The 224325-nt window shown below is 71.2% G+C and carries 225 protein-coding genes, 6 tRNA genes, 2 pseudogenes and 1 riboswitch (1 of these 234 only partly in view); of the genes and pseudogenes, 107 read left to right on the top strand and 126 right to left on the bottom strand.

All coding sequences use genetic code 11. The features are described from left to right. Both DPM19_RS12160 and DPM19_RS12165 read left to right on the top strand, forming a co-directional pair. Positions 1–132, top strand: a pseudogene (locus DPM19_RS12160) (integrase core domain-containing protein); the annotation flags it as partial. A gap of 79 nt (positions 133–211) precedes the next feature. Further along, positions 212–1540, top strand: coding sequence for a transcriptional regulator (locus DPM19_RS12165; protein WP_233510062.1), 1329 nt, complete (start codon positions 212–214; stop codon positions 1538–1540). A 76-nt stretch (positions 1541–1616) separates the two neighbouring features. Here DPM19_RS12165 and hisC read toward each other — a convergent pair whose 3' ends face one another. Beyond that, entirely contained in the window at positions 1617–2696 is a 1080-nt protein-coding gene (hisC, locus tag DPM19_RS12170) for a histidinol-phosphate transaminase (RefSeq protein ID WP_233510063.1), read from the bottom strand. A 179-nt stretch (positions 2697–2875) separates the two neighbouring features. Between hisC and DPM19_RS12175 the strand changes: the two genes are divergently transcribed. Continuing rightward, on the top strand, positions 2876–3727 hold the full coding sequence (locus DPM19_RS12175; protein ID WP_111866437.1) for a mechanosensitive ion channel family protein: 852 nt from the start codon (positions 2876–2878) through the stop codon (positions 3725–3727). Positions 3728–3733: 6 nt separating this feature from the next. On the opposite strand, the gene DPM19_RS12180 is transcribed toward DPM19_RS12175, so the two are convergent. The 10 genes from DPM19_RS12180 to DPM19_RS12225 all read right to left on the bottom strand — a co-directional run bounded on the left by DPM19_RS12180 (position 3734) and on the right by DPM19_RS12225 (position 14048). Next, a complete protein-coding gene (locus DPM19_RS12180; protein WP_111866440.1) occupies positions 3734–4075 on the bottom strand; it encodes a DUF6401 family natural product biosynthesis protein in 342 nt (113 codons plus the stop codon). 59 nt (positions 4076–4134) lie between these two features. Beyond that, entirely contained in the window at positions 4135–4806 is a 672-nt protein-coding gene (locus DPM19_RS12185) for an NUDIX hydrolase (protein WP_111866443.1), read from the bottom strand. A 71-nt stretch (positions 4807–4877) separates the two neighbouring features. Further along, positions 4878–6221: an SPFH domain-containing protein gene (locus DPM19_RS12190; RefSeq protein WP_111866446.1), complete on the bottom strand. Its 1344-nt coding sequence runs from the start codon at positions 6219–6221 to the stop codon at positions 4878–4880. 68 nt (positions 6222–6289) lie between these two features. Next, positions 6290–6490 (bottom strand): hypothetical protein, encoded by a 201-nt coding sequence (locus tag DPM19_RS12195; RefSeq protein WP_111867416.1) that lies wholly within the window; start codon positions 6488–6490, stop codon positions 6290–6292. Positions 6491–6588: 98 nt separating this feature from the next. Then, positions 6589–7290, bottom strand: coding sequence for a hypothetical protein (locus tag DPM19_RS12200; protein WP_146778835.1), 702 nt, complete (start codon positions 7288–7290; stop codon positions 6589–6591). Between the two features lie 56 nt (positions 7291–7346). After that, positions 7347–8018 carry a lysophospholipid acyltransferase family protein gene (locus tag DPM19_RS12205; protein WP_111866451.1) on the bottom strand — a complete coding sequence of 224 codons (672 nt, stop codon included), beginning with the start codon at positions 8016–8018 and terminating at the stop codon, positions 7347–7349. Between the two features lie 254 nt (positions 8019–8272). Then, positions 8273–9598: a UDP-glucose dehydrogenase family protein gene (locus DPM19_RS12210; protein ID WP_111866454.1), complete on the bottom strand. Its 1326-nt coding sequence runs from the start codon at positions 9596–9598 to the stop codon at positions 8273–8275. A 133-nt stretch (positions 9599–9731) separates the two neighbouring features. Next, positions 9732–10832 carry a right-handed parallel beta-helix repeat-containing protein gene (locus DPM19_RS12215; RefSeq protein WP_199485043.1) on the bottom strand — a complete coding sequence of 367 codons (1101 nt, stop codon included), beginning with the start codon at positions 10830–10832 and terminating at the stop codon, positions 9732–9734. Next, positions 10829–12799, bottom strand: coding sequence for a right-handed parallel beta-helix repeat-containing protein (locus DPM19_RS12220; protein WP_111866457.1), 1971 nt, complete (start codon positions 12797–12799; stop codon positions 10829–10831). The genes DPM19_RS12215 and DPM19_RS12220 overlap by 4 nt, the downstream gene beginning before the upstream one ends. Position 12800: 1 nt before the next feature. Further along, positions 12801–14048, bottom strand: coding sequence for a glycosyltransferase family 2 protein (locus DPM19_RS12225; RefSeq protein ID WP_111866459.1), 1248 nt, complete (start codon positions 14046–14048; stop codon positions 12801–12803). 718 nt (positions 14049–14766) lie between these two features. Between DPM19_RS12225 and DPM19_RS12230 the strand changes: the two genes are divergently transcribed. Then, positions 14767–15690: an anti-sigma factor RsbA family regulatory protein gene (locus DPM19_RS12230; protein ID WP_111866462.1), complete on the top strand. Its 924-nt coding sequence runs from the start codon at positions 14767–14769 to the stop codon at positions 15688–15690. On the opposite strand, the gene DPM19_RS12235 is transcribed toward DPM19_RS12230, so the two are convergent. Genes DPM19_RS12235 through DPM19_RS12265 form a run of 7 tightly spaced genes read right to left on the bottom strand, consistent with a single transcriptional unit; the run spans position 15676 to position 23249 of the window. Continuing rightward, complete coding sequence (locus DPM19_RS12235) at positions 15676–16689, bottom strand: sugar phosphate isomerase/epimerase family protein (RefSeq protein ID WP_111866464.1); 1014 nt, start codon at positions 16687–16689, stop codon at positions 15676–15678. The genes DPM19_RS12230 and DPM19_RS12235 overlap by 15 nt on opposite strands. Positions 16690–16691: 2 nt before the next feature. Further along, on the bottom strand, positions 16692–17543 hold the full coding sequence (locus DPM19_RS12240; RefSeq protein WP_111866467.1) for a sugar phosphate isomerase/epimerase family protein: 852 nt from the start codon (positions 17541–17543) through the stop codon (positions 16692–16694). A 53-nt stretch (positions 17544–17596) separates the two neighbouring features. Further along, on the bottom strand, positions 17597–18775 hold the full coding sequence (locus DPM19_RS12245; RefSeq protein WP_111866469.1) for a substrate-binding domain-containing protein: 1179 nt from the start codon (positions 18773–18775) through the stop codon (positions 17597–17599). Continuing rightward, positions 18772–19734 carry an ABC transporter permease gene (locus DPM19_RS12250; protein WP_111866472.1) on the bottom strand — a complete coding sequence of 321 codons (963 nt, stop codon included), beginning with the start codon at positions 19732–19734 and terminating at the stop codon, positions 18772–18774. Before DPM19_RS12250 ends, DPM19_RS12245 begins: the two co-directional genes overlap by 4 nt. After that, entirely contained in the window at positions 19731–20729 is a 999-nt protein-coding gene (locus DPM19_RS12255) for an ABC transporter permease (protein WP_111866474.1), read from the bottom strand. The genes DPM19_RS12250 and DPM19_RS12255 overlap by 4 nt, the downstream gene beginning before the upstream one ends. Then, positions 20726–22165 carry a sugar ABC transporter ATP-binding protein gene (locus tag DPM19_RS12260; protein WP_199485082.1) on the bottom strand — a complete coding sequence of 480 codons (1440 nt, stop codon included), beginning with the start codon at positions 22163–22165 and terminating at the stop codon, positions 20726–20728. Before DPM19_RS12260 ends, DPM19_RS12255 begins: the two co-directional genes overlap by 4 nt. Positions 22166–22175: 10 nt before the next feature. Continuing rightward, positions 22176–23249, bottom strand: a complete 1074-nt coding sequence (locus DPM19_RS12265; RefSeq protein ID WP_111866479.1) for a Gfo/Idh/MocA family protein — start codon at positions 23247–23249, stop codon at positions 22176–22178. A gap of 125 nt (positions 23250–23374) precedes the next feature. Here DPM19_RS12265 and DPM19_RS12270 point away from each other — a divergent pair, with 125 nt between their 5' ends. Continuing rightward, a complete protein-coding gene (locus DPM19_RS12270) occupies positions 23375–24544 on the top strand; it encodes an ROK family protein (RefSeq protein WP_111866482.1) in 1170 nt (389 codons plus the stop codon). A gap of 21 nt (positions 24545–24565) precedes the next feature. Here the strand turns inward: DPM19_RS12270 and DPM19_RS12275 are convergent, their stop codons facing one another. The 3 genes from DPM19_RS12275 to DPM19_RS12285 form a co-directional block, all read right to left on the bottom strand. Continuing rightward, a complete protein-coding gene (locus DPM19_RS12275) occupies positions 24566–24799 on the bottom strand; it encodes a DUF6504 family protein (RefSeq protein ID WP_146778836.1) in 234 nt (77 codons plus the stop codon). 64 nt (positions 24800–24863) lie between these two features. Continuing rightward, entirely contained in the window at positions 24864–26042 is a 1179-nt protein-coding gene (locus DPM19_RS12280; protein ID WP_407642515.1) for a cation:proton antiporter, read from the bottom strand. An 18-nt stretch (positions 26043–26060) separates the two neighbouring features. After that, complete coding sequence (locus DPM19_RS12285) at positions 26061–26543, bottom strand: cation:proton antiporter regulatory subunit (RefSeq protein WP_199485044.1); 483 nt, start codon at positions 26541–26543, stop codon at positions 26061–26063. A gap of 269 nt (positions 26544–26812) precedes the next feature. On the opposite strand from DPM19_RS12285, the gene DPM19_RS12290 reads away from it, so the two are divergent. Beyond that, entirely contained in the window at positions 26813–27547 is a 735-nt protein-coding gene (locus DPM19_RS12290; RefSeq protein WP_111866491.1) for an MHYT domain-containing protein, read from the top strand. 47 nt (positions 27548–27594) lie between these two features. Here DPM19_RS12290 and DPM19_RS12295 read toward each other — a convergent pair whose 3' ends face one another. Further along, the gene (locus tag DPM19_RS12295; RefSeq protein WP_111866494.1) at positions 27595–28278 is read right to left on the bottom strand and encodes a TetR/AcrR family transcriptional regulator; all 684 of its coding nucleotides are present in this window, start codon (positions 28276–28278) and stop codon (positions 27595–27597) included. A gap of 134 nt (positions 28279–28412) precedes the next feature. On the opposite strand from DPM19_RS12295, the gene DPM19_RS12300 reads away from it, so the two are divergent. Further along, a complete protein-coding gene (locus DPM19_RS12300; protein ID WP_111866496.1) occupies positions 28413–29654 on the top strand; it encodes a cytochrome P450 in 1242 nt (413 codons plus the stop codon). Positions 29655–29864: 210 nt separating this feature from the next. On the opposite strand, the gene DPM19_RS12305 is transcribed toward DPM19_RS12300, so the two are convergent. Continuing rightward, on the bottom strand, positions 29865–30635 hold the full coding sequence (locus tag DPM19_RS12305) for an aminoglycoside phosphotransferase family protein (protein ID WP_199485045.1): 771 nt from the start codon (positions 30633–30635) through the stop codon (positions 29865–29867). An 82-nt stretch (positions 30636–30717) separates the two neighbouring features. Continuing rightward, positions 30718–31140 carry a MerR family transcriptional regulator gene (locus tag DPM19_RS12310; protein WP_111866499.1) on the bottom strand — a complete coding sequence of 141 codons (423 nt, stop codon included), beginning with the start codon at positions 31138–31140 and terminating at the stop codon, positions 30718–30720. Between the two features lie 48 nt (positions 31141–31188). Between DPM19_RS12310 and DPM19_RS12315 the strand changes: the two genes are divergently transcribed. Further along, positions 31189–31986: an MBL fold metallo-hydrolase gene (locus tag DPM19_RS12315; RefSeq protein WP_111866502.1), complete on the top strand. Its 798-nt coding sequence runs from the start codon at positions 31189–31191 to the stop codon at positions 31984–31986. Positions 31987–32164: 178 nt separating this feature from the next. On the opposite strand, the gene DPM19_RS12320 is transcribed toward DPM19_RS12315, so the two are convergent. Then, positions 32165–32237, bottom strand: a tRNA-Arg gene (locus DPM19_RS12320). 424 nt (positions 32238–32661) lie between these two features. Here DPM19_RS12320 and DPM19_RS12325 point away from each other — a divergent pair. The 3 genes from DPM19_RS12325 to DPM19_RS12335 all read left to right on the top strand — a co-directional run bounded on the left by DPM19_RS12325 (position 32662) and on the right by DPM19_RS12335 (position 34316). After that, on the top strand, positions 32662–33045 hold the full coding sequence (locus DPM19_RS12325) for a hypothetical protein (protein WP_111866505.1): 384 nt from the start codon (positions 32662–32664) through the stop codon (positions 33043–33045). A 154-nt stretch (positions 33046–33199) separates the two neighbouring features. Next, positions 33200–33289: transfer RNA gene (locus DPM19_RS12330), tRNA-Ser, on the top strand. Positions 33290–33467: 178 nt separating this feature from the next. Continuing rightward, the gene (locus DPM19_RS12335; RefSeq protein WP_233510142.1) at positions 33468–34316 is read left to right on the top strand and encodes an endonuclease/exonuclease/phosphatase family protein; all 849 of its coding nucleotides are present in this window, start codon (positions 33468–33470) and stop codon (positions 34314–34316) included. Between the two features lie 485 nt (positions 34317–34801). Here DPM19_RS12335 and DPM19_RS12345 read toward each other — a convergent pair whose 3' ends face one another. Next, positions 34802–36685 carry an HNH endonuclease signature motif containing protein gene (locus tag DPM19_RS12345; protein WP_158566772.1) on the bottom strand — a complete coding sequence of 628 codons (1884 nt, stop codon included), beginning with the start codon at positions 36683–36685 and terminating at the stop codon, positions 34802–34804. Between the two features lie 264 nt (positions 36686–36949). Then, on the bottom strand, positions 36950–37396 hold the full coding sequence (locus DPM19_RS12350; protein WP_111866513.1) for a hypothetical protein: 447 nt from the start codon (positions 37394–37396) through the stop codon (positions 36950–36952). 195 nt (positions 37397–37591) lie between these two features. On the opposite strand from DPM19_RS12350, the gene DPM19_RS12355 reads away from it, so the two are divergent. Further along, positions 37592–37840, top strand: coding sequence for a helix-turn-helix domain-containing protein (locus tag DPM19_RS12355; protein WP_158566773.1), 249 nt, complete (start codon positions 37592–37594; stop codon positions 37838–37840). A 54-nt stretch (positions 37841–37894) separates the two neighbouring features. On the opposite strand, the gene DPM19_RS12360 is transcribed toward DPM19_RS12355, so the two are convergent. Continuing rightward, entirely contained in the window at positions 37895–38752 is an 858-nt protein-coding gene (locus tag DPM19_RS12360; RefSeq protein WP_233510071.1) for a trimeric intracellular cation channel family protein, read from the bottom strand. A gap of 371 nt (positions 38753–39123) precedes the next feature. Beyond that, positions 39124–40305 carry a fumarylacetoacetase gene (gene fahA / locus DPM19_RS12365; RefSeq protein WP_111866521.1) on the bottom strand — a complete coding sequence of 394 codons (1182 nt, stop codon included), beginning with the start codon at positions 40303–40305 and terminating at the stop codon, positions 39124–39126. A gap of 315 nt (positions 40306–40620) precedes the next feature. On the opposite strand from fahA, the gene DPM19_RS12370 reads away from it, so the two are divergent. Next, on the top strand, positions 40621–41568 hold the full coding sequence (locus tag DPM19_RS12370) for a hypothetical protein (RefSeq protein ID WP_111866524.1): 948 nt from the start codon (positions 40621–40623) through the stop codon (positions 41566–41568). Positions 41569–41570: 2 nt separating this feature from the next. Here DPM19_RS12370 and DPM19_RS12375 read toward each other — a convergent pair whose 3' ends face one another. Further along, a complete protein-coding gene (locus DPM19_RS12375; protein WP_233510073.1) occupies positions 41571–42560 on the bottom strand; it encodes an adenylate/guanylate cyclase domain-containing protein in 990 nt (329 codons plus the stop codon). Positions 42561–42679: 119 nt separating this feature from the next. Between DPM19_RS12375 and DPM19_RS12380 the strand changes: the two genes are divergently transcribed. Beyond that, the gene (locus tag DPM19_RS12380) at positions 42680–43453 is read left to right on the top strand and encodes a MerR family transcriptional regulator (protein ID WP_111866529.1); all 774 of its coding nucleotides are present in this window, start codon (positions 42680–42682) and stop codon (positions 43451–43453) included. Here DPM19_RS12380 and DPM19_RS12385 read toward each other — a convergent pair. Both DPM19_RS12385 and DPM19_RS12390 read right to left on the bottom strand, forming a co-directional pair. Beyond that, a complete protein-coding gene (locus DPM19_RS12385; RefSeq protein WP_111866532.1) occupies positions 43422–44879 on the bottom strand; it encodes an RNA polymerase sigma factor in 1458 nt (485 codons plus the stop codon). The genes DPM19_RS12380 and DPM19_RS12385 overlap by 32 nt on opposite strands. 132 nt (positions 44880–45011) lie before the next feature. Beyond that, positions 45012–45521 (bottom strand): SigE family RNA polymerase sigma factor, encoded by a 510-nt coding sequence (locus DPM19_RS12390; RefSeq protein WP_111866535.1) that lies wholly within the window; start codon positions 45519–45521, stop codon positions 45012–45014. A gap of 263 nt (positions 45522–45784) precedes the next feature. Here DPM19_RS12390 and DPM19_RS12395 point away from each other — a divergent pair, with 263 nt between their 5' ends. Together DPM19_RS12395 and DPM19_RS12400 are read left to right on the top strand one after the other, a co-directional pair. After that, positions 45785–46738 (top strand): hypothetical protein, encoded by a 954-nt coding sequence (locus DPM19_RS12395; RefSeq protein WP_233510081.1) that lies wholly within the window; start codon positions 45785–45787, stop codon positions 46736–46738. After that, positions 46735–47541 (top strand): MauE/DoxX family redox-associated membrane protein, encoded by an 807-nt coding sequence (locus DPM19_RS12400; RefSeq protein ID WP_111866537.1) that lies wholly within the window; start codon positions 46735–46737, stop codon positions 47539–47541. The genes DPM19_RS12395 and DPM19_RS12400 overlap by 4 nt, the downstream gene beginning before the upstream one ends. Positions 47542–47698: 157 nt before the next feature. On the opposite strand, the gene DPM19_RS12405 is transcribed toward DPM19_RS12400, so the two are convergent. Then, complete coding sequence (locus DPM19_RS12405; RefSeq protein WP_111866539.1) at positions 47699–48892, bottom strand: ATP-binding protein; 1194 nt, start codon at positions 48890–48892, stop codon at positions 47699–47701. A gap of 247 nt (positions 48893–49139) precedes the next feature. Continuing rightward, positions 49140–50132, bottom strand: a complete 993-nt coding sequence (locus DPM19_RS12410) for a pirin family protein (protein WP_111866541.1) — start codon at positions 50130–50132, stop codon at positions 49140–49142. 130 nt (positions 50133–50262) lie between these two features. Between DPM19_RS12410 and DPM19_RS12415 the strand changes: the two genes are divergently transcribed. Together DPM19_RS12415 and DPM19_RS12420 are read left to right on the top strand one after the other, a co-directional pair. Beyond that, positions 50263–50724, top strand: a complete 462-nt coding sequence (locus tag DPM19_RS12415) for a MarR family winged helix-turn-helix transcriptional regulator (protein ID WP_111867432.1) — start codon at positions 50263–50265, stop codon at positions 50722–50724. Between the two features lie 49 nt (positions 50725–50773). Next, complete coding sequence (locus DPM19_RS12420) at positions 50774–51502, top strand: M15 family metallopeptidase (RefSeq protein WP_111866544.1); 729 nt, start codon at positions 50774–50776, stop codon at positions 51500–51502. Positions 51503–51560: 58 nt separating this feature from the next. On the opposite strand, the gene DPM19_RS35675 is transcribed toward DPM19_RS12420, so the two are convergent. Next, complete coding sequence (locus tag DPM19_RS35675; protein ID WP_199485046.1) at positions 51561–51737, bottom strand: hypothetical protein; 177 nt, start codon at positions 51735–51737, stop codon at positions 51561–51563. 39 nt (positions 51738–51776) lie between these two features. Next, on the bottom strand, positions 51777–52415 hold the full coding sequence (locus tag DPM19_RS12425) for a LysE family translocator (protein ID WP_111866546.1): 639 nt from the start codon (positions 52413–52415) through the stop codon (positions 51777–51779). 179 nt (positions 52416–52594) lie between these two features. On the opposite strand from DPM19_RS12425, the gene DPM19_RS12430 reads away from it, so the two are divergent. Together DPM19_RS12430 and DPM19_RS12435 are read left to right on the top strand one after the other, a co-directional pair. Then, complete coding sequence (locus DPM19_RS12430) at positions 52595–53386, top strand: DUF4397 domain-containing protein (RefSeq protein WP_111866549.1); 792 nt, start codon at positions 52595–52597, stop codon at positions 53384–53386. Positions 53387–53422: 36 nt separating this feature from the next. Then, positions 53423–55252 carry a WD40 repeat domain-containing serine/threonine protein kinase gene (locus DPM19_RS12435; protein ID WP_111866552.1) on the top strand — a complete coding sequence of 610 codons (1830 nt, stop codon included), beginning with the start codon at positions 53423–53425 and terminating at the stop codon, positions 55250–55252. Positions 55253–55284: 32 nt separating this feature from the next. On the opposite strand, the gene DPM19_RS12440 is transcribed toward DPM19_RS12435, so the two are convergent. The 3 genes from DPM19_RS12440 to DPM19_RS12450 all read right to left on the bottom strand — a co-directional run bounded on the left by DPM19_RS12440 (position 55285) and on the right by DPM19_RS12450 (position 58220). Next, a complete protein-coding gene (locus tag DPM19_RS12440; RefSeq protein WP_111866554.1) occupies positions 55285–55806 on the bottom strand; it encodes a DUF4352 domain-containing protein in 522 nt (173 codons plus the stop codon). Between the two features lie 165 nt (positions 55807–55971). Next, the gene (locus DPM19_RS12445) at positions 55972–57447 is read right to left on the bottom strand and encodes an FAD-binding protein (protein ID WP_111866557.1); all 1476 of its coding nucleotides are present in this window, start codon (positions 57445–57447) and stop codon (positions 55972–55974) included. Positions 57448–57764: 317 nt separating this feature from the next. Then, a complete protein-coding gene (locus DPM19_RS12450) occupies positions 57765–58220 on the bottom strand; it encodes an ester cyclase (protein WP_111867434.1) in 456 nt (151 codons plus the stop codon). Between the two features lie 250 nt (positions 58221–58470). On the opposite strand from DPM19_RS12450, the gene DPM19_RS12455 reads away from it, so the two are divergent. Then, complete coding sequence (locus DPM19_RS12455; RefSeq protein ID WP_146778837.1) at positions 58471–58776, top strand: hypothetical protein; 306 nt, start codon at positions 58471–58473, stop codon at positions 58774–58776. Between the two features lie 34 nt (positions 58777–58810). Here the strand turns inward: DPM19_RS12455 and DPM19_RS12460 are convergent, their stop codons facing one another. Then, complete coding sequence (locus tag DPM19_RS12460; protein ID WP_111866561.1) at positions 58811–59425, bottom strand: TetR/AcrR family transcriptional regulator; 615 nt, start codon at positions 59423–59425, stop codon at positions 58811–58813. A gap of 110 nt (positions 59426–59535) precedes the next feature. Between DPM19_RS12460 and DPM19_RS12465 the strand changes: the two genes are divergently transcribed. The 7 genes from DPM19_RS12465 to DPM19_RS35685 all read left to right on the top strand — a co-directional run bounded on the left by DPM19_RS12465 (position 59536) and on the right by DPM19_RS35685 (position 64021). After that, a complete protein-coding gene (locus DPM19_RS12465) occupies positions 59536–60117 on the top strand; it encodes a hypothetical protein (RefSeq protein WP_111866564.1) in 582 nt (193 codons plus the stop codon). After that, on the top strand, positions 60114–61535 hold the full coding sequence (locus DPM19_RS12470; protein WP_111866567.1) for a dihydrolipoyl dehydrogenase family protein: 1422 nt from the start codon (positions 60114–60116) through the stop codon (positions 61533–61535). Before DPM19_RS12465 ends, DPM19_RS12470 begins: the two co-directional genes overlap by 4 nt. A gap of 99 nt (positions 61536–61634) precedes the next feature. Then, positions 61635–61964, top strand: coding sequence for a hypothetical protein (locus DPM19_RS12475; protein WP_111866569.1), 330 nt, complete (start codon positions 61635–61637; stop codon positions 61962–61964). A gap of 163 nt (positions 61965–62127) precedes the next feature. Beyond that, positions 62128–62436, top strand: coding sequence for a hypothetical protein (locus tag DPM19_RS12480; protein ID WP_111866572.1), 309 nt, complete (start codon positions 62128–62130; stop codon positions 62434–62436). Positions 62437–62462: 26 nt separating this feature from the next. Continuing rightward, positions 62463–63080 carry a nucleotidyl transferase AbiEii/AbiGii toxin family protein gene (locus tag DPM19_RS12485; protein ID WP_199485047.1) on the top strand — a complete coding sequence of 206 codons (618 nt, stop codon included), beginning with the start codon at positions 62463–62465 and terminating at the stop codon, positions 63078–63080. Between the two features lie 539 nt (positions 63081–63619). Beyond that, positions 63620–63856, top strand: coding sequence for a PIN domain-containing protein (locus tag DPM19_RS35680; protein WP_199485048.1), 237 nt, complete (start codon positions 63620–63622; stop codon positions 63854–63856). A 6-nt stretch (positions 63857–63862) separates the two neighbouring features. Further along, complete coding sequence (locus DPM19_RS35685; RefSeq protein ID WP_199485049.1) at positions 63863–64021, top strand: PIN domain-containing protein; 159 nt, start codon at positions 63863–63865, stop codon at positions 64019–64021. Positions 64022–64123: 102 nt separating this feature from the next. Here DPM19_RS35685 and DPM19_RS12495 read toward each other — a convergent pair. The 9 genes from DPM19_RS12495 to DPM19_RS12530 form a co-directional block, all read right to left on the bottom strand. Then, positions 64124–64196: transfer RNA gene (locus DPM19_RS12495), tRNA-Ala, on the bottom strand. A gap of 46 nt (positions 64197–64242) precedes the next feature. Continuing rightward, positions 64243–64938 (bottom strand): HAD family hydrolase, encoded by a 696-nt coding sequence (locus tag DPM19_RS12500; RefSeq protein ID WP_111866576.1) that lies wholly within the window; start codon positions 64936–64938, stop codon positions 64243–64245. A 48-nt stretch (positions 64939–64986) separates the two neighbouring features. After that, positions 64987–65106 carry a DLW-39 family protein gene (locus tag DPM19_RS36250; RefSeq protein ID WP_233510083.1) on the bottom strand — a complete coding sequence of 40 codons (120 nt, stop codon included), beginning with the start codon at positions 65104–65106 and terminating at the stop codon, positions 64987–64989. A 187-nt stretch (positions 65107–65293) separates the two neighbouring features. Further along, the gene (locus tag DPM19_RS12505) at positions 65294–67624 is read right to left on the bottom strand and encodes a Tex family protein (RefSeq protein ID WP_111866579.1); all 2331 of its coding nucleotides are present in this window, start codon (positions 67622–67624) and stop codon (positions 65294–65296) included. Between the two features lie 148 nt (positions 67625–67772). Next, positions 67773–68756: a zinc-binding dehydrogenase gene (locus tag DPM19_RS12510; protein ID WP_111866581.1), complete on the bottom strand. Its 984-nt coding sequence runs from the start codon at positions 68754–68756 to the stop codon at positions 67773–67775. Positions 68757–68810: 54 nt separating this feature from the next. Continuing rightward, complete coding sequence (locus DPM19_RS12515) at positions 68811–69461, bottom strand: response regulator (RefSeq protein WP_111866584.1); 651 nt, start codon at positions 69459–69461, stop codon at positions 68811–68813. A gap of 273 nt (positions 69462–69734) precedes the next feature. Next, a complete protein-coding gene (locus DPM19_RS12520; protein WP_111866586.1) occupies positions 69735–70931 on the bottom strand; it encodes a sensor histidine kinase in 1197 nt (398 codons plus the stop codon). A gap of 507 nt (positions 70932–71438) precedes the next feature. Beyond that, positions 71439–72170 carry an ABC transporter permease subunit gene (locus tag DPM19_RS12525; RefSeq protein ID WP_111866589.1) on the bottom strand — a complete coding sequence of 244 codons (732 nt, stop codon included), beginning with the start codon at positions 72168–72170 and terminating at the stop codon, positions 71439–71441. Beyond that, positions 72167–73072 carry an ABC transporter ATP-binding protein gene (locus DPM19_RS12530; RefSeq protein ID WP_111866592.1) on the bottom strand — a complete coding sequence of 302 codons (906 nt, stop codon included), beginning with the start codon at positions 73070–73072 and terminating at the stop codon, positions 72167–72169. Before DPM19_RS12530 ends, DPM19_RS12525 begins: the two co-directional genes overlap by 4 nt. Before the next feature lie 233 nt (positions 73073–73305). Here DPM19_RS12530 and DPM19_RS12535 point away from each other — a divergent pair, with 233 nt between their 5' ends. Both DPM19_RS12535 and DPM19_RS12540 read left to right on the top strand, forming a co-directional pair. Beyond that, positions 73306–74085, top strand: coding sequence for a hypothetical protein (locus DPM19_RS12535; protein ID WP_111866594.1), 780 nt, complete (start codon positions 73306–73308; stop codon positions 74083–74085). 471 nt (positions 74086–74556) lie between these two features. Further along, positions 74557–75417, top strand: a complete 861-nt coding sequence (locus DPM19_RS12540) for an Fpg/Nei family DNA glycosylase (protein ID WP_111866597.1) — start codon at positions 74557–74559, stop codon at positions 75415–75417. A gap of 19 nt (positions 75418–75436) precedes the next feature. Here DPM19_RS12540 and DPM19_RS12545 read toward each other — a convergent pair whose 3' ends face one another. Next, complete coding sequence (locus tag DPM19_RS12545; RefSeq protein ID WP_111866600.1) at positions 75437–75856, bottom strand: SSI family serine proteinase inhibitor; 420 nt, start codon at positions 75854–75856, stop codon at positions 75437–75439. Between the two features lie 49 nt (positions 75857–75905). Here DPM19_RS12545 and DPM19_RS12550 point away from each other — a divergent pair, with 49 nt between their 5' ends. Then, a complete protein-coding gene (locus DPM19_RS12550; protein WP_111867436.1) occupies positions 75906–76238 on the top strand; it encodes a rhodanese-like domain-containing protein in 333 nt (110 codons plus the stop codon). 3 nt (positions 76239–76241) lie between these two features. Here the strand turns inward: DPM19_RS12550 and DPM19_RS12555 are convergent, their stop codons facing one another. Then, the gene (locus DPM19_RS12555) at positions 76242–76613 is read right to left on the bottom strand and encodes a hypothetical protein (protein WP_146778839.1); all 372 of its coding nucleotides are present in this window, start codon (positions 76611–76613) and stop codon (positions 76242–76244) included. Between the two features lie 123 nt (positions 76614–76736). Then, positions 76737–76850, top strand: a riboswitch (TPP riboswitch). Between DPM19_RS12555 and DPM19_RS12560 the strand changes: the two genes are divergently transcribed. The 3 genes from DPM19_RS12560 to DPM19_RS12570 all read left to right on the top strand — a co-directional run bounded on the left by DPM19_RS12560 (position 76845) and on the right by DPM19_RS12570 (position 80826). Next, positions 76845–78191 (top strand): purine-cytosine permease family protein, encoded by a 1347-nt coding sequence (locus DPM19_RS12560; protein WP_111866605.1) that lies wholly within the window; start codon positions 76845–76847, stop codon positions 78189–78191. It overlaps the preceding riboswitch by 6 nt. A 16-nt stretch (positions 78192–78207) precedes the next feature. After that, positions 78208–80058, top strand: coding sequence for a PAS domain-containing sensor histidine kinase (locus DPM19_RS12565; protein ID WP_111866608.1), 1851 nt, complete (start codon positions 78208–78210; stop codon positions 80056–80058). A 291-nt stretch (positions 80059–80349) separates the two neighbouring features. Next, entirely contained in the window at positions 80350–80826 is a 477-nt protein-coding gene (locus DPM19_RS12570) for an ATP-binding protein (protein WP_199485051.1), read from the top strand. 113 nt (positions 80827–80939) lie between these two features. Here the strand turns inward: DPM19_RS12570 and DPM19_RS12575 are convergent, their stop codons facing one another. Beyond that, positions 80940–82139, bottom strand: a complete 1200-nt coding sequence (locus DPM19_RS12575; protein WP_233510086.1) for an arginine deiminase — start codon at positions 82137–82139, stop codon at positions 80940–80942. 77 nt (positions 82140–82216) lie between these two features. Between DPM19_RS12575 and DPM19_RS12580 the strand changes: the two genes are divergently transcribed. The 8 genes from DPM19_RS12580 (at position 82217) to DPM19_RS12610 (ending at position 88782) form a co-directional block, all read left to right on the top strand. Further along, positions 82217–83347: an MFS transporter gene (locus DPM19_RS12580; protein WP_267900876.1), complete on the top strand. Its 1131-nt coding sequence runs from the start codon at positions 82217–82219 to the stop codon at positions 83345–83347. 83 nt (positions 83348–83430) lie between these two features. Next, entirely contained in the window at positions 83431–84330 is a 900-nt protein-coding gene (locus tag DPM19_RS12585; protein WP_111866613.1) for an SDR family NAD(P)-dependent oxidoreductase, read from the top strand. 197 nt (positions 84331–84527) lie between these two features. Beyond that, positions 84528–84935 carry a hypothetical protein gene (locus DPM19_RS12590; RefSeq protein WP_111866616.1) on the top strand — a complete coding sequence of 136 codons (408 nt, stop codon included), beginning with the start codon at positions 84528–84530 and terminating at the stop codon, positions 84933–84935. Next, complete coding sequence (locus DPM19_RS12595) at positions 84928–85437, top strand: DUF6879 family protein (RefSeq protein WP_146778840.1); 510 nt, start codon at positions 84928–84930, stop codon at positions 85435–85437. The genes DPM19_RS12590 and DPM19_RS12595 overlap by 8 nt, the downstream gene beginning before the upstream one ends. 12 nt (positions 85438–85449) lie before the next feature. Next, positions 85450–86313: a helix-turn-helix domain-containing protein gene (locus DPM19_RS12600; protein WP_111866622.1), complete on the top strand. Its 864-nt coding sequence runs from the start codon at positions 85450–85452 to the stop codon at positions 86311–86313. A 147-nt stretch (positions 86314–86460) separates the two neighbouring features. Further along, positions 86461–86601: a hypothetical protein gene (locus DPM19_RS35690; RefSeq protein WP_199485052.1), complete on the top strand. Its 141-nt coding sequence runs from the start codon at positions 86461–86463 to the stop codon at positions 86599–86601. Between the two features lie 64 nt (positions 86602–86665). Beyond that, entirely contained in the window at positions 86666–87877 is a 1212-nt protein-coding gene (locus DPM19_RS12605) for a JmjC domain-containing protein (RefSeq protein WP_111866624.1), read from the top strand. Then, positions 87817–88782 carry an aldo/keto reductase gene (locus tag DPM19_RS12610; protein ID WP_111866626.1) on the top strand — a complete coding sequence of 322 codons (966 nt, stop codon included), beginning with the start codon at positions 87817–87819 and terminating at the stop codon, positions 88780–88782. The genes DPM19_RS12605 and DPM19_RS12610 overlap by 61 nt, the downstream gene beginning before the upstream one ends. A 1259-nt stretch (positions 88783–90041) precedes the next feature. Here the strand turns inward: DPM19_RS12610 and DPM19_RS12620 are convergent. After that, complete coding sequence (locus DPM19_RS12620) at positions 90042–90275, bottom strand: DUF6879 family protein (RefSeq protein WP_111866629.1); 234 nt, start codon at positions 90273–90275, stop codon at positions 90042–90044. A gap of 288 nt (positions 90276–90563) precedes the next feature. On the opposite strand from DPM19_RS12620, the gene tuf reads away from it, so the two are divergent. Further along, positions 90564–91748: an elongation factor Tu gene (tuf, locus tag DPM19_RS12625; RefSeq protein WP_111866632.1), complete on the top strand. Its 1185-nt coding sequence runs from the start codon at positions 90564–90566 to the stop codon at positions 91746–91748. Between the two features lie 444 nt (positions 91749–92192). Here tuf and DPM19_RS12630 read toward each other — a convergent pair whose 3' ends face one another. Then, entirely contained in the window at positions 92193–92996 is an 804-nt protein-coding gene (locus DPM19_RS12630) for a VTC domain-containing protein (RefSeq protein WP_233510088.1), read from the bottom strand. Beyond that, on the bottom strand, positions 92993–93595 hold the full coding sequence (locus DPM19_RS12635) for a DUF4956 domain-containing protein (RefSeq protein ID WP_233510089.1): 603 nt from the start codon (positions 93593–93595) through the stop codon (positions 92993–92995). Before DPM19_RS12635 ends, DPM19_RS12630 begins: the two co-directional genes overlap by 4 nt. Before the next feature lie 250 nt (positions 93596–93845). Between DPM19_RS12635 and DPM19_RS12640 the strand changes: the two genes are divergently transcribed. Beyond that, positions 93846–94376 carry an NADPH-dependent FMN reductase gene (locus DPM19_RS12640; protein ID WP_111866637.1) on the top strand — a complete coding sequence of 177 codons (531 nt, stop codon included), beginning with the start codon at positions 93846–93848 and terminating at the stop codon, positions 94374–94376. Positions 94377–94546: 170 nt separating this feature from the next. Here DPM19_RS12640 and DPM19_RS12645 read toward each other — a convergent pair whose 3' ends face one another. Continuing rightward, the gene (locus DPM19_RS12645) at positions 94547–96106 is read right to left on the bottom strand and encodes a long-chain-fatty-acid--CoA ligase (RefSeq protein ID WP_199485053.1); all 1560 of its coding nucleotides are present in this window, start codon (positions 96104–96106) and stop codon (positions 94547–94549) included. 166 nt (positions 96107–96272) lie between these two features. On the opposite strand from DPM19_RS12645, the gene DPM19_RS12650 reads away from it, so the two are divergent. Together DPM19_RS12650 and DPM19_RS12655 are read left to right on the top strand one after the other, a co-directional pair. Further along, complete coding sequence (locus DPM19_RS12650; RefSeq protein WP_111867448.1) at positions 96273–96974, top strand: response regulator transcription factor; 702 nt, start codon at positions 96273–96275, stop codon at positions 96972–96974. Beyond that, positions 96971–98092: a sensor histidine kinase gene (locus tag DPM19_RS12655; RefSeq protein ID WP_233510090.1), complete on the top strand. Its 1122-nt coding sequence runs from the start codon at positions 96971–96973 to the stop codon at positions 98090–98092. The genes DPM19_RS12650 and DPM19_RS12655 overlap by 4 nt, the downstream gene beginning before the upstream one ends. 8 nt (positions 98093–98100) lie before the next feature. On the opposite strand, the gene DPM19_RS12660 is transcribed toward DPM19_RS12655, so the two are convergent. Continuing rightward, a complete protein-coding gene (locus DPM19_RS12660; RefSeq protein WP_111866642.1) occupies positions 98101–98472 on the bottom strand; it encodes a hypothetical protein in 372 nt (123 codons plus the stop codon). Between the two features lie 241 nt (positions 98473–98713). Between DPM19_RS12660 and DPM19_RS12665 the strand changes: the two genes are divergently transcribed. Both DPM19_RS12665 and DPM19_RS12670 read left to right on the top strand, forming a co-directional pair. After that, complete coding sequence (locus DPM19_RS12665) at positions 98714–99040, top strand: STAS domain-containing protein (protein ID WP_111866645.1); 327 nt, start codon at positions 98714–98716, stop codon at positions 99038–99040. Between the two features lie 90 nt (positions 99041–99130). Continuing rightward, complete coding sequence (locus tag DPM19_RS12670; RefSeq protein WP_111866648.1) at positions 99131–99850, top strand: glycosyltransferase family 2 protein; 720 nt, start codon at positions 99131–99133, stop codon at positions 99848–99850. A 1349-nt stretch (positions 99851–101199) separates the two neighbouring features. Here DPM19_RS12670 and DPM19_RS12675 read toward each other — a convergent pair. Beyond that, positions 101200–103410: an MFS transporter gene (locus tag DPM19_RS12675; protein ID WP_146778841.1), complete on the bottom strand. Its 2211-nt coding sequence runs from the start codon at positions 103408–103410 to the stop codon at positions 101200–101202. A 60-nt stretch (positions 103411–103470) separates the two neighbouring features. Between DPM19_RS12675 and DPM19_RS12680 the strand changes: the two genes are divergently transcribed. From DPM19_RS12680 to DPM19_RS12705, 6 genes are all read left to right on the top strand, one after another. Further along, positions 103471–104760, top strand: a complete 1290-nt coding sequence (locus DPM19_RS12680; protein WP_111866654.1) for a glycosyltransferase 87 family protein — start codon at positions 103471–103473, stop codon at positions 104758–104760. A 38-nt stretch (positions 104761–104798) separates the two neighbouring features. Beyond that, a complete protein-coding gene (locus DPM19_RS12685; protein ID WP_233510092.1) occupies positions 104799–105224 on the top strand; it encodes a DUF4446 family protein in 426 nt (141 codons plus the stop codon). Between the two features lie 84 nt (positions 105225–105308). Beyond that, a complete protein-coding gene (gene pheA / locus DPM19_RS12690) occupies positions 105309–106229 on the top strand; it encodes a prephenate dehydratase (protein ID WP_233510143.1) in 921 nt (306 codons plus the stop codon). Continuing rightward, entirely contained in the window at positions 106226–107074 is an 849-nt protein-coding gene (locus DPM19_RS12695; protein WP_199485055.1) for a class I SAM-dependent methyltransferase, read from the top strand. The genes pheA and DPM19_RS12695 overlap by 4 nt, the downstream gene beginning before the upstream one ends. Then, positions 107071–108327, top strand: a complete 1257-nt coding sequence (serS, locus tag DPM19_RS12700) for a serine--tRNA ligase (RefSeq protein ID WP_111866662.1) — start codon at positions 107071–107073, stop codon at positions 108325–108327. The genes DPM19_RS12695 and serS overlap by 4 nt, the downstream gene beginning before the upstream one ends. A 59-nt stretch (positions 108328–108386) precedes the next feature. Further along, entirely contained in the window at positions 108387–109178 is a 792-nt protein-coding gene (locus DPM19_RS12705) for an HAD family hydrolase (protein ID WP_233510095.1), read from the top strand. 29 nt (positions 109179–109207) lie between these two features. Here DPM19_RS12705 and DPM19_RS12710 read toward each other — a convergent pair whose 3' ends face one another. Together DPM19_RS12710 and DPM19_RS12715 are read right to left on the bottom strand one after the other, a co-directional pair. Further along, positions 109208–109732 (bottom strand): bacterial proteasome activator family protein, encoded by a 525-nt coding sequence (locus DPM19_RS12710; RefSeq protein WP_111866667.1) that lies wholly within the window; start codon positions 109730–109732, stop codon positions 109208–109210. Positions 109733–109746: 14 nt separating this feature from the next. After that, positions 109747–110706 (bottom strand): NAD(P)H-quinone oxidoreductase, encoded by a 960-nt coding sequence (locus tag DPM19_RS12715; protein WP_111866670.1) that lies wholly within the window; start codon positions 110704–110706, stop codon positions 109747–109749. A 133-nt stretch (positions 110707–110839) separates the two neighbouring features. Here DPM19_RS12715 and DPM19_RS36945 point away from each other — a divergent pair, with 133 nt between their 5' ends. After that, positions 110840–113188, top strand: coding sequence for a nucleotide-binding protein (locus tag DPM19_RS36945; RefSeq protein WP_325050224.1), 2349 nt, complete (start codon positions 110840–110842; stop codon positions 113186–113188). A gap of 52 nt (positions 113189–113240) precedes the next feature. Here the strand turns inward: DPM19_RS36945 and DPM19_RS12725 are convergent, their stop codons facing one another. Next, complete coding sequence (locus tag DPM19_RS12725) at positions 113241–113909, bottom strand: esterase/lipase family protein (RefSeq protein WP_111866673.1); 669 nt, start codon at positions 113907–113909, stop codon at positions 113241–113243. Between the two features lie 511 nt (positions 113910–114420). Here DPM19_RS12725 and DPM19_RS12730 point away from each other — a divergent pair. The 3 genes from DPM19_RS12730 to DPM19_RS12740 all read left to right on the top strand — a co-directional run bounded on the left by DPM19_RS12730 (position 114421) and on the right by DPM19_RS12740 (position 116824). Then, positions 114421–114510, top strand: a tRNA-Ser gene (locus DPM19_RS12730). A 273-nt stretch (positions 114511–114783) separates the two neighbouring features. Beyond that, the gene (locus DPM19_RS12735) at positions 114784–115971 is read left to right on the top strand and encodes a helix-turn-helix domain-containing protein (protein WP_111866676.1); all 1188 of its coding nucleotides are present in this window, start codon (positions 114784–114786) and stop codon (positions 115969–115971) included. 589 nt (positions 115972–116560) lie between these two features. Next, positions 116561–116824, top strand: coding sequence for a hypothetical protein (locus tag DPM19_RS12740; RefSeq protein ID WP_111866678.1), 264 nt, complete (start codon positions 116561–116563; stop codon positions 116822–116824). Positions 116825–117049: 225 nt separating this feature from the next. Here DPM19_RS12740 and DPM19_RS12745 read toward each other — a convergent pair whose 3' ends face one another. Continuing rightward, positions 117050–117388, bottom strand: coding sequence for an HIT family protein (locus tag DPM19_RS12745; RefSeq protein WP_199485056.1), 339 nt, complete (start codon positions 117386–117388; stop codon positions 117050–117052). A gap of 366 nt (positions 117389–117754) precedes the next feature. On the opposite strand from DPM19_RS12745, the gene DPM19_RS12750 reads away from it, so the two are divergent. The 3 genes from DPM19_RS12750 to DPM19_RS12760 all read left to right on the top strand — a co-directional run bounded on the left by DPM19_RS12750 (position 117755) and on the right by DPM19_RS12760 (position 120075). Beyond that, positions 117755–118018 (top strand): hypothetical protein, encoded by a 264-nt coding sequence (locus DPM19_RS12750; protein WP_146778842.1) that lies wholly within the window; start codon positions 117755–117757, stop codon positions 118016–118018. Positions 118019–118183: 165 nt separating this feature from the next. Next, the gene (locus tag DPM19_RS12755; protein ID WP_111866686.1) at positions 118184–119434 is read left to right on the top strand and encodes a sensor histidine kinase; all 1251 of its coding nucleotides are present in this window, start codon (positions 118184–118186) and stop codon (positions 119432–119434) included. Next, positions 119422–120075, top strand: a complete 654-nt coding sequence (locus DPM19_RS12760) for a response regulator transcription factor (RefSeq protein WP_111866689.1) — start codon at positions 119422–119424, stop codon at positions 120073–120075. Before DPM19_RS12755 ends, DPM19_RS12760 begins: the two co-directional genes overlap by 13 nt. 312 nt (positions 120076–120387) lie before the next feature. Here the strand turns inward: DPM19_RS12760 and DPM19_RS12765 are convergent, their stop codons facing one another. From DPM19_RS12765 to DPM19_RS12775, 3 genes are all read right to left on the bottom strand, one after another. After that, positions 120388–122916, bottom strand: coding sequence for an ABC transporter permease (locus tag DPM19_RS12765; protein WP_111866691.1), 2529 nt, complete (start codon positions 122914–122916; stop codon positions 120388–120390). 3 nt (positions 122917–122919) lie between these two features. Beyond that, positions 122920–123684: an ABC transporter ATP-binding protein gene (locus tag DPM19_RS12770; protein ID WP_199485057.1), complete on the bottom strand. Its 765-nt coding sequence runs from the start codon at positions 123682–123684 to the stop codon at positions 122920–122922. 321 nt (positions 123685–124005) lie between these two features. After that, positions 124006–124929 (bottom strand): hypothetical protein, encoded by a 924-nt coding sequence (locus DPM19_RS12775; RefSeq protein WP_111866694.1) that lies wholly within the window; start codon positions 124927–124929, stop codon positions 124006–124008. Positions 124930–125227: 298 nt separating this feature from the next. Here DPM19_RS12775 and DPM19_RS12780 point away from each other — a divergent pair, with 298 nt between their 5' ends. After that, positions 125228–126094 carry a dienelactone hydrolase family protein gene (locus tag DPM19_RS12780; protein ID WP_111866696.1) on the top strand — a complete coding sequence of 289 codons (867 nt, stop codon included), beginning with the start codon at positions 125228–125230 and terminating at the stop codon, positions 126092–126094. A 56-nt stretch (positions 126095–126150) separates the two neighbouring features. On the opposite strand, the pseudogene DPM19_RS12785 reads toward DPM19_RS12780, so the two are convergent. Then, positions 126151–126393: pseudogene (locus tag DPM19_RS12785) on the bottom strand (helix-turn-helix domain-containing protein); the annotation flags it as partial. Between the two features lie 91 nt (positions 126394–126484). Beyond that, positions 126485–127090 (bottom strand): hypothetical protein, encoded by a 606-nt coding sequence (locus tag DPM19_RS12790; protein ID WP_111866701.1) that lies wholly within the window; start codon positions 127088–127090, stop codon positions 126485–126487. A 452-nt stretch (positions 127091–127542) separates the two neighbouring features. Between DPM19_RS12790 and DPM19_RS12795 the strand changes: the two genes are divergently transcribed. Further along, the gene (locus tag DPM19_RS12795) at positions 127543–129048 is read left to right on the top strand and encodes a DEAD/DEAH box helicase (RefSeq protein ID WP_111866704.1); all 1506 of its coding nucleotides are present in this window, start codon (positions 127543–127545) and stop codon (positions 129046–129048) included. A 290-nt stretch (positions 129049–129338) separates the two neighbouring features. Here the strand turns inward: DPM19_RS12795 and DPM19_RS12800 are convergent, their stop codons facing one another. Both DPM19_RS12800 and DPM19_RS12805 read right to left on the bottom strand, forming a co-directional pair. Continuing rightward, the gene (locus DPM19_RS12800) at positions 129339–130091 is read right to left on the bottom strand and encodes an acyltransferase (protein WP_111866707.1); all 753 of its coding nucleotides are present in this window, start codon (positions 130089–130091) and stop codon (positions 129339–129341) included. 99 nt (positions 130092–130190) lie between these two features. Beyond that, a complete protein-coding gene (locus tag DPM19_RS12805) occupies positions 130191–130556 on the bottom strand; it encodes a hypothetical protein (protein ID WP_146778843.1) in 366 nt (121 codons plus the stop codon). Positions 130557–130818: 262 nt separating this feature from the next. On the opposite strand from DPM19_RS12805, the gene DPM19_RS12810 reads away from it, so the two are divergent. Next, positions 130819–131343 carry a peptidylprolyl isomerase gene (locus DPM19_RS12810; protein WP_111866711.1) on the top strand — a complete coding sequence of 175 codons (525 nt, stop codon included), beginning with the start codon at positions 130819–130821 and terminating at the stop codon, positions 131341–131343. A 109-nt stretch (positions 131344–131452) separates the two neighbouring features. After that, positions 131453–132262: a rhomboid family intramembrane serine protease gene (locus DPM19_RS12815; RefSeq protein ID WP_233510114.1), complete on the top strand. Its 810-nt coding sequence runs from the start codon at positions 131453–131455 to the stop codon at positions 132260–132262. Positions 132263–132389: 127 nt separating this feature from the next. On the opposite strand, the gene DPM19_RS12820 is transcribed toward DPM19_RS12815, so the two are convergent. Further along, a complete protein-coding gene (locus DPM19_RS12820; protein WP_111866716.1) occupies positions 132390–132647 on the bottom strand; it encodes a cell division protein CrgA in 258 nt (85 codons plus the stop codon). A 72-nt stretch (positions 132648–132719) separates the two neighbouring features. On the opposite strand from DPM19_RS12820, the gene DPM19_RS12825 reads away from it, so the two are divergent. Genes DPM19_RS12825 through DPM19_RS12840 form a run of 4 tightly spaced genes read left to right on the top strand, consistent with a single transcriptional unit; the run spans position 132720 to position 134969 of the window. Further along, positions 132720–133466, top strand: coding sequence for a DUF881 domain-containing protein (locus DPM19_RS12825; protein WP_111866719.1), 747 nt, complete (start codon positions 132720–132722; stop codon positions 133464–133466). 51 nt (positions 133467–133517) lie between these two features. Further along, positions 133518–134153 (top strand): class E sortase, encoded by a 636-nt coding sequence (locus DPM19_RS12830; RefSeq protein WP_146778844.1) that lies wholly within the window; start codon positions 133518–133520, stop codon positions 134151–134153. Between the two features lie 7 nt (positions 134154–134160). Next, positions 134161–134358 (top strand): hypothetical protein, encoded by a 198-nt coding sequence (locus tag DPM19_RS12835; protein ID WP_111866721.1) that lies wholly within the window; start codon positions 134161–134163, stop codon positions 134356–134358. Beyond that, on the top strand, positions 134358–134969 hold the full coding sequence (locus tag DPM19_RS12840) for an anthranilate synthase component II (protein WP_111866724.1): 612 nt from the start codon (positions 134358–134360) through the stop codon (positions 134967–134969). The genes DPM19_RS12835 and DPM19_RS12840 overlap by 1 nt, the downstream gene beginning before the upstream one ends. Before the next feature lie 247 nt (positions 134970–135216). Here the strand turns inward: DPM19_RS12840 and pknB are convergent, their stop codons facing one another. From pknB to DPM19_RS12875, 7 genes are all read right to left on the bottom strand, one after another. Then, the gene (gene pknB, locus DPM19_RS12845; protein WP_111866727.1) at positions 135217–137037 is read right to left on the bottom strand and encodes a Stk1 family PASTA domain-containing Ser/Thr kinase; all 1821 of its coding nucleotides are present in this window, start codon (positions 137035–137037) and stop codon (positions 135217–135219) included. A 31-nt stretch (positions 137038–137068) separates the two neighbouring features. Next, the gene (locus tag DPM19_RS12850) at positions 137069–138385 is read right to left on the bottom strand and encodes a serine/threonine-protein kinase (protein ID WP_111866730.1); all 1317 of its coding nucleotides are present in this window, start codon (positions 138383–138385) and stop codon (positions 137069–137071) included. Positions 138386–138422: 37 nt separating this feature from the next. Then, entirely contained in the window at positions 138423–139907 is a 1485-nt protein-coding gene (locus tag DPM19_RS12855) for a peptidoglycan D,D-transpeptidase FtsI family protein (RefSeq protein WP_111866732.1), read from the bottom strand. A 91-nt stretch (positions 139908–139998) separates the two neighbouring features. Then, a complete protein-coding gene (locus tag DPM19_RS12860; protein ID WP_111866735.1) occupies positions 139999–141552 on the bottom strand; it encodes an FtsW/RodA/SpoVE family cell cycle protein in 1554 nt (517 codons plus the stop codon). Next, positions 141549–143054 (bottom strand): PP2C family protein-serine/threonine phosphatase, encoded by a 1506-nt coding sequence (locus tag DPM19_RS12865; protein WP_407642518.1) that lies wholly within the window; start codon positions 143052–143054, stop codon positions 141549–141551. The genes DPM19_RS12860 and DPM19_RS12865 overlap by 4 nt, the downstream gene beginning before the upstream one ends. Positions 143055–143092: 38 nt before the next feature. Next, a complete protein-coding gene (locus tag DPM19_RS12870; RefSeq protein WP_111866741.1) occupies positions 143093–143563 on the bottom strand; it encodes an FHA domain-containing protein FhaB/FipA in 471 nt (156 codons plus the stop codon). Between the two features lie 12 nt (positions 143564–143575). Next, complete coding sequence (locus tag DPM19_RS12875) at positions 143576–144328, bottom strand: FhaA domain-containing protein (protein WP_111866743.1); 753 nt, start codon at positions 144326–144328, stop codon at positions 143576–143578. Between the two features lie 110 nt (positions 144329–144438). Between DPM19_RS12875 and DPM19_RS12880 the strand changes: the two genes are divergently transcribed. Beyond that, positions 144439–144521, top strand: a tRNA-Leu gene (locus DPM19_RS12880). A gap of 363 nt (positions 144522–144884) precedes the next feature. On the opposite strand, the gene DPM19_RS12885 is transcribed toward DPM19_RS12880, so the two are convergent. Together DPM19_RS12885 and DPM19_RS12890 are read right to left on the bottom strand one after the other, a co-directional pair. Beyond that, on the bottom strand, positions 144885–146060 hold the full coding sequence (locus DPM19_RS12885) for a sensor histidine kinase (protein WP_111867460.1): 1176 nt from the start codon (positions 146058–146060) through the stop codon (positions 144885–144887). Continuing rightward, entirely contained in the window at positions 146047–146721 is a 675-nt protein-coding gene (locus DPM19_RS12890) for a response regulator transcription factor (RefSeq protein ID WP_111866746.1), read from the bottom strand. The genes DPM19_RS12885 and DPM19_RS12890 overlap by 14 nt, the downstream gene beginning before the upstream one ends. Positions 146722–146846: 125 nt before the next feature. Here DPM19_RS12890 and DPM19_RS12895 point away from each other — a divergent pair, with 125 nt between their 5' ends. Genes DPM19_RS12895 through DPM19_RS12910 form a run of 4 tightly spaced genes read left to right on the top strand, consistent with a single transcriptional unit; the run spans position 146847 to position 150544 of the window. Continuing rightward, positions 146847–147365, top strand: coding sequence for a hypothetical protein (locus DPM19_RS12895; RefSeq protein ID WP_111866749.1), 519 nt, complete (start codon positions 146847–146849; stop codon positions 147363–147365). After that, positions 147362–148555, top strand: a complete 1194-nt coding sequence (locus DPM19_RS12900; RefSeq protein ID WP_158566774.1) for a peptidoglycan-binding protein — start codon at positions 147362–147364, stop codon at positions 148553–148555. The genes DPM19_RS12895 and DPM19_RS12900 overlap by 4 nt, the downstream gene beginning before the upstream one ends. Next, a complete protein-coding gene (locus DPM19_RS12905) occupies positions 148552–149307 on the top strand; it encodes an ABC transporter ATP-binding protein (protein ID WP_111866754.1) in 756 nt (251 codons plus the stop codon). The genes DPM19_RS12900 and DPM19_RS12905 overlap by 4 nt, the downstream gene beginning before the upstream one ends. 1 nt (position 149308) lies before the next feature. Continuing rightward, positions 149309–150544 carry an ABC transporter permease gene (locus tag DPM19_RS12910; RefSeq protein ID WP_111866757.1) on the top strand — a complete coding sequence of 412 codons (1236 nt, stop codon included), beginning with the start codon at positions 149309–149311 and terminating at the stop codon, positions 150542–150544. A 354-nt stretch (positions 150545–150898) separates the two neighbouring features. On the opposite strand, the gene DPM19_RS12915 is transcribed toward DPM19_RS12910, so the two are convergent. After that, a complete protein-coding gene (locus DPM19_RS12915) occupies positions 150899–151552 on the bottom strand; it encodes a TetR/AcrR family transcriptional regulator (protein ID WP_111866759.1) in 654 nt (217 codons plus the stop codon). A 59-nt stretch (positions 151553–151611) separates the two neighbouring features. Between DPM19_RS12915 and DPM19_RS12920 the strand changes: the two genes are divergently transcribed. Together DPM19_RS12920 and DPM19_RS12925 are read left to right on the top strand one after the other, a co-directional pair. Continuing rightward, positions 151612–152919 carry an acyl-CoA dehydrogenase family protein gene (locus DPM19_RS12920; protein ID WP_111866762.1) on the top strand — a complete coding sequence of 436 codons (1308 nt, stop codon included), beginning with the start codon at positions 151612–151614 and terminating at the stop codon, positions 152917–152919. Then, positions 152916–153941 (top strand): phosphotransferase family protein, encoded by a 1026-nt coding sequence (locus DPM19_RS12925; RefSeq protein ID WP_111866765.1) that lies wholly within the window; start codon positions 152916–152918, stop codon positions 153939–153941. Before DPM19_RS12920 ends, DPM19_RS12925 begins: the two co-directional genes overlap by 4 nt. Positions 153942–154008: 67 nt before the next feature. On the opposite strand, the gene DPM19_RS12930 is transcribed toward DPM19_RS12925, so the two are convergent. Further along, entirely contained in the window at positions 154009–154416 is a 408-nt protein-coding gene (locus tag DPM19_RS12930) for a DUF7144 family membrane protein (protein WP_111866767.1), read from the bottom strand. Between the two features lie 373 nt (positions 154417–154789). On the opposite strand from DPM19_RS12930, the gene DPM19_RS12935 reads away from it, so the two are divergent. From DPM19_RS12935 to DPM19_RS12945, 3 genes are read left to right on the top strand one after another with little or no spacing between them, the layout of a single operon-like run. Next, positions 154790–155245: a cysteine dioxygenase gene (locus tag DPM19_RS12935; RefSeq protein WP_111866770.1), complete on the top strand. Its 456-nt coding sequence runs from the start codon at positions 154790–154792 to the stop codon at positions 155243–155245. Beyond that, on the top strand, positions 155242–155646 hold the full coding sequence (locus DPM19_RS12940; RefSeq protein ID WP_199485058.1) for a rhodanese-like domain-containing protein: 405 nt from the start codon (positions 155242–155244) through the stop codon (positions 155644–155646). Before DPM19_RS12935 ends, DPM19_RS12940 begins: the two co-directional genes overlap by 4 nt. Then, on the top strand, positions 155634–156137 hold the full coding sequence (locus DPM19_RS12945; RefSeq protein ID WP_111867462.1) for an NADPH-dependent FMN reductase: 504 nt from the start codon (positions 155634–155636) through the stop codon (positions 156135–156137). The genes DPM19_RS12940 and DPM19_RS12945 overlap by 13 nt, the downstream gene beginning before the upstream one ends. Before the next feature lie 229 nt (positions 156138–156366). On the opposite strand, the gene DPM19_RS12950 is transcribed toward DPM19_RS12945, so the two are convergent. The 5 genes from DPM19_RS12950 to DPM19_RS37070 form a co-directional block, all read right to left on the bottom strand. Then, complete coding sequence (locus tag DPM19_RS12950; protein WP_111866776.1) at positions 156367–157515, bottom strand: LLM class flavin-dependent oxidoreductase; 1149 nt, start codon at positions 157513–157515, stop codon at positions 156367–156369. A gap of 13 nt (positions 157516–157528) precedes the next feature. After that, positions 157529–158521 carry an ABC transporter substrate-binding protein gene (locus DPM19_RS12955; protein ID WP_111866778.1) on the bottom strand — a complete coding sequence of 331 codons (993 nt, stop codon included), beginning with the start codon at positions 158519–158521 and terminating at the stop codon, positions 157529–157531. Continuing rightward, positions 158518–159240, bottom strand: coding sequence for an ABC transporter ATP-binding protein (locus DPM19_RS12960; RefSeq protein WP_111866781.1), 723 nt, complete (start codon positions 159238–159240; stop codon positions 158518–158520). The genes DPM19_RS12955 and DPM19_RS12960 overlap by 4 nt, the downstream gene beginning before the upstream one ends. Beyond that, a complete protein-coding gene (locus DPM19_RS12965; protein WP_111866784.1) occupies positions 159213–160034 on the bottom strand; it encodes an ABC transporter permease in 822 nt (273 codons plus the stop codon). Before DPM19_RS12965 ends, DPM19_RS12960 begins: the two co-directional genes overlap by 28 nt. Positions 160035–160098: 64 nt before the next feature. Next, on the bottom strand, positions 160099–160176 hold the full coding sequence (locus DPM19_RS37070; RefSeq protein WP_407642530.1) for a putative leader peptide: 78 nt from the start codon (positions 160174–160176) through the stop codon (positions 160099–160101). 108 nt (positions 160177–160284) lie between these two features. Between DPM19_RS37070 and DPM19_RS12975 the strand changes: the two genes are divergently transcribed. Further along, positions 160285–160833, top strand: a complete 549-nt coding sequence (locus DPM19_RS12975; protein ID WP_111866786.1) for a DUF6939 family protein — start codon at positions 160285–160287, stop codon at positions 160831–160833. Positions 160834–160872: 39 nt separating this feature from the next. Here the strand turns inward: DPM19_RS12975 and DPM19_RS12980 are convergent, their stop codons facing one another. Beyond that, complete coding sequence (locus DPM19_RS12980; RefSeq protein ID WP_199485059.1) at positions 160873–161364, bottom strand: transmembrane transport protein; 492 nt, start codon at positions 161362–161364, stop codon at positions 160873–160875. After that, the gene (locus DPM19_RS12985) at positions 161361–161894 is read right to left on the bottom strand and encodes an RNA polymerase sigma factor (protein WP_111866788.1); all 534 of its coding nucleotides are present in this window, start codon (positions 161892–161894) and stop codon (positions 161361–161363) included. Before DPM19_RS12985 ends, DPM19_RS12980 begins: the two co-directional genes overlap by 4 nt. 183 nt (positions 161895–162077) lie before the next feature. Here DPM19_RS12985 and DPM19_RS12990 point away from each other — a divergent pair, with 183 nt between their 5' ends. Then, a complete protein-coding gene (locus tag DPM19_RS12990; RefSeq protein ID WP_111866791.1) occupies positions 162078–163550 on the top strand; it encodes an MFS transporter in 1473 nt (490 codons plus the stop codon). Positions 163551–163787: 237 nt separating this feature from the next. On the opposite strand, the gene DPM19_RS12995 is transcribed toward DPM19_RS12990, so the two are convergent. The 3 genes from DPM19_RS12995 to DPM19_RS13005 form a co-directional block, all read right to left on the bottom strand. Continuing rightward, positions 163788–164729, bottom strand: coding sequence for a DUF5996 family protein (locus tag DPM19_RS12995; protein WP_111866793.1), 942 nt, complete (start codon positions 164727–164729; stop codon positions 163788–163790). Between the two features lie 115 nt (positions 164730–164844). Beyond that, positions 164845–166380 carry a glycerol-3-phosphate dehydrogenase/oxidase gene (locus DPM19_RS13000; protein ID WP_111866796.1) on the bottom strand — a complete coding sequence of 512 codons (1536 nt, stop codon included), beginning with the start codon at positions 166378–166380 and terminating at the stop codon, positions 164845–164847. Between the two features lie 25 nt (positions 166381–166405). Beyond that, a complete protein-coding gene (locus tag DPM19_RS13005; RefSeq protein ID WP_111866799.1) occupies positions 166406–167005 on the bottom strand; it encodes a TetR/AcrR family transcriptional regulator in 600 nt (199 codons plus the stop codon). Between the two features lie 74 nt (positions 167006–167079). On the opposite strand from DPM19_RS13005, the gene DPM19_RS13010 reads away from it, so the two are divergent. Together DPM19_RS13010 and DPM19_RS13015 are read left to right on the top strand one after the other, a co-directional pair. Next, positions 167080–168666 (top strand): FAD-binding oxidoreductase, encoded by a 1587-nt coding sequence (locus DPM19_RS13010; RefSeq protein WP_199485083.1) that lies wholly within the window; start codon positions 167080–167082, stop codon positions 168664–168666. After that, the gene (locus DPM19_RS13015; RefSeq protein WP_111866804.1) at positions 168663–169571 is read left to right on the top strand and encodes a diacylglycerol/lipid kinase family protein; all 909 of its coding nucleotides are present in this window, start codon (positions 168663–168665) and stop codon (positions 169569–169571) included. Before DPM19_RS13010 ends, DPM19_RS13015 begins: the two co-directional genes overlap by 4 nt. 659 nt (positions 169572–170230) lie before the next feature. On the opposite strand, the gene DPM19_RS13020 is transcribed toward DPM19_RS13015, so the two are convergent. After that, positions 170231–171472 (bottom strand): acyltransferase family protein, encoded by a 1242-nt coding sequence (locus DPM19_RS13020; protein WP_233510115.1) that lies wholly within the window; start codon positions 171470–171472, stop codon positions 170231–170233. 82 nt (positions 171473–171554) lie between these two features. Beyond that, positions 171555–172148, bottom strand: a complete 594-nt coding sequence (locus tag DPM19_RS13025) for a DUF4240 domain-containing protein (RefSeq protein ID WP_111866806.1) — start codon at positions 172146–172148, stop codon at positions 171555–171557. 328 nt (positions 172149–172476) lie between these two features. Here DPM19_RS13025 and DPM19_RS13030 point away from each other — a divergent pair, with 328 nt between their 5' ends. Beyond that, positions 172477–173370 carry an alpha/beta fold hydrolase gene (locus DPM19_RS13030; RefSeq protein ID WP_199485060.1) on the top strand — a complete coding sequence of 298 codons (894 nt, stop codon included), beginning with the start codon at positions 172477–172479 and terminating at the stop codon, positions 173368–173370. Positions 173371–173454: 84 nt separating this feature from the next. On the opposite strand, the gene DPM19_RS13035 is transcribed toward DPM19_RS13030, so the two are convergent. Both DPM19_RS13035 and DPM19_RS13040 read right to left on the bottom strand, forming a co-directional pair. Beyond that, on the bottom strand, positions 173455–173715 hold the full coding sequence (locus DPM19_RS13035; protein ID WP_111867473.1) for a DUF397 domain-containing protein: 261 nt from the start codon (positions 173713–173715) through the stop codon (positions 173455–173457). A gap of 5 nt (positions 173716–173720) precedes the next feature. Beyond that, positions 173721–174572 carry a helix-turn-helix domain-containing protein gene (locus DPM19_RS13040; protein ID WP_111866808.1) on the bottom strand — a complete coding sequence of 284 codons (852 nt, stop codon included), beginning with the start codon at positions 174570–174572 and terminating at the stop codon, positions 173721–173723. 202 nt (positions 174573–174774) lie between these two features. On the opposite strand from DPM19_RS13040, the gene DPM19_RS13045 reads away from it, so the two are divergent. Continuing rightward, positions 174775–175593, top strand: a complete 819-nt coding sequence (locus tag DPM19_RS13045; RefSeq protein WP_111866811.1) for an ATP-binding protein — start codon at positions 174775–174777, stop codon at positions 175591–175593. A gap of 117 nt (positions 175594–175710) precedes the next feature. Further along, positions 175711–176178 carry a macro domain-containing protein gene (locus tag DPM19_RS13050; RefSeq protein WP_111866813.1) on the top strand — a complete coding sequence of 156 codons (468 nt, stop codon included), beginning with the start codon at positions 175711–175713 and terminating at the stop codon, positions 176176–176178. 5 nt (positions 176179–176183) lie between these two features. Here DPM19_RS13050 and DPM19_RS13055 read toward each other — a convergent pair whose 3' ends face one another. The 3 genes from DPM19_RS13055 to DPM19_RS13065 all read right to left on the bottom strand — a co-directional run bounded on the left by DPM19_RS13055 (position 176184) and on the right by DPM19_RS13065 (position 178532). Next, positions 176184–176729: a hypothetical protein gene (locus DPM19_RS13055; RefSeq protein ID WP_111867475.1), complete on the bottom strand. Its 546-nt coding sequence runs from the start codon at positions 176727–176729 to the stop codon at positions 176184–176186. 393 nt (positions 176730–177122) lie between these two features. Further along, a complete protein-coding gene (locus DPM19_RS13060) occupies positions 177123–177662 on the bottom strand; it encodes a DUF6328 family protein (RefSeq protein ID WP_199485061.1) in 540 nt (179 codons plus the stop codon). A 249-nt stretch (positions 177663–177911) separates the two neighbouring features. Beyond that, the gene (locus tag DPM19_RS13065) at positions 177912–178532 is read right to left on the bottom strand and encodes a pentapeptide repeat-containing protein (RefSeq protein ID WP_111866816.1); all 621 of its coding nucleotides are present in this window, start codon (positions 178530–178532) and stop codon (positions 177912–177914) included. Between the two features lie 148 nt (positions 178533–178680). Here DPM19_RS13065 and DPM19_RS13070 point away from each other — a divergent pair, with 148 nt between their 5' ends. Then, positions 178681–179310, top strand: coding sequence for a class I SAM-dependent methyltransferase (locus tag DPM19_RS13070; protein ID WP_111866819.1), 630 nt, complete (start codon positions 178681–178683; stop codon positions 179308–179310). A 280-nt stretch (positions 179311–179590) separates the two neighbouring features. Here DPM19_RS13070 and DPM19_RS13075 read toward each other — a convergent pair whose 3' ends face one another. Next, complete coding sequence (locus DPM19_RS13075; RefSeq protein WP_146778845.1) at positions 179591–180835, bottom strand: poly(ethylene terephthalate) hydrolase family protein; 1245 nt, start codon at positions 180833–180835, stop codon at positions 179591–179593. Positions 180836–181088: 253 nt separating this feature from the next. Here DPM19_RS13075 and DPM19_RS13080 point away from each other — a divergent pair, with 253 nt between their 5' ends. Next, a complete protein-coding gene (locus DPM19_RS13080; RefSeq protein WP_111866824.1) occupies positions 181089–181562 on the top strand; it encodes a tetratricopeptide repeat protein in 474 nt (157 codons plus the stop codon). 42 nt (positions 181563–181604) lie between these two features. On the opposite strand, the gene DPM19_RS13085 is transcribed toward DPM19_RS13080, so the two are convergent. From DPM19_RS13085 to DPM19_RS13095, 3 genes are read right to left on the bottom strand one after another with little or no spacing between them, the layout of a single operon-like run. Further along, the gene (locus DPM19_RS13085; RefSeq protein ID WP_111866827.1) at positions 181605–181901 is read right to left on the bottom strand and encodes an MTH1187 family thiamine-binding protein; all 297 of its coding nucleotides are present in this window, start codon (positions 181899–181901) and stop codon (positions 181605–181607) included. A 51-nt stretch (positions 181902–181952) separates the two neighbouring features. Continuing rightward, complete coding sequence (locus DPM19_RS13090) at positions 181953–182483, bottom strand: TetR/AcrR family transcriptional regulator (protein WP_111866830.1); 531 nt, start codon at positions 182481–182483, stop codon at positions 181953–181955. Further along, complete coding sequence (locus tag DPM19_RS13095) at positions 182480–182986, bottom strand: SRPBCC domain-containing protein (RefSeq protein WP_111866833.1); 507 nt, start codon at positions 182984–182986, stop codon at positions 182480–182482. The genes DPM19_RS13090 and DPM19_RS13095 overlap by 4 nt, the downstream gene beginning before the upstream one ends. A gap of 360 nt (positions 182987–183346) precedes the next feature. On the opposite strand from DPM19_RS13095, the gene DPM19_RS13100 reads away from it, so the two are divergent. Together DPM19_RS13100 and DPM19_RS13105 are read left to right on the top strand one after the other, a co-directional pair. Next, positions 183347–184366, top strand: coding sequence for an acyl-CoA dehydrogenase family protein (locus DPM19_RS13100; RefSeq protein ID WP_111866836.1), 1020 nt, complete (start codon positions 183347–183349; stop codon positions 184364–184366). A 2-nt stretch (positions 184367–184368) separates the two neighbouring features. Next, entirely contained in the window at positions 184369–185547 is a 1179-nt protein-coding gene (locus DPM19_RS13105; RefSeq protein ID WP_111866838.1) for an acyl-CoA dehydrogenase family protein, read from the top strand. Between the two features lie 293 nt (positions 185548–185840). Here DPM19_RS13105 and DPM19_RS13110 read toward each other — a convergent pair whose 3' ends face one another. Then, positions 185841–186875 carry a hypothetical protein gene (locus DPM19_RS13110; protein ID WP_146778846.1) on the bottom strand — a complete coding sequence of 345 codons (1035 nt, stop codon included), beginning with the start codon at positions 186873–186875 and terminating at the stop codon, positions 185841–185843. A gap of 198 nt (positions 186876–187073) precedes the next feature. Next, a complete protein-coding gene (locus tag DPM19_RS13115; RefSeq protein ID WP_111866844.1) occupies positions 187074–187727 on the bottom strand; it encodes a YcnI family copper-binding membrane protein in 654 nt (217 codons plus the stop codon). A gap of 461 nt (positions 187728–188188) precedes the next feature. Here DPM19_RS13115 and DPM19_RS13120 point away from each other — a divergent pair, with 461 nt between their 5' ends. Next, entirely contained in the window at positions 188189–188524 is a 336-nt protein-coding gene (locus tag DPM19_RS13120; protein WP_111866847.1) for a hypothetical protein, read from the top strand. Positions 188525–188619: 95 nt separating this feature from the next. Next, positions 188620–189180 (top strand): dihydrofolate reductase family protein, encoded by a 561-nt coding sequence (locus tag DPM19_RS13125; protein ID WP_111866849.1) that lies wholly within the window; start codon positions 188620–188622, stop codon positions 189178–189180. A gap of 102 nt (positions 189181–189282) precedes the next feature. Here the strand turns inward: DPM19_RS13125 and DPM19_RS35220 are convergent, their stop codons facing one another. Continuing rightward, positions 189283–189444 carry a hypothetical protein gene (locus DPM19_RS35220; protein WP_158566775.1) on the bottom strand — a complete coding sequence of 54 codons (162 nt, stop codon included), beginning with the start codon at positions 189442–189444 and terminating at the stop codon, positions 189283–189285. Positions 189445–189481: 37 nt separating this feature from the next. Beyond that, on the bottom strand, positions 189482–189739 hold the full coding sequence (locus DPM19_RS13130; protein ID WP_111866852.1) for a hypothetical protein: 258 nt from the start codon (positions 189737–189739) through the stop codon (positions 189482–189484). A 142-nt stretch (positions 189740–189881) separates the two neighbouring features. Here DPM19_RS13130 and DPM19_RS13135 point away from each other — a divergent pair, with 142 nt between their 5' ends. Both DPM19_RS13135 and DPM19_RS13140 read left to right on the top strand, forming a co-directional pair. After that, positions 189882–191123, top strand: coding sequence for a helix-turn-helix transcriptional regulator (locus tag DPM19_RS13135; protein WP_111866855.1), 1242 nt, complete (start codon positions 189882–189884; stop codon positions 191121–191123). Further along, entirely contained in the window at positions 191120–192136 is a 1017-nt protein-coding gene (locus tag DPM19_RS13140) for a transcriptional regulator (protein WP_111866857.1), read from the top strand. The genes DPM19_RS13135 and DPM19_RS13140 overlap by 4 nt, the downstream gene beginning before the upstream one ends. A gap of 159 nt (positions 192137–192295) precedes the next feature. Here the strand turns inward: DPM19_RS13140 and DPM19_RS13145 are convergent, their stop codons facing one another. Together DPM19_RS13145 and DPM19_RS35695 are read right to left on the bottom strand one after the other, a co-directional pair. Further along, the gene (locus DPM19_RS13145; protein WP_146778847.1) at positions 192296–192616 is read right to left on the bottom strand and encodes a hypothetical protein; all 321 of its coding nucleotides are present in this window, start codon (positions 192614–192616) and stop codon (positions 192296–192298) included. A gap of 172 nt (positions 192617–192788) precedes the next feature. Next, complete coding sequence (locus tag DPM19_RS35695; RefSeq protein WP_199485062.1) at positions 192789–193742, bottom strand: HEAT repeat domain-containing protein; 954 nt, start codon at positions 193740–193742, stop codon at positions 192789–192791. Positions 193743–193898: 156 nt separating this feature from the next. On the opposite strand from DPM19_RS35695, the gene DPM19_RS34825 reads away from it, so the two are divergent. The 3 genes from DPM19_RS34825 to DPM19_RS13160 all read left to right on the top strand — a co-directional run bounded on the left by DPM19_RS34825 (position 193899) and on the right by DPM19_RS13160 (position 195109). Next, a complete protein-coding gene (locus DPM19_RS34825) occupies positions 193899–194204 on the top strand; it encodes a hypothetical protein (RefSeq protein ID WP_146778848.1) in 306 nt (101 codons plus the stop codon). Next, complete coding sequence (locus DPM19_RS13155) at positions 194201–194611, top strand: VOC family protein (RefSeq protein ID WP_111866862.1); 411 nt, start codon at positions 194201–194203, stop codon at positions 194609–194611. Before DPM19_RS34825 ends, DPM19_RS13155 begins: the two co-directional genes overlap by 4 nt. A 222-nt stretch (positions 194612–194833) precedes the next feature. After that, positions 194834–195109, top strand: a complete 276-nt coding sequence (locus tag DPM19_RS13160; RefSeq protein ID WP_146778849.1) for a hypothetical protein — start codon at positions 194834–194836, stop codon at positions 195107–195109. A 420-nt stretch (positions 195110–195529) separates the two neighbouring features. Here DPM19_RS13160 and DPM19_RS13165 read toward each other — a convergent pair. From DPM19_RS13165 to dnaA, 9 genes are all read right to left on the bottom strand, one after another. Continuing rightward, a tRNA-Ile gene (locus DPM19_RS13165) sits at positions 195530–195603 on the bottom strand. Positions 195604–195698: 95 nt separating this feature from the next. After that, on the bottom strand, positions 195699–196559 hold the full coding sequence (locus DPM19_RS36255) for a DUF3566 domain-containing protein (RefSeq protein WP_233510116.1): 861 nt from the start codon (positions 196557–196559) through the stop codon (positions 195699–195701). Between the two features lie 39 nt (positions 196560–196598). Beyond that, the gene (gene gyrA / locus DPM19_RS13180) at positions 196599–199103 is read right to left on the bottom strand and encodes a DNA gyrase subunit A (RefSeq protein WP_111866873.1); all 2505 of its coding nucleotides are present in this window, start codon (positions 199101–199103) and stop codon (positions 196599–196601) included. A 52-nt stretch (positions 199104–199155) separates the two neighbouring features. Continuing rightward, complete coding sequence (gyrB, locus tag DPM19_RS13185) at positions 199156–201093, bottom strand: DNA topoisomerase (ATP-hydrolyzing) subunit B (protein WP_233510118.1); 1938 nt, start codon at positions 201091–201093, stop codon at positions 199156–199158. A gap of 359 nt (positions 201094–201452) precedes the next feature. Then, positions 201453–201941, bottom strand: coding sequence for a DUF721 domain-containing protein (locus DPM19_RS13190; RefSeq protein ID WP_111866879.1), 489 nt, complete (start codon positions 201939–201941; stop codon positions 201453–201455). After that, complete coding sequence (gene recF, locus DPM19_RS13195; RefSeq protein ID WP_111867478.1) at positions 201931–203055, bottom strand: DNA replication/repair protein RecF; 1125 nt, start codon at positions 203053–203055, stop codon at positions 201931–201933. Before recF ends, DPM19_RS13190 begins: the two co-directional genes overlap by 11 nt. A 95-nt stretch (positions 203056–203150) precedes the next feature. Next, a complete protein-coding gene (gene gnd, locus DPM19_RS13200) occupies positions 203151–204071 on the bottom strand; it encodes a phosphogluconate dehydrogenase (NAD(+)-dependent, decarboxylating) (RefSeq protein ID WP_111866882.1) in 921 nt (306 codons plus the stop codon). Positions 204072–204146: 75 nt separating this feature from the next. Next, entirely contained in the window at positions 204147–205274 is a 1128-nt protein-coding gene (gene dnaN, locus DPM19_RS13205) for a DNA polymerase III subunit beta (RefSeq protein ID WP_111866885.1), read from the bottom strand. 462 nt (positions 205275–205736) lie between these two features. After that, complete coding sequence (gene dnaA / locus DPM19_RS13210) at positions 205737–207521, bottom strand: chromosomal replication initiator protein DnaA (RefSeq protein WP_146778850.1); 1785 nt, start codon at positions 207519–207521, stop codon at positions 205737–205739. A 504-nt stretch (positions 207522–208025) separates the two neighbouring features. On the opposite strand from dnaA, the gene rpmH reads away from it, so the two are divergent. The 5 genes from rpmH to DPM19_RS13235 all read left to right on the top strand — a co-directional run bounded on the left by rpmH (position 208026) and on the right by DPM19_RS13235 (position 210437). Further along, on the top strand, positions 208026–208163 hold the full coding sequence (gene rpmH / locus DPM19_RS13215; protein ID WP_111866888.1) for a 50S ribosomal protein L34: 138 nt from the start codon (positions 208026–208028) through the stop codon (positions 208161–208163). 132 nt (positions 208164–208295) lie between these two features. Further along, the gene (gene rnpA / locus DPM19_RS13220) at positions 208296–208652 is read left to right on the top strand and encodes a ribonuclease P protein component (RefSeq protein ID WP_111866891.1); all 357 of its coding nucleotides are present in this window, start codon (positions 208296–208298) and stop codon (positions 208650–208652) included. After that, the gene (gene yidD, locus DPM19_RS13225) at positions 208649–208969 is read left to right on the top strand and encodes a membrane protein insertion efficiency factor YidD (RefSeq protein ID WP_407642520.1); all 321 of its coding nucleotides are present in this window, start codon (positions 208649–208651) and stop codon (positions 208967–208969) included. Before rnpA ends, yidD begins: the two co-directional genes overlap by 4 nt. Beyond that, positions 208962–209918 (top strand): membrane protein insertase YidC, encoded by a 957-nt coding sequence (gene yidC / locus DPM19_RS13230; protein ID WP_111866894.1) that lies wholly within the window; start codon positions 208962–208964, stop codon positions 209916–209918. The genes yidD and yidC overlap by 8 nt, the downstream gene beginning before the upstream one ends. A 36-nt stretch (positions 209919–209954) precedes the next feature. Further along, on the top strand, positions 209955–210437 hold the full coding sequence (locus DPM19_RS13235) for a Jag family protein (RefSeq protein WP_111866896.1): 483 nt from the start codon (positions 209955–209957) through the stop codon (positions 210435–210437). Positions 210438–210506: 69 nt separating this feature from the next. Here DPM19_RS13235 and DPM19_RS13240 read toward each other — a convergent pair whose 3' ends face one another. Further along, complete coding sequence (locus DPM19_RS13240) at positions 210507–210917, bottom strand: DUF6458 family protein (protein WP_111866899.1); 411 nt, start codon at positions 210915–210917, stop codon at positions 210507–210509. 173 nt (positions 210918–211090) lie between these two features. Between DPM19_RS13240 and rsmG the strand changes: the two genes are divergently transcribed. The 3 genes from rsmG to DPM19_RS13255 all read left to right on the top strand — a co-directional run bounded on the left by rsmG (position 211091) and on the right by DPM19_RS13255 (position 214734). Beyond that, positions 211091–211759 (top strand): 16S rRNA (guanine(527)-N(7))-methyltransferase RsmG, encoded by a 669-nt coding sequence (rsmG, locus tag DPM19_RS13245; RefSeq protein ID WP_111867482.1) that lies wholly within the window; start codon positions 211091–211093, stop codon positions 211757–211759. Positions 211760–212115: 356 nt separating this feature from the next. Next, positions 212116–212952, top strand: a complete 837-nt coding sequence (locus DPM19_RS13250; RefSeq protein ID WP_146778870.1) for a ParA family protein — start codon at positions 212116–212118, stop codon at positions 212950–212952. 822 nt (positions 212953–213774) lie between these two features. Next, the gene (locus DPM19_RS13255; protein ID WP_111866904.1) at positions 213775–214734 is read left to right on the top strand and encodes a ParB/RepB/Spo0J family partition protein; all 960 of its coding nucleotides are present in this window, start codon (positions 213775–213777) and stop codon (positions 214732–214734) included. A 698-nt stretch (positions 214735–215432) separates the two neighbouring features. Here the strand turns inward: DPM19_RS13255 and DPM19_RS13260 are convergent. Beyond that, positions 215433–216383: a D-alanine--D-alanine ligase family protein gene (locus DPM19_RS13260; RefSeq protein ID WP_111866906.1), complete on the bottom strand. Its 951-nt coding sequence runs from the start codon at positions 216381–216383 to the stop codon at positions 215433–215435. A 132-nt stretch (positions 216384–216515) separates the two neighbouring features. Beyond that, on the bottom strand, positions 216516–217748 hold the full coding sequence (locus DPM19_RS13265) for an aminotransferase-like domain-containing protein (RefSeq protein WP_111866909.1): 1233 nt from the start codon (positions 217746–217748) through the stop codon (positions 216516–216518). 246 nt (positions 217749–217994) lie between these two features. Here DPM19_RS13265 and DPM19_RS13270 point away from each other — a divergent pair, with 246 nt between their 5' ends. Beyond that, entirely contained in the window at positions 217995–218612 is a 618-nt protein-coding gene (locus DPM19_RS13270) for a GNAT family N-acetyltransferase (RefSeq protein ID WP_111866912.1), read from the top strand. Positions 218613–218684: 72 nt separating this feature from the next. Here the strand turns inward: DPM19_RS13270 and trxA are convergent, their stop codons facing one another. Both trxA and trxB read right to left on the bottom strand, forming a co-directional pair. Next, complete coding sequence (gene trxA, locus DPM19_RS13275; protein ID WP_111866914.1) at positions 218685–218999, bottom strand: thioredoxin; 315 nt, start codon at positions 218997–218999, stop codon at positions 218685–218687. 37 nt (positions 219000–219036) lie between these two features. Beyond that, entirely contained in the window at positions 219037–219993 is a 957-nt protein-coding gene (gene trxB, locus DPM19_RS13280; RefSeq protein ID WP_111866916.1) for a thioredoxin-disulfide reductase, read from the bottom strand. Positions 219994–220106: 113 nt separating this feature from the next. Between trxB and DPM19_RS13285 the strand changes: the two genes are divergently transcribed. Then, positions 220107–220682, top strand: coding sequence for a dienelactone hydrolase family protein (locus DPM19_RS13285; RefSeq protein ID WP_111866919.1), 576 nt, complete (start codon positions 220107–220109; stop codon positions 220680–220682). Here DPM19_RS13285 and DPM19_RS13290 read toward each other — a convergent pair. From DPM19_RS13290 to murJ, 4 genes are all read right to left on the bottom strand, one after another. Then, positions 220672–221439 carry an anti-sigma factor family protein gene (locus DPM19_RS13290; RefSeq protein WP_111866921.1) on the bottom strand — a complete coding sequence of 256 codons (768 nt, stop codon included), beginning with the start codon at positions 221437–221439 and terminating at the stop codon, positions 220672–220674. The two genes, DPM19_RS13285 and DPM19_RS13290, sit on opposite strands and share 11 nt — an antisense overlap. Beyond that, on the bottom strand, positions 221436–222050 hold the full coding sequence (gene sigM, locus DPM19_RS13295) for an RNA polymerase sigma factor SigM (RefSeq protein ID WP_111866924.1): 615 nt from the start codon (positions 222048–222050) through the stop codon (positions 221436–221438). The genes DPM19_RS13290 and sigM overlap by 4 nt, the downstream gene beginning before the upstream one ends. A 170-nt stretch (positions 222051–222220) precedes the next feature. After that, a complete protein-coding gene (locus tag DPM19_RS13300; RefSeq protein ID WP_111866927.1) occupies positions 222221–223753 on the bottom strand; it encodes a protein kinase family protein in 1533 nt (510 codons plus the stop codon). Between the two features lie 178 nt (positions 223754–223931). Then, positions 223932–224325, bottom strand: the 3' end of a protein-coding gene (gene murJ, locus DPM19_RS13305; protein ID WP_233510120.1) for a murein biosynthesis integral membrane protein MurJ. 1388 nt of this gene lie beyond the right edge of the window; 394 of the gene's 1782 nt are visible here — the last part of the coding sequence; its start codon lies beyond the right edge, outside the window; it ends in the stop codon at positions 223932–223934.

Here is a 224325-nt window from a genome sequence, read left to right on the forward strand (position 1 = left end):
ACCTCAGAAACCCAACGCCGCCAAGCACTCCCCACCTGGCTCCACACCTACAACCACCACCGCGGCCACACCGCCCTGGACGGCCAACCACCCGCCAGCCGCGTCACCAACCTGTCAGGACAGAACAGCTAGCCATGAGTCAACCGTTGGGCGGAGCGTGGGCGTGGGTGGGCGCTCATCCGGGGGCCGTAACGAACGCGGGCGGCGTGAGATGACCGCGGCACGAGCGGGCGCGGTGGCGCCCGACCTGACGATCGGGGTCGTCGGGCCACATGATCTGGTGGAGCGGGTCATGCTCATGGGGCACGGCCCCACGCCGGTACCGAGCCGGCTGGTGGCCGCGGCCTACCGCGACGAGCAGGAAGCCGCCGACAAGGTCGTGCGGCTGGGGTCGGGGGTGGACGTGTGCCTGTTCGCCAGTCCCGTCCCCTACGACTTCGCGCGCAAGGCGGGGGTGCTCACCATGCCCGCCACCTACGTGCCGCTGAACGGCGCCGCGCTGCAGGGCGCGCTGCTGCGGGCATCGCTGGACGAGCGCTTCGATCCGGCCAAGGTGAGCATCGACGTGCTGGGGCGGGCCGAGGTCGAGGAGGCTTACGGCGAGATCGGGCTGGGCACCGAGCACGTCCACCTGCGCGAGGAGGCCGCCGGGCCGGGAACGCTGGCGGCGTTCCACGAGCGGCTGTGGCGGCGGGGGGCGACCACCGTGGCGATGACCTGCGTGCACGCCACCGCGGAGCGGATGGAGCTGGCCGGGGTGCCGACCATCCGGGTCCGCCCGACCGGGGCCGCGATCCGCTCGTCGCTGCAGACCGCGGCGCTGCTCGGCGCGCACCACCGGCTGGAGGAGTCGCAGCTGGTGGTGGTGCTGATCGACGTCCCGACGCTGCGCGAGACGCCGCGCCGGGTCACCCCGCGCTACTGGCGCGACGAGCTCAAGCTGGCGCTGCACCGGGTGCTGCTGCAGGAGTCGCACCGGATGAACGCCTCGGTGTGGCCGCTGGACGACCACAGCTACCTGGTGACGGCCACCCGCGGCTCGGTGGCCGGGGCCACCGAGGGGTTCCGCACCCCGCCGTTCGTCGAGCGGATCCGCGAGGAGCTGGGGCTGGCCGTGGAGGTCGGCATCGGGATGGGCCGCACCGCGCACGAGGCCGAGGCGCACGCCCGGGCCGCGCTGGCCCGCTCCCAGACCTCGCAGCGGGCGCAGGGCTTCGCGCTCGACCGCGACGGCCGGGCGCTGGTGCCCGCGCCGCGCACCCCGCCGCGCGCCCAGCCGCAGGCCAAGCCCAAGGGGCTGGAGATCCTGGCCCGCCTGGCCGACAAGCTCAGCGACCAGGACCAGCCGCTGATCGTCGATGCCGAGAACGCGGGCAAGATGCTCGGCGTCACGCCGCGCACCGCCCGGCGGCTGCTGCGCACCCTGGTCGAGGAGGGCCTGGCCTGGCCGCTGCCGCCCAACCGCACCCCGCAGCCGGGACGGCCCCGGCAGCTCTACCGGCTGATCGTGGAGAAACTGGGGCCCAAGGCCCCGGCCTGACGGCCTCCGTACGCGTCTCAGACGCCCGTGGGCGGGCGCGCAGCCCGGGACGAAGGTGTCTTTCCCTGCGGGTGTCTCAGGCGCGGTGCGGGTAGGACTCGGCGACGGCGAGGAAGGCGTCGTTCTCCTCCGGCGTGCCGATCGAGATCCGGGCGCCCTCGCCGGGGAACGGGCGCACGCTCACCCCCTGGGCGACGCAGGCCGCCGCGAAGTCCGCGGTGGCCTCACCCAGCCGCAGCCAGACGAAGTTGGCCTCGGTCTGCGGGACCGTCCAGCCCTGGCCGAGCAGCGCGCCGCGGACCCGGTCGCGCTCCTTGACCGTGTGCTCCACCCGTTCCAGCAGTTCCTCCTCGGCGCGCAGCGAGGCCACCGCCGCGGCCTGCGCGATGGAGTTGACGCTGAACGGCAGGAGCGTCTTGCGCACCGCACCGGCCACCACCGGGTGCGCGGCCAGGAAACCGACCCGCAGCCCGGCCAGCCCGTACGCCTTGGAGAAGGTGCGCAGCACGGCCAGGTTGGGCCGGTCGCCGTACAGGTCGAGGCCGTCGGGCACCCGGGGGTCGCGCACGTACTCGCGGTAGGCCTCGTCGAGCACCACCAGGCAGTCGGCGGGCACCCGGTCCAGGAACTCCTCCAGTTCGGGCCGGTGGACGACCGTCCCGGTGGGGTTGTTGGGGTTGCAGACGAAGACCAGCCTGGTGCGCTCGGTGATCGCGTCGGCCAGCGCGGCGAGGTCGTGGGTCTCCGCGCGCAGCGGGACCTGCACCGACTCCGCCCCCGACAGGGAGACCAGCACCGGGTACGCCTCGAACGACCGCCAGGCGTACAGCACCTCCGCGCCCGGTTCGGCGACCGCCGACAGCAGCATCTGGGTGAGTCCGACCGACCCGCAGCCGACTGCCAGGTGGTCCTCGGGCACCCCGAACCGCTCGGCCAGGGCCGTGATCAGCCCGGCGGCCGCGTTGTCGGGGTAGCGGTTGACGCCCCGCCCGGCCTCGCCGATCGCCGCCAGCACCGAGGGCAGCGGGCCGTGCGGGGACTCGTTGGAGGAGAGCTTGAACGACCGGCCGTCGGGCGCGGTCGCCGTCCGGCCCGGCTTGTACGCGACGAAACGGTCGAGCACCGAGCGGAAACGCGGGGTGGCTGGCTCGGACACTGGGCTTCCTCCCGGGCAACCTGCCCTGACACTCAAAGTGATCACTGCGCGGTCGCCCGCGCGGTGACCAACCCTACGCCTTCCAGCGGAAACGGCGCACTGCATGAGATCGGACGGTTCGGGTACTTCCGATCACACAGAGCACATCTCCAAGTCCATGTATCGGGGGATAAAAGCCCATGGACTTCCAGCAGACTCTTCGCAACTGGGGGAACGCACTCGGCGATGTGGTGCCGAAACTGGTCGCCTTCATCGCCATCCTGGCGATCGGGTGGATCATCGCCCGGCTGCTCCAGAAGCTCGTCGACGTCGTCCTCGAACGGGTGGGCTTCGACCGCATGGTCGAGCGCGGGGTGGTCGGCGACACTCTGCGCCGGAGCAAGTACGACGCGAGCAGCATCGTCGCCAAGATCGTTTTCTATCTCATCCTGCTGATCGCCCTGCAACTGGCCTTCAGCGCCTTCGGCCCCAACCCGGTCAGCACGCTGCTGTCCTCGGTCGTCGCCTGGCTGCCGCTGCTCATCGTGGCGATCGTGATCATCGTGGTGGCCGCCGCCATCGCCGGCGCGGTGCGCGACCTGATCAGCACCGCCCTGTCCACCCGGTCGTACGGACGGTTCGTGGCCAACGCCGCGGCGGTCTTCATCCTGGCCCTGGGCATCATCGCGGCGCTCGCCCAGGTGGGAATCGCGACGGCCATCACCGGGCCCCTCCTGATCGCCGTGCTCGCCACCATCGGCGCCATCCTCGCCATCGGTGTCGGCGGCGGCATGATCCGGCCGATGGAGGCGCGGTGGAACCGCTGGCTCGAACAGATCGAGCAGGAGGCCCGCACCGTCCCGCGGGGCGGCGCCTACGAGCGCGGGAGGGAGGACGCGGCCCGCGGCGGTCCGGTTCCGGCCGAGCCCGGCGCCGAGCGGCCCGGCGACCGGACCACCCCGAGCACGACCACGGCCGAGCGGCCGGGCGGCGCGTCCGAGAGCGGCGCGACCGAGAGCGGGGAGGCGTTCCGGCGGGGCAGGGAGAAGTGAGGCCGGTCAGCCTTCGAAGGCCGGCGGCGGGGGCGTGTCGGCAGGCGCGTCCTCGCCCACCTTGCTCAGCAGCCAGCAGACGGCCACGACCCGGATGAACTCCCAGTCGGGGCCCCCCGAACCCGGCCACCAGCCGCGCTCGACCGCCGCCTCGGCGAAGCCGTGCAGGTAGTCGAGCAACGACGCCTCGTTCAGGCGCTCGCCCGAGGCGACGACGATGTCGCGCACGGCCGCGGCATGTTGGTCGACCTCGGCTGCCAGCCCGGGTGTCTCGGCCATCTTGGCGACTCCGGCGACGCCGATGTCGTGAATGATGGCATGCAGTTCGTCGGCGAACTCACCAGTCATGCCCAGAGAAGCTAGCAACCACATGACACTGCTTTGACCGAATTGAGAAGTAGGGTGTGTCAACTGCGAGGACGCAGCATGGGCGGCCTGAGCTGCTCGGCGTCGCCGCGGCGGTAGAGCTGGGCGGGTCTCCCGCCGTCGCGGGTGGTCGTCCGCCCCGTGGCCACCAGGAACCGGTCGGCGCCGGTAACTTTTCGATGAAAGTTCCGCGGGTCGAGCGGGGTGCCCCAGACGATCTCGTACACCCGGCGCAACTCGGCCACGGTGAACTCGGCCGGGCAGAACGCCGCCGCCAGCGAGGTGTACTCCAGCTTGGCCCGGGCCCGCTCCACCCCATCCCGCAGGATCCGCCGGTGGTCGAAGGCCGCCCGCTCGGCCGTCAGCTCCGCCACCGCCCGCCACAGCACCTGGGCCCGGCTGGAGGCGGGCAGGTCCGGAGCCAGGCCCAGGTAGGCCACGCTGACCACCCGCTGCCGGGGGTCGCGGTCGGGGTAACCGTAGGTGGCGAGCTGTTCGAGGTGGATGCGGACGTCGGCCAGCCCGGCCCGCTCGGCCATCAGCCGGGACGCCGCCACGGGCAGGTCCTCGTCGAGCTGGATGAACCCGCCGGGAAGCGACCAGCAACCGTCGTAGGGGTCGCGGTCACGTCGCCAGGTCAGCGCGCTGAGCCGCTGCTCACGCACGGTGAGGACGACGAGATCGACGGTGAGCGCGACCCGGGGAACGGTCATGCCCTGCACGTTACTGGTTGTGATCGCTTCCGGCGGTCACTACGCGGTGGTCGGTCCGGGGGCGGTTCCGGTCACTCGGCCCGCTCGATCGGCGGGGGCGGAGCGTCGGACCCGTTGGCCGCCAGCGGCGCGGGCGCCGGGGGCTGCGGCCCCATCGAGGCCAGCAGCTGCCGGGCGACTCCGAGGCCGGTGCCGCCCATGGTCAGCGCCTTGGCGAGCATGTCCTGGATGCCGTCGGTGCCGTTCAGCACGACCATGTTGTCGATGTTGTTGAACGCCTCGGCGCCGGCCATGACGATCTCGGCCCAGTTCTCGGCGAGCTGCTGGGCGATGACCGCCTCCTGGTTCTGCGCCAGCGCCTCGGCCCGGGCCTTGATGGACTCGGCCTCGGCCAGGCCCTTGGCGCGGACCGCGGAGGCCTCCGCCTCACCGCTCACCCTGATCGCCTCGGCCTCGGCCTGGGCCCGCTTGATCTGGGCCTCGCGCTCGGCCTCGGCCAGCGTGACGGTCTCGTACGCCTTGGCGTCGGCGGGCTTGCGGACCGTGGTGAGCAGTTGCTTCTCGGCGCGCTCGGCCTCCAGCTCGGCGGCCCGGGTCTCCTGGACCACCACCTGCTGCTTGGCCTCGGCCTCGGCGAGCGGGCCGGCCTGCCCCTGCCGGGCGGTGGCGGCGTCGATCTCGGCCTGCGCGGCGGCCTGCTTGATGCGGCTGTCGCGGATCGCGGCGGCGTTGAGCGCGGCGGCCTCCTGCTCGCGCTGGGTGGCCTCCTGGTCGCGCTCGGCCTCGGCGATCCGGGCGGCGGCGGCGACCTTGGCCGCGTGCGGCCGGCCGATGTTGCTGATGTAACCGGTCGAGTCGTCGATCTCCTGGATCTGCAGGGAGTCCACGATCAGGCCGAGCTTGCTCATCTCGTCGGCCGCGGAGCCGCGCGCCTCGCTGGTCAGCCGCTCGCGGTTGAGGATGAGGTCCTCGACGGTGAGGTTGCCGATGATGGAGCGCAGGTGGCCGGTGAATAGCTCGTGGATGGCGCCGTCCATCGACTTCTGCTGCTCCAGGAAGCGCCGCGCCGCGTTGGCGATGGAGACCAGGTCGTCGCCGACCTTGTAGATCACCACGCCCCGGACGTGCACCGGGATGCCCTGCTGGGTGACGCAGGAGACCTCGAGGTTCGCCGCGCGGCTGTCGAGCCGCAGCCGCCGGGAGGTCTGGAAGCCGGGCAGCACGACGGTGCCCTTACCCGTGACGATCTTGAAACCGAGGCTGTCGGCGGTGTCCTTGTTGTGGGACCGGGCGCCCAGACCGGAGATGATCAGAGCCTCGTTGGGCTCCGCGACCCGCCAGACCATCTTGAAGATCACAACCAGCGCGATCAACCCGCCGATCGCGCCGAGCAACGCGGCTGCGGTCATCGGCATCACTACTCCTCAGCATCGAGTGGCTGCAAGCATTCACTAGACGCTGAGAAATGGTGATTGGTTCAGCTTTATCCGAAAGCCGGTGCCACATAAACGGTGCGGGGCGGGTGGTACTCCACCACCACCACGATCGACCCGACCGTGATCTCGTCCCGGGGATCGACCGGGTGCGCGTAGAAAGCCTCCACGCCACCGCGGATCGGGATCATCACCTCGCCGACCAGGCCCGGCCCGATCCGGCCGGTCACCCGGCCCTGCCGCCCGATCATCGCACCGTCCACTCACCTCGTCGCCGGCCACCGGAGCACCCGCGCCGGCCGTTGTAGGGCCAAACGCTATCCCGCGGAGCACCGCGAGGGCGAACCCCTCAGGGCAGGATGCGCTCCGCCTGCTCGTACGCCCGGCGGGCCAGCAGCTCGGCCTGGGCCCGGGTGGCGGACGCGCCGTACAGGCTGACGGTGGACAGGTAGCCCTGGCCGCGGGTCACCACGTACCAGGTCTTCACCCGGGCGGCGCCGGTGACGGTCGCCACCCCCACCGTCCGGGAGCCCAGACCGATGTCGCCGCCGGGGTACTCGGCGACCTGGTGCTCCGACAGTTGCCGGCCCACCTGGCTGCGGAACCGCCGGCACTGCGCCGGAACGCTCAGCTTGACCTGCCGGTCGGCCGTGGCTGCGGGCAGCGCCATCAGCACCTGGGTGACGGTGTGCGCGTCCCCCCGGCCGAACGAGACGGTCGCGGTCGGCGCGGTCCGCTCGGCGGAGACCAGCCCCACCGCGCCGTCCGCGCAGCGCGGCTTGTCCAGCTTGACCTGGCCTCTGATCCGGTCGTAGCTCTGCACGGACTTGAGGGCGCCGTACTCCCCGGAGTCGGGCTCGCCCGACCGCTGGTAGCCGACGAGTTCGGGAAGCAGCGCCTGTTCGAGCTGGTCGGAGGTGTAGACGATGCCGGCGGGGGCGGCACGGCGGGTGGCCGCCTGCTCGGCCGGCCGGCCGGGGCCCCCGCCACAGCCGGTCGCCAGCAGGGCGGGCAGGGCCACGAGCAGCGGCCGGGGAGGGATCCTCAGCATGCGGGCGACCCTAGGCCGGGCCCCGGCCGGGCCGCCGCCACGACACGCGGGTTCACTCAGCCGGCGTCGGCGCCGTCGTTGTAGGTGCCGGTGTAGTCCTGGCCGGAGAGCTTCTGGATGGTCTCGATGATCTCGTCGGTGATCGCCCGGCGGGCCTTGGCCGGCGGCAGGCCCCGGTAGTGCGAGAAGTCCATCGGCTCGCCGATCCGGACCGTGGCGCGCGGGCCGATCCGCGGCCAGGAACTGCCGATCGGCTGGATCCGGTCGGTGCCCTCCAGGCCGATCGGCAGCACCTTCGCGCCGGAGGCCAGCACCAGCCAGCCGATGCCCGTGCGGCCCCGGTACAGCCGGCCGTCCAGCGACCGGGTGCCCTCGGGGTAGATCGCGAAGGCGCTGTCGTCCTCGGCGAGGATCTCCAGGCCCTGCTCCAGCGCGCCCATCGCGGCCCGGCGGGCGCCGCGCTTGACGGGGACGTGCCCGAGCGTGGTGAGGAACCAGTGCACGAACCGGCCCTTGATGCCGGGCTGGCCGAAGTAGTCGGCCTTGGCGATGTAGGTCACCTTCCGGGGCAGGGCGAGCGGGATGATGAAGCTGTCGATGAACGACAGGTGGTTGCTGGCGACGATCAGCGGGCCGCCGGAGGGGACGTTCTCGACTCCCTCGACGCGAGAACGAAAAAGCAGCCGGAGGATGGGAGCGACCACCCGCGACATGAACGTGTAGAACACCAAGCCTCCCGGTAATTCTGCACGCTCACTCTAACCGCCGGACAGGTGATCTTGCTTCATCGGGGCTGAGATCAGACCACGTCACCGCAGTTCAAGGCAGATTTGAGTGAGATTGAACACTTTCATCTATGGTCGAACTGACGAAAAAGCTCAATACCAACAAGTAACCCGAGTTCCGCTATTTCTTACTCTTTAGTAACCGCCTGCCATTTCCGATCCGGCGGCCGGCACCCGGGGCCGGCCGCCGGATCGGATCAGGAACGCCCGAGCGCGCGGTACTCCCAGCCCGCGCCGCGCCAGCGGTCGGCGTCCAGGGCGTGCCGGCCGTCGACGATCCGCTTCTTGGCGACGACCCCGGCCATCACGTCCGGCTCGATCTCGCGGAACTCCGCCCACTCGGTCAGCAGCACCACCACGTCGGCGTCGGCGGCGACGTCCAGGGCACTGGTGCCGTAGCGCAGTTCCGGGTAGGCGCGGCGGGCGTTGTCGAGCGCCGCCGGGTCGTACACCCGCACATGCGCCCCCAGGCCGTGCATGGTGCGCGCCACGTCCAGCGCCGGGGCGTCACGGATGTCGTCGGAGTTGGGCTTGAAGGCGGCGCCCAGGCAGGCGATGCGGGCCCCGTCCAGCCGGCCGCCCAGCAGCTGGCGGACCAGGTCGACGGTGCGGGAGCGGCGGCGCCGGTTGATGGCATCGACCTCGCGCAGGAACGACACCGCCTGGCCGACACCGATCTCCTCAGCCCGGTGCGCGAACGCCCGGATGTCCTTGGGCAGGCAGCCGCCGCCGAAGCCCAGGCCGGGCTGGAGGAACTTGCCGCCGATCCGGTCGTCGTGGGCCAGCGCGGTGGCCAGGTCGCGCACGTCCGCACCGGTGGCCTCGCAGACCTCCGCCATCGCGTTGATGTAGGAGATCTTGGTGGCCAGGAACGAGTTGGCCGCCACCTTGACCAGCTCGGCGGTGGGCAGGTCGGTGACGACGACCGGCGTGCCGATGTCGATCACCGGGCGGAACGCCGCGTGCAGCTGCTCGCGGGCCCAGTCGGAGGTGACGCCGAAGACCAGCCGGTTGGGCCGCATGGTGTCGTCGACCGCGAAGCCCTCGCGCAGGAACTCCGGGTTCCAGGCCAGTTCGACCTCGTCCCCGGCGGGGGCCAGCTCCCGGACCAGGTGGGTGAGCCGGGCGGCCGTGCCGACCGGGACGGTGGACTTGCCGGCGATCAGCGCCTTGCGGGTCAGGTGCGGGGCCAGCGACCGGATCGCGCCGTCCACGTAGGTGAGGTCGCAGGCGTCCGACCCCGGCTGCTGCGGGGTGCCGACGCACAGGAAGTGCACGTCGCCGAACTCGGCGGCCTCCTCGAAGGAGGTGGTGAAGCGCAGCCGCCCCGAGTCGAGCGCCTTGGTCAGCAGTTCCGGCAGGCCGGGCTCGAAGAACGGCACCTCGCCGGAGCTCAGCCGCTCGATCTTCCGCTCGTCGACGTCCACGCCCAGGACCTCGTAGCCCAGTACGGCCATGCAGATCGCGTGAGTGGCGCCGAGGTATCCGGTGCCGAGGACGGTGAGCCGGGGCAACTCGTTCATCTGGGTCTCCCTGTGCGAGATGGAGGGTCGTTCGAATCGCGGCCGTCGTGGACGCGGCACCCGGCCGGCCGGTGGATGGGCGAAGGATCGTGGTGGATGTCGGTGAACGGATGGTGGATGGTACGTGTCGCGGCTAGGAACAGCCGCCGTTGGTCAGCCGCCCGCCACTGATCTTGTTGTCGCAGGTCACCCGGTTGGGCTTGGAGGTGAGCTTGATCCCGACGCCGCGGCCCCCGTCGAGGTGGGCCGTGTTGCGGCGGAACGTGTTGTTGATGCCCCAGCCCTTGAGGATCTGGTGCGTCTGGAAGCCGTCCTCCGGCGTCTTGCGCCCGACGTTGCCCTCGATCAGGTAGCCGTTGCCCTTGACGTCGACCCACGAGTCGTTGACGTCGCCGGACAGCGCCGAGCCGTCGAAGATGTTGCCGATGATCTGACCGCCACTGGTGCCCTCCTTGATGTCGACCGCCTCTGCCGTGGCCCGGATCCGGTTGCCACGAACGATGTTACGGTCGCTTTTGTCGGGCTTGTTATTGGTGTGGTTCCGCCAGTTCGACACCGCCGAGCCCAGGTAGACGCCCTCACCGAACTTCTCGCGGCGCCGGCCGGTGTTCCAGATCGTGTTGCCGACCACCAGGTTGTCGCTGCTGAAGGTGCGCAGATGCAGGGCCTCGTCGCCGATCTCGTGGATGCGCAGCCCCTGGAAGACCGAGTGCGTGGTCCCGTCGGCCATCACGCCCTTCTGGCTGTTGCGCACCGTGAACCCGACCAGCCGCCAGTAGCTCGCGCCGTTGAGGTGGAAGGCGTAGCCCTTCTTGATGCCCTCACCGTCGATCACCGCCGCGGCCGTGCCGCACAGGAAGATCGGGTCCTCCTTGGTGCCGGTGATCTGGGTCATGAACTGGCCCACGTAGACGCCCGGCGCCATGAAGATGCTGTCCCCCGGTTTGGCCTGCGCCAGCGCCTCGTGCAGCTGGTCGGCGTCGCTCACCGTCTTGGTGGCCGGCGGGCAGTCGACGTTCCCCCGTTCCGGCGGCGGGCCGGACGGCGGCGCGGCGGCGCTGGGCGGCGCGGCGGTCCCCGGGGTGGGCTGGATGCGCGTCCAGTCGGGCTCCTCGACCGCGCCGGTCGGCTTCCCCTCCTCGGCGTCGCCGCCGCCGGCGAACCAGCCGATCAGGCCGACCACCAGCGCTCCGACGACGACCCCGACCACGAAGCGAAGGTCGATCTTCTTCACCGCGCCAGCACCTCCGGCCGCTCCGGACCCGAGCCGTTCGGCGAGGTGCTCGGCGGACGCCGCTTGAGCACCTGCACCGGACGCTCCTCCATCAGCCGCTGCCGGTCGTAGGGGTGCCGGTTCGCCCGCCGGCCGATCTTGGGCCCGGTGCCGCGCGAGCGGATGGCCGAGGTGATCACCAGCAGGAAGACGCCGGCCCAGATCAGGTTCATCGGCTTGAGGAAGCGCTTGATCCTGATCCACAGCGAGCTGGTGTCCTTCCAGCCGCCGGTCTGGTTGTCCTTGCGGATCACGTCGCCGGTGGAGCGGGCCCGGTCCACCGCGCTCGGGCCGGCCCCGGCGATCGTGTTGCGCGTCGCCTCGGAGCCGCCGACGGCGCCCACGAACGTCACGCCGTGGCTGGTGCTGCCCTGCACGGTGTTGCCCTGGACGGCCACGACCGAGCCGCGGACGTAGACGCCGGTCCGGACGTTCCTGATGATGTTCCCGGTCACCGCGGTGCCGGTGACCCCGTCCCGGATGGAGACGCCCTGCCGGCGCTGCCCGGTGAGCTGGTTGCCGACGACCTTGACCTGGCCGGCGCCCTGGCGGACGACGATGCCCATGTCGCCGCCCTCGACCCGGTTGTTGTTGACGCCCACGTTGGCGCCGCCGAGGATCTCGATGCCGTACCGGCCGTTGGCCCGGGCGACGCTGCTGGCCACCGAGTTGTTGCCGTAGCTGGCCACCGACTCCCCGGACGCGGACGGCCCGTGCGCCAGCGGCTGCCCGTTGAGGGTGAACCCGTTGCCGCCGTTGCCCTCGGCGGTCGAGCCGTCCACCCGGATCTGCTCGGTCGCCCGGGCCAGCACGAACCCGTCGCCCCGGTTGCGCACCGAGACGGTGCGCTCGATCGAGCCGTTCTTGGCGAACCGGTGCATCACCACGCCGTGGATCAGGCTCTGCTCGATCCGGGTGTCGGCGATCTCGATCCCGTTGGCGGCGGAGACGAAGACGCCGTAGGCGTTCCCGATGATCCGGGAGTTCTTGATGTTGACCGAGACGTACGACTCGGTGGGCACCTCGAACTCGGTGCCGCTGGGCACCTGGAGCTTGCCGGGCGGCTGGGCGATGATGTTCCCGGAACGGGGCGGCTGGCCCCCCTCGACGCCGCCGCTCTCCAGCCGCCGCTGCTTGGCGTCGTGCCGCTGGTCCTTGGTCAGCCGGGTCGGGCCGCCCTGCTTGGCCGACCCCACGTTGGGCCGGTCGGTGCCGGTCGGCGCGATGCCGCCGGTGCGGCCGCTCCAGAAGCCGAGGTAGCCGGCGTGGGTGTGGTTCATGTCGAACTGGCCGCCGATCGCCCGGACGTACGCCCGGCCGTCGTTGACGTTCTGATCGACCTTGTTGGTCTTGGGGTCCCAGCTGACGACCCGCATCGGCACCTGCGCGGTGCCCTGGAGGGTCAGCGTGCCGCCGAACGAGACGATCGACACGAAGCCGTTGGGGCCGCTCGCCAGCCGGATGGTCAGCCCGCCCGGGTTCTGCAGCAGCAGCTTGGCGCCGGTGTTGACGTAGATGTGCTCGGTCAGCAGGTAGGAGCCGTCCCGCAGCCGGGTGAAGGTCTGCGGCGCGAGCTTGATCAGGTCGGCGATGGTGTAGGGGGCGCTGCGCGAGGTCAGCACCAGGGTGTAGGCCGAGCCGGTGTTGAGGCGGTAGGGCTGGCGCCACTGGGCCGCCTCCAGCCCGCCCCGGGGGGCGATCGCGGCGACCGCCCGGACCTGCATCAGCCGGTCGTCCTCGGCGTCCACCAGGGCGGCCTGGTGCTCGGCGTTCTCGAAGCGGACGTCGTTGACGCCCGGCATCTTGGCCGGCCCGCCGGAGAAGTACTGCGCGTAGGCGAAGGACCCGCCGCCGGTGGCCAGCAGCACCACGACCGCCGTGATCCACCGGGCCCGGCCGCGCCGTGGCTTCGCTCGCTCACCCGCCATGTCAGGCCACCCCCGCCTTGAGCGAGGTGGCGTTCTGGCCCTCGCCGCCGATCTGGTCGCTGGTCCGGGTGAGCCAGCCCTGCTTGTTCATGGTGAGGAAGGCGTACAGCTTGATCGGCAGCGCGATCATGATCACGACCAGGGTGAGCAGTGGCAGCAGCAGGATCTCCTTGGGGTGCCGCTTGAGGTGCGACCAGCCCCGGATGCCCCGGCCGAGCAGCACCCAGCCGATGGCCAGCCCGATGCCCAGCGGGGTGAGCGACAGCCGGCTGAACAGCAGGTAGGCCATCGTGATGCCCATGGTGACCGGCGTCAGCAGGATCTGCAGCACGGTGACCTTGGTGACGAAGGGCGTCTTCCAGAGCCAGCCCTTCCACAGCGCGGTCAGGTAGCAGCGGTAGGAGTTGCGGCTCCACCGGATCCGCTGCTTGACGAAGGCGCGGAACGAGTCGGGGAACATCGAGATCGCCCGGGCGGACGACTGGTGCACCGTCTTGTAGCCCTGGGCGAGCACCAGCCAGGTGAGCCGGCCGTCGTCGCCGGCGATGCAGCGGCGGCCCAGGAAGAACTCGTTCTCCAGGTTCTGCACCACCGGTTCGATGACCGACCGGCGGTAGGCGGCGGTGCGCCCGGACAGGCAGGCCACCCCGCCCTTGGAGCCCATCGCCGGGACGTAGTCGTAGTAGCGCAGGTTGACCAGCCAGTCGGCGATCCGCCGCCACACGCTGGTGGTGCGCTGGTAGACGTTCTGCTGGGTGCCGACGCCGCCTACGGTGGGGTCCTCGAACGGCATCTGCACGGCCTCCAGCAGGCCCGGCTGCCACCAGGTGTCGGAGTCGGCGAAGACCACGATCTCGCTGTGCGCGGCCCGGATGCCGACGCCGAGGGCCGAGCGCTTGCCCGAGTGCTCGTAGACCAGCACCCGGAGCCGGGGGTCCTCGACTTCGGCCAGTTGCCGCTGGCACTCGGTGTCGGCGACGTCCACGACGATGATGACCTCGTCGGGGTCCTGGCTCAGCCAGCTGTCCAGGCAGCGGAGCAGGATGTCGGCGTCTTCACGGTAGGACGGGACCACCACGGAGACGGTGGTCCGGTAGCCGGTCACGATCGGCTTGGCGATCCGCGACAAAAACACCCGGTAGATCCACAGGGACCACACCAGCAGGCCGGCGAGGCCCAGCGGTATCAGGTCCCGCCAGCTCCCCCCCGAAGCGACGATCTTCGCATAGGCGTCCTCGAAGAACCCCATGGCAATGCACACCCTCCCCGTACGCCGCGTAATCGCGACGCCACCCCTGGAACACCGTTAAATCAGGCGACTTCCCGGCAAGGCGCAATATTAGCTACATAGCGCACATACACCAGAGGCGGAACTCCGAGATCACCCGCTATTCGCAATGCGTTCACACAACCCCCCAAACATAAACACAGCCGAAATACGAAACACACAAGAAACATGGCAATGCCCCGATCCGGACATTGTGGATACTTTCTGCTCATACTTAAGCAACATGACGCTTCCCTAGAACGGAATTTTGTTTCACAAAACCGTGCGAAGCGGCATAGGCGCAGCACAGACCCTCCTCCCACCGACAGGAAAGATCATCAGGTTGCCGGCAGCGGCACCCCCGGCCGTAATTACGGACCCATCCGGCCCGCCTTCAGTTACCACCCGAACCCGACATTGTGTTCCTCGTCACATTTGCCGGATCGCCCCGAATCTCCGCGGTGCGCGGACGAGCGGGTGGCATTCCGTACCGAGTACGGAAATTGTCAAGTCCGAGAACGAGCTTATTTCCGGACCACTATCCCTCGGATCTGTGTCCGAGCCGAAAACCGGGGCACGAACCCGGATCCGGATCGTTCCACGGTGATTCCCGGTTAGCCTGGACAGGTGCGGAAACCCACGACGCCCCCTGCCCCCGGCACCTGCCGGGGTCTTCCGGCGCGGCCGCACGAGGGCTGACATGTCGTTCACCCATCCCGCACTGCTGTACCGCGGCGACCGTGAGTACCTGGCCGGAACCCTGCCGTTCATCCGGGGCGGCCTGGCCGCCGGGGAACCGGTGGCGGTGGCGGTACCGCCGTCCCGGTTGCGCCTGCTGCGCACCGCCCTCGGCGACCAGGCCGCCCGGGTCCGGCTGATCGACATGACCGTGGCGGGACGCAACCCCGGGCGCATCATCCCCGGCGTGCTGCGCGCCTTCGCCGACGCCCATCCGCGGGGACGCGTCCGCATCATCGGCGAGCCCATCTGGCCCGGCCGGTCGGCGGCCGAGTACCCGGCCTGCGTCCAGCACGAGGCGCTGATCAACCTGGCCTTCGCCGGGCGCCCGGCGACCATCCTGTGCCCGTACGACGCCCTCAGGCACTCCCCCGAGGTGCTGGCCGACGCCGCCGTCACCCATCCGACGATCATCGACCGGGACGGCGAGCGGCCCAGCGACGCCTACGACCCCGAGGGCGCCGTCGCCGCACACAACCGGCTCGACCCGGCCCCACCCGGCGCCGCCGAACTCCGCTTCGACGGCGCTGGCCTGCCCGGGGTACGCGGGTTCACCGTCGGGCGGGCCGCCCGCCTGGGCCTGACCGGCGAGCGGGGCGACGCGCTGGAGATCGCCGCCTACGAGCTGGCGGCCAACTCCGTGCTGCACGGCGGCGGCACGGGCGTCCTGCACCTGTGGGCCGCGGCCGGGCACCTGGTCTGCGAGGTGAGCGACGCGGGACACCTGCGCGACCCGCTGACCGGCCGGCGGCCGGCCGGCCTGGGCACCGAGGGCGGGCGCGGCGTGCTGCTGGCCAACCACCTCGCCGACCTGGTCCGCACCCGGACCTCGCCGGCGGGCACCACCACCCGCCTGTACTTCCGGCTGCCCTCAGTCGGAACCTGATCCGAAGGCGCTGTCGAAGGCCGCGGCCGGCGGCTCGATCGCGTTCAGCGCCCGGACGAAGGACAGCGCCTCCGGGGCGCCCTGCAACCGGTCCATCCCGGCGTCCTCCCACTCGATGGAGATCGGGCCGGTGTAGCCGATCGTGTTGATCGCGCGGAAGCAGTCCTCCCAGGGCACGTCGCCCCGGCCGGTGGAGATGAAGTCCCAGCCGCGGCGCGGGTCGGCCCAGGGCAGGTGCGAGCCCAGCCGGCCGCGCCGCCCGTCCGTGCGGCGCAGCCGGGTGTCCTTGCAGTCGACGTGGTAGATCCGGTCGTGGAAGTCGAGCAGGAAGTTCACCGGGTCGATGTCCTGCCAGATCATGTGCGAGGGGTCCCAGTTCAGCCCGAACGCGGGCCGGTGCCCGATCGCCTCCAGGGTGCGCACGGTCGAGTAGTGGTCGTAGGCGATCTCGCTCGGGTGCACCTCGTGCGCGAACCGCACCCCGACCTCGTCGAAGACGTCCAGGATCGGGTTCCAGCGCGCCGCGAAGTCGGCGTAGCCGCGGTCGATCATCTCCGGCGGGACCGGCGGGAACATCGCCACCGTGTGCCAGATCGACGAGCCGGTGAAGCCGACGACCGTGTCGACGCCCAGCTTCGCGGCGGCCCGGGCGGTGTCGGCCATCTCCGCCGCCGCCCGCCGGCGCACCCCCTCGGGGTCGCCGTCCGCCCAGATCCGGTCGGGCAGGATCGCCTGGTGCCGCTCGTCGATCGGGTGGTCGCAGATCGCCTGCCCGAGCAGGTGGTTGGAGATCGCCCAGACCTTCAGGCCGTGCCGGTCGAGGATCTCCCGCCGGCCCGCAACGTAGTCGTCCTCGGCCAGCGCCCGGTCCACCTCGAAATGGTCGCCCCAGCAGGCCACCTCCAGCCCGTCGTAACCCCAGCCCGCCGCCAGCCGGCAGACCTCCTCGAACGGCAGGTCGGCCCACTGGCCGGTGAAGAGGGTGATGGGTCGGGGCATGGCTACTCCTCCAGCGTTCTGAGGAAGGCGAGGCCGTCGGTGGCCAGCGCGTCCTGGCTACGGGCGAGGGGGCGCCAGATCGACGCCGCGGTGGCGATCGTCTGGTTGGCGGCGGTGAACGACTCGATGACCAGCGGTCCGGTGTGGCCCACCGCGCGGACCGCGGCGGCGAACGCGGGCCAGTCGAAGTGGTCGGCGCCGGGAGCGCCCCGGTCGGTGCCGCACACCTGCAGGTGCGCCAGCATGCTCCCGGCCGCCCGCACGGCACCCGCGGGGTCCTTCTCCTCGATGTTCAGGTGGTAGGTGTCCAAGGCCAGCCCGCAGCCCTGCGCGGGCAGCCCGTCGAGGGCGTCGAGCGCCTGCTCGACGGTGTTGAGCAGGCTGGTCTCGTACCGGTTGAGCGGCTCGACCGCGATCCGCACCCCGCGCTCGGCGGCGTACTCGACCACCGGGAGCAGGTTGCGGCGCAGCTCGGCGTAGATCGCCCGGCGCTCGTCACCGGTCAGCCGCCAGGTGCGGCCGACCGAGGCGTACGCCGGCCCGCCGACCGCCGGCGCCCCCACCCGTGCCGCCACGTCGACGCAGTGCCGCAGGTACCGCTGCGTCTCGGCGACGGTGCCGGCGGGCGCCGCCACCAGTTCCCGGCCGGGCGGCATCACCAGCGCCACCGAGGCGGCCAGGCCCAGGCCGGCCAGCAGGTCGGCCGCCCGGCCCGGGTCCCAGTCGCCGGGGTTCTCGATCGGGAGCTCGATCGCGTCGAACCCCCAGCCCGCGATCCGCGGCGCGAGTTCGGCCAGGTCCGCGTCGGTCAGCGGCGACACCCAGACCCAGGTGTTGACCCCGATGGGACGCATCGCACTCCTCGATCAGGACGGGCGGCCCGGTGCGGGCCGCCCGTCATCGTTCCTTACTTGCCGCCCCACTTCTGCGGGAAGCCGGGCATCTTGTCGCAGCCGCACAGCGCGTAGTGCAGCGGCGGCATGTTCGGCTGGAGGTAGGTGTCGAGGTTGGCCTCGGTCACCTTGGGCTGGGGCAGGTTCCAATCCTGCGGGACCTGCTCGCCGTTGAGGATGCGCAGCGCGGCGATCACCGGGGTGCGCCACTGGTAGGTGGGGTAGGTCGGCGCGACGGCGGTGAGCTTCTCGTCCTTCCACTTCTTGAGGAAGTCCTGCTGGTCCTCGCCGACGAACGGGGGCACCGGCACCCCGGCGTCCTCGAACGCCTCGATCGCCGCCACGGCGGTGGCGCCGGCGTCCATCCAGATGCCGTCGATCTTGCCGTGCCGCTGGATGTAGTCGCTGACGATGCTCTTGGTCTTGGCGGCGTCGCCGTCGGTGAACTCGGCGCCCACCACGTTCAGCTTGCTCTTGGCGAACGCGGCCTGCGCCGCCGACCAGCGGGTCTCCAGGACGTCCACGCCGGGCAGGATGCGCAGCGCCAGGATCTTGCCGCCGGCGGGCACCTTCTCGATCAGGAACTCGGCGCCGTCGGCGCCGAACGCGTAACCGCCGATGGGCTTGATGAAGGTGACCGGGCACTCGGTCTGCACGCCCCGGTCGAACACGATCACGGGCACCTTCGGGCACGCCCCGTTCACCGCGGGGGTGAGCGTGGCGGTGGTGTTGGGCGAAACGATCAGCGCGTCACAGCCCTTGCCGGTGAGCTCGGCGATGTCGGAGATCTGCTTGTCGTCCTTGCCCTCGGCGTCCAGCACCGTGAACTTGGTGATCTCCTTGTGCAGCGCGACCTCGGCCTGCATGGTCTTGAAGCCGACCTGCCGCCAGGGGTTGTTGACCGCCGCGTTGGAGAAGCACAGGTGGTACGGCCCGTTCTTCTTGTACTTGGCGGTGTCGACCATCTTCGGGTCGATCATCTGCTCCCACGGCTTGTCGGCCGGGCCCTGCGGGGTCTTGGTCCGCATGGCCAGCTGCGCCTCGTACTCGGCCTGGTCGAAGAACTTGGACTGGGCCGACGGGGAGGCCGTGCCGCCCGCCTTGCCGGTGGGCTGGTCGCTGGTACAGGCTCCGAGGAACAGGATGGCGGGCGTCAGGGCGACGATGGCCGCGGCGGACCGACGACGCTTCATGGCGTCTCCTTCGTTTTCAACATCGGGGGGCTGATGCTCGCCCCGGGACGGAACGGCAGCCGGACGGCTCCCACCGCCACCGCGGCGATGATGATGACGCCCTGCACGGTGAACTCCAGTGCCCCCGAGATCCCGTGCAGGTTGAGCAGGGTGAACAGCGCCTCCAGGGTGAGCGCGCCGGCCATCGCGGCCACGACCGAGCCGCGACCGCCGCCGAGCACCACCCCGCCGAGGACGACGGCGGTGATGGCCTGGAACTCCAGGCCCTGACCGATCTGGGCGGAAACCCCGGCGAAACCGCCGAGGAGGATCCCCGCGATCGCCGCGGACAGGCCGGAGATCGCGAAGGCGAAGATCGTGGCCCGGTGTACCCGGACCCCCGACAGCGACGCCGCGCGCCGGTTGTCGCCCGCGGCGATCAGGGTGCGGCCGAAGTCCGCGCGCATGAGCAGGATCGCGACCGCGCCCACGACCAGCAGGATCAGTACCGACCAGGGGATCGGCCCGAGCTCCTCCCGGCCGAAGGCGCGGAACCCCTCGGAGAGCGCCCCGCGCGGGGCTCCGCCCGTCCACAGGAACACCGCGCCCGACAGGATGAGCATCATGCCGAGCGTCGTGATGAACGACGGCACGGCGAGCGCGGTGGTGATCACTCCGTTGGCCAGCCCCACCAGCAGACCGATCACGATCAGCAGGGCGAGGACGGGCCAGGTGGCCGAGTCGTCGCCGTCGATCAGACGGGCGGCGACGACCACCTCCACCGTCACCAGCGAACCGACCGACAGGTCGAACTCGCCGGCCACGATGACGAAGTACTGGCCGGCCGCGAGGATCGCCAGCGGCGCGGCGCGCTTGAGGAACGCCAGGAAGCCCGGGGGTTCCAGGAAGTAGGGGTTGCTCGCCGCGATGGCGATCAGCAGCACGAGCAGGACGGTGAAGATGGGCAGCGCGCGCTTCATGCCGTGGTCCGCCTCTCCCGGGCGCGGCGGGCGTAGACCGCCACCGCAACCACGATGACCACGCCCCGGACGACGTCCTTGAAGAAGGAGTTGACTTCGAGCTGGTTGAAGATGCTGTCGAGGACCGCCAGCAGCAGCACCCCGCCGACCGTGCCGGCCACCCCGCCCCGGCCGCCGGCCAGCGCGGTGCCGCCGAGCACCACCGCGGCGATCGACTCCAGGTCGTAGCCGCCGTCGGTGCCGACCGTGGGCGACCCCGCGCCGAGCCGGGCGGCCAGCAGCAGCCCGGCGATGCCGGCGCAGATCGAGCACAGCACGTGCGCGGAGATCACCACCCGGTCGGTGCGCACCCCCGACAGCCGGGCGACCTCCTCGTCGCCGCCGACCGCGTAGATCCGGTAGCCCAGCCGGGTGCGGCGGAGCAGGAACCAGACCGCCACCGCGACGCCCGCCCAGAGCAGGGCGGAGACCGGGACCGGCCCGATCCGGTCGTAGCCCAGCCGCTGGAAGGAGTCGGTCACGTCCCCCGCGGGGCCGTCGTAGCGGTGCTCCACCACACCCTTGATGATCAGCGCAACGCCGAGGGTGGCGATGAACGCGTGCACCTTCAACTTGGTGATGACGAGCCCGTTGACCATGCCGACCAGCGCGCTGACCGCCAGCACCACGGCGATCGCCGGGACCATGCCGCCGCCGGTCATCGCCTCGGCGGCCACCAGCGAGGTCAGGCTGATCAGGTACGCCACCGACAGGTCGAGCGAGCCGGCCAGGATCGCCAGCGTCTGCCCGACCGCGACGATGCCGAGCGCCGCCGAGCGCTGCTGGATGCCGACGATGTTCTCGGTGGTGACGAACTGGCCGCCGTCGATGGTGACCAGCACCCAGCCGATGATCAGTACGGCGAACAGGGCCAGGTAGATGGCCTGCGCGGGGTCGCGCAGGTGCGCGATCACGCGGCCGCCCCGCAGCTGGACGGCCTGCGGCCGGGCCTTCACGCGGCCACCTCGCCCGCGGCCAGCCGCATCACGGCCTCCTCGGTCGGACCGGCGGGCAGCTCGCCCGCGATCGCGCCGTCGCGCAGCACCACGACCCGGTCGCTCATGCCGATCAGCTCGGGCAGTTCGGAGGAGATCATCATGATCGCCATCCCGTCCGCGGCCAGGCCGCGCATCAGCTCGTGGATCGCCGCCTTGGCCCCCACGTCCACACCTCTCGTCGGCTCGTCGAACAGCAGCACCTTCGGGGCCACCGTCATCCACTTGGCCAGCACGACCTTCTGCTGGTTGCCGCCCGACAGGTAGCGGACCTCCTGGTCCGGGCGGGGCGGGGAGATCCGGACGGCGGCCAGCAGGTCCTTGACGCTCCGGCCGCCGCCGCGGCCGGTGGCCCGGGTGACCAGCAGCGCGTTGTCGCGCACCGACTGGCGCAGCGCCAGCCCCTCGGCCTTGCGGTCCTCGGTGACCAGCCCGATGCCCGCCCGGACGGCCGCCCGGACCGAGCGGGGCCGCAGCGGGGTCATCTCGCCGTGGGTGAACGGCTCCGCCCCGAAGATCGCCTTGGCCAGTTCGGTGCGCCCGGAGCCCTGCAACCCGGCGATCCCGACGATCTCGCCGGCGCGCAGGTCGAGGTCGATGTCGCGCAGCCGGTCGTTGCCGGCCTTGCGCAGGCTCAGCAGCGCCTCCCCCGCCGAGCCGGGCTCGGCCCGCGGCGGGTAGTAGTCGCGCAGTTCCCGGCCGACCATCAGCCGGACCAGTTCGTCGGTGTCGACCTCGGCGGTCGGGACGGTGGTGACGCGGGCGCCGTCCTTGAGGACGGTGACCCGGTCGGCCAGGTCGAACACCTCGCGCAGCCGGTGCGAGATGTAGAGGATGGCGATGCCGCGCTCCTGCAACCGGCGGACCAGCCGGTAGAGCAGTTCCACCTCGTGCTCGGCCAGCGCCGCGGTGGGCTCGTCCATGACGACGATCCGGGCGTTCTGCGACAGCGCCTTGACGATCTCGACGACCTGCTGCTGGGCGACCGACAGCCGGCGGACGAGGTCGCGGGGGCGGAAGGAGTGCACGCCGAGCCCGTCCAGCAGTTCGGCGGTGGCCTTCTCCATCGCCGACCGGTCGACCAGGCCGCGCCGGACGGGTTCGCGGCCCAGGAACACGTTCTCGGCCACGCTGCGCTCGGGCAGCAGGTTGAACTCCTGGTAGATGATCGCCACCCCGCCGCGCTGGGCGTCGAGCGGGTGGCCGAAGGAGACCGGGCCGCCGTCGATCTCGATGCGGCCCTCGTCGGGGGCGTGCACCCCGGCGAGGATCTTCATCAGGGTGGACTTGCCCGCCCCGTTCTCGCCGACCACGGCGTGTACCTCGCCCGCCGCCACGCTGAGGTCCACGTCGCGCAGCACGCGCACGCCCAGGAAGCTCTTGCCGATCCCCGTCATGGTCAGCACGTCACACCTCCGTCCAGCGGCCGGTGCCCGCCGAGGCCAGCACGGCGTCGCAGATCAGTGCGGCGCGGGCGCCGTCCGCGAAGGTGGGCAGGCCGTCGGGGCGCTCGCCGCGCAGCGCCGTGTAGGTGTCGGCCACGAAGGCGTCGAAGCAGTCGTGGTAGCCCTGCGCGTGGCCGGCGGGCAGCGGGGAGTAGGGCCGGGCCGCCGCCGACAGGGTCTCGGGGTCGCGGACCAGGGTGCTGGAGCCCTCGCGCCGGCCCAGCCAGAGCAGTTCGGGCTGCTCCTGGTCGAAGGCGAGGCTGGCCGCGGCGCCGGAGATCTCCAGGAACAGGCGGTTCTTGCGGCCCGGCGCGACCTGGCTGGTGGTGACCGTGCCGACCGCGCCCGCCGCGGTGCGGAACTGGACGATGGCCACGTCCTCGGTGAGCACCGGCGCGTTGCTCGCGCGCTCGTCGATGACCACCGCGGTCTGCGCGCTGACCGCGGTGATCCGGTCGCCGGTGACGAACTCGGCCAGGTCGCACCAGTGCGACCCGATGTCGGCGAACGTCCGGCTCGGGCCGCCGACCGCGGGGTCGGCCCGCCAGTTGTCGTCCTCGGGGCGCAGCAGCCAGTCCTGCAGGTAGCTGCCCTGGATCACGCTGATGCGGCCGATGTCGCCGGCCGCGACCCGCTGCCGGGCTTCGCGGACCATCGCGTGGAAGCGGTACACGAAGGGCACCGTGGCGACCGCGCCCGCCGCCCGGTCGGCCAGGAGCGCGGCGGTCGCCGCGTCGGTGGCCAGCGGCTTCTCACAGACGACCGCGAGCCCCCGGTCGAGGGCGGCGAGGGCCAGCGGGGCATGAAGGTGGTTGGGGGTGCAGATGTGGACGACGTCGACGTCGCCCGACTCGATCAGTTCCGCGCCGGTGGCGTAGGCCTGGTCGGCGCCCAGCAGGGGAGCCGCCTGCTGGGCCTTGGCCAGGCCGGAGCCGGCGACGCCGGTGACGCGGGCCCCGGCCAGCCGCGCGGCACGGGCGTGCACGCGGCCCATGAAGCCGGTACCGATGATGCCTGCCCGCACTGTTTCCCGCATGTTTCGGGATGCTAGAACCGACTTATGACGGCGGTCAAGCAAAAGTTGGCGAACGCGCGCCATAATGAGATCTGGGATCATCGGAAGAGGTCGGACAGGCGAAAGGAGCCGCATTGACGCGGGGGATGCTGGGCGAACCGGGCGGAACCGGAGCGGGCGCACTGCTGTCGATACTCCGCGACGGCCAGGCCCGCACCCGGGCCGAGCTGATGCAGCTCACCGGGCTCGCCCGGTCGACGGTCTCACAGCGGCTGGACGCCCTGCTGGACCAGCGGTGGATCATCCCGGCCCAGGACGCAATCTCCTCGGGCGGCAGACCCGCGGTCGCCTTCGCCTTCAACCAGGGCGCGCGGGTCGTGCTCACCGCTGACCTCGGCGCCACGCACACCCGGGTCGCCGTCACCGACCTGGCCGCCGGCATCCTCGCCGAGCGCACCGCCGACCTGCCCATAGAGCGCGGCCCCGAAGCCACCCTGGGCTGGCTCGTCGAAACCTTCACCGACCTGCTCGCCGAGGCCGGGCACGGCCTGGACGAGGTGTGCGGGGTGGGGGTCGGGCTACCCGGCCCGGTCGAGCACGGCACCGGACGCCCGATCAACCCGCCGATCATGCCGGGCTGGGACGCCTTCCCGGTGCCCGCCTGGCTCAGCGAGCGGCTGGGCGTGCCGGTGCTCGCCGACAACGACGTCAACATCATGGCGCTGGGCGAGCACTGGGCCGCCCGGCCCGAGGCCGACCACCTCATCTTCGTCAAGATCGGCACCGGGATCGGCTGCGGCATCATCACCGAGCGCCGCCTGCACCGGGGCGCCCAGGGCGCGGCGGGCGACATCGGCCACATCCGGGTGCCGTCCACCGACGACGTGGTCTGCCGGTGCGGCAACATCGGCTGCCTGGAGGCGGTGGCCGGTGGCGGCGCGCTGGCCGGCCGGCTGCGCGAGGCGGGCGAGGATGCTGCCGACAGCCGGGGTGTGGTCCGCCTGGTGCGCGCCGGTAACCCGCACGCCGTCCGGCTGATCCGGCAGGCGGGCCGGGAGGTCGGCGAGGTGCTGACCTCGATCGTGAACTTCTTCAACCCCGCCGTGATCGTGATCGGCGGCGACATCGCCGAGGCCGGCGAGCACGTCCTCGCCGGGATGCGCGAGGTGATCTACAGCCGCTCGCTGCCACTGGCCACCCAGCACCTCGACATCCGCGCCAGCGAACTCGGCGACCGGGCCGGCGTGACGGGCGCGGCCGTCATGGTCATCGAACACGTCCTGGCCCCCACCGCCGTCGACCAGACCGTCGCCTGACGGCGAGGAGGTGGCCCGGGCTCAGGCCCAGTAGCGGCGCAGCCGCCAGGTGTCCGGGGAGGCCACGATCTCGGCCATGCCCGCGGCGCCGTCGGCGGTGGTGACGCCGACCCGGTAGAGCCGCGCGTCGCCCGGCATCTGCCAGACCGACAGCACCTGCCGGACGTGCATCCTGCGCCCCCGCCAGGTGATGGCGGCGGGATGCCCGCCGACCCGGGTCTCGGCGCTGATCGGTTCGTCGTACAACTGGCTCACGGACCCCGAGCTTATCGAACGCGAGTTCGAAAACAAGGTGACGCGCCCGGGGTCCGCGTCTCGATCAGTCGGAGTCGGAGACGAGCTTGGTCGGCTTCCCCTTCCGCGCCCTGGCGGCCCGGGCCAGCGGTTCGGCGGCCCGGGCCAGCAGGGGGCCGATCACCGCGAGCATCAGCACGTACGCCGCGGCGAGCGGCCCCAGCTTGGGGTTCGTCCCGGCGGCGACGGCGAGCCCGGCGATGACGATGTTGAACTCGCCGCGCGGGATCAGCGCGCTGCCCGCCCGGAGCCGTCCGGTCGTGGCCACGCCGGCGCGCTTGGCCGCCACCCACCCGCTGCCGAGCTTGGTGGCCACCCCGATCACCGCCAGCAGGGCGGCGACCCCGAGCACCGGCGGCAGGTCCGCCGGGTCGGTGTGCAGCCCGAAGAAGACGAAGAACACCGCGGCGAACAGGTCCCGCAGCGGGATCAGCAGCTCGCGCGCCTGGTGCGCCAGCGGCCCGGACAGCGCGATGCCCACCAGGAACGCGCCGACCGCGGCCGACACCTGGAGCTGCTGCGCGATGCCCGCGACCAGCAGCACCAGCCCGAGCACCTTGAGCAGCAGCACCTCCTGGCTGGGGCTGGCCACCAGGCGCTCGACCTTGTCGCCGTGGCGCAGCGCCACCAGCAGGATGATCGTGATCGTCGCGGCGGCGATGCCTAGCGAGGTCGCCCCGCCGATCAGCCCGGCACCGGCCAGCAGCGTCGTCAGGATCGGCAGGTAGGCGGCCATCATCAGGTCCTCGAAGACCAGGATGGACAGCACCGCCGGGGTCTCCCGGTTGCCCAGCCAGCCCAGGTCGCCGATCACCTTGGCGGTGATGCCGGAGGACGTGACGTAGGTGATGCCGCCCATCGCCACCGCCGCGACCGGCCCCCAGCCGAGCAGCAGCGCGGCGGCCACCCCCGGGGCGGCGTTGACGACCAGGTCGAACAGGCCGGCCGGGGCCGAGGCACGCAGGTTCCCGACCAGTTCGCCGGCGGTGTACTCCAGGCCCAGGGTGAACAGCAGCAGGATCACGCCGACCTCGGCGCCGGTGGCGACGAAGTCCTCGCTGGCCTCCAGGTCGACGATGCCGCCGGCGCCGAAGGCCAGGCCGGCGAGCAGGTAGAGCGGGATGGGGGAGATGGAGAACCTGGTCGAGATCGCGCCGAGCAGGCCGAGGCCCAGGATGATCGCACCGAGTTCGATCAGTTGCATGGCTCCGTGCATGCGCGGCTATCCCGTTGCCAGGATCTCGGCGACGGCCTCGGTGCCCTCGGCCGTCCCGACCACCACGACGATGTCGTCCGCGTGGAAGTCGAAGTCCGGCCGGGGGCTGGCGATCACCTCTCCCACCCGCACGACGGCCACGATCGAGGCTCCGGTGCGGCTGCGTGCCTGGGTGTCGCCCAGCGTCCGGCCGTCGAAGGGGGAGCCCGGGGCGAGCGGGATCTGGCGGGTGACCAGGCCCTCGACCTGCCGGCTCAGGTCGGCCTGGTACTCCACGATGCGGGCGGTGTCGAGCAGTTCGGCTATGCCGCTGGCTTCGTCGGGTGTCAGCTTGACCGTCACGGCCGCGCTGTCGGGGTCGTCACGGTCGTAGATCACCAGGTCCCGGCGGCCGGTCCGGTGGGAGACGATCCCGATCCGGCGGCCGCGGGAGGTGGTGAGCACGTGCTGGAGTCCTATCCCGGGCAGAGCGGTCCGTTCGACATCCACGACGCGTTTCCCCTTCGTTCTCGATGACCGGACGGCCGATCCGCTCGACCCGGTGACGGCGCACGACCTTACCCGCCACCGACCCAGGCTTTTCTCACCCCTGCGGGCGAACCACCAGAAACCTACCTGCTGCCCCTCCGACCGCATGAGCCGCACGGAGCGTTCCCAGCTTTCCCTTTTCGTTACGACAGCGTAGTTGGGCTGTTTTCAAGCATTTCGTCCCCTGGCGCCTAGAATTCGGCTCAGTTCAACGGGGCCGGGGGTCACACATGGCAGAGATCCATCACTTCTCCTATGGGCCGCTGACGCCCGTACTCGCCTTGCTGCTGTCGTTCGCCGGCTCCCTGCTCGGCCTGCGCTGCACCGTGCGCGCGCGGGACGTCGAGGGGCGGGCCAGGGCCGGCTGGCTGGCGCTGGGCGCGGTGGCCATCGGCGGCACCGGAATCTGGGTGATGCACTTCATCGCCATGCTCGGGTTCGAGGTGCGGGGGATGGAGATCCGCTACGACGCGTTCCTGACCCTGCTCAGCGCCCTGGTCGCGGTACTGGTCGTCGGGGCGGGCCTGTTCATCGTCGGTTTCGGCGGTTTCCGGCCCAGGCCGCTGCTCGGCGGCGGGGCGCTCACCGGGGCCGGCGTGGCGAGCATGCACTACCTGGGCATGGCCGCGATGAACATGTCCGGCCACGTCGAGTACAACCCGCTCCTGGTGGTCGCGTCGGTCCTGATCGCCCTCGTGGCGGCGACCGCCGCCCTCTGGTTCTCCGCCCGGCTCAGCGGCGGCTGGACGACCACCGGAGCCGCCGCGATCATGGCCGTGGCGATCAGCGGCATGCACTACACCGGCATGCTGGCCATGGAGGTGCACGCCGACCCCGCCCTCGGCGCTCCCTCGGGCGCCACCGCGCTGGACTTCCTGCTGCCACTGTTCCTCGGGGTCAGCCTGGTCAGCGTCCTGCTCATGCTGATCATCGCGGTCTCTCCCCGCGACGCCGACGCTAACTGACCCTCGCCCGCCCGGGACGGTGGGTGGTTCGGGCAGGTCCAACCTGGTCACTGGCCCGGACGCCCGGACGCCCGGCGTTCATGCGGTCCAGATGACGCATCGCCTGGATCTCCCGCCTCGCCCCCGAGGCGGTCGGGGCCGGGGACCCGGATGGCGGGTGCCAGCCACAGGCGCAGGAAGGCGCGTAGTTCGTCGGGTGACCGGGGCGGGCCGGGGTCGATCACGAAGGACTGAAGGGTGCGCAGGTAGATCTCCACGATCTGGTCCTGCCGGCGCCGGTCGATCCCCAGGGCGTGCCAGTCCACGGGGAGCCGGGCCATGAGCGTGCGGGTGAGTTCGGACGGGGTGGCGGAGGTGAACTGCCGGGTGATGTGCGCCTGCTCGCGCACGAAGAGCGCCGACAGGTGCCGCTCCTGGTGAAGCCGTTCCAGGGTGAACGCCAGGCACTCGACCAGCATCTCCGCCGGTTCGGTGAAACCGCTCACGCGCGCGGCCATGCGGTCGATGAAGGTGTCGGCCGCGCTCACGGCCATGGCCTGGAAGAGGTCCTCCGCACTGGGGAAGAGGCGGTAAACCGTCTGCCGCGTCACACCGAGTTCCGCGGCGACGTCGGCGAGGCCGGTCTTCGCCGCCCCGTGCCGGTCGATGCAACGCATGGCCGCCGCGATGATCCGTTCCCGCGCTTCGTCGTCGTCCGAGGGAGGCTCTCCCCGCCATCCCCGATTTCGCATGTTCCCCATTCTGGCGTGCCGGGCCCCTGGCACGACCGCGCCTTCCCAGGGCGCTGGAGCCGATATACAGTCTCATCATACATCTCATCCAACTTGTGTATGACCAGGATGACTGTGGCTGGAGGGCGTGCGGCATGACGAACGACGCAGGGCTCGACCCGCTGTTCGGCCAGGAAGTGGTCGAGAACCCCCACAACTACTACCGGCGGCTCCGCCAGACCGATCCCGTCCACGAGGTGGCCGGGACCGGCACTTTCGTGGTGACCCCGATGGCCCTCATCCACCAGGTCGTGGGCGACCCCGAGACGTTCTCCAACATCTCCAGCAGGTTCCTGCACCTGGGCGAGTGGCCCGAACCGGCGCTACGGCCCGCCATGTCCGGGCTGTCCGACGGCGACGCCAGGGTCTCGGTCGCGACGACCGACCCTCCCGACCACACGCGGCTGCGCAAGGTGGTCGTCCGCAGGCTCGCGGCGGGCAACGTCCAGCGCATGGAGGGCGAGTTCCGCACACTGTTCACCGACGCGCTGTCGGAGGCCGGCGCGGACGGCCGTCTCGAGTGGATGAGCCGCGTCGCCGAGCCCCTCCCGATGGTCATGGTGGCCCGCGTTCTCGGCCTCCCCGACGCGCTGGCCCCCGAGCTGAAACAGCAGGGCTACGCGATGGTGGAACGGATCAGCGGGTTCGTGCCCGAAGAGCGCATCCAGCCGCTGGAAGACGCGGGAGTCGGTGGCCTCGTACCCGTCATCGAGGCGTACACCCAGGCCAAGGAAGGCACGATCGACGATGCGAACGGGCTGATCGGCATCGTCAAGCGGGCGGTCGACGACCAGGAGATCAGCGATCTGGAAGCCTTCGGCATCCTCAGCGTCATCATCGCGGCCGGCGGCGAGTCCACCACCAGCCTGATCGGCACCGCCGCCCGGATCCTGGCCGAACGGACCGACCTGCAACAGCGACTCCGCCGCGAACCTGATCTCGTTCCCACCTTCGTCGAGGAAGCCCTCCGCCACGACCCTCCGTTCCGGGGCCACTACCGGGTCGCCACCCGCGACACCGAACTCGGTGGCACCGAGATCCCCGCCGGATCCCACCTCCTGCTGGCATGGCCCGCGGCCAACCGTGACGACGCGACCTACCCCGACGCCGACCAGATCCGCCTGGACCGGCCCAGGCCCCGCCAGCACGTCGGCTTCGGCTGGGGCATCCACCTGTGCGTCGGAGCACCACTGGCACGCATGGAAGCCAAGGTGGCGATCGAAGCCCTCCTCGCGCACACTCCGCGCTTCCGCCTCGACCCCGCCCAGCAACCCCTGCGCTACCACCCCAGCCTCGTCGTCAGGCGACTCGCCGCCCTACCCCTCCTCCTGAACTAGCCACCACCGCGCTCTCCACGACGTAACCCCCGGCACCCTCGACTGTTACGGCAGCCGTCAGCTCAGTGTCGTTCTCTGCCTCTCGGCGATCCCGCCCAGGGCTACATGGTGGGAATCGAGCAGGGTGGAATCGAGGACCTGGCGTCGCTGGAGCGATACCCGCACAACCCCGTCCACCTGGCAGGAGATCCCGAGATCGCCCCGCGACGGTCACTCGAACAGGTGCCGGTTGGCCCGGCTCCAGGTAACCCGCCGGTGCAGTTCGCCAAGCGACCCCTCGGCGACCCAGCGGACCTGGGGCTGGTGCCCCGCCTCAGCCAGCCTGCGGACCTGCTCGATCCCGTCCCGCTGAACGTCGATGACCGCGTCCACCAGACCCGGGGTGGCGGTGAGGCCGTAGGCGCCGGCGAACAGTTCCAGCCGCCGGCGCCGGTCGGGCGGCTCCGGGTAGCGCAGCCAGCGCAGGCACTCGGCGTCGTCCCGGAACGGCGCGACGTACTCCAGCGCGTAGGCGACGTCGTGCAGGCGGCCCGCCGGCCGGGCGTAGTCCCAGTCGAGCATCCCGGCCGGCCGCTCGCCTCGCCAGACGATGTTCCACGGACCGAAGTCGCCGTGGCAGATCACTTCGCCCTCCGCCGGCCCGGTCCCGCCGGTGTACCACCTGAACCCACCGGACGGCCGGAAACCGGCCACCGCGTCGTGGTAGTCGCGCAGCAGGCGGGCGAAGGCCGTCAGACCCGCGGCGCCGACCACCCGGGCCCAGCCCTCGGGACCTGACTCACCGTCCAGATAGGTGAGGATCTCGCGCCCCTCCTCGTCGATCCCCAGCACCCGCGGCGAGTACGGGAAGCCGACATCCTCCAGGTGGCGAAGCAGCTCATGGACGGCCGGCGTCCAGGGGTGAACGGGCCTGCGGACGGTGTCCCCGAGACGCACCACCCTGCGATGCGGCGCGTCCTGCAACACGTGCTCGTCCGTCACGTATGCCGACACTACGCGCCGCCGCAGTGGGAAGGCCGGGTGTGACCTACAGGCCGAACAGGACCCTGGGACCGAAGGTCCGCTAGGAGGAGCCGTCGGGGACCGGCTTGGCTGCGGACACATTGCCGATGGCCCCCTTGAAGTCCGGGCATTCGACGATCGGCTCATGGTCACAGACGGCGACGTGCCGAAGACCGTCGCGCAATCGGGTGAGCTGGTCGATCTGTTCATCGAGGGCACGGGCTTTCGCGGCCATGCGGACGCGCAACTCTGGATCGTCGGCCCGGGCCGAGAGGAACCGGCCGATCTCGGCGACCGAGAACCCGGCGCTACGCGCACACGTGACCAGCCCCAAGCGCTCCAGTACGTCCGGGTGATAGGTGCGGCGCAGCCCGTTGCGTGCCGTGGCGGTGATCAGGCCCTTCTTCTCATAGAACCGCAGCGCCGAGGGCGCCAGCCCGGACCGCCGCGCCACCTCGGCGATGTCCAGCAACGCCGGATCCATCAAGGCCTCCTTGACTTGAACCGCACTTCAAGTAGCAGTGTAGGCGCCATGAAGATCCATCACCTCAACTGCGGATCCGTCCGGACGATCGAGGCCACCTACAACGGCCCACCACCCGCCCCAGCGGTGAACCACTGCCTGCTGGTCGAAACCGACGCCGGCGACCTGGTTCTGATCGAAACCGGGCTCGGCCTGGACAACGTCCGTGACCCGGGCGGCACGCTCGGCACCGACTGGGTCGAGATGGCACAGCCCGCGCTCCACGAGCAGGAGACGGCCGTCCGCCAGGTCGCCCGGCTCGGCTACGACCCCTCGGACGTGCGCCACATCATCGTCACCCACCTGGACGTGGACCACTGCGGCGGCCTGCCCGACTTCCCCGACGCCCAGGTTCACGTGCTGGCCGCCGAACTCGAGGCCGCGTCGACCCAAGCGCCCAGTTTCCGTTACCGCCCCGCCCACTGGGCCCACGGACCCCGCTGGGTCACCTACTCCACCGCGCCGCAGGAGCAGTGGTTCGGCTTCACCGCGATCCAGCCCCGGGAACTGCCACCACAGATCAAACTGGTCCCGCTCGGCGGCCACACCGCCGGTCACACCGGAGTCGCCGTGCACGACGACGACCGGTGGCTCCTGCACTGCGGCGACGCTTACTACTACCACCGCGAACTCCAGGAATCCAAGGAACCCCACCCGCTGATGGATCTCGTCCAGACCAGTTCGGAGGTGCACCGCGACCTGCGGCTCGGCACCCAGGCCCGGCTGCGGGAACTGGTGCGTGACCACGGCGACGAGGTCGAGGTGTTCTCCGCGCACGACCCGTGGGAACTGGCCCGCTACCACTGAGCAGGGCCCACCGCCCGACCGATACGGCCGACATCTTCGCCCGGCGGATCGACGGTGCCGCGTAGGCCAAGTCCATGAGCAGCGCGCTCTTCGGGTCCTGAGGCGGCCGTGGCTCCCACGGCAATGGAAAACGCCCCCGGCGGTCTCCCGCTGAGGGCGTTGTGACTGGTCAGAGAAGCGCAGCCGAAGGGATTCGAACCCCTAACCTTCTGATCCGTAGTCAGATGCTCTATCCGTTGAGCTACGGCTGCCGGTCCCGGGCCTATGACCTGGGGTTTTATTGTCGGACGGAATCTTAGCACCTTCGCACATTAGTCAAAGAGCATATGATTCCGGCCCGGTCAGTGCCCCAGTCTAGGGCACGCGCGGCCGTTGCACGAACCAGTAGGACCCCTCATGCCCAACGTCGCCGCGTTCGATCCCGACCACCGCCGCCACGGCGGAACCTCTCGCTTCCGCCCGACCGCGGTCACCTCGACCGCCCCGGAGCCCCCGCCGCGGCAGCGTCCGGAGCGGGTGGCCTCGTGGAGATTTACTGCGCGGCGTCGATACCGGCGGAGGTCTTGTCAAATCGGTGGCGGGGATTTCAGCCGATGTGCAACGGTACGGACACCGAAAGCGGCCCGACCGGAACCATCGAGAGGCCTCCCGGCGGGTCCCATCTGAGGAGAACCCTTGATCCGCATCCCGAACACCCGGCTGCTTGGCGTCATCGCGGTGGGAAGCGCGCTGTTCGTCTCCGCCACCGCCTGCGGTTTCGCCAGCAATACCGCCGCGTGCAACGACATCAAGAAGGAGGTGCAGTCGCTGAGCTCCTCGGCGTCCACTCTGGTCAGCAACCCGGCGGCCGCCGCCACGGCGTACTCCGACACGGCGACCAAGGTCCGTGACCACGGCAAGAAGGCCGGGGGCGACGTGGAGACCGCGGCGAACAAGCTCGCCACCGAGTTGGACAACCTCGCCAACACCCTGCGGGCCGCCTCCTCCGGCACCCCGCGGATGCCGAACACCACCGCCTACATCAACGCCGCCAAGCAGGTGGACGCGGCCTGCTCGTAACGTTCCGCCGGGCCGCTCCTGCTCCGGGGAGCGGAACGCCGGTTCGGGTCTGTTTCCCGCTCCGTCCCGGCTATCCTGGTACATCACGGCTCCAGGCCACGCTTTGCCGGTGGGTCCACCTACCGATAATCTGTGTGCGGCCTGTAGGGCCTCAGGAGGCTTCGCCTAGTCCGGTCTATGGCGCCGCACTGCTAATGCGGTTTGGGTTTACCGCCCATCCGGGGTTCAAATCCCCGAGCCTCCGCAGCTCAGAACGCTCCCGCCAGGGTCACCGACCCCGGCGGGAGCGTCTTTTTGTCCACTGGTGTGGCCAGGGGAAGCCCAGATCGACCAAGTTCACCGACACGGTGAGCTGACCGGGAGCTTCACCCAGGAAAGCATGAGGCCCGTGGCAGGCTGATCATCGTTATGTGCTCAGGAACATGATCCGAAGATCCTGCCGGGCGAGCGGAGTGGGGGCACAGGTGAGCCGTCCTGCCGGTCAGTGTGTGGTTGTTGCGTCCTTCAACACGCGTGGAGTACCGGTCGTCGGCTCGAATCTCACCGAACGGTACCGCGCGATCGCGGCGGCCTTCGAGTCCTCCGACGTTGACGTCGTTGCCTTCCAAGAGGTGTTCACTTACTGCCACCTGCGGCGCCTGACGGCAGGCATGCCCTCGTTCCGCCATCTCGGCTACCAGCCTTCTCCGGTCGGACCGGCTGCAGGACTGGCGACCCTGTCCCGGCTGCCCATCACCAGGTGCGGGTACCAGCGCTTCCCCCTACCGCAGCCCGACCCCGCCTTGCCTCGACTCACGCGGTTGAAAGCGGCACTGAAAGGGTCGCTGACCACGGCCCTGGCCCGGTACCGGCTGCGTGTGATCAATACTCACCCCGTGGCCAACGAGGACGGCGACTGGTCGGAGTCCAACCGCTTCCACGACCTGCAGCAAGGGCAGCTCACCGACCTGGCCCAGTTGGTCCGGGAAGACCCGGTCCCGACGATCGTGTGCGGCGACTTCAACGTCGCCCACAACAGCACCCTCCACTGCGACTTCATGGCCGCCAGCGGGCTGGTCGACGCCTTTGCGGGCCGGTGCCCCCCGACCTTCCACGCCGCCTATCTGAGCCCGGGCCGGACCCCGCACTGCATCGATTTCATCCTGACCACGGATTCGATCGAGATCGAAAGCACCGCAACCCTCTTCACCGACCAGGAACCACTGCCCAGCGGGCCGTCCCACCTGTCGGACCACATCGGGCTGCGCGCCCGGGTACGCCTGGTCGGCTGATGTTCCGCGCCGCCGCTCGGTTCGCCCTGACCTTGGTTCGCCCTGACCTCGGTTCAGCCCATGACCCGAGGCGAAGCCGGCAGGTGGTGCTTGAGCGCTTGACCGCCATCTCCGTGGCCACCGCCAGCACGCACAGCACGGCCTTCGCCAGCAAGGTCAGCCCGACGCCGAGCAGGAGGTGGCCGCCGACGACGCCCGCGCTGCTGCCGTTTTGGTTTCCATGATGGTGCGCCAACCGGGGTGTTTCACTCCGAGCACAAGTCGAACCGTGTGGGTCGATCGCCTCGTTGCCGCGTTCCGCATGGCGACGGACGGCTGCCCAGGGCGGTCCGGTGGTGCCCGCCTCCGACCGTTCGAGGTGGCTGAGAACCGGTGAAGAAGCGAGAAGGCACGCCATAACAACCATGCGGCAGGGCCGTATGCGTCCGAGCCCTCCTTCCGTGCAGCGTCCGCCGCGGCGGGCCTCCGTGGTGTTCGTGTTCAGGTCATGATCGCCGGTCGAGGATCGTGGCGAGACATCGTTCGGCGGGGCTGAGGTCGGCAGGTGGGGTGATGGATTCGGGGGGCCTGCGGTAGAGGTGGCCGAGAGGGCTGATCCAGGTGGTCCAGCCGCGGGCGTCACGGGTCACCGTCCAGCCGGCGTCCTTGAGGTCGTGGCACCAGGGGCATTTGGCGTCGGTGTTGTCGGGAGTGGTGGGTCCGCCGTGGGCGTGCGGGACGATGTGGTCGATTTCGGCGCGGCGGGCGGGGACGCGGCAGCCCGGTCCTCGGCAGGTGCGGTCACGGGCGATGACGTAGGCCCGGTCACGAGGGGTGAGGAAGCGGCGGGGGTCACGCCAGGGCGGTGCCGCCCGCTCATCGAGGTCGCCGGCCGTCACCGGCTCTGACGGTTTCGCCGGTACTGGGGGGTTCACCGCCCGTGCGGGACCGGTGGAGGTGCCGTGGAAGTCGCGGTGCGGATCCTCTGTTCCAGGGGTGGACTGCTCCGCTGGTTCGCATGAGTCCATTGCTCGGATGGGATCGGTGGACCTGGGCCGGATGGCTGGCCCGGTGACGTACGGCGCGGAGGCGGTCGTCGGCCGAATGGCACCGCCTTCCGGGCAGCTCGCATCCCCCTCCGACCGAGTGACACCAACCCCCGGCTGACTGGCGCCTCCCTCTGGCTGACTGACGCCACCCTCCGTCTGGGTGACGCCTCCCGCTGGCCGGACGGCACCTCCCTCCGACCGGAGGGCACCTGCCTCTGGCCTGGCGGCGCCTCCCTCCGACCGGAGGGCACCTGCCTCCGACCGTGGAGCATCTCCCTCTAGCCAGGGGGTAGCGGAGCTGGTGGTGCCACCGGGGCCAGTGGGGCGTTGGCGGGTGGTGCCGTGGTGGAGAAGCCGTCCGGTGATCGGGTCGGTGACCGAGTATGTCCAGGTCGTGTCGGGGGTGCGTGCGGCCTGAGTGGTGATCTGGCGGGCGATGTCGGCGATGACCGGGCCCCACCCGTCGAGGTCCGCGACGCGGTCGGCCAGGCCGAGCAGGGTGGGCAGGTCGGCGGTCAGTTCCACCACTCCGCGCCGGGCTACTGGACCGGGGCCGTTCCAGGTACCGTCGAGCAGGCCGAGGTAGACGTCGGCGCGGATCTGGTCCATCGGGCGGGTGTCACCGGACCGCTTGGTCGCGCGGGCGATCGCGTCGACCCGCTCGTAGGCGGCCGCGGCAGGGCCGACCGGCAGCCCGGACCCGGTCAGGTACGCGGTACCGTCCCAGGATGTGCCGGCCGTCACCTTGCATTCGGCCACGCCCTGCTCGTAGTTACACCTGCGCACCTCGGGGTCGGCTTCCATGGCCAGCCGGCGCAGCCGGTACGCCAGTTGCCCGGTCGTCAGTGCCGGAGCGTCCGGCAGCACCTGGGCCGTGACCTGTCGGGCGGTGGGCTCGGGCAGCGTCCTGGTCTCCCGCACGAACACCTTCGCCCGGGGCACGTCGATCAAACCGTCGAGCAGTGCCGAATGGACGGCGGGAAGGCGCTCGACGATCAGCCATGCGTCCTCCAGTACGCCGCCCGCCGTTGATTTCGGCATCGTCAACGCGGCGGCGACCTCGGCGGTCGCGAACTTCGTGAGGTCGGTGTCGCACACCCCTGGGAGGCCGGCGATCTCATCGCCCACCCGGTCGGCCACCGCTACCAGAACCGCGTACAGCCCGGCCTGCTCGTGGGCGACCTGCCGGGCCCTGGCCCGCAGCATCACCACCGTGTCGTACCCCGACAGCCGGGTCACGTCCACCAAGGCCAGTGCCGCGGCCAGCTCCGGGCCTGGCGGTAACTCCGCCAGCGCTTCGGGCAGGACGGCACCACCCTGGGGAACCACCTCCGAGAGCACCTGACCCACCTCCGCAGGATTCGAACATATGTTCACACAGTAGCAGGCTGGCCACTCAGCGCAATGGCTTTCGCAAGGCTTCCGGCCGGCCGGACGGACGCCGGGCTGCGCGGGCCGGCGGATCGCTGGGCCCGGAACTCGCCCTGGCTCGCCACGGCACCAGGCCACACGGCCCGGTGGATCCCGCCCGGGCCTGGATGAGGGGTGGCGAGAACCAGCCCTCATCCAGGCCTGGGCGGCAGGGTCGGCGGGAGCGTCGCCCGCCTACTCGGCGACACTCCTGAGCAGGAGCACCGCATGGCCGGCGAAGCGCCGCTCCGCTTCCGGGGCATCGTCGAAGTCCCAGATATGGCGGAGGAAGGGGTCGTCGCCGACCCAGCGGGGGTAGCCGGTGTGGCCTGGCTGGAGTTCGATGTCAGCCGGCCTGGCCGCGATGTCGATGGGAGAGCCGTCGGGTGTCGGTTCGCCGCCGGCGAGCACGTCCCGGATGGAGCCGGGTCGCCACCGGTAACCCTTCTCGATCTTCGCCAGGGTGGGCGGGGCGAAGTTTCGCCGCCTGACCTTCTCGATGTCCTGGACCAGCTTGTAGTTCAAGCCGGTGGCCGCGCAGAACTTCTTGCGATCGTCGTATTCCGAGCCGAGGTGCACCCGGCGCTCGACAAGCAGGTGGCTCAGGCGCCGCCACGGGTCGTCTGCCGAGTCTGTCGGCATAGGACAGCCCCCTCCAGGCATCGCGTGAATCGAGATGTACTCAGTAAGACTCTAAGAGAGTAACGGACATTTCATCGAACCATCCTGGTCATGAGAGCAGAGCCCGACTCCTTGCAGCTCACAGTGCTGAAAGTAGGACTCGACCGGCCCGGGAGCGGGCTTGCCCACAATCCAACTGAGTCCTACTGTCTCCGTATGCCTCCTACACCCACGGCCGTCCCCAACGGGGTGCGCATCAGGGAACTGCGGGAGGGCACTGGCCTGAGCGCCGCCGAACTCGCCCGCAAGCTCCGCCGCCATGTCACCACCATCCAGAACGCCGAGCGCGGCAGACCCGTCTCACTGATCTTGATCGGCCAGCTCGCCCGGGCGCTCGGGGTCCCACCGGTGGAACTCATCGCCGTCGAGCCGGCGGCCGACAGGCCGGACCAGACCGTGCGGTGACGAGGGGATCAGCGGCGGTGTGCCTGGTCCCGGATAGGGTGCGCCTGTCCCCGCTCAGCGGGGCGGAGGGCCCAGAAGCCGTCCAGGTCCGCCCTCGACGGCACCCGGTCGAGGGCCGTACCAGGGGGTGGGCGGAGCCGGGGCGAGGATGCCGGCGGGGGTGTGCCCGGCGACGGGCACGTCGCGGAGGGTTTCGCGGGCGCTGACCGGCGGGTGGCTCTGCAGGGGCACGGTCGGGTGGTCGTGGCCGGGTGGCGGTGGTTGCTCGCGCATGCCCGCGAAGGGGTTGCGCCAGACGAACGCGCGGGGTGTGTGCCAGCCGTAGTGCAGGCCGAGTAGCCGCAGGCCGATGGCGAACATGGCGGTGACCACGGCGGTGAAGGCGTTCAGCGCCCCGAGGGCGTCGAGCACGGCCACCAGGCTCGCGCCCACCAGGGCGGGCAGGATGTAGAGGTCGCGGCTCCACCGCAGCAGGGCCGGGACCTCGGCCGCGAGCACGCTGCTCAGCACCCCGCCGCCCACGGCTCCGGCCATGCCCAGCGGGATGGCCGCGGTCAGGCCGAAGCCGTGGGTGAGCGCCTTGATCGTCCCGGTGACGCTGAAGAGGCCCAGGGCCGCCACGTCCAGCAGGTCGACCACCTCGGGCAACCGGTCGTGGCGGTGGATGCGGGAGCTGAAGAAGACGGCCAGGGCCGCGGTGACGGGCACCAGGTGGTAGCCGAGGTCGGTGAAGGCGACCGGTGTGACCCCGATGACCAGGTCCCGGAACAGGCCTCCGCCCAGGCCCGCCGCCTCGGCCATGATGATCGTCCCGAAGATGTCGAAGTCCTTGCGGACGGCGAGGAACGCACCTGAAAGGGCGAACGCGAAAATGCCCAGCAGGTCCATCGAATAGAGAACGACGTCACTCAACGTACTTATCGGCATGGCTCCCTGCTTTCGACGCACCGCAGCAGCCGGTCTGCGCTCCAAGGCCGTTACGACCTGGCGCTGATCGCACCCTTAATTGTGCACAGGAGGATCTGACACCGTACATCGGGACGCCCATGCCGGGAACGGTGGATTTCCGATGGACGCCGGCCCAGAAAAGCCTCTGAACAGCCAGGATAGGCGACTCCATGAATCCGCTGGCGGCATTCCTCGAACGCCCCGAATCGGATGACGTCCCACCTCACCAAGGACGCGATCCGGATTCACACCGGATCACTTGCGGGTCTGGGCAACGGCACAGGAGCCCGTTCCGAAAGGGCAGCCGAATTGCCCTTCCGTCCTCCCTGTCGGGCTCATCGTCCCGGCGCCGGGACGATGCGGCCACGTACCTCGCCGAAGCCGATCCGGCCGCCGCCCGTGCCGGGTGCGGTGGCCGAGATCGCGACCTCGTCGCCGTCGAGCAGGAAGGTGCGCTCGTTCCCGTTCACCGTGACCGGTTCCCGGCCGTCCCAGGTCAGTTCGATGAACGCGCCGCGCTGGTCCCGCTCGGGTCCGGAGATCGTGCCCGAGGCGTAGAGGTCGCCGGTGCGGGTCGCGGCGCCGTTGACGGTCATGTGGGCGAGCATCTGCGCGGGCGACCAGTACATCTGCCGGTACGGCGGCCGGGCCACCTCCTGGCCGTTCCATCCGACGGAAAGGTCCACGTCCAGCCCCCACGGCTGGTGTTCCCGCAGGTAGGGCAGCGGTTCCGGGTCCTGGACGGGGGTGTTCACCCGGGCCGCCGCCAGCGCGGGGAGCGGGACGACCCACGGCGCGACGGACGTGGCGAAGCTCTTGCCGAGGAAGGGGCCCAGCGGCGCGTACTCCCAGGCCTGGATGTCGCGGGCCGACCAGTCGTTGACGAGCACCGCACCGAACACCCGCTCGGGGAACTCCTCGCAGGTCACCTGGGTGCCCAGGGGCGAGCCGACACCGACGACGAACCCCAGTTCTGCCTCGATGTCGAGCTTGCGGGACGGGCCGAAGCCGGGCCCGCCCGCACCGTCGGCCGGCCGCCGCTGGCCGAGGGGGCGCACGATGTCCGTCCCCGACACCACGACCGTGCCGGCGCGGCCGTGGTAGCCGACCGGCAGGTGCTTCCAGTTGGGCAGCAGCGGCGCGGCGTCAGGGCGGAAGATCCGGCCGAGGTTGGTGGCGTGGTGCTCGGACGCGTAGAAGTCCACGTAGTCGGCGACCTCCACGGGCAGGTGCAACCGCACCTCGCCGACCGGGTGCACCGCGGCGTCGGGCACTCCGGCCGAGACCAGTTCGGCGATCCGCTCCCGTACCTGCGCCCAGCGCTCGGGCCCCTGCGCCATGAAGGCGTTGAGCGCGGGGCGGGCGAACACCTCGTCGCCCAGGGCGACGGCCAGGTCCACGACGGAGTCCGCGACGCGAACGCCGACCCGGGGCGCGGTCCCCGGGGTGGAGAACACGCCGTAGGGCAGGTTGGCGAGCCCGAAGAGCGACCCCTCGGGGATGTCGATCACGGCCATGTACGGGTTCCCTTCTCCGCCGGCGGCCGGGGCGGCGCCGACGGTCGATGATGCCGCAGGGCGGGAACCGGACGCGGACCGGGACCCGCGGTGCCTCCCGATCGGTACCTCCCCGCGAGGCCGGTGGGGGCACGTGCGGTTATGCGCACTCTCAGGGATCGACAAATCCCGCGGCGAGCGCCGGACCGGGCCGGTCGGTGACTGGTTGCATCGGCCCATCGGTACAGGTCTCTTCGGGGGAGGTGGTCCGCCGTGGCGGAACTCGGCGGCCGGGACACGGATCGATCGGTTCGGCGAAGAAGGCTCGGCTCAGTCGTGGCGGGGACCGTGCTGGGCACGGCCCTGTTCCAGGGCCCGGCGTCCGCCGCCGAGAACCCGTGCCGGTCCTCCCTGCGGATCCTGAGCGGCACGGCCCTCTGCGAGGACGTGCTGCACGGCGTCGTGCCGGACCGCACCGCCGGGTGGGTCGCGGAACGGCCCCTGCCCGGCGACCCGCGGACGGCGCGCCCCGCGAAGCCCGTCCGGAAGGCGGAACCACGGCACGAGCCGGCCCAGCGGGAAAGCGTCCGGCGGACCTGGGCGGAGCCGGACTGGACCGTCCAGGCCGAATCCGTCCGGCGGACCGCACGGGAGGAGGACCGGACCGGCCCGGACCTGCCTTCGCCGGCCCCGGCCGAGGTGGCGCCGCGGCGGACCGGGATGCCCTGGCTGCTGGGCGGCGGCCTGCCCGCGCTGTTCCTGCTGTTCGCCGGGACGGCGTTCGTCGGGCGTCGCCGGCTCGGCCTGCTGCGCCCCGCCGACCACGAGGACTCATCTGTGATGGATTTGCATGCACTGCCCGGCCTCGTGCTGGCCGGCCCGGGAGGCGAGGACGCCGCCCGCCACATGGTGATCGACGCGCTCGTCCGCACCGACGAGCACATCGAGGTCATCATCGACCAGGCCGACGCCGAGCACCTGCTCGAAGCGGGCCCGGAGGCCGAAGACCGGTTCCCCTATCTGGTGATCACGGCCGGGCCGGCGCAGACGCGCTCCTACCTGGAGACTCCCGGCCCGTACCGTCTCGTCATCACCAGCGGTGACGGCGCCGACCTGGCCGATGTCCGGCAGGCCACGATCGTCGCCCTGACCCCCGGCGCGTACCCGCCGGTGGAGGTCGCGGAGGACGGGGCGGTCACCGTCCCGCCCGGCGGCCCGGCGCTGCCGGCCCGGCTGCCCGTCCTGCCGCTCCCCGAGGCCTGTGCCAGGCTGCACCGGGACTGAGGTCAGCCGCGCCGCAGGGTGTAGGGACGGACTTTCCCCAGCCCCTGGAGGTGGCGGGGACGCAACCCGGAGGTGGCGTACGGCGCCGTGTTCGCCAGGGTCAGCGCCAGGGCGGAGTCGACCAGCACCGACCCCGAGTAGGCGATCGCGGTGAGCCGGGCGGCCAGGTTGACCGGGGTGCCGAACACGTCGCCGAGCCGGAGGATGACCTCGCCGTAGGCCAGGCCGACCCTGACCCGGGGGAAGGCGGCGTCGGCGTCGCAGCGTTCGGCGATCAGCAACCCGATCTCGGCGGCCCGCGCGGGGTCGTCCGCGGTGAACAGCACCTCGTCGCCGAGCGTCTTCACCAGCCGCCCGCCCAGCTCGGCGATGATCTCCGCGGCGACCGCCTCGAACCGTTCCACGAAGCCGGCGAGTTCGTCGCCGTCCATCTGGCGGCTGAGCCGGGTGAAGGAGACCACGTCGGCGAAGCCCACCGTGAGCAGCGCGGTGCCGGCGCCCGGGTCGGCGGTCGCCGCGGCGGCGGTGGACATCGTCCGCAGCCCGGCCGCGGCGAGTTGCCTGCGCCAGCCGTGCATCAGCAGCCGTTCGAAGGAGGGGCGCAGCTCGGCGGTGGCGGTGAGGGCCGCGGCGACCAGGGTCTCGTCGACCGGTTCGCCGTCCGGGACGGCCTCGGCCATCCGTTGCAGCCAGACCCCGCCCAGCCAGTTCGCCAGCCGTCCCATGGTGGTGCCCACGGCGCGGGACAGGGTGAGCACCATCTCCTCGTCGATCAGGTCGCTGCCCAGCAGTTCCCGGATCTCGCGCAGCGCCTCGACGTCGTGGTCGGTGAAGGCGATCTCGTCCTCGCCTGGTGCGGGGAAGCCGAGGGCCCGCCAGATGCGCAGCCCGAATTCCTGCGAGATGCCCGACAGCTGCTCGACCTCGGCGCGGGTGTGGCGGGGCGGGCCGCCCAGCAGGATCTCCACCACGTCCTGGTCGGATGTGGACACCAGCGACCTCCCCGCACCGAGCCGAATTGACCATCATCCTATGGGCCATCAACCAATGTAACAATGGCATCGTAAGATCTGGCTGGTCCGGGCTCGAACGATCCGACGAGTTGGGTGGCATGGCCGAATACCGAATCGACGAGTTGGCGCAGGTGGCCGGGACGACCGTGCGCAACATCCGCGCGTACCAGGACCGCGGCCTGCTGCCTCCCCCGCGGCTGGCCGGCCGGGTCGGCTACTACGACGACTCCCACCTCGCCCGGCTCCGGCTGATCGGCAAGCTGCTGGGCCGCGGCTACACCTTCGCCGTGATCAAGGATCTGCTCGCCGCCTGGGAGCAGGGCCGGGACGTCAGCGAAGTGCTCGGCATGGAGAAGGTCCTCACCGACCCCTGGTCCGACGAGATCCCCGGCTACGTGACCCGCGAGGAACTGATCGGCTCCTTCGGCGGCGTCGCCGAGACCGAGATCCCCGGTGCGATCGAGCGCGCCGTCGAGCTCGGCCTGCTGGAGCCCGCAGGCGACCGGTTCAAGGTGCCCAGCCCGCGGTTGCTGCACGTCGGCGCGGAACTGGTGGCGGCGGGGGTCCCGCTGCCCGCGGTGCTCGACATCGCCGAGGAGATCCGGCGGGACTGCGAAATGATCGCCGGCCGCTTCGTCCAGCTCGTCCGGACGCACGTGTTCGACCTGCTGAACCCCGAACTGGACGACGCCGACATCAGCGAGCGCGCCGCGGTGGTGCGGCGGATGCGCCCGCTGGTGCAGATGGCCGTCGAACCGTTCATCGCCCGGGCCATGGAGACCCAGATCCAGCACGCCCTGGGCGACCAGCTGGAGCAGGTCCTGGAGCACCTGCGCGGCCTCACAACAGGGACAGCCCCCAGGTCACCTTGATCTGCTGCTCGGCCCCGGTCTCGGCGGCGAACGTCACCGTCGCCTCCCCGGGCAGCCGGAGCAGCCCGCGGGCCAGCTTCACGTCGACCTTCACCTCGCTGCCGAGCGGGACGGTACCGGTCGACTCCGACAGCGACACCAGTACCGAGGACGACGTGGCGTTCCACAGCACCGGCCCCTGGACCGCGGTCAGCGTCAGGTGCCCGACGGACTGCCCCGGCCGCAGCGTCAGCACATCCGGGCCCACGACCAGCTGGCCCGGCCGCGGCGGCACCGGCGTCTGCGGCCCCCGGCCGGGGGCCGGGGTGGGCTCCTCGTTCCGCGGCCCGGGCGGGCCCGCGTCACCGGGCCGGCCGCCCGCCGGGGGTGCGCCACCCGGCGGGAGGGCGACCGGCTCCTCGGTGTCGGGGGCCGCCGGGCTCGCGGTCGGGCGCGGCTGGGGCTGGAAGGGCCATTCGAGGTTCGGCGCCACCGTGATGCCGGGGCCCATCACCAGCACCGCCACCAGCGCGGTGACCAGGGCACCGGCCGCGCCGCCCCCCGCGAACAGCCAGCGCCGGGCGGTGTGCGAGGGCACGTCCGGCTGGTGCGGCATGCCGTCGGGGGTCAGGCCACCGCCCCGGGCGGCGATGTCGGCCCGGTGGCCGGCCAGTTCGGGATCGGTGGCGGTGTGCAGCACCCGGTGCCGCAGCGCCACCGGCAGCACGGGCGCCGGGGCCAGCGCGTAGAGCGGGCCGATCGCCACCCGGGCCCGGCGCCGGCAGTCGAGGCAGTTCTCGCCGTGCTCGTCGGCCTCGAAGGCGTCCATCTCCGCCCCGGCCTCGGCGGGTTCCCGCGCCCGGACGATCGCCCGGTCCGCGCACTGCCGCGACAGGGCCTGCGCCTCCTCCGCCACCACCGCCTCGCCCCGGGCGCGGGCCTGGGCCAGCCGGGTGGCCGCCCGCCGGGCGGGAACCCCCAGCACGGCGGCGAGGCCGAGGCCGGACAGGCCGTGCCGGAGCGCCAGCAGCAGCACCTCCTGGTCGGCGAAGTCGAGCCGGGACAGTGCCGATTCGAACAGCTCGCTCAGCCCGGGCACGGTGAGCCCGGTCTCGGAGTCGATCACGACACCGGGCTGGTCCATCCAGTCCCAGTACAGGCCGCGGGCCCGGCCGCGTTGCAGGCAGCGCCGGCGGGCCGCGCCGTACAGCCAGGCCCGCAACTGCGTGCGGTCGCGCATCCGGGGCGCCCGGCGGTACGCGTCGATGAACGTGTCGTGCACGAGATCGGCTGCTGCCTTGGACTCCCAGGTCAGGGTCAGGCAGTAGTCGTAGAGCCGTTCGGCGTACCGGTCGTAGAGGGCGGCCAGGGCTTCCTCGCCGCCCTCGTTCAGATCCTGGACGAACCGCCGGTCGATCTCCGGATCCAGCGGTGACCACCTAGGCATGCGGGGCTCCCGGCACCGAAGGGTCAGGAATTGGACGAGATGTCGATGGTAGCGGCCCTGTGCCCCATCTCCGGTAGAAGACCCGGGTCCGGACGCTGGAATCAGCTACGCAACGGCGAATATCACGCTGATTCAGGGTGTATCAGGGAAGTCCAGATCGAGAGCGTCATCGTCGCGGAGCTTGGCCACCGCCCGGGAGACCGTGCTCTTCACGGTGCCGACGCTCACGCCGAGCACCTCGGCGATCTCCGTTTCGGACATGTCCTCGTAGTAGCGCAGGATCACCGCGGCGCGTTGCCGTTCGGGTAGCCGGGCGAGCGCGCGGCCGAGCGCGTCGTGCATCTCGCTGCGCCGGGTGTGGTCGTCAACGGGCTGGTCGGGCAGTTCGTCGGTGGGGTAGATCTCGAACTTGCGCCGCCGCCACCACGAGATCTGGGTGTTGACCATGGCGCGGCGGACGTAGCCGTCCATGGCGGTGCGGTCCTTGATCCGGCCCCAGGCCCGGTAGGTGTTGGCGAGCGCGGCCTGGAGTAGGTCCTCGGCCTCGACCCGGTCACCGGTGAGTATCATCGCCGCCCGGAGCAGGGCGGGGCGGCGGGCCGCCACGTAGTCACGGAACTCGTCGTGCGGTGCCTGGCTCACATGACCACCGACCCCAGGGGATTGAGGGTTACCCGGCGCCGTGCGTTGTCGGAGGCGCCATGGGTCCGACGATCGCACGAAGATCGTAATTCAGGCCCAACATAAATGCGATATTCGGGTCAACCGAGTAGTCGAATCATGTACCAAGTACATAAACCGCCCCAGGTATCTCTGACTTATTGCCACATATACGTCGACAGCCGGGGCGCAGGCGGGCCACGCTGCTGACAGTCGTCCTTACACCCATGACCACGGGAGTTCCCATGCCGATGTCCCGCCGGTCCGGACCGTCCCGCGGGGGTGCGGCCGGCCCGCCGCCCGCGCGGCTGATCCGGTCCCGGCGCCGCCACCGGCAGGCCGTCCTCGGCCCGTTCCGGGCGCCCGGCCCCGCGCTGCCCCCACTGCGGTCGTGCACCGGGATCATCCTTGGCGCCGACCGGCACCGGCTGGTGCTGCAGAGCGGCACGGACGAGATACGGCTGGAGCTGACCCCGGACACCAGGGTCTGGTACGGCGGCCGGACCGGGCTGGAGGCACTGCGACCCGGCCGCGAGGCCATCGTGCGGCCCCGCGACGACGGCCCCGGGGTGGACCGGATCTGGGTGGACATCACCCGGGTCACCGGCACCATCCTCAGCCGTGGCCAGGACGCCATCGAGGTGGACGCCGGTCCGCACCGCGCGCACACCCAGGTGCTCCTCCCCCGCCAGGCGCTGGAACGGGTACTCGTCCGGCACCCCCAACTGGAGCCCGGACACCTGATCGACGTGATCGGCACCCGCTCACCCGACGGAACGCTCGCCGCCCGGCCGGGCACCGCGCAGCCCTGGCACCCGGCCGCCACGGTGCAGGCGGCCGGACCACTGCACGGCACCGCCACCTGGTCCGACCTCGGCCACCGGCGCGGCGCCGCCTACCCCGCCGTCGACCCCGAGGGGGACTCCGGCGGCTGCCCGGACGCCCGGGCGGGATGTGTCGCGCTGCCCTACCTGTCGCTGGGCCACGACCTCATCGTCCGCAACTCCTGCACCGAGCGCGCCGCCGCCGTACCGGTGGTCCAGTGCGGGTGCGTCGCCGCCCGGTTCTGCGACCGCTGCGTCGAGTGCGGCACGTCCCCGCGCGGCAGGCTCGTCGAGCTGAGCCCCGCCGACTACGCGGACCTGGGCGGCGACCTGGACACCGGGTGCTTCAACGTGACCCTGGAGGTGAGCCGGTGATCGAGATCGTGTCCGGCGCCCAGGTGCTCTTCCTCACCGCCGTGCTGCTCACCGCGTGCGCGGCCAAACTGGTCGTCCGCGAGGAGCCCGCCCCGGCGGGCGACGAATGGCTGCTGAAATTGCGGCGGAACCGCCGGCTGGCCGTCGCGGTGGCGCTGGCCGAGGGCGGGCTGGGCCTGGCCCTGCTGGTCTCCGCCCATCCGGCGGTGCGGATCGCGGTGGCGGCGTGGTTCGCCGCGGCGACCTGGGTGGTCGGCGAGTTGCTGAACCGCCGCCCGGACGCCGGCTGCGGGTGCTTCGGCGGGTTGAGCACGGCCCGGGTCGGCCGGCGCGGCCTGCTGCGGGCGGCGGGGTGCACGGTCGCGGCGATCGCTTCGTTGCACGCCTCCGGTGACGGCCTGGCGATCGCGGCCGGCGCACCGGCGATGACCGGGTTGCTGGTGGCGACCGAACTGGCGCTGCTGGTCATGCTCTCGCCGGAACTCGGGGCGCTGCTGGACCGGTACCGCGCGATCGTGCCGTGCGAGGCGCGGCCCAGCCCGCTGGCGGAGACCTACCAGACGCTGCACGCCAGTTCCGACTGGCGTGAGCACCGCTCCGCGCTGCGTTCGACCGAACCGGTGGACGTGTGGCGCGAGGGCTGCTGGCGGCTGCTCGCCTACCCGGCCCGGATCGGTGACGAGGAGCTGGAGATCGTCTTCGCCGTCTCCACCGAGCAGCGCCACCGCGCCGTTCGCGTCGCCCTCGTGGAATCCGAGACCGAGGACTCCGGCCCCACCCCCTTCCGTCCCGTCCTCGCCTGACCGCGGGGCCTGGCCGCGGGCCGTCTGCGGGAATCTACGGCTTTCTCGGAGCAGGGCTAGATTTCGGTAGAGAGCGCGATGAACGAACCTTGGTGAATCTACGAATATCTAGTGCTCACCGTAGAAAGCTGTAGATCTTCCTGTGCTCGGGCTGGGGTCAGGTGGGCTGGGCGCGGAGGAACTTCCCGAAATGGGGCACGGTGAAGGCGACCAGGCCGCGTTCGGCGCTGTAGATCAGGCCCTTCTTGATCAGGCCGTCCCGGGCCGGGGAGAGGCTGGAGGGCTTGCGCCCCAGCTCGTCGGCGACCGCCGAGGTCGGGACCGGCTCGTCGCCGAGGGCGGCCATCGCGCGCATGTAGTCGCGTTCGGCCGGGGTGGCGCGCTCGTAGCGGCTGCCGAAGAAGCCCACCGCCAGCTCGCTCTCGGCCTCGGGGGCGGCGACCTTGATGTCGTCGGCGGTGATCGGTGAACCGGGGGCGACGTCCCACGCCACCTTGCCGTACGCCTGCACGAAGTAGGGGTAGCCGTCGGCGGCCTCGTACAGCGCGTCGAGGGCGTCCTGGGTGAAGGTGACCTCTTCGCGCTCGGCGGGGGCGAGCAGGGCCTGGTCAGCGGAGCCGCGGTCGAGCCGGTCGATCCGGGCGTACCGGAACAGCCGCTCGGAGTAGGACTTGCTCGCCGACAGCACCGCGGGCAGGTGCGGCAGCCCGGCCCCCACCACGATCAGCGGCCCGCCACTCTGCGACAGCTCGTGGCAGGCGGCGCAGAGCGCGGAGACGTCGTCGGCCGGGATGTCCTGCATCTCGTCGACGAACAGGCCGATGCCCACCCCGAGGTCGGTGGCGACCGAGGCCGCGTCGACGAACAGCTCGGTCAGGTCGATCTCCAGGTCGCCGGAGTCGGCGCGCCCGCGCGCGGCGGGCACGTCGATGCCGGGCTGCCAGCGGTGCACCCGGCTCCGCCCCTTGCCGCCCGGCTCCTCACCGGCCTGGGCGAACGCCTTGAGCACGCCCAGGAAGCCCTCGATGCGGTCGGGCGCCCGGTGCCGGGGGGCGAGCTCGCGCACGGCCATGTGCAGGGCGGCGGCGACCGGCCGCCGGATGGACTGCTCGGGCCGGGCCTCGATCTTGCCGGTGCCCCACAGCCGCTGGATCGCCATCGACCGGAAGGTGTTGAGCAGCACGGTCTTGCCCACCCCGCGCAGCCCGGTGAGGATCATGCTGCGCTCGGGCCGGCCGCGGGCGACCCGCTCCAGCACCACCTCGAACTGCTGCAGCTCGCGGTCGCGGCCGGCGAGCTCGGGCGGACGCTGGCCGGCGCCGGGGGCGTAGGGATTCCGCACGGGGTCCACGCTCTCGGACTGTATGAGCTGATATAGCTGTGGCCGTAGATTTGGATAGAAAGTCGTACGGCGTGTCGCACGAGGGCGGCGGGCCTCCAGTACGAGCGTCACCGGCCACCCCCTCACCTCGAACCGGTGTTCGATGATTCGAACACACTAGCGGGCACCGGCGGGGCGCGTCAGCTCGGAGTCGAAAGTTTCTTCGAAGGAATCCCGGCGGCCCCCTCCCCCGCCGCCGGGATCCCGGTCCGGAAGGTCAGCCCACCTGCTCGTCGACCCCGGAACGGTGCGGCATCCGCTCGGCCGGGACGGTGCCCATCCGGCCGGCCTGGAAGTCCTCGAACGCCTGGACGATCTCTTCGCGCGTGTTCATGACGAAGGGCCCGTACCGGGCGATCGGCTCCCGGATCGGCCGCCCGCCCAGGACCAGCACCTCCCAGCCCTGCTTGCTCGCCAGGGGCTGGACGTCCCCGGCCCGCAGGGTCAGCGCCGCGCCGTTGCCGCCGAAGACCGCCAGCTGCCCCTCGTCCAGCGGGCGCTCCTCGGCGCCCACGACGCCGCGGCCGGAGAGCACGTACACCAGCGCGTTGAAGTCGGCCGGCCAGGGCAGGTCGAGCCGGGCGCCGGGGGCGACCGTCGCGTGCAGGTAGGTGATGGGCGTGTGCGTCACGCCCGGCCCCTCGTACCCGGCCAGCGACCCGGCGATGAGGCGGACCAGGGAGGCGCCGTCGTCACCGGCCAGCAGGACCACGTCGCGCGCCTCGATGTCCTGGTAGCGGGCCGGGTTCCACTTGGCCGAGCGGGGCAGGTTCACCCAGAGCTGGACGCCGTGGAAGAGGCCGCCCTTGGCCACCAGCTCGGGTGTGGGCTGCTCGATGTGCTGGATGCCCGCCCCGGCGGTCATCCACTGGGTGGCGCCGTCGGCGATCAGGCCGCCTCCGCCGGTGGTGTCCTGGTGCTGGAAGGCGCCGTCGATGACGTAGGTGACGGTCTCGAAGCCGCGGTGCGGGTGCCAGGGGGTACCTTTCGCCTCGCCTGGGGCGTACTCCACCGCGCCCATGTGGTCGAGCATCAGGAAGGGGTCGGCCAGCGGGAGGTCGGCGGCGGGGAAGGGGCGACGTACCTGGAAGCCCTCGCCCTCCAGGTGGCGTTCGGCGGTGACGACCCGGGCGACGCGGCGGGGGCGGGCGTCCGGCGCGAGCCGGGGCAGGCGGGGCAGGGTCAGGGTGTCCGCGGTCACGGCGGGCATCGGGGGCCTCCTATGGGTGGTGCGACTGTCTCCGGACGCAACATGGTTTAAAGTTAAACTATTCCGCTTGCTCCTGAACTGCACGTTTCAAGGTAGTTGAATGTTCAACATGTGAACTATGCTGGGGGCCATGAAGGAACCACGCTGGCTCGACTCCTCCCAGCAGCGCCACTGGAGGGCCTTCGTGGAAGGCAGCGTCCGGCTGCACGACCTGATGGACCGCGATCTCAAGGCCAAGCACGGCCTCTCCGAGTCGGAGTACGAGATCCTGGTGCGCCTCTCCGAGGCTCCGGAGATGCGCCTGCGGATGGCCGAACTGGCCGAGTCCGCCAGCCAGTCGCGCAGCCGCCTCTCCCACACCTGCTCCCGGCTGGAAAGCAAGGGCCTGGTCCGCCGCGCCACCTGCCCCGGCGACAAGCGCGGGGTCTACGCCCACCTCACCGACGAGGGGTACAGCGCCCTCCAGCGCGCCGCCGTCGACCACGTGGAGGTCGCCCGCGACTTCTTCATCGACGTGATCGACCCCGCCGACCTGGAGGCGATCGGCCGCGCCTTCACCGCGGTGACCCGCCGGATCGGCGAGGTGCGCTGACAGGGTGTCGCAGGTCACAGCACTCCGGTGACCGTGCCATGCTGAAAGGGTGTCTGCGACAACGCTGTTTGGCACGGTGCTGACCGCGGCCGTCCTGGTCACGGCGGCCGGATGCGGCGGTGAGGGCGGTACCACCCGCACCGAGTCGCCGCCGACGGCCCCGCCCACGTCCGCCGGGGCACCGCCGACCCCGACCTCCGCCCAGCGGCCGGCCGAGTTCACCTCGAAGATCGAGAACGTCTCGCGGTCGATGCTGCGGTACTCCTGGCGGCCGGGCTGCCCCGTCCCGCTGTCCAGCCTGCGCCGGATCGAGATGACGTACTGGGGTTTCGACAAGAAGCCGCATACCGGGCACCTGGTGGTGAACGCCGGCTCCGCCGGCGACCTGGTCAAGGTGTTCCGGCGGCTGTACGAGCAGCGGTATCCGATCCAGCGGATGGAGCCGGTCGACGTCTACAAGGGCAGCGACTTCGACTCGATCGAGGCCAACAACACCTCGGCGTTCAACTGCCGCCAGGCCACCGGCTCGGGGAACTGGTCACAGCACGCCTACGGGCTGGCCGTCGACATCAACCCCTGCCAGAACCCGTACGTGACGGCGTCCGGGTACGTGGCGCACAAGCACTGCGTGAAGTACCGCAACCGCAACCTCGACCACCCGGCCCTGATCAAGCCCGGCGACAAGGTGGTGCGCGCGTTCGCGTCCATCGGCTGGAACTGGGGCGGCACGTGGAGCGGCACCAAGGACTACCAGCACTTCTCGTCGTCCGGGCGGTGACCGGCGCGGGGTCCGCCGGGAGCGGGCCGGTCTCCGTCGGGCGGGTCGGGCCGGGAGGTCAGCCGACCATCAGGTAGCCGATCACCGCGAGCACGATGACGGCCGCCACCGCGGTCACGCCGAGGATCAGGCCGGTGTTGCCTCGCGGGGTCTGCACCGGCTCGGCCGGCTGGCGGTTCGCGAAGGCCTGGAATTGGTGAGTTGTCGCGGACGGATCCTTCTCTTTCTCAGACATGGCGCAGACTGTAACCGATGATCTTTTTTGTCCCGAAAGTCACTGTTGTGCCCGAGCGGGGGTCAGCGCGGTCAGCACGCCGAGCCCGATGAAAGTGCCCCCGACGACATACCGCTCGCCCTTCAGCAGGCGGCCCCCGCGCCGCAGCCACGGGCCGACCGCTCCGGAGAGCAGCGCGTACGCGCCGTCCGTGCAGCACCCGAGCACCACGAAGACCAGCCCCAGCACCACGACCTGCAGCGGGACGGACCCGCGCGCCGGATCGACGAACTGCGGCAGGAACGCCAGGAAGAACAGCGCCAGCTTGGGGTTGAGGACGTTCACCATCAGGCCCTCGCCGAACAGCCGCCGCGCCGACCGGCCGCCGGCCGGCAGTTCGGGCGCCGGCTCGGCCCGGCTGAGCAGCGCCCTGACCCCGAGGTAGATCAGGTAGGCGGCGCCGGCGTACTTGACCACGGTGAACGCCAGCGCGGACGACGCCAGCAGCCACGACAGCCCGGCCGCCGCCGCGGCCACCTGCACCAGCGTCCCGGCGTGCACCCCGGCCACCGCCGTCGCCGCGGCCCGCGGCCCGTGCCGGACCCCCTGCGACACGATGTAGACCACCGCCGGGCCGGGGATGATCAGGATGAGCGTGGCCGCCACGGTGTACAGGGCGAGCGTCGAGAGCGTCGGCATGAGCCGGAGGCTATGCCTTTCGGCACGATCTGTCACCCGATATCCGTCGGCCCCGAATTTCCCGACCTGGCGATCATGCCATTGGCCGTGTCCCCTCTTTCATTTCGTGGGCGGAATTCCCCGGATCATGCTGGAATTGGGCGCACCCTGTCCGCCACCGCCGCTGGGAAGGCACCCCCATGTCGGTCGTCCTCGCCGCCCTCACCGCCGCGACGCTGTCGCTGGGAGCGGCGCCGCTCGCCCTCGCCGACCCCGGGCACGTGCGGCTCGCCCACCTGTCGCCCGACACCCCGGCGGTGGACGTCTACCTCTACGAGCAGGGCAGGAAGTCACCGCGGCTGGTGCTGAAACACGTCGGCTACGGCGCCGCGTCGCCGTACCAGCGGCTGCCGGTCGGCGCCTACACGGTGGCGATGCGGCCGGCCGACGCCGCCGCGTCCAGCCCGCCGGTGCTGTCGGCCGACGTGCGGGTGCGGTCCGGCGCCGCCTACACGGTGGCGGGCATGGGCCCCTACAAGAGCGTGCGGCTGCAGGTGCTCGACGACTCCTTCGGCCCGGCCGGCGGGAACGCCGGGCTGCGGGTGATCGCCGCCTCCCTCAAGCGGCCCGCCGTGGACGTCGTCGCCGGCGACCGGATGCTCGCCCGCGGGCTGCGCTTCCCCGACACCACCCCGTACCGCTCCCTGCCCGCCGGGACCACGACGGTGCGGGTGCGCGGCACGGCGGCCGCGTCGGACGTGCGGCTCGCCCCCGGCTCGCTCGGCACGGTGGTCGTGCTCGACGGCACCGGCGGCCCCCGGCTGCTGCACCTGCGCGACACCGTGCCGCCCCGTCAGGAGGAACCGCCGCGCGGCGGGGTCGCGGCCGGGTCCGGCGGTGCCGCGGGCGGCGCCCCGCTGGCGGGCGTGGTGGCACTCGGCCTGCTCGCCCTGCTCCTGTACCGGGTCCGCCCCGGGAAGGGAATCCGGTAACGGCATTCCGCGCCGTTCCGAACGTATCCTTCCGCTATGACCCACGAGGCCGGTCAACTGATCGCGGGGCAGTACCGCCTCGTCGCGGAGATCGGCCGTGGCGGCTTCGGCGTCGTCTGGCGGGCCCGCGACGAGCGCATCCACCGCGACGTCGCCGTCAAGGAACTCTTCCTCCCCTCCTACCTGCACACCGACCAGCGGCAGGAACGGCACCGGCGGAGCCTGCGCGAGGCCCGGTCGGCGGCCCGGATCGACCACCCCGCGGCCGTCACCGTCCACGACGTCGTCGAGCACGACGGCGGCCCGTGGATCATCATGGAACTGATCGAGGGACGCCCGCTGCACTCCATCGTCCGGACTGACGGGCCGCTACCACCGCTGCGCACCGCCGAGATCGCGCTGGACATCCTGGGCGCGCTGCACGCCGCGCACACCGCCGGGGTGATCCACCGGGACGTCAAACCCGCCAACGTGCTGATCGCCGAGCGGGGCGCGGTGCTCACCGACTTCGGCATCGCAATCATCGAGGGTGATCCCGCGCTCACCCACTCCGGCTTCATGATGGGGGCGCCCGCGTACACCGCGCCCGAACGGGCCCGCGGGGAGCCCGCCGTCCCGGCCTCGGACCTGTGGTCGCTGGGCACCACCCTGTTCTTCGCCGTGGAGGGCCGCCGCCCCTACCCGGGCAGCAACCCCAACGCCGTGCTGCACGCCGTGCTGGAGCAGGAGCCGCCCGAGGCGCCGCACGCGGGGCCGCTCGCGCCCGTCATCGCCGGGCTGCTGCGCAAGGACGCGGCGGCCCGGCTCACCGCCCCGCAGGCCGCCGCCCTGATCGCGGCGATCCTGGAACGCCCCGTCCCGCCCATGGCCGTCCCGGCCCCCCGGCGGGCGCGGCGCCCCGGCCGGATCGCGCTCGGGGTGCTCGCCGCGGTCACCGCCGGCCTGCTGCCCGGGTCCCTGCTGGCGTCCGACGAGCCGGCGCGCTCCGCGCTGCGCACGACCATGCCCGGCCCGCGGTCGCTGGGCGTCCTCACCGACCGGGTGCGGCTCTACACCGTGGCGCTCAGCCCCGACGGCCGGACCCTGGCGGCCGGCGGCGAGGACCGGACCGTCCGGTTGTGGGACGTCGCCGCGCGCCGCCCGACCGCCACGCTGTCCGGGCACGAGCACACCGTCTTCGCCGCGGCGTTCAGCCCCGACGGCCGGACCCTGGCCACCGGCGGGTACGACGGCAAGGTGCTGCTGTGGGACGTCCCCCGGCGGCGCCGGATCGCGGTGATCGACCTGGGCGAGCGGGTGGGCACCGTCGCCTTCAGCCCCGACGGCCGGGTGCTGGCCTGCGCCGAGAGCGGCGGCGTGCGGCTGTGGGACGTCCGCACCCGGAAGTGGACCAGGACGCTGCGCGCCGCCGACGAGAGTTCCTACACCGCCGCGTTCAGCCCCCAGGGGACGCTGGCCGTGGCCGGGGACTCCGCCGTCCGGCTGCTGCCGCCCGGGCCGCGCCGCCGGGTCGCGACGCTGGACCGGGTCGACTCCACGGTGGCCGGGCTGGCCTTCGACCCCACCGGGGAGACGCTGGCGGCGGCCGGGTTCGACGGGACGGTGCGGGTGTGGAACCTCCGGGAACGGCGGGCCGCCACCCTGACCGGCTCGGACCGGACGCTGACCGCCGTCGCCGCCGGCGGGCGGCACATCGTGGCCGCCGGCGGCGACCGGATCATGCTCTGGAACGCCGTCACCCACCGGCCCGTCGCGACCCTCACCGGGCACACCGACGTGGTCTACGGCCTCTCGCTCAGCTCCGACGGCCGCCTCCTGGCCAGCGCCGCCACCGACCGCACCGTCCGCCTCTGGGCACTGCGCTGACCAGGGCCGGTCCGGCCCCGGCGCGCCGCCGCTCACTCCTTCACGTCGACCCGCACCCCGCCGGAGAACGGCGAGTCGTGCAGCCGGATCACGCTCGGCACCACCGGCTTCGGTACGTCGAACACGACGATGCCCCGCACCCTGTTGCCCGGGTTGATCTCCTCGTACAGCGACTGCGAGGACTTCAGGTAGATCCCGGCCTCGCTGTCGGCGGAGTACTCCTTGCCGCCGGCCAGCAACTTCTGCGCGTCCCCCATGAAGGACTGCGCCTCGTCGCCGTGGTTGGTGACGGTGACGTGCACCAGGATGAACTTGCCCTGCGCGGTCTTGCCCAGGTACTGGTCGCCGATCCGCCGGGGGCCGGCGGCGACCTTGGTGACGACGAACGTGAACTTGCCGTCCTTGACCCTGTCGCCGATCCCGGCGGTCTTCTTGGCGGGCCTGGTGGTGGCCTTGCCGGACTGTCCCCCGGCGGCGTTGTCGGCGACGGGCTGGCAGCCGGTGAGGGCGAGAGCGGAGACGAGGGCGAGTGCGGCGATGCAGACGAGGGTCATGGGCGCGCCTTTCGTTGGTGTGCTCGTGAGGTAGACGCGCCCCACCAGGGGATGGTTACTCGAAGTTTCTTATTCGTTACCTAGGGTATCTATTTTGTGGTGATAGGTCCGGAAATGCCGTGTGCTGCGGCCCGCCGGTCATCGCGCGGAGAAGAGCGATCGAGGTCACCCCGGGTCGAAGACGCCGGGGCCGGGCGTGAGCACGGCGTCGGGGTCGTAGCGGTCCTTCGCCGCTCGGAAGGCCGGCCACCTGTCGCCGTAGTGGGCCCGCCAGTCCCGCGCCGTGAACGGCACCGAACCGATCGGGTAGAGCACCCCGCCGTAGGACTCGCGGACGCGGGCGAACATCCGCTCGTTGCGGGCGAGCATCTCCGCGACGAACTCCGGGGCGGGGCCCGGGGTCTCGGAAACGGTGTTGATGTCCAGGACGAACGCCCACGGTGACCCGTCCGGTTCGGGCAACCGGGGGCAGGGCCTGGTGAGGTGTTCGCGCCGTTGCGGGTAGATCAGGCTGGCCCCGTAGGACCCGATGTCGCGCGGAGTCAGCGTCGGCACGATCTCGGCGAGGTAGTCCTCGATGGTGGAGCCCGGCAGCCACACGTCGAACCACGGCTTGACGAGCCGATCCCAGTTCACCGTCTCCCGCAGCGTGTCGATGCCCTCGTCGATCGAGAACACGTAGTCCAGGTAGGGGGTGTCCTCGATGGTCGGCTCGACGGCCAGGCCACCGGTGATCGCCAGGTCGTCGGGGGGTGCGGGCGGGTCGTAGAAGGCCGTCGCGTACAGCTTGTAGGTCTGCGTGGCGTCGGGCGGGAACAGCTCGGCGTAGACGTGATCGACGCCAGGGCGGTCGACGAGCGTGCGGAAGTCGCGGAAGAACGCGGCGTTGTCGGTGTGCAGCAGCGCGTAGGTGCGGGCGCGCTGCCTGGCGGGGACGAGCTCGATGGTCGCCCTGGTGATGACGCCGCACTGGCCGAGCCCGCCGAGCACCGCCTCGAACAGGTCGGGCTTGTCGTCGCGGGAGCAGCGCTCGATGGCCCCGGTCCCGGTGACCACCTCCAGTTCGCGCACGTGGTCGACCTGCAGCCCGGTGTCCAGGCCGCCGACCAGGCCGCCGATGCCGCCCACGGAGAGCGTCCCGCCCACGGTCAGGCCGGTGTAGCCGGTGAGCACCGGCGGGGTCAGCCTGGGCGACCGCTCGTAGGCGGCCCTGGTCAGGTCCATCCAGCTGATCCCGGCGTCCACTTCGGCGGCGTCCGGGCCGAGCGAGTGGATGCGATCGAGGTGCCGGTTCTCGATGACCAGCCCGCCGGAGAGCCCCTGGCCGTGGGTGGTGTGCGCCTGGCCTCGGGTCGACACCGCGATGCGGTGCGCCCCGCAGAAGCGGATCATCGCGGCGATGTCGCGCGCCGAGCGCGGGCGGAGCACCGCGCCCGGCCTGTGGTGGGCGATGTTGCCCAGGTCGGTGGCGACCGCCTCCCGGGACGCCTCGTCGACCGCGAGCTCACCGTCTAGCGCGGGCGCGTCGGCGAACGACGGGGCCGGCGCCGCCTCCGTGACCCAGCTGCGTTCGATCGGATCGAAGCCCACGACCGCGGTGGCGGACGCGACTTCGCCGGGAGATTCGCGGTGGCCGGTCATTTCGCCCCCCGGAGGGCTTCCTCGGCCAGGTCGACCTGCGTCAGGCGGTAGCGCAGCTCGTCGGCGCGCGTCCCGGGCATGGTGAACTCCTTTCAGCACGATCAATGCGGCCCATTCCGCAATCCATCGCACCGTAACCAGCCCGGAACGCCCGACACAATCGAGCATTCGTTAAATCAATCATATATCCGTCAATTAATTGTCAGAGGCACTTCAATCCGGTGGCCGCCCGGCACGCCGGTACTCGCCCTCGTCGCCGTCGGCGGCGGTCGCGTCGGTGAGGTTCATCCGAGGGATCCAGGCCGGCCGCCGGGCGCTCAGGCCGACGACAGCGCCTCACCGGGATCGAGTTCCTTCAAGCCGAAACCGAGCTGGCTGTACACCTCCAGCTGGTCGAAGTATTCCCGGTGCGTTTTGATTTTGCCGTCCTCGACGAAAGTGGAGCAGGTGGAGCGAAAGGTAATACGACGACCCGTGCCTTCGAGAACACGCCCGTCCGGGAGCAGGAAGGGTCCGGTGTGTGTCCCGGTCGTCGTCCATTCCGTGACCGCGGGGTTGTCCACGTCGCCGAGCTCGAACCATGGCGTGAAGTGAAGGTCCGGGAAGCCCTGGAACCACTGTTCGTAGAACCAGGCGATCTGCTCGTGCCCTTCCGCTATGCCTGTCGGCGCCACATAGACGGCATCCGGGCTGTAGCAGTCGAGCACTCCTTGAATGTCATGAGCGTTAATCGCCTCGCCAAGCTTGTGCTTGAGATCCCAGAAATTAGACATGGGATACGCCTCGCTGGTGTCGGGGGCGGCCAATGTCCCGATGGGCCAAGAGGGCACTGCCCCAGCGCCTGGTCAGCGCCTGATCGAACTCGGCTATCAAACTTCTAAGCTATCCGGCGAAGATTCAGCCACCGGCTATGGCGACGTTACGCATATACCAAGAAAACGCCGCGGGACGTGGGCTTCGTGGCGGTGCTGCGAGCGGGCCGCACACCGCCCTTGATCGCGTGCTGTGTGCGAGTATCCCCGGATGATCGATGTGTCGCTGGAAAAGGATGCGGATCCGGTCCCCGTCCTGAAGCTGCAAGCCGATGCGTGGGAGTTGAACATCTGGGCCTCCCTGGCCGACCTCGCCCGGTTGAGCGGGATCCGGGCCGCGGACTGGGATGAGCGGATGTCGCTGAAGGCGGGGCTCTGCGCGGGCGCTCCGGTGTTCTGGGCCATCGCCGAAGACGAGCAAGTAGCGATCTTGATCGGATCTGATGACGAGACCTGGGACATCGCGCTGATGGTCCCGCTGGCCACGGTGGATGAGATCGTCGCACTCGCACGCTGACGGCAGGGCGGCGGCGCGAACCGCGTGGCCACCGTCAGCCTCTCCGTCCTGGCGCGGACGCCGCCGTCGTGATGATCGAGGTGAACGCGGCTGCGAGGGAGTCGGCCAGGGACGACGGTTCGCCGAGGTAGCCGTTCACCATCGCGCCGTCTCGCAGGATCATCAGCTGCCTCGCGGTGGAATCGGCATCGTTCGCCCCAGCCTCAGTGGCGATGTCGGCGAATTCGTCGAGCATCCACCGGCGGTGCGCGTCGACGGCCCCCCGGACCGGGTCGTCGGGATCGGTGAACTCCGCCGCCGCGTTGATGAACGCGCACCCCCGGAATCCCGGACGGCAACTCGCGGAGCCTATGTCGGTGGCGAGCGCGCGAAGTGACCCCATGGGGTCGCCCTGGCGACGCACGCTCTCCATCCACTCCCGCTCCGCGACCGCCTGCTCCGCCAGGTACGCGACCACGAGCTCGCTCTTGGTGCGGAAGTGGCGGTAGAAGGTGACCTTCGTGATGCCGACCTGCTCGATGATGCGGTCGGCGCTCGTGGCGCGTATGCCCTGGGCGTAGAACAGCTCGTTCGCGGCGGCGAGAATGCGCGCTCTCGTGGCGGACCCCGATGAGGTGCGCGTCACCGGTTCGGTGATCTCGGCGTGCATGTCCTGCTCCCGTCCTGGTCGGGCTGGTTGCACCAGCACTGCGATCAGTCTAGAGTCGCTGATGTAGACGAACTAGTAACTCTACTTCGCAACACATGAAGGGAATAGTGATGACCGAAACCCGGTACGCCGCTGTCTCGACCTCGAGTTCGCCGGCGCCGTTCAGCGCGGCACTGCGCCGCCTGTACTTCGTCCGCTTCGCCTTCGCCGCCGTCTGGGCGGCGCTCCTGTTCCCGGCCTCGACCACCGAGGGGCCGCTGCTGACCGCCCTCCTCGTCAGCTATCCGCTCTTCGACGCGGCCGCCGTCTTCTGGCAGCTACGGTCGAAACAGCGCGCACCCGGCGCACAGGTCGCGGAGCGGATCAACGTGGTGGTCAGCGTCGTCGTGGCCATCGCACTCGGCTGGGCATCGACGGTCTCCATCGCCGCCGCTCTCGCGGTCTGGGGCGCGTGGGCCGTGGGTTCCGGGATTCCCCAGCTCCTCGCCGCCGTGCGGCAGCGGCGTTCCGGCGGCCAGGTGCCGCAGATGCTGAGCGGCGGCATGTCGGCCCTGGCCGGGGCCGCGTTCCTGGCCCAGGGGCTCCGGGGCGCCGACGACATCGCCGGAGTCGGCGGTTACGCCCTCCTCGGCGGGATATTCTTCCTGATCTCCGCCATCCGGTTGAGTGTGCTGCTGCGAAAGGCATCATGACGGGCACCGAGGAACGCGAGTTCGACTATGACCTGATCGTGGTGGGCGCCGGCCCGGCCGGCGAGAACGTCGCCGACTACGCGGCCAAACGCGGGGTACGCGCGGCGATCGTCGAATCCGAGCTCGTCGGCGGCGAATGCTCGTACTGGGCGTGCATGCCCTCCAAGGCACTCCTGCGCAGCGGACACGCGATCCAGGCGGCCCGCCGGGTCGCCGGCGCCCGCGAGGCGGTCGAGGGGACCATCGACGCCTCCGCGGTCCTCGCCCGGCGATCGTCGTTCACCTCTCAGTGGAAGGACGACGGGCAGGTCTCCTGGCTCGACTCCGCGGGCATCGACCTGATCCGCGGCCACGGTCGCCTCTCCGGCCCGGGCGAGATCCAGGTCGGTGACCGTGCCTACTCGGCGCGGGCGGTCGCCCTGGCGACAGGCTCCGTTCCGACCCTGCCCAAGGTCCCCGGCCTCGCGGCCGCCGAGCCCTGGGGCACCCGCGAGGCGACCGCCGCCGGGCACGTCCCGCCGCGGCTCATCGTCATCGGCGGCGGGGTCGCCGGCACCGAACTCGCCCTCGCGTTCGCGTCCCTCGGCTCGCGCGTCACCCTGCTGTCCCGCGCCGGACTGCTCAGCCACGAGGAGCCCTTCGTCGGAGAGCACCTCGCCGCCGCCCTGACCGGCGAGGGGGTCGACGTGCGCCTGGGCGTCACACCCGCACGGATCGACCGCGACGCCGACCGGATCGTCAGCGTCGTCCTGGCCGACGGCACCACGCTCCGGGCCGAAGAACTCCTGGTCTCCACCGGGCGCCGGCCGAACACCGGCGACCTCGGCCTCGAGACGATCGGCCTCGACCCCGCCGCGGAACTGCGGGTGGACGAGACGATGCTCGTCGACGGCACCGACTGGCTCTACGCCGTAGGGGACGTCAACGGCCGCGCGCTGCTCACCCACCAGGGCAAGTACCAGGCGCGCGCCGCGGGCGAGGCGATCGCCGCGCGACTGCACGGATCACCCGTCTCCGCCGGGCCGTGGGGCCGGCACGCGGCCTCAGCGGACCACCTGGCCGTGCCCCACGTGGTGTTCACCGACCCGGAGATCGCCAGCGTCGGGCTCACCGAATCCCGCGCCCGCGACAGGGGACTCAACATCCGGGCCGTCGAGTACGACCTCGGCCAGGTCGCCGGAGCCCAGCTCCACGCCGACGGGTACACCGGTCACGCCAAGCTCGTCGTCGACGAGGACCGGGGTGTGATCGTCGGCGCGACCTTCGTCGGCCAGGACGTCGCCGAACTCCTGCACGCGGCGACCATCGCGATCGTCGGTGAGGTCACGATCGACCGGCTCTGGCACGCCGTCCCCGCGTACCCCACCATCAGCGAGATCTGGCTGAGACTCCTGGAGACCTACGGCCGGCCGGCCTGACACCGGTAGCGTCCCGGTAACCGACGTTGCCCGCCAGGGGGTGTGATCGTGTCCCGCCCTCCCGCACCCCCCGGCGGCCGCCCGCGAGCGATCGCGGCATTGCTGCTGTGGCCGATCTTCGGCGCGCTGATCGCGGTCGGGCCGATCGTGATGTTCGTCGGTGCCCAGAACCTCCATGCGGCCCACCGCCCGATCAAGTGCGGTGACAAGGTGATGTCCCAGGACGGCCCGTACACGTGCTTCACCGGTTACGGCCCCCGCGACTACGACGACCTCGTGCGAGAGCGACACGACCGAGCGGAACAGGCACCGTACATGCTCACGTTCGGGGCCCTGGCCGTGGCCATCGGCGTGTTCGGCATCAGGCGCGCCACCCGCCATCTGGGACGCATCCAGCGATGGGCGACCTCAAGCGGTCAGAACGAATGAGCCTTCGTCGTCCTCGTCCGGCGCATCCGTCCGCTGACCTGCCGTCGGCCCACTGATGCCGTCCAGATCCGTCCACGCTCGTCCGGGGCTGCTGTTACCGAGGCAGGTGAGGACCGGGCTTGGCGTAGCTGTGTGGAGCTGAGGGGTGGGGCACACTGGGTGTATGCGGTACGCGGACAGCCGGACTTACGCGTTGCCGGAGGACCTGGCCCTGTTGGTGGGGCCGGTCTCCGGTGTCGTCGAGTTGCCTCGTCGTCTCGACTGGTCGGAGCAGCATGTCTATGACCTGGACGATCCGGCTCAGTTGGGTTTGATGTATGAGCGGGTGATCCGTGAGGCGTCCTCGCAGGAAGATCTCGCCACCTACCTCAATGCCCGGGTCCTCGCCGCCTGCTGGGGTCGGCTCTATCTGCCGGTGCAGGTGCGTCGACTCTGGGAGAGTCGTTTCCCGGTCCTCGCCGCAGCCGCGTAGCCGGGATGGACCCTCTCCACGAACGGGTGACGCGCATCGGTCTCGCCGCGACCGGTGAGTACGGGTTCGCGCTCGCCGGCGGGTACGCCGTCCAAGCGCACGGCTTCCTCGACCGGATGTCCGAGGACGTCGACCTCTTCACCGTGAACGAGGCCAGAACCCAGTTCCAAGAGGCGGTCACCGCTGCGATCGACGCCTACCGCAGGGAGGGGTTCGGCGTTGAGACGGCCCTGGCAGGAGACGGTTTCGTCCGGTTGCTGCTCACCTCGCCGGATGGCCGGTCGGTGAAGGTGGAACTGGGCATCGACTGGCGCGCACATGCTCCCGTCACGCTGGCAGTCGGCCCCGTTCTCCATCCTGACGACGCGGTGGGCAACAAGGTCGCCGCCCTGTACGGCAGGGCAGAGGTACGTGACTTCGTCGACGTCGAGGCGATCCTCCGCAGCGGCCGCTACACCACCCAGGATCTACTGCGTCTCGCCACCACTGCGGACCCGGGTTTCGAGCCGGACATGTTCCTGCTCGCCCTCAACGCCCTCGACCGGCTTCCCGACCAGGCGTTCACAGTTCACGGCCTCTCACCAATCCGCACTCACGAACTCCGCCAGCGCTTCAAAGCCTGGGCAGCCGAGATCGCCCGCTAATGGCCCAACGGCACGAGCATCCCAGAAATGATCAAGGCCCGGGTTGAGATCGTGTCCTAGCCTGGGCCTTCGGTGTGGAGCGGGTGACGGGAATCGAACCCGCGCTATCAGCTTGGGAATCGCATCCCGTCCGCACGTCTCCAACGACAACCCCTACAGCGAGAGCAACTTCAGGACGCTGAAGTGCCAACGGGCACGCAACGTACGCGCGGCCCGAGGCGTCCTTCATGTCTGGCCCTGACTCCAGTCCACTTGAGTCCTACAGCTAGGTCAACCCAGGTACACCTAGGTATATTTGGAGATGTTGATCGAGGACAGCTACGGGGGTGACGATGACAACGAGCAGTGCACACTATGCGATGGAACCCCCAGCGGACGGCCCAGTATCACTGGACGAGTTGGCCCGACGTAAGAGCGTCCAGCCGATCAGATCAGCTGACGACCTGGCGCAAGATGGCGTCTTCGACACTGACGAAGAACTTGACGCTTTTCTTGCTCATGTCGCCGCCTCGCGTCGGGCTGATCTAGCCTGAACTCTGATGGAACGCGTTGTCCTCGACACCGATTTCGCGTCGCTGAGCCTCAAGCGCCGGCTGCCTCCGGCGATTCTGGCGAAGCTGATCGGCAAGCAGCCGTGTATCACGTTCGTGACGTTGGGAGAGCTGACCCAGTGGGCCGAACTCCGCCAGTGGGGTCGGCGCAACCGTGAAGCACTCGGCTACTGGCTAGATGGCGTGATCGTCCTGCCCTACACCGACGACGTGGCGACCACCTGAGGCCGCATGTCGGCCGCCGCCATCCGCCGTGGCCGTCCCCGTCCGGCCAACGATTCGTGGATCGCTGCGTGCGCCCTGTCGTACGGGCTCCCGCTGGCGACCCGCAACGTCAAGGACTTCACCGACTTCGCCGAACACGAGGGCCTGACGCTCATCACCGAATGACCCTCCGGGCCTGCCGACTCGCGAACTCCTCAGCACGGTCAGGGGTCTCAGGCGCTGAATGCCCAGGTCAGAAACCGGTTCCCGACCTGGGTTTCGGGTGGGTGGAGCCTGGGGGATTCGAACCCCCGACACCCGGCTTGCAAAGCCGGTGCTCTGCCAACTGAGCTAAGGCCCCTCGCCCGATGTGGGCGTTGCGTGGACAGCCTACCGGCGGTGGGGGGTCAGTGGGGTAGGGCGGGGGTCGGCAGGGGCAGGTCGGCGATGCTGTCGACGACGTGGGTGGCGCCGGCCTGGTGGAGGAGGTCGCGGGGGTGGGCGCCGGTGAGGACGCCGACGACCAGGGAGGCGCCGGCGCGGCGGCCGGCCAGCATGTCGGCGGCGGTGTCGCCGCAGACGGCGATGTGCCGCACGTCGTCGACCCGGAACTTGAGGGCGGCGGTCAGGACGAGGTCGGGCCAGGGGCGGCCGCGGCCGCCGTCCTCCGGGCACAGGGCGAGATCGACGCGGTCCCACCAGTCGAGGGTGTCGAGCACCCGGCCGAGGTTGCGGCGGCTCAGACCGGTGATCACGCACACGCGTACCCCGGCACCGGCGAGCCTTTCCAGGGTGCTCTCGGCGCCGGGGACGGGAGTGAGGCCGAACCGGTCGACGGCCGCGTCGTAGGACTGCTCGAACGACAGGTTCGCGGCTCTGGCCCGGGCCTCGTCCGCGGGGAAGAGCCGCCGGAAGACCTCGATCTTCGAGTGGCCGCGCGATTCGCGGATGTGGGCCATCGCGCGATCGTGGGCGGCGGTGCCCGCGACGATGCCGAGGGAGCCGAGTGCCTCGTTGAACGCCGTTTCGGCGAGGTCGGAATCGGAGACGGTGGTGCCGGCGAGATCGAGGCAGGCGAGCGTGATTCGCTCCGCTTCGGTCACGCCGAGGCCTCCCTCGATCCGCTCTCGCCTCCGCGCGTTACCGGCGTGTCAGCTGTCGGAGGAGGTGGCCTCGGTCCACAGGTCGAGCTCGGCCCGGTCCTGCTGCAGCCGGCGCCAGACCATGAAGCCGCCGAGCGCCACGACTCCGAGAACAAGCAGCTTCTTCATGCTGGAACCCCTTCACCTCGACTGTGCAGTCTCCTACCCGGGATGCGGCGCCGCGCGCCCCCTTCCCGGGCCCTTCCGCAGCCTAGCAACCGGCCGCCCGGAGTCAGTACATACCGACCGGATACCTATCCCAGCAGGGAAATTAACGCCGTCCGGGTAGCGCCGGCGCCACCCGGACGGCGTGCGTTCAGCGGCCGAGGCCCTTGTCCAGCCCGGCCCGGCGCAGGGCGTCGGCCATCGCGCCGCCGCCGGACGGTGCGGACCGCTCGGGGCGGGGCCGCCCCCGACCGCCGCCGCCACCGCCACCATCCCGGGGCCGCCGCTCGCGTCCGGTGTCGGGCTGCTTGCGGTCGGCCTCGTCGTCGAGCCGCAGCGTCAGCGAGATGCGTTTGCGCGGGATGTCGACGTCCAGCACCTTCACCTTCACGATGTCGCCGGGCTTGACCACGTCGCGGGGGTCCTTCACGAAGTTCTTGGACATCGCCGAGACGTGCACCAGCCCGTCCTGGTGGACGCCCACGTCCACGAAGGCACCGAACGCCGCGACGTTGGTGACGACGCCTTCGAGGACCATGCCGGGCAGCAGGTCGGACAGCTTCTCCACCCCGTCCGCGAAGGTGGCGGTCTTGAACGCGGGCCGGGGGTCGCGACCGGGCTTGTCGAGTTCGCTCAGGATGTCGGTGACGGTCGGCAGCCCGAAGGTGTCGTCGACGAAGTCGGCGGGCCGCAGCCCGCGCAGCATCGAACCGTTGCCGATCAGCGACTTGATCTCCGTGCCGGTGGCCTTGAGGATGCGGTGCACCACCGGGTACGCCTCCGGGTGCACGCTGGAGGAGTCCAGCGGGTCGTCGCCGCCCGGGATGCGCAGGAAGCCGGCGCACTGCTCGAACGCCTTCGGGCCCAGCCGGGACACCTCGCGCAGCGCTCTGCGGGTGCGGAACGGGCCGTGCGCGTCGCGGTGCGCCACGATGTTCTCGGCCAGCCCTTCGCCGATGCCCGACACCCGGGTGAGCAGCGGCGCGGAGGCGGTGTTCACGTCGACGCCGACCGCGTTCACACAGTCTTCGACCACGGCGTCCAGCGAGCGCGACAGCTTGGTCTCGGCCAGGTCGTGCTGGTACTGGCCGACCCCGATGGACTTGGGGTCGATCTTGACCAGTTCGGCCAGCGGGTCCTGGAGCCGCCGGGCGATGGACACCGCGCCGCGCAGCGAGACGTCCAGGCCGGGCAGTTCCTGGGACGCGTACGGCGAGGCGGAGTAGACCGAGGCGCCCGCCTCGGAGACGACGATCTTGGTGAGGCCGAGGTCGGGGTGGCGTTTGATCAGGTCGCCGGCGAGCTTGTCGGTCTCGCGCGAGGCGGTGCCGTTGCCGATGGCGACCAGTTCCACGCCGTGCGTGCGGGCCAGCTTCTCCAGCGTGGCGATGGACTCGTCCCACTTCCGCCGGGGCTCATGCGGGTAGATGGTGTCGGTGGCGACCACTTTGCCGGTCGCGTCCACCACCGCGACCTTGACCCCGGTGCGCAGCCCCGGGTCCAAGCCCATGGTGGAGCGGGTGCCGGCCGGCGCGGCGAGCAGCAGGTCGCGCAGGTTGGCGGCGAAGACCCGCACGGCCTCGTCCTCGGCCGCCTGCCACAGCCGCATCCGCAGGTCGATGCCCAGGTGCACCAGGACCCGGGTGCGCCAGGCCCACCGCACGGTGTCGGCCAGCCAGCGGTCGCCCGGACGGCCCCGGTCGGCGATGTCGAACCGCCGGGCGATGCGCGCCTCGTAGTCGGTGGGACCCTCGACGGGCTCCGCGTCCGGCTCCATGGTGAGGTCGAGGATCTCCTCCTTCTCGCCGCGGAACATCGCCAGGACGCGGTGCGAGGGCAGCTTGGTGAACGGCTCGGCGAAGTCGAAGTAGTCGGAGAACTTGGCGCCGTCGGCCTCCTTGCCCTCGCGGACCCGGGCGACCAGGCGGCCGCGCGACCACATCTGCTCGCGCAGCGTCCCGATCAGGTCGGCGTCCTCGGCGAACCGCTCGACCAGGATCGCCCGTGCCCCGGCCAGCGCCGCGGCCGCGTCGGCGACTCCCTCGCCGACGTAGCCGGCCGCGGCGGTCTCCGGGACGAGCCCGGGGTCGGCGAGCAGCGCGTCGGCCAGCGGCTCCAGCCCCGCCTCCCGGGCGATCTGCGCCTTGGTGCGACGCTTGGGCTTGTAGGGGAGGTAGATGTCCTCCAGCCGGGCCTTGGAGTCGGCCGCCATGATCTGCTCGCGCAGCGCGTCGTCGAGCTTGCCCTGCGACTCGATCGACTCCAGGACCGCCGTGCGGCGTTCCTCCAGCTCCCGCAGGTAGCGCAGCCGGTCCTCGATCGTGCGCAGCTGGGCGTCGTCGAGCGTGCCGGTCACCTCCTTGCGGTACCGGGCGATGAACGGCACCGTCGCGCCACCGTCGAGCAGGTCGACGGCCGCCTGGACCTGCCGTTCCCGTACGCCGATCTCCTCGGCGATCCGCTGCTGAATGGACGTCGTCACGATCTTCCGCCTTCTCGATGGGCCAACGGGCTGCATTGTCGCGGGACCTGGCCCGCTTGTCGCGCCGCCCGGCAGGGCGGGGCCCATCTTGCCCTGCGAGTGAGACGGTCGTGGCCTCGGCCGGGGAAGTTCCACGTGGAACCAAAGATCAGGGAATGAGGATGACCTTGCCGGTGGTGGCCCGGTTCTCCAGGGCGAGGTGGGCCGCGGCGGCCTCGGCGAGCGGGAAGCGCGACGCCACCTGCGGGATCCAGCGGCCCTCGGCCGCCGCCGCCAGCGCCCGCTCCTCCAGCGGGCGCAGGCCGCCCAGCAGCTTGAGGATCTGCGGCCCGACGATGACCGAGGCGGTGAGGCCGCCGGCGAGGAGGTCGGCGGTGGTGACCTCCGTGGCCTCCCCCGAGGACCAGCCGAAGATCATCAGCCTGCCGCCCGGCCCGAGCAGCTTCATGGCGGCGTGCCCGGCCGCGCCGCCCACCCCGTCCAGCGCCACGGTCGGCGTGCGGTCGCCGAGCGCGTCCCGGACGGCCTCGGGCCAGCCGGCCTGGGTGTAGTCGACGGCCACGTCGGCGCCCAGCGCCCGGACGGCCTCGACCTTGGCGGCGCCGCCGGCCAGCCCGACGACGGTGGCGCCGATCGCGCGGCTCTCCTGGACGGCCAGGCTGCCGATCCCACCGGCCGCCGCGGTCACCAGCACCACGTCCGACGGCTCGATCCGGGACAGGGCCATGATGGCCGCCGTGGTGCGCCCGGTGCCGATCATCGCGACGGCGGCGTCCTCGGCCAGCCCGTCCGGCAGGGCGTGCAGCGCGGACTCGTTCGCCACCGCCAGTTCGGCGTACCCGCCGCTGGCCGCGCCCAGGTGGGCGACCACCCGCCGCCCCAGCCAGTCCCCGGACACGCCGTCGCCGACCGCGTCCACCACCCCGGCGACCTCGCGGCCGGGGGTCATCGGCAGGTCCGGCCGCGGGAACGGCCCGCCCTGCTCGCCCGCCCGGATGAACGTGTCCAGCAGGTGGATCCCGGCCGCGCGCACCTCGATCCGCACCTGCCCCGGCCCGGGGGCGGGGTCCTCGACCTTCTCGTACCGCAGGTTCTCGGCCGGCCCGAACTCGTACTGCCTGATGGCGTGCATGCCCACTCCTCTTGAACGGCTGAGCCCAGGCTGCAACCTCGACCCGGCTTGAGGTCAACTGCCGGGACGGATGAGGGCGTTCTCGTAGGCGAAGACCGCGGCCTGGGTGCGGTCGCGCAGGCCGAGCTTGGTGAGGATGCTGCTCACGTGGGTCTTCACCGTCTGCTCGGCGATCACCAGCTCGGCGGCGATCTCCGTGTTGGACAGGCCCCTGGCGACCAGGACGATCACCTCGGTCTCCCGCTCGGTGAGCTGCGCGACCCGCCGCCCGGTCGGACGCCCGGCCGAGCCCTGCCGGGCGAACTCGGCGATCAGCCGCCGGGTCACCGAGGGCGCCAGCAGGGCCTCGCCGGCCGCCACCACCCGGACGGCCTCGGCCAGCGCCCGGGCCGAAGCGCTCTTGAGCAGGAACCCCGACGCCCCCGCCCGCAGCGCCTCGTACACGTACTCGTCCAGGTCGAAGGTGGTGAGCACCACCACCTTGGTCCGGTCGGCGACCAGCCGGGTGGCCGCGAGCCCGTCGAGCACCGGCATCCGGACGTCCATCAGCACCACGTCCGGGGCGAGCGAGTCGACCAGGTCCACCGCCTCCCGCCCGTCGGCGGCCTCCCCCACCACGTCGATGTCGGGCTGGGCGTTCAGCAGGACGGAGAAGCCCTCCCGCACCATCTCCTGGTCGTCGGCGAGCAGCACCCGGACGGTCACCGTGCCCCGCCTTCCTGATCGGGCCGTTCGCGGGATGGGCCCACCGTCATGAAGCCGCCTCCCGCCAGGCCCCTGAAAGGCGGATGAGGTGGCTCTGCCCAGGGTGCCGCTGTCATGATGCCGCCTCCCGCCGCCCTGCGCCGGGCCGGGCTGGACAAGGGCCTCGGCCGCTGAACGCACGCCGTCCGGGTGGCGCCGCCGCTACCCGGACGGCGTTGATTTCCCTCCGCTCCCCGAAGGGCGGATGGGGTGGCCCCACCCGGGGTGTCGCCGTCATGGTGCCTCCTCCCCGGCGCCGGGGAGCACGGCGGCGACCTCGTAGCCGCCGTCCGGCAGGGGACCGGTGCGCAGCGAGCCGCCCAGCATCGCGGCCCGCTCCCGCATCCCCAGCAGGCCGTGGCCGGGCGGGGAGCCGGGGGCTCCGGCGGGGGACGGCCCGTTGGCCACCCGCAGCTCCAGCCGGTCACCGAGATGGTCGATCTCGACGCGGACCTCGGCGCCCGGCGCGTGCCGCAGCACGTTGCTCAGCGCCTCCTGGACGATCCGGTACGCCGACAGGGCCACCCCCGGCGGCAGCGGGCGGGGGTCGCCCGAGACCGCGAGCGCCACCGGCAGCCCGGCCTCCCGCACCCCCGTCACCAGCTCGGGCAGGTGGTCCAGGGTGGGTTGCGGTACCGGCTCCGCCGTCCCCGACTCGTCGCGCAGCAGGCCCAGCACCCGGTGCAGCTCGGTCATCGCCGCCAGCGCGCCACCCCGGATGGTCTCGAAGCCGCGGACGAGTTCCGGGGGAGGGTCGGCCACCCGGTACGGCGCCGCCTCGGCCTGGACGGCGATCACGGACATGTGGTGCGCCACCACGTCGTGCAGCTCGCGGGCGATCCGGGCGCGCTCCTCCAGCAGGACGAGGCGGTCGCGTTCCTCGCCGCGCAGCCGCTCGGCCCGGGCCAGCCGGCGCAGCGCCTCGCTCCGCCCGCGCAGCGCTCCGACCACCGCCAGCACCGCCCCGGCCAGCAGCGGCATCGTCACGATGGCCTCGCGGCCGGGCACCACGAACGCCACCCCGAACCCGGTCGCCAGGGTCAGCACCCACATCTCCACCAGCACCCGCGGCCGGACCCGGGCGCCGGCCAGCGCGAGGACGTTGAGGTGCACGGCGAACGCCGGGCCGGGCCAGAGCGTCCCGCCGGCCAGCGAGATCGCCATGCCCACCGCCAGCGACAACCACCAGCCGGACATCGGCCAGTACAGGCAGAGCGGCAGCGCCAGCGCCTGGGCGACGCTCAGCGCCCCGGCCAGCGGGTTGGGCACGCCGAAGTCCTCGATCAGCGTGTGCCAGGAGAACCCGGCCAGGAACACCCCGTACAGCCCGGCCAGCGCGTGCGGCAGCCAGCCCAGCCGGGTCGGCAGCAGCGGGGTGCCCGCACCGGGCGCCAGGTCGGCGCGGATCCGCCGCATCCAGCTCCGGTCCATGTTCAAAGATCACCCCCGGCGCCGTGCGCCTCCGGCAGAGCCTCGGGCGTCCCTGCCGCCCACCCGGACCGATCCGCCGGGTCCGGGCCGTGCACCCCCATTGTGGGCTCGGACGTCACGCGGACGCACCCACCAGGTCCACCGCCGTCCCACCGCACGGAGCCCCCGTCTCGGGCCCGGCCGCCGTACCGGCGCACCCGCCAGGTCCCACCACACCCAGCCGCACGGAACCTCCGCCGCGGACTCGGACGCCGGGCCGCCGCACCATCGCGCCTCGCCGCACGGAACCTCCGCCGCGGACTCGGACGCCGTACTGGCGCACCCGCTGGGCCGCCGCACCATCGCGCCTCGCCGCACGAAACATCCGCCGCGGACTCGGTTGCCGCACCGGCGCACCCCCAGCCATCGGTCTCGGCGTCGCACCAGCCCCATCCGTCCAGCGGCGCGGAACCTCCGTTCCAGACCTCTGTTCCAGGTCCAGGCACCGGCCCGGCCTTCGCCACAGGCTCAAGCATCACGCCGGCGCACCACCAGGACGGCGGCGGCCAGCGCGAGCAGGCTGTAAGCCAGCAGCAGAGCCAGGGATGGCCATCCGCCCAGGCTGCCGGTGGCCGCCGCGGAGGCGTCGGAGATCCCGATCAGCTTCTGCAGCGGGGCCGGTGGGGCGGCTCCCGTGATCCACCGCTGGAGGTCGCCGAAGAGCGGGCCGAACAGGGACGGCACCAGCATCAGCCCGATGACCGCGGTGATCGCCCCGGCCGAGTGGCGCAGCAGGGCGCCCAGCGCCAGCCCCAGCAGCGTGGCGGCGGCGAAGCACAGCGCGACGCCGGCCAGGGCGGGCATCGGCTCCCCCTGGGGCCGGTCGGCCAGGAGCAGCGTGCCCAGCCCGTAGGCGGCCGCGCAGGAGGCCAGGCCGATCACGAAGGTCACCGCCGCCGCGAGCAGGGCCTTGGCCAGCAGGACCCGGCCGCGCCGCGGGCAGGCGGCGAAGGTGACGTCGATCATCCGGGTGCCGTACTCGCCCGAGACGACCAGCACCCCGAAGATCCCCGCGGTGATCTGGGCGGGGACGGAACCGGTCAGGCTGCCGGCGAACACGCTGTCGGTGGGGTGCAGGCTGCCGGTGAGTCCGACGAACACCGCCAGGGCCGGGGTGAGCAGCGCCATCACCAGCGGGGTCAGCGTCGTGGACCGCACCGTGCGGGCCTTGGTCCACTCGGCGTGCAGCACCTTCCTCATGCGGCCCTCCCCCGGTACTCGACCGCGGTCTCCGTCATCCGCGTGTAGACCTCCTCCAGGGAGGACAGCAGCGGCGTCAGCTCGTGCAGCACGATTCCGTGCGCGGCGGCGATTGCGCCGATCTCCGCGGCGGGCAGGCCGCCCGCCCGGAGCCCGCCGGTGTCGGGCCGGACGTCGGCGCCCCGGGCGGCGAGCAGGCCGCCGAGCCGTACCTGTTCGGGGCTGCGGACGCGGCACCGCTCGCCCGAGTGGCGTTCGATGAACTCCCGCATCCCCGTGTCGGCGAGCAGCCGGCCCCGGCCGATCACGATCAGCCGGTCGGCGGTCTGCTCCATCTCGCTCATCAGGTGGCTTGACAGGAAGACCGTCCGGCCCTCGGCGGCCAGGTCCCGGAGCAGGCCGCGGACCCAGCGGATGCCCTCGGTGTCCAGGCCGTTCACCGGTTCGTCCAGGATCAGCACCGCGGGGTCGCCGAGCAGTGCCGCCGCGATGCCCAGCCGCTGCCGCATGCCGAGGGAGAACTCCCCGGCCCGGCGGCCCGCGGCGGCGGTGAGGCCGGTCAGGTCCAGGACCTCGCCGACCCGGCGCGCCGGGATGCCGTTGGAGTGCGCCAGCCAGCGCAGGTGGTCGCGGGCCCGCCGGCCGCCGTGCATCGCTCCGGCGTCCAGTAGCGTGCCGACGGCGCGCAGCGGCTCGGGGAGCGTGCGGTAGTCCCGGCCGCCGACCGTGGCGGTTCCGGTGGTCGGCGCGTCCAGCCCGACGATCATTCGGATGGTGGTGGATTTTCCCGCGCCGTTGGGGCCCAGGAAGCCGGTCACGCTGCCCGGCCGGACCCGGAACGACAGCGCGTCCACCGCGAGCGTGTTCCCGTACCGCTTGGTGAGGTCCGTGACCTCGATCATCGTGTCCCCTCTCCGTTCGGGGAGCACGTTAGGAACGCCGCGGGCCGCCGGGCATCCCGCTGTGGAGCGGGCTTCCCGGCTGGCTCTGGAGTATGAGGCCGGTTGGCAGGGGTTGCCGAAAAGGTCGGTGCCGCCGGGTGCCGAGACCGGTGATCCACCCGATGACCTGGCAGGGGCTCGCAGCGGACGGTGTACTTACTGAACGTCCAACCAGTAGCTGCGGGAGGGTCACAATGAGCAAGCCCGAAGTGAAGATCTACGACATCATGGCCTGCAACGTCTTCTGGGACTTCGAGGGCGGACTGCCCCAGGAGCAGCACAAGTTCCTGGTCTCGTTCTTCCCGACGCCCGGCGCCCCGACCCCGGACCTGATCGAGAAGATCGTCGCGCGCGGCCCCGGCGGGTACGAGGTCGAGTTCGCCAACCAGAAGTTCCACGGGGGCAACCTCAACGGCTGGATCCACGACCGGGTGTTCGACTCGTACTGGTACATGGTCAACCTGTCCACCGGCTTCATGCCGGAGGGCGTCTACACCATCGAGGTCACCGCCAGGGACGGCTCGGTGGCGAGCCGGTCGCGCACCCAGCGGGACGAGCCGACCCGCACCCTGGTGTCCGCCTACCGGGCCGGCAAGCAGAAGATCCTCGACTCCTACCATCCGACGAAGGCCGCCCCGCCGGAGCCGGGCGCCCCGCTGCGGGACGTGAAGAGCGGGTGGACCACGCTCAAGGAACTCGAGGACGTCGACGCCTACTACATCTACCGGCTCTCCGAGGGCGGCTCGATCGCCGAGTTCAACACCCAGCGGCTCGTGTGGTGGGACAACATCTTCGTCCAGCGCAACATCGGCAAGGACCTGACCGCCGGGCTGAACCGGGGCGAGGTCACCATCGAGGCCGAGCTCAAGCCGGGGCAGAACTACGCGTACTTCGTCGAGACCACCGACAGCAACGTGCAGAGCGAGACCAACATCTGCATCTTCCAGCCGCACCAGTACTTCACCACGCCCTGACGGAACCGGTGCCGGGTGACGCACTCCGTTCCGGCGACCGGCCCTACGGTGGCCTGACCGGTCCGGTCCGGGTGGCTCGACCGAACCACGGCGGGCACCCGGACCGGAGCGGGCCACGAGCCGGACCGCCGCCCCCAGGGGGCGTCGGATGATCCGAGCGGGTTGCCGGGGGATTGTGCCGAAGGGGCCGAACGGTCAGGCCTGGTGGAGTTCTCCCTCGCTCCGAAGGCGCTCTGGTCGTTGCGGAAACCTGCGCATCAGCAGACCCTGGGACGGCCGTGGCGGGGGCTGTTTGATCAGGCTGTTGCCAAGAAGTTATCCACAGGGCTGTGTGGCCATCCACGACTGGAATTCTGTCCACTTCTGTCGGGATATGCCCCCTGAACAGCCCGGATTTCCGAGCCCGCAGGCCGTCATCCACAAAGTTTTCCACAGCCATCCACAGGGGTGTGGATGGCTGATACTGGGGGCATGCCCGAGCTTCCCGAAGTCGAGGCGCTGGCCGGTTTCCTCCGCGAGCGCGCCGTCGGCCGCGCCATCGCCGGTCTCGATGTCATCGCCGTCTCCGTGCTCAAAACCTACGACCCGCCGATCACCGCGCTCGGCGGGCTCACCGTGACCGGCGTCGCCCGGCACGGCAAGTTCCTCGACCTCGACGCCGACGGGCTGCACCTGGTCGTCCACCTGGCGCGGGCAGGCTGGCTGCGCTGGCGCGACGGCCCCCCGACCGGCCCGGCCCGGCCCCGCAAGGGGCCGCTCGCGCTGCGGCTGCACCTCGACGACGGTTCGGGCTTCGACCTGACCGAGGCCGGCACCCGCAAGGGGCTCGCGGTCTACGCGGTGCGCGACCCGGCCGAGGTGCCGGGCATCGCCGCGCTGGGCCCCGACCCGCTGTCGGAGGAGTTCACCGCCGCGGCACTCGCCGAGATCGTCGCGGGCGCCCGCACCCAGATCAAGGGGCTGCTCCGCGACCAGCGCGTGATCGCGGGCATCGGCAACGCCTACTCCGACGAGGTGCTGCACGCCGCCCGGATGTCCCCCTTCAAGATCGCCGCCACTCTGACCGGGGACGAGGTCGAGGGCCTGCACCAGGCGATCGTGACGACCCTGCGCGACGCGGTGGGGCGCTCGCACGGGCTGGCCGCGGGCGACCTCAAGGCCGAGAAGAAGATCGGCCTGCGGGTGCACGGCCGGGCCGGTCAGAAATGCCCGGTCTGCGGCGACACCGTCCGCGAGGTGTCCTACGCCGACCGCGCCCTGCAGTACTGCCCCACCTGCCAGACCGGCGGCAAGCCGCTCGCCGACCGCCGGATGTCACGCCTGCTCAAGTGACGTCGGCCCCGTCCTGCGGTCAGGTGGCGCCCAGCGTGGGGGCGATCTTCGACCAGCGGCTGATCTCGCAGCCGTTCTTGCGGTTGAAGGAGGCGTTGACGGTCTCGCCCCGCCAGGTGCCGGTCACGGTGGCCGACTGCGGGCCGCCGTAGATCTCCGTGCACATCTGGCTGGGGGGCACGGGCTCGTACCACCGCCCGGCCCGGGCCAGCGCCGCACACGACTGGGCTGCGGCGGGATGGTCTCCGCCCGCCGGGTCGCAGGTGAGGGTCCAGGTCCGTGGCTTCGCCGAAGCCGACTCGCGTACCTGGACGGTGAGCTTCGAGGCGCCGGCGGGGGTCGGCGAGACGGCGGTGGGGCTGGTGCCGGCCTCGTCGTCGCCCCCGCAGCCGGTCAGTACCAGCGCCGACGCGGTGAGAGCGAACAAGAGGTACCGCATGCGGATTCGACGCGGGCGGGTCCGAGCGGGTTCCATGGGACTCGTGATGATTTTCGGGGAAGACGTCCCGGCGGTGGACGCGGCCCAGGTACCGCAGCAGGCATACCTTCTCGACGTGCGCGAGCCCGACGAATGGCAGGCCGGGCACGTCCCGGACGCCGTGCACATCCCCATGGGGGAGCTCAGCGACCGCGCCGCCGAGATCCCGCGCGACCAGGACGTCTACGTCATCTGCCGGTCGGGCATGCGCTCGGCCCAGGTCACCGTGGCGCTCAACAACGCCGGCTGGCAGGCGCGCAACGTGGACGGCGGGATGATGGGCTGGGCCGCCGCGGGCCGTCCCATGGCCACCGACCACGGGGCCGAACCGTACGTGGCGTGAATCTCAGCAGGCGCCGATGCAGTTCCGGCGGAACAGTTCGGCACCGGCGACGGTGGCGGTGAAGTCCCCGCGCATCCAGTCGGACCTGGTCACCTCCGCCGCCTCGGTGATGGTGCCGGTGAGGGTGATCACCTTGCCGTTGGTGGTGCGCCCGGTGCAGCTCACCGGGGTGTCGTCACCGCCGGTGGGGGGCTGCACGGTGCAGGTGAGGTCACCGGAGACGGGTATCCCGGCGGCCTCCGCGATCGCCGCTGCGCCGAGGACCTCGATCATCCCTTCCCGTTTACCCTGCTCGAAGCCCGACTTGACCTCGGAGCATCCGGTGAGGGCGAGCAGGGCGGCGAGCATCAGGGCCGCGCTTCCGAGGGGTTTCACGCGGGCAGCGTAAACCGCACCGACCCCCAGGAACCAGTGGCGACGGGGATGTAGCACTCGCCACAACCGGCCACGACCGTACCGCCCTTCACCCCGTAGTGAGCTGGATGTACGATTCGTCCGAAAATCCACCGCGGGAGCTCGGGCGGGACCGGGCTGAGAGGGCGGCAGACGCGCCGCCGACCGCATGAACCTGTCCGGATAATGCCGGCGTAGGGAGAGTGCACCGCCATGCGGTCCGACGTGCGCGAACGTCACGAGGCCCCGTACACCCTCGACGAGCCCGCCCCCAAGGTCCTCAGCTTCTGGGACCAGGGCGCCTTCTGGGCGAACCTCGGGGTCAGCCTCTTCGCCTTCTCCGGCGCCTACACCCTGCTCGCCCCGGACGACGCGGGCGGCCTGCACCTGCCGATCACCGCCGGGATCGCGGCGATGGTCGTCGGCACCGTGCTCGGCGGGCTGATGCTCGGCCTGGCGGCGGTCCCGGGCCAGCGCACCGGCCAGCCGTCGATGGTGCTGCTGCGTGGCCTCTTCGGCGCCCGGCCGTCGTACGCGCCAACCGCGCTCAACATCGCGCAGCTCATCGGCTGGGGGACGTTCGAGCTGATCGTGATCGCCGACGCGGCGCGGGCGCTGCACGACGGGATCCCGAGGTGGACGTACGTGGTGGCGGCGGGCCTGCTGACCACCGTCCTGGCGCTGTGGCCGCTGGGCTCGGTGCGGGTGCTGCGCCGGTACGTCACGGCCGCGGTGGCGGTCGCGCTGGTCTACTTCTACGTCCAACTGCTGCGCGAGCCGCTGCCCGACCTGGGGCTGGTGCCGGGCGGGGACGACGGGTCGTGGGCGAAGTTCTGGGTGGGCGCCGACGCCGCGCTGGCGGTGTCGATCTCGTGGGTGCCGCTGGCCGCCGACTACACCCGGCACGCCCGCAGCGCGCGCGGCGCGTTCGGCGCCGCCACGGTCGGCTACGGCGTCACCCAGATCATCGCCTACACCCTCGGGCTGCTGGCCCTCGCCCTGGTGGCCGGGGATTCCGAGCAGGTCTACACCCCGTTCCTGGGCGTCGCCCTCGGCGCCTGGTTCTTCGCGGTGTTCGTGCTGCGCGAGGCCGACCAGTCGTTCGCCAACGTCTACTCCACCGCAATCTCGATCCAGAACATCGTGCCGCGGGCCGACCGCCGGGTGCTCGCCGTCGCCCTCGGCACGGTGATCACCGTGCTGGCGCTGCTGATCGACATGGGCGACTACTCCAGCTTCCTGTCGCTGATCGGCTCGGTGTTCGTGCCCATGCTCGGCGTGCTGGCGGTCGACTTCTTCCTGGGCCGTGGCCGCTCCTGGGACCTGTCGCGGACGGCGCCGGCCCGCTGGGGGATGATCGCCGCCTGGGCGCTGGGCTTCGTGACCTACCAGCTGATCAACCCCGGCTGGGTGAGCTGGTGGGCCGGTTTCTGGACGGATCTCCGATCGGCCCTGGGTTTCACCCCGGCGGACTGGATGAGCGCGTCCCTGCTGTCGTTCGCGGTAGCCGGCGTGGCGGCCTACCTCATCGGTCGTCTGGGAGGTGCCCGGACGCGGTAGGCCGCCGGGTGGCACCATGTCAGGCGTGCAGCAGGATCCCCACGACCCGACCGTCCGCGCCGTGATCGAGTGCGCGGCCGACGCGATCGTGGCCGTCGACGACCGGTTCGCGGTGACGGTGTGGAACCCGGCGGCGGAGCGGATGTTCGGCTGGACGGCCGAGGAGATGCTCGGCAAGGTGCCGCCGATCGTGCCGGACGAGCTCCAGGCCGAGCAGAACGCGGTGCTGGAGCGCGTCCGCGAGGGCGGCCAGATCTCCATCGCGACCCGCCGGTTCCACCGCCACGGGCGGCTGGTCGACGTCCGCATCGACACCAGCGCCCTGCGCTCCCCCGGCGGCGAACTGCTCGGCTGGGTGGGCGTCTACCACCCGGTGGAGGAGGACGACGCCGCCCAGCACCACGTGGCCGAGCGCGCCCGGCTGGTGCGCCGCCTCAACGACATCGTGGCCGACCTCAACGCCGAGCTCGACCTGGGCACGGTGCTCGACCGCATCACCGCCGCGCTGATCGAGCTGACCGGCGCGGACGCCGGCGGTTACGTCCGGATCGAGGACGACCGGCTCCGGCTGATCAACATGCAGGGGCTGCCCGAGCACCTGCGGAACCGGACGGCCGACCTGCGCAGCAGCCTGGTCGGCGAGCTGCTGCGGTCGGGCAAAACGGTGATGCTCGCGCACGGCGAGGAGCGGCTGGGCGACCTGATCTGGTCGGAGCTGCCCGGCCTGCACGCCGTGGCGCTCGGCCTGTCGTACATGCAGAACCGGCCCTACGGGGCGCTGTACGCGCTGTTCTCCGGGCACCGGGTCGGCCACATCGAGCTGGAACTGCTGGAACTGCTGGCCGGGCACGCGGGGGTCGCGGTGGGCAACGCGGTGGCGTACGCCGAGGTCGTCCGGCAGCGGGCGCATGAGCGGGCGGTCATCGACTCCAGCGCGGACGGCATCGCGGTACTCGACCGGGAGGGCGTCGTCCGGCAGTGGAACCCGGCGGCGCACCTGCTCACCGGGGTGCCCGCCGCGAAGGCGATCGGTGACCGGCTGCCGTTCGAGCCGCCCGAGCCGGGGGAGATGGCGACCTTCCAGCTCGACTCGGGGATCTGGCTGAACGTGCTGTGCGCGGAGATCGAGGAGACCGGCGAGCTGGTGGTCGACTTCCGCGACGTCTCGGAGACCAAGGCGCTGGAGGAGGCCAAGGACCTGTTCCTGGCCACCACCAGCCACGAGCTGCGCACCCCGATCACGGTCGTGCAGGGCTTCGCCAGCACCCTGGTCAACCGGTGGGACAAGCTGTCGGACGACGACCGGCGCGGGGCGGTGGCGACGATCGCCGAGCGCGCGCAGTCGCTGGGCCGGCTGGTGGAGCACCTGTTGCTCGGTTCGCGGGCGGGCGCCGACGAGCTGCAGGTGACGGTCGAGCGCTTCGACCTGACCGGGCTGCTGACCGGGGTGGTGACCGGGTTCCGGTCGCTGTCGGAGCTGCACCGGGTGGAGCTGGAGGTGGCGCCGGGGTTGCCGGCCGCGGCGGGCGACGCGATGGCCACCGACATCATCCTGGGGCAGTTGCTGGAGAACGCGTTCAAGTACTCGCCCGACGGCGGCACGGTGACGGTGCGGGCCGGGGTCGAGGGGGCGCGGCTGGTGGTGACGGTGGAGGACGAGGGGGTCGGCATCGCGCCCGGCGACCATGAGCGGATCTTCGATCGGTTCGTGCAGGGGGAGGCGGGCGACCGGCGCCGGTTCGGCGGGATCGGGTTGGGGTTGTACATCGTGAAGCGGCTGGCGCAGGCCCAGCATGGCGACATCTCCGCACATAGCCGCACGTGTGGAGGGACCTGTATGCGCCTGGTGCTGAAGATCGCCGAATGATCGTTTTGTGCACGTGCACGACCGCTCATGTGACAACGGTGTGACGGACGAAACGCTCGGAAGAGGAGTAATGGTTGGCGCGGATGGATAGGTCTTAGTTGATTCTTCCGCAACGTAGGCACCTGTCCGCTTCGCTCCGCCACGGGGGTGATTGGCCTTGGATGAGGGGTCAACCGCCTCTGACCTGGTGGATGGTAGATTTCGTCCAGGTTTCCGGCCCCCCATACCTGGGCATTTCGGTCGTACTAGATCTGGTGGAAGCGTCAACCACGCACTGCGGGCCGCTGGGAGGTGAGGACGTCGAGCGTCGTACTGCTGCCCCACGCCCCGTCCAGCGTGTCGATCGCCCGCAAGCGCCTCAGCACCGAACTCCGCGGCTGCGGTGTCTTCGACTCCGTCATCGACGACGCGGCCGTGATCGTCAGCGAGCTGCTGAGCAACGCCCTCCGGCACGCCCGGCCGCTGCCCTCCGGGCAGCTCCGGGTCACCTGGTCCTGTAACCGCGAGACCCTCGAACTCGCCGTCAGCGACGGCGGGGCCATGACCGAGCCGCGCCGCAACCGGCCCGCCCTCTCCTCGCTGGGCGGCCGGGGCCTCGGCATCGTGGAGACGCTGGCCGAGTGCTGGGGCGTCCGGCACGAGGACGGCGCCACCACGGTCTGGGCCGTGCTCCGCACCTACCGCCGGGCGGACGGGGAGAGCACCTCGATGGTGACCCCCGCCATCCACCCGGCCCTGGCCGAGGACCTGCTCAACGGAACCTGGTGATCACCCTGCGGAGTGTGATCCACGCCCCATGGCGGGGGCGATCATCCGCCTTGTAAGGTCAACGCAGCTCGGGCGCTGTCGTGCCCCCGTCGACACCGCCCGAGCCTCCAAACTCACACCGGTTCGCGGTGCAACGGGCACGACATGCAGCGGGGCCCGCCCCGGCCACTGCCCAGCTCGCTGCCGCCGATCCTGATCACCTCGATGCCCGCCGCCTCCAGCTGCGCGTTGGTCCCGACGTTCCGCTCGTAGGCCACCGCCAGCCGGGGGGCCAGGGCCAGGGTGTTGTTGCCGTCGTCCCACTGCTCGCGCTCGGCGGTCACCGGGTCGAGCCCGGTGTCGATCACCTTGAGCCGGTCGACGCCCATCGCCTCGGCCGCCGCCGTCAGGAACGGCCGCGGCGGGGAGACCTCGAGGTCGCCGTCGTCGGTGGCCGTCACCACGTACGCGGTGAGGGAGTAGGCCACCGCCGGATACATGACCACGGTGTCGACGTCGACCATGGTGCAGATCGTGTCCAGGTGCATGGTGGCCCGCTCCTGCGCGATCGGGACCGCGAGCACCGTGCGCGCCAGGCCCGCCGCCAGCACCCGCCGGGCCAGCCGCTCCACCCCGGCGGGGGTGGTCCGCTCGCCGGTGCCCACCGCCAGCACGCCCGGGGCCAGCAGCATCACGTCGCCGCCCTCCAGGGACTCCAGGCCGGGGCCGTAGACGGGCCGCGCCGCCGCGAACCGGGGGTGGTGGTCGTAGATCAGGCCGGTCAGCGCGGTCTCCCGGCGCCGGGCCGGCATGGCCAGGCTGGTCACCGCCACCCGGTCGCCGATCCAGGTGCTGGAGTCGCGGGTGAACAGCAGGTTGGGCAGCGGGTCGATGACGAAGTCGTACCGGTCCATCAGCCGGTAGACCAGGCCCGCGCCGGTCGCCAGCTCCTCGTGCGCCAGCCCGGAGATCAGGGTGCGGGCGAGCGTCTCGGTGTCGAGATCCCCGAGGTGGCCGGCCACCGCCCGGCGGAGGCGGTCGCCCAGCCGCCGGTCGTCGAGCACCGTCGCGATCGCCGCCTGGCGGGCGTCCGCGTACTCCAGGGTCTCCTGCAGCAGTTCGGCCACGTACAGCACCTCGACACCGCGGTCGCGCAGCGCCGCGGCGAAGGCGTCGTGCTCCTCCTGTGCCCGGCCCACCCAGGGGATGCCGTCGAACAGCAGCTGGTCGTTGTTGCGCGGCGTCAGCCGGCTCAGCTCGGGGCCCGGCCGGTGCAGCAGCACGGAGCGCAGCCGGCCGACCTCACTGTCGACTCTCGGGAGCGTATCCACCACATAAGGCACGATAGTCCGCTCTGTACCATGCGGGGATCAAGACCTTCCCGCACGCCGCGCACCTCACCGCGGCGACGTTGCTGCGCATGGCCGTCGAAGCGTTCTCGACCGTCCTCGTGCTGCTCGTGGCCGACCGGACCGGGCGGGCCGCCGACGCAGGCTTCATCGTCGCCGCCGTCCTGCTGCCCCAGGTGCTGGCCGGGCCGGTGATCGGGGACGCCCTCGACCGGGTCCGCCGGCCCCGGCTGCTGGCCACCGGGCTGGCCGTCGCCTTCACCGCCGGGCTGGCCCTGGTGCTGGCCCTGGCCGGGACGGTCCCGGCGGTGGTCATCGTGGTCGCCGCGGTGCTGCTCGGCTGCACCGAGCCGGTCGTCGTGGCGGTGTCCAGCCTGCTGCCCCGGCTGGTCCCGCCCGCGCGGCTGACCAGGGCGTACGGGCTGGAGTCCGCCAGCTACAACGTCGCCGGGATCGTCGGCCCCGGCCTCGGCGCGGGGCTGGCCGCGGTGGCGAGCCCGCAGGCCGCCGCGCTCGCCGTGGTCGGCATGGCGGTGCTCGGCGCGGCGGTCATGCCGCTGGTCCCGGCGGGCCCGCCCGAGGTGCGGCCACCGGCCCGGCGGCCACTGGACGTGGTCACCGGCGGGATCGTCGTCCTGCTGGGGCATCCCGTGCTGCGGTCGAGCACGGTGGCGACCACGCTGGCGTTCGTCGGGCTGGCCGGGGTGCCGGTCGCCGCGGTCCTGCTCGCCGGGCACGTGGGAGCGGCGGAGACCGCGGGCGGGCAGCTGGTGTCGGCGTTCGCGGTGGGGGCGCTGGCCGGTTCGCTGTCGGCCGCGCGCTGGCTGCGGCCCCGGCACGCCGAGGCGGTGATCCTGGCCGGGCTGGTGGGGGTGGGGCTCTCGCTGGCCGCGGCCGGTGCGATGCCTTCACTGCCACTGGCCATGGTCTGCTTCGCGCTGGCCGGCCTTTGTGACGGCCCGGTGCTGGCGGCCACCCTGACGCTGCGCCAGCGCGAGGCCCCCGCCGACCGGCTCGGCCAGGTCAACACCACCGGCGGCAGCCTGAAGCTGACGGCCGGCGCGGTGGGCGCGGTGCTGGTGGCGGCCCTGGCGGACCACGCCGGGGCGACCGGGGTACTGCTGGGCATGGGCGGGGCGCAACTGGGCGGCGCGCTGCTCGGGGTGATCCTGCTGCGCATCGCCCGCCGGTGAGGGGTTGTGCGCCGGCACAGTCTACCGAATATGATTCTAGAAGCTACTTATGAAGCCGGTGGGACGATGACTAGGGTTCGGTTATGAGTGCACTCCTGGACGGAAAGGTCGCGGTCGTCACCGGCGCGGGCCGCGGCATCGGCCGCGGCGAAGCCATCGAACTGGCCCGCCAGGGTGCCTGCGTGGTCGTGAACGACTACGACGGCGACGCCTGCGCGGCGGTCGCCGACGAGATCGTCGCGCTGGGCGGCCGGGCCGTCCCGCACGCCGGCGACGCCAGCGACCTCGGCGACGCCGAAGCGCTGATCCGGGCGGCGCTCGACACCTACGGGCAACTCGACGCGCTGGTCAACAACGCCGGGGTGCTGCGCGACCGCACGCTCGTCAAGATGACCGCCGAGGAGTGGGACGACGTCGTCCGGGTGCACCTGCGCGGCCACTACGCGCCGACCCACTTCGCCTGCGCGTACTGGAAGTCCGCCGGGGTGCCCGGCCGGATCGTCTGCACCGCCTCCACCTCCGGGTTGCTGGGCAACTTCGGCCAGGCCAACTACGGCGCGGCCAAGGCCGGCATCGCCGCGTTCTCCACCATCGTCGCGCTGGAAATGAAACGGCACGGGGTGACCTGCAACGCCATCGCGCCCGCCGCCCGCACCCGGATGACCGAAGGCGCCTACGGCACCATCGAGGGCTCCGGCGACGACTTCGACTTCTGGCACCCCGACAACGTGGCGCCGTTCGTCGCCTTCCTGTGCAGCGAGGCCGCGGGCGAGATCAGCGGCAAGGTCTTCGGCGTCCAGGGCAACACGGTCGAGCTGTACCGCCCGATCGAGTCGGCCGCCGCGATCGAGAACCCCGCCGGCCGCTGGAACCCCGCCGACTTCACCGACCGCGTCGGCGAACTGTTCAAGGAGTCGGGCATCGAACCGACGGCCGAAAACCCGATGCGCCGCCTCCGCTACTCCATGACCCGCCGCACCTGACCGGCCTCCCAAAACCGGTCGGTAGTGCTCTCAACGCTCAGGGCCTAACCCAAAGAGATCCGTGCGTGGTCGGCGGCGGCCCGTCAGCTTCGAGAGAATGCCTGTCCGCTCCAGGCCAGAGGCGTTCGCTCACAGGTTCAGCGGCGTAGGTTTTCAGGGGCTGCAAGTATCCGCAAATCGCAGCCCCGGAGGAGAGCATGTCCATAATCTTCGTAGGGATCATGCCCGATAACCCCGGCGGCGCTTGCCCCGCAGTGTTTCGTTCTGCAGAGCCCGGGGGCGGCTACTACTTCCAGGGCAAGATCGTGGAACGACGCCAGGTTCCCAACGGCCAGGCGCTCGTCTGGTTGCCGGAGTCGATGACGGAGATCATCCGGGAGGCGTGCCGTGTCCACCCTGCCGTCGACGTACACGCCGACTTGGAAATGACCAAGGTCAGGCGTGTCGCGCGTACGAATGACGGTTTCCATGTTCAGGGCGTGATCGTGTCGGATCCGGAGATACTGGCGAAGATCGCGGCGGACAGTCCGATCCTCGCCGACGAGCTGGTTGTGTGGCTGCCGGAGTCCGCGACCGTCGAGATCGTGGAGACATGTGATGCCTGAAGTGTCGTTTGAGGACCTGTTCGGCGCCGCTGAGACCGAGGCGGTGAAGTTCGAGTTGCGCGATGCTTACCTGACCTCCGATCCGGCCTACCTCGGCTGGCTGGCCGGGGAGTCTGTCGAGAAGGTCAGCGCAGGATACGAGGACTGGACAAGCCTGGTGAGCGCAACCGTGGCCCGGGGCGTGCGGGTGCGCCGCGTGCGCGTGGTCTCCGAGCCCGTCTCGGAGTACGTAAGGTTCGAGCACGCGATGACGCCGACGGTCAACCTCTCCGGCGGGGAGGAGATCCGCTGGCTCAGCCGATCGAATGCCCGCGATCTCCTCATTCCAGCCGTAGACGTCTGGATAGTGGACGGCGAGACCGCCCTGTTCCTGTACTTCTCCGGCGACGGTGATCTCGTCGGCTCCGACACCGTGACCGACCAGGCCATGATCGGTCCGATCGTCAAGGTGTTCTCCACTGCCTGGGAACGGGCGATTCCGCACGAGGAATTCAAGGTCTGACGCCGCCCGCGGATGCCTCCTACTTCGTCCTCCAGCGCCCAAGCGGCACGGCAGGCGCTCGCCGACCGGCTACGTGAGCTCAGGCTCGATGCGAACCTGTCCGCGCGGCAGTTGTCGGCCGCCGCAGGATGGCATGAGGCCAAGACCTCCCGCATCGAGAACGCCAAGAAGGCGCCATCGGAGCAGGACATCCGACGCTGGTGCGAAGCCTGCCGCGTGCCCGGCCTCGTCCCGGAATTGATCGCGGTCATGCGTGCGGTCGACTCCACGTGGCTGGAGTGGCAGCGAGCGGAGCGAACCGGCCTCAAACACCTGAATGTCCAGGTCCGTGACCTGTACGAGCGGACCAGCCTGTTCCGCGTCTACTCTCCCACCTTCGTTCCCGGCCCGGTGCAGACCGAGAACACCATCCGCGCGATCCTGACCTCGGTCCGAAAACGCCGCCGTATAGCCGTCGATGACGTCGAGGCCGCGGTCGCCGAACGTGTCGATCGGCAGGACTCGCTCTTCAGCAGGGGCGGACACCGCTTCCACATCATCCTGGAACAGGCGGCGCTCGGGATGCAGATCGGTGGCCCCGCCGTCCAGGCCGGCCAGCTACGCCGCCTCCTCGAAGTGCAACGGCTGCCCGCGGTCTCCCTCGGCATCGTTCCTTCCGACACCAACCGGAGCGAGCGCCAATGGGGCGTGGAGATGTTCTTCATGTTCGACGATGCCCAGGTCAGCGTGGAGTTGGTGTCCGGCTTCCTCAACGTCACCGCCCCGACCGAGATCGCCATGTACGCCGAGACCTTCGTCGGGCTATCCGAACTCGCCGTCTACGGGAAGGCAGCTGCCTCACTGATCAGCGAAGCTCTCCGCGACCTCAACGTGTAGGCCCTTGCGCAAGTACCCGCAAGTTCGTTGTCCGGACAGCTGCCGACGACTCACCCTCGAAAAGGCATGAAGCTCCGACCGGCGCTCGACACCCTCGCTGGTGACATTGCGGCGCCGGGCTACTCCTCTGTCGAAAGGCGGTAGCCCATGCACGACGACCTGCTGGTGGCCGTGGAAGCCCTCGGCGCCATCCACGACCGTTACGACACAGGCCAGTCCGATCCCCCTCCTGACGGGGGCGGCGACGACTCCTGGCCCGAAGGCGACGCCCTGAATCACCCCGCTTGATCGCACGGGGCCGCGCTGACAGCGCGGCCCCTCTCCCAAGAGCGCGCAGAAAGGCATCGTCGTCATGGCCCACCGACTGATCCAGCATGTGGAGAAAGCCCTCTGCTGGACAGGCCCCGGAAACCTCGGTCACGCGTTCGCCGTTGGAGACGCCGACGGAACCGACCTCGTCGAGCGCATCCTGACGCCGTCGCGCCTGCTGGACCTGGTGATGCGCCGCAGCTTGGCCGACCCGCAACTGCGCTGCTTCCGCGACGGCACGGAGCTGCACCCGAACGCCTACATCGCGCAGAGCGTGACCCGCCGTGGCCAGAGCATCCGCATGGTCGACATGCGCCGCCTGGCGAACCTCCTCGACGACGGCGCGACCCTGGTTGTGGACCAGGTGAACATCTTCGACCCGACCCTGGAAGCCGCCTGCCGAGCACTGCAATGGTGGTCCCGAGAACGTGTCCAAGCAAACGTCTACCTGACCACCAACAATGCCGCCGGTTTCGACCTGCATTGGGACGACCATGACGTTCTGATCGTGCAGCTCGCCGGAGAGAAGCGGTGGGAAGTCCGCGGCGACTCCCGGCAAGTACCGATGTACCGCGACTCAACGCGGAACTCCACCCCAAGCGAAGACATCGTCTGGACCGGCACCCTACGGCCCGGCGATGTCATGCACATCCCGCGCGGCTACTGGCACAAGGCCACCCGCCAGGAACTCGGCACCGGCCTCAGCATGCACGTGACCTTCGGATTCGTACAGCGCACAGGTGTGCACTGGATGTCCTGGCTCGCCGACTGGTCCCGCGATACCGACCTCTTCCGCCAGGACCTCAAGCGATGGGCCGAACCAAGGGAGCAGGAACTCCAATGCCGACGACTCGGCGAAGAGGCCGTGGCGCTGATCCGCTCCCGAGACCCGGGGGCGTACCTCGCTGCACATGAGCAGGAGACCGGTACACCACGCCACATACGCCACCTGAAGATCCTCGGCACCCTCCACTCGGTCGTCTGCGTCACCGACTTCCCTCCTCAAATCAGGACGGAAAAGGAAGCCGTCGAGGTCCTGGCGGCAGGAAAGAAGCTCACCTTTACTCACAAGGCCCTGCCCTCACTGCGGCTCCTCCTGAGTGGAGATCCAGTACGGCTCGCCGACGCGGCAATGGTCGTCGGCAGCAAGGTCAACCGGGTGGCGGAGATACTGATCGAAGAGGATCTGTGCACATGGCTGACCCCGGAATTGTCCTCGGGTTACACCGATCTCGTCACGAACGCCGCGCTCTGACCGGCGCTCTGGACCTCGGCGTCACACACCTCGACACCGCCTTCAACTACCGGTCCTTCACCTCCCACACGACTCTCTCGACCATCGCGGCCGACCTCCTGGACCGGTTCACCATCTCCACCAAGATCGGTTTCTTCCAGACCCCGCACGGCATCCGGCACTCCCTCGACCCCAAACTCCTGAGCGCGTCCCTACGGCAGACGAACAAGGACCTCGGCAGGCAACCCGATCTGGTCTTCCTGCACAACCCCGAGCGTTCCCTCCGCACCAACCCGGCACGAGCACGAGAACGGCTCTACGCGGCATGTGTCCTCCTGGAGGATGCAGTAGCCAAAGGCCTGTGCCATTCCTGGGGAATCGCCTCGTGGGACACCACGCCCTTGCCCGACCTGATCGACCCCGCGGTCCCGCGCCCAGCCGTTCTCATGGTCCGGGCAGGTCTCCTAACCGGCATCGACGTCCTCGACACCGCTGCCGAACTCTCTGCGCGCTGGGAGTTGCGCACCGGTGCGACTTGGGGCATGAGCCCCTTCGGCGGCGACGTGGAGAACCTGCCCCTCAGCGTCGCCGACCCCCGACTGTTCCTCGCCGAGGACGCCCAGACCGGCTGCTCACGGCTCCAAGCAGCCTTCCAGGTCGCCTACCACCTGCCCACGGTCGGCAGGATCGCTGTAGGCACCGACAATCCTGCCCACCTGCGGGCCCTCATCGAAGCCCGCCAATACACCGTAGACCGCCAGAAGACCCGGCTCTACTTGGAGTTCCTTCGCCACCGCCGGGAAGCGATCACGCCCGCCGAAGCTCCGCGACGAGCCGCGCCGCGTCCTCGCGAGCCGGCCCCAGCCGCGGATCATCAGGATGCGCGTGCGGGCCGACGATCTTCGCCAGACAGAACAGCATCATGACCTTCCCGTCACGACTGCCCAGATCCCGCTCGCGTTCTCGCCGAACACGCTCAGCCAGAGCCGGGACGGCCAACGAATTGCTCCACAGATTTGCGGCATCCAATCCCCGAGGGGCCATTCCCCAGTCCTCCCAATCGAACACGCAGAAGGCTGGACCGGTGATATTCGCCCAATGGAAGTCGGCGTGCGCAGGCGCCCACTGGTCAATGGAGGCATCAACAGAGACCCCGAATACCGCCTCAACTGTCTCGGCTACATGCCGTCGCGAGATCATGACCGTGTCAGGCGTCGCGACCCGAGTGGTCTCCTGGACCGCGAGAGCATCCAAGGAGGAATTAAGCCCCGCCCACCAATCCTCAGGCAACCCAGGATCCGCGGTCAGCACTCCTGCGGGTTTGACCGGAAGCGCCGGTAGGAGCTCCATCTCATCCGCCCGCCACATCACCTCCCCAGATGGCTCCCTCCACGACGCACCCGCACGCCACACCGGCATGGCGACATCTCGCAATACCGCCGCGCACTCAGCACCGTTCCATCCCTGAGCGCCGATCTTCGCCGTGATCCGACGCTCGATTCGAACCCACGTACCCCGATCGGACACGGCCCCCAGAGTCCGACGCTTCCTGACCAGCCCCTCACGATCAAGACACGTGTCCAGGGCCCTCTCTACCCTGCCGAGCACTTCATCGACCGGACTAGAGCGCAGATCAATCGACATGAGCGTTGAAACGGACATGGAATCAACCCCTCGCCTCAATACCAAACATAGCAGCATGGGCCCCGGAACGGGCATAAATGGCAACTTCGCCCAGTATTTCATATACATCCATATCCACCTCGGGGAGATGGGAAAGCCCTAAGCCCAGAATAGCAGCAAGATGATCTCGATGATCAATTGATAAACGCACGCCACAGGCCAATTGTGACACAAACCCATTTGCCAGGGCTGGTCGGTTCGATCCAGCACTTGTGAGCGAACGCTTCAACGATTCCCAACCCCCGGCACCTATTTCGGTCGAATCCGCTAGGGTCCAGATCGAGGGACTCCGGCGTGAGATCTGGTGGCGGCCGGTGCTCGGGCATCCGGTCGCTGGAGTCCCAGATGGCCACGACCGCTCCCTGCGGCCGGAGGCCAACAAAGATCCGGATGGTGTTGTCCGGGGGAGAGACCGCCACGGCAGGGTCGTCCGTCAGTTCGTCGAACAGCCACGGCCGTCGCCCGCGAAGTAGTGGAACTGGACGAGCCGGTCGCCCAAAACTCAGAAGTCGTTGTCGGGCAGGCGCAGGTCGGAGGCACGCGTGCGGGGCAGCCACCGCACCTGTTCACTGGACGCCAGGTTGAGCGGTCCAGTGCCCTCGTACTCGAAGCGGATGAACGGGGCCAGTGGCTCGCTCGCCACCCTCGCCCGCCGTATCACCACGCTACGAGCCACCATCACCCGGACCAGGTCACCCCATTCCCGCTCATGCTCGGCGATGTCGTCCGGCGTCACATCGGCCAAGGTCGTCGGGACGACAGGTTTCTCCAGCCGTCCCGGAAAATCGATCGACGTGGTGGGGGCGGGTCCGTACTCTCGGGGGCATGTTCGTCGCCGGCACCCTCTTCGCAGCAGAGTTCGCAGCTCTGCCGGTGTCGGCCGTCCTCTCGGCAGTCGCAGCAGCCGGCGGCGCGCGAAGCTGACCCCTCTCCGTACCGCCTCCGGAGAACCAGCGGAGGGGGGTGGAAATAAGCGCACGCGTTGCGCGGTTCTCGCGTTCCCCCTGTACGTGAGGACAGACCAATGGCCAAGCAGCTTTACGAGCGCCGCAAGCCGCATCTCAACATCGGGACGATGGGTCACGTCGACCACGGCAAGACCACCCTCACCGCCGCGATCACCCGGGTGCTCGCCGACCGGGGGCTGGCCAGGGCCGTGCCGTTCGACGGTATCGACCGGGCGCCCGAGGAGCGCGACCGCGGCATCACCATCAACATCGCGCACGTCGAGTACGAGACCGAGACCAGGCACTACGCCCACGTCGACATGCCCGGCCACGCCGATTACGTGAAGAACATGATCACGGGTGCGGCCCAGATCGACGGGGCGGTGCTGGTGGTCTCCGCGCAGGACGGTGCGATGCCGCAGACCCGCGAGCACGTCGTGCTGGCCCGGCAGGTCGGTGTCGACCACATCGTGGTGGCGCTGAACAAGGCCGACGCCGTGGACGACCCGGAGCTGCTCGACCTGGTCGAGCTGGAGCTGCGGGAGCTGCTGTCGGAGTACGGCTTCCCGGGGGAGGAGATCCCGGTGGTCCGGGTGTCGGGGCTGCGGGCGCTGGCGGGCGACCCGTACTGGGTGGCCCGCATCGGTGACCTGCTCGACGCGATCGACGCGTACGTGCCGGTGCCCGAGCGGGTCCTCGACCGGCCGTTCCTGATGCCGATCGAGAACGTGCTGAGCATCACCGGCCGCGGCACCGTGGTGACCGGGGTGGTGGCGCAGGGCGCGATCCGGCTCCGCGACCAGGTCGACATCGTCGGCCTGGACGAGGGGATGACCGGGGTGACCGTCACCGGCCTGGAGACCTTCGGGCAGGCCATGGAGTCCGCCGAGGCCGGGGACAACACCGCGATGCTGCTGCGCGGGGTGCAGCGCACCGAGGTCCGCCGGGGCCAGGTGGTCAGCGCGCCGGGCGCGATCCGGCCGCACGCCCGGTTCCGCGCCCGGGTGCGGGTGCTGACCGCGGCCGAGGGCGGGCGCAGCCGGCCGTTCTTCACCGGTTACCGGCCGCAGTTCCACTTCCGGACAACGGACGTGGTCGGCGGGATCGACATGGGCGAGGGCGGTATGGCCCTGCCCGGCGACTCCGTCGAGATGGCGGTCGACCTGGCCAGGCCGGTCGCCATGACCGAGGGGCTCGGCTTCGCCATCCGGGAGGGCGGCCGGACCGTCGGGGCCGGCACCGTTACGGACCTCCTCGGCTGAGGAAAGGGACCTCGCGCCATCCGCGGCGCGGGGTCCCTTTCACACTTCGAAGGGAATCAACTAATTGTGTCATCGTCCGCACTCGGGAATCTCACTGGACCGGTTCAATGGGCGTGGGGGCGCGGCACCTGCTTGATATCCGGGCATTACAGAGAGGTTTTCCCGTAGTACGGGTGTCCCGGGACAAGCCTTGCTAATATCCCGCTGCGGACGGGGGTCCTGCCGGAGGGTATTCGGCTTCTCTTGGTGATCACTGTTGTCGAGGCGGTGACGCCGTCCTTCCGTCCACGCGTACGTGACCAGCGCAAAGGGAGGAAGCGACCATGGGCAAGCACTCTGGTCCGCCGAAGGACGAGGGGCCGTTCGAGCCGAAGCCGTCGACCGACAAGAAGGACGACGGCCCGGTGCGCGGCGGGGGAAAGCACGAGAAATAAGCCGGCCTGCTCATCGCAGGCGGGCCCATTCGGCGTGGCCGGCGGTCCGTTCGTCGAAGTATCGGCGCAGTGCAGGCTGCCAGCGGTTGGCGCGCATTCCCGGTTGGAGCGCGGCCACCGCGAGGCAGTACTTGCTGATGCTCAACGGGCGGACGCCGAGCCCGCGCAGGGCCCGGTCCATCGGGCCCTCCGCGCCGGGCGACTTCGTCTCCACGAGCACCTGCCCGGCGGCGGCCCGGACCGTCCGCCCGCCGGCCGTGCATGAGAGCCCGACGTCGCAGGTCACCCGGCCCGTGCCGGCGGTCTGGACGAGGGTGGCGCGCAGGTAGCCGGTGGTGGCGGAGGGGCCGATCCGGTCCGGCGGGTCCATCCGGTACGCCTCGTGCAGGCTGTCGGCGAGGAAGGCGTGCGCCTCCCGGGTCAGTTCGCCGCGCCGGGCGATGTCGTGCGGCATCCGCCGTTTCTCGGTGCGGTCGCGTGCCCCGGCGAGTTTCACCTCGAACATGCACTCCCCGCTGTCCAGGTAGGACCGGGTCCTGATTTTGAAGCGGCGCCGGCGGCCCTGCCGGTGCTGCCGGAAGGTGAGCAGGTCCGGGGTGTCGAAGTAGGTCGACGAGTACTCGAAGCACCGCCGCCCGCCGATCTCCAGCACCGCGTACCGTCCGGCGACCGCCGCCGCCAGGGCCGGCAGGGCCGCCGCCGGGAGCAGGTACTTGCGGTCCACCCTGGTCTGCAGTTCCGCGGCGGCGAGCACCTCGTCCAGCCCGACCGGGGGCAGCCCCCAGACCATCCGGGAGAGCGCCAGGAGGCTCACCTGGCCCCCGCTTTCCGTTTGGGCAGCCGGGCGGCCCAGGGTGCGCGGGATGCCGCCAGGGTGTAGCGGACGTCCACCACCATCACGTCGCGCACGTAGTCGGTCTCCACGACGGTGTGCCGCAGCAACCGGCCGCCGAGCCGGTGCTCCAGGTCGGCGCGGAGCATGTCCGGGTCGGCGTGCACCACGTCCAGCGTGACGATCTGCCGGCGGACGCCGGCGGCCAGGTCGGGGTGGTCGGCGCCGTACATCACGGCGAGCAGGACGCCGGTCAGCGTGAGCGAGAGCCAGGGGATCTCCCCGGCGATCCCGTTGACCAGGCCCAGCGCCAGGGCGACGAAGTAGTAGCCGACCTCCTCCTGGGTGAGCTCGCTCGATCGCAGCCGGATGATCGACAGCACCGCGAACAGCCCGAACCCGATCGCGATGTCCGCCCGCTGGGCGAGCAGCAGCACGACGACGGTGAAGACCCCGATGTTCACCGCCACGTAGGCCAGCAGCAGGTCCCGCCGCCGGTACCGGCGGAAGTAGATGACGTACGCCAGCACGGCGATCGCGGCGAGATCGGTGATCAACCCGAACAGCACACCCCAGGCCAACGGTCCTCCCCTCGTGTCCGGTCCCCCGCGGACCGTCGCGCTTTTGACGGTCCCCGGTCCCGGTGGCCTCCGGATGAGGCTCCGATGAGAGTCGATTCATCTTCCGTACACCTGACAGACCGCGATCCGCCACTTTCCACGGGTTCGAGCCGCATCGGCGACGGGTTGACCTCAAGCTCGATTGAGGATCCACAGTGATCCCAGGGCGGGCGGAGCTGCCGGCCGCCGGGTGAGCAGTGGAGGGTGCGCCATGTCCGAGCAGGTGTTCCGGCTGGTGGTGATCACGGGGAGCGGGCGTGGCGGGCGGTTCGGGCGAGCCGTGACGGGCTGGTTCTCCGGCCTGGCCCGGCAGCGGGCCGATCTCGACGTGGACGTCCTCGACCTGGCCGGGACGCCGGATCCGGGTTCCCGGCTGGCCGCCGCGGACGCCTTCGTCGTGGTCACGCCCGAGTACAACCACAGCTTCCCGGCGCCGCTGAAGGAGGCCGTCGACCGGCACCGGGACGAGTGGCACGCCAAGCCGGTCGCGTTCGTCTGCTACGGCGGGGTCTCCGGCGGGCTGCGGGCCGTCGAGCACCTGCGCGCGGTCTTCGCCGAGCTGCACGCGGTCGCCATCCGCGACACCATCAGCTTCCACGGCCCCTGGAACGGGTTCGACGCCGCGGGCCGCCCCGCTGACCCGGACGGCGCCGAGCGGGCGGCCAAGGTGCTGCTGGACCGGCTCACCTGGTGGGCCTGGGCCCTCCACCAGGCCCGCACCACCCGCCCCTACACCGCCTGAGCGGAGGGAGTGAGCGGAGTGGACCGCGAGGGACGAGTGGTCCGCGCAGCGAACGAGCGAGGCGAAGGCGCAGGCCAGCACAGCCTGAGCCGAGGGAGTGCGCTGAGCGGACCGAGCTCGGGGACGCCGCCGGAGTGCGCGGGCTCCGGCGGCGTCCTGGGGCGGTGCGTTCAGTGGACGGCGCGGTCCTGGTCGGCCCAGTAGACCTCGCGCAGCTCGCGCTTGAGGACCTTGCCGGTGGGGTTGCGGGGGATGGCCTCGATGCGTTCCACCGAGGTGGGGCACTTGAAGTGGGCCAGCTTGGACCGGCAGTACTCGATCAGCTCGGCGTCGGAGGCGTTCCCCTCGGGGACGACCACGATCGCCTTGGGCGTCTCGCCCCACTTCTCGTGCGGCACGCCGATCACCGCGCAGTCGGCGACGGCGGGGTGGCTCATCAGGACGTTCTCCACCTCGGCAGGGTAGATGTTCTCCCCACCCGAGATGATCATGTCCTTCACCCGGTCGTGGATGTAGAGGTAGCCGTCCTCGTCCAGGTAGCCGGCGTCGCCGGTGCGGAACCAGCCGCCCTCCGGCAGCGCCGCCGCGGTCGCCTCGGCCAGCTGCCAGTAGCCCTGCATGTTCTGCGGGGTGCGGCAGATGATCTCGCCGACCTCGCCGACCGGCACCTCTTCCAGCGTCGCCGGGTCGACGATCCGCAGCTCGCAGCTGGGGTTGGGGATGCCCGCACTGCGCAGCCGGTGCGCGTTCGGGCCGTCGGGGTCGTGGTCCTCCGGCGGCAGGTAGGTGATGGACCCGGTGGTCTCGGTCAGCCCGTACAACTGCATGAACTGGGTGGTCGGCAGCATCTCCATGGCGCCGCGCAGCACGTCGTCGCTGATCGGTGAGGCGCCGTACAGCATGAGCCGGAGGCTGGACATGTCGGCCTCGCGGGCCTCGGGCATCATCTGGATGAACAGCAGCAGCACCGGCACCAGGAACAGGTGCGTGACCCGGTGCCGTTCGACCGCCTTGGTGATGCCGACCGGATCGGGCTCGCGCATGATCACGCCGGTCAGGCCGTCCCAGACCACGCAGACGCTGAGGGCGTTGCCCGCCACGTGGTACATCGGCATGGCGACCATGAGGACGGTCTCGTCGTCGAGGTCCCACAGCTGGTTGGTGTTGGGCAGCACCGCGGTGAAGTTGTCGTGCGCGAGCAGCACGCCCTTGGGCCGTCCGGTGGTGCCCGAGGAGTACAGCTGGACGAAGACGTCCGAGCTCGCCACCTGTGCCGGGACGGGCTCGGCGGGGTGGGCCGCCTGCCAGTCCGCGTAGTCGTCGTACGCGTGGCCGGAGCCGTTGATCACCACCAGCTTGGTGGTGTGCTCCAGCTCCCCGGCGATCTCGTCGAGCACCGGGACGAACTCCGGCCCGGCGATGAAGACCTTGGCGCGGGCGTCGTTGACGATGTAGGCGACCTCGGCCGGCGCCAGCCGGTAGTTGACGGGGACCTGCACCGCGCCCAGCCGGGCGGCGCCGAAGAGTTGCTCGACGTACTCCACGGAGTTCTTGTCCAGGACCGCCACCCGGTCGCCGGCCTCGACCCCGGCCGCGGCGAGGGCCTGCGCGGCCCGGTCGACGCTCGCGTCGAGCTCGGCGTAGGTGATCTCCCGGTCGCCGTCGATGAAGGCGATCTGGTCGGGCTTCTCCCGCGCCCGCTCGCGCAGCACCTCGGTCAGCAGTGTCACGGAATGCCCCTCTCGCCCGGGTTTTGGGGGCATCATCCGCTGGCTGGACGGATTGGACAAGTGATTGCTTACAAAAAGTGTCCAAGCTGCGCGCCCGGTGATCGCGATCTTACGAGCCGCTGACGAAACCGGCCCGCGACCGGCCCCGGGCCGTACCGTGGGGCGCATGGACGACCCCACCGGCCGCATCCTCGTGGTCGACGACGACCCCACCGTGGCCGAGGTGGTCACCCGCTACCTGCGGCGCGACGGCCACCTGGTGGAGTGCGCCGCGGACGGCCCCGCCGCGCTGCGCCGGGCGCTCGCCGACCCGCCGCCCGACCTGGTCGTCCTCGACCTGATGCTGCCCGGCATGGACGGCCTGGAGGTCTGCCGGCAGATCCGCCGCGACCGCGACGTGCCGGTGGTCATGCTCACCGCGCTCGGCGAGGAGACCGACCGGCTGACCGGCCTCGAACTCGGCGCCGACGACTACGTGACCAAGCCGTTCAGCCCCCGCGAGCTGGCCCTGCGCGTCCGGTCGGTGCTGCGCCGGGCCGCCGTCGCGCCGCGGACCGGGGAGTCCGGCGTGCTCCGCGACGGCGACCTGGCCGTCGACGTCGGCGCGCACGAGGCGGTCCTGGCCGGCCGGGAGCTGGCCCTCACCGTCCGCGAGTTCGACCTGCTCGCCCACCTGATGCGCCACCCCCGCCGCGCGTTCACCCGGGAGGAACTGCTGGAGCAGGTGTGGGGCTGGTCGTTCGGCGACTCCTCCACGGTCACCGTGCACGTCCGCCGGCTACGGGAGAAGATCGAGGACGACCCCACCGCGCCGCACCGCATCGTCACCGTCTGGGGCGTCGGCTACCGGTACGAGGGCGGCTCGTGATCCCCCTCGCCGACCTGGCCGTGGTGGCCGGCTGCGCGGCGGGCGCCGCGCTCGTGGCGGGCGCGGCCGGGCTCGGGCTGCTGCACCTGCTGCGCGGCCGGCCGGTCGCCGTCCAGCTCGCCGTGGTCGCCGGCGCGACCGTGCTGGCCACGGTGGCGGGCGTCGTGGTCATCACGCTGATGATGATGATCTCCGAGCACGACCGGAACGTGGCGCTCACCGTCGTCCTGGTGGCCGGGCTGGTCGGGCTCGGGGTGTCGCTGCTGCTCGGCCGCCGGCTGACCGCCGCCAACCGGGTGCTGGTCGAGGCGGTCCGCGCGGACCCCTACCGCGTCCCGGACCGGCGGCTGCCCGCCGAGCTCGCCGAGCTGGCCCGGGAGCTGGCGGCGGCCTACGATCGGCTGGCCGCCGGGCGGGCGCGGGAGCAGGCGCTGGAGACCAGCCGCCGGGAACTCGTCGCCTGGGTCAGCCACGACCTGCGCACCCCGCTGGCCGGGCTGCGCGCGATGGCGGAGGCGCTGGAGGACGAGGTCGTCGCCGACGCCGAGACGGTGCACCGCTACCACCACCGGATCCGGATCGAGGCCGACCGGCTCGCCGGGATGGTGGACGACCTGTTCGAGCTGGCCCGCATCCACGCCGGGGCGCTGCGGCTGTCCCGGCAGCGGGTGGGGCTGGACGACCTGGTCGCCGACGCGGTGGCGGGCGTCGAGCCGCTGGCCCGGGCCGGCGGGGTGCGGATCACCGGGGCCGCGGCGCCCGGCCTGCCCCTGGAGGTGGACGCCGCCGAGCTGGGCCGGGCGCTGCGCAACCTGGTCGTCAACGCGATCAGGCACACGCCCGGCGACGGGACCGTGGAGATCCGGGCCGAGGACGCCGGGGACGGCATGGCGCGGGTGTCGGTCACCGACGCCTGCGGCGGGATCCCCGAGGCCGACCTGCCCCGGGTGTTCGAGGTGGCGTTCCGGGGCGAGTCGGCGCGCACCCCGGGCGGCGGGGCTGGGCTGGGCCTGGCCATCGCCCGCGGCATCGTCGAGGCGCACGCGGGCGAGATCGGCGTCGCCAACACGGGCCCCGGCTGCCGCTTCGTGATCCGGTTGCCGCTGGCCGGCGGGTGACCGCCTGGTCAGCGCTCGATGTGTTCGTCGATGGTGCGGAAGGTGGGGCAGGGCCAGCGCCACATGCACGCCCGGCAGCGCCGGATGGGGTCGGTGGGGTCGCTGGAGATGCCGCCGGCGTCGCGGGGCTGGTGCAGTTCGAGCAGCCGCAGCCCCAGTTCGGCGAAGGCCACGACCTCCTCGCGGGCCCCGGCGAGGAAGGTGAGGTCCTCGCGGGAGAGCCGGGTCTTGATCGGCACGGTGCCGTCCCGGCCGATCATCCGGGAAAGGTACTGGGTGGTGGCGCGCCAGGGGCTGGACTTCTCGGCCCGGGTGCGGATCGTCTCGAGCCGCTCCCGCAGCCGGATGCGCTGTAGGTCGCCCCGCGCGACACCGGTCATGAAGCCTCCCCCGGGCAGGTGACAGGGTCAGCTTCCCGCATTCGAACCGCCGCCGGGAGGGGAACCGCGCAGATGAACGGGCGGACGAGCGAGCGGACGGACACCCCCGAAACAGACCCCGGCGGAGGACTCCGGCAACCACTCGTCCCTATCTGTCCGACACGGCCCGGACACGCCCGGATACGCCCGGAGTTGAGCGGTCCCTGGCTCGATAGGTGGCGGCCCGATAGTGTGCGCTCTTGTGGAGCTAAACGTCTCAACTGCGACTCAGGGAGGTCACGTCGTCGTCACGGCGATCGGCGAACTCGACCTCTACACGGCCCCGCGGTTGCAGACCGCGCTCGCGGGACTGCTACGAACGGACGTCGACCGCGTGGTGGTCGACCTGAGCGGGGTGGAGTTCTGCGACTCGACCGGCATGAACGTCCTGCTCTCCGCCATGAAGCGAATAAAGGAGCGAGGCGGCACGTTCGAACTCGTCGCACCTCGCCCCGCCGTCAGGCGCATCCTCCAGGTCACCGGCCTCGACACGGTCTTCACCGTGCTGGACACGCTGCCGGCCAACTGACCGCGCACCGAAGCGACCCGCGGGGACGTTCCCCGCGGGTCTTCCGCTGTTGTGGCCGGCGCCTCCGGTGAGCGCACTACCATCGCACCCATGCAGTCGGACGCGGCGGTCGTCATCCCGGCCAAGAACGAAGAGCGGCGCATCGCGGCCACGGTCAAGGCCGCGGCCGAACTGCCCGGCGTCGACCTCGTCGTGATGGTCGACGACGGCTCGACCGACGAGACCGCCCGGCTGGCCGCCGCCGCCGGCGCCAGGGTCGTCCGGCACAGCCGCAACCGGGGCAAGGCCGCGGCCATGGAGACCGGCGCCGAGGCCGTCCGGCTGCTCGACGACGGCCGCGACACCCCCCGGCACCTGCTCTTCCTCGACGCCGACCTGGCCGACACCGCCCGGGACGCCGCGCCACTGCTCGAACCGGTCCGCGCCGGCGAGGCCGACATGACCATCGCGGTGTTCTCCAGCAGGGTCAAGCTGGGCGGCCACGGCTTCGTGGTCCGGCTCTCGCGCGACGGCATCCGCCGGGCCACCGGCTGGACCGCCGCCCAGCCCCTCAACGGGCAGCGCTGCCTGACCCGCGCCGCGTTCGAGGCCGCCCGCCCCCTGGCGCCCGGCTTCGGCGTCGAGACCGCGCTCACCATCGACCTGCTGCGCCGCGGCTTCCGGGTGACCGAGGTCGAGGTCCCGCTCGCGCACCGGGCCACCGGCACCGACTGGCGCGCCCAGATGCACCGCGCCCGCCAGTTCCGCGACGTCGCCCGCGCCCTCGCCCCGCGCGACCCGCGGCTGTCCCGCCTGCTCGGCCCCCGATGACCGCGGAGTCCGGCCGGTGAGAGCCGGCCGCTGGGGGCTCGGCGCGATCGGGGCGGCGCTGGGGTGCCTGCTGCTCGTCGCGGCGCTCGGCCCGTCGGCCATGCAGCCGGCGCTGGCCGGCGAGCCGGGGCAGCCGCCGTACTCGCTGGTCACACACCCTTCGCCGTACCTGGTCATCGGGCTGACGGCGGCCGGCACGGTGCTCGGCTCGCTGGGCCTCGGGCTGTGCCTGTACGCGGCGCGCCGCGGCTGGCGGTGCTCCGCCCGGCCGCTGGTCGTCGCGGGGCTGCTGGTCGCGGCGGCGTTCGTGCTGATGCCGCCGGTCGGCTCGGCCGACCACCTGAACTACGCCGCCTACGGCCGGATGGCGGTGACCGGGCACGACCCGTACGCCACCAGCGCCGCCGACCTGCCCGGCGACCCGGTCGCCGACGCGGCACAGGAGTGGCGGACGACCCCGTCGGTGTACGGTCCGCTGGCCACCGGCCAGCAGGCGCTGGCCGCCTGGATCGGCGGCGGCTCGGTCCGGCTCACCGTCTTCGTGCTCTCGCTCACCAACGGGCTGGCGTTCGCCCTCACCGCCCTGCTGCTGAACCGCGGCGGCCCCGACCGGCGGCTGCGGGCGGCGCTGCTGTGGACCTGCAACCCGCTGCTGCTGTTCCACCTGGTGGCGGGCGCGCACAACGACACGCTGGGCATCGCCGTCGCGGTGGCCGCCCTCACCGCCTTCGCCGGCGGCCGGACGGGCGTCCGGCACCCGCTGGCGGCGGGGGCGCTGGTCGGCGCCGGGGTGGCGATCAAGCTGCCCGCCGGGCTGGTCGGCGGGGGGCCCGCCTGGGTGCTCGCCCGGGACTGGTGGCGGACGCGGCGGTCACCGCTCGGCCTGGTGGCGCTGTTCGGGGCGGCGGGCGCGGTGACGCTCGGCTGTTTCGCGGCGGCCGGGCCGAACGCTCTCGACCAGGTGAACAAGGCGTCCGGCATGGTCTCCCGGGCCACCCCCTGGCGGCTGGTCGACGGCGCGCTGCGGCTCGGCGACCACCGGGTGGTGATCAAGATCGGCTCGCTGCTGCTGCTGGTCTGGCTGGTCTGGTTGCTGGCCCGGGCGCTGCCCGCCGTGGAGCCGCGCGACGAGTCGGTGCGGGTCGCCGCCGCGCTGGCGCTGGCCTGGCTGTTCGCCGCCCCCTACGCGCTGCCCTGGTACGACGGGCTCGGCTGGGCGCTGCTCGCCCTGCTGCCCTGGTCGCGTTTCGACTGGCTGCTGCTGGCCCGGACGACCCTGCTCGGCCTGGCCTACCTGCCCGCCCGGGCCCCCGAGGTGATCAAGCTGCCCGGGAACCTGGACTGGCTGGTCAGCGTGGTGCGCTCGGCGGTCGTTCCAGTTGCGCTGACCGCGGTTCTGGCGGCGCTGGTGGTGGCGTGCCGGGACCGTCGATCTCCAGTGCCCGCGCGCTCGCCGCGAGAGTCAGCGGGATCGCCAGGCTGAACGCCACCGCGGGGATCGCCACCCCCGAGTCGTTCACCACCATGCCGCCGACCGCCACGATCAGCGCGGCGAACAGCGCCGGGCGCAGGGTCGGGCTGAGCCGGTACGCCTGGTCCAGCACGGCGGCGCGCCAGTGCACCGGCCGGGCCAGCACGAAGAACAGGAAGCACAGGGCGCTCACCGTGGCGAGCGTGAAGTACCAGTTGCCCAGGCTGCCCAGCATGGACTGGGCCTTGCGGGCGACCACGTCCCAGGCGCCGCCGCCCACCAGGTCGTCCCAGAACCGGCCGAGATGGGACCGGTCACCGACCGGGCGGCGGGCGTCCAGGTAGGAGATGAGCAGCACGAGCGCCGCCCCGGCCAGCGCGCACAGCGCGACCAGGACGGGGGAGACCCGCCGGCCGGCGATCATCAGTGCCAGCACGGCCACCGCGGGCACGATCGCGAGCACCCCGCCGAAGTCGCTGCCCCAGGCCGGCCAGCCGTCGATCACCACGGTCAGCCCGCCGACGACCAGGACCAGCGCCACCGCGAGCCCCCGGCGGCCGGCCCGCAGCGGGTGCTCGGCCAGCCACGCCGCCGACAGCACCCCGGCCACCGCGAACAGCGCGAACGCCTGGTTGCCGAACCCGTAGTAGCGGCCCGCCACCAGCGCGGTGTAGCCCATCAGCGTGTTGAGCTGCAACGTCGAGCCGAAGATCACGTCCACGCCGAGGACCAGGGCCGTCAGCCCGGCAATCACCAGCACGGAGCCGGTGACCGAGCGGCGCCAGGGCCCGGCCAGCGCGAGCGCGGTGACCAGACCCGTGATCACCAGCACGGTGAGGACCAGCGCGACGGCGGGATACGGCATGCGCCACCAGGGCACCAGTCCCGCCAGGAACGTCGATACCGGGGCCGCGGCGCCCGCCAGCGCGGACACCTTCATGATCTTCAGGATGCGGCGGCGCCGGTCCCCCTCCACTCCGCCGTTGCGGCGCAGGGCCAGCGCGGTGCCGCCGTACAGCAGCAACTGCGCGGCGAACAGCGCGATGTAGAACACCGCCTGGACGCTCCGGTTGGCCTGGGCGGCGACCTCGCCGTCGTGCAGCGCGCCCGCCTTGGCCGCGGCGGACTCGGTGGTCGGCTCGGCCCGCCAGGGCGACCCGACGGCCGCGGCGGGCTGGTCGAGGCCGAGCACCCGCAGCGCGGTCGCGGTCACGTCGGTGATCGTCACCAGCCCGGTGCGCCGGGTCGAGTTGGCGGTCAGGTAGGCGTTGCCGTAACCGGGACCGGCCGCCAGCGCCACGTGCAGGTGCGGGATGTCGACGGTGTCGGAGAGCCCGGCCACCAGCACCGTGGTGCCCGGGGGGACGGCGGCCAGCACGGCGGCGACGTGCCGGTCGGCGACGGCCGCCGCCCGGTTCCGCGCCGCCTGGGACACCGGGACCTGGCGGCCGCTGCCGTCGAACCCGGCGGTGATGTACGCCCGGAAGACGTCGTCGACGTCGACCGTGGTCAGCGCGCAGCGCGACCAGTCGGCCGGGGCGACCCGGTCGGGGGTGGGCGCGTAGAGATCGACCGCGCCGCCGGAGTCGGCCGCGCCGAACACCGCGCCGGGGCCGACCGCCAGGGTGCATCCGCCGCTGCGGCGGACCGCGTCGCCGAGCAACCCCACCCGGGCCTTGTAGCGCGTCTCGGCGTTGCCCTTGGAGATCGCCAGCCAGCCGGGGGCGGTCGCGCCGCGCCCGGTGGGGGTGGGCGCCGGGGGCAGTGCGCAGTTGCCGTTGATCAGCCGGGAGCGTTCCCCCGCCGACACGGTCAGCCAGCCGTCCGCCGGGCAGGTGGTCGGGGTGATGGTGCGGACGCTCAGGTCGGCCGCGGACCCCCGCTCGACCAGTCCCCACAGGGCCGGCGTGCGCGTCCGGTCGAGGTCGGACCAGAGCAGGCTGGGGATGCCGATGACGACCACCCGCCCGCCGGCCCGTTCACCCGCCCGCCCGTCCGATCCGGCCTGGCCGGGAGTGGCCGTGAGCAGGGTGAACGCCGCCATCAGCACGGCCAGGACAGCGGTGAGCGCCACCCCCCGTCGGGCCACCTCGCACCTCCTTGTCGAGTCCGTCAAGGTTAGTGGGCGACTTAGGCCAGGATGGACGGCATGGGTGGACGCACGAGCGACGACGAGGGACCGGCCCCGCGGCCGTACCCGGTCGCGTGGTTGCTGGGACTGGCCGTCGCGGCGGCCGTGCTGGCCCCGATCCTGCACAAATGGCTGACCAACCCGCCGGACCAGCGCCTGGTCGACCTCGACGTGTACCGCTCCGGCGGAGAGGTGCTGCTGCGCGGCGCGCCGCTGTACGACTTCCTGACGCAGCCGCCGCAGCTGCTGCCGTTCACCTACCCGCCGTTCGCCGCGCTACTGGCCGTGCCGCTGACCTGGCTGTCGTGGCCGCAGGCGCAGTGGGTCTCGGTGGGGCTGCTGTACGCCGCGCTGACGATCATGGTCTGCTACGCCTTCCGCGACCTGATCCGCCGGGCGGGCCGGTGGTCGCCGGTGGCGGTCGGCGCCCTGGTCGGGGCGATGGCGTGGATGATGCCGGTCTTCGACCAGATCAGGTTCGGCCAGGTCGGCCTGTTCCTGGTGGCGATGTGCGTGGCCGACTGCGCGGCCCCCTCGCCGCGCTGGCCGCGGGGCCTGCTGGTCGGGCTGGCCACCGCGGTCAAGCTGGTGCCCGGGGTCTTCCTGATCTACTTCCTGATCACCGGTCGCCGGGAGGCCGCGGGCAACGCGGTCCTCACCGCGGCGGCGGCCACCCTGATCGGGTTCGTGGCGCGGCCGCACGACTCGCTGGACTTCTGGTTCGGCGCGATGCTCGACAGCGAGCGGGCCGGGGCGAACACGGCCACCACCAACCAGTCGATCAACGGCATGCTGCTGCGGATCTACTGGCCCGAGACGATCACCACCGCGCTCTGGCTGGTCTGTGTCGCGATCATGGCCTACCTGGGCTTCCGGCTGGCCCGCCGGGCGTCCCTGCTGGACGTCCCGGGCCCCGGCGGCCACAGCGCGGAGATGGCCGGGGTCGCGATCGTCGGGCTGCTGTCGGTGCTGCTGTCGCCGATCGGCTGGATCCACCACCTGACCTGGATCGTGCTGGTGATCGGGGCGCTGGCGGGCGACGGGCGCGACCCGCGGCGGGCGTTCACCGCGGTGGCGGTATGGATCTACTTTCTCTTTCCCATTCCCTGGTACGGAACAAGGATGATAGATCCCGAATATCCGGCAGTGGTGCGCTTTTTGGGGCGGATCGTGCAGGACGGGTACGGACTAGCTGCTGTCACATTGGTGCTGGTATTGGGCCTGTGGCTGACAAAGCGTATTCTTGCCGAACGCGAACAAGGCATTGCTTTTCGCGAACCGGCCGAGATGGGTACCCTCAAGGCGTGATGCTTGTAGCTTTGGCCGTAGCGGGTTTCGTGTCCGGGGTGGCTGGGCTTTCCATCGCGGTCATCGCCCACAACCGGGCCAACCAGGTCCTCCAGGAGTGCACCAGCGCGCTGCGCCGCCAGATGCAGGTCGTCGACGGTGAGATCGACCACCAGGCACTGCGCGACGTGGCCATCGTGCACTACGACGCGCTCAAGGAGATGGCCGGACGCCGGTCCTTCTCCCTGGCAATGATCAACTCGGCCGGCGACGGCATCGTGCTGAGCTCGATCAACGGCCGCACGGAGACCCGCACCTACGCCAAGGCCGTGCGGGCCGGCCGCGGGATCGAGGTGCTGTCCCCGGAGGAGGACCAGGTGGTGCGCGCCGCGCGGCTGGGCCGGGGCCCGGTGGTCAGCATGGACGACCCCCTGCCCGACTACGGCACGGGCAACGGCTCGTCGGCGCCTTCCGCGCACGTCTGACCCCGTCCCGTAGACTCGTTCCCGGTAACCCCACCCTTCCCGCACGCCGCCGGCGTCGCTCGCGCGTCCCGGCGGAGGAGCTGCATCCATATGCGCTACGCCTACCTGGGTCCGCAGGGGACCTTCACCGAAGCCGCGCTGCGGTCCGTCCCGGACGCCGCCGGGGCCGAGCACCTGCCGTACGCCACCGTGCCGGCCGCGCTCGACGCCCTGCGCCGCCGCGAGGTCGACGCCGCCGTGGTGGCGCTGGAGAACTCGGTGGAGGGCTCGGTGCCCACCACACTCGACGAACTGGCCACCGGCGTGCCGCTGCACATCGTCGGCGAGGTGCACCTGCCGGTCTCGTTCGCGCTGCTCGTCCGGCCGGGCACCACCCTCGCCGACGTCAAGACCGTGGCCTCGCACCCGCACGCCCAGCCGCAGTGCCGCCGCTGGCTCGCCGAGCACGTCCCGCACGCCGAATGGCGGGCCGCCACCTCCAACGCCGAGGCCGCCCAGCACGTGGCCGACGGCCACTACGACGCCGCCCTGGCCGGCTCGTTCGCCGCCGCCCGGTACGGCCTCACCGCGCTGGCCGAGAACATCCACGACATCGCCGACGCGGTGACCCGGTTCGTGGTGCTGCGCCGGCCCGGCCACCCGCCCGCCCCGACCGGCGCCGACCGCACCACGGTGGTCGCGTTCCTCGGCGAGGACCACCCGGGCGCGCTGCTGGAGATACTGCAGGAATTCGCCGTGCGCGGCATCAACATGACCCTGATCCAGTCACGGCCGACCGGGGCCGGGCTGGGCTCGTACCTGTTCTGGATGGACTTCGAGGGGCACATCCGCGACGCCCGGGTCGGCGAGACGCTGATGGGCCTGCGCCGGATCTGCGCCGACGTCCGCTACCTGGGCTCCTACGCCCGCGCCGACGCCGTCCGCCCCGAGGTGCGCCGCGGCACCCACGACGCCGACTTCACCGAGGCCGCCGCCTGGCTCGCCGCCCTGCGCACCGGCTCTTGAGCGACTTCGACGCCTACGAGCGGCGGCTGTGGGCCGGCCGGGCGGACGCCTACGGCCGCGGGTTCGCCCTGCTCACCGCGTACACCGCAGAGCCGCTGCTGGACGCGGTGGCGGCCGGGCCCGGCACCGCCCTGCTGGACGTGGGCACCGGGCCGGGCACGGTCGCGGTGGCGGCGTTGCGCCGGGGCGCCGCGGTGACGGCCGTCGACGCCGACCCCGGGATGGCCGGGGCCGCCGCGCGCGCCGCGCCGTCCCTGGACGTCCGGGTGGCCGCGCTGCCCCGGCTGCCCTTCCCCGACGCGGCGTTCGACGCCGTCACCGGCAACTTCGTGATCAACCATGTGGGCGACCCGCCGGCGGCGATGGCCGAACTGCACCGGGTGCTGCGGCCGGGCGGGCGGCTGGCGCTGACCTGCTGGCGGCTGCCGCCGACCGGCGGCCTCGCCGTCACCCGCGAGGCCATCGACCGGGCCGGGGTGGCCTGGCCGGACGACGTGCCGCCCCCGGTGTTCACGCCCCACGGGGAGCCCGCGGCGTTCGCCGCCCTGCTCGCCGCGGCCGGGTTCGCCGGCCCGGCCGTCACGGAACTCGACTGGGCGCACCACACCGACCCCGAGCACTGGTGGGAGAACGTCTCGGCGGCCGGGGTGGGCGCGGCCGGCGTCGTGATCTCCCGGCAGGACCCCGCGGCCACCGGCCGGATCAGGCGCGAGTACGACCGGCTGATGGCCGCGTACGCCACGGATCCGGGCCGGGTCGCGCTGCCGATGCACGCGCTGCTCGCCGCGGGCGGCCGATACTCGCGGGCGGACGAGGGCGGGGGACCGGTAGCCTCGGGTCTGTGATCGACCTGCGAGCTCTCCGAGAGGACCCCGACCGGCTGCGCGCCTCCCAGCGCGCCCGCGGCGAAGACGACGCCGTCGTCGACACGCTGCTCGACCTGGAGGAGCGGCGGCGTTCCGCGCTCACCCGGTTCGAGCGGCTGCGCGCCGAGCAGAAGAGCTTCGGCAAGTCCGTGTCCAAGGCCCAGGGGGACGAGCGGCAGCAGCTGCTCGACCGGGCCAAGGAGCTGTCCCAGCAGGTCAAGGAGGCCGAGGCCGAGGCGAGCCGGATCGGCGACGAGCTCGACGCCGCGCTGCGCACCGTCCCCAACCTGGTCGAGGACGGCGTCCCGCCCGGCGGCGAGCAGGACTTCCGGGTCCTGGAGCACGTGGGCGAGCCGCCCGCCTTCGACTTCGAGCCCCGCGACCACCTGGAGCTCGGCGAGGCGCTGGGCGCCATCGACACCGAGCGCGGCGCCAAGGTGTCGGGCGCCCGGTTCTTCTACCTGACCGGGGTCGGCGCGCAGCTCCAGCTCGCCCTGCTGAACCTCGCCATGGAGCAGGCCATCGAGGCGGGCTTCACCGCGATGTACCCGCCGGTTCTGGTCAAGCCGGAGGCGATGGAGGGCACCGGCTTCCTCGGCGCGCACGCGGCCGAGGTCTACCGGCTGCCGGCGGACGACCTGTACCTCGTCGGCACCTCCGAGGTCCCGCTCGCCGCCTACCACATGGACGAGATCATCGGTGATCTGCCGCGGCGGTACGTGGCCTGGTCGTCCTGCTTCCGCCGGGAGGCCGGGTCGTACGGCAAGGACACCCGCGGCATCATCCGGGTGCACCAGTTCGACAAGGTCGAGATGTTCTCCTACTGCGACCCCGCCGACTCCCACGAGGAGCACCTGCGGCTGCTGGAGTGGGAGAAGCAGATGCTGGCCAAGGTCGAGCTGCCGTACCGGGTGATCGACGTGGCGGCCGGCGACCTGGGCTCCAGCGCGGCGCGCAAGTACGACTGCGAGGCGTGGGTGCCGAGCCAGCAGGCGTACCGCGAGGTGACCTCGACCTCCAACTGCACCGACTTCCAGGCCCGCCGGCTGGCCGTGCGGCACCGGGACGAGGGCGGCCGGACCCGGCCGGTGGCCACGCTCAACGGCACCCTCGCCACCACCCGGTGGATCGTGGCGATCCTGGAGAACCACCAGCGGGCCGACGGCTCGGTCCGGGTGCCCAAGGCGTTGCAGCGGTTCGTGGGGCGCGAGGTGCTGGAGCCGATCCGGTAGTCCCCGGGGTGGCCTGGCGATCATCGGGCGGCGATACTGGGGGCGATATGTCCACACTCATGCCGCGCGTGATCGCCACCGACCTCGACGGCACCATCGTCCGCTCCGACGGCACGATCTCCCCCCGGACGGTCGCCGCGCTGGCCCGGGTGGAGCGCGCCGGGGCGACGCTGGTCATGGTCACCGGCCGCCCGCCCCGCTGGATGCACGACGTCGCCGCCGCCGTCGACCACCACGGGACGGCCATCTGCGCCAACGGCGCGGTGGTCTACGACCTGCACACCGAGACCGTCGTGCAGACCCGGCTGATCGGGCCCGAGGTGCTCGCGGCGGCGGTGCAGCGGCTACGGGCCATGGAGCCGGAGTTCCGCTTCGCCGTCGAGTACGCCACCGGCTTCGTGTTCGACACCCGCTACGACCTCGGCCGGTGGGACGCCGAGGCGTACGGCGGCCGGGCGGTGGACGACGTGACCCTGGTCGGCCGCAGCGGCACCAAGCTGCTGGCCTTCCACCCCGACGGCAACCCCGACCTGCTCGCCGAGCGCGCCGAGAAGGCCGTGGGCGACCTCGTCACGGTGACCCACTCCTCCCGGCGCGGGCTGATCGAGATGAGCGCCCACGGGGTGACCAAGGCCAGCGCGCTGGCGGAGTTCTGCACCGCGCTGGGGGTGCACGCCACGCAGGTCGTGGCGTTCGGCGACATGCCCAACGACCTGCCGATGCTCACCTGGGCGGGCACCTCCTACGGGGTGGGCAACGCCCACCCGGACGTGCTCACCGCGGTCACCCACACCACCGGCCGTAACGACGAGGACGGCGTCGCCCAGGTCCTGGAGCGCCTGTTCCCCTGACCCGCCGCGGGCGGGCACCCGTGTCCGGCCTACAGGTAGGGGCCGGACTGGCGTGGGCCCCGGTCCTCGTCGCCGCTCTGCGGGATGATGCCGGCGGGCAGGGCCCGGCGCATCTGCTCGAGCTGGGCGCGGGCGGCCATCTGCTGGGCGAACAGCGTGGTCTGGATGCCGTGGAACAGCCCCTCCAGCCAGCCGACCAGCTGGGCCTGGGCGATCCGCAGCTCGGCCTCGCTGGGCACCGTGTCCTCGGCGAACGGCAGCGACAGCCGCTCCAGCTCCTCGATCAGCTCGGGGGCCAGGCCGTCTTCGAGTTCCTTGATGGACGAGGAGTGGATCTCCTTCAGCCGGGCCCGGCTGGCCTCGTCGAGCGGGGCGGCCTTCACCTCGTCCAGCAGCTGCCGGATCATGCCGCCGATGCGCATGACCTTGGCCGGCTGCTCGACCATCTCGGTGATCGGGCGCTCGTCGCCCTCACCGTCGCCGCCCATGGCGACACCGTTCGGCCCGACCACCACGACCTGAGGGTTCTGATCGTCGTTCGTAGGCAGGTTCATAGTGCCTCCCAGTCTCACACGGTCAACAGGATTTTGCCCACGTGAACGCTACTCTCGAGCACCCGATGCGCCTGTGCCGCCTCGGGCATGGGGATCGCCCGATCGACCACCGGGCGCACCCGCCCGGCCTCGATCAACGGCCAGACCCCGGCGCGCACGCCCGCCACGATGCCGGCTTTCTCTTCCAACGGACGGGCCCGCAGCGAGGTTGCGTGCACCGCGGCGCGCTTGCGCAGCAGCAGGCTCAGGTCGATCTCGGCGCGGGCGCCGCCCTGCAGGCCGATCACCACCAGCCGGCCGCCGGGGGCCAGCGCCTCGATGTTGCGGGACAGGTACGCGGCGCCCAGGTGGTCGAGGATGACGTCCACCTCGCCCGACCGCGCCACGAAGTCCTCGGTGCGGTAGTCGATCGCCAGGTCGGCGCCGAGCTCCCGGCACCGGGCCGCCTTCTCCGGGCTGCCGACGGTGCAGATCACCCGGGCGCCGCGGGCCTTGGCGAGCTGGATCGCCATGGTGCCGATCCCGCTGCCGCCGCCGTGCACGAGGAACGTCTCGCCCTCCCGCAGCCCGGCGATCATGAAGACGTTGGACCACACGGTGCAGGCGACCTCGGGCAGCGCCGCCGCCTCGACCACGTCCACCCCGCGCGGGACGGGCAGCAGCTGCCCTGCCGGCACCGCCACCCGCTCCGCGTACCCGCCGCCGGACAGCAGCGCGCACACCTCGTCGCCCACCTGCCAGCCGGTGACGTCCGGGCCGAGTTCGGCGACGCGCCCCGACGCCTCCAGGCCGGGGTACGGCGGCGTGCCCGGCGGCGGCGGGTACAGGCCCTTGCGCTGCATGACGTCGGCCCGGTTGACCGCGCTCGCGGCGACCTCGATCACGACTTCGCCGGGCCCGGGAACGGGGTCGGGAACTTCGCTCCACTCCAGGACATCCGGGCCACCAGGCTCTTGAATTGTGATCGCGTACATAAGCCCCACGCTACTGGGGAGTGATCTCCGCTGGTGAAAGGACATCAGGTGTCGGTTTCCCTCACCTTTGCCTTAGGCTTTTGGCGACTTGCCCATGAACCAACAGCACATGCCGCGTTCTGAGGGGTAGCCGGTGGCGAAGAACGAACACGACGGGCGTTCGCTGGAGGAGCGGCTGGCCTCGCTGGACGCATTGAGCAGCGAATCCCCGGCCCCGGCCGACCAGGCCGATGAGCAGGCATCCGAACTGCCGTCCTCCCCCTGGCTGGCCGCCCCGCTCACACCCGACGCGCCACCGGTCTACGACCCGACCCCGCCCCCGACCGGCCCGATGGGGCTTCCGCCCGCCCCACCCCGGCAGGGCGAGCCGGGCTCCCCGCAGACCTTCGGCCGGCCCGGCTCCGGCGAGGGCGGCCCGGTCGACTTCGCCAAGCCCGCCGAGCCCGCACCCGACCGGCCGTCCGGCGGATCCGACCAGCCCGCCTCCGGGCCGACGCCGCCCGCCCAGCCCGGCCGCGGCGAGCCCGGCCCGGCGCAACCGTTCAGCCAGCAGAGCGAACCCCGCCCCGCACAACCGTTCGGACAGCAAGGCGAGCCTGGTCCCACGCAACCGTTCGGGCACCAAGGCGAGCCCGGCCCGGCACAGCCGATCGGCCATCAGGGCGAGCCCGGTTCCGCACAGTCATTCGGACACCAGGGCGAACCCGGTCCCGCACAACCGTTCGGGCAGCATGGTGGGCCTGCTCTCCCGCAACCGTCCGGGCACCAGGGCGAACCCGGTCCCGCGCAGCCGTTCGGACAGCAAGGCGAGCCTGGTCCGGCACAGCCGTTCGGGCACCAAGGCGGGCCCGGCCCGGCACAGCCGTTCGGGCCGTCCGTCCCCAGCCCCAGGCCGCCCGGTGAGCACGGTCCCGCCCAGCCGTTCGGGCCACCCGCGCCGACGCCGTTCGGGCAGCCGGGTCCCGCCCAGCCCGCCTTCGGCGGACCGGGCCCTGCCCAGCCGGCTCCGGGCGGACCGGTGCCAGGCCAGGGCGGGCCGCCGCCGGGGCCGCCCGGCGGGCGACAGCAGGGCCGGCCCGGAGAGGACGGTCCCATCCAGGGGGCCGAGGGCGGGGCGCCCGGCCCGCCCTCCGGGTACACCACTCCGGCCACCGGGCCGTGGGCCCCGAGCACGTCGTGGTCTCCCCCCGCTCCGGCCGCCCCAACGCCCGGGGCCTGGTACGCCGAACCCGCTGCCCCCGGCCCGGGGCAGGCGCCCGTACCGCCCCCGTACAACCCGGCCGGCGGAGTGGCGCCTCCCCCGCCGGGCTACGGCAATCCGCCACCTGCCGGCCCGCCGCCCGCTCCGGCGCCCGCCGGCCCACCGGCCGGTCCGGAAGCCGCCGGTCAGCCGGCCGCCCCGGCACCCGCCCACCCGCCGGCCGGTCCGGAGCCCGCCGGCGCGCCGCCCGTTCCGCCGCACCGTCCCCCGGCCGAGGCCCCGCTCGCGGCGGGCCCGCCGCTGGCCCCGCTGCCGCCGACCGCCCCGCCGCCCCAACCGCCCGCCCGCCCGCAGAACGCCGACAGCCTCAGCGCCGAGACGCTGCTGCGCGGCCGGCAGCGCGCCCCCGCCAGCGGCTGGCGCCGGGCGCTGTACAAGGCCACCGGCGGGGTGGTGCACCCGGGCGAGTCCCCGGCCGAACTGCGCCGCCGCGAACTGGTCGCGCGGGCCTGCACCCCCGTGGCGGGCGGGCACCACCGGGTCGCGGTGATGTCCCTCAAGGGCGGGGTCGGCAAGACCACCACCACGGTCGGGCTGGGCGCCACGCTGGCGTCCGTCCGCGGCGACCGGGTCATCGCGGTCGACGCCAACCCCGACCGGGGCACGCTCAGCGACAAGGTGCCGCTGGAGACCGCCGCGACCGTCCGGGACCTGCTCAACGAGAAGGACCAGATCCAGCGGTACGCCGATGTGCGGGCCTTCACCTCGCAGTCGTCCTCGCGGCTGGAGGTGCTCGCCTCGGACCGCGACCCGGCGGTGTCCGAGGCGTTCAGCGCGGACGACTACTGCGCGGTCGCGGACGTCCTGGAGCACTACTACTCGATCTGCCTGACCGACTGCGGCACCGGCCTGCTGCACTCGGCGATGTCGGGGGTGCTCAGCCTCGCCAACCAGCTCGTCCTGGTCAGCTCGGCCTCGGTGGACGGCGCCCGCTCGGCCAGCGCCACCCTCGACTGGCTGGAGGCGCACGAGCACGGCGACCTGGTCCGCAACGGGGTGGTCGTCCTGTCGATGGTGCGCCCGCGCAGCAAGAGCTCGGTGGACCTGGACCGGTTGCAGCAACACTTCGAGGGCCGCTGCCGGGCCGTGGTGCGCATCCCCTATGACCCGCACCTGGAAGAGGGCGCCGAGGTCGAACTCGACGCGCTCACCCCCGCCTGCCAGGACGCCTACCTCCAGCTCGCCGCCGAGGTCGGCGACGGCTTCGCCTGGCCCCAGTGACCGGACGTGCCGTCCCCGCCGGGCGGGGACGGCACGCGGACGGCTCCGGACGTCAGGTCCGGAAGAAGGCGGCGATGCTGCTCAGCACAGACGTGTTGCCGAGGAACCCGAGGTGGGTCTCGCAGCCCACGTTGTTGTTCGTCGCGCCGCTCAGCCGGGTGCTGGTGTAGGGGATGATGATGCCGTCGCAGGCGGAGTACCAGGTGCCGTACTTGGTGCTGCCCGGGGTCTCGTCACCGAAGGTGATCTGGCTGATGAAGCTGGAGCCCGGGTACATCTGCTGGCAGGTGATGTAGATGATGCAGCCCGCCGCGTAGGTGGTGCCGTGGTTGGCGCCGGCGATCGAGGCCAGGTGGTCGACGTTGGGGTTGCCGTTCAGCACCTTGAGGTAGTACTGGCTGACCAGACCGCCCATCGAGTGGTTGACGATGTCGACCTTGGACGCGCCGGTGCGCGACTTGACCTGGCTGACGTAACTGGCCAGACCCTGCGCGTTGGAGACGTTGCTGCCGTAGGAGTTGTAGTTGTAGGTGAACAGCTGGTTGCTCGGGTAGCCGGCCGCGCGGAACACCGACATCGCGGTGTTCCAGTTGGACGCGCCGCCGCCGAACCCGTGCACGAAGATCACGGGCGTTCCGGGTGCGGCGCTGGCACTGGGCGCCGGCCCGAACACGAGCAGTGCGGTGACCAGGGCCGTGAGCATGCCGAGAATTCGGCGCATGGCGGGAACCCTCCTTCGGGGGTGGGAGGTCGGGTCCCTGCAGATTCATTCAATCTTCAACCTCATGCATCGGCGGAATCACCGGCTCCATGGGGCCTGTCACAACTGCCCAGAGTGAGCACGTTCCAGTAGGCAACGCATCACAGAAAGCAAAGTGACAATCTGTCACCCCCGTTGACCTGAGAGGAGTTCCGCACCGCCCGCCCGGACGACGGCAATGATGCTCACCATGCGTAGCGAACGCCCCACCACACACCCCTGACGTGGAAGGATCCTGACCGCCCCGCCTGGGCACGGTCCCACCCCTCGGCGCCCTGGAGCCCGGAAACCACCGATCCGGCCCACGTCCCCTCGGCCGCAGGAACCGCCCACCCGAAATTCCGGTGGCTCCGGTGCCTGGTGGGCATGAGAAACTAGGCCCGGCGGAGGGGCCCTCCCGGCCTCCACCGCCACGGCCGGTCACGGCCCGGAGCGGCGCACCTCTACCGTCCGGGCGACGAGACCGCAGCCAGGAGGGCTCGCATAGTGGACGAGTGCGACGGTCTTGAAAACCGTTGAGTCGGTAGCCCCGGCTCCGTGGGTTCGAATCCCACGCCCTCCGCCCACCAGCATCTCCCCAGGTCAGGGGCGCGGTTTCGGCACTGATCCATGATCGGTGTGCAGTGGTCATGGAGTCCGCGCCGCCAGGGTCACCGCATCAGATCGGTCGGATGAACCCGGACCAGAGGGCTATGCCGCCTTCTGTGCTCCCGCGCTTCCGGCGCGGCCAGGGCGACTCCGGGGAAGCAGGAAGACGTTCTCTTGATTCCAGGCAAGCTGGGGGTCCTGCGCCTACCGTGGGAATCGTTGAGGCTTCCACGGATGGAGGCGGGTCATGCCCGAAAGCACATCCATCGGCGCCCGGCTGAAGCGGCTACGGCGTGCGCAGTCCCTTACCCAGGAGCAGCTTGCCGAGGCCGCCGGGGTGTCGGTCGACCTAGTGGCGAAGCTGGAGCAGGGGCGGAGGGAAACCGCTCGGATCACATCACTGATCGCGCTGGCGAACGCGCTGGATGTCGAGTTGTCCGAACTCGTGGGCAAGCGGCCCCGTCTCGGCACCGGCGAGGACGGACGTTTCCTGGCCGTGCGCGACGTCCTCCTATCACCCGATGCGCTGCCCGGGCTCGACCCGCTCGACAACGGAGAACCGCCCGCACTCGACGCCATTGAGCAAGCGATCGGGGCTGCGTGGGGCGACTACTGGGCGGGGCGGCTGACCCGGCTGGCCGCAACAGTGCCCGGGTTGATCGGTGAGTCCCGGCTGGCGATCGGAGCGTACGGGACGGCTGCGGCCGGGGTGCTGGCCCAGTCCTACCAGCTGGCCGCTTGCCTGCTGGTGCACCTCGGTAAGGACGACCTCGCGGTGATCGGCGCTGAGCGAGCCGTCGCGGCAGCGGCGGCCGGGGACGACGAACTGCGGTGGGTCACCCTGCACGGCACCTATGCGTGGTGTTTGCTGCACCAGGGGCGGACCGAGGCGGCCGAGCGGCACGCCGTGCGGGTGGCCGAGCGGACCGAACCGGTGATCAGTAAAGCGGCGCCACCGCATCTGACGGTGTGGGGCGGGCTGCTGCTAACCGCGATGGCCGCGGCGGCGGCCGGCGGACGCTCGGGCCCGGCAGGTGACTACATCGGGTTGGCCCGGTCGGCGGCGGGCCGGTTCGACCACGACCGGCTCGACTACCAGGTGACGTTCGGCCCCACGCAGGTGGCGGTCCAGGCCACCCATGCGGGCGCCGTCTTGCGCGAGCCCGCACGGGCGCTGAAGGCCGCCAGGCAGGTGCGCCGTGACGACCTCCCGCCGGTCGCGTACGGCCGACACCTGGTCGACGTCGCCCAAGCGCACCTCGATGCACGCCACCACAGGACTGCCGAAACGACACTTCTGGAGGCCGAGGCGATCTCCACTGAGTGGTTCCGTCACCAGGGACCGGCCCGCGCCATGATCGCCGAACTCGTGCGCGAGACCACTCGTCTATCCGCTCCACTGCGGCGTCTCGCTCGGGCCGTCGAAGCCAACTAGGACACCACGTCCGAGTACGTCCGGATACGGCCATGACCATCCGGACGGACCATCCCTGGTCGTCTGTGACAGGCGCGGTTTAACTGACCGTGAGCACTGAAACACAGGCGGCCCCGGGCCGGTGCGGCAACACCGGTGGTTCCGGGGCCTGACCAGGAAACGAGGTCCTGGCTGATGAGCAAGGTATCCGAGATCGGCGGTCGGTCGTGACCGCGATGGTGGTCGCCCCATGGGCGGCAACGGAGTTCGACCCTGACAGGGTGGCGGCGGAGTTGCAGCGCCGGTTCCCCGGGGTGTGCGTGTGGTTCGGGGAGTTCACCGGTCGGTGGTGGGCGGTGACCCGGCGAGAACTCGTCGAGGCAGCCGAACCGGCCGAACTCGGTCGGCGGCTGGAGGCGCTTCTTTGCTCTCCTAGGCCGGTTCCGCCGCAGGGTGTGGTCGCTGGCCCGGCTGGACGGTGGACCGTCCCTGCCAGCCGGCCCGTCTCGCCGCCCTCGGAGCCTCGCCGGGAACGGCGACATGCTCGCCCGGATCGGCCCGCGTTGTGGCGGCGGGTGTTGGGCGCCTTCGTGGTCCGGGAGGTGCGGTCGTGACGACGCCGTACTACGCGGGTGGCCCGCCTCGCCTGTTCGCCTGGGACGCCCATCTCGGCGGCGGCCGGGGCGCGGGTGGGATCACCGGCGACGAGAAGCGGGCGCGCGAGCGGCTGGCCGAGGTGCTGCGTGGTGAACCGGCCGGGACCCGGGGCCTGGTGCGCCGCGCCTATCACACCGGGTCCGGGCACGAGCCGTACGAGTACGGGGAACCGGTCGCGATCGGCACCGCGACCGCCCGCGGGGTGACATGGACATGACACGGTTCAGTGGCCCCTTGAAAACCGTTACCCCCGGGAGCCACCACGTCGGTATGCGGCGCGACTCACCGGGCGTGGCTTCCCTACGGTTGGCCCTGGGCAGACTCCATGCCCGAGACCGTGGTCGTGGAGCGATGCCCCGCCTGCCTTGAGAGGCACCCGATCTGATCAAGGCCAGGCCGCAACGTCGGGACCGGGTTTGCAAGCCAGTGCCCAGGAATCGATCTAGCTACTGCTGCTCCAGGCCGACGCGGTCCGGATTCGAGCGCAGATGAGGGTGACCTCATCCGGATCCGGCAGAGTGCCCTCGCGGAACAGCGCTGTTTGCAGACCTGGCCCGAAGGCGCTGAAACGCGTCATCACCTCCAGCGTGATCGGTTGGACCACGAAGTGGATGTGCCCAGGTACTGCGCCTGCGTGCGACCACAGACAGGTGTAAACCTGTTCGGGATCCATGACCTCGGTGACCGCTGCGGCGGTCTGATGGAGCAGGGGACCGAGTTCTGCGCTTTCGGCCTTGCTGAGGTCGGCGAGGTGCAGCACGTGGCGGATCGGCTTGACCACGAGTGTCCCCACCCCGAGCGGGCCAACGGTGTGTTCCACGACCCAATGAGCAGTCTGGTGAAGCCGACCGCCCGGGAGCGGCCGCGCTCCGGACAACAGATCGCAGGCAAGGCATTCCGTCTGCGGGAGCGAAATCATCAGTCAATGCTCCTTGGCTGCACGCTCGTGTGCCATGGCGCTCCGGAGGCTGAAGGACAGCGCTGCGGGAAGCAGGAAGGCGTCCTCTTGGTTCCGGGCAAGCCGGGGTCCGGCGCCTTGCCCGTGTGATCGTTGAGGATAGGTGGTGCTCCAACCCCACCTATCCTCAACGATCACCGGCGCATGCGCCTACGGCTGGGGCTTCGGAGCGCGCCTTAGACTCCTCGCATGAATCTCAGTGACGCGACTCGCATGATCTTGGCGGAGTCCGCGGCCTTTCCGGAGCTGATGAGGGCCGCGCGCGACGCTTATGACAAGTTGGCCGCCGGCCGCCGGGTTCATCACGCCGACCTGAGCTGGATACTCAGGGAGGCCTGCCGCAAGGACCTCTACGGTGTCCTCATCCGCAAGCACGGCACTGGAGCCTTCGAGGACATGGTCGTCGTTCTCAGTCGCGAGATCGATCGGCAGGTACCGGTCCTCAGCCGCTGACCATGGCGAACCGCTGCCGCCCCGGCTGCTCGGGCGCGCTCACGAAGCGCGGTGCAAGAGCGGTTTCTGGTACAGCAGGCTGTACTACGCCGTCCGCCGGACAGAGATCGTTCCGCTGTCCTAGGGTTCCGGTGCGAGAGTGCCGGCGGCGGGAGGAGGGCCGGGATGGCCGTTGCCCGGCCGGCCTGGCGCAGGACCGTCCTGGCGCATGCGCGTACCGTGCTGGACGCGCTCGAACACCTCGTCGGCGGTCTCGGCACGGCCCTGCTCGCGTTCATCGCGCTGCTGTGGCTCGTCCTGGCCGGGTTGCTGTGCGCGGTCGGCGTCGGGCTGCTGCTGAGGTCCACCCTGCCCCGCGTGGTGCGGGTCGTCGCCGAGCGGGAGCGGGCGCGGCTGTCCCGGTGGGGGCCCGAGATCATCGGGATGGGGCCCGCGCCGGCACGGGTGTCCGAAGCGTTCGCGGACCGGGTCGTCCGGCGGGAACTGGGCTGGCTGCTCGTGCACGGCACGCTGGGCCTGTTCCTCGGGGCCGTCGGCGCAACCCTGATCGTGCAGGCCGTTCAGGACGTCACCTATCCCCTGTGGTGGCGGATGCTGCCCCCTGACCAGGCCAGCCCAAGCCTGGTGTTCTGGACCGTGCGCGACAACGGCGACGCCCTGGCGGTCTCGTTCTTCGGCGTGCTGCTGGCCGCCGTCTTCGTGGTCCTCGGGCCGGTGACGGCCCGGCTCCAGGCGTGGCCGGGGCGGCGGCTCCTGGCTCCCCCGCCCGACGTCGACCTGTCCCTGCGGCTCGCCCAGCTCACCGCCAACCGCGCCGCGGCGCTGGACGCCCACGCGACGGAGCTGCGGCGCATCGAACGCTCGCTCCACGACGGGACTCAGAACCGGCTCGTCGCCGTCACCGTCCTGCTCGGCGCGACCCGCCGCGCGCTGGCCCGCGACCCGGACGTCGCCGCGGCCCTGCTCGGGCAGGCCCACGACGCCGCGGAGGAGGCGCTGACCGAACTCCGCACGGTGGTGCGCGGCATCCTGCCACCGGTCCTCGCCGACCGCGGGCTCCCCGGGGCGCTCGCCGGGCTCGCGGCGAACTGCGGGGTGCCCTGCCGCACCGACATCGACGTGCCCGGACGCTGCGCCGTCTCCGTCGAGGCCACCGCCTACTTCGTGACCGCCGAGGCGCTCACCAACATCTCCCGGCACAGCCGGGCCCGGAACGCCGCCGTGACCCTGCGGCGGCACGGCGACCTGCTGTCCCTGCGGATCGAGGACGACGGGGTCGGCGGCGCGGACGTCGGCAAGGGTTCGGGGCTCGCCGGGATCCGCGGCCGGATCGAAGCGCACGACGGCACGCTCACCGTGACCAGCCCGCCGGGCGGGCCAACCGTTCTCCAGATGGAGCTGCCATGCGGATCGTGATCGCCGAGGACGACCCCCTGCTGCGGGAGGGGATCGCATTGCTGCTGCGCGCGGAGTCCCTGGACGTGGTGGCCACCACCGACTCCCCGGACGCCTTCCTGGCGGCCGTCGACGCCCACGAACCGGACGTCGCCATCGTCGACGTCCGGATGCCGCCCACGCACACCGACGAGGGGATCAAGGCGGCGGTGGAGGCCCGGCGCCGCCGGCCCGGCCTGGCCGTGCTCGTCCTGTCCGCGTACGTGGAGCAGGCGTTCGCCACCGAACTGCTCGCCGGCGGGCCCGACCGGCTCGGCTACCTGCTCAAGGAGCGGGTCGGCCGGGTCGAGGAGTTCCTGGACGCGCTGCACCGGGTGGCGGGGGGAGGCACCGCCATCGACCCCGACGTCGTCGCGCAGCTGTTCACCCGGTCCCGCCCCGACAGCGGGCTGGACCGGCTGACCGCCCGGGAACGCGACGTGCTGGCCCTCATGGCGGAGGGCCTGGGCAACACGGCCATCGCCGAACGGCTCGTCGTCACCGAGGGCGCCGTGCACAAACACATCCGCAGCATCTTCGCCAAGCTCGACCTGGCACCCACCGACCGGGCGGACCGCAGGGTCGCCGCGGTCCTGCGCTACATGGAGAACACCCGCGGCTAATCCCGGCCGCACCGCCCCGGGGCGGCAGCACGCCAGAGCGGATTCCGCGGCCCGTTGCCGGGAGCGACCCGGGGCGGGGTGTTGCTGCGATGGTCCGGTCCGCACACACCCGAAGGGCCGACCACGCACACCTCGACCCCGCCGGGCGCCGGACCCCCGCTCCGCGCCCGCCTACCCTGGCGGCGCGGCCTCGCCGACGCCAACGAGGCAGTGATGCGGTCCGGCGGCGCCATCGAGTACGTCGGCACGCGCGGACGCCTCGGCTACCAGGGCCCCACAGGAGCAGACCCCCACCGGTGGGGGTTCTCCGGTCTACTCGCGGATGCCGATTCCCTCGACCGGGCGGGTGCGCAGGACCCGGCCGATCGGCAGGATCGTGGCGGCCAGCGCGAGCGCGGCGGTGCCACCCACGATGATGATCCAGCCGGCGGCCGGGACGTAGGGGATGGGCCGCCCGGCGACGGCGTTCACGATCGAGGAGAGGGTGACGGCCGCGATCGCGACGCCGATCGAGAGCGCCACACCCAGCAGGGCGGACTGCTCGGCGTAGACCATCCGCCGCACCTGGCCGCGGGTCACCCCGACCAGGCGCAGCAGGGACAGTTCCCGCCGCCGGGACAGCGCCGCCATGACCAGGGTGTTGGCCGCCGCGAGCACCGCGTACCCGACCAGCACGGCGATCAGCAGCTTGTTCAGCCAGGCGCTGATCGCCAGGTCCCGGGCGAGCTCGCCGGTGAACCGGTCCGTGCCGGTCACGGCGCTCGCCGGGTACCGGCCCGCGAGGGACGTCAGGGCCGCCGTGGTGTCGGCGCCCGGTGCGGTGCGGATCAGGACGTGGTCGTCGCGGCCGGTCGCGGTGTGGCCGGCGAGCGTCTCGTTGCTCAGGGTGACGTCACCGAACCCGAGACCCCGGTCGTAGATCGCGACGACCCGCAGGGTGACCGGTGTGCCGTCGCCGAGCCACAGCCGCGCGTTCTCGCCGAGCTTCCAGCCCGACGACTGCGCCCGCGACTCGGACACCGCTATGGAGGTGCCGTCCAGGTCGGCGAGGCGCCCCGACAGCACCCGCAGGTCCATGGTCTGCTCCGCGCCCCGCGGGTCGATGCCCTGGGCGACCACCGCCATGCCCTCGAACGCCATGGGCACGATCACCGATGTCCGGCGCACGCCCGTCGCGGCGACCACCCCCGGGATTCGGCGGGCCTCGTCCGCGGCCGATGCGGGCAGGCCGGCGGCGCCGACCAGCGCGTGCTGGGCGAGGATGCCGGCGCGGCTCTGGTCCACCGTCTCGCGCTCCAGGTTGTCCTGGAGGAACCAGACGGTGCCGCCGAACCCCACGGACAGGACCAGCGCCGTCAGCACGGCGACCATGCCGCGCGCGTTCGCCCGCAGGTTCGCGGCCGCCAGGTACCCGCTGTCACGCCACACGGTCCGCAGCACCGGCGCGAGCAGCCGGGCGGCGGCCATGTTGATCCACGGGGCGAGCAACGCGATCGCCAGCACGAAGGTGTAGAGCATGCTCACCGCGGCGCCCAGGGCGGCCTCGCCGTCGAGGCCGCCGGTGAGGGCGATCAGGCACACCGCGACGGCGAGGAGCACCAGGCCGGACACCGCCCGGACCCGGCCGCCCAGGGACGCCTCGACGGCCGCCTCGCCGAGCGCCTCGGTGGGCCGGATCCCGGTGGCGCGCCGCGCGGCGATCCACGCGGAGACCAGCGCGACGGCCGCCACCGCCACGACCACCGCCGGGGCGGCCAGGACACCGGCGCGCAGGGCGAAGGTGTCGGGGATGAACCCGCGGGTCACCAGCTCGCCCCGGATCCAGGCGGTGGCGGCGATCCCGGCCGGGACGCCCACCACCGCGGCGAGCAGGCTGAGCATTCCCGCCTCGCCGAGGATCAGCAGCCGCACCTGGCCCGGGGTCGCCGCGATCGCCCGCAGCAGGGCGAGGTCGCGGCGGCGGTACCGCACCGACAGGCCGACCGTCGCGGCGACCACGAAACCGATGATCAGCGCAGCGTAGCCGCCGAACGCGCCGCCGGCCTGCGTGACCAGTTCCCGTGCGGCGGTCGCCGCGGGGTCCTCGGCCAGCCCGAGCTCGTCCCCGGTGTAGGTCTTCGCCCCCGTGCCGGTCACGGCCCGGCGCACCGAGGCGGCCACCTCCGACCGGTCCGCACCGGGCTCGGCGAGCACGCCGATCGCGTCGACGCGGCCCGGGCGCGGGTCGAGCAGCGCCGCCCGCGTGTCGGTGAAGAACAGGGCCGCCTTCCCGCCGTGCGGGCCGGGCGCTTCGACGACGCCGCTCACCCGGAACCGCTGGGCCGTCCCCCCGACAAGGATCTCCGCGGTGGCGCCGGGACGCAGCCGCCCGGCCGCGGCCAGCCGGCCGTCGACGGCGATCTCGCCGTCAGCCCGTGGCGGCGCGCCGGACACCACCCGGTAGGGGGCGAGCGCCGCGCTCCCCCAACCGTGACCCGTGGCCGGCGTGTTCGCCGCCGCCATCGCGACGACCGGGAGCGAGCGGTCTCCCACCGCGCCCGCCACCCCGGGCAGCGCGGCGATCCGCTGCACCAGCGCGGCCGGGACGGTGCCGGGCTCGGGCAGCACCAGCGTGGTGGATTCCTGCTCGCCGAACATCTTCGGCCCGGCGATCGTGAGGTCGCGCTGGGCGACGACGGCGGCGGCCTCGGCGTACCGCTGCGACTGCCCCTGGTACCGCAGCCCGGACTCCACGAGCAGCCCGCACACCGTCAGGACCATGACGCCGGCAGCGAGCGCGATGAAGGTCGCCGCGAAACCGCCCTTGCGGAACCGCAGCATCTGCACGGCCAGTCCGAGCACGGTTCAGCCCTCCCGGGCCGCGACGGGCTGGCGGCGGCCGAGCAGCGCGAGCTGTTCGGCGATCCGCTGCACCCCCGGCTGCGGCATGTCCTGCACGATCCGGCCGTCAGCGAAGACCACGACCCGGTCGGCGTAGGACGCGGCGACCGGGTCGTGGGTCACCATGATGACGGTCTGCCCGGTCTGGTCGACCGCCGACCGCAGCAGCGCCAGCACCTCCGCCGCCGTCTGCGTGTCGAGCGCCCCGGTCGGCTCGTCACAGAAGATCACCTCGGGCCGGGTGACGAGCGCCCGGGCGATCGCGACCCGCTGCTGCTGGCCGCCGGACAGCTCCGACGGCCGGTGCCGGAGCCGGCCGCCCAGCCCGACCCGCTCGACCACCTCGGTCACCCACGCCCGGTCCGGACGGCGGCCGGACAGCCGCGACGGCAGCATGATGTTCTGCTCCACGGTGAGCGCGCCCACCAGGTTGAACGCCTGGAAGACGAAACCAACCCGGTCGCGGCGCAGCCTGGTCAGCTGCTTCTCCGACAGCGACGACAGGTCGGTGGCGCCGATCCGGACCCGTCCCGAAGTGGGCCGGTCCAGGCCCGCCGCGCAGTGCAGCAGGGTGCTCTTCCCCGACCCGGACGGCCCCATCACCGCCGTCATCGTCCCCCGCCGGAACCGGGCGTCCACCTCGGCCAGCGCCACGACGGGCTGATCACCTTCGTACGTCTTGCTGACACGCTCGACGCTGACGGCGTCGTCGGCCTGGTACATCGACATGGCGGGTGCCTTCCGGGGGGTCGTCGTCCGACGTCCCTCGACGCTAGGGAGCCCGCCCCGCCCGGAACAATGCAGCCAGGTACCCGGCCGAAGTAGTGCAGGCACTACCGGACGGCACCATCCGCGGCACGGCGACGACCAGCGAGCGCACGCGCCGTCACCGGCGATGCCCCTGGAAGCCTCCAGGGTGGCCGGCCACGCGCGGGGATCTCGGGGTCCGGTCCCGCAGCCGGGAGCCCGCTCTCCGGAAGGCGGCCGTTCCCGTCGAGTTCGGATTCCGCCAGCGCAAGGTCGGCCGGACCGGACGGGCGCGGATCCGGATCAGCGGGTGTGATGGAGGGGGCGGCCAGTGTCGTCGGTAGTGATCCAGATTCCGTCGCCGAGGGGTACGAGGTCGTAGGCGTGGCGGGAGGGGGTGTCAAGAGTCCCCTTGATCTCTCCGGTGCGCGGGTCGACGAGGTGGTGGGTGTGCCATTCCTCCTCGTCCTCAGTCTCGCCGCCCGTCGTGACGACGGCGGTCGTGAGGTCGAGGTAGCCGCCACTCCACTCCATGCGTGTCTCGTCGAGGTCGTGGCCGAAGGACTCCGCCGGGATGCGGACCGTCACCTCGCCGTCGGGATAGGTGTGGAAGGCGACGTCCTCCTGGTCGTGACCAACGGTCATGAAGTGGCGGCCGTCGGGGGCCAGACCCATCAAGCACCGGTCAGCCCACGGATAGGCGGTCAGTTCGATGGTGTCCTGGACGAGCCGGCCGCGGTAGACCCGCGCGCCGTCCTGGCCCTCACCGACGTCGATCAGCATGTGCTCTCCGTCCGGATGGGCGAACTGGAACGCGCCGTGCCCGGCGCAGTCCAGTCCGGTTTCCGCGAGGACGTCGCCGGTCCCGGCGTCGATGGCGAGCCAGCGGTCTGGGACCTGGTACATGCCTGCCATGGCGTCGGGCCGGTAGACCCACACCACGGTGCCGTCCGGGGAGAATGCGCATTTCGCCCAGGAGTTGTACGACCTTGTTCGGTCGGGGGTGTAGTCGAGCCGCCACAGCGTCCGGCCGCCGCGGTCTATGCACACCGCCTCGTCGTCCGTCACGTACGTCGCACGGCTCAGGTCCGGTGCCGCCGCGTGGCTGCGCGGCCTCACGCCCTCCGGCAGGGGGAAGGCGACGACGGTCTCAGTGGCGGCCGAGAAGTCGTGGACGTTCAGGGACCCGGGCACGGCATGGGTCACCAGCCGGGAGATCGCGGTCATGGCGCCCGAGACTAGTCCGCTGCCCTGACAGGTCCGGGATCTCGTGCCCGGCTGAGTCCCCGCCACCAGTGGGTTCGTCGCCGGACGGGGAGTGCGCCGTCGCGCGCCCCGGACATCTGGTCCGGCCGCACTATCGGGTGCGAAAGATTGCCGCAGGCCACGAAGTCACGCTCGCCGGGCCGCCCCACACTCGTGGGGCACACCCACCCCCCTGATCAGGGGCCGGAAGCGGGCCTGCCGGCCGTTCCGCGCGCTCTCCGCCGCGGCGTTTCCGGTCCGAGAGAGGACGGCTCGGCCGATGCGCAAGACGTTCAAGCTGATCCCGGCGGTCGTGGCCCTCGCCGCGGGCCTCGCCACCGCCCCCGTGGCCCAGGCCACCGCCGCCAGCCCCTACGCCAAGGGTCCGGACCCCACCGAGGCCAGCGTCACCGCCAGCCGCGGGCCGTTCGCCACGGCCACCACGTCGGTCCGCTCCTACAGCCACCCCGGCTTCAACAGCGGCACGATCTACTACCCGACCGACACCAGCCAGGGCACGTTCGGCGCCATCGCCGTGATCCCGGGCTTCCTGTCGCCCGAGTCGAGCGTGTCGTGGTACGGGCAGCGGCTCGCGTCCCAGGGCTTCGTGGTCATGACGCTGGAGACTTCCTCCGGCTTCGACCAGCCCGACCAGCGGGCCAACCAGTTGCTGGGCGCGCTGGACTACCTGACCACGAGCAGTTCGGTGCGCAGCCGGATCGACGTCAACCGGCTCGGCGTCATGGGCTGGTCCATGGGCGGCGGCGGGACGCTCCGCGCGGCCGAGCGCGGCACCGGCATCAAGGCCGCGATCCCGCTCGCCCCCTGGCACACCAACCAGAACTGGCGGTCCGTCCGCGTCCCGACGATGATCATCGGTGCGGACAACGACACCATCGCCGGCACCGGCGCGCACGCCGAGCCCTTCTACAACAACCTGACGGGCGCCCGGGACCGGGCGTACCTGGAGCTCAACAATGCCGACCACTTCACGTTCACGTCGTCGAACACGACGATCGCGAAGTACAGCATCTCCTGGATGAAGCGGTTCCTCGACGACGACACCCGCTACGACCGCTTCCTGTGCCCCGCCCCGAGCCCGAGCAGCACCATCCAGGAGTACCGCAACTCCTGCCCGCACTCCTGACCGCATGCCGTCGGCGGCCGTCCCGGACCGGGGACGGCCGCCTCCGGCACGCCCGCTCACGAGGCGCGGAAGGTACGGCGGTAGGCCGAAGGCGAGGTCTTCGTCGCGCGGGCGAAGTGGTGGCGGAAGGTCGCCGGGCTCTCGAAGCCGACGGCGGCGCCGACCCCCTCCACGGGCAGCGCACCCGATTCGAGCAGCGGCGGGCCGGCCATCATCCGCTGCGCGACGACCAATCGCAGCGGGCTCGTCCCCGTGCGGCGGGAGAAGTGCCGGACGAAGGTGCGCGGCGTCAGGTTCGCCTGCCGGGCGAGGTCGGCGCCGGGGCGCCCGTCCGCTGGCCGGCCGACCCGCTGACCGTCCCCGCCCGACCCGCCGGCTGCGGCTGCGGTGTCACCCTCCCTGGGGGGTGACGATGTCGCCGGGGGACGGCAGCTGCGCCTGCACGGGCACGTCGTAGATGAAGTCGAGGCGTGACTTCGTGCGGGAGTCGATCATCCGCAGGGCCCGCGGCTCGCCCTGGGTCGCCACGTAGAGCGTGCCCTTCGTCCCGTCGACCAGGCCGATCACCGGCACACCCCCGATCGCCGCCGGCCGGCCCTTGGTGAGCCTGCCGCCCTCGGGCTTCAGCAGATCGGTGAAGGCCTCGCGCATGAGGGTCAGCGACCTGAAGTCGGCGAACGGCCCGGGCCTGCCGTCGAGCTTGACGTACTTGCCGGCCTGCGCCACCGCGCCCGGGTTGGCCACGCTCAGGAACTGCCGGTCGGCCGAGAAGTAGGCGTCGGCCCCGACCCTGACCAGGGTCATCTTCCCCAGGCCGGCTATCTTCACGGCGCCCGTCGCCGCCTGCTGGCTGATCCGCATGTCGATGGCCATCGCCCCGTCCGCGTCCTGAATGGTGCCCCGGATACGCACGGACGGCGCCGATATCGACGCCTTCGTGGCGGCGGCGAGGATCCGCGCCGCGGTCAGGTTCTCGACGCCGTTCGGCGTGGGCACCGGGGTCGCAGGAGCTGCCGGAGCCGTCGGGGCGGAGGAGGTGGGTGGGGCGATCGCCGCCGGCTGCTCCTCGGTCCCACATCCGGCGATCAGGGTCAACGTCAGAGGCAGAACTGCCAGGTGGGCACGGCGCATGGCGGGATCCTTCTCCCTAGGTGATCAAGATCCCCGGAGGGTACAGACAAGCCCCGACATTCCGCCGGGAATTTCACCATCCGTTGAGAATTTCGCTGTCCGTCGACAACGGATCGGACATCGTTCGGACACGGATGAGACCAGCGCCACCCTGTTCCCGGAGGACCAAGATCTCCCCTCGGGCATAAGCACACGGGGCGGCGACGTTAGACTGAAGCAATCAACTATGACGCTGTGATGCGTCTGGCTCGTCCTTGTAGCCCACGGATCCCGAAGTGGTGCCTCCCGAGACGTGCCCCCCTCTCGGAAGGTAATACGTGTCAGACACGCCCACGTTCGCTGAGCTCGGCCTGCCCGTCGAGCTCGTATCCGCCCTCGCCCGCCAGGGCATCGAGTCCCCCTTCCCGATCCAGGAAGCGTGCATTCCGGACGTCCTGGCCGGCCGGGACGTGCTGGGCCGGGGCAAGACCGGCTCCGGCAAGACCCTCGCCTTCGGGCTGCCGATGCTGGCCCGGCTGGCCGGCCGCCGCGCCGCCCCCAAGCGCCCGCGCGGCCTGATCCTGGTCCCCACCCGCGAGCTCGCCATGCAGGTGCAGACCAACCTCGAACCGCTGGGCCGCACCCTCGGCCTGCGGTTCAAGACCGTCATCGGGCAGACCTCGATGCCCAAGCAGATCGACGCGCTGCGCCGCGGCGTCGAGGTGCTGGTCGCCACCCCGGGACGGCTCAAGGACCTGATGCGGCAGGGCGCCTGCGACCTCGGCGACGTCGAGATCGTGGTGCTCGACGAGGCCGACCACATGGCCGACATGGGCTTCCTGCCCGATGTGACCGACATCCTCGACCAGGCCCGGCCGGGCGGGCAGCGACTGCTGTTCTCGGCCACCCTGGACCACGACGTCGACGTCCTCGTCCGGCGCTACCTGCAGGAGCCGGTCACGCACGCCATCGGCCCGGTCGACGAGCCGGTCGCCACCATGGACCACCACCTGCTGCTGGTCGCGCCCAAGGAGAAGGCCCCCGTCACCGCCGAGATCGCCGGACGTGACGGCCGGACGATCCTGTTCGCCCGCACCAAGCACGGCGCCGACCGGGTCGCCAAGCAGCTCACCCGGGTCGGGGTGCGCGCCGCGGCACTGCACGGCGGGATGAGCCAGAGCCTGCGCACCCGGACGCTCGCCGAGTTCCGCGAGGGCTCGCTGGGCGTCCTGGTCGCCACGGACGTCGCCGCCCGCGGCATCCACGTCGACGACGTCTCCCTGGTCGTGCACATCGACCCGCCGACCGACCACAAGGACTACATGCACCGCGCCGGGCGGACGGCCCGGGCGGGCGAGCGCGGCACGGTCGTCACGCTCGTGCTGCCGCACCAGGTGCGCTCCACCGCGGCGATGACCCGCCGGGCGGGCGTCGAGGCGGTCCGCACCAAGGTGATGGCCGGTGACGAGCAGCTGGTCAGGCTCACCGGGGCCAAGACGCCCAGCGGCGAGCCGATCACCGAGCCGATCATCCCGCCGACGCCCAAGCGCTCCGGCCGGCCCGGTGGCCGTTCCGGTGGCCGGCCGGGCGGCCCCCGCCGGGGCGGCGGCAAGGGCTGGGGCGGCGAGCGCCGCGGCGGTTCCCACGACGGCGAGCGCGGGTCCTACCGCGGTGAGCGCGGCTCCCACGACGGCGGCGACCGGCCCGCGCACGGGACCGGCGAGCGCCGCGGCTCGTGGGGCGGCGGCCAGGGCGACGGCGAGCACCGCCCGTACAAGCCCCGCCGCCAGGGCGGCCAGCGCGGCGGCGACCGCCGCCAGCCCCGCCCCGCGGGCCGCGGCTGACGAACCCGCACCGGGGCGGCGGCGCACCACACCGCCGCCCCACCCACCACACCGCCCCTGAAGGACCACCTGCCGGAGGCGGCGCAAAGCACGGCTGATCCTTCAGCTTCCAGGGCGCCATGGCGCCTCGGATCCTGAAGGATCACCTGATGAGAGCGCATACGGCCGTGATCCTTCAGCATTCGGGGCGCCATAGCGCACTCAAAGCTGAAGGATCAGCCGTGCTTCGCCTTCGGCGTGTGCTGAGGGCGTGAGTTCGGCTTGGGGGTTCCGTTGGGCGAGGGGAAGTCTCAGCCGGCCTGTTCGCGCATCTTGTCTTGGAGGATCTGAAGGCCCTCCAGGCCGCTGACGGAGAGCCGGGCCAGTTCGTCCAGCGAGACCAGTGGGGGGCGGCCGCGCAGCGGGGGCTGCCAGCCCTCCTCCGGGTCGTAGCTACGGACGACCTTGGCCGGCACTCCGGCTATCACGCAGTTGTCGGGGAACTCGCCGCGGACCACCGCGCCGCCCGCCACCGCGACGTTCTTGCCCAGCCGGGTGCCGGGCAGGACGATCGCCTGGGTGCCGATCCAGCAGCCGTCACCGATCACCACCGGCTGGTTCTCCGGCCACTGCCGGCCGATCGGCATGTGGATGTCGCCGTAGCTGTGGTTCTGGTCGGTGATGTAGACGTTCGGCCCGGTGAAGACGTCGTCGCCGATCGAGATGGACTGGTGGCCGACGATGTGGGTGCCGCGCCCGATCGAGCAACTGCGGCCGATCGTCACGATCACGTCGGGCCCCAGGTCGAGGCCGGGCACGAAGCCCGCCGAGATCGTGACGTGCGTGCCGATCAGCGTGTGGTCCCCAATGGAGATCCACGGCTCGCCGTACAGCGCCCCGGACGGGAATCCGATGCATGCGCCCTCACCGAGGTAGGCGAACCGGCGCCGGCCGGGCGTGGCGGGGGTGATCTCGCCGTGCCGTTGGATCTGCTCCCAGCAGCGGTGCACGAGGGAGTGCAGCCCGCGGCGGATCCGACCGGTCAGCGCGTCCTTCAGCGACATGGCGCACACGTTACCTGTTAGTAGCCTGGGCGCGACGTCCGATCCCGGACATATCGGAGTGCCCGGCGCCGTAGCGCCGGGCACTCCGATGGTCGTCGGTTAAGGGGCGTCCACCCGCTCGGCATCCGCCGGCGTGGGTTCCCGCAACGACTCGATCACATCGTCCTGCGCGGCGTGCCGGCCGGGACGGCGGCTGGCCATGGCCCCCACCGCACCGACCGCCGCCATGGCGGCCATCGCCATCATGGCGTTGCGGCCGGGCCGCCGGGAGCGCCTGGCGGGCTCGATCCGCCGGCCGGTGTTGGAAAGGAAGGAACCGACCCGCGGGCCGAGATCCGATTCCACGTACCGCCCGGCCCGTTGCAGCCGCGGGGCGCTCCACCCCCGGGCGACCATCACCCGGTCGGCGGTGACCGTACGCGCCTGCTGCGCTGCCGGAACGACCCGTCCGGTCACTTGCGACATACCATTGTGGTACGTCTCCTGGACGCGACCGAGCCGCGGCGTCCGAACGTTCATCCGCGGCCTACGACGGAACTTGATCACTAGGGACACGCTAACCTCCCTGTCTGCGAGGTCCTGCCTGCACCCTTCCCTGCGGGTGAACCGTAAACCCGGGTCCATGGGAGTATGCGGTACCCCTACGGTGGGCAGGAGATGACCCCGACGGCGCGTCGGCCCGACCCTGGCCGGCACGCGACCATCGATTTCGAGGAGGCGGCCCTTCGTGGCTGAACAGCTCATCGCAACCCTGAACACCACTCTGGGCACGGTCGTGATCCGGCTCTTCCCGGAGCAGGCGCCCAAGACGGTCGAGAACTTCGTGACCCTCGCCGAGGGCTCCCGGACCTGGCTCGACCCGCGCACCGGGCAGAAGTCCAACGACCCGCTGTACAACGGCACGATCTTCCACCGGGTGATCAGCAACTTCATGATCCAGGGCGGTGACCCGCTGGGCACCGGCACCGGCGGCCCCGGCTACGACTTCGAGGACGAGTTCGGGTCGGGCCTGCGATTCGACCGGCCGTACCTGCTGGCCATGGCGAACGCCGGGCCGAACACCAACGGCTCGCAGTTCTTCATCACCGTCGACCCGCAGCCGCACCTGAACAACCGGCACACCATCTTCGGCGAGGTCGTCGAGGGCGCCGACGTCGTCGACCGGATCTCCAAGGCGCCGACCGACATGCGCAACCGGCCGACCACCGACATCGTCGTGGAATCGGTGACGATCGAGCGGCGCCAGTCGTAATACGGATGTGAGCGCACAACCGCAGCAGCCCCCCGCCTGTCACTGGCATCCGGACCGCGAGACCTACGTCCGGTGCACCCGGTGCGACCGTCACATGTGCCCCGAATGCATGCGTGACGCGGCCGTCGGTCACCAGTGCCACGAGTGCGTCCGCGAGGGCAACAAGACCGTGCGGCAGCCCCGCACGATTTTCGGCGGCCGGGTCTCCGCAACCCCGGTCGTCACCTTCACCCTGATCGCCGCGAACGTGCTGGCGTATCTCGCCGAGATCGCCGACCCCGCGGTGGTCGACCGGTTCCAGATGGTCGGTCAGGCGCTGCTGGCGCGCAACGGGAACATGTACGTGTCGGACGGCACGCCCGTTCCCGGGATGGAACTCGTGGGGGTGGCCAACGGCGAGCCGTACCGGCTGCTCACCTCGGCGTTCCTGCACGCGCCGCCGGGCAGCGGGTTCGGGGTGGGACACATCCTGTTCAACATGTGGGCGCTGTGGATGATCGGCCCGCAGCTGGAGCAGGTGCTGGGCCGCGCCAGGTTCACCGCGCTGTACCTGCTGTCGGCGCTGGGCGGGTCGGTACTGCTCTACCTGATCGACCCGAGCCAGCCCGCGGTGGGCGCCTCGGGAGCGATCTTCGGGCTGTTCGGTGCGTTCTTCGTGATCGGCCGCAAGCTCGGCGCCCCCACCGGCGGAATCACGTTCCTGCTGGTGATCAACTTGGTGATCACTTTTGCCGTTCCGGGCATCTCCTGGCAGGGACACCTGGGCGGGCTGGTCGTGGGAGCGCTGCTCGCAACGGCGTACGCCTACGCGCCCGCCCGGCAGCGCTCGATGGTGCACGGTGCGGCGATCGGCAGCGCCCTGGTGGTGCTGGTGGCGCTGGTGGCCGCACAGACGGTCCAGCTCACCGCGCTCGGTTGACGGTCAGGGTGTCCCCGCTCATCCGGGCGGGGACACCCGGCCGGTTGTGGACAAACTCCGCACCCGCCTTATCCCCAGCCTGTGGATAACTTCCGTGGATTGGGGCGGGTGGAAAGTGGGTAACCCGTTACTCCCACTTGGTGGAGAGCACCACTCCGACAATGATCAGGCTGAAGCCGATGCCCAGGTTCCAGTTCCCCAGGTCGGTCAGCAGGGGCACCCGGGTACCGGTGCTCGCCGTCACGTAGAACGTCGCGATCCACCCGAGCCCGACCAGCCAGCAGGCGAGCATGGTCGGCACCAGCCACCGCGGGCTGACCTTAACCTGCTGGGACCGCTGCGGCGGCGTGTAGACCGCCTTCTTGCGCACTTTGGATTTGGCCACGGTTGGATCTCCTTGGGCGGGCGGCAGCACCGGTCCGCGCGTGGGTGGTTTGTGGGCTAGCGTAACCGTTGAATGAGCAGCGTACGACGTCGGACGTGGGGAAGCATCATCCCCGCCCTCACCCTGGCCGCGGGCACACTGTTCGCGGCCAGTTCGAGCACCGCTCGGGGCACCGATCTGCGCGACGGCGGGCGCACCCGGATCACCGAACTCATCACCGCCGAGCAGCAGCGCAACGACCGCGAACTCGCCCGGTACCGGCGATTGCGCCGCGAGGTCGACACCATGGCCCGGCAGGCCGGCCGCCGGGACGCCCGGGTCAAGGAGGCCCAGGCCCGCGCCGACGCCCGCGCCGGATCCGCCGCGTTCACCCCACTGCGCGGCAGCGGCCTGCGCGTCTCGCTCGACGACGCCCCGCAGCGCGGCCGGCTCGGGCACAGCGTCAACCCCGACGACCTGGTGGTGCACCAGAGCGACGTGCAGGCCGTGGTGAACGCGCTGTGGGCGGGCGGCGCCACCGGCATGCAGATCATGGACCAGCGGGTCATCACCACCAGCGCGGTACGGTGCGTGGGCAATACGCTGATCCTGCAGGGCGTCGTCTACTCCCCGCCGTTCCACATCACGGCGGTGGGCGACCCCGGCCGGCTCCGCGCGACGCTGGCCGCCTCCCCGGAGATCGGTGTCTACCTGAACCATGTGGAGCAGTACGGGCTCGGGTTCTCGGTGCGAGTGCTCGACTCGGTCACCCTGCCGTCCTACACCGGCAACGTGACCATGAAGCATGCGGAGCCGGTCACGGGGGACGCACAGTCGTAACGTATCGTGACGACGTCGTGCCAGAATCTGACACGGGAACGGAGACGGGTGGTGCGGGTTCTGATCCGCGGCTTCGGAGAGCTGTGCATCACCGCCGGGTTGGTCGTGCTGCTGTTCGTGACCTACACGCTGTGGGGCACCGGCCGCTACACCCGCGCGCAGCAGGAACAGCTCAGCGACCAGCTCCAGCGGACCTGGCGGCAACCCCAGGTCACCACCGAGAAGATCACGCTGGGCAGCGGCATCGCGCAGATCCGCATCCCCCGGTTCGGGAAGAAGTACCGTTATGTCGTGGTCGAGGGCGTCGATCTGAGCGACCTGCGCAAGGGGCCCGGACACTACCCCGGCACCGCCCTGCCCGGCCAGGTCGGCAACTTCGTCGTCTCGGGCCACCGCACCACCTACTCCGCGCCGTTCAACCGCGCCGCCGAGTTGCGGTCCGGCGACGAGATCCTCATCGACACCCGGGACAAGCAGTACGTCTACGAAGTCACCAGCAGAAGAGTGGTCCAGCCCACGGCGATGGAGGTGACCGCACCGGTACCGTTCCATCCCGGGCGGAAACCCGAGCGGCGACTGCTCACGATCACCACCTGCCACCCCAAGTACTCGGCCGCCCAGCGGCTCATCATCTTCGGCGAACTGGTCCGGGAACTGCCCCGGGCCACCGCCACCGACCAGGGCTAGGAGAGCGATGTACGCCTGGATCTGGCGCCGGTTGCCCGGCCACGGGCCACAGCGTGCGCTGGTCGCGCTCGGGCTGATCCTCGCGGCCGTGGCGATCCTGTGGTACGTGATCTTCCCCTGGCTCGAGCCCAAGCTCCAGTTCGACCGGGGAGTGGTCGAGAACGGCGTGACGGCTCCGCCCTCCTCCCCTTCGGTGCCGGGCTGATGCGCGTCCTGGTCGTCGACAACCGCGACAGCTTCGTCTTCAACCTCGTGCAGTACCTGCTCGAACTCGGCGCCGACTGCGTGGTCAAGGACCGCTCGGCGGTCACGCTCGCGGACGCCGAGGCCGTGGACGGTGTCCTCCTCAGCCCTGGCCCCGGGCATCCCCGGGACACGGGGATCTGCCTCGACCTGGTCCGCCGCACCGACCGGCCGCTGCTGGGCGTCTGCCTCGGGCACCAGATCATCGCGGTGGCGTACGGTGCAACCGTGTCCCGCGCCCCCGAGGTCGTGCACGGGTACACCAGCGCGATCCACCACTCCGGAGCGGGCCTGCTCGCCGGGCTACCCAGCCCGTTCCCCGCCACCCGCTACCACTCGCTGGCGGTCGAGCCCGGCACGGTGGCGGCCCCGCTGGAGGTGACCGCCCGCACCGCGGACGGCGTCGTCATGGGGCTGCGGCACCGGACCCGGCCCGTCGAAGGGGTGCAGTTCCACCCGGAGTCGGTGCTCAGCGAGCACGGCCACGCGCTGCTGGACAACTGGCTGGCCCGCTGCGCCCCCGCCGGACGCCGACCCGGTGCCCTCGCCCAGAAATATCACCCAGCTGTGTAACAGACCACACTCGCGAGACGAATCCGTAATGAGGGGCTTCCGCCATTGCCCCCGAGTGGCGGAAGCCCCTTTTGCGTTCCGGTCGCCGAACGCACCGCGCCCCGGCCCTCCGCAAGGGGTCGGGGCGCACTGTCGACGCACCTGTCTCAGCGCCCTCGGCACACCGCCCCCTCGTCGCGGTGAAGATCGCTCGGTTTCTCGCGATCTTCACCGCTCCTCGGTCAGGACGGCGCGGGCGCCGTTCCCGTCAGTCGTCCCCGAAGTGCGGGAAACCACCGGGGCCGCCGGGGCCGGTCGGCGTCCCGGGAGGCGGGGGCTGCTGCGGACGCTTGGCCACGAAGACCGTCACCGTCTCGCCCCGGGACATCGTGGTGCCCGCGCCCGGGTTGGTGCCGATCACCAGGCCGTCCGGGACGTCGCCCTCCGGCGGGCGCTCCTCCAGCCGGCACCGTAGGCCGAGCGCCCTGATCCGGTTGCAGGCGGCCGTGCCGGTGCTGTTGCTCACGTCCGGCACCTGCACCTCGTTGGGTCCGGCGGAAACGTAGAGCGTCACCCGGGAGCCCTTGTCGACCTTGCTCCCGGCCGACGGGGTGGTCTTGATGGCCTGACCCCTCGGGACGTCGTTGCTCGGCTCCTGCCGGGTGGAGACCCGGAAGCCCGCGGCGGTCAACTCCGCGGCGGCCGACGTCGCGGACTTGCCCTCGACGCTCGGTACCTCGACCTGTTCGGCCGGCTGTTTGCCCTTGGAGACGACGAGGGCGACCTCGGTGCCCTTGTCGACCTGCTTGGCCTCCTCGGGGTTCGTGCTGATGACGTCGCCCTTGGCGACGTCGTCGCTGTACTCCTCGGTGACCTCGCCGACCTTCAGCCCGGCGGTGGTCAGCGCCTGCTCGGCCTCCTGCTGGGAGGTGCCGATCACGGCGGGCACCGCGACCTGCACGGTCTCGTCCGGGTTGTCGCCGCCATTGGTCAGCAGGAACGCGGCCAGCACGGCGAGGCCGATGAAGGCTGCGGCCACCGCCACCCAGATGGCGGCCTGGCGGCCCTTGCCCTCGCGGCCGTCCAGGTCGTCGTAGTCGTCATAGCGGACGGGCGGCAGGCCGTAGTCGGTGGCGGCCGGGCGGTGCATCTGGGTACGGCCGGGACCGCCCGGTACCTGACCCATCACCTGGGTGCCCGCCGGAGCGGCGCCCATCATCATGGTGGACGCCGCGGTGGCCGACACCGGCATGCCCTGCAACGCCCGCTGCAGGTCGGCCCGGAACTCGGTGGCGCTCTGGTAGCGCTGGTTCGGGTCCTTGGCCATCGCCTTGAGCACGATGGCGTCGAGCCACTGCGGGATCTCGTGGTCGATCTGGGACGGGGGGATCGGCTCCTCCCGGACATGCTGGTACGCGATGGAGACCGGGGAGTCGCCGGTGAACGGCGGCCGGCCGGTCAGCAGCTCGTAGAGCACGCATCCGGTGGAGTACAGGTCGCTGCGGGCGTCGACCCGCTCGCCCCGGGCCTGCTCGGGGGAGAGGTACTGCGCCGTGCCGATCACCTGGGCGGTCTGCGTCATCGTGGCGGCCGAGTCGTCCATGGCCCGGGCGATCCCGAAGTCCATGACCTTGACCTCGTGATTGCGGGTCAGCATCACGTTGGCCGGCTTGATGTCGCGGTGGATGATCTGACCGCGGTGGCTGTAGTCCAGGGCCCGCAGAATGCCGTCGGTGATCTCCATCGCCCGTTCCGGCCGCAGCCGGCGGTTCTCGCGCAGGAGGTCGCGCAGCGTGTGGCCGTCGACGTACTCCATCACGATGTAGGGAACGGGAGTGTCACCGATGCGGTCTTCCCCGGTGTCGTACACGGCGATAACCGACGGGTGGTTGAGCGAAGCGGCCGACTGGGCCTCACGGCTGAAGCGCGCCTGGAAGGTCGGGTCTCGGGCCAGGTCGGAGCGGAGCGTCTTGACCGCGACGATGCGATCGAGGCGCAGGTCTCTGGCACGGTAGACCTCGGCCATGCCACCACGCCCGATCACGCCGTCGAGTTCGTAGCGGCCACCGAGCAGCCGAGGCTGAGTCATGTCCTCTGCAACTTTCCCTCGTGCGTCTTCCCTACTCCTGGAACGTATTCGCCCCTGCCCCCGGATCATCGGAAGGCGACGGGTCGGGATCCGGAGACTGTGGCGGTTCGGAGTTCGGCGGTGAAGACGGCGGATCGGGTGGTCTGGGGTCGGTCGGGGTGGGTGGGCTGTTCGGCTTCCTTGAGGGTGACGCGCTGGGCGACGGCGAGGTTGTCGCCCCGCCGTAGGGATTCCGTGACGTCGTCGGGGGGGTGGGCTGAGGCACGCCGCCGCTCGGCACCGGACCGACCGAGGGGTCGGGCTGGGCCGGGTCGGCGGGCAGCGGTCGCCCGCGACCGTCGTCCTCGTTCATCAAACCGGCGGTGGCCGGCCCGCGCCAGAGCGAGCCGATCACAATGAGGCCGAGAAGCAGGATGCCGACCGCCACCGAGGTGTACATCAGCGCCGAGCGTCGTTGCCCGGATTCCTCTTCGCTCTCGCTGGGGAGCGTATCTGTCCCTCGGCCGAGGTCCAAGTTGATCGTGTCGTCCCCGAGGGCCAGGGATTCGCGAATGAGGTAGGCCCGCTCGGCCACCTCGCGGGCGTCGGCGGGGCGGTCGTCGGGCTCTTTGGCGAGCAACGCGCGGATGAGGTCGCGCACCGGCTCGGGAACGATCTCGGGGAGCTCCGGCGGGGGTTCGCGCACGTGCTGGAGTGCGATGGCCACGGCGGTGTCGCCCTGGAACGGCGGATGACCGGCCAGGCACTCGTACGCCACCACGCCCAGCGCGTACAGGTCGGTGGCCGGGCCGACGGGCTGGCCGGACGCCTGTTCGGGCGCGACGTAGTGCGCGGTGCCCATGACCATGCCGGTCTGGGTGACCCCGCTGACCTCCAGCCCCCGGGCGATGCCGAAGTCGGTGATCTTGACCTGCTCGCCCTCGGTGATCATGAGGTTGGCGGGCTTGATGTCGCGATGGACGATGTTGGCCTCGTGCGCGACGTGCAGTGCCCGGGCGACCTGGGCCATCAGGTCGAGCGTGGCCTGGGCGTCGAGCCGTTCGATCCGGCGAAGGATCTTTGACAGCGGCTCGCCGGGCACGAGTTCCATCACCAGGTAGGCGCGGTCCTCGTGCTCGCCGTAGTCGTAGATCTGCGCGATGCCGCCGTGTTGCACGGCTGCGGCGAACCGGGCCTCCGCCTGGAACCGGGCCAGCGCCGCCGCGTCGGAGACGTACTCCTGACGTAGCAGCTTGACCGCGACGATGCGGTCGAGCAGCGTGTCCGTGGCCCGCCAGACCTCGCCCATCCCGCCAGTCGCCAGCCGGTCGTCCAGCCGGTACCGGTCGTTCAGGACGACAGCACTCATAGCCTGGTCGCCTCCGACTCGCACACCGGGGAATTCCTCATTCGGCCAGCACCGCCCGCATGATCTGGCCGGCCAGCGGGCCGGCCGTCCCGCCGGCGGAGCCGGGGCCGACAGTGACGACTGCGAAAGCGTACCGGGGGTTGTTCATCGGGGCATACCCCACGAACCAACGATGGTTGGTGTTCCCGATTCCCGTCTCGGCGGTGCCCGTCTTTCCGGCGATGTTGAACGGCCGGAGATTGGTGGCCGTTCCGCTGGTGACGACCGCGGCCATCATGTCCTTGAGCTGGTCGGCGGTGTCCTCCTTGATCGGCTGGGCGAACTCGCGCGGCCGGGCCTCGTAGAAGACCGTCTGGTCCTCGCCGTCCTGGACCTTCTGCACCAGGTACGGCTTCATGATCTTGCCCTTGTTGGCCACCGCGGCGGCGGTCATCGCCATCTGCAGCGGGGTGGCCTGGACGCTGCCCTGGCCGATGCCGGAGCGGGCGGTGTCGTCGCGGCCGACCTTCCTCTTCTCACCGGTCTGCGGGTCAGTGACCTCGACGGGCACGTCGCTCTGCTGGCCGAGCAGGTCGGGCTCGACCTCGATCGGCTTGCCGAAACCGAACTTCCCGGCCTCCCGGGCCAGCTCGTCGACGCCCATGTCGAGCGCCATCTGGGCGAACGTCGTGTTGCAGGACTCGGCGAACGCCTGGATCAGCGGCGCCTGGCCCGCGCATGCACCACCGTCATGCGAGTTGGGCAGCGGGCGGTTCGACTCGGGGAGCAGCAGCTGGCCGGTGAACACGCTGCTGTTCTTGTTGAGGCCCTTCTGCTCCATGGCCAGCGCGGCCACCACGGTCTTGAACGACGAGCCCGGGAAGAACGTGTCGTTCATCGCCTTGTCGAGCAGCGGCTTGAGCCTCTTGTCGGCGTCGAGCTGGTTGAGCAGCTGTCCGCCCTTGGTACCGGTCTGCGGGGCGACCTTCTGCGGGTCGAAGGAGGGGAAGCCGGCCAGCACCACGATGGCGCCAGTCCTGATGTCGATGACCGCGGCCCCGGCGCGCTGGGAGGTGCTGCCCTTGAGCACCTCGTAGGCCCGCTCCTGCGCCTTGGGCTTGATGGTCGTGTAGATGTCGGCGCCCTTGGGGGCACGGCCGATGAACGCGTCGAACCAGCGCTGGTGGGTGATGCGCCGGTCGCGGCCGTCGAGCAGCGAGTTGTAGGCGAGCTCCAGCTTGGACTGCCCGCCGGTGGCGGCAAAGAAGCCGGTGACCGGGGAGTAGATCAGGCCCTTGGTGTAGTTACGGGCGTACTTGGGGTTGCTGAGCCCGCTCTCCTCGGACTCCGCCAGCGTCAGGTTACCGGCGATGATCTTGCCGCGCGGCCGGTTGAAGACGTCGAGGAACTGCCGGTTGTTGAGCCTGTCGGTCTGCAGGCTCTCGGCCTGGCTGCCCTGGATGTAGTTGACGTTGATCATCAACGCCATGATCAGAAGCAGTGCGAAGATCGTCACGCGCCGGAGGGGTTTGTCCATGTTCATGGCCGCGCCCTCCTCGGTGTCTGCTCAGTGTCCACCATCGTCCCCCGCTTGGGTCGGCCGTCCGTTGAGACGGCCCGGGGCCGCCGGATGTTCATCGAGTGCTCACCACCTGGGTCATGCCCTCGTCCTGGATCGCCTGCGGCGCCGGCTTGCGCGCGTCATGGCTCATCCGCACCAGGATGGCGATCAGGATCCAGTTGGCCATCAACGAGGACCCGCCCTGGGAGAGGAACGGCGTCGTCAGACCGGTCAGCGGAATGAGCCGGGTCACCCCGCCGACGATGATGAACACCTGGAGTGCGATGACGAACGAGACCCCGCCGGCGAAGAGCTTCAGGAACGGATCTCGGGCGTCGACCGCGGTCTTCATCCCGCGTTGCACGATCAACCCGTACAACAACAGGAGCACCATCAACCCCGTCAGCCCCAGCTCCTCACCCATCGAGGTGAAGATGAAGTCGCTGAACGACAGCGGGGTCCGCCACGGCTCGCCCTGACCCAGGCCCTTGCCGAGCACGCCGCCCTCACCCATCGAGAACAGGCCCTGCATCAGCTGCTCGCTGTCGGAGTACTTGCCGCCCAGCCGGGCGCACTTGGTGATGCCGTCCAGGACGATCTGGCCGTCCACGATGTCGGGCGGGGTCTTGACGACCTTGCCGTCGACCAGGCAGCCACCCTGGAAGTAGGGCTTGGGGTCCTGCCAGATGCTGAGCCGCTGGTTCACGTGGCTCAGGAACGGGATGAACGTGGCGATGAAGATGCCCAGCGCGAGCAGCCCGATACCGATCGCCACCCACGAGCCCCGCTGGGTCGCGATGTAGAGCATCGACACGAACAGCCCGAAGTACAGCAGCGCGGTACCCAGGTCCTTCTGGACGAACAGCACGCCCAGCGTCATGACCCAGATCACCAGGATCGGGCCCAGGTCGCGGGCCCGGGGCAGGCTGATCGGGCCGACCTTCTTACCGACCAGCGACAGCGCCTGCCGCTTGTTCACCAGATAGCCGGCGAAGAACACGACCAGCGCCAGCTTGGCGAACTCGCCCGGCTGCACCGAGAAACCACCGACCCGGATCCAGACCCGGGCACCGTTGATCTCGGCGCCCAGCCCCGGCACGATCGGCAGCAGCAGGAGCATGAAGGCGACCGCGCCCACCGTGTAGGTGTAGCGCTGCATCGTCTTGGGCGTCAGGTTGAACTTCTGGTCGCCCTCCTGCATGTCACGCATGATCACGACCGCGAGGGCGAACAGGAAGATGCCGACGAACGTCCACTGCAACTGGGTCGGCGCGGACGCCTCGTCCGCGATGATCTTCTTCCCGGCGGCGATCGCCTCCTGCCGGGTCCGGCTGGTGTCGAGGTCCAGCCGGTAGATCATGGCCAGGCCGAGGCCGTTCAGCGCGACCGCCAGCGGCAGCAGCAGCGGGTCGGCGTACGGCGCGAACCGCATGATCACGAAGTAGGCGGCCCCGGCCAGGACCGCCAGCCCGCCGCCATAGCCGACCAGGCCGGCGGGGATACGCCCGTCCCGGGCCAGGCCCACCTGCGCGAAGGCCGCCAGGGTGACGGCCATCGCGAAGACGAGCATCACCAGGGACGCCGCCTTGCGCGGCTTGGCCGGAAGCTGGGTGGGGAGTGAAGTCATCGGGGCTTCCCTGGGCACTGCTTGGCTGCCGGATCGCCGGAGGCGCAGGCCTCGGCCTTCGTCTTGAGCTGTGCCAGCCGGGCCTGGGCCTGCGCCCGCGGAATGGGTTGGGGCCGGCTGAGAGAGTCCTGTTCGGGGGTCGGGAGGTCGGCCACCACGACATCACTGGTGGTGATCTTGGTACGGGCGCAGCCGTCGCGCTGCTCCTGCTCGGTGGCGCCGCGGAACATGGCGACCTTGCCGCCGTCGTCGAGCAGCGAGTAGCGGCACAGCTTCCAGCCGCGCCAGGCCGTCGCGCTGCTCAGGCCGAGGGGTTCGGTCTTCAGCCTGTCCTGCAGCGGTTTGGGCAGCTCCTCGACCAGGATCGGCGGGTTCGGCTGGTCCTTCCCCGCGACCTTGCTGGACATGGACAGGCCCAGCACACTGTCGGGGGACCCCTTGTAGACGACCAGCCGGCCGTTCTCGGCCTGGGCGTAGAAACCGTCGTTACGCAGATGCTGCACACCGAACGCGGCAGTGCCGATCACCAGCACACCGAACAGGCCGACCCCACCGATCAAAAAGCCCCAGCGACGCCTGACCTTAGGCTGCCGGGGTGGTGGGGGCGCTCCGACCCCGGCCGGCGACGCAGCCGCGGGAGCCGGGGCCGGTGGCGGCATCTCGTCGACCATCACCGGGGGCTGCGGCATCGTGTCGCGCATGTCGCGGGCCCGCTGCGCGGGAGTGTCCGTCGGCGGCGGGCCGCCCGGCGCCTCCGGCTGGCTGGCCACGTTCGCCGCGGCACCCGCGAGCTGGGGGCCGGTGGCCAGCGGGGGCTGCTGGCTCAGGTCGATGACGTCGGCCACCACACAGGTGATGTTGTCAGGGCCACCGCCGCGGTTGGCCAGGTCGATCAGCTGCCTGATCGCCTGCTCCGGCTCGGCGTAGTCGCTGAGCACCTGGAAGATGGTCTCGGCGGTGACCACACCGGACAGGCCGTCCGAACACAGCAGGTAGCGGTCGCCGACCTTCGCCTCGCGGATCGACAGGTCCGGGTCGACCTCGCCACGCCCGTCCAGCGCGCGCAACAGCAGCGAGCGCTGCGGGTGCGAGGCCGCCTCGTCCTGAGTGATCCGCCCCTCGTCGACCAGCGACTGCACCAGGGTGTGGTCGTGGGTGATCTGGAACAGGCTCCCGTCGCGCAACAGGTACGCCCGGGAGTCACCGATGTGCACCAGCGCGACCTGGTTACCCGCCCACAGCATCGCGGTGAGCGTCGTCCCCATCCCCTGCAAGGCGGGATCGGACTCCACGATGTGATGCAACTTCTCGTTGGCGGCCTTGACCGTGTGCTCCAGCGCCGCCAACAGATCAGCGGCAGGCACGTCGGTGTCGAGCGGCTTCAGCGTCTCGATCGCCGCAGCACTGGCGATCTCGCCACCGACATGACCGCCCATGCCGTCGGCGACAGCCAGCAGGTGGGCCCCGGCATACGCGGAGTCCTCGTTGCCTTCGCGCAGCATCCCGACATCGGAGCGCGCGGCATAACGGATTCCTATTTTCATTTCCGCAGCTCGATAACGGTCTTGCCGATACGGATCGGAACGCCTGGGGGCACCTGCATGGGCCGCGTCACCTTCGTACGTCCGAGATAAGTGCCGTTGGTCGAGTTGAGGTCCTCCACGATCCACTGACCGTCCTGCGCGAAGATCCGGGCATGCCGGCTCGAGGCGTAGTCATCGGTCACCACGAGCGTGGAGTCACTCGCCCGGCCAATGGTGATGTGCGTACCCGACGTGAGCTCGATGGTCGTACCAGTCAGATCACCCTGGGTGACGACCAGCTTGCTCGGCTCACTGCGCCGTGGCGCCGGCTGCCGGGGGGGCTTGGGCGGTTTCGGCTGACGGGCCGCACGTGTGGCGGACCTCGAGCCGAACAGGTCGGCCCGAATAACCCCCACGGCCGCGATGACAAAGAGCCAAAGCACCGCGAGGAACGCCAGCTTGATAAGCGTCAGGGTCAGTTCGGTCATCGGAGTTCGGGGCTACTCCCTGTCACGGCGGAACACCAGAGTCGTACGGCCCATCGTGACCCGCGAGCCATCGACGAGTGTGACACGTCGCTCCTGCTGCCCGTTCACAAATGAACCGTTTGTTGACCCTAGATCCACGAGGACGATTTCGGGACCCTCTACGCGGATCTCGGCGTGATGCCGTGATACGCCAGGGTCGACAAGACGAAGGTCGCAGTCCGTTCCACGGCCCAACAAAGTCACCGGAGTGGCGATCTCATAGGTCCGCTGAGTACCGTCACTGCCCTCCGCGGTGGACGTCACGAGCAGCCGCGGTCGTCCCCCGAACGCGTTCGCCCGCCCCTGCGGAATGTCACTGGCCGGCCGCCGAACCTCGCCGCCCTCGACCGTCGCACCACGGATGACCCCCGACCGGATACGGAACATCCCCGTCGCCAGATCACCCGCCGGGTCGAAACGCACCCGCACCGGACCCACGAAGGAATATCCCTGCTCCTTCGCATACTCCCGGGCCAGATTCGCCAGCTCCTGGCTCAGGCTGTCGGCATACACCGCCAACCGCTCGCCATCCGCCGTCGAGATCTCGACCACGAAGTCGTTCGGTACCAGCGTGCGCCCCTGAGCCACGATCGCCGCTCGGTCATCCATCTCACGCTGAACCGCGCTGGCCACCTCGACAGGCTGGAGCTCAGACTTGAAAGCACGGGCGAAGGCCCCCTCCACCATGCCCTCGAGCCGCCGCTCGAAGCGCTGCAGGACACCCACGGGCACCTCCTCTCTCCACTGGTAGACGATCGTATCCGTGCGGGGGTTCGGTAGAAGTATGTGTGTTCCAACCTGGTGCTGCAGGCGTGCTAACCTTTCCACGCACCCGAGGGCGGGTGGCGGAACGGCAGACGCGCACGGTTCAGGTCCGTGTGTCCGAAAGGACGTGAGGGTTCAAATCCCTCCTCGCCCACTTCGGTCTGGGTCAGTATGGTCGGAGCTTTGCTCCTTCCCTGCTGGCCCTTCGTCGTTTTGTCCGGGGGGCGACCCCCGGGCCCCTGGTGTGGGGGCTCCGCCCCCACTCCCCCTGTGCGGCTCTGCTTGGTGGGCTGGGGGGTGGCTTCGTTGGGCTGGTTCCTTGAGGGTACGCCTGGGGGGCTCGTGATCGGGGATCATCTCGGGCTTGATCTTCTTTTGCCGGGGCCGGCCTGCCGTTTCGTTGGGCTCGGCCGTCAGACGGGGGAACTCAAGTTCATGTCGCGGGTGTTGCGGGGGGATGTGCGCGGGCGACGTGGGGTGCGTGGGCGACGTGGGGGTGCTGTGTGGGGGTGGGGTTTTAGGCGTGGGCTCGTGCTGGTTGTTGGGGTTGGGTGGTTGTGGGGAAGCTGATTTCTATGTGGAGGCCGCCTGCTGGGTGGGGGTGGGCGGTGATGGTGGCGTTGTGGGCTGTTGCTATGGCGCGGACTATTGAGAGGCCCAGGCCGTGGTGGCCGGTGGTGCGGGCGGGGCGTTCGCCTAGGCGTTGGAAGGGTTCGAAGAGTTGAGGGGTTTGGTGGGGGGGGATGGTGGGGCCGGTGTTGGTCACTGAGACTAGTGATCGGTTGGCTCTGGTTTCGGTTGTTACTTTTACGTGGCCGCCTGGGATGTTGTGGTGTACGGCGTTGTCTATGAGGTTGGCGACCAGGCGGGCGGCCAGGGCTGGGTGGCCCTTGGTGGGGGCGGGGTTGATTTGGGTTGTTATGTGTATGTCGGTTGCGGTTGCTTCCAGGTGGGTTGCGGCTAGGGCCTGATGGGCCAGGTCTGATAGGTCGAAGGGGGTCTGGCGGTCCAGGCCTCGTTCGCTGGTGGTCAGGGTTAGTAGGGCTTCCAGTAGTTGGGCCTGGTCCTTGCTGAGTTCCAGTAGGCGCTTCGAGGTTGTGCGGTAGGACTCCAGGGTGGCCTCTCGGTCGGTGAGTGTTTCCTCCAGGAGGGCGCGTTCCAGGGTCAGGGGGGTGCGTAGTTCGTGGGCGGCGTTGGCTACGAAGCGTTTGTGGGCGTTGAGGGCGGTTTCCAGGCGGCCCAGCAGGGCGTCTACGGTGTCGGCCAGGGCCTTCATCTCGTCGGGGGGGCCTGTTACGGCTAGGCGTTCGTGCACGTTGCGGGCGGAGATCTGCTGGATCGTGGTTGTCATCGTGCGTAGTGGCCTCAGGACGCGTCCGGCTACCAGCCAGCCGAGTGCGATCGAGATCAGCAGCATGATCGCGAGGGCTATCGCGGACTGTGTCAGCAGGTCGTGCAGTTGTGCTTCCCTGATTCGTTTCAGGTGTTCGCGGATCTCCGGGCCGTTGCCGTCGTAGGAAATGACCACCAGGCCCGCCTTGGAGCGGTGCACGAGCAGGTACGTGATCGTGAGAAGGGCCGCGCCGGAGGTCGCGAACAGCGCGCTGTACAGGGCCGTGAGACGCATGCGCACGGTTCGGGGGGAAAGAGCGGAAGCGGCGACGGGCGGGCGGAGCGGGTCACGAAGGCTCATGGGCATCACCTATTCGGTAGCCGCCCTGCTGGACGGTTTCGATCAGGGGTGGTGGGCCGAGCTTGGACCGCAGGCGGTTCATCGTGGCCTTGACGGTGGTCGTGAACGGGTCGGTCGCCTCGTCCCAGACCCGTTCCAGCAGTTCCTCGGCGGACACGACACGGCCGTCGGCGCCGAGCAGGTACTCCAGGACCGCGAACTCCTTCGGGCTCAGCGCCAGGCGCATTCCCGAACGGGTCGCGATCCGCTGCGCCGGATCCAGTCGCAGGTCGCCGCGGACCAGGACCGGTGGCAGTGCCGGCTGCGCCCGGCGGCCCAGCGCCCTGATCCGGGCCACGAGTTCGGCGTACGCGAACGGCTTCGGCAGGTAGTCGTCGGCGCCCAGGCTCAAGCCTGACACCCGGTCGGCGATCGTGCCGGAGGCGGTCAGCATCAGGACACGGGTACGGCTCGTCCGGCTCACCAGCGAGCGGCACACCTCGTCGCCGTGGACGACGGGCAGGTCCCGGTCGAGCACGACGACGTCGTAGTCCAGCAGCGAGGTCCGCTCGATGGCCGCCTCGCCGTCGTGGACCACATCGACGGCCATTCCCTCACGGCGCAGAACCCTGGCCACGGACGCCGCGAGCTCGACGTGGTCCTCGGCCACCAGCACTCTCATCGTGTGGTCAGGTTAACCACCGCCGCGGTCACAGCCGGGTCACAGGAGCTCTGACTTCGGTGTGACCGCCCGTTGTCTAGACATGGTCTCCAGCGCCCGTCCACCGACGCGAAGGAGACCACGACATGTCCAAGGCGAAGCCGAAACGGGCACCGGCGCTGCCGCTGGTGGCGCTCGCGCTCCTCCTGCCGGTGCTCGCGGCCTGCGGTGGGTCGGACGCCCCTTCCGGCGCTTCGGGTGCGGCGGCGGGCGGGGGTTCCGCGGGTACGAGCAGCGACCCGTATGTGAAGTTCGCGCAATGTATGCGGCAGAACGGGGTGCCGGACTGGCCCGACCCCGTTGACGGGACGAAGTTCCGTATGCCGCGGGGGAAGATCGACCCCAACTCGCCGGAGTTCAAGGCCGCGTCGCAGGCATGCAAGCCGCTGGCGCCGCCGGGATGGGGCGGCGAATCCCGGCAGGACCCGGCCGTCCAGGCCGGAATGCTGAAGTACGCCCAGTGCATGCGCAAGAACGGGGTGCCCGACTTCCCCGACCCCCAGGGCGGAGCACTGGACCTCGGCAACATCGACCTCGACTCGCCGCAGTTCAAGGCCGCAGAGCAGAAATGCCAGTCATTGCGGCCGGCGGGTGGTGGGGGATGAGCACCGATGTCGACGCGGCGCCTTCCGGTGTGCCCGGCACCGGGGACACCGCCCCGGGCATCCCGGTTCCGGACCGCCGGAAACCGCGCCGGCGCGGACGGCGGAAGGTGCTCGCCGGGACGGGGGTCCTGGTGCTGCTGGCCGCGGTGGGTGTCGCCGTCCTGGGTCCCTTCGATGACGGGGACACCCGGCCCGCGTCCTCGACCGATGGCACCTCGCTGGCGGCCGTGCGGGAAGGACCGCTGTCCACGCAGGTGACGCAGAGCGGGACGCTCTCGTACGCGGCCCATGGTGACGGGACCCCGTACTCCGTGGTCAACCAGGCCACGGGGATCTACACCTGGGTCCCCGGCGAGGGCGGGGAGATCGGCTGCGGCAGGGCCCTCTACCGGGTGGACGAGAAACCGGTGGTGCTGATCTGCGGCAGCACACCGGCCTACCGCGCCCTGTCGGTGGGCGACGAGGGCCGCGAGGTGCGCGACCTCAACAGGAACCTCGTGCGGCTCGGGTACGCCGAGAGGTCCGAGCTCGATCCCGGCTCGGCCTACTACGGAGCGGAGACCGCGGAGGCCGTCGCCGAACTACAGGAGAAGCTGGGCGTCGACAGGACCGGGAGCCTGGATCTCGGGGACGCCGTGTTCCTGCCCGGTCCGCTCCGGGTGACGAAGGCGACGGCCAGGGCCGGAACGCGGGCGGCGCCAGGAGCCCAGGTGGCCCAGACCACCTCGGCCAGGCGCCAGGTGACGGTGGAACTCGCCCCCGGCCAGCAGACCCAGGTCAAGGTCGGTGACCGGGCCCGGATCACGCTTCCCGACAACAGGACGACCCCGGGCCGGGTGAGCCGCATCGGGACGGTCGCGCGATCCGGCGACGACGAGAAGGACTCGTCCGGCGCCACGATCCCGGTGTACATCACGCTCGACCGGCCGAAGGACGCGGGGAAACTGGACGAGGCCCCGGTCCGGGTGCAGATCACGACCGACGGGGTCGAGAAGGCGCTGATCGTCCCGGTCACCGCGCTCCTGGGCAGGGCCGGAGGCGGCTACGTCGTCGAGGTGGCCGACCCGGCGGGCGGCCGGCAGCGCCGGCTGGTTCCCGTGACGATCGGCATGTTCGACAACGACAACGGGCTCGTGCAGGTGTCCGGGGACCTGTCCGTCGGTGATCAAGTGGTGGTGCCGGCCTCATGAGCCCGACTCACAATCGAAACGGCCGGGCTCCCGCGCTCGAACTGGAAGGCGTCACCAAGATCTACGGAGGGCAGCCGCCCGTGCCCGCGCTGCGGGGCGTGAGTTTCACCGTCCGCCACGGCGAACTGGTCGCCATCGTCGGGCCGTCGGGGTCGGGGAAGACGACCCTCCTGCACGTCATGGGGACGCTGGAGCGGCCCACGGACGGGTCGGTCCGGATCGACGGGGTCGACGCGGCGGGGCTCGGCGACCGGCAGCTCGCGGCCCTGCGCGCCCGCAGCATCGGGTTCGTCTTCCAGCAGTTCTTCCTGGCCGAGCACTCCACGGCCCTGGAGAACGTCGCGGATGGCCTCCTGTATGCGGGCGTCGAGGTCGGCGAGCGACGGCGCCGTGCCGCCGCCGCGCTCGATCGTGTCGGGCTCGCGCATCGCAGCGGGTTCCGTCCCACCAGGATGTCCGGAGGTGAGCGCCAGCGCGTGGCCATCGCCCGCGCGCTGGTGGGCAGGCCGGCGATCGTGCTCGCCGACGAGCCGACGGGCAACCTCGACAGCACCACGGGCGCCTCGATCCTCCAGTTGCTGCGAGAGCTCAACGCCGAGGGCGCGACGATCATCATGATCACGCATGACGTTGACCTGGCCGCGCGGCTGCCTCGCCGGATGCACGTCCTGGATGGCCGGATCATTTCCGACGACAGCGCCGGCGCGTTCGCCGGCTCGGCCGCGCACGGCGGGCCGGGAGAGGTGGAGTGACATGCGGATCCCAGCCCATCTCGTGCCGGCCCGCCTACGCGCCGGAGACCAGGCCCGGGTGGCGAGCTCCGGGCTGCGTGCCCGACCGCTGCGGGCGGTGCTGTCCGCGCTCGGGATCGCGATCGGCACCACGGCGATCGTCGCGGTCCTTGGGCTGTCGGCGTCGTCCCAGGCCGGTCTGCTGGCGGAGATCGACCGGCTCGGCACGAACCTGCTGACCGCCAAGACCGGCCAGAGCTTCACCCAGGAGGAAGCGGTCATGCCGGTCACCGCACCCGACCGGGTGTCGCGGCTCGGGTCCGTCGAGGAGGTGGCGCACACCGGCACAGTCCGCGACGCGAACGTGTACCGGAGCCCGTTGATACCTCCGGTCAACACCAACGGGCTGAAGGTCCAGGCGGCGAGCCTGAACCTGCCGCGGGTGGCCGGCGCCGGCGTCGCCCACGGCCGCTGGCTCAACGAGGCGACGGCGACGCAGCCCGCCGTCGTGCTCGGTGCGGCGGCCGCGCAGCGGCTGGGGATCGGCCGCGTCCATCCCGGGCAGCGGGTGTGGCTGGGCGGACAGTGGTTCTATGTCGCCGGGATCCTCACCCCGGCGACGCTCGCGCCGGACGTCGACACGAGCGCCCTGGTCGGATATCCGGCGGCGCGGCGCCATCTCGGCCACACCAGCATGGCCCGCGGCGAGCTGGCGGACGGCCCGCCGACCACGCTCTACGTACGGGCGGAGACCGAAGCGGTCGGCGAGGTGCAGTCGGTGCTCGCGCGGACCGCGAACCCGGAGGCGCCGAACGAGGTCAACGTGAGCCAGCCCTCCGACGCGCTCACCGCGCGTGCCGCGGCGCAGGGAGCGTTCAACAGCCTGTTTCTGGGACTCGGCGTGGTGGCGCTGATCGTGGGGGCGGTGGGAGTGGCCAACATCATGATCATCTCCGTCCTGGAGCGCCGCTCGGAGATCGGCCTGCGCCGCGCGCTCGGGGCGACGCGGGGACAGATCCGCACCCAGTTCCTGGCGGAGGCGATCATGCTGTCGGTGCTCGGTGGCGTGGTCGGCGTGGCCGCCGGGGCGGTGGCGACCGCGGTGTACGCCGGCGTCAAGGACTGGACGGTCGTCATTCCCACCGAGGCGTGGGCGGGCGGTATCGGCTCGGCCATCGTCATCGGCGCGGTCGCCGGCCTGATGCCCGCGCTGCGCGCCGCCCGTCTCTCGCCGACCGAGGCCCTACGCACGGCCTGACCCGTTCGAGTCCCGCACGGTCGAGCCGGTCCGGCCACCGCCTCCGGACGCGCGCCGGTAAGGCGGGCCGGTAAGCCGGGCCAAGCTGGGCCGGGCCGGGCGAGCCGAGCCGGGCCGAGCTGGGCGGGCCGGGCCGGGTCGAGAGCTGGGCCGGGCGGGCCGGGCCGAGCTGGGCCGGGCCGGGCCAAGCCGGGCCGAGAGCTGGGCCGGGCCGAGAGCTGGGCCGGGCGGGCCGGGCCAAGCTGAGCTGAGCTGGGCCGGGCCAAGCCGAGCTGGGCTGAGCGGGGCCGGCCGGGCCGAGCTGGGCCGGGCCGGGCCGGGCCGGGCGGGCCGGGCGGGCCGGTTCGCCAGGTGTCAGTTGGTGCCGGGCTGGTGTTGGACGGTCGTCGCGGCCAGGCAGAAGGTGACCATGCGCTCGACTTCGGCGGGGGTCGGCGTGGTGCGCTGCCAGAGGTGGTCGGACAGCCTGCCCAGGACCGCGTGGGCCGCCAGGGACGCGTCCAGGGCCGGGGTGGTGCTGCCCAGGGCGGTGAACGGGCCGTGGAGCAGGGTGGCCAGCGGGGCGCTGGCGGGGTGGCGGCCCGCGGCCAGGCCCTCGCCGCTGCTGCCGGCGTTCCACAGGACGGCCAGCGTGGTGGTGGCGATCTTCTCGTCGGTCTGGGTCAGCACGCCTTCCACCCAGCGCCGGACCTGTTCCTCGGGTGCCGGCTCCTTGGCCATCTGGTGGGCCAGGTAGCTGCCGAGCCTGTCGGCCCCGTCCTCGAGCAGTGCGGTGACCAGGGCTTCCTTCGACGGGAAGTAGCGGTAGAAGGCGTCGTTGGACAGGCCAGCGGCGGTCACGATGTCGGTGACCCGGGGGCGTGTGGCGGTACCGCAGGCGCTCATGACCTGCAGCGCGGCGTCGAGCAGGCGCCGGACCTCGGCGGCGTAGCTCGCGCCGCGCCGGGACAGGGCCTGCTGGGCGATCCGGTCCGCTATGTCACCCGAAAGAATTGCGTTCTTTTTCATCAGAACCTTATTCTCTCATACGACCGGAAGGTTCTCCAGACGACCGGAGGAGGAGCACCATGCCGTGGGACTTCGAGACCGAACCCGAGTACCAGGCCCAGCTCGACTGGGCCGACCAGTTCGTCCGAGAGGAGATCGAACCGCTCGACCTGGTCGCCCCCGACCTGCAGTTCGTGCCGCCGAGCCAGGCGCTCAAGACCGTCCTCGATCCACTGAAGGAGCAGGTCAGGGCACGTGGGTTGTGGGCCACTCACCTCGGCCCCGAGCTGGGCGGCCGGGGGCACGGGCAGCTCAAGCTGGCCCTGCTCAACGAGATCCTCGGGCGCTCGCCCTGGGCGCCGCACATCTTCGGCTGCCACGCGCCCGACACCGGCAACGCCGAGATCCTGGCCCACTACGGCACGCAGGGGCAGAAGGACCGCTACCTGGAGCCGCTGCTCAACGGTGAGATCTTCTCCTGCTACTCGATGACCGAGCCGCACGCCGGCGCCGACCCCAAGGAGTTCACCACCCGGGCCGTCAGGGACGGTGACGAGTGGGTCATCAACGGGTGGAAGTACTTTTCGTCCAACGCCAAGACCGCTTCCTTCTTCATCGTCATGGCGGTGACGGACCCGGACGTCAACGCCTACCAGGGCATGTCGATGTTCCTGGTGCCGGCCGACACGCCGGGCATCGAGATCGTGCGCAACGTCGGGCTCGCCGGGGAGCAGCCGCTCGACGACGGGTTCCACGCCCTGATCCACTACCGGGACGTGCGCGTCCCGGACGAGGCCGTGCTCGGCGGCGAGGGCCAGGCGTTCGTCATCGCGCAGACCCGGCTGGGCGGCGGGCGCATCCACCACGCGATGCGGACGATCGGCCTGGCCAGGCGGGCCCTCGACATGATGTGCGAGCGGGCGCTGTCACGTAAGACGCAGGGCACTCTCCTGGCCGACAAGCAGTTCGTCCAGGGGTACATCGCGGACTCCTACGCCCAGCTCACGCAGTTCAGGCTGTTCGTGCTGTACACGGCGTGGGAGATCGACAAGTACAACGACTACCGCAGGGTGCGCAAGGACATCTCGGCCATCAAGGCGCTCATGCCCACCGTCCTGCACGACATCGCGCAGCGGGCCATGCAGGTCCACGGCGCGCTGGGCACCACCAACGAGATGCCCTTCCACCACATGATGCTGGGCGCGCAGGTCATGGCCATCGCCGACGGGCCGACCGAGGTCCACAAGGTGACCGTGGCCCGGCAGGTGCTGCGGGACCACCAGCCCAGCAAGGACGAGCTGTGGCCCGACCACTACATCCCGGCGCGCCTGCAGGCCGCCCGGGACAAGTACGCCGAGTACCTGGAGATGGAGGCCGGAAACCTGTGATCGACATCGCACGCCTCGGCCCCTGGATGGACCGGGCCGGCCTCGCCGGCAAGGGCGAACCGATCGAGTGCCGCGCCATCTCCGGCGGCGCCCAGAACGAGATCTACGAGGTCTCCCGGGGCGACCTGCGCGCCGCCCTGCGCATCCCGCCGGAGCGGGCGCCGGAGGCCCGGGACAAGGGCATCGTGCGGGAGTGGCGGATCATCGAGGCGCTGGACGGCACCGACGTCCCGCACGTCGCGGCCATCGCGCTGTGCGAGGACACCTCGGTCCTCGGCCGCGCCTTCTACCTGATGGGCTTCGTCGACGGCTGGTCACCGATGGGCCTGCGAGACCGGGCCTGGCCACAGCCGTTCGCCGGCGACGTCGAGGCGAAGCGGGGGCTGGCCTACCAGCTCGCCGAGAGCATCGCCCTGCTGTCCAAGGTCGACTGGCGGGCCAGGGGCCTGGGCGACCTGGGCCGCCCGGACGGCTTCCACGAGCGTCAGGTCGCCCGGTGGACGTCCTTCTACGAGAAGGCCGGCGGCCGCAGGCTGGACGGCTACGACGAGGCCCGGGCCTGGCTGTCCGAGCACCGGCCGCTCGACTACGTTCCGGGGATCATGCATGGCGACTACCAGTTCGCCAACGTGATGTACCACCACGGCGCGCCCGCCCGGCTGGCGGCGATCGTCGACTGGGAGATGGGCACGATCGGCGACCCCAAGCTCGACCTGGCCTGGATGCTACAGAACTGGCCCGAGGACACCAGCCCGCCCAGCGCGGCCACCGCGACCTACGTCGACCTGCGGCACATGCCGACCCCGGCGCAGCTGCTGGCCCGCTACTCCGAGGTGTCGGGCCGGCAGGTGGACGACATCGACTACTACACCGTGCTGGCGTCGTGGAAACTCGGCGTCGTCCTGGAACAGGGGTTCCAGCGCGCCGGCGACAACCCCAGGCTGCAGGCGTTCGGCCCCCTCGTCCCGGCCCTGTTCGAGCAGGCCGCCGAACTGGCTGAAAGCACCGACTACCGGCGGTGACCCGCCGCGATCGGATCTCCGGGTGAACGAGGCCGGCGCCTGCGGCGCCGGCCTCTTCGCGCGGGGCTCAGACCGCGGCGGTGTGGTGGTTGGACGGGACCGTCAGGGCGTAGATGACCAGGACGCACAGGGCGATGGTGACGATGGACCACAGCGGGAAGGCGGCCAGGAACAGCAGGTGGCCGATGGCCACCAGCGCCGCCAGGACGATGGCCGCCATGCGCGCCCACGTCTGGCCGGTGAAGAGACCCCAGGCGATGACCAGCTGGATGATGCCGACGATCAGCCAGGTCCAGCCCCAGGCGGTGAAGTTGAAGATGAGGACCTCGTTGCCCGTGACCACGTAGTAGGCCTTCTTGAAGATGCCCACCAGGCCGTTGATCACGTTGTAGATGCCGATGAGCAGGAAGATGATGGCGGCGAAGCTGAGCCAGCCCGAGGTCGTGGGACGGCGGGTGGACGATGAGGTGGCCATGTGGCTCTCCCCCTTTCGGTCGGTGTCTCCCGCCGCACCTCGGTGGTGCAAAGCTGCGGGGCGCGGCCTCGATGGGGGGTGAGCGGCCCTGAGGGTTGATCACCTTCCTTGCTTTTACCCGGACTTAGCAGGAGAAAAGGGCGGCTAAGCGTCAAGTTCCCACCATGCTTCGCTGCGCGCGATCGTGGCCTCCCCGTCAAGTTAACTTTTCAGATTGACTTAGTAGGTATTTCGCTCCATCCTGTTCGCATGTGGTTCGGCGGTCCCCGTCATGCCCGCCTGCACGTCGACCTGCGGCGGCAGGCCAGCGCGCTGTGTCCGGGAGTTCGCGTCTGCTCGTGAACTGACGGATCCACCCAGAACAGGTACCTGCATGACCATCGACACGTCCGCACCGACCCGCGTCCGGCCCGGCGAGATCGCCCGGGCACTGGCCGACGACCCCGACGCATGGGTGACCCGGGTGCGGCTGAGCAATGAGGGGCGCTGGTACGAGCGCCTGCACCGGGACGAGGAGTACGAGGTCTGGCTGATCAGCTGGCTGCCGGGGCAGTCGACCGGTCTCCACGACCACGGCGGGTCCCGGGGGGCCTTCGCGGTCGCCCTGGGCTCCCTGGAGGAACGGGACCTGGGCGCGTCCCGGACGCTCGGGCCGGGAGAGCTGCGCGAGTTCGGGGCCGAGCACGTGCACGAGGTGCGCAACACCTCCGCCGCCCCGGCCGTCAGCGTGCACGTGTACTCGCCGCCGCTGAGCACGATGCGGCGGTTCGAGCTGACCACCGAGGGAGAGCTGATCCAGCTCGTCGAGGAAGAGGCCGAACAGTGGTGAGACGACGCTCGATCGACGAGATCCTGGCCGCGGCGCGGGACCGGCTGGCCCGGCTGGAACCGGCCGCCGCGGCGGCCGAGGTCGCGGCGGGGGCGCTGCTCGTGGACATCCGGCCGGCCGCCCAGCGGGCCGCCGAAGGCGAGGTCCCGGGGGCGCTGGTGGTGGAGCGCAACGTGCTGGAGTGGCGGCTCGACCCGGCCTCCGACGCGCGGCTGCCCCAGGCCACCGGCTACGACCTCCGCGTCATCGTGCTGTGCTCGGAGGGCTACACCTCCAGCCTCGCGGCGGCGTCGCTCCAGGACCTCGGGCTGGCCGGGGCCACCGACGTGGCCGGCGGGTTCCAGGCATGGGAGGCCGCCGGCCTCCCCACAGTGAAGGGAGCGGCACCATCGCCGTCGTGACCCTGGTGGGCAACCCCCGGCCCCTCTCCCGGACCAGGCAGGTGGGAATCGACGCCGCGCAGGCCGTCGCGACCCGGATCGGGCTCGCCGGAGTGGGTGCGGTCGTCGACCTCTCCGCGCCGCCCGCCGAGCGGGAGGGCGCCCTGGAGATCGTCACCTCCGCGTCCCTGCTGGTGGTGGCCAGCCCCACCTTCAAGGGGACCTACACCGGCCTGATCAAGTCGTTCTTCGACGGTTTCCCCCGGGGCGCGCTGTCCGGCACGGTCGCCCTGCCGGTGCTGGTGATGCACGACGCGCGGCACGCCCTGGCGGTGGAGGTGCACTTCCGGCCCCTGCTGGTGGAACTGGGCGCCACGGTGCCCACCCCGGGGCTGGCCCTGCTGGAAGCCGACATCCCGGGCGGCGAGGCCCTCGGCCGCTGGGCCGACCTGGTGGCGCCCCAGGTGGCCGCCGCACTGGCCGGGCCGGTCCGGTCGGCGCAGTCGGCCTGAAGAACGCGACGGGCCCCGGGCGATGTGCCCGGGGCCCGTTTTCCTACTTGGGTGACCAGAGGAGGATGCCGTTCAGGTTCCTTCGATCACCTCCTTCCACTCGGCGGCGCGGTGCGGGCCGCGCACCCCCGCGGCCCGCACCTCACCTCGCTCGCTCAGGCGGTACCGATGCCTCGCTCGCCAGGCGGACCGCTCGTCCCGCACGGCCCACTCCGCTCGCTCGCTCGGCTCAGGCGGTGGCGCGGAGGAGGGGGGCGGTTCCCCGGCGGCGGAGCTCGGGGAGGACGCCCTCGCCGAACCAGTACGCCTCCTCCAGGTGCGGGTAGCCGGAGAGGATGAACTCCTCGATGCCCAGCGCGGCGTACTCCTCGATCCGGTCGGCGACCTCGGTGTGGCTGCCCACCAGGGCGGTGCCGGCCCCGCCCCGGACCAGCCCCACCCCGGCCCACAGGTTGGGGGAGATCTCCAGGTCGTGCGAGGAGCCGCCGGCGCGGAAGTCCTCGTGCAACGCCCGCATGCGCCGCTGCCCGACCGAGTCGCTGGCGGCCAGTGCCCGCTGCGCGGTCTCGATGTGGGCGGGGTCGAGGTCGTCGAGCAGCCGGCCGGCCTCGGCCCAGGCGGCCTTGGAGCTGTCCCGGCTGATCGTGTGCAGCCGGATGCCGAACCGCAGCGTCCGGCCCCGCTCCTCGGCCAGCTTCCGGATCCAGTCGACCTTCGCGGCGACCTGGGCCGGCGGCTCGCCCCAAGTCAGGTAGACGTCGACGTGCCGGGCCGCGACCGGGCCGGCGGCCTCCGACGAGCCCCCGAAGTAGAGTTCCGGCCGGGGTTCGGGCGGGGTCGCCACGGTGGCGCCCGTCACCTGGTAGTGGTCGCCGGCGAAGTCCAGCGGCCCTTCCCAGGCGCCCCGCACGATGGACAGGAACTCGTCCGTGCGCGCGTACCGCTCGGCGTGCGACAGGTGGTCGCCGAACCGGGCCTGCTCGGTGGCCTCGCCGCCGGTGACCACGTTGAGCGCCAGCCGGCCGCGGGAGATCCGCTGGTAGGTGGCGGCCATCTGCGCGGCCAGCGTCGGCGAGATCAGCCCGGGCCGGAAGGCGACCAGAAACTTCAGCCGGGACGTCTCCCGCAGTAGCGCGGCGGTGACCAGCCAGGCGTCCTCGCACCAGGTGCCGGTCGGGGTGAGCACCGCCTCGAAGCCGAGTTGCTCGGCCGACCGGGCGATCTGCGCAAGGTAGTCGATGTCCGGCGGGCGGAACCGGTTGGCGCTGCCCTGCCGCTCGTCGGGCACCCCCACCCCCTTGGGGACGCTGTGGCCGCCGCCGACGAGGGTGCGGCCGTCGCCGGTGGTCGGCAGGAACCAGTGGAACTTGAGCGTCATCTCGATGCGCCTCTCACTGCACGGAATCGTTGAAACGGCGGTCGAAGTAGTCCGCGAACCTCACCCGGCCGGGCAGCACCCCGGCGGCGGAGAACGCGTCGGCGACCCGCTGCTCCTCGGTGACCACGGCGTCGTCGATCTTGATGATCCTGGCGAGGCGGCGCCGGACGGCCAGCTCCGCCACCGGGACGGGCAGCCCCGTCTCCTTCGACCAGAGCGCGGCCCACTCCTTCTGGTGGCCGTTCACCCACAGCTGGGCGCGCCGGTAGCGGTTCAGGAAGTCCGCCAGCGCGGCCCGCCGGGCCCGGTCGTCGAGCGCCTTGCGGGAGGTGACCTGGAAGCCGTAGCCGTTGGTGTAGCCGTTGCCGTCGGCCAGCACCCGGGCCTTCGCCTGGTGCTCGGCCTGGGCGGTGTAGGGCTCCCAGACGGCCCAGGCGTCCACCCGCCGTTCGGTCAGTGCGGCGAGGGCGTCGGCGGGCTGGAGGAACTGCGGCTGGATGTCCTTGAAGCTCAGCTCGTTCTTCTGCAGCACGGTCAGCAGGTGGTAGTGGGCCGAGCTGCCCTTGGCGACCGCCACCTTCCTGCCCCTGAGCTCGGTGGGCGAGCGGAGCGGGGAGCCGGCGGGGACGACGACGGCCTGCCCGTCCAGCCGCTGCTCGGTGGCCCCGACGATGACGATCCGGGAGCGGGCGGCGGCGGCGAAGACCGGCGGGGTGTTGCCCACCGCGCCGAAGTCCACGGCGCCCGCGTTGATCGCCTCCAGGATGGGCGGCCCCGAGGTGAACAGCGACCAGCTGATCTTGTACTGGGTGCCGCCGAGCTGGCCGGCCGCCGCGAGCAGGGCCTGGATGCTGGCGCCCTTCTGGTCCCCGATGCGCAGGGTCACCTTGCTCAGGTCGACCTTGCCGTCGGGGCCGATCGCCGCGTTGCTCGCGCCGTCCGTCCCACCGCACGCGGCGGCGGTCAGCGTGAGGGCGGCGAGCAGGGCGGTCAAGCGTTTGATCATGGCGTTTCCTCGGGGGTGACGCCGAGCGCGGTGAGCAGGGCGGCGCGCAGGGCGAGCAGTTCGGGGTGGTCGCGGTGCCGGGGGCGGGCGACGTCCACCCGGGAGTCGTGGGTGATCCGGCCGTCGGCCAGGACGAGGACGCGGTCGGCCAGCAGCAGGGCCTCGTCCACGTCGTGGGTGACGAGCAGGATGCCGGGGCGGTGCCTGGCCCACAGTTCGAGCACGAGCCGGTGGATGGTGATCCGGGTCAGCGCGTCGAGCGCGCTGAACGGCTCGTCGAGCAGCAGCAGGTCGGGCCGGCGGACCAGGGCCCGGGCGAGCGAGGCGCGCTGGGCCTCCCCGCCGGACAGGGTCAGCGGCCAGGCCCGGCCGTGGTCGGCCAGCCCGACCTCGGCCAGGGCGGCACGGGCCGCGGCGGCCGGGTCGGGGACGTCCAGCCCGAGGGCCACGTTGGCGGCGACCCGCTTCCAGGGCACCAGCCGGGGTTCCTGGAAGGCCACCGCCACGGTGCCCTCGACCGCCAGCCGGCCGCCGGTGCCGGAGTCCAGCCCGGCCAGCGCGCGCAGCAGGGTGGACTTGCCGGAGCCGCTGCGGCCGAGCAGCGCGACGAACTCGCCCCGCCGGATCTCCAGGTCGACGCCGTCCAGCACGGTGCGGTCGCCGAACCGCCGGGTGAGTCCCTCGACCCGGGTCACCGGGCCAGAAAGCCGCGTCGCCATGCGAGCGCCCTCCTCTCGGCGGAGCGGACGAGCGCGTCGGTGACCAGGCCGAGCAGGGCGTACACCAGCAGGCCGAGCACGACGATGTCGGTGCGGAGGAACTCGCGGGCGTCGTTGATCATGAAGCCGAGGCCCGAGGAGGCGTTGATCTGCTCGGCCACGATCAGCGCGAGCCAGGCGATGCCCAGGCTCTGCCGTAGCCCGACGAGCGTCTGGGGCAGCGCGCCGGGCAGCACGATGTGGCGGACCAGCGCGGCCCGGCCGAGTCGCAGCACCTGGCCGACCTCGGCCAGTTTCCCGTCCACCCCGCGGATGCCGGCGAACGTGTTGAGGTAGAGCGGGAACGCCACGCCGAACGCCACGATGGCGACCTTGGGCGTCTCGCCGATGCCGAACCAGAGGATGAACAGCGGGATCAGGCCGAACAGCGGCAGCGCGCGCAGCATCTGCATCGGCGGGTCGAGGGCGTTCTCGCCGAACCGGCTGAGCCCGGCGACCAGGGCGAGGCCCACCCCGACCGCGGCGCCGAGGGCGAAGCCGACCAGTGCCCGCCGGAGGGAGACGCCGATCGCCTCGGGCAGCGTCCCGTCGCGGATCAGTTCCACGGCGGTGGCCGCGATCGTGTCGGGGGCGGCGAGCAGCCGGTCGGGGAGGATCCCGGTGCTGCCGGCGAGCTGCCAGACCGCGAGCAGGACCAGCGGGCTGAGCAGGCGCGCGCCCGCTCGGGGAAGGCGGGGTCGGGGGAGTCTGATCCGGGCGCGCGGGCGCGCCAGATCGAGGGAGGAGGTGGACACGGTACGTCCTTCGGGGTGAATCGGATCTACTACGGAGGTCGGCGGGCGGTGGCGGGGACCGCGATCAGCGCGGACAGAGCGCGCTGGCCTGCCGCCGGAGGTCGACGTGCAGGCGCGCGACGAGGGATTCGGAACGATTCACGGCACCCAGGGTGCAACAGATTCCCTAGTTAATCAATAGGTTTTATGGACAACTTGGATTGTCGGTGCCCTGCGGCAGGCTGGCCCCCTACCGGCGGAAGGGCGGAAGATGGCGATTCACGTGGCGAGTCGGCGGCGGAAGCGGGCCTCGATCGAGACCGCCCACCCGGGCGCGCTGATCCTGGACGTCACCTCGCGGGCCGACGAGCCCTGGGTGCGGTTCAGCCCCTTCTACCCGCACGGCGGGATCCCCGTCCCGCTCTCCCCCGGCGTCACCGCCCAGTCGGTGGAGGGCGTCTGGCAGGCGCTCAAGGTCTTCGCGACCACCGGAGTCGACCCGTCCCGGCTGGAGATCACCTCGATGCGGGGACTGAAACGCACCGTCCGCAAGCATGGCGAGGTGCTGGGCCACCGGGCGGGCCTGGCCGGCGAGGCGCTGCTGCCGTACGAGGAGGCGCGCCGGCAGATCTACCTGCCCGCCTACCGCTGGGTACTGGAGCACCGCGTCGCCGACCTCGTCGCCGAGTTGGCCCGGCTGGCCGCCGCGGGCGACGTCGTCCTGCTCGACTACACCACCAACGGCGACGTCGCCGACCTCTCCACCCCGCTCTCCCACGCCGCTCTCATCCGCGACCATCTCGCCCCCGCACCGGCGTGAACGGGCGCCCGAAAACGGGCCGCCCCGCCGGAGCCGTGTTCAGCTCCGGCGGTTCTCCAGGTCGTCGCGCAGCCGGAGGAGGGCGGTGCGGCGGGCTCGGGCGTGCAGCAGCGCGAGCGCGGCCGCGGCGACGAGGACCAGCCCGGCCGCCAGCGCGGTGAGCACGGCGGTGGCGTCGCCGCGCTGGGCGGCGATCGTGACCGTCCCGGCGGCGGTGCCCGCGGCGAAGCCGAGGGCGAGCCGGGCGGCGATCACCCGGTCGCGGGCGTAGAGCGGGCCGCGGCGGGTCAGCGCCCAGCCGGCGAAGCCGGCCCAGCCGAGGCCGACGGCGGTGAGCGCGGCGAACGCCAGGTGGGTGCGTGGCGGCAGGCCGCCCGGCTCGGTCGCCCACAGGGACGCGATGAGCACCGCCCCCGCCGCGCCGGCGAGCAGCAGCAGCACGTACCGCAGCCGCTGGCGGCCGGTCGGGCCGAGCCGGGCGATCATCTCCTCGGCGGACAGCGTCGGCTCCTCGAAACGGTCATCGGTCATGGGTGGAATCCCTTCTCCAGCAGGATCGCCCGCAGCATCCGGCGGGCGCGGAACAGCCGGGACTTGACGGTGCCCACCGGCACCCCGAGGACGTCGGCGCACTCCTGCAACGACAGGTCCTCCAGATGGAACAGGACCAGGACCTCCCGTTCGAGCAGCGGCAGGTCGGCGAGACCGGCCAGCAACCGGATCCGGTCGATCACCAGGTCGTCGGCGCCGGTCTCGACCGGTTCCACCGCCGGCGGGACGTCCCGCGCGTACTGCTCGCGCAGCCGGTTCGTCAGCGCCCGCCGCGCGATCGTGAACAGCCACGGCGCGAACCGGTCGGGCTCGCGCAGCCGGGGCAGGCCGCGCATCACCCCGATCCAGGTCTCCTGGGCCAGGTCGTCGGCGGCCTCGGTGGAGTCCGCCATGCGCCGCAGGTAGTTCCACAGCGGGACGTGCCACCGCCGCACCAGCCGGGCCAGCGCCTCGGGCTCGCCCAGCTGGCAGCGGACCACCAGTAGCGCCGTCTCCTCCGTATCGTCCATCCGGCCTCCTCGTCCGTTCACCTGCACAGTCGGGGCCGGAGGCCGAAAGGTTCATCCAGCACAACTCGCCACATAAAGTCCTTTGTAAGCAGGACCGATACCACATGCGGTCCCTGCGCCGTCCGATGCCGCACGGCCCGCCACAGCGCGACCCGCCGTGCGCCGACCAGCGAGGAAGGGCCCATGGGGGACGTGCCCGTACGGCTGGCGTCGAGGACCGGACGGTGGGTGGTGCTCGCCACCGTGCTCGGTTCGGGGATCGCCTTCCTGGACAGCTCGGTGGTCAACGTCGCGCTGCCCGCCATCGGCCGGAGCGTCGGCGGCGGCTTCTCGGTGCTCCAGTGGGTGCTCGACGGCTACCTGCTGACGCTGAGCGCGCTGCTCCTGCTCGGCGGGGCGCTCGGCGACCGGTACGGCCGCCGGCGGGTGTTCGCGATCGGCCTGGTGATCTTCACGCTGGCGTCGCTGGGCTGCGGGCTCGCACCGAACGCGGCCACGCTGATCGCCGCCCGGCTGCTCCAGGGCGTCGGCGGCGCACTGCTGGTCCCCGGCAGCCTCGCGCTGATCGACGCCACGATCGACCGCGCGGACCGGGGACGCGCGGTGGGCATGTGGGCCGGGCTGTCCGGTGTGGCCGCGGCACTCGGCCCGTTCATCGGCGGCTGGCTGGTGGACGCCGCCTCCTGGCGCTGGGTGTTCTACATCAACGTGCCGCTGGCCGCGGTCGCCCTGCTGGTACTCCTGCGGCACGTGCCCGAGAGCCGGTCCCGCGCCGCCGGGCGGCTCGACTACCCCGGCGCGCTCGCCGCCACCGTCGGCCTGGGCGGCGCGATCTACGCGCTGATCGAGGTTCCCGGCCACGGCTGGACGCCGATCAACGTGGTGCTGACCGCCGTGGGGGCCGCCGGGCTGCTGCTGTTCCCGGTGATCGAGCACCGGCAGCCGAACCCGCTGCTGCCCCCGGCGCTGCTGCGCTCGGTCCAGTTCGTCGGGGTGAACCTGACCACGCTCGCCGTGTACTCGGCGCTCGGCGGCGCCCTGTTCCTGCTCACCCTGCAACTGCAGGTCACGCTGGGCTACTCGGCGCTGGAGGCCGGGCTCGCCACGCTGCCGATGACCGTCATCATGATGACGCTGTCCGGCCGGATGGGCGCGCTGGCCCAGCGCATCGGGGCCCGCCCGCTGATGACCGCCGGGCCGCTGGTGGCCGGGCTGGGCCTGGCACTGATGATGCTCGCCCGCCCCGGGACGGGCTACGTCGCCGGGGTGCTGCCCGGCGTGCTGGTCTTCGGCCTCGGCATGGCCCTGACCGTGGCGCCGCTGACGTCGACCGTGCTCGCATCGGTCGACGAGGGGCATGTGGGGGCGGCGTCGGGCGCCAACAACGCGGTCGCCCGGCTGGCGAACCTGCTCGCCGTGGCCGTGCTCCCGCTGCTCGCCGGCCTGGACATGAACGGGGGCGGCCCGCTGGGGGACGGGTTCGGGCGGGCCATGATGATCTCCGCGGTGCTGTGCGCGCTCGGCGGGGTGATCTCCTGGTTCACCGTCCGCCGCACCGTACGGGTACGGACGCACCCCCTACCGGGCGTCAACCAGGCCTGCCAGGACCCCTGCACCCGGGAACGCGCGGAACAGGGCACCAAGCGACTCCGCTGATAGCCCGGGCTGAGGCTCGCACCCCGGTATGCGCGGAGCAGCGGACGACGGCCGCGCCTCCCCGGCACCTGCTCCCCGCACCCCGGTGCGCGCGGTGAACAGCGCCCGTACCCCGGTCGCGGAGCCAAGACGGCCGGCCTGACCGGCCGGATCCGGCGCCCCCGCCGGCATGATCGCCGGGACCCGGCTCGCCGTCCCGCGCGATACCGGGACCGGGTGCGGTCCGAGTGGCCGGGTTCACCCGGCCACGGCGGGCCGCAGCACGGGGTCGGTCACGCCGCCGGGGCAACGCCGGTAGCCCAGATCCCACCGGGCCAGGCGGGCGCCCGCCAGGAAGGCGCTGTCCAGGAAGGACACCACCGTCTGGACGGGGTCGTCGGCCGAGCGCGCGTCGTCGTAGCGCAGCACCGCCAGGTGGCCGCCCCGGGACTTCAGCCAGGCGGCCCGCTCCGGGACCAGCGGCTCCCCGGCCAGGCCCGCGGGCTCGGGGGCGGTGTAGGAGTAGAAGGCCGGCCACGGCATCGCCGTGTCGCCGAACCAGAACCCGGCGCTGATCACCTCGCGCGAGTACGCCTCCCGGGTGACCTGGTCGGCTCCGGGATCCACCTCGGCCTCGCGGCCGGAGAAACGGGTGACCGCGATGTCGAGGGTGTGCCAGAAGTGGTGCACCGGGCTGGTCTTGCCGCAGTAGCCGGCGGCGTAGCGGTCGAGGACCTGCGCCACCTGGGACAGCACCTGCCAGTAGCGGCCGGCCTGCTCCGGGTCATAACCGGCGTGCACGGTGTCCTCGGCGAACGGGATGTCGTCGTGCAGGCCGTACGGCCTGCCGAGGATCTCCACGTCGACGCCCAGCCAGTCCAGCGCGGCGAACAGGTCGCGGTGGAACTCCGCGACCGACCGGCCGGCCAGTGGCAGGGCGGCGGTCCGCCCATCCAGCGCGGAGACAACCAGCAGGTGGCCCACGAAGTCGAAGTCGATGCAGAACAGCGGGTCCCCGTCCAGCCCGCCCATCGGCCGGGTGGTGATGCCCCGCCCGGTGAGATGGAACGGGACGTGCCACCAGTGGTTGCGGCGCTGGCTCTTCTCCAGCCTGATCTTGCCCACGATCTGGGCGAACCGGTGCAGCGTCTCCTTGGTGTCGGCCCACTCCTCCAACGGCATGGCCGGAAACAGTTCCATGGCGAGACCCCCGTGTTCGGCGCGCCCCGGAACCGGCGGCCGGGGCCCAGGAATCCCCCTGCCCGCTGAGCGGACGACGAGACCCGCGGACAGCCGGCGGGGCTCCAGGGTGCGGCTACGGGATCGCGCGGGCCAGCGCGGCACGGGCGGCGTCCAGGGCGGCCTCCCGGTCCGTGCGGACCAGGCCGAGCCGGGTGCGGCGGTCCAGCAGGTCCGACTCGTCCAGCGCGCCCTCGTGCCGGACGGCCCAGACGAGTTCGGCGCCGGTGACCGGGTGGCCGGGGACGATCGGTTCCCGCAGCGCGGGGTCGGCGGCGCCGAGGGCGCGCACGGCCGGCGCCTCGACGCCGTACCGGCGGACCAGCCGGGGCGGGGCGTCGATCCAGGCCAGGGCCCGGCGCGGCGCGGTCCCGACAAGCGGGAGCCGGGCGGTCCGACCTGGCCCGGCCGGCAGGTTCCGGGCGGTGACGGCCGCGTCCACCGCGTCCTGGGCCATCCGGCGGTAGGTGGTGAGCTTGCCGCCGACGACCGTGACGACCCCGTCGGCCGAGGTCAGCACGGCGTGCCGCCGGGAGAGGTCCGCCGTGCGGTCGGAGCCGCCGGGCCGGTCGAGCAGGGGGCGCAGCCCGGCGAAGGCGCCGATCACGTCGGAGCGGCGCACGGGGGTCTCCAGCGCAGCGTTGAGGACGTCGAGCAGGAAGCCGATGTCGGACTCGGGCGCCTCGGGGACGTCCGGAATCGGGCCGTCCACCGGCTCGTCGGTCAGGCCGACGTACACCCGGCCGTCCCCCTGCGGCAGGACCAGCGCGAACCGGCCGGGCTCGCCGGGGATGGGCAGGTGCGTCCCGGCGAGCGGGTCGCCGAGGGCCGCGGCCCGCAGCACCAGGTGGGTGCCGCGGGAGGGGCGCAGCGTGACCCCGTCCACCAGGCCGCCGGCCCACACCCCGGCAGCGTTGATCACCGTGCGGGCCCGGAGGTCGAACCGCTCGCCGGTCAGTTCGTCCTGGGCGGTCGCGCCCGAGCCGGTGAGGGACAGGGCGCGGACCCGGGTGAGGATCCGGGCTCCGTACCCGGCGGCGGTGCGGGCGAGGGCGATCACCAGCCGGGCGTCGTCGGACAGTTGCCCGTCCCAGGACAGTAGGCCGCCGCGCAGCCCGTCCGCGCGCAGCCCGGGGGACAGCCGCAGGGCCCCGGCCGCGGACAGCCGGCGGGGGCCGGGCAGCGTCCGGTGGGCGGTGCCGGCCGAGACCCGGAGCAGGTCGCCGCCGCCGAGCCCGGCCCGCAGCAGGGCGCCCGCGCGGCGGGAGGTGCGCGGGGTGAGCGGCAGCACGAACGGCAGCGCGCGCACCAGGTGCGGGGCGGTGCGCTCCATCAGGATCCCGCGCTCGACCGCGCTCTCGCGGGCGATGCCGACCTGGCCTGAGGCGAGGTAGCGCAGCCCGCCGTGGATCAGTTTGGAGCTCCACCGGGAGGTGCCGAAGGCGAGGTCGTGGGCGTCGATCGCGGCGACCGACAGGCCCCGGGCGGCGGCGTCGAGGGCCGCTCCGGCCCCGGTCGCGCCGAGGCCGACGACGAGCACGTCGACGGTGGTACCGCCGGCCAGCAGGTCCAGGTCCGCGGCCCGGCGGGCGGCGGTCAGCGAGAAGTCCATGGCGCGCGCCCCTTCCGGCGGCCGGTCACGGCGCGAGGGCCCGGTCCAGGAAGTCGTGCAGTTCCTGGTAGAAGGCCCGGGCGGTGAGTTCGGGGTCGTCCTCGTCGGTCACGGTGCGCAGCGAGAAGGTGAAGGACTGCGCGACGAGCAGCACCGTGCGGGCCTGCCGGGGGGCGTGCTCCACCCGCACCGAGCCGTCGGCGTGGCCGTTGCGCAGGATGGCCTCGATGAACTTCAGCAGGCCCTCCTGGCTGGCGCCCAGCCGGTTCAGCATGTACGGCAGCAGCAGTTCGGGGTCGACGTCCACGATCTTGAGGAAGAGCGGGTGCTCGCGGAACCCGCGCACCCCGACCACGATCCCGTCGATCAGCTGGTCGCGGACCGGGCGGGTGCCGTCGGCGCCGGCCATCGTCTCGGTCGCGACGGCGAGCCATTCCCGCGTCATCAGCTCGCGGAACAGGGTGCGCACGTCGGGCCAGCGGCGGTAAATGCTCATCCGGGAGACGCCGGCCCGGCGCGCCACGTCGGTCAGGGTGGTGCGGCGGACGCCCACGGCCAGGATGCTGTCACGGGCCGCGTCGAGCACGGCGTCGGCGTCGATCCTGTTGTGTCGATTGGACGCCATGTGTCACAGTGTAAAGCACAAAGGGCGCAACATGCTCTGATGGTTCGGCGGCCAAAGGGGGCCATTCCATGGACATGTCGTGGAGCGGCTGGGGAGATCCGGCCAGGGCGGCACCGTTGCCCGAGCCGGTGGTCGGGCTGCTGCGCGACCTGCTCGGGGTACGGCCCCTCGACACCCCGCCGGTCGGGCTGGCCGACATCACCGTCCCCCCGTCCCGGCTGACCGGGGCGGCCCGCAACGCGATCACCCTGGCGGTGGGCGGCGCGGCCCACGTCCGGACCGACGCCGAGAGCCGGATCCGGCACACCCGCGGGAAGTCCACCCCCGACCTGCTGCGCATCCGCACCGGCGAGGTCTCCGACGCGCCGGACGCCGTCGTCCTGCCGGGCCGGCACGACGAGGTACTGGCCGTGCTGCGGACCTGCGCCGAGTACGGCGTCGCCGTCGTCCCGTTCGGCGGCGGAACCTCCGTGGTCGGCGGGCTGGCCCCGCAGCACGCCGGCCGGTTCGTCGCCCTGGACCTGCGCCGGATGAACCGGCTCATCACCCTCGACCCGGTGTCGCGCACGGCGACGCTCCAGCCCGGGCTGCGCGCCCCGCAGGCGGAGGCCCTGCTGAACGAGCAGGGCTTCACCCTCGGCCACTTCCCCCAGTCCTACGAGTGGGCCAGCGTCGGCGGGTTCGCCGCGGCCCGGTCCAGCGGCCAGGCGTCGGCCGGCTACGGCCGGTTCGACGAGATGGTCCTCTGCCTGACCGTGGCAACCCCGGAGGGCACGCTGGAGGTGGGCCGCGCGCCGCGCTCGGCGGCCGGCCCCGACCTGCGCCAGCTCGTGCTCGGCTCCGAGGGCGCGTTCGGCGTGATCACCTCGGTGACCGTGCGGGTGCGCCCGCTGCCGGAGACCAGGAGCTACGAGGGCTGGCGGTTCGCGTCCTTCGAGGCGGGGACGGCGGCGCTGCGCCGGCTCGCCCAGGACGGCCCGCTGCCGACCGTGCTGCGGCTGTCGGACGAGGCCGAGACGATGGTCGGCCTGGCCAAACCCGACTCCCTCGGCAGTGGCCCGCGGTCGGCCGGCTGCCTGGCGATCGTGGGCTTCGAGGGCCCCCAGATCGAGGTGGCCGACCGGCTGTTCCGCTCGCACGCCACGCTCCGCGAGCACGGCGGCGAGTTCCTCGACGCCGGGCCGGGGGAGAGCTGGGCGCGCGGCCGGTACACCGCGCCGTACCTGCGCGACTCCCTGCTGGACGCCGGGGCGTTCGTCGAGACGCTGGAGACCGCGGCCTTCTGGTCGGGCGTCCCCACGCTGTACGAATCGGTCCGCACGGCGCTCACCACCTCCCTCACCGCGGCGGGCACCCCGCCGCTGGTGATGTGCCACATCTCGCACGTCTACCCGGCCGGGGCCTCGCTCTACTTCACCGTCGTCTCGGCCCAGGGCGCGGACCCGGTCGCGCACTGGGCCCCGGTCAAGCGGGCCGCCAACGACGCGATCATCGCGGCGGGCGGCACGATCAGCCACCACCACGGGGTGGGCACCGACCACCGCGACTGGTACGCCGAGGAGATCGGCCCGCTCGGCGTGAAGATCATGCGTGCCGTGAAGGGCGCGCTCGACCCGGCGGGGATCCTCAACCCGGGCGTCCTCGTCCCCCCGGACCGGTGACGCGGCGCTTCACCGCCGTCGTCAACCCGGCGGCGGGCGGTTCCACCGGCACCGTGGACGCGCTGGCCCGGCTGCTGCGCGCGGCCGGCGCCGAGGTCGAGGTCGAGCCGAGCCGCGGGCTGGAGCATGCCCGGGAGGTGGCGCGGCGGGCGGCCGAGCGGGGGCGGGTGGTGCTCGGGGTCGGCGGGGACGGCATGGTCGGCTGCGTGGGCGGTGCGCTGGCCGGCACGGAGGCGGTCTTCGGGATCGTCCCGGCCGGGCGCGGCAACGACTTCGCCCGGGCGCTCGGGCTGCCCGACCACCCCGCGGAGCTGGCGGCCCTGCTGCTGGGCGCCGAGCCGCGGCGGATCGATGCGATCGAGCTGACCTCGGCCCGGCATCCCGGCGTGCCGGTGCTGGGCAGCGTCTACGCCGGGGTCGACGCGCTGGCCAACCACTACGCCAACCGGTCCCGGCTGCTGCGCGGCGGCGCCTCCTACTACGTGGGCGGGATGCGCGCCGTCGCGACCTGGCGACCCGCCGCCTACCAGATCACCGTGGACGGGCAGGTGTACGAGCGGCGCGCCTACACGGTGGTGGCGGCCAACTCCGGTTACTACGGCTTCGGCCGGCGGATCGCCCCCGCCGCACGGGTGGACGACGGGCTGCTGGACGTCGTCGTGATCCGCGCGGTCCCCCGGCCGCTGTTCTTCGCGGTGATGAACGAGCTCAAGCGGGGGACGCACGTCAACCGGCCGCAGGTGGAGACCCTGCGCGGCAGGGAGATCACGATCGCGGCCGACCGGGACCTCCGCTACGGGGCGGACGGCGAGGTGGGCGGCACCCTGCCGGTGACCGCCCGGGTCCTGCCGGGCGCACTGAACGTCCTGTGCGAACCCCCGCCGCCGGTCGGGGAACCGGGATGACGGGGCGGTAGTACTCGATCGGTTCGGTGCCGGGGCCGCGGCGATGCGCCGGACTGTTCCGGGAGGGCCGGAAGGCGATGTCCATGCCGCCGAGTTCGCCCAGGGAGGGCCGGGAGGCCAGGCCCGTACCGCCGGGCACTTCCCGCGCGGTCCGGCAGATCGGGCGATAACCGACCGGAGTTATCCACAGGCTGGGGATTGCGTTCGATCGCCCGCGCCACGTTATCCACAGGTTCATGATCTGGGGAAAGTGCGCGTGGAGTTGTCCACAAGGGTTCTCACGGGCCGAGCGCCTTCCACATTGTCCACAGGCTGTGGAAGAACTTCGTGCACAGGGGCCCACCTGGGCGACCGCGAACTTCTCCACCAGGTGTCCCCAGCGCGGTCCCCAATCGGAGCGACACTGTCCACAACCATGTTTATGCACAGGCGGCCCCGGATCCGGCACGCCACACCGGGACTCTCCGGTCGGGCCCGGCCGTGGCAGGCCGGGCGGAACCGGTCAGACGCCACCGGACCGTGCAACGGGCTCCTCCCGGTCGGCCTCGCCCATCAGTTCCGGAACCGGTCAGGCGCTGCTGGGCCGCGCAGCAGGTCCCCCGGTCGGCCTCGCCCAACAGTTCCGGAACCGGTCAGGTGCCGCCGGGCCGCGCAGCGGGTCAGGTCCGGCCGCGGCGGGCCAGGCGGCGGCCGAGATTCTGGGCGGGGGCCTCGATCCAGCGGTATGCAGCCCAGCTCAGCACCAGCAGCATCACCACGAAGATGAGCAGCCGGAGCGGGTCCTCCCGCTCGGGGATGAACCCGAACTGGTCGAAGGCCATCAGCAGCACCGGGTGCAGGAGGTAGACCGAGAAGCTGATCGTGCCCAGCCCGGTCAGCACGCGGGGGATCCGGCGGTGCCGCAGCAGCGCCCAGCCCGCGGCGAAGGTCAGCGCGGCCAGCAGCACCGAACCGGACCAGTAGCTCGCGAAGGCGGACGCCTGGTCCGCGGGCAGGGTGCGCGCGTTCCAGCAGCCCGCCGCGATGGCGGCGACCAGCACGCCGCCCGCGGCCAGCGCGCCGGCGCGCCGGGAGATCTGGCCGTGCTCGGCCCGGTAGAGCGCGGTCCCGGTGAACATCACCGCGAGGATGACCAGCCCCTCCCAGGCGCCGGCCCGACCGTTCACGACCACCAGCCCCAGCGCCAGCACCCCGCCCAGCACCCCGCCGGCCACCCGCAGCACGGGCCGGTCCGTCACGGCGGCGGCGATCGCCGCGACGAGCACCACCGTGCTCACCGCCACCACCAGGTCGACGCCCGCCGTGCGGGACAGCAGGGTCGTCGGTAGCAGCGCGCCCACCGCCAGTGCGGCCACCGCGAACAGCAGCGCCACCGGTGCCGACCGGCGGTGCGCGCCGGTCACGAACAGCGCGACGACCAGCAGGTAGAAGACCATCTCGTAGGAGAGCGTCCACAGCACGTTGATGGCGTTGGGCACCGCGAGGACGTCCTGCAACATCGTCAGGTGGGCGAGTGTCGCGGTCACCGGGTTGTACTGTTCCAGTCCCCCGCGCAGCCCCCGGACGCCCAGCAGGAAGGGCAGCAGGGTCAGCGCGCAGGCCACCAGCAGCAGCGGGTAGATCCGGAACAGCCGGCTGATCCAGAAGTTGCGCACCCGGCCGTGCCGCTCCAGCGAGGCCGGCACGATATAGCCGCTGACCAGGAAGAACACCAGCACGCCGTACTTGCCGGGTTCCAGCCAGGAGACCTCCACCCGGGCCCGTGCCGCCGGCACGAAGTAGTACGTCGCGTGGTGCAGCGCCACCACCAGCGCGGCGACGCCGCGCAGCAGGTCCAGCCACCCCAGCCGGGTCGTCGTGGACACGGCATCGCGCTGCCGCTCAGCGGTCGGAGTCACCACCCCGACAGAGTAGATGACGGTTTTTTACGGATCTGTCGGTAGGGCCATTTCCATGAAAAACCCGTTCTCGGCCCTCCGATCGTCAATGCCCGCGCCCGTTCCCTCCCGGCAGGGGAAACAGCGTGGCCAGCCGGGGCAGGCGCTCCGCCACCTCGGCCGGGTCGTCGAAGTCCCACGGCACGTCGGCCGGCGCCGGGTCCTCGGGCGTGTCGTGGCCGCGCTTCGCCAGTTCCGCGTAGATGCCCTCCACCGTGCCCGCGACCTCGTCGTACGTCGTGCGGGCCAGGTAGTTGAACGACTCCCACTCGGGGAACTCGGCGTCCGCCCACTCCCCGAGCGGCCGGCCGGCCAGGCGGATCACCTCCGCCACCTCGGCCAGCGTGTCGGGGTCAGCCACGGCCCGCTCGAAGGCGGCCCGCCCCAGCCCGATCAGCCAGGCCTGGAAGTACCAGAACCCGTCCCCGGAGCAGTGACCGTCGAAGATCCGGTGGGCGGCGCCCCACATCTGGTGCGTGTCCGACCGTTCCCGGACGCGGTCGTGGCAGATCTGGAACTCCACGACCTCCGAGAGCGGGTGCCGGGAGAGTTCCGTCGCCAGCATCCCAAGCCGTTCCTCGGGGTCGGAGGCCCGCAGCCGAACACGTTCGATCATCGTCCAGAAGGCATCGGTGTCCACGCACGGAAGTGTCGCGGCCCCATACGACAAACCCCAACTTTTCGCCAGGAAAGAGGCATGGAATCACCAGAAAAGCGGCATGAACCCGGCGACCGGAGCGCCACGGCGAACCGGCCGGCGAGATCCGCGCCACCGGGCGTCGCGCCCCTTCCCGGCTTCGACCGCCGACTCGCCCTGATGCGCGCGCAATGAAGTTAGGTTAGGTTTGCCTAACTTAACTGCAGGGCCCCGGAACAACCCACCCGATGAGGGACCGAGCGGAGGCGGCGCGCGTGAACACCATCATGTCCAGGTCGGCCGGCGGCCGGCGGCGAGGAGAGGTGGCATCGTGACCGGTACCGCCGAGCGGGATCCCGCCGTCCAGCACACCTTCGGCCCGGCACGGTTCCGCACCCTGGACGACGGGCGACGGCTGCACTACCGGATCCGCGGCAGCGGATCGCCGACCGTGGTGTTCGAATCCGGCATGGGATTCTCCGGGTCGATCTGGGGTCTGGTGCAGCCCGCGATCGCGGCACAGACGACGGCCGTCGTCTACGACCGCGCCGGCGCGGGCGGCAGCGACGACGACCCCGGCCCGCGCACCCTGGAGCGGATCGTCGCCGACCTCGCCCAGCTCCTGCGCACCCTGCCCGGCCCGTTCGTCCTGGTCGGCGCGAGCTGGGGTGGGCCGATCATCCGCACGCTCGCCGCCTCGGGCGAGTTCCCCGTCCGCGGCCTGGTGCTGGTCGACCAGTCCGACGAGAACGCCCCCGAGTACTTCACGCCCGCGGGCGAGCGCCGGATGGCGCACGCGGGGTCGTTCACCATGTTCCTGGCCCGCACCGGGATCTACCGGCTGATGGCCCGCCTGGGCCGCCACCAGCCGGACGACGTGTACGCCGACTTCCGGCGCCAGGACTTCACCGTGCGCGGCGCGCGGCTCATGGGCGCCGAGGTACGCGAGTTCCTCCCCGCCATGCGCCACCTGCGCGACCACCCCGACCGGCTCGACGGGGTGGAGGTGGCCGTCATCAGCGGAACCAAGGCCGGCCTCGCCGACCGCACCCAGCGCCCCGCGATCAACCAGGCCCACCGCAAGACCGCCGACCTGCTGGACCGCGGCCGTTTCGTGGCGGCCCCCGGCTCCGGCCACTACGTCATGTTCACCGAGCCCGAGATCGTCATCCGCGAGATCACCCGCCTGCTGGACGTCCCACCACCGGACCCCGACGAGCCCTGACCGGCGGCTCGACGCCACTCGATGGGCATGCCCCTTCCGAGTCGGCCTCGTGGAGTGGTGGTCCGGGGGCGGTGGCCCTGCCGGTCAGAAGTCCAGGTCGCCGGACTTGATGCTGGTCAGCAGGGCACCGAAGGCACCAGTACTGACGAGGTGCACCGGCCCGGCGGGGTCCTTGCTGTCTCGTATCGCAACGGCTTCGGCGGCGAGGGCAGCCACCTCGACACAGTTGTCATTGTTGCCAAGAGATCGACGGCTCCGGCGCCAGACAGCGGCAACCTCGACGCACTCCTCCTTGTCCCCAAGGGAGCGACTGCTCTTGCGCCAGTTGACCTCGGATACGTTCATCAGGCTCACTCAATCTGTCGTGCCAAGTAAGCACGAGTGGCCTCGAAATCCATTGCCACCGTGCGCAACCGGTCAAATCTGACCATATAGCGCTCAAGCTCGTCCGGTTCCTCAAGCATGCGTCCATCCACGGTCGTCTCCAGATACACGATGTCCCGCTCGGTGGAGTCGGGGAACATGAGGCAGGTGAACGTCTCGCCCGCTCCGGGATACAGGCCCTTTTCGAGAGGTATGACCTGCACTTCGACGTTTGGACGCTGGGCCAACTTCAACAAGTGGGCGATCTGTGCGCTCCGAACCCCCTTGTCGCCGATCCGCAACAAGACATGCTCATCAACCACAGCGTGCAGGTGACATGAACGCTGATCACGAAGAAGGATCTTCTGGCGCTCCAAGCGTGCGTCCGTGCGCCGCTTGATCTCTGCCGGTTCCTCAATACCAGCAATGCGAGTGATCATTTCGATGTACTCGGGCACCTGAAGCAAACCCGGCACCACTGTGTTCTGGAATGTCCGGATACTCGACGCTCCCGCCTCGAAGCCCGGGAGTTCGCTTGTGAACACGTCGTTGTACTTGCGCCACCAGCCGCGTTGCCGGGCCTCGCGGGTGAGCCTGATCAGGGCGTCGCGGTCGGCGCCGTCCACGCCGTACAGCTCGCAGAGGTCGGCGACCGAGTCGCTGTTGGGGTCGATCCACTTGGCCTTCTCGATGTAGTTGAGCTTGGACGGGCTCCAGTGCAGGCGCTTGCAGACCTCACTGGTGGTCATGCCGCACTGCTCGCGTAGCGCGACCAGTTTTCGGCTCAGCGCCCGCTTCTTGATGGTCGGGCTGTAGCCACCGGCCTGGATCTCCCGCATGATTCGCCCCTTTCATCCGACTTGCCCAAGTTCAGTACATCGGATTTTCGAGAATCTAATGCGTACTCCTTGAAACTCCGCTGCGCTGGCAGCAGTATCTAGCACTGCACAGAGAGTCCGCTGGCGATTACCCCAAGACGTCCCGACTGGTGATCGCCGCGCACCGGCGACATATCCCCCTCTCCCTCGGGTGGTGGCAAGCGTGAAAACCCCCTGTCCGGCGATCCCGCCGGGTCCCGAACTCCCGTCCGGCCTGCGCAACGGAGGATGCTCCGCATGGCGGCTGCCGGAAGACGAGCGCTGCGCCGCTGCCGGGCGCAGGCTGATCCGGACCGAGCTGACCAGGCTCGACCTGCCCGACGACCTCGTCCACGACGTGGCGCTGGCGGTGTCCGAACTGGCCACCAACGGGCTGCTGCACGGGCTCGGCCGCGACGCCCGGGGCCGCTTCCGGCGGAACGGCGGGCCATTGGAGCTGTGGGCCTACCACCGGTGGACCCCGGTGAGCGAACTGGTGATCAAGGTCTACGACCCGGACACGCGCTGGCGCGAACCTGCCGGGAAGACCGGCCCGCACGCCGAACACGGGCGGGGCGTGCAGATCGTCGAGGCCCTGGCATGGGCCTGGGGGCGGCACCTGACCAGGTCGCGCCTCGCACGGCAGGCCGTCCCCGGCAAGGCCGTATGGTTCACCGTCCCGATCCCGCCACCGTACGCTCCGGCCCGGCCGGGGTCCGCCCGCCAGGCCGCCGAGGCGCTGCACTCCGAACTCGCCGCCCGTGGCCTGCCCGGTCTCCGCCGCGAACACGGCGACGGCACATCGCTGGTCTCCCTGCCCAACCGCACCATCTGGACGGGCCCGCCCGGGGCGTTCCGGTGGCGGAACCCGGCCGGCGGCTACGTCCACCGCCCTCTCACCGACCTCGTCGACGTCGCCGAGGACACCGTCCGCCACCACGAGGAGATGACCGCCCCGGCCCTACCCGCCTCGTCGAAACGCAGGGACGGCGAACGCTGGTAAAGACCCGGACACCGGAGCCGACCCTTCGCCGACCTCCCAGACCGGTGGTTCCGCGGGGCGGGGGGCCGGAGTGCGCGCCGACCGGAGTCTGTCGGTATCGGTGGTTACCGTGCGGTCATGGGCGAAATCGTTTACGTGCGGGGGGACGCGACCGTGCCCCAGGCCAAGGGCGTCAAGGTCATCGCTCATGTCTGCAACGACCGTGGTGGGTGGGGCAAGGGGTTCGTGCTGGCGATCTCCAAGCGGTGGCAGGAGCCCGAGCGGGACTACCGCGCCTGGTACCGGTCACGGGACGGGTTCGAGCTGGGCGCCGTGCGGCACGTCCAGGTCACCCCGTACATCTGGGTGGCCAACATGGTCGCCCAGCGCGGTACCCGGACCGGCAGCAAGGGCCCGCCGATCCGGTACGACGCGCTCGACCGCTGCCTCGCCGCGCTGGGCGACCATGCCGCGGAGCTGGGCGCCTCGGTGCACATGCCGCGGATCGGCTGCGGGCTGGCCGGGGGAAAGTGGGAGCGCGTCGCCCCGCTGATCGAGCGGCGGCTGTGCGAGCGCGACATCCCGGTCACCGTCTACGACCAGTGACCCCGTCAGTTCAGGGAGCCGTCGTCGACCGCGACGGTGGCGAGGATCTCGGCGATCATGCGGGTGGCGGTCTCGTCGTCGCCGGCAAGGTGGTTGACGTGCTCGGCCAGCAGGAAGGCGGTGGCCTCCAGTGCGGTCATCTCGGCCTCGGTCCACGGGCCGTACTGCTTGCGCCAGAGGGTGGGGCTCAGGCCGATCGCGGCGGCGATCAGCATGCCCGCCATGGTCGGGATGCCCTCGGGCCGGATGCTCCGCCGCATCATCTTCAGGGTGCCCACGACATAGGGGACGACGTGCTCGACGACGTCTTGGTCGTGCGCCTCGTGGGCCTGGCGCAGCCACTGCATGTACAGGTAGATGAGGGTGCAGGTGCCGTCGATCATGTCGTTGGCCGCCTGGGCGTCGAACGAGTCGATCAGCTGCCGCAGCAGGTCGTCGGCGTCCTGTGCCGCGCTGCCCGTGCGGATGCGCTTGAGCTGGGAGTCCATGTACATCAGCGCGGCTCCCACATCACCGACGGGCGCGTGGTCGGGGCTGCAGGGAGAGGACACGGCCGCCTCCTTCATCGGTGACCGTACGGTGACGGGCTGTACTCGTACGGTAAGTCCTCGGCGCGCGCCCTGTCCCGGCTTCCGCGCAAGGAGTGGCCCGGGATCTCGGGCACGCGGAGGCCTTACAAGGTGGCCCGGGCCCGTTCCGTCATGGCCATGCTCGAGCACGCGGAGGCCCTACGGGTGGCCGTGGCAGGCATGTCCAGGTCACGGCAGACTTTCAGCGCGAGAGCACGCGGAGGCCTTACGGGTGGCCGTGGCCGGTCGACTCCGGTGGCAGCGTCATCGAGGGCGGGCGCGCGGAGGCCCTGCGGGTGGCCGTGGCCTGCGCACCGCGGTGGAGACGCACAAGCCGATCCGGTGCGCGGAAGCCCTACGAGTGGCCGTGGCTCGTCAGTGTGCGGGGGTGTCGTCGTCAGGGTCGTCGGTGCGCGGCGGCCCTACCGGGTGGTCATGGGCGTTGATGCGCTGGAGGAACGGCTCGACAAACCAGAGCCAGGCCGCCAGCAGTGCCGCGCCCGCGCCGGTGACCAGCGGGAGGATCCCGTCGAAGAGGTAGTTGAGGACCATCAGGGTGGCGGAGGTCATCGAGACCGCGAGCGCCAGGGTACCGATCAAGCCGTACACGTTCGCCCGGCGGACCAGGAGCTCCTTCTGGCCCCGGCGGAACAGGATGCGGTGCTGGGCAACCGGGGCGATGAAGAACATCGAGGCGATGGCGGCCGAGACGAGCGCCACGTAGAACAGCCAGCGGTTGGTGTCGGCGGCGCGGGCGAAGCCGGAGGAGAACGGGACGGTCAGCAGGAACGCGAACAGCACCTGCACCCCGGTCACCGCGACACGGAATCCCTGGAGCAACTCGCTGAAGTTGCGGTCAGCCCGTTCGGCCGGGCTCTCGCCCGGCAGCGGGGAAGTCGGGCGATCAGCAGTCACCGCCGCGCTCCTTCCATCCCGGCGCCTCGGGGGAGAGGCACCGGAAGATCCTCTACACCGCGCTCCGCTCGCTCCCGCCGGCATCACCCATATTCACGACGATAGGCCGGAAACATCCCCACCCTTGCCATGCTCTGGCAAGGCTTCCCCGGTCTCGACGCGTCGGTGTCGGCTGCGGCCGGAGATCGGCCGGACTCCCCCGGCCCGATGTTTCCCGTGGAACAAGCCGCTCGCAGGGCGGTCGGCGGCTCAGCCGGACCGCACGTCCAGCCCCAGGGCGGTGGCGAGCACCACGGCCTGGAACGGGTCGATGACCGCGCCCTTCAGTTCCGTGGTCAGCGGATCCAGCGCGGACAGGTCGCTCCCGCGCAGGTCGCACCGGGAGAGGTCGGCCCGGTGCAGCCATGCTCCGCTCAGATCCACCCGCTCGAAGGTCGCTCCCTCGCACCGCGCCCCGGTGAGATCGGCCTCCCGCATCCGCACCCCGCTGAACGAGGTGCCGCTCAGATCGGCCCCGGGCAGCCCGACGAATGACCAGTCCCCACCCGTGACCTTCACCAGGCCGAAGGTGCAGCCGTCGAACATGCTGCCGGTGAGCTTGCACCCGGTGAACGCGGCGTCGAAGAACGTGCAGCGGGTGAAGGTGCAGTTGACGAACGCGGCATCCGAATGGGCGGACACGTTGAACCGCACCCCGCGAAAGGCACACTCCACGAAGGAACCGCCATGGTTCACCGCCTCGGTCATGTCCACGTCGACGAACGCGACCCGCTCGTGGCGCTCACCCGAAAGATCGCGCCCGTCCCAGTCCGCTGCCCGGACGGTCGTCCGCGTCTCCGGGGCGGGACGCCCGTGCTTCCGATCAGCCACACGTACCTCCCCTTACCGGCTCGCCTGCACGAGCCAGAGCCACGGTAGCCCTCCCCAGGGACAGTCCCGTGATCATGTGACGGGACGGCCCCAGGAGAGGGGGCCGGAGCACGGCTGCGAACGTGGGCGGGTGTTAGCTTCTTCCCCCGTGACGGAGCACCAGGACGAGACCAGGGCGGCCTACGACGGGATCGCCGAGCTGTACGCGTCGATGTTCGCTGATCGGTTGGAGACGCGCCCGTTCGCGCGGGCCATGGTCGGCAACTTCGCCGAGCTGGTGCGCGAGACGGGAAACCTGCGGACGGCCGACGTCGGGTGCGGGCCCGGACATCTGACGGCCATGCTGCACGACCTGGGGCTGGACGCCTTCGGGTTCGACCTCTCCCCGGCCATGATCGACCATGCCCGGCGAGCCCATCCGGCGCTGCGGTTCGGCGAGGCGCGGATGGAGGCCCTGCCGGTCGAGGACGGCACGCTCGGCGGCGTGCTGGCCCACTACTCGATGATCCACACCCCTCCCGGGGAACTCCCCGCGCTACTCGCCGAGCAGGTGCGCGTCCTGGCACCGGGGGGCCTGCTCCTGGTCGCGTTCCCCGCGACCGACGGACCCGAGCCGGTCCGCTTCGACCACAAGGTGACGCCCGCCTACAGCTGGCCGGTGGACCGGTTCGCCGAGCTGCTGGCCGGAGCCGGGCTCGTCACGTTCGCCCAGATGCTCCACGACCCGGCCTCCGAGCGGGGCTTCCTCGACGCCCACCTGCTGGCCCGCCGCCGCTAGGACCTGTTCAAAGTGAGGCCAGCAGCCCCGCGGTACACCAACGCCGGCTTCCGGCTCCCTGCCCAATGATCGTTGAGGATCGGTGGTGCCAGAGCACCACCGATCCTCAACGATCACCGGCGCAGGCAAGGCGTGCCACGTCAGGGCGGCCGGGGCCCGCGCGAGCGGACCAAGGCCATCGGAACCCGGCCCACTGCGGAACACGCCTCAGAGCGTCCCGAAAGGCGGCGCCGCCCCGCCGGCGTACCGGCGGGGCGGCGTCACCCGGTCACCGCAGTCGTTACCAGTTCTTGTACTGGACGTCGCCGAGGTTGCAGAAGGTGCAGGTACGGCTCAGGAAGTTCTCCGTGCGGCGGAACTCCTCGTCGGCCAGGTGCCACCGCAGCCAGGCGGTGATGATGTGCTGGCCGTTGCGGGTGGCCATGATGTGGTCGGTGTTGTCGAGGATGTTGAACCACACCGGCACGTCGGTGTTGCCGTAGTCGCGCTCCACGTTCCCGGTGGCGAAGTCGTCGTCACCACCGATGTAGAGCGCCGGGTTCCGGAGGTTGTCCGGGCCGTTGCCGTCGAAGGAGCCGCCGGCCACGTGGACGGTGGTCTCCAGCCGCGGCTCGTTGGCCACGTCGAACGTCCCGATCGACCCGCGGGAGTGGCCACCGAAGGCCACCTCGGAGAGGTCGAGGTCCTGGTACAGCGGGCTGCTCGACCTGGCGTTCTCGTCCTCCAGCCAGTCGAGGGCGTCGACCATGTAGTCACCGCTGCTGGACGAGACCTCGCTGTAGACGACGAACCCGTGCGAGGCCCACTGGCGCAGCATGTCCTCGTAGTCGGCGGGGTCGGATCCCGCGCCCGGGCCCCAGACGAAGACCGGGTGGTCCACCCCGTTCTGCCCGGCGTTCGTCGGGTACACCAGCCACCCGTCCCGGCCAGGGCCGGCCGACTGGTTGATGGTCACCGCGTACGGTCCGGGCCTGGTGACGTCGCTCACCGGGGGCAGCGACCCGCCCGGCGGGTCCGGGTCCCCGCCGTTCGTGGCATCGACAAGCACGTTGTCGACGGTCAGCGTCTCCAGGGCGCTGCTGGCGTCCAGCGAAAACCGCAGCCGCAGGTCGCGGCCGTCGACCGAGGCGGGCAGGCGGAACGACGCCGCACCCGTGGCGGTGCGCAGCGACTCCAGCGGGGTGAACGAGCCGCCGTCGACCGAGTAGGCCGCGGTGAAGGTCTCGCCCGCGTCCAGCCCGGACGCCGCCCGGGTGTAGGACACCGTCACGCCGCTGTACCCGGCCAGGTCGATGGGCGCGGACGTGATGGACGGGTCGGAGAGCAGCGAACCGCTCAACCGGGCGCCGTACGTGCCGGTCCTGACGGAGCCGGAGGCGGTGAAGCTGCCGAGCCCGTTGGAGAAATCCTCACTGTAGACCGTGGCGGCGGAGGCGGGGGTCGTGATGGCGCCGGCAGCTCCCATGGTCATGATGCCGATGGCCACGACGCCGAATTTTCGCAGGCGCCCGCTGATGCGAGACATGTCTGACGTCCCTTCTGGCCGCGCCGGTGGACTGCGCCGGCGCGCCGTCGTGTCGGTTGCGCAAGCCGTGGCTTGCTCCCGATCACCGAAGATCGTTCCGGAATCGGACTACGCCGATTCAAGCCGGAATTCCGAAAGCCGAAATCGGGGAAATCGCCGGTTCGAACACCAGCCGGTCTCGTCGGCGGGCGTTGTCGGTGCCGGTCGTTAGCCTCGGCGGGCACGTGGCGGCCCGCCGATCGCAGGAGAGCGCATGACCGACGTACAGCCCGACGAGATGATGGCCAGGATCGGGCGGGGGGTCGAGCTGGGGCACGCCGGGGAGCGGGAGGCCGCCCGGCGGCTGCTCGGCGGGTTGTGGGACGAACTCGGGGAGGGCGGCGACCCGCTGCACCGGTGCGCGCTCGCGCACTACATGGCCGACGTGCAGGACGATGTGCGCGAGGAGCTGCGCTGGGACCTGCGGGCGCTGGCCGCGGCCGACCTGGTCACCGACGAGCGGGCCGGACAGGCGGGCGTCGCCGGTTCCGTCCGCGGTTTCTACCCCTCCCTGCACCTCAACCTGGGCGACGCCTACCACCGGCTCGGCGAGCTCGACCAGGCGCGCGACCATCTCGAACGGGGCCGGGCCGCCGTGGACGCGCTCGGCGACGACGGGTACGGGCAGATGATCAGGGCGGGGCTGGATCGGCTCGCCGACCGGCTCGCCCCGGCCCGGGAGGCATGAGCCCCGGCGGCTCCCAGTGCCTGGGGGATTCGCGCGCCGGTGTCAGCCGTCCGCCAGGTGGCGTTCGACGCTCTCGACCTTGGCCGTCAGGGCGTCGGTCACCCCGGGCCGGATGTCGGCCTTGAGCACCAGGCCGACCCGGGGCGCGTGCTCCGCCACGGCGTCGACGGCCGCCTTGACCACGGCCATCACCTCGTCCCACTCGCCTTCGACCGAGGTGAACATCGCGTCCGTGCGGTTGGGCAGGCCGCTGGCCCGGACGACCCGCACCGCGTGGGACACGATCTCCCCGACCTCCTCGCCGACCCCGAGCGGCGTGATGGAAAAGGCGACGATCATCGAGATTCCTCCTGGGAGCTCAGCCGTCCACAGGGTGTGGACGGGCGACGGTCACGAGAACGCCCGGGCCCCCTCGGCCCAGGTGCGGTCCAGGTCCGAACCCCCGGGGAAGCGGCCGTCGATCTCCAGGATCACCATGCCGTGGGCGAACGACCAGAGGGCCTGGGCCCGGTAAGGGTCGCCCGTCGCCAGGAAGAAGGGCTCCCCCGACCAGTCCTCCAGGCCGGGGGCGAGGCGTTCGCGGGCGAGCGGCCCGGCCGTCGCCAGGCGGTACATGTTGGGGCTGGCGACGGCGCTCTCCCGGTAGCGGCGCAGCACCGCGGCCACCGGTTCGGGCTCCGCCAGCGCGGCGTGCAACACCTCCCCCAGTTCGGCGAGGCTCCGCTCGATCAGCGCGGCCTCCAGCGCGGCCTTGTCCGGGAAGTGCTTGTACAGGGACGGCGCGCGGATGCCCAGCCGGCCGGCCAGCACCCGCATCGTCAGGGCCTCCCGCCCCTCGTCTTCCACCAGGGCCCGGGCGGCCGACACGATGTCGGTCGCCCGGGGGGTCAGCGGCGTGAGCGCCGGCCGCTCTCTGCTCATCCCGGCATCTTCTCAACCCGTGCCTTCAGTGCCGCGTTCATGGCCGCGAACCCGTCCGCAACGTCGAGCGCCCTGCCGAGGAAGGGGACGAGCACGCCGGTGAACCGCTCCCCCTGGACGAGCCGGCTCCGGCCGTCGCCGGCGGGTTCGATCCGGAAGTAGTGCTCGCCGTCCGTCAGTCCCGGCACCCCGAGCCGGCCGAGCCACCGCAGTTCCCGGCCGGGCTCGGCGACGAGCACCTTGGGGGTGAAGGTCATGACGCGGTCGCCGTTGGCCATCCGGTTGGTCAGCCGCGCACCCGTCCGGGCCTCGCCGGCCGCGCTCACGATGAACGGGTTCCACTCGGGGTACGCGGCGAAGTCCACGAGCACCTCCCAGACCCGGTCGGGGGAGGCGTCGATCTCGATCTCGGCGCGGACGGTGCGCGGGGCGATCCGGGTCCAGAGGTAGAGCCCGGCAAGGGCAACGACCAGGACGAGGAGCACGATCAGGGCGACGGGCATTTCCGACCTCCAAGGGCTAACAGCGTTAGCCACAGCATAGGCTAACGCCGTTAGCCTCGCAAGCCCGGGCCGGACCCGGCCCGCCCGCACGACTCCGGAACCCGCCGACCCACACCCCACCCCCACCTGGCGACCGAGCCGAGCGGTGAGGTCGAGGGAGCGCGGTTCCGGACCCCGCCCCACCTGGCGACCGGGCCGATCCAGCCGCCCCGACCCGCTGCGGACGACCGCCGAACAGGGCGTGAGAATGACGCTCTTTCTATAGGCGAACATAATTGCCATATCCGTCATAGACACGTATCGTCGTGTCGGCCGGGTGCCGTGACCACCGGCCCGACGACGTCGCAGAGGTGGCCCTTCGTGAACCTGGACTTCACCGACGACCAAGAAGCGCTGCGCGCCGCCCTGCGCGAGTTCTTCCAAAAGGAGTCCCCGCCCCAGACCGTCCGGGCCGCCGAACCCCTCGGGTTCGACGCCGTCCTGTGGCACAAGGCGGTCGAGCTGGGCCTCGGCTCGATCGCCATCCCCGAGAACCGGGGCGGCGGCGGCGCCGGATTCGTGGAACTCGCCATCGCCGCCGAACTCCTCGGCCGGTCGCTCGCGCCCGTGCCGCTGATCGAGGCGGCGGTCGCCAACGCCCTGCTCGCCGCGGCGGCGCCGGAGGCGCTGGTGGCGGCCGCCGTCGCCGGCGAGTCGCTGGCGACGCTGGCGCTGCACCCGGCCGCCGGGGGAGTCGCCCGGCTGGTCCCGGCCGGCGCGGTGGCGGACCTGGTCCTCGTGCTCCGCGACGAGGAACTCCTCGCGGTCCGGCTGCCCGGCCGGCCGGCCGTCGCCGTGCCCAACCTCGGCGCGATGCCCGTCGCCGACTGCCCCCTGGACGCGGGCGAGACGACCGTCCTGGCCAAGGGGCCGGAGGCCGTCGCGCTGCACCGCGACGCAGTGCACCAGTGGCGGTCACTGACCGGGGCGGCGCTCGTCGGGATCGCGTCCCGGGCACTCGAGATCGGCGTCGACTACGTCAAGCAGCGCCGGGCGTTCGACACCCTGATCGGCGGGTTCCAGTCGGTCCAGCACCGCCTGGCCGACAACGCCACCGCCCTCGAAGGGGCCCGGCTGCTCGCCTACAAGGCGGCGTGGGCGCACGACGTCGACCTGCCCGCGGCCGGCACGCTGTCCACGATGTCGCTGCTGTTCGCCGCGGAGACCGCGTTCACGACGGCGTCCGACAGCCTGCACTTCCACGGCGGCTACGGCTACACCCTCGAATACGACATCCAGCTCTACTTCCGGCGGGCCAAGGCCTGGCCCATGGTGGCCGGCGACCGCCGGGCCGCCTACGCGGAACTGCCCCACCGCCTGTCCGGCGCGACGGAAGGATGACCGTGGACTTCTGGGAGGCCGACGAGCTGGCCGCGCACCGCGCGACGGCGCGCGCCTGGGCCGAGGCGAACATCGAGCCGCACTGGGCCGAGGAGCAGCACCGCACCGGCTGCCACCAGACGATGGAGCTGCACGCGCGGCTCGCCCGCGACGGGATCCTCGCCGCCGGCTGGCCGGCGGAGTACGGCGGGAGCGACGTCGACCCCGCCTTCGCCCAGGCCATCTTCGACGAGTGCGCCGAGCGCGACCTGCACGTGGACGGGTGGACGACGACGTCCATGGTGCTCCACACGATCGCGCACACCGGCACCGAGGCGCAGAAACACGAGTACATCCCCGCCGCGCTGCGCGGCGAGATCCTGATCGCACTCGGGTACAGCGAGCCGGACTCCGGCTCGGACGCCGCGGCGGCCAAGACGACCGCCGTCCGGGACGGTGACACCTGGGTCATCAACGGCCAGAAGATGTTCACGAGCACGGCGCAGGTGTGCAGCCACATCTTCGTCCTCACCCGGACGAACCCCGACGTCCCCAAGCACAAGGGGCTCTCGCTGTTCCTCGTGCCGACGAGCGCCCCCGGGTACGACCTCCAGCCGATCCACACGCTCGGCGGCCAGGTCACCAACGCCACCTTCTTCACCGATGTGCGCGTCCCCGGCTCGGCCCTCATCGGCGAGCCGGACGGCGGCTGGAACGTCATGCGGGTGGCCCTCATCTACGAGCGGGGCGTCTCCAGCCCGTCGCGGATCGAGAAGACCCTGGCCGAGGACCTCGCCTCCTGGGCCCGCGAGGCGCGCCGCCCCGACGGAACCACCGTCCTGGACGACCCCCTGGTCGCCGAGCGGATCGGCCGGATCGCCGTGGACGAGGAGGTCGGCCGGCTGCTCGGCCGCTGGACGAACTGGCAGGCGGCCAAGGGCGGGATCCCCGGCGTCGAGGGGTCCATGCGCAAGCTCTTCTTCACCGAGGCGGAGCAGCGGCACTTCAGCGACGCCCTCGACATCCTGGGCGCCGAGGGGCTGCTGGCACCGGAGGCGCCCGGCGCCCCCGCCGGCGGCGCGTTCGAGCACGGCTTCCGGGCGGCCGTGGTCACCACGGTCTACGGCGGGACGAGCGAGATCCTCCGGGACATCATCGCCCAGCGGCACCTCGGCCTGCCCCGGAACCGCCCCGGCGGCTGACCCGGGCCCCCGCAGGTGGCATGGCGCTCGTCACCGCGCTTCCGCCCGCGCCGGCGGCCGCGCCCAAGCGGCCCTCCGTCGCTGACGTGCGCCGCGGATGGACGGTCCGTGTCTGCGGACGGGCCAGGGCGTGGAACATCCCCCACGCCGGCCGCCGGGTGAACGCCGCCGCCCGCTGCACCGGGGTGCCGAACCTCCCAGCACCGGTCACCGGACGCCGCAGAGCCGCCGCGTGAAGCTGCGCGAGCACGCCGCCGCCCGCTGCACCCGGGCACCGAACCTCCCAGCACCGGTCACCGGACGCCGCGGAGCCGCCGGGCGTAGCGCTCGACCGCGGCCCGGGCGGCGGGCAGGTCGCACGGCGCCCGCCACAGCGACTCGCGGGCCCGCCGGTACAGCTCGGCGAGCGTGGGGTCCCCGGCGACGTCCGCGTCGTGCAGGACGGCCAGCCGGCCGCGTAACTCGGCGCGCTCGTCCAGCAGCTCACCGAACTGTCGTTCGGCCTGCTGGACCTGCTGTAACGCCCGTTCGGCGGCCCGTTCGAGGTCGTGGACGCCGGATTCGAGCGCTGCCCGGTCGGCGGCGCTCTCCCATCGGTCGGTCAGGTCCTCCAGGGCGGACCAGAGCGCGGTCGCACGGTCCGGGACGTCCGGCACCCGGGTGAAGCAGGCGGCGGCGTGCTCGCGGTGCCCGCGCGCCGCGACCTCCACGGTCTCGAACTCGTCCAGCCGGGCGGCGACCCGCCGCAACCGTTCCTCCCCTGGGGGAACGGGCTCGCCGGGCTCGGGCGGGAGGTCCTCGCCGGGCAGGTGGATCCAGGCCACCTCGTCCGGTTCCTCCGCGGTGAGCGGCACCTGCCGGCAGGCCGCCGGGTCGATGCATCCGGCGACCGCGTCGTACCACTCGCGGGAGACCGCCAGGGCGAGGACGGCCCGGCCGGAGGCCCGGAGCGCGGCGCGCAGCGGCCGGGCCTCGACGAGCCGGCAGGCGATGTCCAGCGCGCCGCCCGCCCGGCCGCGGCCGTCGCGGGTCACCTCGCCCGCGTGCAGCGAGACGCGCAGCCGCAGCCCGGCGCGCTCCCGCAGCCTCTCCTGCAACCCGGCGACGAACGGCCCGGTCAGCGCGGCCTTCGGCACCGTGTCGGGCAGCACCCAGATCCCGCCGGCGGCGCGGTTCTCCGGTTCCGGGACGTCCCCCGCCGGGACGTGCGCGGCCGTCAGGGCGGCCCGCACGATCCGGCGGAGCGCCGCCCGGGCCGCACCGGGATCGCCACCGGAATCCTCGATGTCCACGACGACGATCACCTGGTATCGCCATCTGGAAGCCATGATGACTCTTCTCTGTGCCCCCGCACCGAATGGTGGTCGCCCTGCCCGCGGTGGCTGACGCGGCGGCAGGGCAAGACCATGTCCTAGCGCACGGCGAACTCCGGCTTCTGTGGCATATGACACATAGCAGGCAAATAATTCAGATCTTGTCGAAGCGCGGTGCCGGGGCGAGCGGCGCCGCCCCGGCCCGCAGCGTGGTCAGGTCCGGTTCCGCGACATGCCGAGCCAGCCGAGCACCAGACCGGCCACCCCCGCGGCAAGCCCGAGGGCGCCCAGCGTCCGGGCGGCGCCGTCCGACACCGTGGTGCCCGTGGCGGCGGCCCGGGACCCGGCCGGGACACCGGACCTGGTCAGCCGCAGCGACGGGGCGGGATGGTCGGGGTTGCCGACGTCGGGGTCCTTGTCCCACCGCACGACCTGCCCGCCGGAGTAGGTCTGCACCATGGGGAACAGCAGCCGGTCTGCGCCCCTGGGCAGCGGCCCCAGCGAGACGTCGAACTCCTGGTACTGGCCGGGCTTGATCCTGCCGCCGCTCCAGACGATGCGGGAGACGGCCTCGCCACCCTGCCCCTTGACCTGCTCGGCGAGTCGGGCCTTCGTGATCTTGACCGTCCAGCCGGGCACCGCGCGCACCGAGGCCGAGGTGATCGGATGCTTGGCGGGCAGGTCGATCCGCAGCTTGACCGTGTCGGCGTCCTGCCGCTCGTTGGGCACCCGGAAGGAGACCTTCGTGTAGGCGCCCTGCTGGGCCGGGCGCGCGTCGGCGGCGGCCGGACCGCCCGTCCCGAGCGCGGTGAGAGCGGTGACCCCCGCGACGGCGGCGGACCTGCGGACGGCATGGTGAAAACGCATGTGGCACTCATTTCGAAATGTTCTCGGAGCGGGCCGTGCCCGCGACTGACCGGTTTCGCCGGAGGGACGTCCCCCCGGACCCCCGTAGAACCGGGTCGGCCGATCATCACTTCGCTCTGGTCGGCTGACCTGCCTCCCCCTGCGACGGCCCGCACCCCTGAAGGGCGGCCGTGGCGGGCCTCATCCTGCCATCGCACACACCGAAAGCCCGGGGCGCCACTCCGTGACCGTCCACAGCCTGTGGACGGCCGATCACGCTCAGCCGTTCTCCGCCGCCCAGTCACAGATCGCGGCCAGCGGCCGGACTCACCGCCGGGTTCCTGCGCCGGCACCTCTGAAACCCGGCCGGGACTGAAAACATCCGGCGGCAACATGGTGGGAAACCACCCGTTGGCCCTGGCCGACCTGCGGATACGCCTACCTCACACCTGTTCGCTCACCATGAGGAGGGCCGCCCGCACATGCGCCACGGAATCAGCCGGAACCTCATCGAACCACTGCTCATCACGCTGCTCGCCGCCGGCGCCCTCGCCCTCCCCGCCCCGCCGGCCCAGGCCCGGACAGGCGAGGGCGCCGGGGGAGCGGCGGGCTGCTTCAGCCAGTGGGAGACCGCCGACGGCTCCGGCCGCTCACGCGGCGCGCACGGCCCCACCTGGCACGACCACAGGTCGGGCCGCTCCCCGGAGGGCAACTGGTCCCACTCCTCCTGGTGCGGGCACGGCCCCCTGCCGCACTACGTCCTGGCCGTCTCCCCCGCCTTCCTCCCGCCGGCCGGTAACGCCGGAGGGAGACCGTAAACATTCCGTAAGCGAGGTCGGCCAAGCTACAAGCACAAGGAAGACAGCGGATCGGCCCCCACCGCCATCCCAGGAACCTCGCGAAGGAAGCAGCCATGCGCAAGTTCAAGCTCCAGGTCCAGACCACCGTCGACGGCTACATGGCCGGCCCGGACAGCCAGATGGACTGGATGACCTTCCCGTGGACCGACGACGTCGGCGACTACATCAACGAGTTCCAGGCGCCGGTCGACTGCATGGTCCTGGGCCGCAACCTCGCCGAGGGGTTCATCCCGGCCTGGGAGTCCGGCCCGCCCGGAGAAACCCAGGAGACCATCGACTGGATGAACAACACGCCCAAGGTCGTGATCTCCAACTCCCTCACCGAGTCGCCCTGGAAGAACGCCACCGTCGCCGGCGGCGACCTGACCAAAACCATCACCGAGCTCAAGGCGCAGGAGGGCGGCGACATCATCACCTACGGCGGCAGCACGCTCGTCTCCGACCTGATCGCCCGGGACCTGCTCGACGACCTCTACCTGCTCGTCAACCCCACCGCGATCGGCACCGGCCTGCCCGTCTTTCCCGCCGGCGACTACACGCGGTTCCGCATGGTCGACGTCCGCCTCTTCGAGTGCGGCATCACCGCCCTGCACCTCGAACCCAAGCGCGCCTGACCACCACGGCCCGGCGCCCGGCGCGGCCACCTGACGACGGCGAGCAGGTGACCGCGCCGAGCACCCGGAGGCTTTGCCCCTCCGAAGCGCAAAGGCGGCCCCTCATGGAGGCCGCCCCGGCGGCGGCCAGGGCCAGGACGCGGGGGCGCGGATCGCGACGGCCAGTTCGGCGGGCGACACGGCCTCCACGAACCGCCCGCCCGCGAAGGCCCACCACCGGCGGGTATGCACCCGTACCAGACCCACTCCGTACGGAACCGGCACCGTAACTCCCGCTGCGCCACCAGGATCTCCGCCTCGGTCACGTCCAGGTCACCCCACCACCGGTGGCCGTACCGACCACCAGAACCGGCCCGTACTCGTACCGCGACCGCACCGGATGCAACCCGACCCGGCACAGGTACCCCGTCGCCCCCACCGGAGCGACCTCAAGCGCCCGGGCGAGCAGGGCCCGGGCCCGGCTCCGGTCGTCGGTGACACCCACGGCCCCGAGCCCGGCACCGTCCCGGACCTCCCAGGACCACAGACCAGACGGCCCGGGCTTGCTCACGCGCACCATGCGATCGACTCCTCAGGGGGTAGCGATTCAGTTACGGCAAGCGAACTGCTGCCGCGGCCGGGCAGGCAGAGGCACACTGGCGATGAAGCGCCCGATGACTCCGGCGTCGTCGGGTATCCGGTCCTGCGGAACGGTGCACGCGATGACCGAAGAATCCCGCCCTGTATGGGCCCTACGGCTCCAGTCCGAGCGCAGTGCGCGCGGCTGGTCGAAAGCGGAACTGGGCCGCCGCCTGCTCCGGGAGAGCGGAGCGCACCGGACTCTGGAATCCGTCACGGCACAGATCCGGGCATGGGAAGGCGGACGAAACTTCCCGCGCGACTGGGCCGACACCATCGCTCTCGTCCTGGGCATCGACCGGGACACCCTGTTCCCGCCCGCTGAACGGTCACCCCGGCGCTTCCCGGCAGAGAGTGCGGGGATCACCCCTGACGACGAGGAACGTCTCGTCCTGGCCGCGCGGCGGCCGACCCGCATCGACATGGGCGTGGTCGAGTCCCTGGCCGCGATCCTGGCCGCCCAGCGGCGGACCGAAGACGCCATCGGATCGGCCGCGTTACTCGCCCCCGTGCGCGCCCAACTCGACGCCATCGGCCCACTCGTGATCGACGCCCGTGGCCCGATCCGGACGGAGATGATGGCGGTCGCCGCCCAGTGGGCCCAGTTCTCCGGATGGCTGCACGCCGCGACCGGTGACTTCGGCACAGCGCGCGGCTGGTTCGACCGGGCCGCCGAGTGGGCGGCCGAGGTGCCGGGACCGGTAGGCGCGTCACTGGCCGCGTCCGTGCATTCCTACCGCGGGCATCTGGCGTGGCGGTCAGGCGACATCGGCCCGATGATCGGACAGTCCCAGGCCGCCGCCCGGGTCACCGGCGCCCACCCGGCAGAACTCACCTTCGCCGCGATCCAGGAAGCCCGCGGGCACGCCATCGTCGGCGACCAGACCGCGACCGAACGCACCCTCGACCAGGTGGACGTCATGGCCGAGGCGGCGGACGCCCAGCGCGCCGAAGCACCCCCGTGGGCGTACTTCCACGGAAGCGCGTTCTACGCCCTGGGCCGTGGCGCGACCTACCGGTTCCTGGCCGAGCAGTCCCCGGCGTACGCGGCCCGATCGGTCGACCTGCTCACCCACGGCCTCACCGAACTGGGCGAGGCACGCCGATCGGAATGGGCGGCCTGGTTCGTCTACCAGCTCGCAACGGTCCACATGCTGGCCGGAAACCGCACCGAAGCATGCCGGACGGCCATAGACGCCGCCGACGTGGTCAGGGTCACGCGCTCCCCGGAAATGACCGGCAGACTCCACCGCCTGCACTCCCGGCTGGCCGCCCGCTGGCCGACCGACACCCAGGTCACCGAGCTGGGCGAGGCCCTACCTTGAAGGCGCGCGCACCGGCCACGAACACTCCACCGGTCCCGCACACCGACGACGTGCTCCAGGCACTGGAGCTGGCGCGGCGGGCCGCCGCCAGCGATGTGTGCGAGGCGACCTTGCATGCGCTGGAGACCGCGGTGGACGATCTCGCAACGGCCTATCCTCGCGCCCGGCCCGGCGACCTGCTCGAACGGGTTCGCCGGCACCTGTCCTACACCGCCCGGTTGCTCGACGGGCGGAAGACGCTGAGCGAGCACCGCCGGTTGCTTGTGGCCGGCGGATGGCTGTCGCTGCTGGCTTCGACCTGCCACATCGACCTCCGCCAGTTCCCCGCCGCCACCACCCGGTTGCGCACCGCCGAACATCTGGCGCGGGAGGGCGACCACCCCGAAATCCTCGCGTGGTGCCTGGAAACGCAGGCATGGCGGGCCATCACCGGCGGGGACTACCGGCATGCCGTGACCCTGTCCCAGAGCGCCCAGCAGATCGCGCCCAAGGGCGGATCGGCCTACGTGCAGGCATCCGCCCAGGAAGGCCGGGCCTGGGCCCGTCTCGGCGGCGTGGCGGAAACACGGGTCGCGCTGGCAAAGGTGAACCGGCTGGCGGCCGGAATGCCCGCTCCCGACCGGCCCGAGCACCACTACCGGTACGACCCGGCCAAGAGCGACGCCTACACCGCCACCACCCTGGCATGGGTGGGCGACCCCGCCGCCGAACCGTACGCCCGGCAGGTCCTCGCCCGGATGGAGTCAGGGATCATGGGGGCGCCCAGGCCCCGCCGGGCCGCGTCCGCTCGTTTGGACCTCGCGCTGGCCCTGCTCGCCGCCGACAAGCCCGACGAGGCTGCCCGGCACGCGATGACGGCGGTGACGTCCGGCGTCCTCGTCCCCTCGAACCACTGGCGGGCCGAAGAGGTCATCACCGCGATCCAGGCCCGTGACCTGCCCGAAACCGCCGACCTGGTCGAGGCCTACCAGGAGACGTGCGGGGCGGGCGGACTCCCACCCGCCACCGGCTGAACCGAAATCACGGTCTTGGCCCTTGATCGTCGAGAAGCCCACTACCGATATCGGCTCAATGAGCAAAAAATGCGGCTCGGTTGCGTCCGCGGAGGTGGTGTATGAGTTTGACCTGGTCAGGGGGTGTGGTGCCGCCGGCGCAGCGTTCGTGGTGTGGATTCAGATCTCGGCGACGCGTCGCCACCACCAGGGCTGGTCCGGCCGCAGGCGGGGGTCCGGGAGGGTGCGGGCGCGGTAGCGCTCGCCAAGGGGTTCCACGAGGGCGGTCACCGGTGGTCTTGATCTTGGTGGCAGTGCGGTGACGATGCCGTGGAGGATGTCCAGGGCTTCGCGGGGGTCGCAGCACGGGCACATGGGGTCGAGGATGGGCCGGCGGAGGAAACGCTTGAGGGTGTCCAGCGCCTGGGCCATGTCGCCGACCGAGCCGCAGCGTCCTTCTCGTGCGGCGTGCGTGATCTGGCGCAGGACCTTGGCGGGCAAGCCGTTGACGGCGGGTGATCGCTTGGTGTGCTCAACGTTCCGCGTGGCGCGGAGATGACCGGGCGGTCTGCGGCTCATCGGTCCGTTCGAGTGCTCGTCATACCGCCATGCTGGCAGGAAGACGGAACCACGCCAACCGGAAGATCGAATCGCGGGACGTCGGCGGACATGCTCACCAGAAGTCGTCCTGGGGCGGTTGCGGCGTGTACGTGCCGAGCAGTTGGGCCAGGCACCGGGAGAACCCAAGCCCGGGAGCGTCGTCGGGAGTCTCCTGCATCCACGGAATCCGCGTCATGATCCACGGCACCCGCTCCATGACGGCGGACATCTCCTCGGTGACGGTGTCGTCGAACACGGCCGAAAGCTCGCCGGGCACGGGGCCGTCCACCAGGCACAGCCACGCGATCGCCGCCCCCAGGCGAAGCTCGGCGGCCTGCGCCGGATCCGACCACATCGCGCGGACCCACTCGACGGCGAGACGTTCTTCACGGTGCCCCCGGGCCAGTTCGGCAATCGCCAGCACCAGGCTCACGCGCACCTCGGGAACGTCCTCCGCACCGAGCCGCCCGTGCAACGCGGCGGAGATCCGCCGCACCTGCCCAGGGGAGGCGGCAAGGACATGGCAGGCCGTGCGGCGGACTTCGGAGCCGGGGTCATCGAGCAGCGGGAGAAGGAGCTGCGCGTCCGCGGCAATGGCGTCCTGTACGGCTTCGACCGACCAGTTCTGCGGATAAGCCCAGGGATCGAAATACCACTCACCCGCCTGGTAGGCGGTCTGGAGCAGCCCGGTACGCGAACTGTCACCGTCATGAGGGCGTCGCCCCGCTTTGGCGACCAACTGCAGCACCTCCACCCGGCGATACGCCGGCAGGTCGGCGGCGATCCGCACCAGGAAGGGCACGGCCAACGCCACCGCCGAATACACGGAGCCCTGATGGAACATGCGGTTCCACAGAACGCCGAGCGCCCGGTCCGCGGTGCCGACGTCGCCGGACCGGACGTCCGCCAACAACCCGGGAACGTCATCGGCCGCTCCGTGGAAGTGCCCGAACCGGCTCCACGGCACCTCGTCGTACCTCAGCTGGTCCTTGACCTCGTGCGGTATCCGCGCCACCACCGCGCGCACGTCGAACTCCGTCCCCCGGTACCGCTCGGTCCCGCCTTCCTCAGCGAGCTTGAACCCGTAACCCGGCTCTTTCACGTCCACTCCCTTGACCCGATCCAACGAACACGCCTCCGAAGACCCCTGTCGTCCTGGGCCACAGTCAAGGTGCTGCACAGCATGACCGGCCTGCTGCTGGCCGCGTCCACGATCGGAAAGATGGGATACGGCCGTACAGAACCGACCCCCGACCTGCTGGCCGGCTTCGCAACCGTGCTGGGCATCCCGGCCGGCGGCCTGGCCGCCGTGACCGACATCGAAAGGCCCGCCGAGACAGCACGGCCGAACCCGGCGGCGACCAGCGTGGCCGAACGTTGCCGTCACTGTTGCCGTCAGGGCTCGGGACGCACCAGAGCACTATGTTCCCGGCCGGCGGACTGCAAGCATGGTGCCGCCACCAGACCTGGCCAGAAGGGACCCCGATGAGGACCTTGCACTTCGGCCTCCGAGTAGCAGATCTCAAGCGGTCGCTCGCGTTCTACACGGCCGTCGGCTACGAGGTGGTCGGGGAAGTCCCCGAGACGGAGTTCGGGCACCTGACCATGCTCAAACTCCCCGGCAATGAGTTCGTCACCATCGAACTCCTCCACGATCCCGCCCGAGGTGAGGTCGGCCCCGGCCTCAACCACTTCGTCATCAAGGTGGAGTCGATGCACACCACCATCGCCGAACTCGCCGCCCAGGGCATCGAAGCCGAGGCACCTGGCTCACCGGACGGCTCAGCCGACTTCCTGACCTCGTGGATCACCGACCCGGACGGCAACCGGATCGAGCTGGTCCAGTGGCCGCCCGGCCACCCCGACGGCCTCTCCCCGGCCTACTGGTCGAACTGAACCAGCACCACACCCATCCCGGTCTCCCACCTCCCGTCCGCCCATCCGGAGCACCAAGACCGGCACAGGAAACCGAACCTGGACCCTCTCGTGATCGCACGGGACGTCAAGACCGATGACAACCCGGCCAGAATCACCCGGGGCCACGTCCAGCCACCCAGAGATGACGGAACCCAGAACCGCACTCTCACTCGACCCCGGAGAACCAGCAAGGATGCTCTCGTGAATGACGCACCAGGCTTGGTCGCCCAGCTTGTGAAGCTCATCGTCGACCTGACGTGGTTCCTGGACTCGTGCGATGACGAGGAGGTGGATCCGGACTGGGCGGTGAAGTGGCTGGAACACATCGCACACGTCCTGGCCGATCTCCCTCCGGAACAACGAACCGCCGTCGTTACGGAAGTGAGTTCGCTGGCAACCACCAACCGCTCAGAAGCCCCAGCCAAGTGGGTAGCAAGCTTCGCAGAAGCAACCGGCTTGACCGACCCCGAAAACTGATAGCGGCAACACAGCCAGCAACCACGACGGCCCCACCACACCACCCCGCACCACAATCCCTCCAGGAATGATCTGCGCCCAGGGCGCCTCCAGCACGAAGGACCTGCGTGCGCCGTTGCGATCCCTCTAGGGATGATCTGCGACCCGAGGGTAAAATCCCAGGTCAAGGCGGTACCCAGCCGCACCTTGGCACTGATTTTTACAGCAGTCCGACGGTAGTGCATCACCGCAGGTCACAGCGATGCAATCCGAAGCCCCAACCACACAGCCACCACAGCCACCACAGCAAAGCCGCACCCAGCGAGTGCGGGCCGCCAGGCCCGCACACCGGGGGGCCCGGGGGGTCGTCCCCCCGGAAAATGACGAAAGACCAGCAGGGAAGCGGCGCCAGCCGCGACCACACTGGTCCCAGGTCTTGAGTGGGCCTAGGTGGACTTGAACCACCGGCCTCATCCTTATCAGGGATGCGCTCTAACCGACTGAGCTATAGGCCCGGAGTGCGCCGCCGACATCGGGGGCGACGAGACAGGAGACTACCCCATCTCGTCGGGCAACGAGAAATCGTTTATGCCCTGGCCGGCGGCTGTTGTCACTCGGCTTCCTTGAGGGTGACCTCTACTCCGCCGACCAGGTCCGCGGCGAGGTTGTAGATGACCGCGCCGACGGTCGAGAGGGCGGTGATGAGCAGGACGTTGAGGGCTCCGACCAGCACTGTGTAGCCGAAGATGCGGGCGAAGGAGAACCAGCTGCTGGCGTCGATCCCGCCGGCGTCTCCGCCGGTGGATACGTCGTTGCGGGTGAGGTCGTTGATGGTTGTGCTGATCTCGTTGAAGACGCCGAGGCCCGACAGGATGACGTAGAGCACGGTGACTGCGACGAGCAGGACGACGAAGCAGACCAGCGACATCACGAAGCTGAACTTCATCACCGACCAGGGTTCCAGCCGGAAGAGCTGGAGGTGCGCCTTGCGCGCGTTGTCGCGGTTCGCGGCGGCGTCCGGCCCGGGCGCGCCCGGGCCGGGCTGCGGCGCTCCGGCGGGGCCGGGGCCGGGGGCAGGACCGGGGCCTGGGGGGCGGAATGCCGGGCCGGCGGGCTGGGGGCCGCCGGCGGTGGGGCCGGGCGGCGGGCCGGGCTGGGGTGGGGGTTTGCGCAGGGCGGGGGTTTCGGCGCGGCCGGCGGCCATCGAGCCGCCGGGTTCGGCGGCCCGGGCCCACGAGGGGGTCTGGTCGGCGTCGTCCTTGACCGGCCCGATCTTGCCGCCGGCCGGCCGGCCGGGTTCGGGCCTGTCGGCGGCGGGGCCGCCGGGGCGCATCCCGTCGGGGTTGGTCTCCTCGATCTTGCCCGTCCCCGGCACCTGGATCGGCTGTACGGGGGCGGGGCCGTTGGCCTCGGCGGACGCCGGTATGGCGGTCTCGCCGGAGTCCGTGCCCTTACCGGGTTGGGAGGTCACCGGGTCCCCTCCTTGACCGGGTTCCGGTCGGTCGCGGCGTCATTCACTGTCGGTCCCTTCCCCCGTTTCGGAGTCTTCAATGGACTCGACGTTCCGCGCGGTGGCCACAACACTGTCGCCTTCCGCAAGGTTCATGAGCCGCACTCCCATGGTCTGCCGGCCGGACTGCTTGATCTCGGCGGCGCTGGTCCTGATCACACCACCGTTGGATGTCATCGCGAAGACCTCGTCGTCCGGACCGACCATCAAAGCACCCACCAGCCTGCCGCGGGTCTGCACGATCTTAGCGGTGAGGACGCCCTTGCCCCCACGACCCTGCACCGGATATTGGTCGACCGGAGTGCGCTTGGCGTAGCCGCCCTCGGTGGCGACCAGCACGTTGGGGGCCTCGTCGTTCACCACGAGCATGTTGAGGACGTGGTGTCCCTCGTCGAAGCGCATGCCGATCACGCCGCTGGTGGCGCGTCCCATCGGCCGGAGCGAGTCGTCGTGGGCGGGGAACCGGATGGCCTGCGCCCCGGTGCTGACCATCAGCAGGTCGTCCTCGGGCCGGACCAGCCGGGCCGCGATCACCTCGTCGTCCTCGCGCAGGTTGATCGCGATGAGCCCGCTGCTGCGGGGGGAGTCGAAGTCGCCCAGCGCGGTCTTCTTGACCATGCCCTGCCTGGTTGCCAGCACCAGGTAGGGGGCGACGTCGTAGTCGCGCAGGTCGAGGACTTGGGCGATCCGCTCGTCGGGTTGGAAGGCGAGCAGGTTCGCGACGTGCTGGCCGCGGGCGTCCCGTGCGGCTTCGGGCAGTTCGTAGGCCTTCGCCCGGTAGACCCGTCCCTTGTTGGTGAAGAAGAGGATCCAGTGGTGGGTGGTGGTCACGAAGAACTGGTCGACGATGTCGTCCTGCTTGAGCTGGGCGCCGCGCACGCCCTTGCCGCCGCGCCGCTGCGCCCGGTAGAGGTCGGTCTTGGTGCGCTTGGCGTAGCCGCCGCGGGTGATCGTGACGACGACGTCCTCCTCGGCGATCAGGTCCTCCATGGACATGTCGCCGTCGAAGGGGATGATCTCGGTGCGCCGCTCGTCGCCGAACTTCTCCACGATCGCGGTCAGTTCCTCGCCGACGATCGTCCGCTGCCGCTCCGGCGAGGCCAGGATGTCGTTGTAGTCCGAGATCTCCGCCATGAGCTTGTCGTACTCGGCGGTGATCTGCTGCCGCTCCAGGGCGGCGAGCTTGCGGAGCTGCATGTCGAGGATGGCCTGCGCCTGGATCTCGTCGATCTCCAGCAGCGACATCAGGCCCTGCTGCGCCTCGGACGCCGACGGCGACCGCCGGATCAGCGCGATGACCTCGTCGATCCGGTCGAGCGCCTTGAGCAGCGCGCGCAGGATGTGCGCCCGCTCCTCGGCCTTGCGCAGCAGGAACCGGGTACGCCGGATGATGACGTCGATCTGGTGCGCCACCCAGTTGCGGACGAACTGGTCGAGCCGCAGCGTCCGCGGCACGCCCTCGACCAGCGCGAGCATGTTCGCGCCGAACGTCTCCTGGAGCTGGGTGTGCTTGTAGAGGTTGTTGAGGACGACCTTGGCGACGGCGTCCCGCTTGAGCACGATGACCAGCCGCTGGCCGGTCCGGCCGGAGGTCTCGTCGCGGACGTCGGCGATGCCTTCGAGCTTGCCGTCCTTGACCAGCTCGGCGATCTTGAGCGCCAGGTTGTCGGGGTTCACCTGGTACGGCAGTTCGGTGACCACCAGGCAGGTGCGGCCCTGGATCTCCTCGACCTCGACGACGGCCCGCATGGTGATCGAGCCGCGGCCGGTGCGGTACGCGGCCTCGATGCCCTTGCGGCCGACGATCAGGCCGGAGGTGGGGAAGTCGGGGCCCTTGATCCGCTCGATCAGCGCGTCGAGCAGTTCCTCGTCGGTGGCCTGGTAGTTCTCCAGGTACCAGGCGACGCCCGCGGCGACCTCGCGCAGGTTGTGCGGCGGGATGTTGGTGGCCATGCCGACCGCGATGCCGGCCGAGCCGTTCACCAGCAGGTTGGGGAACCGCGACGGCAGGACGTCCGGCTCCTGCGAGCGCCCATCGTAGTTGGGCGAGAAGTCGACGGTGTCCTTCTCGATGTCGCGCACCAGCTCCATGGCCAGCGGCGCCATCCGGCACTCGGTGTACCGCATCGCGGCGGCGGGGTCGTTGCCGCGCGAGCCGAAGTTGCCGTTCCCGTCGACCAGGGGGTACCGCATCGACCAGTGCTGGGCCAGCCGGACCACGGTGTCGTAGATCGACGAGTCGCCGTGTGGGTGGTAGTTACCCATGACGTCGCCGACGACGCGGGCGCACTTGAAGTACCCGCGGTCGGGGCGGTAGCCGCCGTCGAACATGGCGTACAGCACCCGCCGGTGCACGGGCTTGAGGCCGTCGCGCACATCGGGGAGCGCTCGCGCCACGATGACCGACATCGCGTAGTCGAGATAGCTGCGCTGCATCTCGACCTGGATGTCGACGGGCTCGATGCGCTCGCCGGGGCCCCCGCCCTCAATGGTCACGTCCGTCACCTGAAAGACCTCTTCTGCGTGTTGGCGTCGTGCGGCTGCTTGCGCACGTCCGCTAGATGTCGAGGAACCGCACGTCCTTGGCGTTGCGCTGGATGAACTCCCGGCGCGGCTCGACCTCCTCGCCCATGAGGACGCTGAACAGCTCGTCGGCCTGGGCGGCGTCGTCGAGGGTGACCTGCAGCAGGACCCGGTTGGCGGGGTCCATGGTGGTGTCCCACAGCTCCTGGGCGTTCATCTCGCCGAGGCCCTTGAACCGCTGGACGCCGTCGCGCGGCCGCGGGTCGCGCTTGCCCGCCGCGATGCCGGCCTCGATCAGCCCGTCGCGCTCGGCGTCGGAGTAGGCGTAGTCGGAGTCCTGGCCGCGCTGGTCCCACTTGATCTTGTAGAGCGGCGGCTGGGACAGGTAGACGTGCCCGGCCTCGATCAGCGGCCGCATGAAGCGGAACAGCAGGGTCAGCAGCAGGGTGTTGATGTGGTGGCCGTCGATGTCGGCGTCCGACATCAAAATGATCTTGTGGTACCGCAGCTTCTCGATGTCGAACTCGTCGTGGACGCCGGTGCCCAGCGCGGTGATGATCGCCTGGACCTCGTTGTTCTTCAGGATCTTGTCGATCCGCGCCTTCTCGACGTTCAGGATCTTGCCGCGGATCGGCAGGATCGCCTGGAAGTGCGGGTCGCGGCCGCCCTTGGCCGAGCCGCCGGCCGAGTCGCCCTCGACGATGTAGAGCTCGGACCGGGCCGGGTCGGTGGACTGGCAGTCCGACAGCTTGCCCGGCAGCGAGGTCGACTCCAGCAGGCTCTTGCGCCGGGTGAGGTCGCGCGCCTGCCGGGCGGCGATACGGGCCCGGGCCGCCTGGCTGGCCTTGGTGACGATCTCCTTGGCCTGGCCGGGGAAGCGCTCCAGCCAGTCGCGCAGGTGCTCGTTGACCACCTTCTGGACGAACGACTTGGCCTCGGTGTTGCCGAGCTTGGTCTTGGTCTGGCCCTCGAACTGGGGGTCGGCCAGCTTGATCGAGATGATCGCGGTGAGGCCCTCGCGGACGTCCTCGCCGGCGAGGTTGTCGTCCTTCTCGCGGAGCAGGCCCTTGTCGCGGGCGTACCGGTTGACGAGGGTCGTCAGCGCCGCGCGGAAGCCCTCCTCGTGGGTGCCGCCCTCGGCCGTGTTGATCGTGTTGGCGAAGGTGTGGACGGACTCGGAGTACGACCCGCTCCACTGCATCGCGATCTCGACGGACATGCCCTCGACCTCGTCGTCGAAGGCGATGATCTCGTCGTGGACGGACTCCTTCTTCGCGTTGAGGTACCGCACGAAGTCGGAGATGCCGCCCTCGTAGCAGTACGTCAGGGAGCGCGACTCGCCGTCGAGATGCTCGGGACGCTCGTCGCTGATCGTGATCGACAGCCCGCGGTTGAGGAAGGCCATCTCCTGCATCCGGCGGCTCAGCGTCTCGAAGTTCCACTCGGTGGTCTCGAAGATGGAGGCGTCCGGCCAGAAGGTGATCTGGGTGCCGGTCTCGTCGGTGGCCTCGTCCTTCGACAGGGGAGCGGTGGGCAGGCTCATCTCGTAGCGCTGCCGCCAGACGTGCCCCTCGACCCGGACCTCGGCCTCCAGCCGGGTCGACAGCGCGTTCACCACCGAGACGCCGACACCGTGCAGGCCGCCGGAGACCGCGTAGGACTTGCCGTCGAACTTGCCGCCCGCGTGCAGGACGGTGAGGACGACCTCGATGGCGGGCCGTTTCTCCACCGGGTGCTCGCCCACGGGGATGCCGCGGCCGTCGTCCTTGACCCGTACGCCACCGTCCGCCAGCAGGGTGACTTCGATGCTGGTCGCGTGACCGGCCAGGGCTTCGTCGACCGAGTTGTCCACAACCTCGTAGACCAGGTGGTGGAGCCCGCGCTCGCCCGTTGAACCGATGTACATGCCTGGACGCTTGCGAACCGCTTCCAGACCTTCGAGGACAGTGATCGAACTAGCGTCGTACGACAACGAGATCCTCCTGCCGGGGACACCGGCCGCCGGCTGTGCCCCGTAACACGTTGAAGGGCGCCTGGCTATACGGCGCCCCATAGCGGCACAGTGTCCTGAACCCGAACTCATTCTACCGGGTCAGACAGTAAAAAGTGGCACTGTCAGGCGCTGTAGTCGCGTGTGCCGGGCGGCCAACCCCTGAGATATGTCCCCCTACAGGGCCCGGGGGCTTCTCTGGCGTACGTGGCCCTCGCAGCGGAACTCGCCAGTAGGCATACGAACGGATGTTCAGCCCTGCGGGCACTGTACGCGTGCCCAATGCACACGCTATCCGCGGGGCCGGACGCACAGCGGGGAAACGGAACGTGACGAACCCATCACCGCACCCGCCAGCCGCCCGTCCGCCGGGGCCCGGAGGCGGGGCCGACCACCTTCACCCGGCGCACGGTGCCGTCGCCGAGCTCCTCGTTCAGCCGGCGGACCAGCGTGGCCGCCAGCAGCCGCAGCTGGGTGGCCCAGGCCGTGGAGTCGGCGGTGATGGTCAGTTCGCCGTCCTCGAACCGCTCCGGCCGGGTGTGCTCGGCCAGGTCCCGCCCGACGATGCCCGCCCAGTTGCCGAACACCCCGCCCATCGCGGCGCGCTGCTCCCAGCCCCGGTCGGCCATCAGGTCGCGGATGGCCGAGCCGAACGCCCTGGGGTCGCCGCCGCGGCCGGTGTCCCGGGGCCGGGCCGGGCGGGCGGTCTTCCGCCTGCCGCCCGCGCCGGGGGCGCCGCCGCGCTTGCGGGCGTCCGCCTTCGCCTGGGCCAGTGCCTCCCGGGCGAGATCGGCGCCGGACTTTTCCACAGGTTGTGGATCATCGGACACGGTGGACCTCCCCCTCGGCCACGTCGTAGGCCGCCCCGGTCAGCGTCTCGGGAACGTCGGCGGGCACCGCCGCGGTCACCAGCACCTGCTCGGCGGGCGCGACCAGCTCGGCCAGCCGGGTACGCCGGCCGGTGTCCAGTTCGGCGAAGACGTCGTCGAGGATCAGCACCGGATCGTCGCCGTCGGCTCTCAGCAGCTCGAACGCGGCCAGCCGCAGCGCCAGCGCGAACGACCACGACTCGCCGTGGCTGGCGTAGCCGCGGGCCGGCAGCTCCCCCAGCCGCAGCAGCAGCTCGTCGCGGTGCGGCCCGACCAGGCTGACGCCGCGCTCCAGTTCGGACTTGCGCGAGCGGGCCAGCCCCTCCTGCAAGGCGGCCGCCAGCAATCCACGGTCTGTGGACAACTCCGGGGCGTCGAGCGAGTTGCGGTACTCCAGATCGGCCACGCCGCCGGGGGCCAGCGCGGTGTACGCCTTCGCCACCAGCGGGGCGAGCGCCGTCACCAGCTCCAGCCGGGCCGCCAGCAGCTCGGCCCCGGTACGGGCCAGGTGCGAGTCCCACACGTCGAGGGTGGCCAGCATCTCGGCGCCCGGCTTCCGGCGGTGCGCGGCGGCCGACTTCAGCAGGGCGTTGCGCTGCTTGAGCACCCGGTCGTAGTCGGACCGGACGCCGGCGAACCGGGGCGCGCGGGCGGTCAGCAGCTCGTCCATGAACCGGCGGCGCTCGCCCGGGTCGCCCTTCACCAGGATCAGGTCCTCCGGCGCGAACAGCACCGTGCGCAGTATCCCCAGCAGTTCGCGGGGCTTGGGGACGGGGGACCGGTTGAGCCGGGCCCGGTTGGCCCGCCCCGGGTTGATCTCCAGTTCGAGCAGCGCCCGGCGCTCGTCCCGCACCACCCCGGCCCGGACGACCGCCCGGGCCGCACCCTGCCTGACCAGCGGCGCGTCGGTGGCCACCCGGTGGCTGCCGTGCGTGGCCACGTAGCCGACGGCCTCGACCAGGTTGGTCTTGCCCTGGCCGTTGGGGCCCACGAACGTGCTGACGCCCGGGTCGAGCGCGATCTCGGCGGACGCGTACGACCGGAAGTCGGCGAGCGAGAGGTGGGCGACGTGCACGGAAACGAGGGTAGGGCAGGCGTCGCCCCGCCATGCGCCGTACTCGTCGTCCACAGGCTTGTGGATAACTGTCCACAAGCCTGTGGACGACCGGATCAGGTCTGGGGAGGAGTCACGTCGGCGCCGGGGGAGTCGGCGCCCTTGGCGGACTCCACCGCGTGCCCGCCGAACTGGTTGCGCAGCGCGGCCACCACCTTCATGGCCGGCGAGTCGTCCTGCCGGGAGGCGAACCGGGCGAACAGCGCCGCGCTGATCGTCGGCATCGGCACCGCGTGGTCGACCGCGGCCTGGACCGTCCACCGGCCCTCGCCGGAGTCCTGGGCGAAGCCGCGGATCTCGGACAGCTCGGGGTCCTCATCGAGCGCCCGCACCATGAGGTCGAGCAGCCACGACCGGATCACCGTGCCCTCCTTCCAGCTACGGAAGGTGTCGGGCACGTTGGTCACGAGGTCGCTGGCCGCGATCAGCTCGTAGCCCTCGCCGAAGGCCTGCATCATGCCGTACTCGATGCCGTTGTGGACCATCTTCACGAAGTGGCCCGCGCCGGCCGCCCCGGCGTGCACGAAGCCGTAGTCGCCCTCGGGCTTGAGCGTCTCGAAGATCGGCATCAGCTGCGCGACGTACTCGTCCGCGCCGCCGACCATCAGGGCGTAGCCGTTCTGCAGCCCCCAGACCCCACCGCTGACCCCGACGTCGACGAAGCCGATGCCCTTGGCCGCCAGCTCCGCGCCGTGCTTCTGGTCCTCCACATAGTGGGAGTTGCCGCCGTCGATCACGATGTCGCCGGGTTCGAGCAGTTCCCCCAGCCTATGGATCGTCTCGCGGGTGGGCCCGCCCGCCGGCACCATCACCCACGCCACCCGGGGGTGCTCCAGCCGCTCGACCAGCTCCTCCAGGGAGTCGACGTCCCGCTTGCCGGGATGCCGTTCGTAGCCGACGACCGTGTGGCCGCCGCGGCGCAGCCGCTCGGCCATGTTGCCGCCCATCCGGCCGAGCCCGATCATCCCCAGGTGCATGGTCGCTCCCTCTGTCGCTGAGTCCCCGTGGATCACGACACTAGTTCCCCCGCAACCGGCGGGAGACTCATCGGATCAACCCGACAGCCGGACCGGCATGATCAGGTAGCGGTAGTTGGGGTCCGCACCCTCCGCCGGCGGCTTGCCGGTGAGCACGGCGGGCTTGGTTGGGGTGGTGAACGACAGCCGCGCGGTGTCGGAGCCGATCGCCGAGAGCCCGTCGAGCAGGAAGCCGGGGTTGAAGGCGATGTCGATGTCGTCGCCCTCCAGCGTGGCCTCCAGCGCCTCCACGGCCTGGGCCTCGTCGCCGGTGCCGGCCTCCAGCACCACCTCGCCCTGGCGGAACGACAGCCGGACGGGGGTGTTCCGCTCGGCCACCAGCGAGACGCGCTTGACGGCCTCGGAGAACGCGGCGGTCTGCACCTCGGCCAGCCCGGCGTACTCGCTGGGCAGCAGGGAGCGGTACTTGACGAAGTCGCCGTCCAGCAGCCGGGAGGTCGTCCGGCGGCCGCCGCCGGAGAACCCGATCATGCCGTCCCCGGAGCCCTTGGTGCCGCCCAGGGCGATGGAGACCTCGGCCCCGGTGGTGAGGGACTTGGCGGTGTCGGCCAGCGTCTTGGCGGGCACCAGGGCCACCGCGGAGAAGTCGGGGCGCTCGGGCTTCCAGTGCATCTCCCGCACGGCCAGCCGGTAGCGGTCGGTGGAGGCCAGGGTGACGGTCTCGCCCTCGATCTCCACCCGGACGCCGGTGAGCATCGGGATGGTGTCGTCACGGCCGGCGGCGATCGCCACCTGGCCGACGGCGGCGGCGAACTCGTCGCTGCCCACGGCCCCGGCGACCGGCGGCAGTTCCGGCAGGGTCGGGTAGTCCTCCACAGGCATGGTGAGGAGTGTGAACTTCGCGCTGCCGCACGACAGCATCACCTTGGCGCCGTCGGTGGTCACGTCCACAGGCTGTGCGGGAAGGGCGCGGCAGATCTCGGCGAGCAGCCGCCCCGAGACCAGCGCGGTGCCCGCCTCGTCGAGGTCGATGTCCGTGGACACCTGGGCCGAGACCTCGTAGTCGAACGCCGACAGCCTGAGGGTGTCGCCGGCCTCGATGTGCATCCCGGCGAGCACCGGAGTGGGCGGGCGGGCCGGGAGGCTGCGGGCGGTCCAGGCCACGGCGTCGGCGAGTGTGTCTCGGTCGATGCGGAACTTCACGGGGATCCGCCTCCTTGTCGCGAACTCGGTGTGGGGTCTTGGGGGCTCGGAGCTCGGAATCCCCAGGCCCTTAGTTGGTTAGAGGATTTTCTTGGGTAGAGAACAAGAGCAGTCATAGTCATAGGGGCCGTGGATAGTGTGGACAACGGCTGTTTTCGCAGGTGAGACCGCGAATTTCTGTCCACCGGCCCTGTGCATGGACGGTGGACGGCGGTGGGCGGCCTGAGGATGACGAGGCTGTCCACACCGGTCGTCCACGGGTTGTCCCCCGGCTATCCACGGGTTGTCCACCGGTTGTCCGCAGCCTTCCGACCTGCTGCACGGTGCCGATGCATGTGCACGAGCCTGTGTCCCCAGGACATCCCCAACTCGTCCACGGGTTGTCCCCAGGTTGTCCACGAGTTGTCCCCTGGCTTTTCCACGCGACTCCACAGCGTTTTCCCCAGCCTGTGAATAACGACTTCAGCGTTTGCGGGCCTGGTGCTTGATACGCCCGGTCAATTCGGTCACCTGGTTGTAGATGGCCCGGCGCTCCGCCATCAGCGAGCGGATCTTGCGCTCGGCGTGCATCACGGTGGTGTGGTCCCGGCCGCCGAACTGCTGGCCGATCTTGGGCAGCGACAGATCGGTCAGCTCCCGGCACAGGTACATCGCGATCTGCCGGGCGGTGACGAGCATCCGCGACCGGGACGGGCCGCACAGATCCTCGATGGTGGTACCGAAGTACTCCACGGTCTGCGCCATGATCATCGCAGCGGTGATCTCGGGGCCGCTGTCGTTGGGGATCAGGTCCTTCAGCACGATCTCGGCCAGCTTCATGTCGACGGACTGCCGGTTGAGGCTGGCGAACGCGGTCACCCGGATCAGGGCGCCCTCGAGCTCGCGGATGTTGGTGGCGATCTGGGAGGCGATGAACTCCAGCACGTCCGGCGGCGCGGCCAGGCCCTCCTGGCGGGCCTTCTTCTGGAGGATCGCGATGCGTGTCTCCAACTCGGGCGGCTGCACGTCGGTCGTCAACCCCCACTCGAACCGGTTGCGCAGCCGATCCTCCAGCGTCACCAGTTCTTTGGGTGGCCGATCACTGGAGATCACGATCTGCTTGCTCGCGTTGTGGAGCGTGTTGAACGTGTGGAAGAACTCCTCCTGCGTCTGTTCCTTCCCCTCCAGGAACTGGATGTCGTCGACCAGGAGGATGTCCATGTCGCGGTAGCGCCGGCGGAACCCGTCGGCCTTGCCGTCCCGGATGGCGTTGATGAAGTCGTTGGTGAACTCCTCGGAGCTCACGTAACGGACCCGGGCGCCGTTGAACAGGCTCTGCGCGTAGTGGCCGATGGCATGGAGCAGGTGCGTCTTGCCCAACCCGGAGTCGCCGTAGATGAACAGCGGGTTGTACGCCTTGGCCGGCTGCTCGGCCACCGCGACCGCGGCGGCGTGCGCGAACCGGTTGGACGAGCCGATGACGAACGTCTCGAACGTGTACTTGGGATTCAGCCGGGCGTGCTCGGACCCCGCGGGCTTGGGCTGCTCGGTCTCGCGCGGCTGCCAGGGCTGGGGTTGCTCGGGCTCGGGCGCGGCCGGCCGCTCCCCCTCGACCGGGGCGCTCGGCGGGAACGGCTCGCGCTCGGGCGGGGCGAACTGGTCGCGGGCGCGCTCGCCGGCATAGGGGTCGCGCGGCGCCGGGGCGAACGCCTCCGGGGCCAGGTGCTGACCGGAGTCGCCGGACCGTCCGCCGCCGCCGAACGTCCGCCCGCTGATGTGCGAGCCGGGGGCCGGCGGGCCGGCGGGCTGCCCGGGGTAGCCGGTGTCGTGGTGGGTGCCGTAGGCCGGGGTGTGATCGGAGTGCAGCCCGTTGTCGTGCCCCGGCTCGGGACCGCCGAAGGGGTAGTGCCGGGGCGGAAATCCACCGGCGGGCGGCGGGTTGGGGACAGGGCTGTGGATAACTCCGTGCGGCGCTGGGTATCCGGGGTGCTGCTCGGGCTCGGGAGGGATCTGCTCGGGCTGCACGGTGACGGCCACCCGGATCTCCCGGCCGAGTTCCCGGGAGAGCGCCTGGGTGATCAGCGCCCGCAGCCGGGTCTCCAGCGCGTCCTTGGCGAACTCGTTCGGGGCGGCGAGCAGGGCGGTGTCCTCGACCAGCGCCAGCGGGCGAACCATCGGCAACCAGGCACGATAGCTGGGCGGAAGCTCACCGTCGGACAGGACGGAAAGGGTGCGCGACCACACGGACGCGAGGTCCGAACCGTCCATCCGCACTACCCCTCCCCAATCTCAGTCACCCAGCGTCCAGGAGATGGACTCCCGCCCCCGGGGGCTCGTCCACTCTCTCACGGCTCATCCACAGAGTTTTCCACAGGCTGTGTACGTCCGTGGCCTGGCTGTGTATAACTTCTCGCGTTCGCTGGAGACCCGAGGAAGGGGCCGGACTCCGAGCCCGAACGAGGCCGATGCCTGTCCGGCGACGCTAGTCCGTGCCCTCCGCTCCTGGCAACACGGGTACCGGCAGCCCCAACCGGTGCCCGCCACGACTCATTCCGCAAGCGTACGGAGCCCGCGGCCAGCCTGTCTCCGTTTGACCGAAGAGACGAGTAACCCGTAACGTTCTACGGTCGAGTCGCATCGACGGAGATGACGCGTGCCCGCAGTGCCGCTTGCGGCGCCGGGCCCCCGCTGCGGGGGACCGTACGCGACCCGCGAGGCGATGCCTTCGACATCTCGACCTCGGTAATCCCGACCGCAGCACTGGAGCCCAGAGTGAGCAAGCGTACTTTCCAGCCGAACAACCGCCGCCGCCACAAGAAGCACGGCTTCCGGCTGCGCATGCGCACCCGCGCCGGGCGCGCCATCCTCGCCGGGCGGCGCCGCAAGGGCCGCGAGCAGATCGCGGTCTGACCGCCTTCTGACACCCACCGCCCGGCCGACACCGTTCCTGCCGCGCGGTGGGTTGTCGTATCTCCTCTCCGCCCCGGGACGCCCCTGTGGACGCCGCGCATCACCGCTCATCACGGACGGAGCCGTCGCATCATGCTGCCGTCCGATAACCGGCTGCGGCGGCGGGCCGACTTCACCCAGGCGGTCCGCCGCGGCCGTCGCGCCGGCCGGCCCACCCTCGTCGGGTACCTCCAGCGCCGCGATCTCGATTCCGAGCCGCTGGCCGGATTCATCGTCGCCCGCACGGTCGGCAATGCCGTCGTGCGCAACCGGGTCCGGCGGCGATTGCGCCACCTGGTCGCGATGCACATCGACCGACTGCCCCGAGGTAGCCTGCTGGTGGTACGCGCCAATCCGGGCGCGGCGACCGCGGGCCATGACGAGCTGGCCGCGGACCTCGAGTCGGCGCTAGAGCGACTGCTGCGGCGGCAGTCCAAGGGGCGGGCATGATGACGAAGCCGGGCCGGGTGACACCTGCTGCCCAGGTGTTCATCCTCGTCGTCCGCGGATACCGCCGCTTCCTCAGCCCGCTCCTCGGCCAACAGTGCCGATTCCAACCGACCTGCAGCGCGTACTCCCTTGAGGCTCTGCAGGAATACGGCGCGCTGCGCGGCGGGTGGCTGACCGTCCGCCGGATCGGCCGGTGCCACCCCTTCCATCCGGGTGGTTTCGATCCGGTACCGCCGCGCGAGAGCGCCCCCTCCTCCCCCGGTCGCGAGCAGCGCGGCCCCGCCCCAGCAGAGCCCAAGGAGCTGCCCGGTGCTTGATTGGCTGTACGAGATCGTCGCTCAGATCATCATGTGGATCCACAGTGGTCTGAGTACCGTCGTCGACGAGAACAGCGGTTGGGCCTGGGGTGGCTCGATCTTTCTGCTCACCGTGTTGATGCGGTTGCTGATCTTCCCCCTCTTCGTCAAACAGATCCATGCGTCGCGGAAGATGCAGGAGCTCAACCCCCAGGTTCAGGCGCTGCGCAAGAAGTACAAGAACGACAAGCAGCGGATGAACCAGGAGGTGATGAAGCTTTACCAGGACGCGGGTGCCAACCCGCTGGCGGGCTGCCTGCCGCTGCTGGTCCAGATGCCCATCTTCATCGGCCTGTTCCAGGTGCTGAACGGGATCTCCAAGGCGGGGCCGAACGAGTCCAAGTACGGCATCCCTGCCGAGCTGATCCAGAGCGCCCAGCACGCCGACATCCTGGGCGCGGTGATCCCCGACACCTTCCTGAACGCCTGGAGCGCCGACCCGCGCAGCATCAGCGCCCTGGTGGTGACGGGCATCGCGGTGATCATCAGCTCGACCACCACCTTCTTCACCATCCGGTCCAGCATGAAGCGCCAGCCGGTCATGGACGAGAACAACCCCATGGTCGCCGCGCAGAAGATGATGGTCGTGATGGCCCCGCTGTTCGGCCTGTTCGGGCTGGGCTTCCCGCTCGGGGTGCTCATGTACTGGGTGACGTCCAACACCTGGTCGCTGGCCCAGCAGAACTACATCTACCGGAAGTACCCGGTGACCACCCCAGGCGAGCAGAACGGCCAGGGCAAGGGGACGGGTAAGACCACCGCGGCCAAGGGGAAGGGCTCCGGTACCAAGACCCTCGACACCAAGGCCAAGGGGAAGAACGAACCTGCTGCCGAACCCAAGGAAAAGGTGGTCAGGCAGCAGCCCGTGCGCAAGTCGCGGAGCAAGCGCAGCGGGTCACCCAAGCGTTAGTGGCCGGTCGCGGCCATAGTTTCCGAAGGAGACCATGTGAGTGACGTGACGACCGAGGTCGACGTCCAGGCGCTCGAGCAGGAAGGCGAGATCGCCGCCGACTACATCGAGGGACTGCTCGACATCGCCGACTACGACGGCGACATCGACATGGACGTCGAGGGCGAGCGCGCGATGGTCGCGGTCGTCGGGGCGTCCCTGGACGAGCTGGTCGGCAAGCGCGGCGAGGTGCTGGAAGCCCTGCAGGAGCTCACCCGGCTGGCGGTGCACCGCCAGACCGGCAACCGCACCCGGTTGATGCTCGACATCGGCGGTTACCGGGAGCGGCGCCGGGCCGAGCTGACCAAGCTCGGCGAGGACATCTCCGCCGAGGTGAAGCAGGAGAGCCGGCCCAAGCCGCTGGCACCGATGACCCCGTTCGAGCGCAAGATCGTGCACGACGCGGTCGCCGGTGCCGGGCTGCGCAGCGAGTCCGAGGGCGAGGAGCCCGACCGGTACGTGGTGGTGTACCCGGTCTGAATCCGAGGACGCTCATCGGTTACGGCCCCGCCTGGTGCGGGGCCGTAACCGTTTGACGGCCCCGCAGGCTCAGGCTTCGGGGTCGCGGCGCACGGCGGCTTCCCGCAGATGCCGTCCGGGCTGCGGGTTCCCGTTGGCGTCGACCGGCTGCGGCGGGTCCTCCGTGGACACCACGGGCTGCTGGGTCTGCTGCGGGGTGCTGGTCGGCTGCTGGGGAGCAGCGGCCGGCTCGGTGTGGACGTGCGGCGGAACGGGCTCGTCGTTCTCCACCACGTACACCGGGTCCTCCTCCACCACCTCGGCGACCTGGCCGCGGCGGCGGGGACGCGTGTACATCATGGTGAACGCGAGGCTGGTCAGGCCCACCAGCATCAGGATCAGGCCGACCATCTGAATGTTGACGCCGCTGAGATCGACGTTGAGGGCGAAGGTGAGGATCGCACCGATGGCGATAAAGGCGAGGCTGACTCCGATTCCCATGTGATCAGAGCCTCCTTCCAGGCAGGTGGGCTCATGTCGGAGCCTGTCTACCCGGTGGTCCGAAAATATACCTGTGGCATGGCGGGGGTCACGCTGAAGGAATCCGCGCTGCCGCGGGGACGCTGCCCTATGAGGGAACGTTTGTGGAACGATGCTTTCGGTGAGGGGTGACAATGCCGGCGCCGACTGAAGCGCGGGAGATTTTCGATGGTGTGCTGGCCACGGCCGAGCAGTACGCCGAGTTCCTTGCGGACGCCGGGGTCCAGCGCGGACTGATCGGGCCGCGTGAGATTGATCGACTCTGGGAGCGGCACCTCATCAACTGCGCCGTGCTGTCGGAGGCGGTTCCCAAGGACGCCCAGGTGGTGGACATCGGGTCGGGCGCGGGGTTGCCGGGGCTGGTGCTCGCGATCATCCGGCCCGATCTGCACATCACCCTGCTGGAACCGCTGCTTCGGCGGACGAAGTTCCTGGACGAGTGCGTGGAGATGCTGGGCCTGAAGAACGTCGAGGTTCGCCGTGCCCGGGCGGAAGAGGTCGCCGGCGAGTTCTCCGTCGATGTGGTGACGGCTCGTGCGGTTGCACCGCTCGATCGGTTGGCCGGATGGGCGCTTCCGTTGCTTCGGCCGGGTGGGGAATTGCTCGCACTCAAGGGTGAGCGGGCTGCCGGTGAGCTTGCGGACGCCGGGCCGGTGCTCAAGCGGTTCGGGGTGCGTAAGGCGGAACTGCTTCAGGTGGGGCAGGGTAAAGTCGATCCGCCGACAACGATTGTTCGTGTGGTCGCCGAACGCGCCGCCCCCCGGAAGAGCAGAGGGTCGAAGCGGCGGAAGGGTTTCAGATGAACGTGGGACCGGGGCTGGGTTGGCCTGACGCCGAAGATCCTCTTAACAACGGTTCGACCGGAGAGAAGCCGGACGAGAACGCGAGCGATCAGTCCGGGCTGGGCTGGCCGGGCGGGGAACCGGTGCCGGACGCGACCGCCACGGGCGGTCGGTCCGCAGGGGCCTCTTCTGGACATGTGGCGTGGGGCGACACATCATCCGGGCCTGCGGAGACGGGATACGTGCCGACGAACGGCGGCGGCACGAAGGTTTCAGCCCCGCACAAGGGATCTGTTCAGGGGGAGTCGGAACTGGTGCGCGAGGCGTTGAAGAAGGCCGCTGTTCCACGTGAAACAACGTCGGCCGGGGCTGCGACCATGACGGGGTTGAAGGTCCGCGGCGGTGCGAGCCGTAAGAGGGAGTGGCCGCGCCCCGCCGAGTGCCGGGTCATGACGATCGCCAATCAGAAGGGCGGCGTCGGCAAGACCACCACCTCGGTCAACCTGGCGGCCTCGCTGGCGATGCACGGCGCCCAGGTTCTGGTGATCGACCTGGACCCGCAAGGCAATGCCTCCACCGCGTTGGGCGTGGAGCACCATGCGGACGTTCCGTCCATCTATGACGTACTGATTGATGACATGCCGCTCGCCGACATCGTGGTCCCGGCGCCTGAACTGCCCAACCTGCACGTCGCTCCGGCCACGCTGCACCTGGCCGGTGCCGAGATCGAACTGGTCTCCAAGGTGGCCCGGGAACTGCGGCTGCGCCGGGCGCTCGACGCTTTCGACAAGTCCCGCTTTGACTACGTGCTCATCGACAGCCCGCCGTCGCTCGGCCTCCTCACCGTCAATGCTCTGGTCGGTGGCAACGAGCTGCTCATCCCGATCCAGTGCGAGTACTACGCGCTGGAGGGGCTGGGACAGCTGCTGAACACGGTGGATCTGGTGAAGTCGCACCTGAACCCCGGGCTGAACGTTTCCACCATCCTGCTCACCATGTACGACGCCCGGACCCGGCTCGCCGCCCAGGTGGCGGACGAGGTGCGGAGCCACTTCGGGGAGATCGTGCTGAGCACGGTGATCCCCCGAAGTGTTCGGGTCTCGGAGGCACCTAGCTACGGGCAGTCGGTCATGACGTACGACCCCGGGTCCAGCGGTGCGCTGGCCTACAACGAAGCCGCCTCGGAGATGGCCCACCGAGGAGCAGCCGAGTAGCTGTGCTACGCCGCCGTCGGGCCGGTACGTGTCACGGGTGAGTCCGACGTCGGTTCCAGCCCAGTAGTGGCCATGCGCTGGCGGCGTGCCGCCGGCACCGGCGGCTCCAGACCGACGACTGGATTCCCGCTCCCTGGCCGGAATGGTGGCGGCACCGCAGGGAGTCGCTGCGGCAGGCTGGCAGAGCGGTCGGGGGCTGTCCCACGACCACAGCCCGTTCTTCTCCGCATCGTCGCCCACGCAGGGCCGAGCGGGCGGGGCGCAGCCCGACTCAGCCAGAGCGGTCATCGCGGGCGCCCGGGAGCCCGGGGCGATGAAAATCCGGGCCAGCAGGTCGGGACTGTCTGTCCCATGCGGCGGCGCGACGCAACTGGCCGCACGCTCGCGCTCGCCGCACCGTCGCCGACGGAGCGCCGGACGGTTGGGACACCGGACGGTTGGGACGCGGGCCGGCAGGTTGAGGCTCTGCTGAGAGCCCTCCGGCCGCCACCACTTTCTTGGCACCCGATGGGCTTGTTTCACGTGAAACGGAGAGCGGGACTCGCTCATGGCACGCTGCCCCCGCCCGGAAGGGATGGCGGGCAACGAGATGATCGTCACGCCACTTGCACAAGAGGGCCGTCTCATTGCCGGAGTGGCCGTACGGTGGTGACCGCTGATGCTTGCACGGCCGAGTCGTCCCGAGGGTGAATTCGGTTGCGGGTGAGGCGCTGTCCGGCAGGTTGTCCACAGCTGGAATGCCGACGGACGAGCAGAGCGTGTGAGTGGTTCGATGGAGCGGCCGGACGAAGTGCGGTGTTGGTCGCTGAACGAGGAGGGGCCGTGAGCCAGCAGAGACGTGGGCTCGGCAAGGGGCTGGGAGCGCTCATCCCCACCGGGCCGCCGCCGGGTGCCGGCAGGCCCGGGCCGATGGGTGGGGACGGCGGGACGCTTGCCGGGCCGGAGATCGAGCCGGTGGCGGGAGCGCATTTCGCCGAGTTGCCGCTGGACTCGATCACGCCCAACCCGCGTCAGCCCCGGCAGCACTTCGACGAGGACGCGCTGGAGGAACTGGCCGAGTCGATCAAAATCGTCGGCCTGCTGCAGCCGGTGGTCGTCCGCCGGGTGGGGGCAGAACATTACGAGCTCATCATGGGCGAGCGCCGGTGGCGGGCGTCCAAGCGCGCGGAGCAGGAGACCATCCCGGCCATCATCCGGGAGACCGGGGATGACGATCTGCTCCGGGACGCGCTGATCGAGAACCTGCACCGGCAGCAGCTCAACCCGCTGGAGGAGGCCGCCGCCTACCAGCAACTGCTGGATGACTTCGGTGCCACCCACGAGCAACTCGCCACGCGGATCGGCCGGTCCCGGCCCCACATCACCAACACTCTCCGGTTGCTGAACCTGCCCCCCGCCGTGCAGCGGCGCTTGGCTGCGGGCGTCATCAGCGCGGGCCACGCCCGAGCGCTGCTGTCCCTCGATGACTTCGAGGCACAGGAGCATCTGGCCGGTCGGATCGTGGCCGAGGGGTTGTCGGTGCGCGCGGTTGAAGAACTCATCGCACTGCGCGAGGTGGACCCGAAGAAGGCGCCCACCGGGCAGGGGCGGAAGCGCCCGGTCGCCCCCGCGCTCAAGAATCTGGCCGACCGGCTCTCCGACCGCTACGAGACCAAGGTCCGGGTCGACCTCGGCCGCAACAAGGGCAAGATCGTGGTGGAGTTCGCCTCGCTGGAGGACCTCGAACGCATCATCAAGACCATGGCGCCCGAAGACCTCACCGCGCTTCCCGACGCCCCCTGACCGAACACCTTCCGAGTGCCCCGTAGCCGCCAGGCCGCGGGGCACTCCGCTTTTCCGCCAGCTACGACCGCTGGAAGCCCCAAACGGCACCGCATTGCCATGTGCACGTTGGCCGGCGCCAGCAGAACGCGCTCGAATCCGCCGGATGGTCAGATCGCAGAGCATCTCGCTCGCTGTGCCAAGCAACAGCACCGAACTGGAGGGCATTCCGCTGACAAGCGGACCGCATCCGCCGGGGGCGGCCTACCTGACGAGGCCACCCGGCATCAGACCCGCACAGGTTCGCCGTGTGCCTGAGGGGAGTTCCGGCGCGATCCGTTCGTAGATCATTTCGATCTGGAGAGAACGGCCAGCGTGCCCAAGGGCGGAACCATGCAACCTCTGCCAGGCGCTGGACTAGTGATCCGGGAAAGCAACTCCCGAGGAGCGAACCACGCTGGTTTCACGTGAAACGGCGGCGAGCGATGAAGTGGCACAGGGCGGGATCGGCTGCAACCTCTGCCGAGCGCGAGGGCCTGTCTCAAAGCGGGGCCAGCCGCCTTCCCGCGGTGCCGGTACTGCCTGTGCTCCCTTCGGCGCCTCAGGAGTGCGGACGCAGTTGGTGCCGATGCCGTAAGGAGGCTGTTGACCTCTCTTCGAGACACGCCTTAGGACCGGCGGCTCGTGAAGCGACTTCTACGAATCGCGCCGCGCAGGTTTCACGTGAAACGGCGGCGAGCGATGAGGTCACGAAGGGCCGACCCCAGGTCGAGGTGCGCAGCGCTCAGGGCTCGCGGGAAGAGGCTCGTCTCCGTCATGCCGGGTGCCACATTCACTTCGAGGAAGTGCGCCTGGCCTTCATCGTCCACGATGAGGTCCGTACGGGAGATGTCGCGCAGCCCAAGCGCACGGTGAGCGGTGAACGCCATGTCGGCGGCTTGCTCCGCTGCTTTGGCCGGCAGGCGAGCCGGCGCGATGAACTCGGTGTCGCCCGCGTCGTAGCGAGCGGTGTAGTCGTAGATCCCGCTCTCGCCGGGGATGACCTCGACAGCGGGAAGCGCGATGGGGACACCGTCTCGTTCGATCACGCTGATGGCCAGTTCGGTACCCGAGACGTATTGCTCAATCAGCGCGGTGTCGCCGTAGGCGAAGCAGCCCATCATTGCGGTCGGCAGCGCGGCAGCCTCCCGGACCACGGACGTGCCCAGCGCCGAGCCGCCCCGGGCGGGCTTCACGAAGAGCGGCAGCCCCAACTGAGCCACGACCCGGTCGAGCACGGCCGTTGCCCCCAGGTCGTGGAAGAGTTCCTTGGGTAGAGCGACCGATCGGGGAGTGCGCAGTCCCGCCCGCCGGACGACGGCCTTGGCGGTGGGCTTGTCCCAGGCGACCCGGCAGGCGTCCGGCCGTGCCCCCACGTAGCGCAGGTCGAGAAGTTCGAGGACGTCCCGGATCGCCCCGTCCTCACCCGAGGCACCGTGCAGAACGGGAAGGACCACATCCGGCGGATCGTGGGTCAGCGCTGCCAGCAGCGAGGCGTCGGCGTCCCGGATCTCCACATCGACTTCCATGGCGCGGAGCGCGTCCATGACTCGACGCCCCGAGCGCAGGGACACCTCTCGCTCGTACGAGAGCCCCCCTGCCAGCACGACGACATGTCCCGGATCAGTCACACGACTCCCTGCCCGTCAACGCTCCGCACGGCACGCCGGCTTCTCCGGCTTGTACCTGTCTGGGGGGATCCTCCCAGCCCCGCCGAGCTCGGCGTCACCCGGCCACTGAGCCGGGTGACGGGACGGGCGGGATCAGAGAGTGTTCGGAGCGGGGGTGTCGACGCCGTGCGTGGCGGTGGGAGTCGTCGAGCCGAAGGTGGCCTGGAGGGAGAGTTCCTGCTCCACCACGGCGGCCAGGCGGCGGACGCCCTCGCGGATCCGGGCGGGCTCGGGGTAGCAGTACGACAGCCGCATATGGCGGTGGCCGGTGCCGTCGGCATAGAAGCCGGTGCCCGGTACGTACGCCACCCGGGCGGCGATCGCACGCGGCGCCATCGCCTTCGCGTCGAGCCCTTCCGGCAGCGTCAGCCACACGTAGAAGCCGCCGGCCGGCCGCGTCCAGGCGCAGCCTTCGGGCATCAGGTCGGCCAGCGAGTCGAGCATGGTGTCGCGCCGCTCCCGGTAGAGCTCCCGGAACGCCTTGATCTGCTGCTTCCAGGGCTGGGTCGCGAGGTACTCGCGGACCGCGAACTGGGAGAGGTTTGAATGGCTCAGCATCGCGGACTCGGCGGCCAGCACCAGCTTGGCGCGCACCGCGTGCGGGGCGAGCACCCAGCCGATCCGGAAGCCGGGCGCGAAGGTCTTGGAGAAGGAGCCGAGATAGATGACCCGGTCGGCGTCGTCGGCCCGCAGCGCCCGCAGCGGGGCCTCGTCGAAGCCGAGCAGCCCGTAGGGATTGTCCTCGACCACGAGCACGTCGTGGGCGGCGCAGATGTCGAGGACCTCGGCCCGCCGCGCAGCCGACAGGGTCACGCCCGCAGGGTTGTGGAAGTTCGGCACCGTGTAGAGGAACTTCACCCGCCGCCCCTCGCGCCGTAGCCGGCCCAGGGTCTCGCGCAGCGCCGCGGGGATCAGCCCGGCGTCGTCCAGCGGCACGTGCGCCACCTCGGCCTGGTAGGCCGCGAAGGTGCCGAGCGCCCCCACGTACGACGGCGCCTCGGCGACCACCACATCCCCGGGGTCGACGAAGATCCGGGCCAGCAGGTCGAGGCCCTGCTGGGAGCCGACCGTCACCACCACGTCGTCGGCCGAGGCGCGGACGCCCTCCAGCGCCATCACCTCGCAGATCCGCTCGCGTAGTTCCGGATCGCCCTGCGCCGACCCGTACTGCAGCGCCTCGGAGCCGCGCCGGGCGGTCAGCTCACCGAGCATTTCGCCCACCACGTCGAGCGGCAGCGCCGAGACGGAGGGCATTCCACCGGCCAGCGACACGATTTCCGGACGGGAGGCGACCGCGAACAGAGCGCGGATCTCGGAGGCCACCATGCCTTGGGCACGGGCGGCGTAACGGTCGATGTAGGCGTCTGTACGCGAATGCTCTGTCACTGAGGCCCTCCGAGGCCGACGGTTCCTGCAACCTACGCCATGTGCGGTACGAGTTGGCTGAGGCCCCCCGGAGAGTCGGGCGGCCGAACTGGGTAGTGACCCTCTGTCCGATACGATGCCCGAGGACCCCGGTGAGTTGCCGGGGAATTCCACGAAGGGCGCTCCGTACCAGAAGGGTGCCGGCCGGTGTCGCGTCGTCTCGTCAGTGTCACGCTGGACAATCTCGAAGATCTCCCTTCGCGGTGCCGCCGCTGCGTCTTCTGGGAGCTCGATCCGGTCAACCGCGATCGCGCCCTGGAGACGGGTGATCCGGAGCTGGAGAAGGAGGCGTGGGTCTCCTCCACCCTGCTCGAATGGGGCAGCTGCGGAAAGATCGTTTATGTCGACGGGGTTCCGGCGGGTTTCGTGCTGTACGCCCCGCCGCTGTACGTCCCGAGGTCGGTGGCGTTCCCCACTAGTCCGGTGAGCGCGGACGCGGTGCTGCTGATGACCGCGCACATCATGCCCGAGTTCGCCGGCGGCGGCCTGGGCCGGATGCTCGTCCAGGGCGTGGCCAAGGACCTCACCCGCCGGGGGGTGCGGGCCATCGAGGCGTTCGGCGACCTCCAGGGCGAGGAGAAGGCCTGCATGGTGCCCGCCGACTACCTGCTCTCGGTGGGCTTTAAAACGGTCCGGCCGCATCACCGGTTTCCTCGCCTGCGGCTGGAGCTCAAATCGGCCCTGTCGTGGCGTGAGGACGTCGAGGTCGCACTGGAGCGCCTGCTGGGCTCCATGACCCCAGAGGGCGCGCTCCGTCCCATCTGAGCCCCTCTCAGCGCCTCCGTAGACGGCGAACGGCCCCGCGCGGGGCGCGGGGCCGTTCGGAGCGGGTCAGGCTCAGATGAAGTCGGCGAGCTCGCGGAGCATCGCGGCCTTGGGCTTGGCGCCCATGATCTGCTTGACCACTTCGCCGCCCTGGTAGACGTTCATCGTCGGGATCTGCATGATGTCGTACTGGCGGGCGATCTCAGGGTTCTCGTCGATGTTGAGCTTGACGATCTCGATCTTGTCGCCGTGCTCCTTCGCGATCTCCTCCAGGACCGGCGCCACCATCCGGCACGGCGCGCACCACTCGGCCCAGAAGTCGACCACGACGGGCTTGTCTCTCTTGAGTACCTCGGCGGCGAAATCGGCGTCGGTCACGGCCTTCATGCTGTCTCCTTCACTGTCGTGACGGCTGGTGGAGCCGTCACCTTTCTTCGTGGACCAGCTGCGCGGCGCCCTGGTCCTGCAGCCAGCGCTCCGCGTCGATCGCTGCGGCGCATCCGGTGCCGGCCGCGGTGATGGCCTGCCGGTAGACGTGGTCGACCACGTCGCCGGACGCGAAAACTCCGGGGATCTTGGTGCGGGTGGTGGGTGCCTCGACGAGGAGGTAGCCGTCCGCGTCGGTGTCGAGCTGCCCGGCGAACAGCTCGCTGCGCGGGTCGTGGCCGATCGCGATGAACAGCCCGGTGGCCTCCAGCGTGGTCTTCTCGTCCGTCTTGCGGTTGCGGATCTGCACGCCGGTGAGCCGGTCGTCGCCCAGGATCTCGGTGACCTCGCTGTCCCAGATGAACTTGATCTTCTCGTTGGCGAACGCCCGGTCCTGCATGATCTTGCTGGCGCGGAGCTCGTCCCGCCGGTGCACGACGGTCACCGAGCTGGCGAACTTGGTCAGGAAGAGGGCCTCCTCCATCGCGGTGTCGCCGCCGCCGACCACGACGATGTCCTTCCCCTTGAAGAAGAACCCGTCGCAGGTGGCGCACCAGGAGACACCGCGGCCGGACAGCCGCTTCTCGTTCTCCAGGCCCAGCTCGCGGTAGCCGGAGCCGGTCGCGATGATCACGCTTCTGGCGAGGTGGACCTCGTCGCCCACCTTGACGACCTTGGGGTCGGCGGTGAGGTCGACCTCGGTCACGTCGTCGGTGACCAGTTCCGCCCCGAACCGCTCGGCCTGCTTGCGCAGGCTCTCCATCAGCTCCGGGCCCATGATCCCGTCCGGGAAGCCGGGGAAGTTCTCGACCTCGGTGGTGTTCATCAGGGCACCGCCCCAGCTCACCGAACCTTCGAACACCAGGGGCTTCAGGTCGCCGCGCGCGGCGTAGACCGCCGCCGTGTAGCCCGCCGGCCCGGAGCCGATGATGATCACATTGCGGACGTCGCTCACTGTGCCTCTCCTGTTCAGTGACCTGGGTGGCGCTCCGGCGAGGGAACACGGATCGCCAGTGGCGTCAACCGATCCTAGAGGCCGATGATTCCCGGCAGTCATACCCTGGGGAGATGGCGCGAATACTGCTGCTGCACTCGGCTTACGGGCTGCGGCCCGCCGTCCACGAGGCGGCCGACCGGCTGCGCGCGGCCGGGCACGAGGTGGAGGTTCCGGACCTGTACGACGGCCGGGTGGTCGACACCGTCAAGGCGGGCATGGCGATCAAGGACGAGATCGGCACCGAAGGGTTGCTGAAACGGGCCGTGGCGGCCGCCGCACCGCACTCGGAACACGGCCTGGTGTACGCGGGCTTCTCGATGGGCGGGGCGCTGGCCCAGAACCTGGCGCTGGCCGACGAGCGCGCCCGGGGGCTGCTGCTGATGCACGGCACCTCGGACATGACCGACGACGCGGCCACCGAGATCCCGGTGCAACTGCACGTGGCCGACCCGGACCCGTTCGAGAGCGACGACTGGCTGAACGCCTGGTACCTGCGGATGCGCCGGGCCGGTGCGGAGGCCGAGGTCTACCGCTACCGCGGCGCCGGCCACCTGTTCACCGACCCGGAACTGCCCGACCACGACGCCGAGGCCGCCGAGCGGGCCTGGGCGATCGCGCTGGGTTTCCTGGCCGAGCTCAGCGACTGATCTGCAGGCGCTGCACCACGTCGGGCCGGCCCGCGGCGCAGCCGGGGCCGGCCACCACCACGTCGAACCGGCCCTCTCCGGCCGGCAGCAGGACGAGCGTGGCGGGAGCCCCCTCGTAGCGGGCGACCTCCACCAGGTACGGCTGCCGGTTCCCGGCGACCGCGGAGACGCAGCCGGCGAGTTCGGCCGGTGCCGCTCCGCCGCCCGGTGGGGGCGGGCTCGCCAGCCCGGCGCGCAGCCGTTCCGCGAGCGTGCCGGAACGGTAGTCGGTGCCGCTCCGCAGGACCGGATAACCGCTGCGGTCGGAACGGGACGACAGGGCCCCTTCCGACGCGCCGCGGTCGGTGGGGTCGGCGACCCGGGGTGGGGTGGCCTGCGCGGTGCCCTCGGGGGAATCGGCCCCCTTGAGCACCGCACCGCCTATCAGTACGCCGCCGCCGATCGCCACGACGGATGCCGCGGCGACCGACAGGATCTGCCAACGGCGGCCGGCGCGCCGGTGCGTGAGACTCGTCACCGTGCTCGAGGACATCGCCTCGGCCATGATGGCGGCGTCCAGCCGGGCCGCCAGATCGGCCGGCATGTCGGGTGCGGGAGCCTCCGCCAGGATTCGGGAGACGTCCGCAAGCTCGGCGGATCGCTCCCGGCACTCGGCGCAGTCGTCGAGATGCTCGTTGGCAGAGGCGGCATGCTCATGGTCGAGCAGCCCTTCGGCAAGCTCGGCCAGGGTGTCGTAATCCAGGTGTGCGGGGTTCACGTGGACTCGCCACCTCCTTCCTCCGTATCTCCGACGATTCCGTTGGCTCGCCGGTTCCGGAGATGGCCGAGAAGGGGAACGAGCCGGGCCCGGCCCCGGGCACAGCGACTCTTGATCGTGCCGGGCGGAACCTCCAGCACGCGGGCCGCGTCGTCGACGGCGTAGCCCATCATGTCCACGAGGATCAGCGCCGAGCGCTGCTCGGGGGAGAGCATCTGAAGCGCCGCGATCACGTCGAGGGAGACGCCGTGCGCGTCGGTGGGGTCGGCCATCTTGGGCGCGACCGAGTCGAAGGTGGCGTCGTCGCCGATCGGCACGAAGGGACGGATCGCCTTGCGGCGCAGCCGGTCCAGGCAGGCGTTGACCACGATGCGGTGCAGCCAGGTGGTGACCGCCGCGTCGCCGCGGAACCGGGCGGCCGCACGGAATGCGGACAGGAAGGCGTCCTGCAGGGCGTCGGAGGCCTCCTCCGGGTCGCCGAGGGTGCGCAGCGCCACCGCCCACATCCGGTCGCGGTGCCGCTGCACCAGCTCACCGAACGCGTGCGGGTCTCCCTGGGTGTGCCGGGCCAGCAGTTCCTTGTCGGGGACCACGTCGCTCACGAACGCCATGGCAGCGGTCCTCTGCTGGGCGGCAGGACGGCCTCGATCCGCGCCGTCCGCACTCCGGCCGTACTTGATCGAGTTGGCACGCGCGTTCCTGGGGGGAGGGGGCTGACTGTCTGCTGACAGGCACGATACCGACTAGTGGCGACGATCGTCACAGATCACCGTGGGGAGGGTCAGCCCGCCCCGTAGACCACCACGTCCTTGACCACGGCCCGGAACTTGCCCTCGATCTGCGGCAGCTTGCTGAAGTAGACCAGCACGTACCGGCCGCGGGCCTGCTCGGTGTCGAGTTCGAAGGTGCCGATGGCGGAGTTCATCCGGGCCGCCTGGCGGGACGTCAGGTCGGGGCTGTCTCCGATGTGCAGCCGGACCGTGCCGGGCACGCCGCCGGGCATGACGACCTTGACCTTGCCGACCGTCACCGGACGACCCATGTCGAGCACCAGGCCGAGCCCCTGCTTCAGCCCGGCGTAGTTGGCCGCGAAGTAGTGCTGGGTGTGCCACTCGGTGGACCCCTTGCCGTCGATGACGTTGCGGGTGCCCGTCTGGTAGGCGGTGTCGGGGTTCTTCAGCGGGGTCGGGTCGAAGCCGTGGACGGACTGGACGTCGAGGGCCTGGACCGCCGGCCGGGTGGCCGTCGGCGTCGGGGTCGGGGTGCCCTGCGCGGCCGGCGGGGAGTCGCCCCTGGTCAGCGACCAGGCGGCGAGGCCGACGATGACGGTGACCGCCGCGGCGGCCACGCCGAGCAGCGCGCGGTTGACGGACTTGGGCGCCCCACCGGCCGGGATCGGCGCGGGTGAGGCCGGCCGCGTCCGTGAATGCGGGTGCGGGTGCGGCCGGGTGGGCGGCGGGGGAGCCGGGGTGTGCAGGGCGGTCGCCGGCTCGCGGACGGGCCGGTGCACCACGGCGGGCGGCGGGCCGGTGGCGGGGCCGGCGAACAACGGCAGCGGGGTCCGGGGCACGCCGCCCAGGGCGGAGACGAACTCGTCCGGGGTGCGCATCGGCTGCTGGGTGCGCACGTGCAGCGCCTGGCAGACCAGCGAGTCGAGCAGGTGCGGTACGCCCGGCTTGACCTGGCGGGGGCCCCACAGCTCGCCGTTGGCGGCGGGCGCGTCCGGCAGCGAGCTCGGCTGCTCCCCGGGCCAGCGGGCGGTGAGCGCGGCGTAGAGCAGCCGGCCCAGCCCCTGGGTGTCGGCCAGCGCGGGGTCGGCGGCGGTCTCGTCGGCGAGCACCGCGTCGACCGCCATGCCCAGCAGCTTGACGGTGCCGCCGGTGGTCCACAGCAGGTCCCGGGGGGTCAGCCGCAGATGCGCCAGGCCGGCGGCATGCGCAGCGGCGACCGCCTCGGCGGCCTCGTAGAGCAGGGTCGCGGCCCGGCCGGGCTCCAGCGGACCCTTGGCGAGCAGCATCTGCTCCAGGGTCTCGCCGGTGACCCACTCGCTGACCACGTACGCCAGCTCGCCGCTGTCGTCGGCGTCGAAGACCTGGGTCAGCCGGGGGTCGGTGAGCCGGCTCGCGGCACGGGCGGCGGTGACCACCTGGCCGGCACGGGCGAAGGTCGGATCGAAGGTCCGGACGGCCACGGCCCGGGCCAGGATCTCGTCGATCGCCTTCCAGAGGGTCGAACCGCCTGCCTCGCTGACCCGGGTCTCAAGACGGTAGCGGCCGGCGAGGCGGGTTCCGGGCTCGATGGTGGACGTGCTCACGGCATCGTCCTGCGCAGGTGGTCGCGTCCCATTTCAGTGGCGGGGCAGACGCCTCCGGCCCTCCTCTTCGCGGTTCCGCGGGTATCGCTCGGCAAGCGTAGTTCCCCAACATGGTAGTGGGTCGCCTCAAGACATAGTCGGACTTATTGCTGCGCGTCCTCAACCGGTAATGGAGAGTTTAACTTCTGCCGGGCAGTCGGGAGGTGACCGTGGAGAGCAACGTCTGTACCTCGGCGACCCGCAGCAGCCGGGCGAACACCAGGTAGAGCAGGCCACCGCCCGTGCTGCCGACGACCAGCGCGACGACCGAGGCGGGAAAACCGGGGCCGATCGCGGCGTCGGAGACCGCGTGGGCGGCGTAGGCGAACCCGATCAGCGGCCAGATCGCCACCGCCAGCTTGAGGTTGGTGCCCACGATGCGCCGCCCGTCCACACCCTCCAGCTTGCGGCGCAGGATCAGCCAGCAGACCAGCGTGCCGGTGAGGTTGGCCACCGCGAAGCCGCCGGCGATGCCCATCGCGACCCGCTCGGTCGGCAGCGTGTTGTACAGCACCAGGGCGAGCGCGACGTTG

The sequence above is a fragment of the Actinomadura craniellae genome (assembly GCF_003289645.1).
GTDB lineage: Bacteria > Actinomycetota > Actinomycetes > Streptosporangiales > Streptosporangiaceae > Actinomadura_D > Actinomadura_D craniellae.

What these genes read in the sequence shown, in the direction of transcription:
- DPM19_RS12315 (WP_111866502.1), top strand. Translation starts at nt 31,189, where the DNA reads ATGAAGATCCATCACCTCAACTGCGGATCCGTCCGGACGATCGAGGCC.
- rsmG (WP_111867482.1), top strand. Translation starts at nt 211,091, where the DNA reads ATGCCGGCGCCGACTGAAGCGCGGGAGATTTTCGATGGTGTGCTGGCC.
- pknB (WP_111866727.1), bottom strand. Translation starts at nt 137,037, where the DNA reads ATGACTCAGCCTCGGCTGCTCGGTGGCCGCTACGAACTCGACGGCGTG.
- DPM19_RS12595 (WP_146778840.1), top strand. Translation starts at nt 84,928, where the DNA reads ATGCCTGAAGTGTCGTTTGAGGACCTGTTCGGCGCCGCTGAGACCGAG.
- DPM19_RS12710 (WP_111866667.1), bottom strand. Translation starts at nt 109,732, where the DNA reads ATGAACCTGCCTACGAACGACGATCAGAACCCTCAGGTCGTGGTGGTC.
- DPM19_RS12890 (WP_111866746.1), bottom strand. Translation starts at nt 146,721, where the DNA reads ATGAGAGTGCTGGTGGCCGAGGACCACGTCGAGCTCGCGGCGTCCGTG.
- DPM19_RS12165 (WP_233510062.1), top strand. Translation starts at nt 212, where the DNA reads ATGACCGCGGCACGAGCGGGCGCGGTGGCGCCCGACCTGACGATCGGG.
- DPM19_RS12530 (WP_111866592.1), bottom strand. Translation starts at nt 73,072, where the DNA reads ATGATCGAGGTCACGGACCTCACCAAGCGGTACGGGAACACGCTCGCG.
- DPM19_RS12540 (WP_111866597.1), top strand. Translation starts at nt 74,557, where the DNA reads ATGCCCGAGCTTCCCGAAGTCGAGGCGCTGGCCGGTTTCCTCCGCGAG.
- rnpA (WP_111866891.1), top strand. Translation starts at nt 208,296, where the DNA reads ATGCTGCCGTCCGATAACCGGCTGCGGCGGCGGGCCGACTTCACCCAG.
- DPM19_RS13265 (WP_111866909.1), bottom strand. Translation starts at nt 217,748, where the DNA reads ATGGTGGCCTCCGAGATCCGCGCTCTGTTCGCGGTCGCCTCCCGTCCG.
- yidD (WP_407642520.1), top strand. Translation starts at nt 208,649, where the DNA reads ATGATGACGAAGCCGGGCCGGGTGACACCTGCTGCCCAGGTGTTCATC.
- DPM19_RS12450 (WP_111867434.1), bottom strand. Translation starts at nt 58,220, where the DNA reads ATGTCTAATTTCTGGGATCTCAAGCACAAGCTTGGCGAGGCGATTAAC.
- DPM19_RS35675 (WP_199485046.1), bottom strand. Translation starts at nt 51,737, where the DNA reads ATGTCTGAGAAAGAGAAGGATCCGTCCGCGACAACTCACCAATTCCAG.
- DPM19_RS12885 (WP_111867460.1), bottom strand. Translation starts at nt 146,060, where the DNA reads ATGAGCCTTCGTGACCCGCTCCGCCCGCCCGTCGCCGCTTCCGCTCTT.
- DPM19_RS12235 (WP_111866464.1), bottom strand. Translation starts at nt 16,689, where the DNA reads ATGCCCCGACCCATCACCCTCTTCACCGGCCAGTGGGCCGACCTGCCG.
- DPM19_RS13285 (WP_111866919.1), top strand. Translation starts at nt 220,107, where the DNA reads ATGGCGCGAATACTGCTGCTGCACTCGGCTTACGGGCTGCGGCCCGCC.
- DPM19_RS34825 (WP_146778848.1), top strand. Translation starts at nt 193,899, where the DNA reads ATGACCGGCCTGCTGCTGGCCGCGTCCACGATCGGAAAGATGGGATAC.
- DPM19_RS12190 (WP_111866446.1), bottom strand. Translation starts at nt 6,221, where the DNA reads ATGCCGATGACCGCAGCCGCGTTGCTCGGCGCGATCGGCGGGTTGATC.
- DPM19_RS12915 (WP_111866759.1), bottom strand. Translation starts at nt 151,552, where the DNA reads ATGAAAAAGAACGCAATTCTTTCGGGTGACATAGCGGACCGGATCGCC.
- DPM19_RS12590 (WP_111866616.1), top strand. Translation starts at nt 84,528, where the DNA reads ATGTCCATAATCTTCGTAGGGATCATGCCCGATAACCCCGGCGGCGCT.
- DPM19_RS12995 (WP_111866793.1), bottom strand. Translation starts at nt 164,729, where the DNA reads ATGGAACTGTTTCCGGCCATGCCGTTGGAGGAGTGGGCCGACACCAAG.
- DPM19_RS12870 (WP_111866741.1), bottom strand. Translation starts at nt 143,563, where the DNA reads ATGACCGAACTGACCCTGACGCTTATCAAGCTGGCGTTCCTCGCGGTG.
- DPM19_RS12600 (WP_111866622.1), top strand. Translation starts at nt 85,450, where the DNA reads ATGCCTCCTACTTCGTCCTCCAGCGCCCAAGCGGCACGGCAGGCGCTC.
- DPM19_RS12525 (WP_111866589.1), bottom strand. Translation starts at nt 72,170, where the DNA reads ATGAGGAAGGTGCTGCACGCCGAGTGGACCAAGGCCCGCACGGTGCGG.
- DPM19_RS12310 (WP_111866499.1), bottom strand. Translation starts at nt 31,140, where the DNA reads ATGGATCCGGCGTTGCTGGACATCGCCGAGGTGGCGCGGCGGTCCGGG.
- DPM19_RS12220 (WP_111866457.1), bottom strand. Translation starts at nt 12,799, where the DNA reads ATGGCGGGTGAGCGAGCGAAGCCACGGCGCGGCCGGGCCCGGTGGATC.
- DPM19_RS12860 (WP_111866735.1), bottom strand. Translation starts at nt 141,552, where the DNA reads ATGACTTCACTCCCCACCCAGCTTCCGGCCAAGCCGCGCAAGGCGGCG.
- DPM19_RS12825 (WP_111866719.1), top strand. Translation starts at nt 132,720, where the DNA reads ATGAGCAGCGTACGACGTCGGACGTGGGGAAGCATCATCCCCGCCCTC.
- DPM19_RS12955 (WP_111866778.1), bottom strand. Translation starts at nt 158,521, where the DNA reads ATGATCAAACGCTTGACCGCCCTGCTCGCCGCCCTCACGCTGACCGCC.
- DPM19_RS12950 (WP_111866776.1), bottom strand. Translation starts at nt 157,515, where the DNA reads ATGACGCTCAAGTTCCACTGGTTCCTGCCGACCACCGGCGACGGCCGC.
- DPM19_RS12380 (WP_111866529.1), top strand. Translation starts at nt 42,680, where the DNA reads ATGGCCGAATACCGAATCGACGAGTTGGCGCAGGTGGCCGGGACGACC.
- DPM19_RS12840 (WP_111866724.1), top strand. Translation starts at nt 134,358, where the DNA reads ATGCGCGTCCTGGTCGTCGACAACCGCGACAGCTTCGTCTTCAACCTC.
- DPM19_RS12960 (WP_111866781.1), bottom strand. Translation starts at nt 159,240, where the DNA reads ATGGCGACGCGGCTTTCTGGCCCGGTGACCCGGGTCGAGGGACTCACC.
- DPM19_RS12920 (WP_111866762.1), top strand. Translation starts at nt 151,612, where the DNA reads ATGCCGTGGGACTTCGAGACCGAACCCGAGTACCAGGCCCAGCTCGAC.
- DPM19_RS12180 (WP_111866440.1), bottom strand. Translation starts at nt 4,075, where the DNA reads ATGACTGGTGAGTTCGCCGACGAACTGCATGCCATCATTCACGACATC.
- DPM19_RS12815 (WP_233510114.1), top strand. Translation starts at nt 131,453, where the DNA reads ATGCGTGACGCGGCCGTCGGTCACCAGTGCCACGAGTGCGTCCGCGAG.
- DPM19_RS13005 (WP_111866799.1), bottom strand. Translation starts at nt 167,005, where the DNA reads ATGGCGTCCAATCGACACAACAGGATCGACGCCGACGCCGTGCTCGAC.
- DPM19_RS12230 (WP_111866462.1), top strand. Translation starts at nt 14,767, where the DNA reads ATGTCGTTCACCCATCCCGCACTGCTGTACCGCGGCGACCGTGAGTAC.
- DPM19_RS12750 (WP_146778842.1), top strand. Translation starts at nt 117,755, where the DNA reads ATGAATCTCAGTGACGCGACTCGCATGATCTTGGCGGAGTCCGCGGCC.
- DPM19_RS12455 (WP_146778837.1), top strand. Translation starts at nt 58,471, where the DNA reads ATGATCGATGTGTCGCTGGAAAAGGATGCGGATCCGGTCCCCGTCCTG.
- DPM19_RS12240 (WP_111866467.1), bottom strand. Translation starts at nt 17,543, where the DNA reads ATGCGTCCCATCGGGGTCAACACCTGGGTCTGGGTGTCGCCGCTGACC.
- DPM19_RS13250 (WP_146778870.1), top strand. Translation starts at nt 212,116, where the DNA reads ATGACGGGGTTGAAGGTCCGCGGCGGTGCGAGCCGTAAGAGGGAGTGG.
- DPM19_RS12175 (WP_111866437.1), top strand. Translation starts at nt 2,876, where the DNA reads ATGGACTTCCAGCAGACTCTTCGCAACTGGGGGAACGCACTCGGCGAT.
- DPM19_RS12200 (WP_146778835.1), bottom strand. Translation starts at nt 7,290, where the DNA reads ATGCTGAGGATCCCTCCCCGGCCGCTGCTCGTGGCCCTGCCCGCCCTG.
- DPM19_RS12565 (WP_111866608.1), top strand. Translation starts at nt 78,208, where the DNA reads ATGTCAGGCGTGCAGCAGGATCCCCACGACCCGACCGTCCGCGCCGTG.
- DPM19_RS13155 (WP_111866862.1), top strand. Translation starts at nt 194,201, where the DNA reads ATGAGGACCTTGCACTTCGGCCTCCGAGTAGCAGATCTCAAGCGGTCG.
- DPM19_RS13135 (WP_111866855.1), top strand. Translation starts at nt 189,882, where the DNA reads ATGACCGAAGAATCCCGCCCTGTATGGGCCCTACGGCTCCAGTCCGAG.
- DPM19_RS12755 (WP_111866686.1), top strand. Translation starts at nt 118,184, where the DNA reads ATGGCCGTTGCCCGGCCGGCCTGGCGCAGGACCGTCCTGGCGCATGCG.
- DPM19_RS13050 (WP_111866813.1), top strand. Translation starts at nt 175,711, where the DNA reads ATGGGCGAAATCGTTTACGTGCGGGGGGACGCGACCGTGCCCCAGGCC.
- DPM19_RS12805 (WP_146778843.1), bottom strand. Translation starts at nt 130,556, where the DNA reads ATGTCGCAAGTGACCGGACGGGTCGTTCCGGCAGCGCAGCAGGCGCGT.
- DPM19_RS13240 (WP_111866899.1), bottom strand. Translation starts at nt 210,917, where the DNA reads ATGGGAATCGGAGTCAGCCTCGCCTTTATCGCCATCGGTGCGATCCTC.
- DPM19_RS12410 (WP_111866541.1), bottom strand. Translation starts at nt 50,132, where the DNA reads ATGCCCGCCGTGACCGCGGACACCCTGACCCTGCCCCGCCTGCCCCGG.
- DPM19_RS12680 (WP_111866654.1), top strand. Translation starts at nt 103,471, where the DNA reads ATGGGTGGACGCACGAGCGACGACGAGGGACCGGCCCCGCGGCCGTAC.
- DPM19_RS12560 (WP_111866605.1), top strand. Translation starts at nt 76,845, where the DNA reads ATGCGGTCCGACGTGCGCGAACGTCACGAGGCCCCGTACACCCTCGAC.
- DPM19_RS12985 (WP_111866788.1), bottom strand. Translation starts at nt 161,894, where the DNA reads ATGGACGATACGGAGGAGACGGCGCTACTGGTGGTCCGCTGCCAGCTG.
- DPM19_RS36250 (WP_233510083.1), bottom strand. Translation starts at nt 65,106, where the DNA reads ATGAAGAAGCTGCTTGTTCTCGGAGTCGTGGCGCTCGGCGGCTTCATG.
- DPM19_RS12280 (WP_407642515.1), bottom strand. Translation starts at nt 26,042, where the DNA reads ATGCAACTGATCGAACTCGGTGCGATCATCCTGGGCCTCGGCCTGCTC.
- DPM19_RS12425 (WP_111866546.1), bottom strand. Translation starts at nt 52,415, where the DNA reads ATGCCGACGCTCTCGACGCTCGCCCTGTACACCGTGGCGGCCACGCTC.
- trxA (WP_111866914.1), bottom strand. Translation starts at nt 218,999, where the DNA reads ATGAAGGCCGTGACCGACGCCGATTTCGCCGCCGAGGTACTCAAGAGA.
- DPM19_RS35685 (WP_199485049.1), top strand. Translation starts at nt 63,863, where the DNA reads ATGTCGGCCGCCGCCATCCGCCGTGGCCGTCCCCGTCCGGCCAACGAT.
- DPM19_RS13085 (WP_111866827.1), bottom strand. Translation starts at nt 181,901, where the DNA reads ATGATCGTCGCCTTTTCCATCACGCCGCTCGGGGTCGGCGAGGAGGTC.
- DPM19_RS12535 (WP_111866594.1), top strand. Translation starts at nt 73,306, where the DNA reads ATGAGCAAGCCCGAAGTGAAGATCTACGACATCATGGCCTGCAACGTC.
- DPM19_RS12715 (WP_111866670.1), bottom strand. Translation starts at nt 110,706, where the DNA reads ATGTACGCGATCACAATTCAAGAGCCTGGTGGCCCGGATGTCCTGGAG.
- DPM19_RS35690 (WP_199485052.1), top strand. Translation starts at nt 86,461, where the DNA reads ATGCACGACGACCTGCTGGTGGCCGTGGAAGCCCTCGGCGCCATCCAC.
- DPM19_RS12895 (WP_111866749.1), top strand. Translation starts at nt 146,847, where the DNA reads ATGTCCAAGGCGAAGCCGAAACGGGCACCGGCGCTGCCGCTGGTGGCG.
- DPM19_RS12900 (WP_158566774.1), top strand. Translation starts at nt 147,362, where the DNA reads ATGAGCACCGATGTCGACGCGGCGCCTTCCGGTGTGCCCGGCACCGGG.
- DPM19_RS13090 (WP_111866830.1), bottom strand. Translation starts at nt 182,483, where the DNA reads ATGAGCAGAGAGCGGCCGGCGCTCACGCCGCTGACCCCCCGGGCGACC.
- DPM19_RS12800 (WP_111866707.1), bottom strand. Translation starts at nt 130,091, where the DNA reads ATGTCGCTGAAGGACGCGCTGACCGGTCGGATCCGCCGCGGGCTGCAC.
- DPM19_RS12185 (WP_111866443.1), bottom strand. Translation starts at nt 4,806, where the DNA reads ATGACCGTTCCCCGGGTCGCGCTCACCGTCGATCTCGTCGTCCTCACC.
- DPM19_RS12585 (WP_111866613.1), top strand. Translation starts at nt 83,431, where the DNA reads ATGAGTGCACTCCTGGACGGAAAGGTCGCGGTCGTCACCGGCGCGGGC.
- DPM19_RS12470 (WP_111866567.1), top strand. Translation starts at nt 60,114, where the DNA reads ATGACGGGCACCGAGGAACGCGAGTTCGACTATGACCTGATCGTGGTG.
- DPM19_RS12855 (WP_111866732.1), bottom strand. Translation starts at nt 139,907, where the DNA reads ATGAACATGGACAAACCCCTCCGGCGCGTGACGATCTTCGCACTGCTT.
- DPM19_RS12290 (WP_111866491.1), top strand. Translation starts at nt 26,813, where the DNA reads ATGGCAGAGATCCATCACTTCTCCTATGGGCCGCTGACGCCCGTACTC.
- DPM19_RS12260 (WP_199485082.1), bottom strand. Translation starts at nt 22,165, where the DNA reads ATGACGGGGATCGGCAAGAGCTTCCTGGGCGTGCGCGTGCTGCGCGAC.
- DPM19_RS13010 (WP_199485083.1), top strand. Translation starts at nt 167,080, where the DNA reads ATGTCGTGGAGCGGCTGGGGAGATCCGGCCAGGGCGGCACCGTTGCCC.
- DPM19_RS12385 (WP_111866532.1), bottom strand. Translation starts at nt 44,879, where the DNA reads ATGCCTAGGTGGTCACCGCTGGATCCGGAGATCGACCGGCGGTTCGTC.
- DPM19_RS12355 (WP_158566773.1), top strand. Translation starts at nt 37,592, where the DNA reads ATGCCTCCTACACCCACGGCCGTCCCCAACGGGGTGCGCATCAGGGAA.
- DPM19_RS12610 (WP_111866626.1), top strand. Translation starts at nt 87,817, where the DNA reads ATGGCTGACCCCGGAATTGTCCTCGGGTTACACCGATCTCGTCACGAA.
- DPM19_RS35680 (WP_199485048.1), top strand. Translation starts at nt 63,620, where the DNA reads ATGGAACGCGTTGTCCTCGACACCGATTTCGCGTCGCTGAGCCTCAAG.
- DPM19_RS12250 (WP_111866472.1), bottom strand. Translation starts at nt 19,734, where the DNA reads ATGAAGCGCGCGCTGCCCATCTTCACCGTCCTGCTCGTGCTGCTGATC.
- DPM19_RS12850 (WP_111866730.1), bottom strand. Translation starts at nt 138,385, where the DNA reads ATGAGTGCTGTCGTCCTGAACGACCGGTACCGGCTGGACGACCGGCTG.
- DPM19_RS12735 (WP_111866676.1), top strand. Translation starts at nt 114,784, where the DNA reads ATGCCCGAAAGCACATCCATCGGCGCCCGGCTGAAGCGGCTACGGCGT.
- DPM19_RS12270 (WP_111866482.1), top strand. Translation starts at nt 23,375, where the DNA reads ATGCTGGGCGAACCGGGCGGAACCGGAGCGGGCGCACTGCTGTCGATA.
- DPM19_RS12520 (WP_111866586.1), bottom strand. Translation starts at nt 70,931, where the DNA reads ATGGACCGGAGCTGGATGCGGCGGATCCGCGCCGACCTGGCGCCCGGT.
- tuf (WP_111866632.1), top strand. Translation starts at nt 90,564, where the DNA reads ATGGCCAAGCAGCTTTACGAGCGCCGCAAGCCGCATCTCAACATCGGG.
- DPM19_RS12510 (WP_111866581.1), bottom strand. Translation starts at nt 68,756, where the DNA reads ATGCACGCCATCAGGCAGTACGAGTTCGGGCCGGCCGAGAACCTGCGG.
- DPM19_RS13110 (WP_146778846.1), bottom strand. Translation starts at nt 186,875, where the DNA reads ATGGCTTCCAGATGGCGATACCAGGTGATCGTCGTCGTGGACATCGAG.
- DPM19_RS12780 (WP_111866696.1), top strand. Translation starts at nt 125,228, where the DNA reads ATGCGCAAGACGTTCAAGCTGATCCCGGCGGTCGTGGCCCTCGCCGCG.
- DPM19_RS12335 (WP_233510142.1), top strand. Translation starts at nt 33,468, where the DNA reads ATGATCCGAAGATCCTGCCGGGCGAGCGGAGTGGGGGCACAGGTGAGC.
- DPM19_RS13040 (WP_111866808.1), bottom strand. Translation starts at nt 174,572, where the DNA reads ATGCGGGAGATCCAGGCCGGTGGCTACAGCCCGACCATCAAGAAGCGG.
- DPM19_RS12725 (WP_111866673.1), bottom strand. Translation starts at nt 113,909, where the DNA reads ATGCGCCGAATTCTCGGCATGCTCACGGCCCTGGTCACCGCACTGCTC.
- DPM19_RS12395 (WP_233510081.1), top strand. Translation starts at nt 45,785, where the DNA reads ATGCCGATGTCCCGCCGGTCCGGACCGTCCCGCGGGGGTGCGGCCGGC.
- DPM19_RS12465 (WP_111866564.1), top strand. Translation starts at nt 59,536, where the DNA reads ATGACCGAAACCCGGTACGCCGCTGTCTCGACCTCGAGTTCGCCGGCG.
- DPM19_RS12930 (WP_111866767.1), bottom strand. Translation starts at nt 154,416, where the DNA reads ATGGCCACCTCATCGTCCACCCGCCGTCCCACGACCTCGGGCTGGCTC.
- DPM19_RS12705 (WP_233510095.1), top strand. Translation starts at nt 108,387, where the DNA reads ATGCCGCGCGTGATCGCCACCGACCTCGACGGCACCATCGTCCGCTCC.
- DPM19_RS12445 (WP_111866557.1), bottom strand. Translation starts at nt 57,447, where the DNA reads ATGACCGGCCACCGCGAATCTCCCGGCGAAGTCGCGTCCGCCACCGCG.
- DPM19_RS12245 (WP_111866469.1), bottom strand. Translation starts at nt 18,775, where the DNA reads ATGAAGCGTCGTCGGTCCGCCGCGGCCATCGTCGCCCTGACGCCCGCC.
- DPM19_RS12650 (WP_111867448.1), top strand. Translation starts at nt 96,273, where the DNA reads ATGGACGACCCCACCGGCCGCATCCTCGTGGTCGACGACGACCCCACC.
- DPM19_RS12295 (WP_111866494.1), bottom strand. Translation starts at nt 28,278, where the DNA reads ATGCGAAATCGGGGATGGCGGGGAGAGCCTCCCTCGGACGACGACGAA.
- DPM19_RS13000 (WP_111866796.1), bottom strand. Translation starts at nt 166,380, where the DNA reads ATGGACTTCTCGCTGACCGCCGCCCGCCGGGCCGCGGACCTGGACCTG.
- DPM19_RS12640 (WP_111866637.1), top strand. Translation starts at nt 93,846, where the DNA reads ATGTCCGAGCAGGTGTTCCGGCTGGTGGTGATCACGGGGAGCGGGCGT.
- DPM19_RS12225 (WP_111866459.1), bottom strand. Translation starts at nt 14,048, where the DNA reads ATGGGGTTCTTCGAGGACGCCTATGCGAAGATCGTCGCTTCGGGGGGG.
- DPM19_RS12865 (WP_407642518.1), bottom strand. Translation starts at nt 143,054, where the DNA reads ATGCTGCGCGAAGGCAACGAGGACTCCGCGTATGCCGGGGCCCACCTG.
- DPM19_RS12265 (WP_111866479.1), bottom strand. Translation starts at nt 23,249, where the DNA reads ATGCGGGAAACAGTGCGGGCAGGCATCATCGGTACCGGCTTCATGGGC.
- DPM19_RS12440 (WP_111866554.1), bottom strand. Translation starts at nt 55,806, where the DNA reads ATGACCCTCGTCTGCATCGCCGCACTCGCCCTCGTCTCCGCTCTCGCC.
- DPM19_RS12670 (WP_111866648.1), top strand. Translation starts at nt 99,131, where the DNA reads ATGCAGTCGGACGCGGCGGTCGTCATCCCGGCCAAGAACGAAGAGCGG.
- DPM19_RS12905 (WP_111866754.1), top strand. Translation starts at nt 148,552, where the DNA reads ATGAGCCCGACTCACAATCGAAACGGCCGGGCTCCCGCGCTCGAACTG.
- DPM19_RS12910 (WP_111866757.1), top strand. Translation starts at nt 149,309, where the DNA reads ATGCGGATCCCAGCCCATCTCGTGCCGGCCCGCCTACGCGCCGGAGAC.
- DPM19_RS12980 (WP_199485059.1), bottom strand. Translation starts at nt 161,364, where the DNA reads ATGACCGATGACCGTTTCGAGGAGCCGACGCTGTCCGCCGAGGAGATG.
- DPM19_RS12210 (WP_111866454.1), bottom strand. Translation starts at nt 9,598, where the DNA reads ATGAACGAGTTGCCCCGGCTCACCGTCCTCGGCACCGGATACCTCGGC.
- DPM19_RS13125 (WP_111866849.1), top strand. Translation starts at nt 188,620, where the DNA reads ATGCGCAAGTTCAAGCTCCAGGTCCAGACCACCGTCGACGGCTACATG.
- DPM19_RS12430 (WP_111866549.1), top strand. Translation starts at nt 52,595, where the DNA reads ATGTCGGTCGTCCTCGCCGCCCTCACCGCCGCGACGCTGTCGCTGGGA.
- sigM (WP_111866924.1), bottom strand. Translation starts at nt 222,050, where the DNA reads ATGGCGTTCGTGAGCGACGTGGTCCCCGACAAGGAACTGCTGGCCCGG.
- DPM19_RS13120 (WP_111866847.1), top strand. Translation starts at nt 188,189, where the DNA reads ATGCGCCACGGAATCAGCCGGAACCTCATCGAACCACTGCTCATCACG.
- DPM19_RS12415 (WP_111867432.1), top strand. Translation starts at nt 50,263, where the DNA reads ATGAAGGAACCACGCTGGCTCGACTCCTCCCAGCAGCGCCACTGGAGG.
- DPM19_RS12350 (WP_111866513.1), bottom strand. Translation starts at nt 37,396, where the DNA reads ATGCCGACAGACTCGGCAGACGACCCGTGGCGGCGCCTGAGCCACCTG.
- DPM19_RS13095 (WP_111866833.1), bottom strand. Translation starts at nt 182,986, where the DNA reads ATGCCCGTCGCCCTGATCGTGCTCCTCGTCCTGGTCGTTGCCCTTGCC.
- DPM19_RS12770 (WP_199485057.1), bottom strand. Translation starts at nt 123,684, where the DNA reads ATGTCGATGTACCAGGCCGACGACGCCGTCAGCGTCGAGCGTGTCAGC.
- gnd (WP_111866882.1), bottom strand. Translation starts at nt 204,071, where the DNA reads ATGCACCTGGGGATGATCGGGCTCGGCCGGATGGGCGGCAACATGGCC.
- DPM19_RS12460 (WP_111866561.1), bottom strand. Translation starts at nt 59,425, where the DNA reads ATGCACGCCGAGATCACCGAACCGGTGACGCGCACCTCATCGGGGTCC.
- DPM19_RS12660 (WP_111866642.1), bottom strand. Translation starts at nt 98,472, where the DNA reads ATGACCGGTGTCGCGCGGGGCGACCTACAGCGCATCCGGCTGCGGGAG.
- DPM19_RS12605 (WP_111866624.1), top strand. Translation starts at nt 86,666, where the DNA reads ATGGCCCACCGACTGATCCAGCATGTGGAGAAAGCCCTCTGCTGGACA.
- DPM19_RS12300 (WP_111866496.1), top strand. Translation starts at nt 28,413, where the DNA reads ATGACGAACGACGCAGGGCTCGACCCGCTGTTCGGCCAGGAAGTGGTC.
- DPM19_RS13075 (WP_146778845.1), bottom strand. Translation starts at nt 180,835, where the DNA reads ATGTCTCGCATCAGCGGGCGCCTGCGAAAATTCGGCGTCGTGGCCATC.
- DPM19_RS12435 (WP_111866552.1), top strand. Translation starts at nt 53,423, where the DNA reads ATGACCCACGAGGCCGGTCAACTGATCGCGGGGCAGTACCGCCTCGTC.
- DPM19_RS12835 (WP_111866721.1), top strand. Translation starts at nt 134,161, where the DNA reads ATGTACGCCTGGATCTGGCGCCGGTTGCCCGGCCACGGGCCACAGCGT.
- DPM19_RS13035 (WP_111867473.1), bottom strand. Translation starts at nt 173,715, where the DNA reads ATGAACGTATCCGAGGTCAACTGGCGCAAGAGCAGTCGCTCCCTTGGG.
- DPM19_RS12990 (WP_111866791.1), top strand. Translation starts at nt 162,078, where the DNA reads ATGGGGGACGTGCCCGTACGGCTGGCGTCGAGGACCGGACGGTGGGTG.
- DPM19_RS12775 (WP_111866694.1), bottom strand. Translation starts at nt 124,929, where the DNA reads ATGACCGCGATCTCCCGGCTGGTGACCCATGCCGTGCCCGGGTCCCTG.
- fahA (WP_111866521.1), bottom strand. Translation starts at nt 40,305, where the DNA reads ATGGCCGTGATCGACATCCCCGAGGGGTCGCTCTTCGGGCTCGCCAAC.
- DPM19_RS12935 (WP_111866770.1), top strand. Translation starts at nt 154,790, where the DNA reads ATGACCATCGACACGTCCGCACCGACCCGCGTCCGGCCCGGCGAGATC.
- DPM19_RS13115 (WP_111866844.1), bottom strand. Translation starts at nt 187,727, where the DNA reads ATGCGTTTTCACCATGCCGTCCGCAGGTCCGCCGCCGTCGCGGGGGTC.
- DPM19_RS12545 (WP_111866600.1), bottom strand. Translation starts at nt 75,856, where the DNA reads ATGCGGTACCTCTTGTTCGCTCTCACCGCGTCGGCGCTGGTACTGACC.
- dnaA (WP_146778850.1), bottom strand. Translation starts at nt 207,521, where the DNA reads ATGGACGGTTCGGACCTCGCGTCCGTGTGGTCGCGCACCCTTTCCGTC.
- DPM19_RS12480 (WP_111866572.1), top strand. Translation starts at nt 62,128, where the DNA reads ATGCGGTACGCGGACAGCCGGACTTACGCGTTGCCGGAGGACCTGGCC.
- DPM19_RS12760 (WP_111866689.1), top strand. Translation starts at nt 119,422, where the DNA reads ATGCGGATCGTGATCGCCGAGGACGACCCCCTGCTGCGGGAGGGGATC.
- DPM19_RS13130 (WP_111866852.1), bottom strand. Translation starts at nt 189,739, where the DNA reads ATGGTGCGCGTGAGCAAGCCCGGGCCGTCTGGTCTGTGGTCCTGGGAG.
- DPM19_RS12195 (WP_111867416.1), bottom strand. Translation starts at nt 6,490, where the DNA reads ATGATCGGGCGGCAGGGCCGGGTGACCGGCCGGATCGGGCCGGGCCTG.
- DPM19_RS13080 (WP_111866824.1), top strand. Translation starts at nt 181,089, where the DNA reads ATGACCGACGTACAGCCCGACGAGATGATGGCCAGGATCGGGCGGGGG.
- DPM19_RS12975 (WP_111866786.1), top strand. Translation starts at nt 160,285, where the DNA reads ATGGCGATTCACGTGGCGAGTCGGCGGCGGAAGCGGGCCTCGATCGAG.